Here is a 230,686-nt window from a genome sequence, read left to right on the forward strand (position 1 = left end):
TCGGTTGCGGGGCTGGTGGATGCGCAGACCCTGGCCGCTGTTGCGGCGGAGCCGTCTCGGCCGCTGCGGTGGGAGCACGGCGGGGACGTGTCGGTGGGGGAGCTGGTGCGGGATCGATTCGGGGAGCAGGTGGTCCGGCGTAGCGTGGACCCGCTGCTCGGGGGAGTGTATGCGGGACTTGCGGATTCGATCGGCGTGCGGGCCGCGCTGCCGACGCTGGCCGCCGCCCTGGATCGCGGCGCGCCCAGCCTGACCCGGGCCGTGTCCGAGGCCCTGCCGCCGCCCAGCGCCACACCGGTGTTCGGCGGCATCCGCGACGGCTACCGGGCCCTGCTGGACGCACTGCGTGCCGCTGCCGATGTGAAGGCCGAAACCGGTACGGAGGTCACCACTCTCGCCCGGACCGCACAGGGCTGGCGGCTCGACCCGGTCGGCGACGTGGACGCCGTGATCCTCGCGACGCCCGCCCCGGTCACCGCGGAACTCCTGCGCGAGGTGGCCCCGGAGGCCGCCGAGCTGGCCGCCGGAATCGACCTGGCCTCCTCGGCGGTGGTGGCCCTCGCCCTGCCGCCCGAGACCGCCCTGCCCGACAACTCCGGCATCCTGGTCGCCACCGGTGAACCGTTGCGCGCCAAGGCCTTCACCCTCTCCAGCCGCAAGTGGCCGCACCTGGCCGCCCGTGATGTGGCCCTGGTCCGCGCCTCCTTCGGCCGCTTCGGCGACCCTGCCCCGCTGTCCTGGTCCGACGACGACCTCATCACCGCCGCCGTCGAAGACCTCACCACCGTCACCGCTGCCGACATCCGCCCCCTGCGCGCCGTGGTCCAGCGCTGGCCCGGCGGCCTCCCGCAGTATGCCCCCGGCCACACCACCCGCATCGCCGACCTGCGTTCCGCCACCGCCGACCTCCCCGGCCTGGCCCTGGCCGGCGCCTACCTCGATGGCGTCGGGGTTCCCGCCTGCGCCGCGACCGGCACCAAGGCCGCCGCCCGCGTTATCGCGCAGCTTTCCTGACCCACTCTCCAGAACCCCCGCCTATAGAGGGCCCTCTCGGGTCGCCGTGCTGGTACGACGTAGTCGCGCATTTCTTGGACCCGGCAAGTGTTGACGCTGCCTACATCCTTCGCCTATGTTAGCGCTGCGCACATTATGTAAGCGCAGTCAACATTTGGAGGTGGATTGCCCGATGACGAGTGACTTGTTCTCGCCGCTGGTACTGCGATCGGGCGCGGTTCTGGCCAATCGGATCGTGAAAGCGGCCATGGAGGAGGGGATGGCCGGATACGGGCAACTACCCGACGAACGTCTCGTGTCCCTCTACCGCCGATGGGGGGCGGGCGGCCCGGGCGCCCTGATCACCGGCAATGTCATGGTGCACGCCGAGGCGCTCACCGGACCCGGCGGCATCGTGCTCGATGACGCCGCGCCGCTGGAACCGTTCGCGGAGTGGGCGCGGGCGGGCAAGGCGGCGGGTGCGGCCATGTGGATGCAGATCAGTCACCCGGGTCGCCAGGTCGCGGCCAACCAGCCCGGCGTGGTGTGGGGTCCGTCGGATATCCCGGTCGATCTGGGCCGGCTCAGCAGCCGGTTCGGACGTCCGGTCGCCATGACGACGGCTCAGATCGAGGACACCGTCGCCCGGTTCGCCACCACCGCGCGCCGCGCCGAGCAGGCCGGGTTCGACGGGGTGGAAATCCATGCCGCACACGGATATCTGCTGTCGCAGTTTCTGTCTCCGCTGGTCAACAATCGCACCGACGAGTGGGGTGGCTCACTGGAGAACCGGGCGCGGGTCCTGCTCGAGGTGGTGCGCGCGGTCCGCACGGTCGTGTCGCCCCGGTTCGTGGTCGCGGTGAAACTGAACTCCGCCGACTTCCAGCGCGGCGGCTTCGACGCCGACGACGCCCGCCGGGTCATCGCCCTGCTCACGCCCCTCGGCGTCGACCTGGTCGAATTGTCCGGCGGCAGTTACGAAAGCCCCGCCATGACCGGCCGCCCCGCCGACAGCCGGACGCAGGCTCGCGAAGCCTACTTCCTGGACCTGGCGACGGAACTGGTTGCCACCAGCCCGATTCCGCTCATGCTCACCGGCGGCATCACCCGCCTCCGGACCGCCGAGGACGTCCTGGCGAGCGGCGTCTCGGTGATCGGCATGGGCACCGCCCTGTCCACCACCCCGGACCTCCCCGCCCGCTGGCGCGACGATCTCGAGGCCGACGCCACCCCGAAGCCCATCACCTGGTCGAACAAGGCCCTCGCGTCCGCAGCGGGTATGGCGGTGGTTCGGCATCACATGCGCCGCATGGCTCGCGGCCGGAACCCACGTCCCGCAACCGGTCCCATCCAGGCCCTGCTGTCCGACCAGATCGTGCAGGTGCGCGCCCTCCGCCGCTACCGTTCCTGGCTCCAGTCCCGTCCGGCCCACCCCGCCCCCGTCAAAACCGGGCGCTGACCCTCGTCACCGCGAGATCAGCGGGGCACCAGGTCGGTCGGATCGGTGTTCGCGCCGCAGACGATGACCGCCACCCGTTCACCGGGGGCGGGGACGTAGGCGCCCGACAGCAGGGCGGCCAGGGCGGTGGAACCGCCGTGTTCGACGGCGACACGGCGGCAGTCCCACAGGGTTTGGCGGGCGGCGATGATCTGCTTGTCGCTGACCAGGACCGAGCGGACGTCGCCCGCGTTCGCGGCGGACAGGGCCATGGGCGTGACGCGGCGCGCGCCGAGGGAATCGGCTGCGACGGAGTCGATTTCGACATCGACCGGTTCCCCGGCCTCGACCGCCGCGTTGAAGGCGCGGCAGTGCTCGGGTTCGACCGCCACCACCCGCACGCCGTGATGATTGGCCGACACCGTGATTCCGGTCAGCAGTCCGCCCCCGCCGACCGCGACCACCACGGTGTCGAGTTCCGGTACCTGCGAGACGATTTCGTCGAGCAGTGTTCCCGCGCCCGCGGCGATGCAGGGGTCGTCGTAGGCGTGTGAGCGCAGCGCCCCGCTGGCCGCGGCGTAGCGCTCGCATTCGGCGGCCGCGTCGGCGTAGGCGTCGCCGCCGCACAGCACCTGCGCCCCCAATGCCCGCAGCCGCGCCACTTTCACCGCGGGTGCGGAGTCGGGCAGGAACACGGTGGCCGCCGAGTCGACCAGCCGGGCGGCCCACGCGCACGCCACCCCGGCGTTCCCGCCGGACGCGATGGTGATCCCCACCTTGGGCAGCAGCCCCTGTTCCCGCTGCGCCAGTACGAAATTCGCCGCCCCGCGCGCCTTGAAGCTGCCGGTGTGCTGCATGTGCTCGAGCGCGAACCAGACCTCACCGGCCACCGGGACGGTGTCGGCGTCCGCGCGGGCGAGGACCACCGGGCGGGTGTGGCCGGCGATTCGGTCGGCCGCCGCTGTCACGTCCCCATATGTCGGATGCACTGGCGCTTCTCTCGTTTCCGTCGCTGATTCTCTTTCCGCCGAGCGGCCGCACGGCACGGCTCACGGAACACACCCGAGCCGATGGACCCCCCTTGTTCCACTGTAACCGGGCTGCGCGCCCGGTCCAGCCTGGCCGCCCCGGACGAATACCCGGTGCTGGCAACCTATCTGGATGTCATCGGCGAACTGCTCACCAGCGACGCCGTTTTCCACGACGGCCTGCGCCGCCTATCGCCTCCCGGGCCGCCGGCGCGCGCTGAATCACGCCGCGCGAGCTGAATCACACAGTCCGCCGTGCCCCATTTCGGGCGGGTTCGGACGCAGTGGCACGATGGAGGCCATGGCGCGACTCGACTACAAGGCCCTCAACGACACCATCCGCTACCTCATGTTCTCGGTGTTCCAGGTGGAGCCCGGCGTGCTCGGCGAGGATCGCCAGGCGGCGATCAAGGAGGCTCGGGCCTTCTTCGACTCGCTCGAGGAGCGCGGCGTGGTGGTGCGCGGCATCTACGATGTCGCCGGCCTGCGCGCCGACGCCGACTTCATGATCTGGTGGCACGCGGAGAAGATCGAGGATCTGCAGGCCGCCTACGCCGACTTCCGCCGCGTCACCGAGCTGGGCCAGATCTCCAACCCGGTCTGGAGCAACGCGGCCCTGCACCGTCCGGCCGAGTTCAACAAGTCCCACATCCCCGCCTTCCTCGCGGGCGAGGAGCCGGGCAACTACATCTGCGTCTACCCGTTCGTGCGCTCCTACGACTGGTACCTGCTGCCCGACGAGGAGCGCCGCAAGATGCTGGCCGACCACGGCAAGGCCGCCCGCGACTACCCGGACGTGCGCGCCAACACCGTGTCCTCGTTCGCCCTGGGCGACTACGAGTGGATTCTCGCCTTCGAGGCCCCCGAGCTGCATCGCATCGTCGACCTCATGCGCGACCTGCGTGCCACCGAGGCGCGTCGCCATGTGCGCGAGGAGATTCCGTTCTTCACCGGCCCGCGCGTCGAGCTCGAGCAGCTCATCGCCGCACTGCCGTAGCGACCCGCGCACTGCTGTAGCGACCCGCATACTGCCGGAGAAACCGCACTGAGATCGGGCCCGGCCGCATACCGCGGCCGGGCCCGATGTCGTCAGCGGGAAGGTCGCCGGTATGTTGCCCGCATAATTCGGGGCATGCGCGAAATCGCGCATGCCCCATAGTGTTTCTGCGACTCACTCAGCTGCGTTGTCCGAGGGGTGCAATCGGAGCGAGATCGAGTTGATGCAGTAGCGCTTGTCCGTGGGCGTGGGATATCCCTCGCCCTCGAACACGTGCCCCAGATGACTGTGGCAGTTTGCGCACAGCACCTCGACGCGCCGCATCCCCAGCGAGTTGTCCTCCACCAGCAGCACGGCCTCCGACTTCGCCGGATCGAAGAACGACGGCCACCCGCAGTGCGAGTGGAACTTCTCGGCGCTGCGGAACAATTCGGCCCCGCACGCTCGGCAGGAGTAGACGCCCTCGGTCTCGGTGTCGGTGTATTCGCCCGTGAACGCCCGCTCGGTGCCCGCTTCGCGCAGTACCCGGTATTCGTCCGGGGTCAGCTTGGTCCGCCATTCCTGCGGGGTCAGCTGGATGCGCGGGGCGGGCAGCCCCGCGGTCCCTGTGGAGCTGTCAGCATCGGAACTCATGGCTCCACGCTAATACGAGGCGGTCGCCTTCGTCCGGGGCGCGACCGTGACCTCGGGTTCGTCGGCGACCCACTCGGGGTGCATCCACGCCGGATCCAGGGACTTGCCGACCTCGAGGCGGCCTTCGCGGCGGGCGGCGAGATAGCGGTCGCCCAGCACGCAGAACACCACGATCAGCAGCAGCCCCCACCCGAAGGTCGTGCGCAGGTACTCCAGATCGCGGCCGATGCTCTGCCAGCGGTCCGAGAGCCACTTGTCGTAGGACATGAACCCGAAGATCGCCACCCACGCGGGCCAGTTGCGCATCAGCGAGTTGCGCAACACCACGGTCATCAGCATGGGGAACAGGAACATCGAGTAGTACATCTGGCCCAGCGGGCCCAGCAGCATGGCCGCGGTGATCAGGATGCCCGAGGTGTTGCAGATGAAGAAGACCTCGTCCTCGCGGTAGTACCGGTACAGCAGCCACAGCGAGATCAACACCAGGACGCCGACGGTGATGCGCATGGTCCAGGTCAGCCACTCGGCGACACCGTAGTACCCCGCATTGCCGACGATGGCGCTGTTGAAGTAGTCCCGTGCCTCCGACAGGTACGGCAGCGTACGGGTCCAGAACTGCCTGTAGTCCACGATCAACGGCCAGGCCGCCAGGTTCAGCGCCACCGGGATGCCCAGGGCGGTGATGAACACCTTCCACTGTCCGCGCACCAGCGGAATCAGCAGCAGCGGCGCCAGCAATGGACCCTTCACCGCGATGGTCAGCCCCAGGGCCGCACCGGCCCACAGGTCTCGACGCTTCAGGAGCAGGTGGATGAACGCCAGCATGGCCATGAACAGGCAGCCGTTGATATTGGTGAAGGCCAGTGTGTTCGTCACCGTCTCGGAGACGAACATGGCCAGCAGCAGCGCGGGCGCGGCGACGGAGTTCAGCGTGTAGTTGAAGAGCTTCAGCAGCAGGTACCAGGCCAGCAGCAGAGCGAGGGCATTGACCAGGATGAAGGCCCACCGCGACTTCTCCGGATCGATGATGGCCAGCGGCGAGATGAGCAGCGTGCCGCTGGGCGGATACAGATAGGCCGGATCGGTGGAGTTGAAGTTCGCGTTGTACACGGGCCGGTGGTTGAGGAACGCGAGGGACGCGTTGTACACCGGTGTGAAGTCATTGGTGATGTGGTAGTTGACAGCGTTGATGAACACCCGGTGCAACACGGTGAGGATCGCGAGCGGCCACAGTGCGAAGTTCAGTACCTCGGCGGTGGTGCGAGCGCTGCGGGGCTCGAGCTGTCGAAGGAACACTCGGGCACGGTACACCGAATCCCCGCGTCACACATGCGCCGACCCGCCTAATTGCGTTGTGCGGGGCACACCACACCCACCGGGTGGATGAAACCCCGGCCCGCCCCGAATGCTCCAGCCGGTCAAGAACACTCCGCACTCCGTCGAGTAGTGACCGGCGTCACTTCACAGGTGTGTACTCAGGCCGGGCAGGCGGTGCCGTCGGCGGGTAGCGTGGCGTTCTTCAGGTAGTCGGCGAGGGACTGCTGGGCGCAGCCGGAGTGGGCGAAGGTCGGGTGTCCCCAGCCCTGCCAGACGACGGTGGCGGTGCGCGCACCCGCCGCGCCGAGCGCGCCGGTGACGGTGGGCCGGCCGTCCTGTCCGGTGACGGGGTCGGCACTGCCGCCGAGCACCAGGACGGGCAGGTTGAGCTTGTCGGGCAGGGTCATGGGGGTGGCGGCGGGCCAGGCCGAGCAGGCCATCAGGTCGATGGCCGCGACCTTGCCGAACGCCGGATACTGTGTGCCCCAGGTGGTTTCGAGCTCCTTGGCCTTGTCGGGGGTGGATGGCTCGTGGTTGTCGCTGCAGCGGTTGACGAATTGACCGTCGGTGGCGATACCTGCGGCGGCGCGCAGCGCGAACGGCGTGATCGGGCCGTGGTCGCCCTTGCCGAGGGCGCTGAGGGCGTCGGCGAATTCGGTGATCTGCGCGTTGCCGGTTGCTCGGGAGTCGCCGAGGAAGCCGCTCAGGGTGGTCACCAGCACGGCGGCCGACAGGTCGCCGAGCTGTCCGGCGCCGGCCCGGTTCACCAGATCGACGACGGCGGCCCGCGGGTCGCCCCCGAGCGAGCAGTTCAGCGACGCGCACCGCTGCCCGAACGCGGTGAGCGCGGCCTCCTGTCCCTTGACGCGCTGCTCGGCGCGTCCGTTGGCGTCCGTGCCGACCCCCTGCGGCGAGTCCAGCACCAGCCGGCCCAGATGCGGTCCGTACTTGCGCGCGTAGTTCAACGCCACGTTCGTGCCGGTGCCGGTGCCCAGCAGCGCGAGGTGGTCCACCTGCAACTGCTTGCGCAGCTGCTCGATGTCGTCGGCGGCGTGTGGTGCGTCGAAGGTGGCCTGGGCCGGGGCCAGGAAGTCCAGGCAGGCGACGGTGGCGTTGCGCCCGGCGGTGCTCATGGCGTCCACGGCATCGGTTGCACCCCGGGTGAATTGGTTCTGATCGGCGATGGCCTTGCGTTGCGGGTCGGTCATGCAGGTCACCGGCTGGGAGCTGCCGATGCCGCGCCGGTCGACCGCGATGATCGGCCGCGCGGCCAGCAGCGCGCTCGCGGGCCCGGCCGCGAGCCCGGCCAGGGTGGCCGTCGAGGACCGGTCGGAACCGGAGGTCAGGATGAGCGGCGCGGCGTCCTTGGGCGTGCGGTCGTAGCGGGCCCGCATGGCCGCATTGCGGAAGTTGCCCGCCACATTTCCGGCCACGTCCACCTGCGAGGTGTATTCGGCGCATTCGAGCACCAGCCCCTGCGGCGGCGCGCCCAGCGACAGCAGGTTCAATGTCGGTGCGGTGCAGTCCTTCCAGGCCAGGTCGGTCTTGGGCACCTCGGGTGCGGGCGGGGTGACGTCGGCGGGCGCGGTGGAGGTGGCGACTCCGGCCTGGTGCGGCTGTTCCACGGCGACGGCGGGCCGGTTGGACGGCCCGGCCCCACACGCGGTGGTCACCAATATCGACAGTGTCGACGCCAGCAGAGCGGCCCGAGTCCAGCGCATGCGGTACAGCCTGCCAGGTCCGGCACGCGGTTTCAGCCTCGGGTGTGCGCGCGTTCCCATCGGGTCAGGATCGTGCCGTCGGTGTCGAGCACCAGGTGGCAGGGGCTCATCGGGGTGGGCAGGGCCTTGGGGGACACCGCGATTCGGCCCGCGGTCCCGCCCACCAGCTGCGGGGATACGGTCAGGCACAGTTCGTCCACGGCCCCGGCGGTGAGGAATTGGCCGAACAGTGAGGGCCCGCCCTCGCACAGCACCCGCCGCAGCCCGAGACCGTCCAGTGCGGTGCGCACGGCGGTCACGGTGGATTCGTTCGCGTCGGATTCGATCACCTCGGCCCCCGCGTCGAGGAGCCGCTTCTTGCGATCGCCGGGCGCGGCGGTGGTGGTGAGAATGATCGGCCGCGCCCCGGTGTCGGTGAACAGCTTGCTCGCCGGATCCAGCGCCGCGGACCCGGTGACGACCGCGATGCGCGGCGGGTTCCCGTCCGGATCGCCGCCGAGCCCCTCCCCGTGCAGCCGCTTACGTAGTTCCGAATCGGTGTGTGCCGCACCGTAGTTCTCCGCGCGCACGGTCCCGGCTCCGACCAGCACCACGTCGGCCAGATCTCGCAGCAGCCCGAAGACGCGCTTGTCGGCGGGCGTGCCCAGCGCGCCGGAGCGCCCGTCCACGCTGACCGCGCCGTCGATGCTGGTGACGAAGTTGACACGCACGTACGGTCCGGATGGCTCGACCGGATACGCGTACAACTCGACCAGGTCGTCGCGGGTGAGGTCTGTGAGCTGAATCGCATTCGGCATACGCTGCATAAGGACCCATCCCACCACGCATCTACGCTGACGCAGTGCAACAACGCCTCGTCGATCGCCACCCGGAGGTTCCGGCAGACCAGCTCGTGGCCCAGATGGTTCCCCCGCCCACCTTCGACGAGGTGAGCTTCGGTTCCTACATCCCGGATCCGAAGGAACCGTCCCAGGCCGCGGCCGTGCTGAAGGCCGAGCTGTTCGCGGATCAGGTGACCAAGCTCCGCAAGGCCGCGGACAAGAAGGGCCTGTTCGGCAAGAAGAAGCCGGTGCACGGCATCGGCCTGTACCTGGACGGCGGCTTCGGTGTGGGCAAGACCCACCTGCTGGCCTCGATCTTCCACAGCGTGCCGGAGCCCAAGTCCTTCGGCACCTTCGGTGAGGTCACCAATCTGGTTGGCGCGCTCGGCTTCAACAATGCCGTCGAGCGGCTCGCGGCCAACAGCGTGCTGTGCATCGACGAGTTCGAGCTCGACGATCCGGGCGACACCATGCTGGTCTCGCGCCTGCTCACCGAGCTGACCGACCGCGGCGTCTCCGTGGTCGCCACCTCCAATACCCTGCCGGGCCAGCTGGGTGAGGGCCGTTTCGCCGCCCAGGACTTCCTGCGCGAGATCAAGAAGCTGGGCGCGCTGTTCGAGGCCGTCCGCGTCGACGGTCCGGACTACCGGCACCGCGATCTGCCGCCCGCCCCGGAGCCCACCGCCCCCGAATTGCTGGCCGAGAAGGCCGCCGCCACACCGGGTTCCACGCTCGACGACTTCGACGCGCTGGTGAAGCACCTGAGCACGCTGCATCCGTCCCGCTACGGCGCCCTGATCCACGACATCTCGGCCGTGTACATCTCGGATGTGCACCCGGTCACCGATCAGGCGGTCGCGCTGCGCATCGTGGTCCTCGCCGACCGTCTGTACGACGCGGGTATCCCGGTCACCATCTCGGGCGCGAAGCTGGATCAGATCTTCACCCAGGAGATGCTCGACGGCGGCTACCGCAAGAAGTACCTGCGCGCGATCTCGCGTCTGCTGGCGCTGTCGCGGTTCGAAGCACCGGCGCACGTATAGCTCGGCCCGGCGCACGTGTAACCGCCAGGTAGGACCCGGTTTCTCTCATAGTTTCCTTAGGTAATAAATTCCCGGGGGTCAGCGAAAGCCGGGCCGGATTCGGTTTTCGGCCCCGGAAGGAGATCTACCTTGCGTAACCGTGCTGTCCAAGCTGCCGCGGTGGTCACCATCGCACTGTCCGCGAGCCTCGGGTCGGCGGCGACCGCCATCGCCGCCGACCCGCCCGCTGCCACCAGCAGCGTGCTCGTCAACACCGACAACCGTGCCCTCGGCCTGACCGGTGTCCTCAACGCCCGGGACGCGGGTGGCTACCGGACCGTCGACGGCCACACCGTGCGCACCGGTCTGGTCTTCCGCACCGGCGATCTGAGCAAGGCCGCCGACGCCGACCTGGCCGAGCTGGCGTCGCTGAACGTGGCGTCCATCCACGATCTGCGCACCAGCTACGAGCAGCTGTTCATGGGCGTGGACAAGGTCCCCGCCGGCGCCGCCGAGCACCACGACGACATCATCGGCCACGCTCCGCCGCAGGTGATGGCCTCGACCCTGTTCGCGGGCACCGATCTGTATCGCGCCTTCATCACCGCTCCCGGCGCGAACGAGAGCTTCGCGAACGTGTTGCGCGACATCGCCTACAACCCGGGCGGCGTCCTGTTCCACTGCACCGCGGGCAAGGATCGCACCGGCTGGACCTCCGCGGTGCTGCTGACCATCCTGGGCGTGGACAAGGACACGGTCTACTACGACTACCTGCTGTCCAACTACTACCGGGGCGCCAAGGACGGCGACATGATGAACGGCGTCGCCGCCGCGGCACTGGATTCGGCCTTCGATCAGGTGAACAAGAGCTACGGCAGCTTCGACAACTATGTGCGCGACGGCCTGAAGCTCTCCGACGCGGACGTGGCCGCACTGAAGGCGAAACTGCTGGCCTGACAAGGTTGTTCACGATATGACGGCGAACGCCGGGTGGTTCTCACCGCCCGGCGTTTTCCCTGTCCGCGACGGATTGGGGCTCTCCGGTACCGATATCGCGGCGTTGAAGGTGAAAATGCTTTCTGAGAACCGCTTTCGCGAGCCAACTCGATGTGATCCACGGAAAAGGGGTTGACGGCCCCCGCGTCGCACCGATAACGTTCCGGGCCTCATGGGTATCGGTTTCCTGTTCTTGTGATCGCTTCGCCGCGTTGAGCTTTGCTCCGCGTCGAGTCCCCACCCACGCCTAGCCGCCTGTCGGCGTTCAATTTTCGCGTGGGCATCCACCCATCCGGCTCGTATCGAGCCGAGAACAGGAGATCGCTGTGCGCACCCTCCAACCCCCGGCCGTTTCCCAACTGACCCTGTCCGCCGTGACCAAACGGTATGCCGACCACGTCGTGCTGGACGCGGTGAACCTGTCCATCCGGCCCGGTGAGAAGACCGGCGTGGTCGGCGACAACGGCGCAGGCAAGTCGACCCTGCTGCGCCTCATCGCCGGTCGCGAAATCCCCGACAACGGCGAGGTCGTCGTGCAGGCCCCGGGCGGCATCGGCTACCTGGCCCAGAGTCTGGAGCTGCCGCCCACCGCCACCGTCGGCGCGGCAATCGACCTGGCTCTCAGCGATATTCGCGACCTGGAGGCTCGAATGCGCACGACCGAGGCCGAATTGGCCGTGCCCGGGCCGCTCGGTCGCCGCCTCGAGGCGTACAACGTGCTGGTGACCCGGTTCGAGGCGCGCGGCGGGTACCAGGCCGATGCCCGGGTGGACGCGGCCCTGTACGGGCTCGGGCTGCCCGGCCTGGACCGGAATCGCCTGCTGGGCACGCTGTCCGGCGGTCAGCGCCGGCGCCTGGCGCTGGCGGCCACCCTCGCCTCCGCGCCGGAGTTGCTGCTGCTCGACGAGCCCACCAACGACCTCGACGACAACGCCGTCGAATGGCTCGAGGGGCAGTTGCGTGACCACCCGGGCACCGTGGTGGCTGTGACTCACGATCGCGTCTTCCTCGAGCGCATCACCAGCACCGTGCTCGAAGTGGACGCGGGCGCCGTCGCCCGCCACGGCAACGGCTACCGCGGCTACCTCACCGCCAAGGCCGCCCAGCGGCACCGGCAACAGCTCGCACACCAGCGCTGGCGCACCGAACTGGCCCGCAACGAGCGGCTGGCCGAGTCGAATGTCGTCCGCCTGGAGGCGATTCCGCGCAAGCTCCCGCTCGCGGTCTTCGCAGCCGGCCCCTTCCGAACCCGCAGCCGCGGCCACGGCGCCCAGTCCCGCATCCGCAACGCGAAGGAGCGGGTCTCCCGCCTGACCGCGGATCCGATTGCGCCCCCACCGGATCCGCTCCGCTTCACCGCGGAGATATCCACGACCGACTCCCTCCCAGCCGCCGCCGGACCGACTGTCGCCGGGCCGACTGTCGCCGGACCGACCGGTACCGGACCGACCGGCACCGGACCAGCTGTCGCCGGACCGACCGGCACCGGGCCGACCGGCACCGCGCCGACGAGATTCGGCGACAGTGCCGGGGTGATTGCAGCCGTGGTCGTACCGTCCCTCGCCGAGGTGAGTTCGGTTGTGGTGGAAGGCCGTTTGCGCATGGACGGCCTGCGGATCGAGTCCGGTGAACGGCTACTGGTGACCGGTCCCAATGGCGCGGGCAAGACCACGCTGCTGCGGCTGCTGGCCGGGGAGCTGGTTGCCGAGGCGGGCGCGGTCACGGTGCGCGGCCGGGTCGGGCACCTGCGGCAGGAGGAGTCACCGTGGCCGGCGGAGGTGACGGTGCTGGGGGCGTTCGCTTCCGGGCGGACGGGCTATCCGGACGAGCATGCCGACGCGTTGCTGGCGCTGGGACTGTTCCGGCCGGACGATCTGCACCTGCGTCTGGGCGAGCTGTCCTACGGGCAGCGCCGTCGCGTCGAATTGGCGCGGCTGGTCACCGATCCGGTTGATCTGCTGCTGCTCGACGAGCCGACCAACCACCTGTCCCCGGCCCTGGTCGAGGACCTGGAGCAGGCCCTGGACGGCTACCCCGGCGCGGTGGTGCTGGTGACCCACGATCGCCGGATGCGGCAGCGCTTCACCGGTCGCCGCCTGGAGCTTCAGAATTCGTGCAGCATGACGTAGTCGTGGTGCAGCCGGCTGCCGACGGTGAAGGTCTTGGTGCCGGTGACGGTGAAGCCGTGTTTGCCGTAGAAGCGCTGTGCGCGCGCGTTCTGCTGGTTCACGCCCAGCCACACGGCCTTGCTGCTGCCGGCCCGGGAGCGCTCGAGCGCGCTGCGCATGAGCGCCGCCGAGACCCCGCTGCCGTGCTGACCGGGCAGCACGTACATCTTGCTGAGCTCGGTCACCGGGCGCAGGGTGATGACCTCCGCCACGGCGGGATCGGCCGGTTCCATGGCGTTGAGCAGTGCGTAGCCGACGATCTCGCCGCCGAGCACCGCCTTCAGAACCACACGGCCGGGATCGGCGAGGTACTCGCGGAACCGGTCCGCGGACAGCACCTCCGCGATGAAGGCGGCCATGTCCTCGGGTTCGGATCCGGGCGGGCAGGCCAGTGGAAAGGTCGCGGCGGCGACGACGGCGAGTTCGCCGGCGTCGTCCGGGGTCGCCGGTGTGATGGCTACGGAATCGCTCACCGTTCCAGTCAAGCAGGCTCCGCGGCGGGCTCGGCGGCCGCGGTGGCGTCGTCGGTGCGGCGGTGGAAGACCCGGGCGCAGCCGATCAGCACCACCGCGAAGGCGAGCGGAATCGCGAATCCGGCACGCAGATCGGCGGCGTCGGCGACCGCGCCCACCACCGCGCCACCGACCAGGGTGCCCGCGTAGTTGAACAGGTTGAGCCGCGCGATGAGCGCATCCAGCTCGCGTCCGCTGGTGAGCTGCCCGGCCTCGCTGAAGCACAGCGGCGCGATCACCGGCAATCCGATTCCGGCGACCAGGAATCCGAGGATCGCGGCCACCGGTCCGGGGGCAGTGACCACGATCACCAGACCGACCGACCCGACCGCCGCGGCCACCCGAACCACCATGCGTGGTCCGAACCGGCGTACCCACAGGTCGCCGGTGAGGCGGCCGAGCAGCGACGCGCCCTGGTAGGCGGCCAGCGCCAGCGCGGCGGTCGCGGAGGAGGACAGCAGTTCGTCCTTCAGGTACAGCGCCGACCAGTTGCCGACCGCGAGGTCGATGGCGAAGGCGAGGGCGATCACCGCGCCGAAGATCCAGAAGATGCGCATCGGCACCGATCCGGCCGGTTCGTGTTCGGCCGGACCGGCTTCGGCCTCGTCGGTGCCCAGCAGTCGCGGTCCCGCCGCCAGGCAGCCGATGGCCACCACCGCCGCGGCCACCAGGATCGACGCCTGCAACGGCACTTTCAGCGCCTCGAACGCCGAGACGAACAGTGCGCCCGTGATCGATCCCGCGCTCCAGGCCGCGTAGAACGAGACCAGAATGAATCGGCCATAGCCATGTTGAATGAATACCGCCTGCATATTGGTCCCGGCGTCCACGATGCCGACGGCCACACCGTACATCCCCAGGGCCACGAAGGCCGCAATGATGTTCGGCGACAGCGCGATCGCCACACCGGAGACGGCGATCAGCGCCAGCCCGATCCGCAGCGCGGTGCGGCTCGACCAGTGCAGCGCGATCCGCTCGGCGGTGATGCTGCCCGCGCCCGCGAGCAGGGAGATGAGCGCGACGATCGCCACGATCAGTCCGTCGGAGAGCGTGAATTTGTCCTTCAGCTGCGGGAGCTCGGTGAGAATCACGGCCAGGAAGAACCCCTGCAGCGCGAAGGCCACCGAGTTCGCCGAGCGCGCCGCCCGCAGTGTCGGATGGAGAGCGCTGAGCTGCGGCTTCGGGGACTGACTCGGGGGCATTTCGAAAGAGTAACGGCGGCGGGCCGGTCCGGCATCCCGGGCACGGGTTACGATCCGCGCCGCGCTTGATCACACGCGGCTCGCGGTTGGGTAACGAATCTGGTCGCTTTCGTGTCTTCGGACGCATGCCCTGCGGCACTCTGGAAGTGACGGCTCGGGCTGGTGGTTTCCGATAGGACGGAAGCGGTCCTTCCGGTGAGTGTGGTGGCTGGGGTGATCTTGTGAGCACGAGGCGAGTGGAAGTTCCGCGGGAGCGGTCGGTGGCGCTTGCCGACCCGGATCCGCGCGCGAATCCTGAGACGGCCGTGGGGGATTCGGCTGGGGGCAATTCTGTGCGCGGGACGGTGGAGAAGTCTGTGCGGGGCGATGCGGACACGGCTGTCCGCAATGCCGATGGGCGTGGCCACGCGGCGGGGGAGCGGTGCCGGGAAACCGACTGCGCGGACTGCCGCTGGGATGTGCAGCGGCTCAAATTCTGGCTGCGCGGTCGGCTGCTGGCGGCCGGCGCCGAGGATGTCCAGCTGGATGTCGCTGTCGGTGCGCGGCTCTCGGATGTGCTGTGGCGCAAGGGTGATCGCAGCGGCGTCATCGAGGTGTCCAGCGCGCCACCCGAGTTGGCGCGCGCCCGCGCGGTCACCGCCGAGCTCCGGGCCGGCGGTGGCGGTGAAGTGCTGTGGATCTGCCCGCCGGGTTTCTGGACCGCGCAGCTGCCCGCGCTCGGCCTCGACGACTTCGCCGCCGAGGGCTGCGAGTACCGGGTGGTCGGCGGCCTGCTGGTCTCCGGCCCGGGCGGTGTGGTGTCGGCTCGCCAATCCGCCTGTGAACTGCGGGAATTCGTAACGGGCTGGGTGGCCGGGGAGATAGCGTTCGGGTGCCGCGACGAGCACACGGGAGGATGGGCGACAGTGACCGACTGGGAACGACACACACGGACACAGGCGGCCGTCATCGCACGGCAGCGTCAGGAACTCCAGAATCAGCGCACCGCACTGGCTCTGGCCCGCAAGGCCACCCGTGACAAGACCAAACAGCTGCTGCGCATGACCCACCGGCTGGAACGCGCGGAGCTCGCCGCCCAGCAGCAGGCCGATGATCTGGCCCAGACCCGCCGCAAGATCGCCGACCACAATCGGGTGGATGCCACGCTGCGGTTGACGGTGTCCAGTCAGAAGTCCGCGATTCTGCACTGGCAGCTGATCACCTGGTTCGCGGTGATGGTGATCATCACATTCATCGCGGCCGGACTGGTCTTGAAGTAGCGGCTCGGTGCTGAGGTAGGCGCGAATCGCCTGAATTTCCCTCCCCTTTCAACGTATATCGCAGTGGGGGGCTTGCGGCAAGGCCCCGGGTGTGCCGCACAATCGTCGGCCGGAAGGCGATTACCTGCGGAAATCAGGAGGATGGCGATTCATGGCCGATGTGATCATTGCCGGTGCCGGGCCGACGGGACTGATGCTCGCCGCGGAGTTGCGGTTGCACGGGGTGGGTGTGCTCGTGCTGGATCGGGACCCGGAACCGACCAGGGTGGTGCGGGCGATGGGGATGCACGCGCGCAGTGTCGAGGTGCTCGATCAGCGTGGTGTGGCGGATCGTTTCCTGGCGCTGGGCAAGCAGCACGATCCGAGCGCCTTCTTCGCCGGGATCGTCCCCGCGCGGCCACTCCGCTTGGACACCACGTTCCCGTTCGTGCTGGGTCTGATGCAGCCGATCACGGATCGCCTGCTGGCCGAGTGGGCGGTCGAGCTGGGCGCGGAGATCCGGCGCGGCTGTGAGGTAACCGGGCTGAGCCAGGACGCGGACGGGGTGACGGTCGAGCTGGCCGACGGTTCCCGGCTGCGCTCGCGGTACCTGGCCGGCTGTGACGGCGGCCGGTCCACGGTCCGCAAACTGCTCGGCATCGGCTTCCCCGGCGAGCCCGCCGAGCACGAGACGCTGATGGGCGAGGTGGAACTGACCACACCGCAGGAGGAGGTGATGCCGCTGGTCATGGAACTGCACAAGACGCATCGCCGCTTCGGCGCGATGCCGCTGGGCAATGGAGTGTTCCGCCTGGGGGCACCCGCCGAAGGCGTCGCCGAGGACCGTGACACCCCGCCCACCCTCGACGAACTCAAGCGCCAGGTCCGGGCCATCGCGGGCACCGATTTCGGGGCCCACTCACCCCGCTGGCTCTCCCGCTTCGGCGACGCCACCCGCCTGGCCGACACCTACCGGTCCGGGCGCGTCTTCCTGGCCGGCGACGCCGCGCACATCCATCCGCCCAACGGCGGCCAGGGCCTCAACCTCGGCGTCCAGGACGCGTTCAACCTGGGCTGGAAGCTCGCCGCGGCCGTAAACGGCTGGGCCCCAGCCGATCTCCTCGACACCTACGAATCCGAACGCCGCCCCGTCGCCGCCGACGTCCTCGACACCGCCCGCGCCATGAGCGAACTCACCTCCCTCGAACCCGGCCCCCAGGCCCTCCGCCGCCTGATCACTCAACTGATGGATTTCGAAGAGGTCCACCGCTTCCTGATCGAACGCGTCACCGCCCTGGGCGTCCACTACGACTTCGGCCCCGGCGACGCCCTCCTCGGCCACCGGCAACGCGACATCGAACTGAAGCGCGGCCGCCTCTACGAGCTCCTGCACCAGGGCCGCGGCCTCCTCCTCGACCAGACCGGCCAACTGTCGGTCGAGGGCTGGTCCGACCGCGTCGACCACGTCGTGGATCTGAGTGAACAGCTCACCGCCCCCGCCGTCCTCCTTCGCCCCGACGGCCACATCGCCTGGCTCGGTGCCGAGCAGCACCAGCTGGTTACCGCGCTGTCCCGCTGGTTCGGTTCCGCCGCAACCTGATTCGTCACCGCGGCCCTTCCGGCCCCGATCATTGTGGATCGGCACCCTCGGCGGCTTGCAATGCGCGCGTGCCGATTTCGCGCAGCACCTGTTCGAGCTTGGCGAGTGCCCGCACCGCCGCGTCGTCGATCCACAGCTGGGGCGGACGGCGCACACAGCGATCGCGGGATCGGCCGAGCCGGCCCCGGAATGATCCAGGGCCGGCTCTCGAGCGTCTCCGTAATCTGGTTCGTTGTCGGACTCAGGCGGCCTTGGGCAGGGTGGCGGTTTCGTCGCCGGCCGGGCGCGGCTTGCGGCGCGAGGGCACCGAGAGCCGGATGATCTTGAGGGCGACGGAGAGCAGCTGCTTGTAGAGGGGGCCGGTGTTGTAGCGCAGGCCGTAGCGCTCGCAGATCTCCCTGACCTCGGGGGCGAGCTGGGGGTAGCGGCGGGCCGGGATGTCCGGGAACAGGTGGTGCTCGATCTGGTGCGAGAGGTTTCCGGTCATCACGTGCAGCAGACGGCCGCCCGAGATGTTCGCCGAACCCAGCAGCTGGCGGTAGTACCACTGGCCGCGCGTCTCGTTCTCGACCCCGACGGTCTGGTCTCGAAGTACCTCGTCCTACCGGCATTTCGACTCGATCGATGAACTCGGCCTGACGCTCGTCGACGAGTCCTTCGCGTCCCTGCGGGCTGTCCTGCGCGAGGTGCGACGGGGCAAGCCCACACCCCAGGAGATCGTCAGCACCTCCGTCGAGGCTCTCGTGGACCACGCCGGGCAGCGCCGCGATCACTTCGCGTTCATCGCCCGCGAACGCTTCGCCGGCCCGCCCGTCGTCCGGGAGGCGGTGCGACTTCAGCTCGCGCTCTTCGAGAGTGAGCTCGCGATCGACCTCGCCCGCTTGGCTCCTGCCTGGTCCAGCGATGACGTGCGAGCAGTGGCGAAATTGATCGTCGCCACGATGGTGGAGACGATCGCGGACCTCATTGTGGGGGATCTACAGGCGGATGCCGAGGTCCGGGCGCAAGCGGAGAAGTTGATCAAGCTCCTCCTCGTGGGCGCCGTCCATTGGCGCTCGGACCACGGCGAGCCGGAATAGGCCCTGAAGTCGCCCGCTGCGGGAACATCCCGGATCCGCGTATGCCGCTGTGCTTTTCAGCGTCATCGGTTTCCGAGTGAGCTCTCGGTGTCGACATTCCTCGGTGAGCGCTCGCTGATCGTGAAGTGGGTCAGGAAGCGAGGCGGAAGGGCGCTCGCTGCCACTGCCAGTTGTGGCGGAGGACGAGGGCGGCCAGGTCCAGGAGGTCGATGCCGGTTTCGCGGCGGTAGGTGTCGAGGGCGGGCCAGGACATCGGACCGGTCGCGAGGCGGCTCGTCAGGGTGGACTCGTGGTGTGGGTTCACGGTGCGGGACAGGAGGTCTGGGATGCCGTGGTGGCTGCCGGTCCAGGTGAGCCAGCCCCAGCCGCGGGAGAAGGCATGGGCGCGGGAGGCGGCGGCCCGGGCGCGCTGGGGGTGCAGGGCGGTATGTGCCAGGGGGAGGACGTCGATGAGGACGGTGCGGCCGTCGGCGAATCTGGCTGCGGCGGTGGGGTAGTGGACGCGGTCGGCGCCGTCGAATTCATAGGTGACGGCGGCGGGGAGTTCGCGGAAGGATTCCACGCGCGGGCTGGCGTCGAGCAGGCGGAGCAGGCGGGCTTGCAGGGCGGTGTCGAAAGTGACTTCGCGGCCGAGCTTTTCGGAGTACATGCGCCCGCGGCCGTCGTCGTCGTAGTCGAGGCGGCCGGCCGGGAGGACGGGGAGGTCCTCGGGACTACCGTCGCCCCATTCGACGCGCGGCAGCCACGCATTCCACATGTCATCGGGCGCGTCGTCGGCTCGGGCGGCGGGCAGCAGGTGCCAGCGTCCCTTCTGCTGCCATCCCGCGATGCGCTGAAAGACGAAGCCCGCCAGTCGTTTCGAGTCTTGCAGATCGTGCCCAGCGAGCCGCAGCTTCAGATACGCCCAGTCCTGGGCCGCGATATCGCCGTCGGTGGCATAGGTTTCCGCGAGCAGTGTCCGCACCAGTCGCTCATCACCCCACCCCACGGGATACCGTTCCGCGAACACCCCCAGATCGTGCAGTCCGGTGGCCGGTGTCTGCCGCAGCATGGTGCCCACGGCCCGCGTGTACAGCTGCCGCGCCCGATCACGCGATACCCCGAATCGCGCGCCCAGCAGCATGAGCGTCTCCGGACCCTCCCCGTCCAGCCCGAGCCGGCAGGTGATCAGCTCGGCATCGCGTGGCCGATCGGCCACCACGTCGCCGGCCATGGCGGCCAGCACCTCATTGACGTGCTCCAGCCCGAAGTCGACTCCCTCGGCCGGGTCGTCGCGCGGTGTGGTGCGCGCGGTGCGTGCATCGCTCGTCGTCAAGGCCCCTACCCGTCTTCGCCAGTCTGTTCGACGAGCCTAACGGTGCCCACCGACACACGGCGCACCACGCGCTGAACGGCCGGAATTGCCGTGGAACGGTCAGGATCCGATGACGGCATTCATGATGGTGCCCGCACTGGTGGCGACGATCCCGCCGATCATCGCTCCGGCCACCATCTTCGGGGAGGCGAGCCCGCCCCCCGACCACTTCTCCCAGGCGAAGCGGCCACCGGCGTAGGTGATGCCCAGGACACCGGACAGCAACACGAACCAGGTGAAGTACCGGACGAGCTTCATGAGCTTGTCCGCCACCGGCGGGGTCTCCGGTGTCGGATTGCCGAGCTGGGCGAGCACGGCGTGTTGGGAAAGCACAGTGTCGTGGAAGGCGCTGAGCAACATGGTCACTCTGACAAGATTACCGCGAAATCGGGCCGATATGGCTGCGAATGTGCTCGGGATCTACTGCGTGAGAACAACTTTCGCGGCTCGGGCGCGGCGTCTCGTTGTCTGTGTTGAGCGGATGACGGGATTCGAACCCGCGACCCTCACCTTGGCAAGGTGATGCGCTACCAGCTGCGCTACATCCGCATCGCTACCATCCGGCCCGTTCGGCCCGTCCGGCTGCGAGAGAAAACACTAGCCCACCCGTCCCGCATTTCCAAAACGCCTGGCAAACCCCGAGTTGCCCCAGCGCGCCGCCGGGGCGGGGTGGTGGCGCTCCGGTGGCTGGCGCGGCGGCTATTTGGGGGTGTCCTCGTTTATCGGCACGATGGCGGAGATGAGAGTCGCGTCTCCTATCTTGGTGGTGATCACCAGCTGTGGGGACCAGGTGCGTTTGGTCGCGTCCGGGTGCTGTTCGGTGACGACCATGATGTGCTGGCCGTCGAAGGGGCCGGGCATGATCTGCACGCAGTAGGTGGTGCCCACCGGAATGCTGTCGATGCCGGCCTGGATCTGGTCGACGGTCGGCGTGGGTGCGTCCGGCGCGAACATCTCACGGACCGCCTTGCCCGAACGGTCGACGTAGTAGCGGTTCTGCAGCGCGAGAATGGCGTCCGGGCCGGACTTGGTGCTGCCGGGCCCGTTGCCGCGGACATTGCCGCCCTTCACCTCATTGGGGCAGAGGTTGGCGGGCAGGCCCGACGCCGGTTGGTCGGTGGGTGACGCTGCGGCGGGCGAGGACGCGGCCGGTGCGGCCTGAGGCGTGGCGACATGGGGTTTCGCGGGTGCGTCGCCGCCGGTGACCTTGGCGATCTGGACCGCGATCGCGGCCGTCACCGCGAGGACGGCGAGCAGGCCGAGCAGCGGGACGGCCCACTGGCCGCCGTTCAGCGCGGGGAGTGCGAATCTCGGTCGCTGCCTGGTCGGCCGCGCGGCCCGCTTCAGGGGACGGCGGGCGGTCGGGTAGCCGGGCGGGGGACCGTCGGCGCCCGAGGCGTGCCGGGCGGCGTCGTAGGCCGTGAGAGCCCGCGGCGGATCGCCTGCCCGGGCGCGGCCCAGCCGGGCGTGCGACGCGCTCACCTGCCGGGTGTCCGGCGGGTCGTCGTTCGACCGCGCATGGGACGAGCCGGAGGCCGGCCGGGTGCCCGGTCCGCTGTACGCCGAAGCGTCGGCGGCCCAGCCGGTCGACTGCTGGGGATTCGATTCCGCCGGCCGCGGCTCGTAGTACTCGTCCTCGTCGTCGAAATCGTCGTACTCGTCGTCGAGTTCGTCGGCTTCGTACTCGTCACGACCGGCCGGGTGGCTCTCGTGGCGGGTCGCGCCGACCCTGCCGGACTGCGCGGGGTACTCGCCGTATCCGGCGCGCACCGGCCCGGCCGCGCCGGTGATCCAATCCGACCAGCTGCCCGTGTACGCCTGCGCGCCCGCGTGCAGCGGGGCGGGCGGCTCCGATTCCGTTGTCCGCGATTCCGATTCGGTGGTGCTCATGGCGTCGCCCGCGGGCCGAGGTCGGGGATCAGTGGCGCCCCGCTGGTGGTGGGTGTGGTCGGGGCGGGGGAGAAGCTCAGCACCGGGACGCCGCTGCTGGGCGTGCCGGTGCCGGTACCGCCGCCGAGCGGGAACTGCCCGTTGGGTGCGACGCTGGTGGGCGTCGTCGAAGTGGCCGCGAAATCCAGTCCCAGCGTGGGTTTGTCGCTGCCGCCGCTCGGGATGGCGCCCGGGGTGGCGGCGCCGGACAGGTCGTGGGCGACGGCCGCGAACCATTGGCCGACCCAGTCGGTCGGGCTCTCCCCGAATCCCGCGCCCTGGGCGTGGGTGTAGTCGTGCTTCTGCGCGGTGTCCCAGTACCGCACCCAGGTGGTGATGTCGAGCAGATCCTTGTTGTCGGTGACGTTCTGGGTGACGGCCGTGAATGCCTGCGTGGTGAGCCGGCTGATGGTGGTGGGCTGCACCAGGTTGGTGACCGCGCCGACCAGTTTGGCCCCGAACACCGCCAGTCCAGCAAGGGGGTTGGCGAGTCCGGCGGTGGCTATCTCGGTGATAGTGGCCGGGGTCAGGATGTCCTTCACCACGGCCACAATGGAATTGATGGCGATGGTGCCGACCTTGAGCAGCGCCTGGAACGCGCCCGGGACGTCGACCTGGTTGTTCGGATTGGAGGCGTCGGCGATGCGCTGCGAGATCGACTTCTGCGGCTGGTACGACAGATCCGTCAGCGAGTTGCCGGACACGTCGTTGTTCACCACCGAGGTGACGGTCTTGATCGAGGTGTAGGCCAGCGCCTCCGCGATGGATTTCAGCGACCCGATCGGGTCACCGGCCGAAATCTCCACCTGCCCCGCGATATTGGCGACGGTCCGCACCAGCGGCGCGCCCACCGGGGTATCGCAGGCCAGATCGCCCTCGGTGCAGAATTCGGCGACCCGCCCGACCAGCGTCCCGAAGTTCTCCAGGGTGGCGCTGTCGGGGGCGATGCCCGCCCCGGACGCGGTCTTGGTGGCGGGCGGATCCCCCAGTGCCGCCACCGATTTGCCGTCCGTGCCGGGTGCGGCGGTGGGCACCTTCTGATCCGGCTTGCCCGGGAACAGCGGTGCGTTGGCATTGCGATTGGGATCGCCGAAGAGCGCGACGGCCGCGATCCGGTCGGCCGGGACGATGCCCTGGCCCGCGCCGACCTCCTGCGCGAACTGCGAGGCCACGTGCGCGCCCTGCGAGTACCCGGCGATGGCGAGTTTCGTACTGGGGCAGCGGTCGGCGATCTGCTCGGCCATGGACCGCAGCCGGTCCAGGCCGCCGGTGACGGACTGGCTGTAGGTGGTGGTGGACACCGACACCGCGCCGCCGAAGGACGCCTCGTAGGGCACGTAGGCCCGGTCCACCAGTCCGGCGTCGCTGGCGGCGGCCATCATGGGCCGGAAGACTTCCGACAGCATGCCGGTGTCGGTGGTGACGGCGGCGTCGGGGGAGGATTCGCCCGTGCCCTGGACGCCGAGCGCGAACAGCGCCGGACATTTGTCGATGGGGACCGTGGTGTCCGGTGGCCCGCCCCGGGCTTCCGCCGAATTCAGCACAGCAGGCCCGACAGCTGCCGTCGCCACGATGCAGACGGCCGCGGTCAAGAGTGCCGAACTCCGAAACCCCACGCTGGGCAGCAGTTTTCGATGCACGTCGCACCTCGTTCAGGTTATGGACTGGCTGGTTCCGCGCCGTGCTGCGCGCGTTCGGTGATCCGCGCCCCGGCAATGCGCGCCGCGGTGAGGATCTGCTCGGCCAGAAGCCGAACCGGTTGTGGGGGAGTACGAGTGGGGTCCCCCTCGTCCACCGGTGAGCCACCGGCAGCGGGATCCCATTCCGCCATTTCGTAGGGTTCGAGGGCGCGCCACTGTTCGAGCCAGCCCAGCCGCCAGGTGCGGGCCCCGAGCGCGACGGCCAGGCCCTCCATCTCCTCGCGCCGCTGCGCGACCGGAATCGGCAGCGGCCGAGCCGAATCCGACACGGTTACCACGCCGACCACCTGACTGCCGGCGGGCGTGGCCCGGGCCTGATGCGCCAGCAGCGCCCGATGCAGGGCATTCACCCCGTGCAGATGACTGCGCCCGACGAGCACCACCAGCGGCGAATCCAGATCCCCCGCCAGCCCGATCCGCGCGGGCCACCGCTGCCCCGCGTCGCCCGCCCAGCTGAGACTGGCCGCGAGACTGCTCACCCCCGCGCCCCCGTGCACGCCCACCAGCCACACGAGTGGCGGCCGCGGCGGCCGATTCGGCACCGCTCGATGCCACATCGGCACCGGGGGAGCCGCGGGTGCCGGCCGACTCGGTGGAGACGCGTCGGAATATGCTGTGCCGCTAAGCCATTCGCCGCCGCCCAGCGGTTGCCATCCGGTGCTCGGCATTGCCGGCCGACCGGAGGTTGGCTCGTCGCCATCGAAGGGACTGTGGGCGGCGTGCGGTGCGGACCCCGAGTTGTCGGTGGCGTGTGGTGCCGGGGTGTGGGCGGCGTGCGGTGCCGGTCCCGAGTTGTCCGTGGCTTGCGGTGCCGGGGTGCGGGCGGTGTGTGGTGCCGGGTCTGGGGACGGCGAGGCGCGGCGCGGGTCGTGGAGCGTGGTCATCGCAGCGCTCCGAGGAGGGTGAGGTAGGCGTCGCGGGTGGGGGCGGTGAGGCGGTGCCAGGTGATGGGTCCGCCGGTGGCGAGGTGGAGGTCGAAGGGGATCGGGACCACGGCGCGGACCCAGGAGCCGAGATGGGTGCGCACATGGTCGAGAACCGCTGCGGCCGAGCCGGGTACCTGTTCGGTGAGGACGATGACCGCGTCGCCGACGACGAATTCGCTGAAGTTCTCGTCCAGCCAGGTGAGGGCGGGCTGGAGCCGGTTGATGGCGTCGGGGCGCGCGGCCACGGTGATCACCAGCCCGACCCGGGGGTCCGCCAGCAGCGGGGCCGCCAGTCGGCTGGTGACCGGTGCGCCGGCATCGAAAACCCCGAGCAGCCCGGCATTTTCGAGATGACGCGCGACCGACACCAGGGATTCCCTGCGCGGCAACGGATCCGGCGTCCGCCCCAGCACCCGCACCCCGGTCGAGGTCTGCCCCGAGCACGCGCCCACACTCGACGCCAGCCCCGGATACGCTGTGCCGAGCCACTTCTGCAGGCTCCCCACGGGAGCAGCCGCATCACACCCGCGCAGCGCCACGTCCCCGCCCCCGAGCGTCGCGTCCACCACCACCGGCCACACCTCCCCGTCACTGTCCACGGCCGCCGCCGCGGCCAGCCCCAGCGCCGTCGTACTGGCCCCCGACGCCCCCGACCCGCCGAGCACCAGCACCGGCGGCACGGCGGCCCGCACCAGCCGCCCCTGCCCACCCCGCAACGGCACGCCATCGGTGGGCGAACCGGCGGGCCCGGGCTGCATCAGGTCGCTCCACCCCGAATCCTCGGAGCCCCCGGTCTCATTCGCCCGCACAGCCTCCACCAGCCGCGCCTCCACAACCGTCCGCTGCATTGACCCGCCTGGACCGGCCGGGTGCGCTGAGTTGATCTGCCCCGCAGGATCGGTCGGGGGTGCTGAGTCGGCCCGGCTCGACGAATCAGCTGGGCGCACTGCATCAGGCGGGCGCACCGTCGTGTTCGGGGTTTCGAGACCGGGCCGGGGTGTGGGGGTTGCGGGGGGACCGGGTGGTGTGGAGCGGAGCCGGTCGTCGATGTCGACCATGACTCACCGGCTTCCGGCGACGATGGAGGTGATGCGGACCTGGCCGTCGCGGGCGGCGGTGGTGATGACCTGCTGCCAGGAGGTCTGGCTGCCGTCCGGGTGTTTCTCGTCGACGGTGACGTTCCAGCGTTCGGCGTCCGCGCCGGTGATGGTGACGCAGTGCTTGGTGCCGGCCGGGGTGGCCGAAATCGCGTCGCGGGTGGCCTGTTCCGGGGCGACACGGGCGTCCGGGGTGAGCAGGGCGCGCACCGCGCCCACGTCGCGCAGCACGTACCAGGCGTATTCGAGGTGCATGATGACGCCGGGCCCACTGAGGAGGTCGCCGGCGGTGTCGCCGCTCACCCGCTGCGGCGTACTGACTTCCTGGCACCAGGCGACCAGCCCCGGCTGATTCCCGCCGGATGTGCTCGTGCCCGCCGCACTGGTCGCCGGAACCGCCTGCGGCGCCTGCGCGTCGCCCGGTGTGAGCGCCAGCCACCCGACCACCGCCACCAGCACCAGCGCCAGCGAAACTCCGGCAATCGCGAGCGCCCGATTGCGCATCCGCAACCGCCGCTGTGTCTGCTCCGCCCGCCGCCGTGCCTCGGACACCAGCGCCGCCATCGGATCCTCGGCCCGCAACTCGTCCGCCCGAACCGACTGCCGCCCCGCCTCACCCGCCGCCGGCACCGCCCCCTCCGTCAGCCACGAGGCCCACCCCGGTGCCTCCGCCTCCACCGCCGCCACCGGCTCTCCACCGCCCGGAGCCAGCACCGGCATCACCGGCCGCCCGCCACTCGCCCCCGAATCCTCAACGTCCCCAACCACATTCCCGCCGCCCGCATCCCGCTCCGTAGCGAACCCCTCCCAACCCTCCGCAGCCCGATGCCGCCCCACCCCACCTCGACCGTCCATACCTTCGCTCCCAACCCGACCCAGGCCCCCCTCGCCCAAACCCACGTCGCCCCCACCGGCAGTACCTCGAGCGCCCCCGCCGTCGGCCGGAACAACTCCCGAATGCCCCGCGCCGACCACCCGCGCGGCCGCACCCCGCCCCGGCCGACCCCTATCGGGTTCCCACCGACCTGTATCGGGTTCGCGTTCACCAGTGCTGGTTCGGCGCTGAGCTGTAGCGGATTCGCGTTGGGCCGTGGCTGCGCCGTTCATGGCTTGCGGCGCGGCGCTTTCGGCCTGGGCTGCTTGGCCTTCGGTCCGGGCCGTGGCAGATGCCTGGACGGCGGGATCGGGGTCGAGGGCGAGGAAGTCGTGGGTGCGGCCGGTTGAGGTCAGGTCGGGGTGCGGGGGTGTGGTGGTGAGGTCGGGGGTAGCAGGGGGTGGGTGGCCTGGTGTGGAGTCGGAGGCGTTGGTGTCCGGAGTCACGGCGTTGCCCGTGCCGTTCCGGTCACGCACCCGGCTGGGCGGGTTGCAGGGCGGCTATGAAGGCTTCGGGAGTGAGCGGCGGCATCTGCGCCACGGCGGTGCGGAACGAGTCGACCTGCGCGTTCACGCCGTCCACCACCTGCTCGACCACCGGCGCGGCCTGCGGGGCCACCGCGGCCACCTGCTGCCCGACCCCGGTAGCCGCCTGCTCCACCACCGGCGCGACCTGCTGTTCGATCGTGGTGGCAACTTGCTGCGCGACCGGCGCGACCTGTTGTTCGACCGTGGCGGCGACCTGCTGCGCGACCGGTACGACCTGCTGCTCGACGGTTGTGGCGACCTGCTGCACCATGGGCGCGGCCACCTGCGCGATCGGCGCGGGCAATCCGGCGATCGCCGAAACCGGCCGTACCCCGGGCAAACCCGTCACCGGATCCGAAACCGGCACCTGCGCAGCGGTATCGGTCAGTGACGTTGGAAGGGCTGGCGCTGGTTTGGTCGCATCTCCGCCACTGAGCGCACCCGCCGCGAGGGCCGCCAACGCTCCACCGGCAATGACGAAGGGGCCGCTGATCACTGCGGCGGCACCGCCGCCGATCACGCATCCCGAGATACCGCCGACCACTGCTCCAGCGGGTGCTCCGATCCCGGCTGTGGGCACGCCACCAATCACGCCACCGGCTACCGCACCAATTACGGCACCTGCCGCGCAGCCGATCGGCACGGCCGCGATCGGTACTGCTGCGGCAGTGCCGCCTGCGCCGAGTACAGCACCAATCGTGCTGGAGGCGGCCATTCGGTCGGAGTCCTCGCGCGAGAAGCCCATTCGGTCGTAGGCGGCCGCGATCTGCCACTCCGCCATATCGAGGTAGGCCTGGGCCTTGTCGCGAGTCTTGGTGTCGATCCAGTCCGGCAGCTCAACGCCGCCCGTGCCCACTCGCAGCTTGTGCGGGTCCGCAGGCATCACTTCGGGCGCATTCGCGGCGGGTTGACCAGGCTGGGTGTCCTGCGGTTCAGTCGGCTGGACCTGTGGCTGGGTCTGCGGCTGAATGATGGTGTCCTGCTGCGGCGTTGTCTGCTGCTTCGGCCGGGGACGGCTCGGGGGAGCGATCGGCGGATCCGGGATGTAATCCGCCGGGCTGGGTGAGGAGTTCGCGGGCGGCTGTTGCGGCTGGGTGCTCAGTCCGGGCTGCCCGTCGCCGGGCACGGCGAGGCCCGGCTGGCCCGGGGCGGCGGCGGCGACGCCATGGCCGGCCACCAGCGCGATGGGCAGCATCGACAACAGGATCGAAGTTCGTGTGGTCTTCATGTCCCCAATTCCCCTTCCCCGAATGGACAGCACCGGGCGCACGGCCCGAATCCCCCGGATGCCATGGCATTCCGTACCCCTGGCCGACTACACAGGTGGCCCACCGGAACCAGGTCCCGATGATCAATCATGAATCCCCACCACCTGCGATGATCATGTTGCGGCCCTGATCTTACCCGGATCGTGGGCCCCCACAACCGGTTCCGTTACAGGAGTGACGAATTGTTAAACCGAGCCGAGCAACACTCGTAGATCGGCACTCGGCGCTCGGTACTCGTAGGATCACGACAGGTCGCCCGCCCGCGCGTCATCCGAACCGGCGTCACCGCAACATTTCTCGACCGACCCCAGGTCCACCCGGAGGAATCCTCATGCGCGCCAAGTCAGCACACCACGCGCAAACTTCAACCGCCGCGGCCGCGACCCTGCTGGTCTCCGCGGCCGTTCTCACCCTCGCTGCCTGCGGCGTCAGTGATCAGAGCGCCGCGAAAACGACCACCACACCGGTCGATCCGGCCCGCGCTCCCGCCGACGTGCACTGGGAGAACTACCAGGGAGTCCAACTCCCCATCGGCAGTCACGATGGTCCCAGCAAACTCGGCACCACCGCAGCGGGCTTCTCGCACACCCCACAGGGCGCGGCGCTGGCCGCCATCAATTACAGCACCCGGCTATCACTGGCCCCGGACGGCGCATGGCCGCAGGTGGCGGCCATTTCGCTGATTCCCGGTCCGGCCAAGGACTCCTGGGTACTGGCCCGCGCACAGGTCTCGATCACCGCCCCCGCCAATCCGGTGGTGGCCCCGCGCATCACGGCCTACAAACTCACCGCCTACACCCCCGACCGTGCCGACCTCACCGTCTATGCCACGTACTCCGATGCCAGCATCACCGCGACCGCCGAGACCGTGCTCTGGGCGTCCGAGGATTGGCGGCTCCTCCTCGCGGACCCCGCCGCCAAAACCCAAACCGTGCAATCGGTTCCCAGCGTCCCCGGGGACGCGGTCAAGCTGGAACCTCCGAAATAGCGGCTAACCGACGAGCTTCAGCCCCATCACGCACGCCACGATCCCACTCAGCAACAGCAGCTTGACCGCACTGACCGCGGCCCCGCCGGTAGCCATCGAATAGACGACGGTCAACACCGCTCCGATCCCCACCCACACCGCGTACGCCGTCCCCACGGGCAGCCCTCGCATGGCATAGGCCAGTCCCGCCATACTCAGCACCAGCGCCGCCCCGAACACCACCGTCGGCCCGAGCCGGGTGAACCCCTCCGACTTCCCGAGCGCGGTGGCCCACACGGCCTCGAAAACCCCGGACACGACCAATATCAGCCACGACACGACAACCTCCACAGGCCGTCTTGTCGCACACCGGGTACGGCTCCCTCGTCCGGGTCCCCAACCGGGGACTACCTACACGATGGCAAATATTCAGCGACCAGGGCAACTTCCCCATCGGTGATCTCGGCCTCCATCCGCCGAGATCACCAGCCGCATCTCAGCGCCAGATCCCACTACCGAGAAACCGATCCCACTGCTCACCGGAGAAAACGAGCACCGGCCCACTCGGATCCTTCGAGTCGCGCACGCCAACGACGCGCGCGGCCTCACCGATGAACGCGATCTCGACGCACTCGTTGGCGTCGGCTGATCTCGACGACTTGAACCACCTGGCATTCGAATGATCGGTTATCACGCCGTGTGCTCCTTCGCGATGTCCGACATCAGATCTCTGGTGTCATTCTCGCTCAACGCTACTCGCCGAATACTCGAGATCGCCTTCTTGAACCGATCGATCACTCGGCCGCTCTCGAGGTAGAGCGCCCCTTCCGCTCCATCGATGTAGACGCAGGGTGGTTCGATCAAATGGCATGAGAGGGGTGGAAATTCGAGCATCGTGAACGACAGGATGACGAGACCCTCGTGTGTGTTCTCGTTGAACGGCACGACTCGGATCGAAACGTTGTCCCGCGTGCCGGCCTCACAGAGGTAGCGCAGTTGGGCAGCCATCACCGTCGGCCCCCCGGGCCTGTGGCGCAGGACGGCCTCCGACAGTAGTGCATCCATGCGGTAGTCCGGTTCTGCGATGCGTTCCTGCCGCCGTGCGGCGAGTTCCAACCGGCGCTCAACATCGACTTCCGAGAGGTCCGGGTGAGTGGCGCGAATAATCGCTCGGCGATACTCGCGCGTCTGCAACAGGCCCGGTACAAGGACGAGTTGGTGACTGACCCAGTGATTACTCGTCGCTTCGAGTCGCAGGTAGTGGTCGAAATGCGGCGCGTACTGGTCGGCGTAGGCCTGCCACCACCCCTTGTACGAACCTTGGAGCTTGGCGGCCTTGTCTTGCTGCCGGACCTCGTTCCACATCTCCAGTGCCTCTTGCCGGACGTCTGGGCTGACCTCGTACAGATCCAGTAGCGACTTCAGCTGTGGCGTAGTGACTTTCGTGGGCAACCCGTCCTCCAAGCGCACCAATGTCTGCTTGGAGGTGTCTATTTGCAAGCTGGCGGTTAGCAACGACGCTCCGACATGCTCACGGAGCCCGCGAAGAAATCGACCGAATGCCCGTTTGGGAATGGTGGATCCGACCATTTCGTTAGCCTCGCTATCTGGGGAGTGCCTTTCGTGGGGTGGTCCATCGTGGAACGCCAACGTAATTCGTTGAAGCTCTTCCGCAAGGGTGGCTGTGCAATCACAGTGGAGTCAACCGAGAATTCGCTACGAGGAGGTCGAAATGCCCTGGGACGCATGGGCGCTGCTGTCCATCATCGTGGTCTGCGCCGCCATCACCGCCCGCACCGCGTGGGACTCGTACCGCCTCGGCCGCGAGTCCCGCCACGCCACCCTCCGACTGTCGCTATCCACGGGCGGCCACCTCGACATCCCCTGCCCGCCAGGTCATCCCACCGGCAGGCACAGCCCCCGCGCCTCGAGGTAACCCCATGACCCCCGCTGAAACAGCCGTCCTCGCCGCCCTCCACCCCGACCGCACCCTCACGGCCCCACAGATTCAGCAATCCGCCGTGCTCACCAGTTACCGCACCCGAAACGCCCTCTCTCAGCTCGAATCCCGAGGTCTCGTGACTCCCAGCCGCCCCCGCGGCCGCTACCGGATCACCCCCCGCGGCCGACTCGCCCTGTCCACCAAGTCCCGCCGCTTCGCCTGAGCCAGAGCCCCGGCGAAGTCAGGTATCGCGTGGTATGAACAGCTGCTTCGTGGTGAGAGATGCTGGGGGATGCGGAGCCGAACGGGCACGGCAGTTTTCGAGATGGTCACGGTTCCCGTACCGGTCGAACATCGAAAGACACTGCCGTGCCCGCTCGTTCATCCTTGCCCAAATGCCGTAGCCGGTGTCGAATCGGCCGCGGATTCGCCGCGATCGGGGACCCGAGTTCGATATCAACGAAAAGCTCGTGATCGCGGCCTCGCGATGACACCGGGCTCTCCGCCGCCCGATTCACCCACCGTCATGGGCTCGTCAGAGCTGTTCACCCGAGCCTCGCCGTGTGGTGCCAGGTCATTTCATGGTGGCGAGGTTGTGCCAGAGGTGTCTGAGGCTGTCGGTGCCGCCGAAGAGCGTGGTGAAGTTGGTGGAGTCGATGAGCACGATGTCGCCGGCGCGCGGGCCGGCGGGCGGCATCCAGATCAAGGCGTTGAATTCGGTGTTTCCGGCGGCGGTGAAGGGATGCGGTCGGTTGGGGTCGACACGCTGGCCGGCCAGCACACGGAGCGAATCGCTTGCGGGCGCGGTGAGTTGGTAGTGCGGCAAGTGGGGGTGGAAGTTGAATGTGGTGACCTGGTCGAGGAGCCGGGGTGTGTCCAGATCGCGGAACGCGGTGACGGGGGCGATCTGATCGGTGCCGTCGACCACCGCCGGGCGTAGGCCCCAGATGTTGTGCACCGGCACGTCGAGCGCTTGCATCAGCGAGCGCGTGTACTGCCCGAATCGTTGCTGGCGGGGCACGAGCGGGTCGCCGTGATGTTCGTATTCGATCTGTCGCTGCGCGTAGTCGTCGGTGAAGCCGACGTCGTGGTGTGGCGCCAGCAGCAGGCAGGTGCCCTCGCGTCGCAGCCATTCCCGGATGGCGTCGATCTCCTCGGGTGCGGCCTGTTGCTCGGCGAGGACATGATCGAGTCCGAACACCAGCAGGGTGTCGGTATCGGCCAGGATGCGTTCGTCGATGGGCAGGGTGTAGCCGGCCTGATCGATGCGCTGGAAGACCGCGACGGGATGACCGGTGGCCTGCCCCGCCAGCTGTTGGAAGTCCAGTGTCGAGCGGTGGAACAGCTCGAGGGTGCCGGCGATACCCTGCAGGAAGTGCGCTTTGTCGTAGTCGGGGGTCTCGTAGGCCGGCCAGGTGACGTTGCGGACTTCGGTCATGGTGGAGAAGCGGTTGTACATTTCGGCGGGATCGCGTTGGGCTTCCCAGGGGTAGCTCCACGTCCAGTAGATGCTGATCCGCCGGCGACCGTCGGCCGCGCGCGGAACATGGCCCTGGTTGTAGGTGCGTGCCGTCGGCAAACTGCTCATGAGGTCACCTCCGGGTTTCCGAGCGTGGCCAGGTAGCGCAGGGCGCTGATACCGGGCAGGAAGAAGTACGCTCCGCCTTTGAGAGTGGTGAAGGCGGGCAGGCCCTTGAACACCTTTCGGATCGGCCGCTTGGGGATGGTGAATTCCAGGGTGCCGTCCTGGGCGCCGCAAATGGGGTCGTGCTCATTGCCGAGCTCGTGGAATGCCTTGTCGTTGATCCAGACGTTCTGGGCGAACTCGAACTGGCGAACCAGGCTGGCGCAGATGATGAACGCGGCGATGCCCCGGTCCGCGCCGTCGTCGGGCGCATCCTCGGGCAGCGCCGGTCCGTAGGTGGCGCCGCGGCGAATCATCCTGCGCCGGTTCATGTTCACCGCGGTGTCGCGCGGGTTGAGTCGGCGCGCATGCGATCCGAGCGGCACCGCATAACCGTGCGGGTCCATCTCCTTGTAGTCGAAGTCGTTGTTGCGCAGGGGATCTGCGCCCAGTTCGGGATCATCGTGGTCCGGTGACAGCACCAGCGGCGCGCCGCTGCGCCACCGGCCCATGAGTTTGGCGGCGAGGAGTTCCTGCCCGTCCGGGGTGTCGGCGTTCTCACGCAGGAAGTCCCGAAATGCACCCACGTGTTCCTGCAGCCGCCGGTAGGCCATGTAGCTGCCGTTGCGGGACAAGACCTCCGGCTGTGGCAGCCCATAGGGTGGCCCCTCCTCGTCGGGGTAGCCCAGGATGAATTCACCGGGTTGCAGCGGCGCGCCGGAGCCCGGGGTCGGTTCTTCCCCGGAGCCTTCGATCACCGGCTGGGACAGGCGATCTCGAAACCCGAAGTGGTCGTGGGCGTAATTGAACGGCGGTGTCGCGTTCAAATCCAGGAACGACAACCGGCGCACACCCGCACAGCCGGCCACCAGTTTCTCGTGTTCGGCCGTGCAGCGTTGTCGTTCGTCCTCGGTGCGGGCGAACAGGATTGCGATGGCGTGCAGGTCGGCACCGGCCAGTCCGCCCACCCAGTTGCCGGGATGATTGGCGCCGGTGTCGCCCAGGATGTCGGCCCGGGCGGCCATGCCCTCGCGGAATTCGTCGGGAAAGGTGGCAAGCGCTCGGTCCGGAACCCCGAGCGCCCGCAACCCATTCCAGGTGAAGGCCAGTGTGACCCACCGCTGCGAACTGTCCATCGTGGCGCGCACGTCCGCGGCCGACTGCACCCGGTCCAGCAGCGGCGTCAACCAGGCCCGGCCCCCGGCGGGGTCGTCGAAGGACAGGAACTCATAGCGGCCGGTCACCGCCGGGGTGCGGGTCAGCAGAATGTGCTGAATATCGTCGAGTTCGAGCATGGCCCCGGGCTACTGCATCTGATCGAGCATGTCGGAGAACGCCGCCTTCGCCCGCAGTGCCTTCTTGATCTCGTCAGCGGTGGCGTAGGGGTACTCGCCGTACTCGAGGAAGCTCGGAAACTGGTGTTTGCGAACGAATTCCACGAACGACTCCGGATTTTCCTTCCAGTCCTCCGGGAATCCCTCGAGGTTGGTGAACACGGTGTCGATACCGGTCTGCGAGAACAGCGTCACGGCGTCCTCGGTGTACTTGTCGAAATCGGTATCGAAGATGCCCTGATACTGGAAGTACAGTCCGAATCCGACGTCGAACAGCAGCCACCGCAGATAGTGCAGCCGGAGCGGTGCCAACACGTCCGGGCTTGCGGCCACCGCGTCTTGGATCCGCTTGCCGTGGGCGCGGATGGCCTCTTCCCGGCCGGGTTTCACCTTTGCGATGATCGAGAACCCATAACAGGCCGGGGTTCGCGGATAGGTGGGACCGTATCGGCCGCGCTGCAGTTCGAAGTAGCCCTCCTTGGGAATGGCCAGCGCTGCTGGTTTACTCCAGTCCTGATCGGCGGTTGGCATGTCGCCCTCACCTTTCGCAGTAAGCCACCTGGTTGAGACCGTGTCGTAACCTGCACTCGGCACCGAATACGGATGCCCCGAATCGTCAGAGGTCAATGGTAGAAAACTGTTGTCGATTTGTTGGGATGCCGGCCGCGATACACGGTGGCGATACCGCCGAATTCCCGGGGCAGGCAACCCATTCTGGCACGATGACCCCATGCCGACTCCGTCGCAACACAGCAAGCCTGCGCCGCCTCCGGGCCAACTGTCAACGCCGCGAGCCGCTGCACTGGCCGGGGTGCTCTTCGCGGTATTGCTCGGAACAACGCTTGTCCTGATTCGCATTACAATGCCCGACCACGTCGAGGATTCGGCGCAATGGCTGCAGACCCGGCACAGCGCGCTCATCACGGCGACCGTGCTGATGCCATTCGCCGGAATCAGCTTCCTGTGGTTCATCGGTGTCGTCCGCGACGGGTTCGGAGATCACGAGGACCGGTTCTTCCTGTCGGTATTCATGGGCAGCGGAGTGCTTTTCCTCGCGATGATGTTCGTCGCGACCGCTGGTGTCGCCGGCCTCGTGACGAGCAACGACAGCGTCACCGATCCGGCCGCCCGCACCGAGGTGATCAACTTCGGCAGGATGATGGTGATCTCGGCGAGCCAGACCTATGCACTGCGGATGGCCGCGGTATTCATGATCTCGCTGGCGACGATTTGGTTGAAGACCAGGCTGATGCCCCGTTGGCTCGTCGCGCTCAGCTACCTGGTCGCCGTGACGCTGCTGATCAGCAGCGAGTTGAGCCGGTGGCTGACGCTGGTGTTTCCGGTCTGGGTGCTCGTGGTCAGCGGCTTGCTGCTGGCCCGCGCCGGACTGATCGGCGAGCAGCGCGGCGAGGGCGATCGGTCTCGGAGGCTTGCGTGAACGAGTCATCTTCGCCGCGTTCGCCCTATTTGGGGTGGCTCTACCGCGCGGTCTCGGACCGACAGCTGCAATACGAAAATCTGCTCTGGCAGGTGCCCGCGGTCAGTCTGACCGCTCAGGCCTTCCTGTTCAATATCGCGATGGGAGCAGGCAACGAGCCCGTCGCGCGGATCGCATCCTCGCTCCTCGCGTTGATCGTCTCGATCATCTCGATCATGCTGATGGCAAGCCATCGCCTCGCCGGCCGCAAGGATGAGCTCTGGCTGGAGCGTTTCGAACAGGATGAACTCGACGTGGGAGCCTGGGGCGCACACGGCACGGTATTCGCGAGGCAACAAGACATCGCCGACCTGGACGCAGGGCTTGTGGGCAGGCTGATACCGATGCGGCAGATGTTCAAGGTATGGGTCGTCGGACTCGGCTGCTTCGGCTTGGCCGCCGTCTTCATGATCCTGCGGACACTGATCGATCTCGACCATTGAGCAGTATCAGCTGGTCGGCCGGTGTACCTACGAATGGAGACATCTGGCCCCTAGCGGACACCGGCCGATCGCGGTTAGCCTGAAGATCGTCCTTTCTTCAAAACTGTGGAAGGACGTCGCTTCGGTCGAATACAGCTACCGGAGCCGCCAGGTCGACGCCGTCGTGACAGTGCCTGGCACCGGACCATTCCGCACAGTGTCTGGTTCGGCAACTTCACCGTGTGGCTATCGCTCGTCATGTACGACCATGACAATCGGTCGGGGTCGAGAACGACGAAGTGCGTCATGAGCCGCTTCCGAGGGCGGCGCAGCGGGCGACGGCAGTCATACGGATGTCTGCTTCAGCAGACTTCGCCGGTCAATCACCAGCGCAGCGGCTCGGCGGCAATCCCCCGAGGTTGCCCGGCTGCACTGGACAAATCACTCGACATCGAGGAACAGATATGTCCAGCAAAATGATCAAGTTCGTGGCCGCAATCGCTATTGCCCTGCCGTTGGGCGTTGTCGCAGCTCCGGCAGCTTCGGCCGCGACGCCCAGTTCGACATCGACCGCGGTTATTCCCGCGGATGGATCAATTGCTATCTGCTTCCCCCTGGGCAGTGTGGTCTGGTGCATCTGAGACCAGGGGCTGACGCCTCCGCATAGTTGGAAGGAGCTGCAAAGATACTGTGGCATCCCCGGATTCCGACTTTGGGCCGGGGATGTCCCGATACTCACCAGCAGACATATCGAACGCGTCCACGCTACATCGCGGGCAACCGGTCTCCCTGGACGAGCTCAATGTCCAGTTCGATACGGACGGTGGTCCCCACCGCGGCGATGCCCGCCTGCACCATGACGTTGTAGTCGAGCGCGAAATCCTCTCGGTGCAGGAGGGTTTCGGCGTGGAATGCCGCGCGGACCCCGCCCCACGGGTCGGGGCCGTAGCCGCCGTAGGTGACCGCGAGTTCGGTGGGACGGGTGCGGCCGTGCAGGGTCAGGGCGCCGGGCATCGACCAGCCGGTCGGGCCGGTGCGGTGTAATCCGGTGCCACGGAAGGTGATCAGCGGATAGCGCTCGACATCGAGGAAGTCAGCCGACCGCAGGTGGTCGTCGCGCATGGCGATGCCGGTGTCGACGGTGGCGGCCTTGATTTCCGCGTATCCGGTGGTGCGCTCGAAGATCTCGGCGATCTCGAGGCGGCCGCCGACCTCGGCGAAGCGGGCCTTGATGCCGGCGATGCCGAGGTGGCGGGCGGTGACCAGGACGGTGGAGTGCGCCGGATCGATGGTCCAGGGGCCCGGGGGCGGGGTGGTGACCGCCTCAGCGGAGCGTTCCAGGCGGATTTCGCCGAGTGCGCCCGCGCCGGTGGCCGAGATGCGGGCGATCAGGGCGACCGGCTGGTGGCCGGGTGCGGTGACGACGGCGGTGTGCGTGCCCGGGGGCAGCGGCGCGGTGCCCGCCGCCCCGGTCGCATCGGCGGCGGCCCGGGCGAGCTGGTGGCCGTCGAGGTCGGTGACGGTGAGTACCGCCTCGGCGACCGGCCAGCCCTCCGGGTTGCGGATCTCGGCGGTCAGGCCGGTCACGACAACTCCGCGGCCGGATCGGAACCCGTTGCGTAGAGGTCGGTTTCGCCCTGTGCCGCCGGAACCCTTTCGGGCCCGGTGCTTTCCAGGTCGTAGCCGAGCTCGACGGAGTGCTCGACCTCGCCGCCGAGCACGGTCACCCGGCTGGTCACCGGCGGATAGCCGCGGGTGACGACGGTATACGCGCCCGCGTCCAGATCGGTGAGCGTGTAGTGGCCGTCCGCGTCGGTGCGGGTGGTCCCGACCGGCGTGCCCGCCGCGTCCAGCACGGTGACCTCAGCGTTCGCCACCGCCTGGCCGTCGCCTCGGACCGTGCCGGTGAGCGCCGCCGTCGGGGTCAGTTCGATGTCGTAGCGCAGCAGGCCACCGGCGGGCACCACCAGTGCCGTGGCTGTCGGGCGCAGGCGTTCGGCCGCGGCCACCAGGGTGTACGTACCGGCTTCGACGCCGTGGCAGACATAACCGCCGTCGTCACCGGAGATGGCCGCGCCGACCACCTCGCCGTGCAGATCGGTCACCGTAATGGTCACGGCCGCAAGCGGTTCGCCGCCTGTGGTGCGCACGGTGCCGGACAGTTCGCCCGAACCCTCCAGCGTGAGGTCCAGTTCCGGCGACCGCCCGTTGATCGACACGTTCACCGCGGTCGGCATGTGCCCGTTCGCCGAAGCGATGAGCACATAGCTGCCGGTAGCGGGCGAGTCGATGCGATAGCGGCCGTCGCCGCCGCCGGTGGCGCGCGAAACCTGATGCCCGCGTTGATCGATCAGGGTGAGCGCCGCAGCGGGAACGGGGCTGCCGTCCGTCCGCTGGATCCGGCCGCCGATCGACGAGCCGTCCGCCCCGCCGAGTGCGGCGGTCGCGATCCGCTGTGCCGTCGGGTCGTCGGCCGTCGACGCCCGCTCACCGGCGAGCAGAGCGTGGCCGTCCGCGATGACGTTGTGCCCGTTGGCAATCGAGCTGTGCGCTGCCGCGGCCGCGGCCAGCACCGGCTCGGGCTGGGAGATCGCCTGGGCGGCACCCTCCCATATCTGATCCTCGGCCCACTCGGCCTCGGCCTCCTGCGCCGCGACCGCCGGATCGGTCTGCGCGGCCAGGGGATCGGTGGCCTGGGCCGGAGCGGCCGGAGCCTCCTGCAGCGGGATCTCCTTCATGAACAGCAGCACTATGCAGGCCACCAGGGCCACTCCCGCCGCGGCCCAGAACACACCGTGCATCGAGTTGGTGAACCCGATCAGAATGGGGTCGCGCACCTGCGCCGGCAGCGCCGCGATGCCCGCGGTATTGGACTGCACGCTGGAGAGCTTGTCGGCCGAGAATCCGGGCGGCAGGTGCCCGCCGAACGCGTCGGTGATCTTGTGCGGCAACAGGTTGAACAGGATCGTCAGGAAGACCGCGACGCCCAGCGTGCCACCGACCTGCCGGAAGAAGGTCGCCGCCGCGGTCGACACACCCATATCCGAACGCGGCCCGGCATTCTGCACCGCGATGATCAGCGTCTGCATGCAGCCACCCAGGCCGAGACCGATGATGCCGCCGTAGACCAGCGGCTGCCACAGCGCGCTGTCGTAGTGCACCGTCGCGTACAGCGCACCGCCGCAGGCGATGATGAACGTGCCCAGCACCGGCAGGATCTTGTACCGCCCGGTGCGTTTGGTGACCTGACCGGAGACCAGCGATCCGATCATGATGCCCGCCACCAGCGGCAGCATGAGCAGACCCGCCTTGGTGGGCGAGAAGCCGCGCACCACCTGCATGTACAGCGGGACCATGGAGATCGCGCCGAACATGGCGATACCGACGATGAAGCCGCCCACGATGCACACCGTGAAGGTGGAATTCTTGAACAGTCGCAAGGGAATCAGCGCGGCGTCCGCCATCAGGTGCTCGACGATGAGGAACAACACCAGGCCGACGAGTCCGATGGCGTAGCAGACCATCGCCCTGCCCGAACCCCAGCCCCAGCCGCGGCCCTGTTCGGCGACGATGAGCAACGGCACCACGCAGATGGCCAGCGCCACCGCGCCGCCCCAGTCCACACGCAGGTCACGCCGCTGGTGCGGCACGTTCAGCACGCGCGCCACCACACCGAGTGCGAGCACGCCGATCGGCACGTTCACCAGGAACACCCAGCGCCAGCCCTCGATCCCCCACAGATGGTCGAAGCCGGAGAACCAGCCGCCCAGCACCGGCCCGAGCACGGTGGCGATACCGAAGGTCATCATGAAATAGCCCTGGTAGCGGGCTCTTTCACGGGGCGGCACGATATCGCCGATGATCGTCATGGCCAGCGACATGAGCCCGCCCGCGCCCAGGCCCTGGAAGGCTCGGTACCCGGCCAGCTCGTACATGGAGGTGGCGAACGTGCAGGCCGCGGAGCCGATGACGAACAGCCCGATCGCGGTGAGGTAGAAGGACTTTCGCCCGTAGATGTCGGCCAGCTTGCCATAGAGCGGGGTGCTGATGGTGGCCGTGATCAGGTAGGCGGTGGTGGCCCAGGCCTGCTGGTCGAACCCGTGCAGGCTGTTGGCGATCTTGACGATCGCCACGCTGACGATGTTCTGGTCCAGCGCGGCCAGGAACATGCCCAGCAGCAGGCCGGACAGGATGGTGAGGATCTGCCGATGCGACAGTTGGAGTGGAGCGCCTGCCGGTGCGCCTGCGTGCGCGTCGGTCGTCGCTGTTGTCATGTGTCGTTGCCCTGTTTCGAATCGATTGTTGCGGTTGTCTTTTCGATGCCGTCCACGAGTCGCGCGAGCAGACCGGTCAATGCTGCCCGGTCGGCGGTGGACCAGTCGGCCACCATTTCGGCGATCCAGAGATTGCGCAGCCGCCGGTTCTCGGCGAAGACGCGCTCCCCGTCGGCGGTGGCCTTGAGCACGCACGCGCGTCCGTCGATCGGATCGGCGCCGCGCTCGACCAGCCCGTGGCGCACCAGGTTCCGGCTCTGCCTGCTGATGGTGGAGATCTCGGCGTGCAGCAGCTCGGCGAGTTTCCCGGTGCGTTGCGGCCCGTCGTGGACCAGGGTGAACAGCATGGCGTAGGCCAGCTGTTCGAGTCCTTCGGGACCGTGTTTGATCACCCGATGCTTGGCCCGGCCGACGGCTCGCAGGAGCCGAACCAGTTGCGCCCCCAGCGCGTCGGCATCCCCCAGAGCCCCGGCGTCCGACAGGTCGGCGCTGGTATCGGGATCGTGGGCGGTGTGAGCCATTATCGGTTCCTTCTCACACTTACTTAGCACGTGCAACTACTTGCGTGTGCCAACTATACCCACGCTCGCCCGCCGGATTCCAGTCCCGGGTCCGCGGCCATCGCCGCGAACCAGAAGCGCGGCCGGGAAATTGGTGCGGCAGGCTGCGCCGCTCCCGGCGCGCCTCACCATGCCATGGGGCCGGCACCTGCGCACCCAACCCGCCCGGTGCGGTGGTCTCGACGCCGGCACCGATATCCCGGCACCGCAGTATCCCGGCACCGCGGGAGCCGCCGCTGCGGCGGGCCCGATGGGTTCCGCACCCCGGTGGCGGGCTCAGTCGTGACCGGTGGCGCGGCGGTGCTGGATCGCCCACCAGACCTGTAGCGCGGTGCCCGCGCCGCGCAGATCGGTCGCGGCGAGTTCCTCGAAACGGGACAGGCGATAGCGAACGGTGTTGGGGTGCACGATGAGTCGCTCGGCGGTGGCGTCGACCCGCATGCCGGTGTCGAGGAAGCTCTCGGCGGTGTCGATCAGGGTGCGGGCGGCCTCGCCGGAGCCGAGCGGGTCGAGGTAGCGGCGCACGAGTTCGGCGCCCAGCTCGGTGTCGGCGGCGATAGCGGGCAGCAGCCCGACGCGATCGAGGTCCAGCGGGCCGGTGAGGTCGAACAGCTGGGCGGTGGCGAGGACCCGGGTGGCCAGGCGGAAGGAGCGATCCAGGTCCGCGATCCGCGTGGCGGGGCCGTAGGCGATCAGGCGAGACCCCTCGAGCCTGCTGGAGTTTTCCACAAAGCCCGCGAGATCGCCGTCCACCGTGGTGACATACCCGCGCGCGGTCGAGATCCCTTGCAGGGCAGGCATTGTCGGTCCCGAGTCCGGGCGGGCCCGGTACGCGCGGTACTCGCCGTCGACGTCGAGACCGAGCTGCTGGGCGCGAATCTGCAGCTCCGCCGGGCCGATCGTGCCCAGCAGCAGGGCGCGGGTGACCTCGGCGCGGAACTGCTCGTCATGGCGGGCGAGCGCGATCTCGACCTCGCGATGGGCGGCGCTGAAGGCGATGGAGGCCTGGTCGACGAGGTCGAGGAGGTCGGTGATGGCCCCCAGCAGCACGCGGTCGGGAACCTTGCCGGCATGGGCGGCCGCGGTCAGCTCGGCCAGGATCTCGCGCACCGCGATGCGCCAGCCGTTCTGCACGTCGGCCAGTGAAATGCCCTGGCGGGCACGGGTTTCACCGAAATCCCGAATGGCGTCCAGGTCGTCGGCGAGGAGCGGGCGGGATTCGAGCAGGGCCCGGGTCAGCCGCTCCAGGATGTATTCGGTGCTGCGTACCACGGTCGTCGCGGACAGGCGGGCGTAGTCGGGCATCTCGGCGCGGGCCCGGTCGACCACACGCTCGGACGTCTCGGGGACCCGGTCCAGGACCCCGGTGATCATCCGCTGTTTCGCGCTCGCGCGACTCGAACCCATGGTGTCCAGACCCTACGACCGGTGTCTTGGAGAAATCAACAATCGGGCGACCTCGAATTGAACCCCATCTCCATGGCGCACGTCACACTGCCCGCGAATACTCGTGACACCGACCACAGTTGTTCGACGAAGGGTTACCCGATGTACCTGACCCAGGGGCTGCACCGCGCCGCCCAGCAGCGGCCCGACGGTGTCATGACCATCTGCGGCGAGCGGACCCGCACCAATCAGGAGGTGCTGGATCGCGTGTCCCGGCTGGCCGGCGCCCTGCGCGGGCTGGGGGTCGCGCCGGGGGACCGGGTGGCCATGCTGTCGCTGAACTCGGACCGGTACCATGAGTACCTGCTCGCGGTGCCCTGGGCCGACGCGGTGCTCAACCCCGTCAATATCCGCTGGAGCGCCGCCGAAATCGCCTACAGCCTGGCCGATTCCGACAGCCGCGTCCTTCTGGTGGACGACGCCTTCGCGGCCCTGGTGCCCGCACTGCGGGAGCGGTACGACGGACTGGCCACGGTGATCCACTGCGGTGACGGTGCGACGCCCGAGGGCATGGAGTCCTACGAGACGCTGATGGCCGCGGCCGAGCCCATCGCCGACGCCCGCCGCGGCGGTGACGCGCTGGCCGGAATCTTCTACACCGGTGGCACCACCGGATTCCCCAAGGGCGTCATGCTCAGCCACGCGAATCTGATGACCTCCGCGCTCGGCGGCGTCGCCACCGGCTACCTGATGTCCCAGGACACGGTGTTCCTGCATGCCGCTCCCATGTTCCACCTGGCGGACCTGGCCGGTTGGCTGGGTGTGCTCATCGTCGGTGGCACCCACGTGACGGTTCCGGCCTTCGACCCCGTGGCCGTGCTGAGTTCCATTCGGCAGCACCGGGTCACCTCCAGCGTGCTGGTGCCGGTCATGATCCAGCTGCTGGCCGATCACCCACAGGCGGCCGAATTCGACCTGTCCAGCGTCGAGCACCTCATGTACGGCGCGTCCCCGATTTCGGAGGCGGTGCTGGAGCGGGCCATGCGGCTGTTCCCCCGCGCCGGATTCGCCCAGGCCTACGGCCAGACCGAGGCCTCGCCCATCATCACCCTGCTCGGCCCCGGCGAGCATCGGGCCGGCCGGTTGCGTTCGGCGGGAAAGGCGGTGCCGCACAGCGAAATCCGCATTGTCGACGGCGACGGGCAGGATGTGCCGGCGGGTGCGGTCGGCGAGGTGGTGACCCGCGGCGGCCACGTCATGCTCGGCTACTGGAACAAGCCCGACGAGACCGCCGCCGCGCTCCGCGCGGGCTGGCTGCACACCGGCGACGGCGGCTACCTCGATGCCGAGGGCTTCCTCCACATCGTCGACCGGTTGAAGGACATGATCGTGTCCGGCGGTGAGAACGTCTACTCCGCCGAGGTGGAGAACGCCGTCGCCGCGCACCCCGCCGTGGCCGCGGTCGCCGTCATCGGCATCCCCGACGACGAATGGGGTGAACGCGTCCACGCGGTCATCGTCTGCAAGCCCGGCCATTCGGTGACCCCGGCCGAGATCCGCGATCACACCCGACAGCTCATCGCCGGCTACAAGGCCCCGCGCAGCGTCGAGATCGTCGACGCCATGCCGGTGTCGGGAGCCGGAAAGATCCTGAAACGCGACCTGCGCGAACGGTATTGGGGAGACCACGCGCGCCTGGTCAACTGACGGGTCGAAGCCCTGCCGGGTCGGCGACGCATCGCAGGCCGCGGGACGTTCGGCGGCGATGAAGAACTGGCGGATCCAGCTCGGAACGATCTGCCGGGCACCGTCTTCGGGAACGCGTGGAATCACACTTCGGGCCGGGACGCGCTAGGTGTCCCGGCCCGAAGTGTGCTGCGGAGCAGAAAGAACTACTGGCCCGTCTGGCAGACGCCGTTCAGGATCGCGGCGTTGTTACCGACCAGCGCGACGTCGCCCTTGGCCAGCGCGTCGGCGTAGTTGTCGATCGCCCACCGCTCCTGGCCGCCGGCGTCGATGGCGTGCAGGCGGTCGGCGGCCTCCTGCTTCTGCTGCGGGCTCGGGCCGAGCGAACCGTAGCTGGCGAGGATGTCGTTGGCGGCCTGGCAGGCCGGGGTCAGGGCGTTGGCGGTGCCGGCGGGCAGCACCAGCAGGGCGCCCACGGCGCTGGCGGCCAGCAGGGCGGAAGGCAGGATCTTGCGCATTCAATCACTCCCAAGAGATCGTGTGCGGTTTGCGCCTCCGAGTTTGCCCGATGCCCGCCGAAAATCGATCACCGACATCTGCTCAACGGCCCACCATCGGGGCTGATTAGGGAGAAATCCCCCAATGGTGTGCGACTCCCGGGCATCGGACGGGCGGCTCGCCGCCCGATCGCGGCTCGCCGCACAATCGCGGCTCGCCGCACAATCGCGGCTCGCCGCACAATCGCATGGGCGGCTCGCCGCCGTGAATCCACGATGTGTGCGGTCGGCCGCTCCCCGCCTGGCGCGGGCTCGGTGTGTCGCCGGAGCGCACCGGGGTGGATCGCCTGGAGGCGGCGGGTGCGGCACGGTCCCTCGGAGCTCCCCGGCGGACCGTCCGCCCCGTCCGTTCCTGTTTGGTGCTGCCGATCCCGTTCGGCGATTCGCGCGAACAACCGCACCACGACATCCTCGAGCCGCAGGCCGAGCGATTCGGCCCGCAGCGCGGCCATCTCCAACGCGAAGTCCCGGTCAGCGGGGGCGGGGTCGCTCAGGATCTCGTCCAGCGCCATCCCGTCGATGGCCTGCTCCCGGGTCAGATCCCACCCCGGCAGCCAGCTCAACACCCACGTGCCACCGCCTGGGCCGAACATCAGATGCGCGGTCTCGGGCGTCATGTCGCTGGTGATCGCGCGACCGGATATGCGGAGCGCCATAGCCTCTCACCCTCTCGATCCCCTCGAAATCTACGGGTGCAGCCTTGAAGATCGCTATCGAATTGCTTGCCCCGCATTGCGACCGAAGGTTGTCCTCCGGCCCTGCGGCAGCGTGCGTTCCCCTGTATCAAGATTACTTGCAGCGGGCCGATGCGTAAAAGACGCGATGATGTGAGGCGGGTACGCAGCGTCTGCATACGTTGCCGAGTCCACGAAGTCACGACGGCCGGAACAACCGCCGTGACTGTGCGGAACAGGGGCTACGCCGGTCAGCGGAGGCCGGCGAAGAGGTCGGTTTCCTGGGTGGGTGCGGCGACGCGGTTGAAGTGGCGGACGAAGGATTCGGTGGCGAAGATCGAGTGCTGTAGTTCGGCGGACATCTGCAGGAACGGCACGCTGTCACTCTGGCTGACGTGGGCCTCGAGCGCCTTGATCTTGCGCCGGGTATAGGGGGCCACGTCCACGACGGTGGTGATCTGATCCACGGGCGTGCCGAAGTTGTCCGGCGGCTCGAAGTCGATCAGGCCTCTCGCCCGCAGATCCGCGAACATTTCGCGGGAGGATTCGCGTGGAAGCGCGGTGTAGTAGAGCTTGTCCGGGATATCGGTTGCCGATGCTGCCGCCACTGCGACACGGTTGGCCTGGATGTGGTCGGGGTGGCCGTAGTTGCCGTTTTCGTCATAGGTGACGACCACCTGGGGACGGTAGTGCCGCATGAGGTCCGCGAGTCGTGCGGCCGCCTGATCGACCGGAATATTCCAGAAGGCCTCGGGGTCGTGGTTGGCGTCCCAGCCGTCCATCCCCGAATCGCGGTAGCCGAGCAGTTCGACGTGCTGGATGTCCAGCAGCGCGGCCGACTCCTGAAGTTCGGAGAGTCGTTGCGCCCGTACGGCATTCGCATCATGGCCCGGCAGGCCGGGCTTGATCCCGCCGGGCGCATCGCCCTGCTCACCATTGGTGCAGGTCACCAGTACCGTCCGGATTCCTTCGGCGGCATACCGCGCGAAAACCCCACCGGTACTGAGGACTTCGTCGTCCGGATGAGCATGTACGGCCATGATCGTCAGTTGGTCGGCCATGTTTCCCCGTCCGTGTGTGCTCGGCAGTTCGGTGCATTCACTCCAGGAATGAACACTTCGACCCGGAGCGGTGATTCCCCTGCCTCGAAATCGAACGGCGACCAGCGCCGGGATCGGCACGTGTACCCCGCTGTATCACCGGGTGTTCGACATCATGAGTTGTCGGCGAGGCGGGGGACGGGGTGCTTGTTGTCGATGTGCACGTCGTGTCATTCGTGTCTGCCCGCCGCCGAGTCGAATCGGCCGATCTTGAATGAGGTACGTTCGAAAGGGGGACGCGACAGGAGGATTCGACGATGACTGCTGTGCACGGGATGTCGGTCGACATTCGGACACCGGACGGTGTCGCGGACGCGTACGTCGTCCGTCCCGACGATGGCGCGGCCCATCCGGGAGTGCTGGTGATCCAGGACGGGTTCGGGCTGCGGCCGAGCCTGCGGGCGCTGGCCGATCGTATTGCCGCGCACGGCTACACCGTCCTGCTGCCCAACGCCTTCTACCGGCACGGGCGCGCACCGGTGATCGAGCTGCCGGACTTCATCGACCCGTCGGAGCGACCGGAGATCTTCCAGCAGGTCTTCCCGATGATCCGTGAGCTGACACCGGAGCGAATGCGTTCCGACGCGGGCGCCTACCTCGACTGGCTGGCAGCGTGGCCGCAGGTCGCCCCGGGGAAGGTCGGTCTCACCGGCTACTGCATGGGTGCGCGGCTGGCGGTGGTGATCGCCGCCATGTTCCCCGACAGGGTCGCGGCGGTCGCCGGATTCCACGGCGGACCGCTCGTCACCGACGGCCCGGAAAGTCCGCACCTGACCGTCGGAAACATCACGGGGGAGCTGTATTTCGCCCATGCCGGCGAGGATCACCACATGACTCCGGAGCACATTGCCCAGTTCGACAAGGCCCTCGATGCCGTCGGTATCCGCCACCGCACCGAGGTCTATGAAGGCGCGCAGCACGGCTACACCCAGGCCGACACGTCCGCCTACGACGCCGAGGCCGATGAACGGCACTATCGCGAACTGCTGGACCTGTTCGACCGCAACCTGCGCTGACACCCGATTCGGCTGAGCCCCACGATGAGTCACGCATCGGCGAATCGGTTCCCGTCGAGCGCCGAACTCACCGCACGCGTTGGTAGCGAAGGTAGACGACCTGGGAGCTCACTGTCCGTGACTCGATCAGCCGCAGGTCGAGGGGCTTGTCCAGCGGCGGGAAGTACGGGGTGCCGCTGCCGAGAATGACCGGCCGTACGAACTGGTGGTATTCGTCGATCAGGTCCTCGGAGATAGCCGCCGCGGCAAGCCCCGCCCCACCGATGGCCACCACGCCGCCGCCCAGCCGGTCCCGCAAGCGGCGGACCTCGGTGCCGATGTCCTGGGTGGCCAGCCGCGCGTTGCCCGCCACCGAATTCAGCGTCCGCGAGAAGACCACCTTCGGAATCGGCCGCCAGATCCGGGCGAACTCCAGGTCCGCCTCGTCGGACATGGTTTGCTCGGCCGTCTCCCACACCAGCATCTCCTGATACAGACGGCGTCCGCACAGGTGAGCGGCGACATCACGGGTCTGCTCCAGGTGAAATCGCATCTGCTCCGCGTCAGGAGCGGTCCAGCCGATGTCACCACCCGGTCCGGCGATGAAACCATCCAGCGACACGCTCATCGAGTAGACGACAGGCAACATCGATGTCCTCCTCAGCGGCTGGACAATGCGTTCGAGCAGGCCGAGAACCTGATCGAGACCCTCGGTCCACGTGCCGGAGCCCGCGAGCGGGAGGGGCGTCGGCTTCGTATTCCCAACCGAGCGTGGACATCCGGCGGCGAAACTCTTCGGTACCTGGGCCGGTGCCGTCGTAATCGCCTGCACCCCAACCGAAATAGCGGAGTCGCAGGCGGGAGAACCAGATGAGACAGTTGTCCTGTGATGCGGGGACCAGGAGCCGGACGGTGGAGGAAGGCAGCATGTGCAGCACTCATCTCGCCGTGAGCGATGTTCCGCGTTGCCATGGGCCTCGACGCCGGCCGCTCGGACGGGCGGCGCCGGAGTACCGGCGCCGCCCGGTGCGGGTTAACCCACCAACTCGGGGACGCGCAGGTGTGCGAGCGCCAGTTCGAACTCGCCGACGTCGGTCACTTCGACGCCGGCCTGCTGGGTCGTGGATGCCCGGAGATCCGCGGCGTCCATGCTGTTGCGAGCCATGGCCTCGGCGCTGTCGAACGAGGCACTCGAGACAGCGGTCCCGGTTGCCCGGTTGACCATGAGACTGGCACTGCAGAAGCCTTCCAGCCCTTCCATACCCGGCAAGGCAGCAGATCGGTAGACGTTGATGGCCGAGTCGAGCTGATTCGGAGTGGTCCGGGTCCAGATCGCACGCACGCAGGCACCCTCCTGTGCGAGGTGGTCCCGATGCAGAACGGCGATATCCCATTCCTCGACCAGCGGGCCGCCGCCCCCGAACATCTCGACCGCGCGATCGCGAATCGGGCGAACTCGACCCTGACTGTCACGCATGGCCTCTTCCGATTCCCACGCGGTCGTGGCGATGCACCGGCCGGAGCGTCGGTCGACCATGAGCGACAGGCCCACCCAACCGGGCATGTCCGCCAATTCGGACATCACTTCATCGCGCATGTAGGCAATCCCGGCATCAATAGAGGACAGCTGCGCCTGAATCGTGCTAGAGCGTGCGAACACGTTCGATCCACCTCCTCTGAGCGGGGGCAGCGCCTCGGTGACGCCACCGACGCTCCTCAGCCTGCCCCGGCAAGATCGCTGTGGCAATAGCCTGGTGGCAAACGCCCGGCAGCCACGGCGAACACCGGAAACGGATCACCCGGCGAGCGTTCGACAACGGTTTCCGATGCCCCGGCCGACGCCATCAGCGGGCATCGAGCCCAGCACGTTCGCGCGGTTGACGAGTGCGTCGCACACAACACCTGCCGTCGAGATTCGGCCGCGATCGCCGCCGCTCCGCAGATGAAACAGGTGAGTTGCACGGTCTCGGTGCGCCCCAACGGGGGTCATTGTCGCCTGGCGGGATCGAGGCCGGAATCTGGTATCCCGCAACCGATTCCGATGCCTCGCCGCCGGCGCCGCGTGATCGGTGCGGGCCGACGCCGGGCCGGCGTTGCCGTCGGCCCGGGTCTGTTGTCGCGGCAGGTCAGAGGCTGCCGGTCGAGGAACCCCGGCGGTGCCGGCGGTGGGTGACGCAGTTCCTGCTGTACTCCTGAAACTCCGCACCCGCTATCCGGTGGCTTCCTGTTCTCGGCGGACTGCGGCTTCGTAGGCGGCGGTCAGTTCCGACAGGACGCCGTCAGTCGGGCGTGGTGCGCCGTGCAGGTGGATGGCACGCAGTTCGGCCATGAATCGCTCCCACAGGGCGGGGCCGCCGGCGGCGAGGAGTTCGGCTCGCACCGTCAGTTCCGGGGTCGTGTCGAGCCATCGGGCACCCCAGGCGCCGAGTTGAGCCATGACGGGCACGAGCTGGATCGCCGCTTCGGTGAGGTGGTATTCGACCTTCTGCCGGTGGCTCGGATCGTCGTCGCGGGTGAGCAGGCCCGCGTCGACGAGTTTCGACAGCCGCGCCGCGAGGATGTTCGAGGCGATGCCCTCGATGGATCCGGAGAGCAGTTCGCGGAAGTGGGTGGCGCCGCTGAACATGATGTCGCGCAGGACGATCAGACTCCACCGGTCCCCGAGCAGCTCGACCGTCATATTGATCGGGCAGCCCGACTTGCCCGGGGGCGTCGTCAGCTTGTCATGAGCAACTGGTTGCACCATGAGATCAGTCTAGGTACAGTCCGAACTGATTGCAGATTGCAACCAGAAGGGATTGTCGATGGCGCAGATGGTTCGGGTTCACAATTTCAATCTCTCCAGCGATGGATACGGTGCCGGTGAGGGGCAGAGCCTCGCGCACCCGTTCGGCGATGCCGACGCGACCGCGCTGTTCTCCTGGTCCGGCGCCACCGCCCACGGGCCCACCCGGACCGAGCCCGGCGGCAGCTACGGCTTCGACGACTACTGCACCCGGGAATGGCACCGCAATATCGGCGCGGAAATCATGGGCCGCAACAAATTCGGCCCCCAGCGCGGCCCGTGGGAGAACTACGAATGGGAAGGCTGGTGGGGAGAGGAACCGCCCTTCCGCACACCGGTATTCGTCCTCACCCACCACGTACGGCCGTCGATCACCCGGGGCGCCACCACATTCCACTTCCTGAACACATCGCCGAAGGACGCCCTGGAACAGGCTCTGGAAGCCGCCGAGGGCAAGGACGTCCGCATCGGTGGCGGAGTGGCCACGGTCCGGCAGTTCCTCGACGCCGATCTCATCGACACCCTCCATTTCGCCGTCGCGCCAGTCGAATTCGGCCACGGCGAAAGACTGTGGACCAGCCCCGACGAACTCACCGACCGCTTCCACCTGGAGCAGATCCCAAGCCCGAGTGGCGTGACGCACCACTTCTTCTGGCGCCGATAGGTCGAATCAGCTGACGGTGCCGCCCGGGCGTACGGGGCGGCACCGACGCCGACGGGGTCCCGCCGACAGCGGCAGCGGTGACGTTGCAGGACACTGAAGTGATGGTTGATCGCTGGGTCGGGGTGACCATCGACTGCGTCGACGTCGAACGGGTGGCGGGCTTTTGGAGTGCGCTGCTGGATCGGCCGCGAGGGCCCTCCGAACCGGGCTGGGTCTATCTCGGAGATCCCGGAGATCAGCAGCCTCGCATTGTCTTCCAGCCGGTAGCCGAGCCCAAGCACGGCAAGGTGCGCGTGCATCTCGATGTCGCGGTGGACGATATCGATCAGGGGATCGCCCAGGTTGTCGCGCTCGGTGGAAGATGGACGGGGGAGCGGCACGATTATGACGAGGGTGTGGTCCTCGTGATGGCTGATCCCGAGGAGCATGAATTCTGTCTGGTCCAGTACCGCTCGTAGTTCGGGGTTGTCCCGCCGACCGCGATTGAACGGATCATCCCACCGATGACGGATTCGATGACCAATTCAATGCCCTACTGCGAGATGCCAAGTCCCTGTTAGAGTTCGCCGCCGTCTTTGTTCTCGGGGGTGGCGGGCATTCGACAAGAGGAATGGGTCGGGGATGAAGCGTGTGTTCGGGGTGGGGTCGGCCGGCGCGGCGGCGTTCGCGATGGCAGTGGGTGTAGCGGCTGCGGCTCCCGGCGATGTGAGCAACGGCGACCCGAACGTGATTGCACAGCAGCAGATCCGGCACGTGTCGGTAGGAGTGGACATCCCATCCGACATGTGGGTCTTCTCGCCCCCGGCCGCCGGGCTCGCCTGCTACTGGGGTTACGTGCCGTACCCCGGCTATGACGCTCAGGGCAAGCCGTACTCGCCGTGGACGGACACACTTCACGTGGTCGGACCCGGCGGCTGGACCGAACGCCTGGACCCCGGTTCGGTGATCGAAACCAACTGCTACATGCACCGATCCGGAGTGTGATCCACCCTCGAAACGCCGGTGAATCAGGTTGCCTGTTCCATATCCGGGGACTGGGCGGGCCGCCGCCACGTGCCGAGCAGGCGACTGCTGGCCGTGCGCAGGAGCTGGACCGCGGTCGAATCAGGCGCAGCACCCAGTACCGCATCCCGAAGCGCCGCTGAGGAAGTCGATCCGGGCGCGGTCAGTCGCATGCCGTGGCGGGAGACGAGACTCATCGCGGCAACGCGGCGGCGCCGGATAGCCGAGTATCGCGCCAGGTTCGGCGCGCAGTCGGCCACGACCACCGCATCCTCCAGGGCCAGGCAGGCACCCTGCCCGAGGGTTGGGCGCATGGCGTGCCCGGCGTCGCCGATCAGGGCGACACGGCCATTCCAGAGCTGGTGCGGCACAGTGATTTCCAGCAGTTCGCCGGTGACGATCCGGTTCGGGTCGGCGGTTGCGATCATGGCCGGCACCGGGTCCGGCCAGTCGAGGAAATGATCCAGTGACATGATCGGGGAGCGGGCCGCGGCGAACAGCATGGTGCGGTCACCGGTCATGGGAACGACTCCGCACTCGGCATGGCGACCCCACACCAGCCCGACGTTCTCGGGCGCCGGGCGGTCCAGGATCCACCGCCAGGCTGTGATGCCCGTCCGCCGCACCGGTCCCAGGCGGGGCCACAACGCGGAGCGGACCCGGCTGTGAACGCCATCGGCCGCGATCACGATGTCATAGTGCGCAGTGTCGCTTGATGTTCGGATTCGACCGGTCTCGTCCACGGCGACGACCTTCGTACCCAGGCGCACGGATTCGGCCGGGACCGCCGCCGCCAGCATCGTGATCAGATCGGCCCTGCGCATCGCGACGACACCGCCGACGAAATCATCGATCCGCGCGTTGATCAGGACCCGCCCGCGCTGATTGCGAACGGTGCCAGGACGATCGGAGATCAGCTGGGTGCGTACCTCGCGTCCGACACCGAGCATGTCGAGAGCGTGAAGTGCATTGGCCGACAGGATGATCCCCGCGCCGACCTCGGTGAATCGCTCCGCCTGCTCATAGACGGTGACTTCCCACCCCGCCGCACGCAGCGCGATGGCCGCACCCAGCCCCGCGATCCCGCCCCCGACGATGCCTGCCCGACCAAGGCTCATGACTCACCCCCGCTTCTCTACTACGTGTGATAGTAGGCGATAGGGCGGGTGGAAACAGGTGATCCGAGTGTCAGGTCACAAGTCGATCGAAACAGCAGAACGGCCCGGCGATAACCGGGCCCGATCTGGTCGAACGTTGGTGCGCGATACTGGGATTGAACCAGTGACCTCTTCCGTGTCAGGGAAGCGCTCTCCCGCTGAGCTAATCGCGCCGAAAAATCCCCCGTGGAGCGGATGACGGGATTCGAACCCGCGACCCTCACCTTGGCAAGGTGATGCGCTACCAGCTGCGCTACATCCGCGTGCTCACCCGGCCTTGTGGGCCGATCGGCTTGCGGGACAGAACATTAGCCTATGGGTGGGTGGTTAATGCAAATCGCCAGGAAAACGGGGGATTTCGGGCGTGGCGGGCGATGGTCAGTCGGTGGCGGTCCGGGGTTCGGGGGCGGGGACGGCCTGGGCGCGGGAAAGGCGCACCGCCGCAACGCACATGACGACGACCGACGCGGCGACGAAGGCGGTGCCGACGGGGCCGGAGCGCAGCCGCTCGTCGAGGACGGTCATGCCGAGGAAGGCCGCGCCCAGCGGTTCGGCCACGGTGAAGGCCGGCAGCGAGGCCGACAGTGGGCCGACCTGATAGCCGCGCTGTTGCACGTACAGGCCGAGCATGCCGCACGCGGCCAGGATGTAGAGCTCCCAACTGGTCAGTGCGGTGCCGATTCCGACCTGGAAAAGCTTGGTGACAATCTGGGTGAGAGCGGCGGAGATGCCGAACAGAAGACCCGCGGCCGTGCCCAGCAGCAGGGCTTGCAGGGTCGGCACGCTCACCGTGGTTGCCACCGCGATGCCCGCGACGATCACACCCAGCGTCAACCCCAGCGGCAGCATCCATCGATGCCAGGTCGCGTCGGTCACCCCTTCGGTCGGGTCCCCGACCACCAGGAAGCAGGCCAGCGCGATCGACAGCGCCGCCGCCTGCATCCACATCACCGCCGTCACCCGGCGGCCGCTGTAGTGCGCGGCCAGTGGCAGCGCGAACACCAGCGCCGTCACCAGGATCGGCTGGACTACCAGCACCGAGCCCATTGCCAGCGCCGCCACCTGGAACGCGAAACCACCCGCGTCCCCGATCAAACCCGCCACCCACCGCGGATTCCGGATCAACTTGGCGAGCAGCGCATCCCCTTCGGGCACATCCGCCGCGGCCCGCTGCTGTGCCACCGCCGACACCGCGAACAAGATCGCACCGATGAACGCACAGACCACCGCTGCCACAGGTAGGTTTCCCACCCGGTTAGTCTGCCCGACCAGCCCATGCCGGTCGGTCGCCAGGGGCCCCTACCAGCGGAATGCGAGGCGGTCGACAGGCAGGATAGGCGTCAGCGGTCGATTTCCTCGGCCCAGGCTTGCAGGCCGGCCAGGAAGCCTCGGCGTTCCTCGGCGCCGAGCCGGGACATGGCGCGCAGCAGGGCGTCGGAGCGGCGGTTGATGAAGGTGGCCACATCGTCGCGGCGGTCGTCGGGGAGCGACAGCAGAGTGCGGCGATTGTCGTCCGGGTCGTTGTGGCGTCGCAGCCAGCCGGCCCGATTCAGTTCTCCCGCAAGCTGACTCGCGTTGGTGAGGCTGATGCCGAGGCGACGGGCCAGATCGCTCACGCTGATGCTGCCCGCGGCCAGCACCTGGGCCAGGACCGCACCGTGGCGATTGCCCAGCCCGTCCGCCTCGAAGGACGTGCGCAGGGTCGAGGGCATATCGCCGTGGGCGCGGCGGAAATGCGTGGCGATGAGCGGAGCCAGCGCCTCGAGCCGCCGTTGTTCCTCGGCGCTCACCGGTGTGCCCGCGGTGTCCGCCGCTCGCGGTGAACGAGGCACGAACCCTCCGATCGATGTCGAACCGCTGTCTTGACAGAGTCAGGATACAGGTTCAAAAATCAGAACTGTTCAGAAATATGAACTATCTGCGCACCACTGACCTCTCGAAAGGCTCGCCCATGCGCACTCGCCTGCTCACCGCAGCCGCTCTGCTCGCCACCGGATACCTGTGCGGCGCATTCGGTTACGGCTTGATCAATGTCGCCCAGGCATTCAAGACCGTCCCCCTGGACGTCCGCTTCACCTTCCACGCCGCCCTCATGAAGGTCAACGGTCCCGTCATGCAATCGGCCATGGCGCTGGCCGCGCTGACGTCACTGCTGCTGGCCGTCTACAGCGGCGGTCTCGTGCGCCGTTTGGCTGCCACCTCGTTCGGTCTCGAGGTGACCAGCTTCGTCATCACGCGATTCGGCAACGTCCCCATCAACGGCAAGATCAAGCAGTGGGCGGTCGGCCCGGTCCCCGCCGACTATGCCCAGTTGCTGCACCGCTGGGAGCTGTTCCACATCGCCCGCACCACCACGGCACTGCTGGCTTTCGTGCTCATCGTCACCATAGCGGTCTTCGCCCAGTCCGTGCCGTCGCGTCAGGCGGTTCTGGTGGCCCCCAACTGAATTCGGGCGGCCGGGGCGGCGCCGTGATAGAAGTACCGCCCCAGTCCGACCGAGAACACCAGCATCCCGTACAGCGCGTGCTCGACCGAGGCGGTGAACAGCGACTGCGTCCTCATGTACCGCGCGGCGAACAACCACCCGCCGACGCTGCTCGCCGCCACCGAGAACCAGCTTCCGAACACGATGTGCACGTAGCCGAATGCCGCGGCACTGGCCGCCACCATGGCCCGCCCGTCACCGAACACCGGCTGGTAGCGGTGGAACAGGAACGATCGGAAGATCAACTCTTGCGGATACACGCTCAGGGCGGGATACAGCACCATCACCGCCAGCCAGATGAGCGGATTCCGCCGCGGCAGATCGAACAGATCCTCCCGCCGCAGTGCCGCGGTCACGGCGGTCAGCGCCACCGCGTTCGCCCCGGCGGTCACCGCCATCGATCGCGCCTGCCCCGAGAACGCCTCCGCCCGCCACAGCGATCCGCGATCGAATCCCTTCGACCGCCGCAGATACACCGTCACCCCGGTCCCCAGCACCAGCAGCGCCGGAATCGGCGGCTTCCCCCGCAGTACCGCGTTGTACAGGGTCGTCCCGCCGAAGAACAACGCCGCGTACTCGGCGGCCAGATAAACCCGCCGCCACCGCCGAATTCTCATGGGCTCCACCATAATTTCCCGCGCGTGAACACGCTGATCAGAACTGATTCTCCCGATTCCCGCTTCACTGACGTCATGTCTAGTTAGTCTGTGCAGTGTTAGCGAATCTGGATTGCTAGGACCTCTCGTGAGCTACTCACTCATCATCGGCAACGGCACGATCGTCGACGGGACCGGAGCGGAACCGTATCCGGCCGACATCGCGGTGGAGAACGGACGGATCGCGGTGATCGCCGCGCCCGGCGCGCTCGCGAACGCGGCGGCGCAGAACCGGATCGACGCGACGGGGCTGCTGGTCACCCCGGGCTTCGTGGACATCCACACGCATTACGACGGGCAGATCACCTGGGACCCGCAGCTCACCCCCAGCTGCTGGCACGGCGTGACGACCGTGGTGATGGGGAACTGCGGAGTCGGGTTCGCCCCGGTCACGCCCGAGAAACGGGAGTGGCTGATCGGGCTGATGGAGGGTGTCGAGGACATTCCGGGCGCGGCGCTGTCGACCGGAATCCGGTGGGACTGGCAGTCCTTCCCGCAATTCCTCGACGCGCTGGACCGGCTGCCGCTGGCCATCGACGTCGGCACGCAGGTGCCGCACGGCGCGGTGCGCGCGTACGTGATGGGGGAGCGGGGCGCGAAGAACGACCCGGCCTCGCCCGAGGACATCGCCATGATGGCCAAACTGGTGCGTGAGGGCATCGAGGCCGGGGCACTGGGCTTTTCGACCTCACGCACGATCGTGCACCGCGCCATCGACGGCGAACCCGTGCCCGGCACCTTCGCGGCCGAGGAGGAACTGTTCGGCATCGGCCAGGCGCTGGCCGACGCGGGCGCGGGCGTGTTCGAACTCGCCCCCGCCGGCATCATGGGCGAAGATCTCGCCGCCCCCGATCGCGAACTGGCCTGGATGCTGCGCCTCGCCGAACAGACCGGCCGCACAGTGAGTTTCGGTCTCCTGCAGCACGACGGCGCACCCGACGACTGGAAACGCCTGCTGGACGCGGCCGCCGCCGCCTTCGACTCCGGAATCCCCGTGCGCCCACAGGTTTCCGCGCGGCCACTGGGCCTGCTGATCGGCCTGCAGACCTTCAATCCGTTCTCGTTCCGGCCCTCCTACCAGGCCGCGGCCGAGCGCGCGGGCCAGAACCTGGACGCCCTCGTCGCCGAACTCCGCGATCCCGCGCTGCGCGAGACCATCCTGACCGAGGCCGATCTCCCCGACAATCCGATGGCCTTCATCAGCATGGGACTCGACCGCACATTCACCCTCGGCGACCCGCCCGACTACGAACCGGACCCGGAAGCCAGCCTGGCCGCGGACGCCGCCCACGCGGGTGTCGAACCGTTCCACTACATCTACGACCAGCTGCTCTCCCGCGACGGCCGGGCACTGTTCTACCGCCCGTTGCTCAACTACTCCCGCTTCACGCAGGATCCGATCCGCGAGATGCTCTTGCACCCGGCCACCGCGGTCGGTCTCGGCGACGGCGGCGCGCACGTCGGCGCGATCTGCGATGCTTCCAACACCACCTACCTGCTCACCCACTGGGCGCGCGATCGTGCGCGGGGCGAACGCATTCCGCTGCCCCTGGCGATCCGGAAGATGACCTACGACACCGCCCAGATGTACGGCCTGGACGACCGCGGCGTCATCGCCGTCGGTAAGAAGGCCGACCTCAATGTGATCGACTTCGAGGCGCTGCGCCTGCTGCCGCCCGCCATGGCCTACGACCTGCCGGGTGGTGCTCGCCGATTGCTGCAGCGCGCCGAAGGTTATCGCGCGACCATCGTCTCCGGCGAGGTCGTGCTCCGCGACGGCGAGGACACCGGTGCCCGGCCAGGAGCCCTCATCCGCTCCCAGCGGTCACACTGATTGCCGGAGGTGACCGCCCGCGTTCACTGTTCGATAGCGGTGAACGCGGTACATCGAGCCCCAGGGCTGCGGCAAGTAGGTGATATCGGCCGTGATGCTGGTCGCGGTGAGATCGATGACGGTGGAACCCAGGTCGATCACGGGAAAATTCATCGGTTCGAACTCCCGGCGATCAGCGGTCGCACTCATGGAACGAAGAATGACCGCGTGCCGAACCTACGGTTGCTGGTGAGATGCTCACCTCGTCCGCTTCGGGTGAAGTGGCGTCGGCAGGGCCGGATCAGCTCAGCTGGACCACGGCGATGGCACGGCCGAATACCTTGTGGCCCTCGTGCATTGCGGAGATCGTGACCGCGGCGGTGCCGGCCACCGGATCGATCGACTTGACCTTGCCGGTGAATTCGATCGCGGTCGGCCCCTCGCTGCCCACGTACACCGGATTGCTCATGCGCACACTCAGCTGCTTCAGCGCGCCCGGATCACCCAGCCAGGACGTGACGAAGGCACCGGCATAGGCCATGGTGAGCATGCCGTGCGCGACCACGCCACGTTCCAGACCCACCATGCGGGCGGCGTCGGGGTGCCAGTGGATCGGGTTCGGGTCGCCCGCCACCCCCGCGTAGCGGACCAGATCGCCGATGGTGAGAAAGACTGTGCGACTGGGCAACTCATCGCATTCGCGAAGGGAGCCGACCGTCCGTGAGTGGGTGCTGTGGTACGTGGCCGGCGTGGGGATCCAGTCGACGAGCTCGACCCGTTCGGGCGAATGCCGCACGAACGTGTCCACTCCGCGGTGCACCAGCGCCCCGATCCGCCGCGTCACCTCCACGCTCTGCGCCGACCGTTCCGACCGCGCGATCATGCTGGTCGTCCCTGTGACCACCGCTTCGCCCAGCTGATCGGTGACGACGTTCTCGAACACCAGCATGTCCCCGCCGAATGCCTGCCGAAACGACTGCAGCACCACATTGCTGGTCAATCGATCCCCGACCAGCACCGGCCGATGGAACTCCAGCACCTGATCCGTGTGCACCGAGGCCCGCAGGTCGTAACCCCTCAGCAGCTCGCTCATCTCGTGCAGCAGCCTGCCGCCCAGCAGCGCCACGAATGTCGGCGAAGCCGGCAATGCCGCATACCCCAGCGCGGCCGCGACCTCGTCATCCCAATGCGCCGCATGCTCGTCCTGAACCGCCGCCGCGAACTCCAAGACCTTCTCGCGCCCGACCTCGTAGTACCCGTCCAGCCGGAACCGCCGCCCCGCCATTTCCCGCGCGTGCTCGATCGCATCCAACCCGTCTCGGGTATCCACGCCGACCCCGGCCTCCATTACCCCACCTCCTCCACGAACCGAAGCGAACGATCTCGAGTCATCGATGTAGGGCAACAGCCGCGTGGTCCAGCGAACCCGGGTCGATCGAACGTGAGTCGAGCGAAACCCGTAACGGCGTGACAAGGCAGAGTAACCAACTCACGCCCACTTCTGTCGCAACGACCCCGAAACGGACAAGGAACCAGGCGTGAGCAGGCAGCTCGGCGACGGCGGGGATCCCGAGTCGATGCCCAGGCACGACTGGATCGGCGTGATCGAATAGGGCCATGTTGTTCCGCCAGCTCGAGTACTTCGTCGCGCTCGCGCGGGAGCGTCATTTCGCGCGGGCGGCGGCCGCCTGCTATGTCTCGCAACCGGCGTTGTCGGAGGCGATACGCAAACTGGAGAGCGAATTGAAGGTGCCGCTCGTGAAGCGCGGCCGCACCTTCGAGGGGCTGACGCCAGAGGGACAGCGGCTGGTGCTGTGGGCGCGTCGCATCCTGGCCGACCACGACGCCCTCAAACAGGAGGTCACCGCGCTGCGGACCGGTCTGTCCGGTGAGTTGCGGCTGGGTGTGATACCCGCGTCCGCCGCGACCATCGCGCTGCTCACCGACCCGTTCTGCACCGCGCATCCGCTGGTACGGGTCCACGTCGAGACCAGCCTGGCCTCCGCGGACATCGTCGATCGGTTGCGCCGGTTCGAACTCGACGCGGGCGTCATCTACCCCGACGGGCAGGACACCTCCGGACTGACAGTCACGCCTCTCTATCGCGAAGAGCAGGTGCTGCTCGTCGGCACCGACCTGGTCGCCGAGCGGACCAGTCCACTCGACTGGATCGACATCGTGGAATTGCCGCTGTGCCTGCTGAATCCCGGAATGCGAGGCCGTCAGCTGGTCGACGCCGCCCTTGCCACCCGGAGTCTGGTCGCACACCCGCGTCTCGAAACCGACTCGGTCGCAACCCTTTTCGCGCATGTCGCCACCGGTCGCTGGGCCACGGTCATCCCCTCGACCTGGCTGCGCACCATACCGCCACCCGCCGGAGCCCGGGTCGTGCCCCTGCGAGACCCTGCCGTCGGCTCGATGATCGCGCTGGTCATCCAGTCGGCCGAACCGGTCTCTACGCTGGCCCGAGCCCTGATCGAAACCGCCCGCGCCGCGCGCCCCGATGTCGTCGAGCACGAGCCACAGACCGCCCAGCGTAGTCCAGGAGCGAGTTGATCCTCGGGGATTGCAGTGGTTGTGGGGTGGGCTGATCCGCAGGGAGTGCGGTGGCCCTGACGTGCGCTGATTGCCGGGCCGTGCACCGTCGTTGCGAGATGCGGTGGTCGCCGGGCCGGGTCGACCGGCGTTGATCGGCGCTGTTTATCGGGGGATAAGAAATGCCGTTTGAACTGCGAATTCATGATCGGCGACAATGGGTTCGCGGACGAATACCAGCGGATCCTGAGTGCCGGTCCGCTCGTCCGTCACCACCTCGCGCGAACTCCGGCTCACACCGTCGGTGGCGTGCCGTATTCCTATGCCCGGTGGCGTTCCCATTGCCACCGCCAGGCGATGCGGAGCTCCTCGTACGACGATCGGAGACCGGCTGTGCACCTGATTCGTGAACTGCTGGCGGTCGGTCCCCGCGGCGACGACCACCACCATGCGGTGCGCGTCGCGTCCGGGCTGGCGATCCCGGGCACCGTGCTGGTGCTGGCGGGCCGGACGGATCTGCTGGTGTTCGCGGTCTTCGGCTCCTTCGTCGGCATGTACGGGCGTGGCCGCACCCGGTGGTCACGGCTGCGTCACCAGCTGCTCGCGGCCGTGCTGATCGGTGCGGGCGCGGCGATCGGCGTCCTGCTGGCGGCGATCCACGCCCGTCCGGTGCTCCTGGTCGCGGTCGAAACCGGATTCGCCGCTGCCGGTTCGCTGTTCGCCGACCGCGCCGGACTGCGGCCCGGCGGGCCCTTCTTCGGATTGTTCGCACTCGGCGCACTGGCGTCGATTCCCGCGTGCGCGGCCGCACCATTGCCGGGACTGTCGCTGTTCGCCGCCACCGCGGTGCTCTGCGTCGTGCTCGGGACGCTCCACGCCGACACCGTCGCGCCGGCCGCAGAAGCCCGGGCATTCGAGCTGGGGGAGTCGGCGCGTCACGCCGGCCGCTATGTGCTCGCGGTCGCTCTCGCCGGTGCGGTCGGGGTGGGGTGGGGTGTGGCCCATGCCAATTGGGCGATGGCAGCCGCCGCGGTGCCCCTGGCGGCCCAGGACGCGCGCGGCCACGTCCTGCGCGGAATGCACCGCGTGCTGGGGACTTTCGTCGGCCTGGCCGCCACCGCGGTCCTGCTGCTGCCGCATCTGCCCGCGGCGCTGCTCGGCGTGCTGGTCTTGCTGCTGCTGTTTCCCACCGAACTGTTCATGGCCCGCAATTACGCTCTCGCACTGGGCTTCTTCACCCCACTGATCATGGTGATGACCGACCTCGCCGCGCCCGCCGACCCCGTTCGGCTACTGCTCGACCGAGGTACGGACACCATCCTCGGGGTGGGCGTCGGTATCTGTGTAGCGATCGCCACCCGGCCGCAGACGATTCCCGGGTCGTCGCAGCTCGAGCTCCCGGCCGAGGATCGGGGCAGCGTCGCGCCCGGACCTCTCCCGTGAGCCGAGTGTCGAAAGCAGCTCTGTATTCGCGACGCCCGGTCAGCGACCCGACGCCTCGACCCGTACGTTGACGTTCTTCATGATCGGCTGGTCGCTCTGGGTGCTGTAGTCGCCGATCGCGCACAGCACATTCATCTCCGGCATGTACCCGGCCGCGCAACCCCGCGGAATGTCATAGGGAATGACCTTGTAGCCGCTCAGCCTCCGCGTGCTGCCGTCCCGGGCGATGCTGGTGATGTCGACCTCGTCGAACTCACCGAGCCCACGCTCGCGCATATCGTCGGTGTTCATGAAGATCAGGGTGCGCAGATTCTCGATGCCCCGGTAGCGATCGTTGTCCGAATAGATGGTGGTGTTCCACTGGTCGTGTGAGCGCATGGTCGCCAGCGTCAGCACATCGGCGTTCTGTGCGGGTTGCGGCAGCGGGGCCGTGGAGAACTCCGCGCGCCCCGACGGCGTGCGGAAGACGAGTTCGCGTGCGGGCTGGCGGATCCGGAACCCGAGCGGCAACCGCACCCGGCGGTTGAAGTCCTCGAATCCGTCCAGGACGGCGGCCATGGTGTCGCGGATGCGGTCATAGTCGTCGACGTAGTCCTGCCAGGGGGTGCCGCTCCCGGGCAGCCCGGCCCGCGCGATCCCGGCGATGATCGCCGGTTCGGAGAGCAGATGCGTGGACGCGGGCTTCTTCATGCCGGTCGACAGATGCACCATGCTCATCGAGTCCTCCACCGAGGTGGACTGGAGCCCGTTGCGCTGCATGTCCTTTTCGGTGCGGCCCAGGCAGGGGAGGATGAGCGCGCGGCGTCCGTGCACCAGATGGCTGCGATTGAGTTTGGTGCTGACCTGAATCGTCAACTCGCAGTTGCGCAATGCCTCGAAGGTGTAAGCGGTGTCCGGCGCGGCGAGCGCGAAGTTCCCGCCCATCCCGACGAACACCGACACCCGCCCGGCCGTCATCGCCTCGATGGTGGCGACCGTGTCCAGGCCGTGCGCGCGCGGCGGCTCGATGCCGCACACCTGGCCGAGTCGGTCCAGGAACGCCTCGGTGGGCCGATGGTCGATACCGCAGGTGCGATTGCCCTGCACATTGCTGTGCCCGCGCACCGGTGACGGACCCGCGCCCTCGCGACCCAGATTGCCGCGGAGCAGCAGCAGGTTCACGATCTCGCGCACCGTGTCGACGCCGTGCTCGTGCTGCGTGACTCCCAGACACCAGCTGACGATGGTGCGGTCGGCGGCACGGTAGATGTCCACCGCCGCGCGGATTCGCGCTTCACTGACTCCGGACAGCTGTTCGATCTCGGCCCACGAGGTGGCCTCGCAGACCGCGCGATAGGTGTCGAACCCGCTGGTGTAGCGGTCGATGAATTCGTGGTCCAGCGCCTTCGGATCCGACTTCGATTGCTCCAGAACGGCTTTGGCCATTCCCCGGAGCAGTGCCATATCACCGCCGATGCGGGGCTGCAGGTTCAGATTGCTGGTCGGCGTCGCCCGGAAAGTGGCCATCGCGAGGAATTCGTGCGGGATGATCGCCTTGCGCGCCGCGGCCTCGACCAGCGGATTGATGTGCACGATCCGCGCGCCCCGCTTGTGGGCCTCGACCAGCGCCGTCAGCATGCGCGGCGCGTTCGACGCCGCGTTTACCCCCAGGATGAACAGGGCGTCCGCCGCTTCCCAATCCTTCAGATCGACTGTGCCCTTACCGGTTCCGAGCGAGGCCTGCAACGCGCGGCCACTGGCTTCGTGGCACATGTTCGAGCAGTCCGGCAGATTGTTGGTGCCGAGCTCCCGCGCGAGCAGCTGATACAGGAACGTGGCCTCGTTGCCGAGCCGGCCGGAGGTGTAGAAGGCCGCCCGATTCGGATCGTCCAGCTCCCGCAGCGCCCGCCCGGCCATCTCGAACGCGTCCGGCCAGGAGATGGGGACGTAGCGGTCGGTATCGGGGTCATAGCTCATCGGTTCCGTCAGCCGACCCTGGTTCTCCAGGTCGAAATCGCTCCACGTCGACAGCTCCGTGACGGTATGGGCCGCAAAGAATTCGCGCCCGACGCGCTTGTGGGTCATCTCCCAGGTGACGTGCTTGATGCCGTTCTCGCAGATATCGAGATGCAGGCCCTTCAGGTCGTCGGGCCATGCGCACCCGGGACAGTCGAAGCCGGTGTTCTCGTGGTTCATCTTCAGGATCGCGCGCGGCCCGATGATGAGCTCGCCCTCGCGGGCCAGGAAACCGGTCACGCTCTTGGCCGCACCCCAGCCGGCCGCGGGGTGATGGTAGGGGTGGAAAGCGGGTTCGTGCTCGTCGCTGTCGCCGACGCTCTCGGGTGAAACCGTGGCCATCACGTATCCCTTCGACGATCCGATGATCCGACCGGGCCGGGCCCGGAACTGTCCTCATCCTCGCCACTGCTCGCCGATGACGTCCAAGACGCATCAACAAAGAAACGATAGATCTCGCCGATCACCGCGCGCAGGCGCCCCGCCGATTTCGCCCGAGACAGCAGAAAGGCCCGGCGTGAGCCGGGCCTGATCTGTATGAAACATGGTGCGCGATACTGGGATTGAACCAGTGACCTCTTCCGTGTCAGGGAAGCGCTCTCCCGCTGAGCTAATCGCGCGGGTCTTTTGCTCTTCATAAAAGAAGAGGCGGCGACGGGAATCGAACCCGTGTGCACGGCTTTGCAGGCCGTTGCCTCACCACTCGGCCACACCGCCAAGCAGGCCGTGTTGGCCTCTCGAGCGGATGACGGGATTCGAACCCGCGACCCTCACCTTGGCAAGGTGATGCGCTACCAGCTGCGCTACATCCGCATTTCGTCCCGGGCGCCTTTCGGCTGTCCCGCTGACGAGAGAGAACATTAGCCGACGATCTGCGCAGGTAACAAATCGCCTGGTAGAAGGGGGTAAATCTGAACTACAGGCATGTAGTTCCGCCGGTCGTCCGAGGCGGGGAGAACCGGGTGGGCAGGAATCGCGATCCATCCCACCGCGCCCGGGCGACGGGCCCGTGTCGCCCGGGCAACGCACCGGTGAAGCCTCACCCGTCACACCGCCCCCGGAAACCTCAGTTTTACGCTGTTGTGCACGCGATTTGGTATGACAGCAACCGGGTGTGTAATCTTCATTCTCGTTCGAGCGGCACCGCAAACGCCGACCCGAACAGTCGCCTCGGCGACAACCCGCGGTTCTATAGCTCAGCGGGAGAGCACTCGCCTCACACGCGAGGGGTCGCTGGTTCGATCCCAGCTAGAACCACTCTGAGGGGCTTATTCCGACCAGCGCGCTGGTTCGAGTAAGCCCCTTCTGCTTGTGGCGGACTGTGCATTCAGAGCACAGCGTTGTCGGCGCTTCCGTGGAAATCGGTACTCAGCGCGAGGTCCTTGCCCGCGTCGAACTCCGATCGAAATTGATCGAGCTTGACTCCGATCCGGCGCTGGGCATCACTGCCCAAGACGACCCAGTGACGGGGCTCGGATGACGTCGCGACCATGTAGATGGCTTCGGCGGCCTTCCTCGGGTCCCCGGGAAACATCTCCGGCGTAAGGCGATCCATCAGGCCGCGGAAGGCGCCGGCTGTGGCCGAGTAGTCCTCGATCGGACGGCCGGAGGCTTTCGTGCGGCGTTCGATACCGGTGCGGAAGGAGCCTGGCTGGATCACCATGGCGCGCAGTCCCAGCGGTTCGATCTCCTGCCAGAGGGCCTCGGTGAAACCTTCCAGCGCGAACTTGCTGGCCGAGTAGTAGCCGTTTGCGGGCAGGCTGGCGAAGCCGTCCATCGAGGAGACGTTGACGATGAGGCCCGTACGACGATGACGCATGCTGGGGAGGACTTCGCGGGTCAGGGCGACGGCACCGAAGAAGTTGACCTCGAACAGCCTGCGATAGTCGGGTTCCTCCTGTTCTTCCAAGGCGCCGATGTAGTCGATCGCGGCGTTGTTCACCAGAATGTCGATCGCGCCGAAGCGGTCGAGGGCGGTACGGACGCCGTTGGCGCGGTGCGCGGCATCGGTGACGTCGAGCTGAAGCGCCAGTGCCGTCTCCGGGTAGCGCGATGCCAGTTCGGTAGTGCTGGCCGTCGAACTGGCGACCACTACCGCTTGGTCCCCGCGGGCCAGGGCGTATTCGGCAAGCGCCTTGCCAAGGCCGCTGGATGCGCCGGTGATCAGCCAGGTCTTGCGGTTCATGAAATGTTCTCCCTGACGAGGTCGTCCAGATTTGCGGGTCGGCTGCGCCCGCTCATTGCGCCACCGGGAAGTCGGCGGCGCGGCTGGCCTCGGCCCACTTTCGTGTCTCCTTCGCCCGCTCCTCGCCGGCTGCGAGGGCCGCCGTCACGGCCTGGGCTCCGAGCAGCAATCGACGCGGCGGGTCGTCGTGGCCGACGACATCGATGATCACCTGGGCGGCACGGGCCGGGTCGCCAGGCTGCGTACCGTTGTTCTCCTGCCGGTACCGGTTCATGGCGCCGACGGTGTCCTCGTAGTCGGCCCCCACCGGGTGCAGCTCCATGGACGCGCCTTGCCAGTCTGTCCGGAATGCGCCGGGCTCGACGATGATCACCTTCACTCCGAACGGGGCGACCTCGCCGGCCAGCACCTCGGAGTAGCCCTCGACGGCGAACTTCGCGCTCTGGTAGGCGCCCATTCCCGGGGTACCGCCGACCCGGCCGCCCAGGGACGAGAACTGCACGAAGACTCCCGACCGCTGTTTGCGGAGCACCGGCAGCGCGGCCCGGGTGACGTTGGCGACTCCGAAGAAGTTCGCCTCGAACTGCTCGCGGAAGTCCTTCTCGGTCATCTCCTCGATGGGGCCGCTGTTGGCGTATCCGGCGTTGTTCACCACCACATCCAGTCGCCCGAACGAGGCAACCGCGCTGTCCACAGCTGCGCGGGCCGCATCCGCGTCGGTTACGTCCAGAGCCGCGGTACGAACCCGCGTTCCATAGCGGGAGACCAGGTCTGCCAGCTGCTCCGGCCGCCGAGCCGTGGCAAGTACCTGGTCCCCGCTGTCCAGAACCGCCGCTGCCAAGCGCCGGCCGAAGCCCCTCGAAGCGCCGGTGATCATCCATGTACGAGACACATCAACTACCTTTCGTATGGTGCCGATACCCAGCGGCACCACTGTCGCTTCGGTTGCGCTCATCGCGCATCCGTCATCTGGCGCTGAGTCACCGGGGCGGTCCCGAACAGTCGATCCAATGCGGTTCAGGCGGTTCGTAGGATGGGCAAAGCTCCTCCGGGAGGAAACTTCTACCGGGGGTGACATGCCGCGGGACGCGAAACACCAGCTGATCGGGCGGTATCCGGAGCTGGAGGCACTGGACCGCCTGCTGCAGGAGGTGCGAGGGGGACGCAGCAGAGTACTGGTACTGCGCGGTGAGGCCGGCGTCGGCAAATCGGCACTTCTCGACCATCTGGCAGCGCAAGCGACGCAAATGCAGACCGTACGCACTGCCGGTGTCGAAGCAGAGTCCGATTTCGCGTATTCAGCCCTGCAACGCCTCTGCGCCCCGCTGATGTCACACCTCGACAGGTTGCCGCCGGTGCAGCAGGACTCGCTGCGTGTCGCATTCGGCATGAGCGCCGGGAATCCGCCCGAGATGCTGCTGGTCGGGATGGCGGTCCTCGGTCTGTTCGCCGAGGCGGCGGCCGAGGTTCCGCTGCTGTGCCTGATCGACGATGCGCAATGGCTGGACCTGATGTCGCAGAGGATCCTGGCTTTCGTCGGGCGTCGGCTGGACGCCGAGTCGGTGGCGATGGTCTTCGCCGAGCGCACAACCGATGGAAAGAGCGATGAGGGGCTCGCCGGTCTGTCGGACCTTCCCGTACACGGGCTCGATGACGCGGACGCCCGGGCACTTCTCGACAGTGTGGTGCCGGGGCCGGTCGACGCCCGCGTGCGGGACCGGATCGTCGCAGAGACCGGCGGGAATCCGCTCGCCCTGCTCGAGCTGCCCCGTGGCCTGTCGCCGACCGAGTTGGCCTTCGGCTTCGGCGGTCCTGGCGGCGCTCCGCTGGCGACCCGGGTCGAGGACGGCTTCCGCCGGCGTGTCGATGCGCTGCCGGCCGACACCCGTACCCTTTTGCTGGTTGCGGCAGTCGAGCCGGTCGGCGACGGCCCGCTCTTGTGGCGTGCCCTGGGCATGCTGGGTATCGGACTTGAAGCCGCAGCACCGGCTGAGGCCGCGAACCTGATCACCTTGGGAGCCCCGGTGCGGTTCCGGCATCCGCTGGTGCGCTCGGCCGTCTGGCGCGGCGCCGACGCCGCCACGCTACGCGCGGCACACCAAGCCCTCGCCGAGGCCACCGACGCCGAGCTCGATCCCGACCGGCGGGCCTGGCATCAGGCCCACGCCGCGGTCGGGCCGGACGAGCAGGTCGCCGCCGCGCTGGAACGTTCGGCCGACCGGGCCTTGGCGCGCGGCGGCCGGGCGGCTGCCGCCTCCTTCCTGGAACGCGCTGCTGCGCTCACTCCCGACCAGGATGAGCGGGCGCGGCGGGCGCTGGCTGCGGCCGGGACCTATCTCGCGGCGGGCGCACCGGCCCAGGTGCCCGACCTGCTCGCCGCCGCCGAGCTGGGGCCGCTGGACCGGCTGCGGCAAGCTGAGGCCACGCGGCTGCGAGCCCTGGCGTCGTACATGGCCAAACCAGGGTTCGGCGCGGTGCAGCCGCTGCTTGCCGCGACGACCCAACTCCGGGATCTCGACCCGGCCGCCGCGCGCGAAACCTGCCTGTCGGCGCTCGGCGCCGCCATGTGGGCCGGCCGGATCGAACCCGACGGTCTGCGGCGGACCGCCGAGACAGCCCGCGGTCTGCCACCTGGCCACGACATGGCAGGGGCCTTCTTGCGCGCGTTCGTCACCTGGTCCGCCAACGGTTCAGGCGCGGCGATTCCTTTCCTACGGCAGGCACTGGACGGCTACGCCGCCGACGGCGACCCGGGGGCGTTGTGGCTAGCGGTGGCCGCAGCAGTGGAGTTGGGCGACCTTCGGACCTGTCTGAGCATCACAGAACGCGCAACCGCTACCGCCCGGGCTACCGGCACGTTGTCGCTCCTGCCGACTGCGTTGACCTACCGCATGATCGCCCTGATCCACGCCGGGCGATTCTCCGAGACCCGGGACCTGCTCGCGGAGGCCGCTGCTGCCGAGGAATCGATGCGTCTGAGCGCGTCCATGATTGCCCCGGCCATGCTCAGCGCGTACCGCGGACAGGAACGACGGGCGGTGGGCCTGATCGAGGCGCTGGAACGCGACGGCGAGCAGCGCGGCCTGGGACGGCTCCTCGGCGTCGCAGGATGCGCGCGGGCGGTGCTCCACAACGGTCTCGGGAACTATTCGGCCGCACTGGAATCCGCCCGTTCTGCCCTGGAGTATCGGGACTTCGCCCTGCACCACTGGGCACTGTGCGAACTCGTCGAGGCGGCGGCTCGCACCGGCGAGCAGTCCATCGCGGCCGAGGCACGCGAGCAACTGGCCGATTGGGCTCGGACGGGCACACATTGGGCTCGGGGCGCGCACGCCCTTGCCGAGGCGCTCACCGAGACGCCCGGACCCGCTGGCCTGACCGAGCAGGTCGAAGACCGCTACCGCGAGGCCGTCGACCACTTCGGCCGGGGCGGGCTCGGCGTGCTCGAGGCCCGGACCCGGCTGCTGTTCGGAGAATGGCTGCGCCGCCGGAACCAGCGCGCGCAAGCCCGCACCGAGCTGCGCGCCGCGCACGATGCGTTCGCGACCATGGACATGGAGGCGTTCACCGAACGGGCCCGGCGAGAGCTGCTCGCCACCGGTGAGACCGTCCGCAAACGGACCGTCGGCACGTCGGTGCTAACTCCTCAGGAGGCGCGGATCGCCCGGCTCGCAGCCACCGGACACCCGAACGCCGAGATCGGCGCTGAACTGTTCCTCAGTCCTCGGACAGTGGAGTGGCACCTGCGCAAGGTCTTCACCAAGCTGGGGGTCTCCTCCCGTCGCGAGCTCGACGGCGCCCTGTCCGATCGATGATCCGGACGGTCGGGGATCTTCAGAAACGGGCTACGACAGCACTGCAGGCAGCTCTCGGCGTGAGCTGATGCCGAGCTCGGCAAACACCTTGCGCAGGTGCCACTCGATCGTCCTGGCGCTGAGGAAGAGCCCCGCCCCGATCGCAGCGTTCGAACGTCCATTCCGTGCACGCTCGGCAATCCGGCGTTCCTGCTCGGTCATCATCGGTTCGGGCACATCCTCCGTCATCCGATGCCGAGACACTCGCAGGGTCTGCCGAGTCATCTCCTTGAGTCATTCGACGGTTTCCGCCGGGTGACCCGTCGGTGATCCTGGAGGAAAGCCACATCGCCGACGGCAGATCGTCGTGTGCAACCGGAAGGTCAGTCCGTGAAACAAACCCATGTAGTCCTCATCCACGGCGCGTGGTTTCACATGTCGTGCTGGCAGGGCTGGGCGGAGAGGTTCACCTCGCACGGCTTCGTGGCGTGCGTCCCGGGCTGGCCCGGCGAATCTGCCACCGTGGCGCAGGTCCGCCACGATCTCGGCCCCATGGGTGACCTCGGGCTCGCGGCGCTTACCATTCACTACGAGAAGATCGTGCGTTCCTACGACAACCCGCCGGTCCTCATCGGGCATTCGGTCGGTGGCCTCATCGCCCAGCAACTCCTCGGCGCCGGCCTCGGCCGCGCGGCGATTGCCCTCGCACCGCTGCCCGCCATTGGCGTACCGCTGGGCGACGACTCGCCCCGGCGGGCTCGGCACCTGGACTCCTGGCCGCTGCCCCGGACCGAGTTCCGACACGTCGTCGCCAACGCGGTCGGTGAAGAGGAAGCAGAGCAGCTCTTCGAGCAGTATGCCGTCCCAGCCCCACGCAGGCTTCTTACGGACCTCGGGCTGGACCGCACCGCCGGCGGGTCGGCCGACACCATCGTGAACATGGCCAACACTGCGCGCGGACCACTGCTGCTCATCTCGGGGCAGGAGGACCGGATGGTCCCGGACGCTGTCACCCGCTCGGTATTCAAGTTGTACGGCGACTCACCTGCCGTGACAGATCTGAAGCAGTTCGCTGATCGGGGCCACTCGCTCGTGTTCGACAGTGGCTGGCGTGCTGTCGCCGACTACGTCTTGATCTGGCTGGCCGCCAACGGCATCGCGGCCACGACCGCGGAACACTGAGTGCTGAAATCAGACCTCTACCGTTCGGCTCAACGCATCGCGAAGCGCCGCCCGGGTCGTGACGCCCAGCTTCGGGAAGATGCGGTACAGGTGCGAGCTGACCGTGCGCGGCGAGAGGTGCAGTCGCTGACCTATTTCCTTGTTCGTCAGGCCGGCGGCGGCCAAGTCGGCGATGCGGCGTTCCTGCCAGGTCAACGAAGTCAGGTTCAGCGTCGAGGCACGGGGAACGGCGCCGGTGGTGCGCACTTCGGCTCGCGCCCGCTCGGCCCAGCCTGCCGCGCCGAGGCGCTCGAACGCCTCGGTCGCCCGAACCAGGTATTGGCGGGCTGCTGCCCGCCCTTGGACGTGGCGTACCCGTATCCCGTGCGCCAGCCGGATCCGGGCCAGCTCGAACGGAAAACGTTCGGCATCCGGGTGTGATTCGACCCGTGCGAACATCTCGGCGGCCTCTTGTTCGCTTTCGGCGGTCATCGCCAGCGCGCCGTAGGTGATCAGCGCCAGGCGTGGCGACACGTCCGGCAGCCCGGCGTCCCGGGCAGCCAGGGCGTGAGCGCGGGCCTGGTCGATGCGGCCGGTGTGGCGGGCAGCCTCGACGAGGTCCAGCAGAGTGCGCGAGGCCTGATAAGCGTAGGGCTGGAATGTCCCCGGAGACGTGATGCCGATGGCGTAGAGGTATGCGACCTCGTAGTCGCCGGAGTTCAATGCGGCGATCGCGCCGGCGGAGTCGGCCACCTGGGTGAGGAACCCCAGTCCGCGGGGGCGGGCCCAGGCGTCCGCCTCGGCCTGGAGGTCTCGCGCTCGCCCGGACTGTCCGCGCAGCGCCGCGAGTTGGGCCAGATAGGCTTGGCTCTGGGCGGTAAACAGGTCGTACCCGTGCTCTTTCGCCAGTTCCAGGACTCGCTGCCCGGTTTCCTCGGCCCCGTCCCATTCGCCGACCGCCATCTGGTCGAGCATGACCAGATGCAGCATGATCATGCCGCTGGCCACGGCTCCCGTCTTCAACTCGCGGTCTACGTTGCGTCGAAGGTAGGGACGGTACTGGTTCAGGATGTCGAGGTGATATGCCGCCACGGCCAGGCGCCCGACTTCCCAGGGTTCCAGGTCCGGCAGGTTCGTGGTGGCCTGCTCCACCGGCCCGGCCCAGTCTGCGCCGTGCCGGGTCACATCGCTCCAGACAGCGCTGTACATCCGCTCGGGTTCGGTGACGAGATCGCTCATCGAAGCGAGCAGTCCATGAGTGCGCTCCCAGGTCGCGCGGTCTCCGGCGTACTGACTGATCGCCAACAGGAGGATCATCAGCCGGGCACGGACCTCGTCGCAGCCCGCCGGCCCGCCGTCGCGCAGCTTCACGATCGCAGCAGCGACCTGTCGGTGGGTGGAACGCACGTCCCCGTCCTGGTAGAGCGCCTGGTAGGCGTAGGCCAGGACCGAGGCCGGCGACTCCGTCGAACCGGGTGCAAGATCGGAGCGGACGAGCCGGTGGGCCTGGCCGAGGCGGGCGGCATGGCCGGCGACGAACGCCGCGTCAGCCAATCGCCGGGACCGCTCCCCGTGGTTCTCGCTGAGCTCGGCGGCACGGGTCAGCCAGGCCACGGCCGCCAGGGCACCGCCACGCCGGGTCGCCGATTCGGCTGCCGCCTCCAGGATGCCGGCCACCTCCTCGTCGGGATCGACGGTGGCCGCCGCCAGATGCGTTGCGCGGCGCTCGAGATGCTCTCGGTGGACCTGTGCCAGTGTTCGGTGTGCGGCGCGGCGCTGGTTCGGAGTAGCCATCCGCACGATCGCGGAACGCACGAGCGGGTGACGGAAGACGAACTCGCAGGTGGTCGGCTCGATATCCAGCAGCCCGGCGGCCACCGCCTGGTCGGCGTCGCGCATGCGGTAGCGCGCCCCGGCGACCGTGTCCGAGTCGGACGGCGTCCCGGCACCGTCGAGGGCGCCCATCAGCAGTTCGGCCCGGACGCTCTCATCGAGGGCCGCGATACGTGCGCCGAACAGCTGTTGCAGCCGCCGAGGCATTGATGCGCCGTGCGGACCGAAGTCTTCCAGCGTTGCTTCGCCTGGCCGGCCGGCGAGGTGGGCGGGCATCTCCAGCAGCGCCAGCGGATTGCCCTGCGCCTGCTCCAGCACTGTGCGGCGGACGTGCGTGCCCAGATTCGGGTATCGCCGATCCAGCAAGCGTGCCGCGTCCTCGTCGGAGAGGGCGGCGACCGGCAGCTCGGGTAGCGCCGCGGTGTCGAAACGCGACGCGATGTCGGTGCGGATCGCGACCAGCAGCTTCACCGGGCCGCCGACCAAGCGTCGCCCCACGAACCCGCAGACGTCCGCGCTGGAGTCGTCCAGCCACTGCCCGTCGTCGAGGACCAGCAGCAGCGACCGCTCTGCGGTTGCCAGTGAAAGGAGATTGAGAACAGCGATGCCGAGGGTCATGACCGACGGCGGATCGCTCCGCACTCCGCCGAACACGGCCTCGAGCACGGCCCGGCTCCCATCATCCAACCCCTCGACGTTCGCAAGCAGCGGATGGAGGATCTGATGCAGCCCGGCATAGGGCAGCTCCGACTCTGCTTCGACCCCTGCGGCCCGGACAACCGTGTGACCGGCCTGCTCCGCCATCGCGACAGCGTGGCTCAACAGCGAACTCTTGCCGACCCCGGTCTCACCTCGCAAAACGAGAGCCTGGCCCGCAGCGGACATGACGAAAGCCAGAAGCTCCGCCTGTTCGACCTCTCGGCCTACCATCGTCGTGTTTGTGGTTTCCATGCCCGCCTTCCACCTTTGCTGCGAACTTGTTCTTCGGCCTCGGTCCGCCGGTCAACGGACAGGACGGTCGGTCTGATCGCTGTTCTCATCCCGCGACAGCTCCCACAGCGCCAACGGGTTGCCGCGTGCTTCGGCAACAATCCCGTCTCGGACGTGGGGAGGGACCGGCCCGGGCAGCACCTCGTCCAATAGCGCACGGGCGTCGTCATCACGAATCCCGTGCACCTGCAGCTCCGGCAGGCCGGTCAAGAGCCCGGCGTCGGGCGGTGCGAGTGCGGAGCCCGGACTGGACACGGCAAAGACCAGAGCCACCGACTCGGTGTCCAGCCGCCGGGCGACGAACGCGAGGATGGCCGCGGACATCCGATCGATCCACTGCGCGTCGTCTACGACACAGACCAGCGGTTCGTCGACCGCGGCCTCGGCGAGCAGACCCAGCACGGCAAGCCCGGTCTGAAGGCGTCCCGGCGATTCGCCGACGCTGAGGCCCAATGCCGTGGCCAGGGCGGCCCTTTGAGCAGCGGGCAATCGGTCCAGATGGTTCAGCAGTGGTGTGCACACCTGCTGAAGGGCCGAGTACGCGATCTCGGATTCGCTCTCGACCCCGATCGTGCCGACGACTCGGCCCACCGGGACTTGACCGGCGAGGTAGGCGAGCAGCGCGGTTTTGCCGATGCCCGGCTCCCCGTGCAGCACCAGCGCGCGGCTGTGCCCGCAACGTACGTCGACCAACAACCGATCGAGTACTTCCTGTTCGTGGACGCGACCGCGCAGCGGGGGCAACGAAGGGCGACTCATCATGTCCGGTCCGCATCCGAGACTGGCAGGACCGCGACCTCGATATCGAAGTCCACCACTTTCCAGCTCCTTCGTAGCGATGGATGCCGCTCGGCATCCGTCGTCCACGATCCCCCGGGACAACATCGCATCGCCCCAGCGGCGAACCCTGGTCGGTACCCGGGCCCGGGGCACCAGGGTTGGCGGGCTTGCCATCCTGCTCGCCCTGTTTTCACAGCATGAGCCAGGTTCGGTACCGAGCCCGGCTCTGGCCAGGGGTGACCAGGGTTCGGCACTGGTTCGACCATCCGGCGCCATCGGAGAGCCTGATCCTGCTGGGGGGTCCGGCCGCCAACCTGAACGACTCGGCGTCAGATGACCGATGTGGGTTCCACGGGCGCGAGCGACAGTGGTGGTCGCCAGGTCGCGCAGACATTCCAGGCGACAACGGAAGGAGCGGAAAAGATGTCAGAGACCGAATCCGAGAACATGCCGGACGGCGCTCCCGTGGCGCGGAGAGGCGCGGAGAACACTGCTTGGCATGCTCGGCCTCGGCCTCGGCCTCGGCCTCGGCGCGGCGGGGCGGGGCTGATCACGGCGCCGTATGTGCAGGCCGGCTGGGAGAACGTGCTGGCCAAGGCGTCCCAGGCGGATCCGACCGGTCTCACGGGCCTGCTCCCGAACCCGGGCGGGTTCCGCTACTACAGCGTTGTCCGCTCGGCCGGTGTGCCCGCCCATATCGGCGTGCAGCGTCTTCTTCTACGCAAGCTCCCTGGCAAGCGGAGACCGCTCACGCGGTCGCGCTGCGTGTGGCCGGGGGAGAGTGCGGGATGCCCGATCATTCTCGGAGGTAAGGCAGTTCGGCGATCAGGGTCGGCAGGTGCTGGTGTATCGCGGGCCCGTGGCCTGGGACCAGGACGTGTGCCTGTTCGATGGCGAGTGCCTGCACGCCGACCTGCGTGCGGGTCTGGTCGTGGTTGAACACTTTCGGCAGCAGTTGGGGCCCGGTTCCTGGTAGTAGGGGGTGTCCGGTGACGAGCGCGTCCCCGGAGAACAGCACCCCTTCGGAGGGCATGAAGTAGGCCGTATGGCCGTCTGTATGCCCTGGTGTGGAGATTGCGACGAATCCACCCGGCAGCGCCGCCAGTGCGGTCGGGTCCGCAGCCTGCGCGGTGGGCACCCGCATGTCGATATGACCGATGACGGCGCGGGCTGTCTGCATCACCCAGCGCGTCCCGCGTCGTGTCGTCAGTTGCCGCAGCATTTGTGGTGCGGTGATCTGTTGCAGGAACTCACGTTTGGCGTGCGGGACTTCCAGTTCTCCGGTGTAGACAACCACATTGGCTTGTTCGACGAGCGTAGGAATGGCGCCGATGTGGTCGAGATGGGCGTGGGTCAGTAGGACCGCGGCGATATCGCCGACCGTATGACCGATTCGACGCACGGAATCGAGTACCGCGGCGGTGTCGGCCGGGTAGCCGGCGTCGATGACCGTGACGCCGGAACCGTCGCTGACCAACGCCCAGTTGACGTTGGTTCCCGACACCATATGTACCGAGTCGGAAACCTGCTCGATCTTCATGTCGCATCCTTGCTCGTGCTCGGTTGTGCTGTGGCGGTTGGGTTTTGCGTGAAGGGCCCGGCGTCGGCGATGATTCGATGCCGGTGCGGCCGCCATCGACACCGAGGACGCCTCGGTGGATGGGTCGTCAGATGTGGGGCCGACTGCGGCCGCAGTAATGGCATCGGGACAGCCGCGGGAGGAGATCAGCGCGGGCTCGTATCGCTATCGCTCGCAAGGAAATCCAGCAGTGCGGCGTTGACGATTTCGGGTTGGGTCCAGACGATGTCGTGCGGACCTCCTTCTACGGTGACCACGGTCAGGTACGCCGCCGCCGGTGGCATAGATGGACAGGACATTCAGGGCGGGCGAGTCACCGGTGGTTGCCGAGTTGTCCGATGGTGGATGGAATCGATGTGCCCGAGCTCAGCGGCGCTTGCCTTTCAGCTCCCATGCCGACGGTCGGCGACCGTGCGGCGTGGAGGTTCCCACCAGATCAGCATCGCTACCGGACCGCACACGAAAAGCTCTGCGATCGGCGGGCGTTCAGGTTTTTGCAGGTTCATCGCGTGAGCCTTTCGGGATTGCTGTCGCTCGCCGATGGCGGGAATTGCGTTGAGAGTGAGAAGTTCCGGACCGCATTGGTGAAGAGCTCCGGTTCTTCCAGATGCCCCAGGTGGCCACTGTGCTCCAGGATCACCAGTCGCGAATAGGGATCAGGCCGTGCAGCGACCATCCGTTCCTGCGCAGGATCGGCATCTATACCGTCGTCGAGCTCGAGGGTCCGGCTGCGCGATTCCTGTGGACGTGAGGCTGCCGGGCCCGGCGGTGTACGGAGTGTCAGAGGTGGTCGGCGTCGATGATGGCCTGCGCGAACGGGTGTGGCGCTTCCTGCGGGACGTTGTGCCCGATGCCGTCGAGGATGCGGTGCTCATGTTTGCCGGTGTACTTGGCAGCGTAGGGCTTTCCGTCTTCGGCCGTGCCGTCGAAGTCGCTGCCGATGGTGATGGCGGGCACGGTGATGGCGGGTCCGGTGGCGAGTTGCTGTTCGTAGGCGTCGTATTGCGGCTCGCCCGGGGCCAGGCTCAAGCGCCACCGGTAGTTGGAGATGACGATGTCGACGTGGTCGGGATTGTCGAAGGCGGCTGCGGTGCGGTCGTAGGTGGCGTCGTCGAAGTTCCAGGCCGGGGATGCGCGTTTCCAGATCAGTTTGTTGAAGTCGTGTCGATTGCGGGTGTAGCCGAGGCGGCCGCGTTCGGTGGCGAAGTAGTACTGGTACCACCAGCCGAGTTCGGCCTCCGGCGGCAGTGGCTGCTGCTGGGCAGCCTGCTGGGTGATGATGTACCCGCTCACCGCGACCATCGCCTTGACTCGCTGCGGCCACAGTGCGGCGATGATGTCGACCGTGCGTGCGCCCCAATCGAATCCACCGAGCACGGCCTTGTCGATGTGCAGCGCGTCCATGAAGTCGACGATGTCGCGCGCGATCGCCGACTGCTGGCCGTTGCGGACGGTCTGCGCGGACAGGAAGGTGGTCGGGCCGTAGCCGCGCAGGAACGGGACGAGGACCCGGTATCCGGCCGCCGCCAGCAGCGGCGCGACATCGGCGTAGCTGTAGGCGTCGTACGGCCAGCCGTGTAACAGGATCACGGCTTGTCCGGTGCTGGGTCCGTATTCCGCGTAGCCGACGTTGAGGACGCCGGCGTCGATCTGTTTGATCGGTCCCAGTGTCGTATTCGCGCCCGAGCCCTTGCGCAGGTCCGCGCCGGCCGGAGTCGTGGTCGCCGGCGTGGTCGCGGAATCCGTGGCGCAGGCGCTCAGCGAGGCCGCGGCCAGGCTCGCCGCGCCCGCTGCGAGCGCACCACCGAAGAATCGTCTGTTGATGTTCATGCCGAGAACGCTAGGAACCATGAGGTAGTGGCCGCGAGCGTCGGATGACGTAATCAATGTCAGCCGACCCGAACCCGCGACCGGGCCGCCGCCTTCGCTCGTCCTCGGCCGGCAGTAAGGCCGCGAGGTCGCCGCGCGAACTGACCCCGAGCTTCGGGAAGATGCGGTGCAGGTGGGTGCTGACGGTCCGGTGCGGCAGATACAGCCGCTGCTCGATCTCCCGGACCCGCTATGGCAAACGGGACGGGTCGCGACCCGTCCCGAGACAGGATTACGTCACCTCGACGTCAACTGACTGATTCGGCCGCCTGCCCACGGCGGCGAGGGTATTTCCATGGCTACTACCTGTTTTCACCTCATGTCCACCTTGTCTCCCGCCGAGGTCATGGACGTGCTCACCGAGTTCGGACCCACCCGGCCCGAAGTGTGGCCGAGCATCGACGCCGAGCATTTCGTCGTCCACGACCGCGGAGAGGACTGGGCGGAGGTCACCGAAGGCACGGCCGCCGCATGGGAACGCGCCCGCTACGAGTGGACCCCGGGCGGTGACACCGTCACCGTCACAACCCTGGATTCCAAGCTCTTCGGCGCGGGCGGCGGCTGGGTCTTCCGAATCACGCCCGACCTGCCCGGGTGCCGCATCGATGTCGAGCTGACCCGAACCCCTCAGGCGTTCAAGGGCAAGATCCTCGCGGCGCTGCTGCCGCTGGTCGGCCCATCCTCACTGCGCAAGTCCCTCGCCACTCCGCTGCGGGCAGCGTGATGTCCGCACCGAACCCGGCCCAGGTCAGCGGACCGCTCGCACCTGGCGTCCACACCTTCGATTCCGACGGTATTTCCCAGCGGTATCACGTGTACGGGAGTGGGCCCGTCTGCATCGCCCACCCCGGCGGCCCCGGGATCTTCTGGGAGTACCTCCGTATGCCCGCGCTCGAGGAACACCTGACCATGGTGTACGTCGAGGCGCTCGGCACCGGTGAATCCGGCCGCTTGCCCACCCATCCGCACGGCTACACCCGCGAGCGGTACAGCCTTGCGCTGCAACGGCTTATCGAACGCCTGAACGTTCCCGAGGTGTACCTGCTCGGGCACTCGCACGGGGCGTTCGTCGCCGCGTATCACGCGATCCACCGACCGGCCCGGCTGGCGGGCGTCGTCCTGTACGAGGGCGCACCGGTCACCGGTCCCGAACACGGGGCCGAGGCCGGACACCGCCTTCAGGAGTTCGCCGCCGCGCACGCGGATCGGCCCGAACTGCACGAGGTGCTCGCGGCCTTCGGTGCAATGCAGGCGATTTCGAGCGACGAACAGACCCTCGCGGTCGCGCGCGGCATCCTGCCGTCCTATTTCGCCGACTACTGGGGCGACGAGCAGCGGTGGGCCGCCTTCCGAAAAGGGCTGCGGGCCAACTACATCTCGGGACTGGCGGCGGACCTGACCCCCGATCTCGTCGACGACCGGGAGGAGCTGCCGAACCTGACCATCCCAGCCCTGGTCATCGTGGGCCGCCACGATGTCATCTGCGGTCCGCGCTGGGGACAGGAACTGCACGAACTGATCCCCAATTCGCGACTGGTCGTGCTGGAGCACAGTGGGCACATGGGGCATCTGGAGGAGCCGCGGCGTTTCGCGCACGCGGTCCGGGATTTCGTCTTCTCATCCAAGGAATGAGCGATGTGCCCTGGGCATCGATGAGGTGGGCGGCGAGCCCCGCGCCGCCGCCCTCGAACTTGTCGCCGCTCTCGCCGACGGCACCGTCACACCCACCGGCGACGCCGTCATCGCACTCGGAAAGGTATTGCGCACCATGGGAACACTTGATGGCAAGGTCGCCATTGTCTCCGGCGCGGGCCGCGGCATCGGCCGTGAGATCGCACTGAAACTCGCGTTCGAAGGCGCGTCCGTCGTGGTCAACGATCTCGACGCCGGACCCGCCGAGGAAACTGTCGCCGCGATCGAGGCCGCGGGCGGTAAGGCTGTCGAATGCGTTGGCAGCGTCACCGAGGAGGGCTTCGCCGAACGCTTCGTACAGACCGCGGTCGACTTCTTCGGCGGGCTCGACATCATCATCAATAATGCGGGCTACACCTGGGATTCGGTGATCCAGAGGATGACCGACGAGCAGTGGGACGCCATCCTCGACGTGCACCTCAAGGCCCCGTTCCGGATTCTGCGCGCCGCTCAGCCGGTGATCGCCGCGCAGGCGAAGCAAGCGAAGGGTGCGGGGGAGCCGATCCCGTGCCGCAAGGTTGTGAACATCTCCTCGATAGTCGGCACCGGAGGCAATGCGGGACAGGCCAATTACTCCGCGGCCAAGGCGGGTATCACCGGCCTGACCAAGACCATCGCCAAGGAGTGGGGCCGCTACAACGTCACGGTCAACACCGTGGCATTCGGCCTCATCAAGACCCGCCTCACCGATGCCTCGGCCAGCGGTGACGGCACCATCGACATCGAGGGCCGCAAACTCAAAGCCGGCGCGGACCCGCAGCTGTTCTCCGCCATGGTGCAGACGATCCCGCTCGGCCGCGCGGGCACCCCGTGCGAGGCGGCCGGCGCCGTCTACCTGCTCTGCACCCCCGAATCCAACTACGTCAGCGGGCAGACCCTCATCTGCGGCGGCGGCTTCACCATCTGAGGACCCGACACGTGTGCACCCCTGCCTACCGATCCGAAAAGGGCTGCAGGCCAAGCACATCTCGGTATTGGCTGCGGACTTGACTCCGACCGTTCGCCGGGGCGGGTGCGCCGGAGGGCATTCCGGCGCACGACCTCGCTACATCATCGAGCTGGATGGTGGAGCGCAATCTGTTCATCGACGGTCACCGGGCCTGGAACGCTTCGACGCTGTCGGTGACGGCGCCGTGCGGGCTGGGGCTCGTGCACCGCGGGCCCGATCGCGACGTGTGCGAGCAACCCCGGCAGGTCGATGCCCAGATGCCGGGTAACCTCACACAGCGCGTTGTCGAGTGCCGCCCGCATGGGCCCCGGCTGGGGGTGCAGCCGGACAATGGTGCCCGCGTAGCGGATTTCGACGTGGCAGACCTTGTCACCGCGGGCGCACCCGGCGACGGGCCGCGGTGCACCGATGACGACGTGGGCCTCACCGCCGGGTCGTGCAGAATGCCGGCAGAACCGGTTTCGAGCGTCCGGGTCGTGAACTTGCCGCGCACGCGGGCGGACCGAAACGTCACCCGCGAACGCGACTCGCCGAGGTCTGGGCTCCAGTTTTGGGAGGCCAGGACGGTGTGAATGCATCCGCGGGTGTGGTTTCGGTGGTGGCCTATCCCTGCCAGGCCGTGCCCGAGGCGGTTCGATCCTCTTATGGCAGAACATATTCCGCGATAATCGACCGCTGCGGTCGGCAGGCAGGGATCCGGTCGGTATCTGCGGTGTGGTCAGGCTCTCGAAATCCTTCGAACGGTCCCAGGAGCCGTCTTCCAGGTGTCAATCGGCGACCGCCCGTGGCGGTGCGCTGAGTGCATGCACCGCACCGAGAGATGCGCCTATGCCGGCACCGAAGGCCGCAATCGGAACCTCCATGAGGGCCGCACCGTAGGCAGCACCTACGGGAACCGCCGCAAGGCCGATCGGCGCAAATGGCAGGCCGATCACCGTACCCATCATGCCGCCGACGACCCCACCGAACAGCCCGAAGGGGCTCGCCGCCACCGCCCCTGCCGCGATGCCGACCGCAGCGCCGCCGATAATTTCTCCTGCGACCCGGTCGGACCGGCTGCGCTCCATTCCGATCGAGTCGAGGAAGGTTGCCGTGGCAGCCTCGGCTTGGGCGGCGCCATCGTTCAGCTGGATCGCCTGCTCGCGATTCAGCCACTCCGGTGAATCGACTTGCACGTCACCGAAGCGCAATTTGCCGGCCGGGGGCGCAATTGGCGGCACCGGGGCTACCGGCACGGGCAGATGCAACTCTCCCAAGGGAGCGAGGTACTTGTTCTCCGGCATCGGCCGCGCCCACTGCAGCGAACTCAGCGTGTTATCTGGAATCCGAAGCCCCTGGTACGGATGCACATTGGGTGCTTCAGCCGCGGGCCACTGCACCGGCTGGTCGGATCGAGGCTGGTCGCCCTGGAGCCCGTCGGGCTGCGATCCGTCAGGCTGAGTCCGGCCGGGCCGAGACGGGTCGGCCAGACGCTGGTCCTGTCGAGACTGGTCGGGCTGCGACACTTCGGTGCTCTCGGTGTGCGCGGCGTTCGCGGGTCCGGTTCCCGCCAGCCCCAATGTCACCGGGGCTACTCCCACGACGGCCAACGACGCCAATTTGTATCGGGGCTGGTGGGGGGCTCTATGTTTGCCCGTGCTCATGGATCGCCTTTCATGTGGAAAGAGAATTTCAGCTCCTACGCCACATCGGCCGGTGGCGAGTGTAATCGCGCGTACGTTCTGATTCGACCTCGAGTCGAGCCTGGGTAACCTGAGCTGCTGCGGCATCGGCAGATATCGACTGTCTGAGAGTTTCGGACGCATATCAGTCCGGTTGTTCTCGATGTATTCCAAGCAGGCGTTTCGGCTGTCCTCGACGAACGCTCGATGCTACCCTCTCGGGATATCAGCAAGGGTTGGCCACAGGCAATACTGTTCTTCTTCGTTGAGAACGGAGAACCGGTCGTCTTCGTCGTCGAATTGGTTCGTGCTCATTTCACCTCACCGTATACTGGAATTGTTTTCGGATGTATGGCGTCCGCTCCGTGCTGTAGAATTCCGGACAAAATCAACTGGACCTGCCGAAGAGCAATTGCGGCATCGATCGCGTCGTACAGCAGATGGCCTGAAGCACGGCTGGATCAAAACCACTATCATCTTCTCCATCTGTGTGAGTCGACACCCCCGCAGATCACGCCCGCGAACCGCGCGGCATTGGGCAACCGCTGAAATCGCAGCCGTCAGCGACGCACGGATGGGAACCGACGGAAATCTATCGACCGCCGACCGGGACGTCAAGCATTGCCACACAGCTGGCGTGTCACATGGCTTATTCGTGCAAAACGGGCAAAATGCGGATATTGGCCATAGCGTGCACGCACGGGGGGTGATTCGTAATTGCGGAGCCAGCGGTGGGGTTCACGCGATGAAGCTCAAAGGCAATCTCTGACCGCGAAGACCTCATGCAATTCGGTTCCAGTCAGAATCTGATCTTGACCTGTTTGTACGAGAAGTCCCTGTAGCCTCGTCGTTCATCGGCACTCGTTCATCGGCATCGGGCGACGGAAGGGCAATACTGTGGCGAGTTCACCAGACCACCGGTAATCGTCGAGTGTGGTCGGCTCTTTCACGGATCCGGACCGCACGCGCCCGGACGTCACGGACCCCACCGAGCAATAGCAACACCCGTCGCAGATCGCCGTGACGGCTGGCGGGTAGCTCTGGCGCTTCCTCAGGCGTGCCGACATCAGATCCGAGACGGTCTGCGATCCCGCTGTCACCCACTTGCCGCCGTTCCCCCGGTCCGTCCGCGCACGTCGCCGTGCACGCACGTTCGCACCCTCAGGATTCATAGCGGATGACTCTAGTCGTTCGGTAGTGCCTGGTTGTGGATTTGCAGGATAAAGGCACATCGAATCCTTGAAATTCCTGGCGGGTCTCGGGGGTCGGGCCGACTCGGCGAGTCCACCCGCCGGCCCAGCGCTCTGCGGCAGAACCTCGAGGTGGTGGCCGGCGCAATCTCGACGCGAATCCGACCCAGCCGAGTTGTTTCGCTCGAATTGTCCGATTGGGGACCATGCTCAAAGCGGCAGCCGCGCGCTGGGGCATGATGGCCGTCAGCGTTTGCCGCCCATCATGAGCCAGCCGAACAACAGGCCTAGAAGCGTCCAGATAGAAATCACCTCGGCGATCACCACAATGCTCATGCGATCACAGCTTTCATCGAGCGGCCTCCGAACACGAGCCGAAACTGTCTTTGGGATATATCGACGGCTCCGACGGCGAGTCATTCGGTGGTGGCATCGGAATTCTTTTCCGCATGAAGTGCTCTCGGGTGCATTTCTACGGACCCGAGCGCACCACCCTGCGGAACTCACGAAAGGTCGCTGCACACCAGCACATTGCGTGCCAGGTCCTCCAGGCTCCGTCTAGCGCGCACCGCTGACCAGGGGTCTTTGGCGAACAGTCCCGGATAGCGTTCACAGTAGGCAATGAAGGTAGATCTTTCGGTAACCCAGACAACCTGGAAATCGTTGAATGTTACGTGCTCGGCGTACACTGCGCTCCGTCCATGCAATCGGCACCTAGACTTGCCTAGACACTTGTCCTCGAGTTGACGTGCGAATCGGTGGAACAGGCGGTAACGGGGTGCTCCCACCGGCTCGGATGAATTGGTTGCCGACTCGCGATTCGAGCCTCGGCCACCACTGTCTCCCATCACGACAGTCCGACGCCTCCCAAGTTCAACGCCTCCCGATCGGTGAACATGTTTCCCCCGAGCGGTGGTGTCGGGGATAGGCGACACCACCGCGACGTTGCGGAGCTTAGAAGGGCGTTCATTCCACAACATCAGGATCCGCCTGAGGGGATAGCGGATCATTCGCCACATTACAGCTGTTGGGCAATATTTGATGGATAAAGAGGAAAGGCTTCCTTTTTGTCGGATTGGTGACCGTCTATCCGGACGAAACACCCGCAGACTCGATCCGGGGATTCCGGCAAACCTGCCAGTCACCCTGCGTCCGAGAGGGATCGACAATGCCGGAACCATCCCATTGTGTTAGCTGGAAGATGGCCTTGCGAGCGTGCTGTGCGCCTGCTGCACGGCCTCGGTGGCCGGCTTCGGCAGCGCCTCGTGAGACTTCGGATCGGCCGGGACGCGCAGATCGGCGGCTTCGGCGAGGCGGATGCTGAGAGTCTTTTCCGGGGGCAGGGACAGCCTCCCGTGTTCGTTGCAACCTTTCCCATAAACTCCGACTGCTCGCGCAGCTCGCAGTTTCCCTTCCCGAACTCCCGCAATCGCGAGCGGCACCAGCCAAGCCCACGACTTCTACACAACCTTACGAACCAGTTCCCCTGGTGCGCACCCTATGTCCAATTTTCAGATTTTGTCCGTTTTGCACGAACAAGCCATGTGACACGCCAGCTGTGTGGCAATGCTTGACGCCCTGGTCCATGGTGTATAGGTTTCCGGTCGGTTCCCATCCGTGCGTCGTGCGGCGGTACGGAACACCGTGCAGTTCGCAGGCATGATCTGCGGGAAGTATGGACTCGCACGGACAGAGATGACGATGGTGTTGATCTAGTCATCCCTGGTGCGTACATGCCATGTACGCACCAGGGATGATTGTCTTGCTCCTGGCCACCTGCTACACGAAGCAATCAATGCTGCAATTGTGAGGCGAAAATGAGCACCAACCCATTCGACGACGAAGACGGCAGGTTCTCCGTTCTGATCAACGACGAAGAACAGTATTGCCTGTGGCCAAGCTTTGCCGATATCCCGGACGGGTGGCGTCGAGCGTTCGGCGAGGACAGCCGAGACGCCTGCATGGAATACATCGAGAAGAATTGGACTGATATGCGTCCGAAATCCCTGAGACAGTCGATATCCGCCGATGCCGCAGCAGTTCAGGTCGCCGAGGCTTGACCGGAGATCGAATGAGCGCGTACGTGCGATAAGACGATAGTGCCATGGCAGTCGGCGCAGACCACGAGGGTCTGCGCCGCCGATTCGCCATAGCCGTGCCCTCGTTCTGGTGATGAAGCGGGATCAAGGCATGGCCGATCGGCGCAAGCAGTTCGCGGGCATCCGTATCCGCCCGGCATGCCGGTCCGAATCTCTTGCACAACTCATCAGAAGTCGAAAGAGAGGTCATTCATGGCAGGACAGCATCTCGCTCGTTCGACCAACCGGTTCGGGCGTGCTGGATCACTACTGGTCCTCGCGACGGTTCCGTTGTCGGTGGCGCTGTTCGAGATCCCCCCGGCGTCGGCGGACGCGAGCACTTCGCCGACGGCGACCAGTCGCAACGATATGAGCGGGAAGCGGGCCGTTCCCGATGGCAGCCTCGCCCCGGTCGACCCGTCCAGTCTGCACCTGCCAACGACCCTCGCCCCGCCCGTCGCGCCGATCCAGGCGCCGGACGGGACCATTCGCATCGGCTCTGTTTCGATCGGACGGCCGGACTGGGTCGACCCCGGGATGATCGAAGGGATCAACGATTCCTACGGGCAGACGGAGGCCATGTTGGCCCAGGGATTCGACTCGGTCGGATTCGCGCCCACACGGTCGGACCGGATGGCCGCCGACGCGCTCGCCGGTGCGCTCGCAGGCAATGTGGTGGCGGGGGTCGTTACCAGTCCCTTGACCTCCACCAGTGCAATGATCGGTGCCGTCGCTGGTTTCATTGCCGGTATTCCCTTCCTTCCGGCGGGCTTGGTGGTCGTACCGGTACTCGGCGCTGCCATCGGTGCCGCAGTGTTCGCGGTCCCAGCGGCGGTGGTCGGTTCCGCAATCGGGGCAGGGGTGGGTGCCCTTGTAGGTGCGCTGGAACCCGCGACACCGAACCTGCCCGCCGATCAGCCGGCGCTGCAGGCATAGCCGGTATCGATCGTCGATTTCGGCAACGCTGGATTCGAATTTTCACCGGTCGGCGCGGTTTGAACAACGCCCAGCCGGGTCCGCAGAAAACGGCCGGCCATCGGTGTTTCGTCGATGACCGGCCGTTTTCGTGCAACAACGCTGCCGGTGGGGCGCGGCGATTCGGTCTCTGCAGTTCGAGGACGGTCCGGTGACCTTCTGCCCTCCCGATCATCCGTTCGGTGGAGTCACAGTGAACTGGAGGACATGCTCTGCGGGTACGAGATTCGGAGTGCGCCGAGCGGTTCCAGGGTCTCGGATCGGCAGGACCGGCCGACGGCGCGGGCAGTTACCTACGGATGGCGCGGACAATGGCTTCACTCGACTCCCATATGACACAGTCGGACCTCTTCACATGGAGCATGGAGCAGGACCCGAGCCTTCGTTCCACGATCGTGTCGGTGCTGTTGCTGGACGCCGAACCGGACTGGAATCGGTTGCTGCGCATGATCGATCGGGGAACGCGTGCGGTGCCGCGATTCCGGCATCGGCTGGTTGCGGTGCCGTTCGGTCTCGCACCCCCGCGGTGGACGCTGGATCCGGATTTCGACCTGTCGTGGCATGTGCGGCATTTCGACGTGGCGGCCCCCGCTGATCTGTCGTCGGTGCTGGAGTTCGCGCGCACCGAGGCGATGGCGGCGTTCGATCCCGCTCGGCCGCTGTGGCGATTCACCGTGCTCAGCGGTCTCGCCGGTGGCAAGAGCGCCGTTGTCCTGAAAGTGCACCACAGCCTCACCGACGGTCTCGGTGGTATCCAGATCGCCGGTGAGATACTCGATTTCGACCGCGCGGGAACCGAACGCGCGCAGATTCCGGAGTCGGCGCGCGCGACCGGGCGCGGTGTTCTAGGCGATATCGTGGCATGGAACTGGACGGTTGGCGCGGAACTGGTGCGCGGTGGGCTGTCGATCGTCCTGCCGGCACTCCGGCGGACGGTCACCGATCCGGTCGCGGCGCTCAAAGACGGTGCGGCGCTGGCCGGTTCGCTGCTGCGTCTCGCGTACCCCATCACCAGCACCCTGTCGCCACTGATGACCGAACGAACCCTGGGCCGGAGGCTGACGGTATTGGATGTGCCGCTCGACGCCCTGCGGCACGGCGCGCACCTCGCGGGCTGCACGGTCAACGATGCCTTCCTGGCCGGAGTGCTGATCGGTCTGCGCGCCTATCACGATCGCCACGGCGCGAAGGTGGACCAACTTCGGGTGGCCATGCCGATCAGTCTGCGGCGGGCCGCGGATCCGATCGGTGGAAACCGGATCACCTTGGCGCGCTTCGCTGTTCCGGTCGACATGGCCGAGGCCGCCGACCTCATGCACGCGCTCGACGCCACGGTCGAGGGGTGGAAGCGCGAACCGGCGATCCCGTTCTCGAATGCCGTCGCGGCGACCTTCAACCGGCTACCGGTCGGATTGCTCACCGAAATGTTCAAACACGTCGACTTCGTAGCCTCCGATGTCCGGGGCTCTCCGGTGGACCTCTATCTCGCCGGCGCGAAGGTCGATCGGATCTACCCCTTCGGCCCCACCACCGGCACCGCGTTCAACATCACCCTGATCTCGCACGTCGCCACCTGCTGCATCGGAATCAACTCCGACACCGGGGCTGTCCCCGATCCGGAGGACCTGACCGATTGCATCGCGGCCGGGTTCCGGACGGTCGCCGACCTCGACGCGGGCCTGCCCGACCGGTAGCCACGGGCCCAACCGAGCCCGCTGATGCCGGAGGCGAAACGGTGGTGAATCGAAAAAAGCTGCCGCACGGTGACTCTCGCGATGTACAGCGCATCGGATGCGAAATCGACTTCGGCGGTAGGGATCTCGAATGGGACTCTCGCGGGAAGTGTCGGAGGGGACGCACCCCTCATGCTCGGGGTGCGTGCCGAAGCGGGAAGGTGCCGAAAGTTCGCATCCGGTGACGTTCTGCCCTAGGCCCGATTGGGTGGCGGCCTGCAGTCTGATCGATGTCTGATGGTGAATAATCCATCAAGGCAACGGATTTCGGAAGGGTCTACGAAGATGAAACCTCTGTCTGAAACGCTGACGGAGCTCGCGGCCCGCGTCAAGCAGGTCGAGGACTCCTCGGATGCGCTACGTGACAAGAACCACGCGGCCTTGCAGGAACGCCATCGCGAGCTCGGAGTCGCGCTCGAACGGGAAAGCGGCGAGCTCGGGAACATCGGGACGGAGATGCGCGCGTCCGCGCATCGCTGGTGGGTGGAGGCCAGGGATTCGCTGCATCGTCAGATCGCCGCCATGCGTAGTGATTTCGACAGCTGGCAGGCCGAAGCAAAGGAGAAGAACCAGGAGAAGCTGACCCACGACGCCCAGGCCGACGCGCTCACCGCGGTCGCATTGGCCGGCTACTGCCTCGACGCGGCCGAATGGGCGGTCCTGCGGGCGGGCCTGCTCGCGGCGAAGCCGCTCAAAGGACACTCCGAGGACCAGCCGGTCGAGAAACCCTGAATACTCGCCGCTCGCTGCTCGGCGCGGTGTTCACGGCGCCCGGCAGCGGGGCACCACGACCGTGATCGGCTGCTCCGATGGGGCCGGGTGCATCGCAGGGTCGATGCGTCGGCCCTGGTCATGAGGCCATCGGGGGATCGAGGCGATCCGCCGTCCAGAAGCGGCTGGAAGGACGTCCACTTGGCTGTGCGGATCGTCGCCGCGGGCGGCGTCGGCGGGCTATGGTCGGGTATCGCAAGAAGGCGGTGACGTCCCTGCAACCTTTCGGGAGGCAGGCATACCGGCATGAGCCAGTCGGCGGCGGACTCGCGGGTAGGCACGATATTCGGGCACTACCAGCTGAAAAGGCTGCTCGGGCTCGGTGGCGTGGGGGACGTCTACGAGGCGTACGACACCGTCAAGGACCGTACGGTCGCGCTCGAGCTGGTGCCCGGAGACCTGGCCGCCGACCTGCACTACCGGGAGCAATTCCGCCGCGAATCACGTCTCGCGGCGCGTTTGCAGGAACCGCATATCGTTCCGATTCACGACTTCGGCGAGATCGACGGATTGCTCTACATCGACCGGCGGCTGGTTCGCGGTGATGACCTCGGAACGCTGCTCGCCCGGCACGGCCCGATGGATGCGGCCACCGCGGTGGCCGTGGTCGGTCAGGTTGCGGCGGCGCTGGATGCGGCGCATGCCGACGGGCTGATCCACGGCGACGTCGAGCCCGCCAATATTCTTGTCGGCGACGACGACTTCGCCTATCTGGTCGACTTCGGTATCGGCCGCCCGGTTGCCGGCTCCGGATCCACCGACCGGGACACGCGGGCAGGAATCTCTGCTTACACGTCTCCAGAAGCCTTGCAGGACAAAGAGATCACCAGCAGAGCTGACATCTACTCACTGGCGTGTGTTCTCCACGCATGCCTCACCGGCACCCGCCCGTACCCCGGCGGCAGTGCCGAAGCGGGGGTCAGTGCCCATCTGTTCGAACCGATTCCGCGTCCCAGCGTGGTGCATCCGGGAACTCCGGCGGCGTTCGATGCGATTATCGCGCGGGGCACGGCCGCGGAGCCTGCCGACCGTTACCCGACAGCGGGCGAGCTGGCCCGCGCCGCCCGCGATGCGCTCGACAGCACCGAGCAGCAGTCGGCCGCCACGATCCTGGGCGACACCGAGGCCGCGCGCATCGCCACCGAAGCATCGCCCGCCGCCACCACCGAGGCCGCGCCCATCGCCACCGACGCAATGCGGGCGCCGGAGTTCGAGGCGACCGAAGTGGGTGGTGGTTCATCAGTGACCCTCGCTCCGCAGCCGCAGCCGCAGCCGCAGCCGCAGCCGCAGCCGCAGCCGCAGCCGCAGCCGCAGCCGCAGCCGCAGCCGCAGCCGTCACCGGCCCGGCCCGCTCTGTCGAAACGGCACGCGGGGATCGTCGTTCTGGCGGCGGTCGTGGTGGCTGCCACCCTCACGCTGGCGGGAGACGCTGCGCCAGTGCCGAATCGGTACTCGGCTGCCGACCTGCGACTGCTCGAGCTCGTCCCCACCGGATACACCCGAGCGAATTGTTTGCACGATGCCGGGCATTCGCAGGCTTCGGTGCAGGTGGATGCCTTGTATTGCCGGCCTGCGGCCGGGGTCCCGGCGGCCCGATTCTTTCTGTTTCCCACCGTGGATCTGGTTCGCGCGTTCTACAAGGTCGTCAGTCAGCAGGTACATCCCGCTCAGTGCGCCGATGGTTCGCAAGGGGGCGACTACTACAACGGCAACCGATCCGTGCGCGACGTCGTCGGCCAGTTCGGCTGCTTCGCCTCCGATGACGATCCCTCGGTTCCGGGGATCATCTGGAGTCACGAACCCGATCTCGCCGTGGGGATCGCGTACGCGGACAAGCCGGGCCACGCGAAGGAGTTACTCGGGTGGTGGAAGAGCCAGGGTGGTTTCCAATGAGCGAGAGGGCACGTAATTCGAAGGTAGGTACGGTATTCGGGCACTACCGGCTCGTGAAGTTGCTCGGCCGGGGCGGTATGGGCGAGGTCTACGAGGCTTACGACATCACCAAGGACCGCACGGTGGCGCTCAAGCTCCTGCCTGAAAACCTGGCAGCCGATGCCCGTTATCGGGAACGGTTTCGTCGCGAATCCCACACTGCCGCAAGGTTGTCGGAGCCGCATATCATTCCGATCCACGACTTCGGCGAGATCGACGGGCTGCTCTATATCGATATGCGCTTGATCCGTGGTGAGGATCTCGGCAGCATGTTGTCCCGCGACGGGCCGCTGCCGCCGACTCGGGCGGTGGGCATCATCGGCCAGATCGCGGCGGCCTTGGACGCGGCTCATGCCGACGGACTGATCCATCGGGATATCAAACCGGCCAATATTCTCGTCGCCGACGACGACTTCGCTTACCTGGTCGACTTCGGTATCGCTCGCTCGGCGACCGGTCCGGGATTGACCAGCACGGGCACCGCGATCGGAACCTATGCCTACATGGCGCCCGAACGATTCCGTAAAGGGGAGATCACTTCTCGCACCGATATCTATTCACTGGCCTGTGTGCTGCACGAATGTCTCACCGGGACAAGGCCTTTCCCGGGCAACAGTGTCCAGGTCGTGATCAAGGCACATTTGTTCGATCCGATCCCGCATCCCAGCCGGGCCCGCCGCGGCATCCCCGCCGCCTTCGATGACGTGATCGCGCGGGGAATGGCCAAAGACCCCGGCGACCGCTACGCCCGCGCAGGGGATCTGTTCCGGGCCGCACACGACGCTCTCGGTGACACCGACCGACACACTGCGGCCACCATCCTGGGCAGGAACCGTGCCCCGATCATCGGTGCACCGCGACAGCCGTCCGAACAGTTGCGGCCGCGGAAGCGGTGGCGCATCGGGACCTCCGTGGTGGCGGTGCTGCTGGTGATTTCCACCGCGGCTGGGATATGGCTGGCGAATCGTCCGAACCGAAACGGCACTACGGCAGCGATCACCGGGTCCGCGACACCTACAGCGGCCAAGCAGTTCACGCCTGCGGAGCTCGCGCTGGTGAAGCTGGCGCCGCCGGGAAACGACGAGCACACCTGCTCGCATGTCGATCCGCCTGCGGGTGGCACAGCCAAGCTCTACTGCGTGCCGGGCGGGAAACCGTTTGTCCGAGACGCCTTCTTCTCCCGGTACGGCACTGTCGGCGCACTTGGCGACGGCTATGCCCAATGGACCTCCGGGTACTCCGCCGGAGACGAGAAGTGCCCGGACGGAAGCACACCGGGCCCGTATACGGCGCACGGCCAGGACCAGGCGACCGGTCAGGTCGCCTGTCTGCCGACGCTCGCGGCAATCGTCTGGACCACGGAGCCCGATCTTGTCCTGAGCATCGTTTTCGGCAACGACATCGGGGACCTGCCGCAGCTGTTCGCCTGGTGGCAACAGCAGGTCGGATCCGCGTAGCGGAGGGCGCGGCAACTGTGAGTGGAGACATGAGCCAGGCGGCGCGAAATTCTCGGGTGGGCACGGTATTCGGGCACTACCGGCTCGTGAAGTTGCTCGGCCGCGGCGGTATGGGCGAGGTCTACGAGGCCCGCGACACGACCAAGGACCGCACGGTGGCACTCAAGTTGCTGCCCGAAGATCTGGCGGCCGACGACCGCTTCCGGGCGCGGTTCCGCCGCGAATCGCACACTGCCGCAAGGTTGTCGGAGCCACATATCATTCCGATCCACGACTACGGCGAGATCGACGGGCTGCTCTACATCGATATGCGCCTCATCCGCGGTGCGGACCTCGGCAGCCTGCTGTCCCGTGACGGTCCCATGCCACCGGCCCGGGCGGTGGGCATCATCGGCCAGATCGCGGCGGCATTGGACGCCGCGCACGCCGACGGACTGATCCATCGGGATATCAAACCGGCCAATATTCTCGTCACCGACGACGACTTCGCTTACCTCGTCGACTTCGGTATCGCCCGCTCGCCGACCGGTCCCGGATTGACCAGCACGGGCACCGCGGTCGGCACCTGCGCCTACATGGCACCCGAACGATTCCAGAGTGAAGAGGTCACCTCCCGGGCCGACATCTATTCGCTGGCGTGTGTTCTGCACGAGTGCCTCACCGGCACTAGCCCTTACGTAGGCGACGTTATCGAAAGGGTGATCAGTGCCCATCTGTTCGACCCGATCCCGCGTCCCAGTGTGGTGAATCCAGGGGTCCCGATTGCATTCGACGAGGTGATCGCGCGGGGCATGGCGAAGGATCCCGACGATCGTTTCGGGACGGCGGCGGAACTGGCGCGTGCTGCTCATCGCGCACTGCGCGGCGGGGATCAGCGAATGGTGGGTACGGTCCCGGACACTACGGCGGCCGCACCCACCGGCACCGAGCTGCCGGCCCGGCGCGGTCGATCGAAACGGCGCAGGTGGTTGATGGCTTCCGCGGCCGTGGTCGTGTCGGCGGCCGGCCTCGGGGTGTGGATCGGGGCTCGCCCGCCGAGCCCCCCGTGGGCCGGGACTTCGAAGCTGTCTGCCGCGGAGGTCGCTCTGCTGAAGCTGTTGCCTCCCGGGTACTCCCAGGACTCGTGTACGCCCGAATGGCCACCGACTCCGCGAATAGCATTGGCGCAGTTGCATTGTGCGGGCGGCGATCCTCCGGAATCGGTCCCGTCGGCTCGCTATCTTTCATTCGCCGACGTCACCTCGCTGCGCGATGCCTATGCGCTGTACGCCGACCACCTTCAGATCGTCGATTGCCCGGACGGCAGTCGGCCGCATTCCTTTACGGCGCCTGGGCGGGCCCAGCCGACCGGACAGGTCGGATGCTACCTATCCACCGATAGTCCGCCGATGGCCGGGATTTTCTGGACCTCGGAGCCCGATCTCGTCCTGGGATTCGCGGTTGGTCATTCCGACCGTGCGCAGCAATTGTTCGCCTGGTGGCAGCAGGTCTCGTCCAGGTGATCGAGCCCGGAGAACTTCGGCCGTCATGCGGTCATCGTGGACACCGGCCTGAGCGTCGTGATCCGCGACCTGCGATCGTCGAACGGAGTATTCGTGCACGGTGAGCGGATCAGCGACCGCGCAGTCCTGTCCGACGGCGACGAAATCTGTATCGGCACCAGCGTTTTCGTCTTCGAGCCGCTGGAACAGCCGGTCCATCGGAGGTCTCCGATGGACCGGCCGTCGTCGAGCGGCGGAGCTAGTGGTGCTGCAGCTTCCGCTTCATCTCTTTGGTCCGGTCATCCATGTCCGACCGCGCCCGCTGGCCTTCTCGCTTCATGCCGTCGCCCAACCGGTCCATATCGCGCCTGGCGTCGTCGGCCAGCCGGTCCACGTCACGTTCCGTGCGCTGGTCCTGGTCCTTCATGGCCTGCTTGGCCTTGGCCTTGTTTGCCGTCTGGCTGGGTTTTCGGCCCTTGCGATCAGACATTTCAACCTCCGCATCGGTAGGTTCCGTCCGAACTATGAGATCGGACGCGGATGACACCACGTCCGCCGAATCTCCGTGCGCTGTGCAGCTCTCCCCGCCGGCTTCGGCGACGATCACTGACAACCGGATACCGCAGCAACTGTCTAGACAACAATTGCGCCTCGTAAAGCCTGCGACTCCGGATCACCCTTGTCAATGATTTCGTCGAACCAGGCCGGATTCCCCCGGTCGCGCACGCCGAGCGGAAAAGAACGCGATGGGCACACGGGGGAGCGCTCGCGTCGGTAGGGTGACACCTCGGTTCTGGTCCGGGATGTGCGGTCTCGGGCGTCGGTGGAGTGCTGTGCAGTATGTGAAGTGGGTTCGATGTCAGAGTCAGTGCCGGCCGCCGGGGGCCGGTATGCCGGGGTGTTCGATGCAGCCGGAGCGCGGGTGCCCATCTACACCCCGGAGTTCGCGGCCGATCCGCACCGGGTCTATCGGGAGATGCGGGACAAGTTCGGCGCGTTGGCTCCGGTGGAGTTGGCGCCCGGGGTGCCGGCCACACTGGTGCTCGGATATCGCACGGCGGTAAGGATTCTCAACGATCCGGACCGTTTTCCCGCCGATCCGCGGGAGTGGCAGGCGGGGGTTCCCACCGACTGTCCGGTGCTGCCGATGATGCAGTGGCGGCCGAATGCCTTGCGTAATGCGGGAACCGAGCACGCGCGGTATAGGCGGATCAATACCGCCGGGCTGGCCGGAATCGATCAGTACGGTCTGCAGGGCACGGTGGAACGGGTCGCGGTGTCGCTGATCAATACGTTCTGTACGTCCGGGTCGGCAGATCTGGTGCGCGACTACGCTTTTCCGCTGGCATTCCGGGTGCTCAACCACCTGCTCGGCTGCCCGGTGGACATTGCGGGGCAGGCGGCGGAGGGTTTCCGCGCCATCTTCGAGGGCGTCGGCGCGGAACAGGGCAACAAGCTGCTCGTGGACGCTCTGCTGCGGCTGACCCTGTACAAACGCGCGCACCCGGGCGACGACGTCACCACCCGCATGCTCCGCCATCCCGCCGAGCTGAGCGAAACCGAAATGGTGCACCAGCTGGCCACGCTCTACGGCGCGGGTATCGAGCCGCAGCAGAATCTGATCGCCAATACGCTGCTGCTGCTCCTCGTGGACGACCGGTTCCGCGGCAGCGCACTGGGCGGCAGTCTGTCCACCCGGGACGCGCTCGACGCGGTGCTCTTCGACGATCCCCCGATGGCGAACTTCTGCATCAGCTTTCCGCCCCGGCCCGTTCTCATGGACGACTGCTGGCTGCCCGCGCACCAACCGGTCGTCATCAGCATGGCGGCCTGCAATACCGATCCGGCCATTCGCGACAAGGAGCTGGCCGGCAATCGCTCGCACCTCGCGTGGGGCGCGGGCCCACACACCTGCCCCGCCAATTCGCTGGCCTACCTGATCGCCCAGGAGGCCGTCGACCAGCTGCTCGACGCCCTCCCGGAAATCCAGCTGGCGGTCCCGGGCCCCGAATTGTCCTGGCGGCCAGGACCATTCCATCGCGCCCTGAATGCCCTCCCGGTCGTCTTCACGCCCTCGCCGCCGCTGCCCGAGGCGTGAGAGCTGCGCGAGCGGGGTTCGTCGCGTACTGGATGCGGGCGAGTTTCGACGAATGGGCAATCTCCGAGTTACTGGAGCTGTGGCAGGGCCGATCAGCTCGTGGATGAATCGCATCTTGTCCAGTGCCGCCGGGGCCAGGACGAAGGGATAGAGGTCGGGGTGGCCCATCGACCGGTTGACCTGGTTCAGGGCCCATGACAGCGGCAGCCATTGCTCGATGAGGCGATCGAAATGTCGAGATCGCGGGCTGATTCAGAGCTGAGACGAGAGGCTACCCCTCGGTCGAATCATCTTCGGCCGAAACGCTTTTGCGCAGGATGCGGAAATCCCGCTGCAGATCGCTGAGCGATACCGCACACACCCGGCCGCCGCCGACAGGTCGAACCTCCGCGTACGGAATCGGGTTGTGTCGCACCGCTGTGACCTGAATGGAAGCACCGAGCGCGGTGTCGTGGATGGGGACCAAACGGGTTCCTTTTGCGATTTCCACGGTTCTCGACCTCCGGGTGTATGCCGCGATCCTTCGTATTCGCGTACCCGCCTGGGCGTCGGTCAAACGGCACCAGGTTTCCGGCGCGGAGATTACCGGCCGCCCACGTTCGGCCGCCGCTGTCGAGTCGGTGTGAACGAATGCACGCGAGGAGTCTCTGGCCCCGTGATGAACCGACTGTCTCGGGGTCGACGCCCTCCGCCTGGCCAGGCGCGATGCACTGGCCAGGTGGGCAGTCGTCAGTTGATGGAGAAGCTGCCCGCCATCGGGGGCGTGCCGGCCGCTCCGGCCGCCACGGTGCCGATGGGGTCACCCGAGCAGTCGATGCTGGCGTAGAAGGTGGCGTCCTGGTCGGTCGAGTTCGTCACCGTGGTCGTGTCCAGGTCGGTGAGCAGGATCCGGACGCAACCGGACGGGTTCACGAGAACCCTGCCGTTCGAGACCAGGGTGCCGGTCGACGCGCCCGCGGTCGCGGGCACGAGCACCGCCACCATCCCGGCCACTGCGGCAGCGCCGAGTACTCCAGCAATACGCAACTTCATTGGATCCTCCGTGGTGAATCTGCACCCGATCGCTCGGGCGCCGTAACCCTGGCAAAGTACACCGGCCGAAGGCGCCACCATGTATCCAGGAAAATACGGCCGTGTTTCGGCGTCCGACCGGATCGCTGCCCGCGAATGCCCCACCAGTGCAGACGATTACCCTGGCGCCGGGCTTTCCGGAAGGCGCGGTCGCCGAGGGCAAGCGGTCCGCGAGTGCGGTGTCGCGGCCCGAGACCACCTGGCGCGCAGGGCATCGGCGATTTCGAGACGGTTGTCGGAGGCCTCCGCACCAGCGGTGTAGTGGTGAACTCGAATAGTGCAGTATTCCTGTGCAACAGGCGGATTCGTCTCGTACACGGACACGCCGGGAATCGGACTGGGCGATCATCGGATGCGCGTTCAGGGCATGCCGCCGCGGGGATGGCCCTATCGTCCGCGCCATGCCGTCGAACAACCACGAGGTGCCGTTGGAACTATTTCGTCTTCACGCCGATCACGTACTGGCCGGGGCGGTTGGGACCTGTCACCGAACCGGACCAAGCGCGAGAATGGCCCGAACTGGTGCTGCTGTCGGCTCCCGGGCATGTGCAAGACGAGTCGCGGCGCCCAGTACTCGAGATGGTGCTGCGGGCGCTCGAGACCTTCGGGCCCGAGAGAGGCCTGATCTACTAGGACTACATCAGCGCGCGACTGCCTGAGGCGGCCCGCATCGAGCTGGAGGCCATCATGTCGATTTCGGTCGAAAACTACCAGTGGGAGAGCGAATTCGCCCGGCGCCACCAGGCGATCGGTCATGCAGAGGGCAAGGCCCAGGGCGTGGCGGAAGGCAAAGCCGAGGGGGAGGCTTCGGCGATTCTCACGGTTCTGGCCGCTCGGGGAATCGAGGTCGACGGGGCCGCTCGTGAGCGGATCCGGGCATGCGCCGATCTGGAGCGGCTGTCGGATTGGCTGATCCGGGCTGTCACGGTGGCCGCGGTCGCCGAGCTGTTCGATTCGCCGTAGCGCCGGCTCGCTCCTGCGGATCAGGCCATGGTCGCCCACGTCGAAAACAACGTCGCTGCCGTTGAAATCGACCTCACTGCAGCGGAATTCGATGCCCTGGCCAAGACGCTGACCGAGTCGGCTACCGCGCGCCGCAGCGAGTGATGGTGCACCCGATTTGCCATGACGGTGGGTCGACGCGCTAATGTTCTCTCAGCCGGAGCGGGGGAGACCCCGAGCCGGACAGTCGCCTCGAGCGACGAACTACGGTTCTATAGCTCAGCGGGAGAGCACTCGCTTCACACGCGAGGGGTCGCTGGTTCGATCCCAGCTAGGTGGCTGGTGTCGAACGGGTATCTGACGGCCGGCGGTGTGGTGGTGCTGGTGGGTGAGGTCGAGTTGGCGCGGGCCGGCGGTGGTATCGGTTGTTGTTTGTTTCCGGTTGTGCCCGTGGCGGTTTGGCCTGACAGCGCCGGATGACCGGCGCTGTCAGGCGGTGGTGGCCCAGCCGGTGCTGGTGTGGGTGAGTCCGAGAACGGCGAGGCGGGAGAGGTTGACCGCGGCGGCCAGCAAGCTGAAGTCGGCTCCGATTTTGGCCCGGCCGCGCATGCGGGCGCGGCGTCCGCCGTGGCGGCGGCGCATCAAATGGCCGATCTTGCGTTCGACCTTGGGTCGGGTCGCGCGGTAGTCGGCCTTCCAGACCGGATCGAGCTGCCGCTGGCGACCGGCGACCAGGTAGTTCTCGAAGGCGCCGACGGTGATCGTGCGCCCGCCCGCCGCCGAGGTGCACTGCGAACGCAGCGGGCACTCGGCGCAGAGGGCACCGAAGTGGGCGGTGCCGGTATGACGGCCGGTGCGGGCAGCGATCGATGCGGTGGCCCCGGCCGGGCAGCTCACCGTGCGGGCATCCAGGTCGATCGTGAACCGGTCCTTGGAGAAATGGCCTTTCACCGACGACGACGGCTGCACCTTCACTCCGTTGTGAATCCCGTTGTCGTCCAAACGTTTCAACAACTCACCGGACCCGTAGGCGGAGTCACCGAACACCGCGGCGGCATCCTCGTCCCGACCTTCGGCTTCGGCTTCGGCTTCGGCTTCGGCTTCGGCTTCGGCTTCGGCTTCGGCTTCGGCTTCGGCTTCGGCTTCGGCTTCGGCTTCGGCTTCGGCTTCGGAGGGCAGGGTATCGGCGAGCAGTTCCTCGGCGGGGTCGGCGTCGCCGGTGTTGCCGGGGGTGACGGTGGTGGCGGTGATGATCTCGCTGTCGGGATCGATGGCGATATGACCCTTGTAGCCGTCGAACCCGCGCGCTTGGGTCTTGTGCCCGTGGCGGGTTTCGGGGTCGACGGTGGAGATCACCCGATCGGCCGCGGTGCCCCGCACGATCCGGAAGGTCCCCTCCTCGTCGGTGATGTCCTGGCCGAGCACGGTGGCCAGCAGCGCCGCGGCCTTACCGGTGGCTTCGTCGAGGTCGCGGCCCTCCAGCAACACCAGCATGGCCATCGCGTCACGAGCCCGGGAATCGATCAGTGCGGCGCGGGCGGTCGCATCGTCCCAATCGATGACCGGTTTCGCCGCGGTGGCGTAGTCGTCACCGCTGCTGATCCGCGCCCGCAACGACCCCGCAAGCTCGGCGCCGGCGACCGCGAGCAGCCCGCGGATCGCCGAGCGGACCAAGGTGATGGTGTCCATCGTGGCCACCGCGTCATACAACGGTGTCGAGTCCAGCACCCGTTTGCGGCCCACCAGCCCGGCCTGGCGTGCCACGGCGAGCACAGCGTCGAAGATACGGCCGGGCCGATCCGAACGGGCCAGCCTCGCGCGCATGTCCACCAGCACCGTGTGCACGAACCCCGGATAATCGAAAGCCAGGCCACCGGCGGCGTATTTCCAGCGGGCGTCGAACGCGAACCGCTCCACCGCTTCCCGATCCGACAAACCTTCGATCCGCTGCAACGCCATCACCACCGCCACGATCATCGGCGGCACACTGCGCCGCCCGACATCGGTGAACAGATCAGCGAACATCTCATCCGGGAACAACCGCCCGCATTCCCGGTGCAGCACACCGTAAATCGAGTCCTCGCCCACCCGGCCCGCGCAGAACTCCACCGTCGACTGCAACAGATCACCCTGAACCGGCACACGCCCCAACGTCACCGCAACATTCTGCTCGAGACCCGCCCCTCACCGCACGAAAAACACCAGTCACCTAGAACCACTCGAGAAGAAGCCGCAGGTCAGCGACCGGCGGCTGCTTTCGTTCTACGGCAGTAGCGCGGAACCAGTGCCGTTGAGCTGTAGAAAGGCGACCGGTCGGTGTTCGAACCCGGTAAGGGGTTGTGAGGGCTGGGGCTGGAGTGGCTGCTGTTAGCTCCAGATTCGCGCTCGGCCTTCTGACCTGGAATGTGTTCCTGTTGGTCCGAGGCCGGTTACGGGTTGGTCGCCTTACTCCCCTTTGGAGCATGAAGATTCAGTGTGTTGGGTTCGGTATCGCGTAGCACCGGTCTGGATCGCTCGAGAGGGCCGTGCCGGCATTCGAGTGGCCTCGGCAGTGAGGTTGAATGCGATGTCGGACAATGGGTTCGACGCCGGCACCTCATCCAATTGTTCTCGCCACGAAGATGCCAACAGGCGAACGCTGCGCATTCCAGTTCCATGGCGGGATTCGCCGGGATCGGGCTGGGTCCGGGTGAACCGTTTGAGTTCGTGCGGGAGGCGAGTTCGGATTCTGGGTCTGCGAGATAGATTCGGGAAATCTCGGCCGCAGCTTACGGGCCGGTATTGGTGACCGTGAAGGCAACTGCCGCCGGGTCTGTGATGTTTCGCCTACTCGATGCCTGTCCTCACCATGGTCGCGACAGACGACTGATGCCATCCCGAAAGAAGGATGCGGCCATGAGCGGAGGGTGGTGCAGAGCCGATGTTCGCCTGGTCGAATGCCCAGCGCAGCCGGCCGCCGGTTGGACAGCGCTGGCGAGGAGCCGGTGCGGCAACGCGGCGGTCGCAGGCTCTGACAAACGTGCCGCTATCGTCGGAACGACAGTCGGAGATTCCGAGATTTCGGGATGTGCGGAACGGAAGCAGTGATGACCGAAGCGAGTTCGACAATGCAGTCCGCGGCCGGAACTCGCCTCAATCGGAAGGGGCGGGAGACCAGGCAGCGGCTGCTCGATATAGCCATCGGCTGTCTCGCGCAAGGATCCGGCGAACCGCTGTCGGCGAATCGGGTCGCGCGCGAGGCCGGGGTCAGTTGGGGCACTCTGAAGCATCAGTTCGGCGATATCGACGGACTGTGGGCCGCGGTGCTCGTCGAGTTGACCGATCGCAGCGGGGCGAACAGTCCCGAGATCTGGCCGCGGGTGACCGGTTCGGTCCGGGATCGGGTGTGGGAGATGGTCGATGCCATCTGGACCATCCTGGACACCCCCGAGGGGCGAGCGGTCGAGACGTTGCGGGCCGGACTGCCCACCGGTCGCGACGAGAGGCTCAGGGACTTCCCCCTGACCACGGCGGCGATGGCCGGGTACGAGGACGCCTGGCTGCGGGCGTTCGAATACTTCCTGGCTGACCTGCCCCTCGATCCGGAAAGGGTGCACCGAGTGCAGGCTCTGATTCCCATGGCCATGCGCGGGGTCAATAACGAGCGTCGGCTGTCCGCACCGGCCGAGCTGGCGGATGCGCGCCACTGCCTGGTCGACGCGATAGCGGTCTACCTGCAGTGACCCCTATTCTTTGAGAACCCTCGTTGACAATTGCGAAGGGGAGGTCCACTGTTACCTCCAGCTTTTCGCAATCCAGTCAGGAGTGACTCATGTCTCCCTCTCCCGATGATCAGGGCATGCGCCTGCGACGCAGCAGCCGCGACCCCGCCGCCCTGATTCCACGCCTCACCGAATGGCTGGCGACACAGTTGCCCGACGGGGCCGATCCGGAGGTCACACTGGGGTCGGGCATCGACAGCAACGGCATGTCCGCGCAGACCCTGACCCTCACCCTGAGCTGGCGCGAAGCCGGAGACACGCAGGTCGCCGACCTGATTGCCCGGGTGGTACCGGCTCCCGGCGACTTCCCCGTCTACGAGCACTACAACCTGCGAGACCAATTCGACGTCATGCGCATCGTGGCCGAGGCCAGCGACGTTCGCGTCCCCCGGGTGCGGTTCCTCGAGCCGACCGGCGAGGTGCTGGGCACGCCGTTTCTCCTGATGGACCGCGTCGAGGGCCTGGTGCCGCCCGATGTCATGCCCTACACCTTCGGCAACAACTGGCTCTTCGACGCCGACCCCGCCCAACAGCGCCGAGTGCAGGAGACCACCATCGAGGCGCTCGCGAAAATCCACGCGATCCCCGATGCGGCAACCACTTTCGCGTTCCTCGATCCACGGCAGCCCGGTGCCGGCCTGCTCGAACGAAACCTGAACCGCGCCCGGGCGTGGTACGAGTTCGCGGCTCGTGACCTCGGCCCGTCGCCCTTGGTGGAGCGAATCCTGAAGTGGCTCACGGACAACATCCCGGAGCCCTCGTCCTACGAGACCGTGCTCTCATGGGGTGATGCGCGACTCGGCAACTGCATCTATCAGGACTTCGCGCCGGTCGCGGTGATCGACTGGGAAATGGCCACGATCGGCCCCCGCGAGCTCGATGTGGCGTGGATCCTGTTCGGGCACCGTACCTTTCACGCGATCGCCATCAACTTCGGATTTCCCGGCATGCCGGACTTCATGCGGGAGGAGGACGTGCGAGCGGCCTACGCCGAGCACTCGGGCGTGGAGCTGGCCGACCTCACCTGGTACACGGTGTACGCCGCCCTGAACTACTGCGTCGTCCTCCTGCGCGCCGGTGGCCGGCAGATCCACTTCGGCGAGATGGCACGTCCCGACGACATCGAGTCGCTGCTTCACCATCGATCGCTGGTCGAAGAACTACTCGCCGAACTCGACGCCTGACAGCCCGGCGTCGACAATTACCGTTCCGAAAATTATTGGGGAAGAACCACTCTCGTGACAGACCAACTGAACGAACTGGCCTACTACTGCATCACCCGGCACCCCGCCGACGCCCGTGTCCTGCTGCCCGAGGCCCGCGACGCGGAGCAACTCGGCCTCGGCTCGTGCATGATCGGCGAGCGCATGACCGTCAAGGACTCGGCCGTGCTGTCCGGCGGCCTCGCCGGCTGCACGACCGACCTCGGAATCGCCGCGGCGGCAACCAATCACCACACCCGCCACCCGATGGTGACCGCGACCATCGGCTCGACCATGCAGGCCATGACCGAAGGCCGTTACGCCATGGCATTCGGCCGCGGCATGGCGGCGAACTGGAAGGCGATCGGCCTGCCCGCCGTCACCGAAGCACAGCTGCGGGATTTCGTCGGTATCCTGCGTCGCCTCTGGGACGGCGAGACCATCGTGAATCATGATGGCCCGGCGGGCAAATGGCCCGTCCTCTACCACCAGAACGGCCTCGACGACGCGCCCCCGATCGGCCTCGTCGCGGTGGGCCCGAAGACCATGGAGCTGGCCGGCGAGATCGGCGACTTCGTCGTCCTGCACACCTTCTTCTCCGACGAGGCCACCGCGAATTCCGTTGCGGCGGTGCGGCGCGGGGCCGAACGGGCGGGCAAGGACCCCGACAGCGTCCGCATCTGGTCGTGCCTGGCCACCGCCAGCGACGCCCTCATCCCCGAAGACCAGCTGCGCCGCCGCGCAGGCCGTCTGATCACCTACCTGCAGGCGTACGCCGACATCCTGATCAGCGCAAACGGCTGGGATCCGCAGGTGTGGGAGCGAATTCGCGCCACTGAGCTGTACCAGGACGCCGCGGCGGCCGGACCCATCGACGCCTCCGCCTCCGTGGAAACCCTGGAACAGCTCGACGCGCTCATCCCCGACGAATGGCTGGCCTCGGCCGCATACGGCACGCCGGAGCAGTGCGTGCGGAAAATCTCCCGCGAATACGACCTCGGCTGCCACTCGGTGATCATGCACGGTGCGAGCCCGCACGAGCTGGCATCGGTGGTGGACGCTTACCGCGCCAACCGACCCATCTTGCGCCGAGCCGTGGCGGCCAATCCGGGAAAGTTCGCCTGAGACAAGGATTCTCGTGCCACGCCGAGCCGACGACCGCCCGCCGGCTCGGCGAACCGCGAACTGCGGTACCGGCCCTCAGCTCGCGACGACCCCGACAAGGTGGCCCGGCATCGCAAGTTCGACGCGACCGCCCCCAAACTGCAGCAGATCCTGGTCCCGCTGAAGTGGACTTCGAGCGCCACCCCGATCAGCACCGTGGTCACCTCCGAGTCCGGTGGCGTCTACAAGGTGAACGTCTTCCTCAACGTCACCTCCACCAACGCCCAAACCCCCGACGGCGGCGCGACCACGGTCACCTACAACGTCACCGTCGACGGCGGCGCGGGCTGGAAGATCAGCGACGTCGGCGGCCTCGACGGCGCATTGCCGGTGAAGTGATCACGCCGGTGAAGTGATCGCCGCGCAAGCCCCTGGCCTCCGATGGCAGGGCAGGGGCGAACGGCTCAGTCCTTCAAGCTGATCGACAGGCTCGGCTTGACGGCCTCGGCCGAGGGATCGGTGCGCTCCCAGATCACGTCCACCATGGGCGAGAGCAGCAGTTCGCCGAGCTGGCGCACCAGAATCCAGACGATCTGGTTGGCCTCGGGCCGGGCGGTGGAGGCCAGGCCCGCCTCGCGCAGGCCGGTGACCTCGTTCCGAGTCAGGGTGATGAGCGCGTCGAGCAGGCTGAGCCGTGCCTCGGCGGGCTCGAGCAGCGCGCGGCGCACGTAGTTCACCACGGCGGGATTGTCGTGCAGCATCTTTCGTACTGCCTCGTCGCGGGCGGCCGCGACCTCTCCGGCGGTGCCGGTGGCCGGGACCGAGGCGACCGCGGCGGCGAAGTAGTCGACGACCAGCTGGTCGACGGCCTCCCGCAGCCCTGCCTTGGTTTTGAAGTGATGCTGTACCAGGCCCAGGGTGACGCCCGCCTCGGCGGCCACCGCCCGCAGGGAGACGCGGTCCGCGCCCTGCTGGGCGAACAGGTCCATGGCGGCATTGCGGATGCGCGCCTTGGCGGTCAGGTCGTCTCGGGTGGCACGGGGGTTGAGCATCGGTCCTCACTCGTCGGGTTGGGTGGAGATTCTACGAGCTGTAGTGCCAGCTCGCCGCACAGCATTGCTTCCGATACGGGTGTATCTCATATTGGGCAAGTCCGGTGAACACTTTGCACTGTGAAAGACTCGTGTACGATACAAGCGTATTGTCGGTTGAATGGAGGTCGCGACGATGCAACCCCTCGCTGGAGTCGAAGTCGTCTCGCTGGCGGTGAACCTGCCCGGGCCCCTGGCCGCCGCGCGGCTCGCCGAACTGGGCGCGCACGTGGTCAAGGTCGAGCCGCCCAATGGCGATCCGCTCGCCGCCGCCGCGCCGGACTGGTACCGGTCACTGATCGCGCGGCAGGAAGTCGTCACCCTCGATGTGAAGCAGGACGCGGATCGCGCCAAGCTGGACGAACTGCTGGCCGGCGCGGATCTGCTGATCACGTCCATGCGCCCGACCGCGCTCGCCCGCCTCGGCCTGGCGCAGCCGCAGGAACGGTTCCCGAAGCTCTCGCTCATCGAAATCGTCGGCCACGCCGAGGACCCCGAAGTGCCCGGGCACGACCTCAACTATCAGGCGGTGCACGGCACGCTGATCCCGCCGCAGATGCCGACGGTCCCGATCGCCGACATGCTCGGCGCGGAGCGCGCCGTATCCACCGCGCTGGCCGCGCTGGTATGGCGCTCGAAAAATGGTGTGGGGCAGCCCCACCGGGTCGCACTCGAGGAAGCCGCGGCCCGCGCCGGGGACGCCGTGCGCTACCGCCTGATGGGTGCGGGCGCGGTCCTGGGCGGCGCGTTCCCCGGCTACGGCATCTACGAGTGCCGCGACGGTTACATCGCCCTGGGCGCGGTGGAACCACACTTCTTCATGCGCACCCTGGAACTTTTCGGCGCCGACGGCAGCCACGAGAGCCTGCGCGACGCCTTCGCCGACAGGACCATCGCCGACCTCGAGGCATTCGGGGCCGAACATGATCTGCCCCTCAATGGAATTCACATTCCCACCCCGAACGGAAGGTAGCACAACGATGTCCGTACTCTTCCCCGATTACCGCGCGTCCTGGGAGACCGACGAGCACCGCGAACTGCGCAAGCACGCCGCGGAATTCCTCGCCAAGGAGGCCACACCCAATCAGGAGCGGTGGGCCAAGCAGCACATGGTGGACCGCGAGTTCTGGAACAAGCTGGGCGCGGCCGGTCTGCTCGGTGTCGACCTGCCCGAGGAGCACGGCGGCCTGGCGGGCGATTTCGGCATGTCGGCGGTGATCGCCGAGGAACTGGCGCTGGCACAGGATTCCGCCTCCGGCTGGATCGTGCACTCGCCCATCGTCGCCCACTACGTCAACACCTACTCCAATGACGAGCAGCGGGCGCGCTGGATGCCCGGCATCATCAGCGGCGAGCTGGTGCTGGCCATCGCCATGACCGAACCGGGCACCGGATCGGACCTGCAGGCGGTCAAGACCACCGCGATTCGCGACGGCGACCACTACGTCATCAATGGCTCGAAGACGTTCATCTCCAATGGAACCCACTGCGATCTGGTAGTGATCGTGGCCAAGACCGACCCGTCCCAGGGTGCGGCGGGCGTCTCGCTGATCGTGGCCGAGACCAAGGATCTGCCGGGCTTCGAGCGCGGCCGGGTACTGGAGAAGGTCGGCCAGCACGGCCAGGACACCCGTGAGCTGTTCTTCTCCGATATGCGGGTGCCGGTGACGAACCTGCTCGGCGCGCAGGAAGGTCTGGGCTTCTACCAGCTGATGGAACAGCTGGCCCGCGAGCGGCTGGTCATCGCGTCGGTGTGCGCGGGTATGGCCGAGGCCGCGGTGTACGAGGCCATCAAGTACACCAGGGAGCGCCAGGCCTTCGGCCGACCGCTGATCAACTTCCAGCACAACAAGTTCGAACTCGCCGAGCTCAAGGCCGAGGTGCTGTCGATCAAGACCACCGTCGACTACTGCATCCAGCAGTACATCGACGGGAAGAACGATCCCGCCACCGCCTCGATGGCCAAGCTGATTGCAGCCGACAAGGCCGTGGCGATCGTGGACCGGTGCGTGCAGTTCTTCGGCGGCTACGGCTACATGATCGAGTACCCCATCGCCCGCGCCTACGCGGCCGCCCGCGTCAACAAGATCTACGGCGGCACCAGCGAAATCATGAAGGAAATCATCTCCCGGTCGCTGTGAGACAGGCCGACTCTCAGGGGCTTCGAATCCCAACCCCCCACCACGAAGGACGCTCGGAATGACTACCGAGGCATACATTTTCGAGGCCATCCGCACACCGCGCGGCAAGGGCAAGAGCACCGGCTCGCTGCACGAGGTCAAGCCGATATCGCTGGTGGTGGGCCTCATCGACGAACTGCGTGTGCGGTTCCCGGATCTGGACGAGAACCGCATCGCGGATGTCGTGCTGGGCTGCGTGACCCCGGTGGGGGATCAGGGCATGGACATCGCCCGCACGGCGGTCAATGTCGCGGGCCTGCCCGACACCGTGGGCGGGGTGCAGATCAACCGGTTCTGCGGCTCGGGCCTGTCGGCGGTCGGCATGGCCGCTTCCAGCGTGCGCGGCGGGTTCGAGGACCTCGTCATCGCGGGCGGTGTGGAATCCATGTCGCGGGTCGAAATGGGCAGTGACGGTGGGGCGATGGCCTACGACGCGGCCACCGCCTACGACAACTACTTCATCCCTCAGGGTGTCGCGTGCGACCTGCTCGCCACGATCGAGGGGTATACCCGCGAAGATGTGGACGCCTACGCGGTGCGTTCACAGGAGCGCGCCGCGGCGGCGTGGGATGCCGGATACTTCACCAAATCCGTCGTGCCGGTGAAGGACGTGAACGCCATCACCATCCTCGACCACGACGAGCAGATTCGCCGGAACACCTCGGTGGCGGATCTGGGCAAGCTGAATCCGGCCTTCGCGGGCATCGGCGAGTTCGGCGGCTTCGACGCCGTCGCCATGCAGAAGTACCCGTTCGTGGAGAAGATGACCCACGTCCACACCGGTGGCAACAGTTCCGGCATCGTGGACGGCGCGGCCCTGGTGCTCATCGGCACCAAGGAAGCGGGGGAGGCGTCCGGGCTGGTCCCGCGCGCCCGCATCGTCTCCTACGCCACCAGCGGCTCCGATCCCGTCTTCATGTTCGAGGGCCCGATTCCGGCCGTGGACAAGGCACTTGCGCTGGCGGGGCTGACCGTCGACCAGATCGATGTGTTCGAGATGAACGAGGCGTTCGCGGCGGTGGCGCTGAAGGTGCAGGCGCACTTCGGGATTCCGGACGACAAGTACAACGTCAATGGCGGCGCGATCGCCATGGGTCACCCGTTGGGCGCCACCGGCTCCATTCTCGTCGGCACCGTGCTCGACGAGCTGGAGCGCACCGGTGGCCGCTACGGCCTCATCACACTCTGCGTCGCGGGCGGCATGGGTGTCGCCGCCATCATCGAGAGGGTCTGAGAATAGATGACCGACAACATCATTCGCTGGGAGCAGGATGGCGACGGCATTGTCGTCCTGACCATCGACGACCCGACCGCGGGCGCGAACACCCTCACCGACGCCTACGTCGAGGAGATGGGCCGCACCGTCGACCGGCTCGAGGCCGAGATCGATTCCATCACCGGCGTCGTCATCACCTCCGGCAAGAACACCTTCTTCGCCGGCGCCGATCTGACCCAGATCATCCAGGCCGGGCCGGAGAACGCGCGGGAGCTGTTCGACGGCTCCATGCGGATCAAGGGCGACCTGCGGCGACTGGAGAAGATCGGCAAACCGGTCGTCGCGGCCATCAATGGCGCGGCGCTCGGCGGCGGCCTGGAACTGGCGCTGGCCACCCACCACCGCATCGCCGCCGACGTGAAGGGCTCGGTCATCGGCCTGCCCGAGGTCATGCTCGGCGTGCTGCCCGGTGCGGGCGGCGTGGTGCGCACGGTGCGACTGCTCGGCATCCAGAGCGCGCTCATGCAGGTACTGCTCACCGGTGCGCGCATGAACCCGGGCAAGGCCGAGTCCGTCGGCGTGATCGACGAATTGGTCTCCACCGTTGAGGAATTGGTGCCCGCCGCCAAGGCGTGGATCAAGGCCAACCCGGACAAGAACGTCCAGCCCTGGGATGTGAGGGGCTACAAGATCCCCGGCGGCTCGCCGTCGACCCCGGCGTTCGCGGCGAATCTGCCCGCCTTCCCGGCGAATCTGCACAAGCAGCTCAAAGGCCAGCACGATATGCCCGCGCCGCGCGCCATTCTCGCGGCGGCCATCGAGGGCGCACAGGTCGACTTCGAGACCGCGCAGCAGATCGAGGCCCGCTACTTCACCAGCCTGGTCACCGGGCCGATCGCCAAGAACATGATTCAGGCGTTCTTCTTCGACCTACAGCAGGTGCAGGGCGGAGGCTCACGGCCGGAAGGCCTTCCGGTGCGCACGCCGAAGAAGGTCGGCATCCTGGGTGCGGGCATGATGGGCGCGGGCATCGCCTACGTCACCGCCAAGGCGGGCATCGACGTTTCGCTCAAGGATATTTCGCTCGAAGCCGCCCAGAAGGGCAAGGCGTACTCGGAGAACCTCGAGGCCAAGGCGCTCGCCAAGGGCCGCACCACCGAGGAGAAGTCCCGGGCGCTGCTGGCTCGCATCCAGCCGACCGCGGACGTGAAAGACCTTGCGGGCGTGGACTTCATCGTCGAGGCGGTCTTCGAGAACACCGAACTGAAGTACAAGGTGTTCGCCGAGATCGAGGACATCGTGGACGGCGACGCGGTGCTGGGCTCCAACACCTCCTCGCTGCCCATCACCGGTCTCGTCACCGGGGTGAAGCGGCCGGAGGACTTCATCGGCATCCACTTCTTCTCCCCGGTCGAGGCCATGCAGCCGATCGAGATCATCCGTGGTGAGCAGACCTCCGACGAAACCCTCGCGCGCGTCATCGATTACACCCTCGCGATCAAGAAGTACCCGATCGTCGTCAACGACGGACGTGGCTTCTTCACCACCCGGGTGTTCAGCATGTACATCCTCGAGGCCATGACCATGCTCACCGAGGGCATCGACCCGGCCATTATCGAGCAGGCCGGTTTCCAGGCGGGCTATCCGGCCGCGCCGCTGCAGGTGGCCGACGAGCTGTCCTTCGGCACCATCCGCAAGATCATGGACGAGACCATCGAGGCCGCGCGGGCCGAAGGCACTCCCCTCGCGGAGTCGGTGACGGCGGCGCACGGGGTGATCGCCACCCTGATCGATCAGTTCGGCCGCAACGGAAAGGTCGGCGGCGCAGGCTTTTACGACTACACCGACGGCAAGCGCACCGTCCTGTGGCCTGTACTGCGCGAGCAGTACGCAACCACCCGCACCCCGGCCATCCCGTTCGAGGACCTGCGCGACCGCTACACCTTCATCCAGGCCATCGAAACGCAGAAGTGTTTCGACGAAGGCGTGATCGCCTCGGACCCGGATGCCAATATCGGCTCCATCTTCGGCATCGGCTTCCCCGCCTGGTCCGGCGGCGTGCGCCAGTTCGTCAAGGGCTATCCCGGTGGGCGCGGAGCCTTCCTGGCCCGCGCCGACGAGCTCGCGGACCGCTACGGCGACCGCTTCCGGGTGCCCGAAAGCCTGCGCGAGGTTTAGCCGCCCACCGCGCAGTACGGCGAGGAGCCGGCACTTCACCGTCTCCGGCTCCTCGCCGTTCCCTTCGACAAACACACTGCCGCACTCGGTCCGGGCGATGCCTTCGACCAGCCGGTCGTTTCGGTGTTCGACGACGTATCTGCGGTTGGGTCGGCGGGGCCGTATAGAAGTCCGTCGGTGTCGCTGAGTGCCAGACGGCGGGTGATGGCATCGATGTGCTGAGCCGGTTTCTTCGTCGGGGTGTTTGACGGTGTCAGTATCAGAGCGTTGACGTTTCGGCCGTCAACTGCAGCGAGATCCCCCGAAATCGCTGTTACCACCGGTTTTGACTTCGCTCGATCGATGTGAGCAGGGCCTCCGCCACCCCGGAGATAGGGGTTCGAGTCCCCTTAGCTCCACCATAAGGGGCTTATTCCAACCAGTGTCCGCCCGCTGGTTGGAATAAGCCCCTTTCTGCTTTCTGTGCGGTGGGGGACTGGTGCGGGCGCGGCCGGCTTGGTGAAGGGTGGATCATATACATCGTGCACGATGTATATGATGTAGGCTGACTGGCCAGTCTGTCTGCTGCCTCGTGAGCAAGCGCCCAGGAAGGCCCACCATGTCCACCCCTCAGTTGTCCGCCTCCGGGAACCCGTCCCGGTGTATCGCGGTAGCCGATCAGACCGAGCGCTTGTGCGCACTCGTTCGGGACGTGGACCTGTCCACGCCGGTTCCGACCTGCCCCGGCTGGACATTGGCCGATCTGATCCAGCACGTAGGCAGCGTGCAACGTTGGTTCTCGGTCCTGCTCCAACTGCGCGTTCAGGAGCCACCCAAGAGCCGGGAAGTAAGTCTCGATCTGCCCGAGCGACCAGAGTTGTTGCCGGAGTGGCTGGCCGCAAGCATGGCCGTCGCGACCCACGCGTTCGAAAGCATGGACCCCGACCTGCCCATGTGGGCTTGGGGTGAGGACCAGCACGCCCGGTTCTGGGTCCGGCGCATGCTGTTCGAAACACTCGTACATCGCGCGGATGCCGAACTGGCCCTTGGCATCACGCCACAGATCGCACCCGGCACGGCCGCCGATGGCGTGGACGAATTCCTGGTCAACCTGCCCTACGCCGGACTGTTCGCCCCCGGTGTGAAAGAAATGCGCGGCAGCGGCGAGACCATCCGTTTCAAAGCCATCGATGTGGGCGATGAATGGGTGATGCGCCTGCGGCCGGACGGCTTCGGGATCGTCGAAACCCCGTCCACCATCCCCGCATCGAGCACCATTCGCGGCACCGCCGCGGACCTGCTGCTGTTCCTGTACGGTCGCCTGCCGCACAACGCGCCGACTCTGAAAGTGACTGGCGACGCGGCCCTTGTGGCTCGCTGGTCGGTGCACTCCAAGTTCTGATCGCCGCAATCCGGTAGCGGCTGGTCGCGCGGACGCGCCCCGCTAGCGAATCGCGTCACGGATTGTGCTGGTTGGGAATCCGGAAAGGTGGCTCAGCTGGCGAGTGAACGGGTGGCGAGGTAGGGCCGTTCAATGTGGTCGATGCTGGTGGTGGTCATCGGCCGAGCACATGTTGGGATGTCGTGGTTGATCAGCAGTGTGAGGGTGGCGGGTTGGAGATGCTGTCACGGGCTGGGAGTTGTGCGGAGGAGGTGTCGTCGCGGTAGGCGTGGTGGTTGCGAGTTTTTGCAGGTCAGACCGTTTGCGATAACGCCCAGCCGGGGCCACCATGAAAGAAGCCGCAGGTCGGAGACCTGCGGCTTCTGTCGTTCGGCGATGGCGACACCGGCGGGGTCGAAATCTCCCCCGCACCAAGCTGTTCCGGTCGCCAGCTCGTCGAGAGGGCTATTGCCCGGAGGATGCTGGGTGTTCGAGTGGGGATCGAACACGTTCTTGCGTCAGGGGTGTCGCAAGAACGTGCCCGAGTGTTGCGCGAGGTGGGATTCGATGCCCTCTGCGTGGCGTCCGTGCCGGTCCGCCCGTGAAACCCGGGGCTTGTCCGGGAAAAGCCGCGATGGTGTCGTGGTCTACGCGGGAGGACGGGTTGACGTGCTCGCCGTGAGAGGTCGTTGAGAGGGAGTGTTGGTGGAGGATCTGGCGCAGGGCGTGCGGCATCGGGCGGAGCTGACGCAGGAGTTGCTGGCCTACTTCGGATCGATGGCCGAGATCGAATTGGCGCCGGAAGACGACATTTTCGCGCTCGGACTGGTGAATTCACTACGGGCGCTGGAGATTGTCGTGCACGTGGAGAGCACCTACGGGATCTCGGTCGATGTCGATGATCTCGAGCTCGACAACTTTCGGAGTGCCGCGCGTGCGGCGGCCTTCGTTGTCCGCAAGCAGGGCGGGGACAGCCACTCGTGATCGACGTGGACGATCTCGTGCAGGCTGCGGCCCGCGATGCGGCACGGTGGGATCGGGACGGTCTGCCCGACGAGATGATCGAACTCGCGGCTCGGAATGGGCTGCTGGGTGCGGATCGGCCCGTGTGCTTCGGTGGTGCGGAGCTCGATGCGCGGGAGCTCGGGCGATTGGCTGCGACGCTCGGGCACGCGTGCACCAGCCTGCGTTCGTTGGTGACCGTGCACGGCATGGTGGCCGCCGCGGTGGATCGGTGGGGCACGGCCGCGCAGCGCGAGGCGTGGCTGCCCCGGCTCACTGCCGGTGAGGTCATCGCCGCGCTGGCGGCGACCGAAGCCGGAGCCGGAACCGAGCTGTCCGCTGTCGCTGCGACTTTCGAGCCCGAAGGCACGGATATCCTGGTGTCCGGTACCAAGCTGTGGGTGACCTTCGGTCAGCGTGCGGACGTCTACCTCGTACTCGGTAGAGCGCCGGGCGGACTGTGTGCCGCACTGGTGGATCGGGACCGGCCCGGGGTCGGCGTGGAACCTGCCGAGAGCGGTCTCGGGTTGCGCGGCGCGCGGCTGGCGACCGTCCGGTTCGACCGCGTGCGCATACCCGCCACCCAGCTGATCGCACCGCCGGGGTTCGGTCTGTCCCATGTCCTCGGCACCGCATTGGATCACGGCCGCTACACCGTCGCCTGGGGCGGCGTCGGGCTGGCCCGCGCCTGCCTCGACGATGCGGCCGCCCACGCCGTCACCCGCGTCCAGGGCGGCACCGCGCTGGCCGAACATCAGCTGATCCGCGCCACGCTCGGCCGCTGCTGGGCGGATGTGGAAGGTGCGCAAGCCCTCTGCGAACGCGCGGCCGATGCGCGGATCGCGGGATCGCCCCAGGCGCTGATCTTCACGATGGCCGCCAAATACGCCGCCGCCGATGTCGCGGCGGCGGTCAGCGAACGGGCCGTGCAGGTACTCGGCGCGGCGGGCTGCGCACCGGACAGCCGGATCGGCCGCTTCTATCGCGACGCCAAAGTCATGCAGATCATCGAGGGAGCACAGGAGGTCGCCGAGGTGTCCATGGGTGAGCACGTCATGCGGGGTGCGCGATCATGAACCAACGCGTGCTACTGGGTCCGGTCGCGACCTGGTTCCCGGACCGGACCGCCGCGGTCGCCACGCTGGCGGAGTTGGCCGATCTGCCCACGAACCGCCGGGAACACGCTCTGGCCCTGGGCATCGACACGGTGCACACCGCTGACGGCATGACCGAGGTCGATCTCGCCGCCGAGGCGGCGCGGGCGGCGCTGGACGAGGCCGATCTCGCGGCCGCCGATCTGGACGCGCTGATTCTGGTCACCGGCCGCGCGCCGCAGTACCTGCTCGCCTCGGAGGCGACCCGGCTGCAACACCGGATCGGCGCGGCCCGCGCCTTCACCACCACGGCCGGGGACCTCGGCTGCGTATCCGTTTCCGCCGCACTGACTCTCGCCGCGAGCCTGGTTCGCGCGGATGCCCACTGCCGCAATGTCCTGGTGGTCACTGCCGCCAAGACGCCCACCCGGAATCGCTACCGCGCTCCCATGACCTTGCTCGGTGACGGTGCGGCCGCAGTGCTGGTCACCACCTCCGGCCCCGGCCGCTGGGAGTTCGTCGACCAGATCGTGCGCAGTGAAGGCAAATACGCGGACCTGTTCCGCATCGACTACCGCGATATCGGCTCCGGCGACTGGGCCGAGGTGTGCGCGGACGAGTCCACCTACTCGTTCCGGCTCGCGGTCGAGAGCAAGAAGCGATTCGACGCCATTGTTCCGGAACTGCTGCGACGCAATGGCATTCGAGACGAAGAGGTGGGACCGATCCTGATGCAGAACCTGTCGGCCGGGGCCGTCGCCTTCTGGGAGGAGGCCCTGGATCGCCCGGTCGACAAGGTCTGCCGGACCAATCTCGCGGCCTACGGCCACCTGGGCTCGATGGACATGCTGGTCAATCTGGAAGCCGCCGCGGCCACCCGCGCGACCGGTGCGTACGCGCTGCTGTTGAACAGCAGCCCGGTCGCCGCGTGGAGCGCCGGCCTGCTGCGGAGGGTGTAATGGCGGCGACAGTGAAATGCCTGGTCTGGGATCTCGACGATACGGTGTGGCCCGGCGTCGTGCTGGAGTCGGACGGCGGTACGCCGAAACCGGAAGTGCTGCGAACGATCCGGACACTGGACGAGCGCGGCATCTTGCACGCCGTCGCAAGTCGTGGCGAGCCAGAGGCTGCCACAGCGCATTTGCGCATGCACGGTATCGAGGACATGTTCTCGGCCGTCGAGATCGGCTGGGGTCCCAAGTCGGAGGCCATTCGCCGGATCGCGGAATCCCTCGATATCGGACTGGACACGATGGCATTCGTCGACAATGATCCGGTCGAGCTGGCGGAGGTGGCCGCCGCCCTCCCGGAAGTCCGGTGCTATCACGCCGACCGGATCGCCGGACTTGCGGACCTTTGCGAATTCATGTCGGCCACCACCACATCCGAGGCACGGCAGCGCCGACTGCTGTATCGCGCGGAACGGGAGCGCAAAGCATCCGAAGCCGAATTCAGCGGCTCGGACGCGGATTTTCTGGCCTCGCTGGATCTGGTCATGACCGTCGGCGAGGCGACCGAGGCGGATCTGGCTCGCGCACACGAGCTGACCGAACGCACCCACCAGCTCAATACCACCGGCGTCACCTTCGACATGGACGAGCTGCGGGCATTGTGCGCGTCCCCGCGTCACGAGGTGCTCGTCGCTTCCCTGACCGACCGTTTCGGCGGCTACGGCACGATCGGGCTGGCGGTGACCGAACAGCGAGGCCCCGATTCCGTTCTGCTCCTGCTGCTCATGTCCTGTCGCGTCATGTCGCGCGGCGTCGGCACGACGCTCATCGCCGAGGTGGTGCGCCGTGCCCGCGCGGCCGGTTTGCGGCCTGCGGCGGAATTCGTTGCCACGCCGCGGAATCGGGTCATGCTCGTGACTCTGCGCTTTGCCGGGTTCGAGGTGGCCGAGAAGGACGGAGATCGCCTCCTGCTCGTCTGCACCGTGCCCGCCGAAAACATCGGCGGCACCGGCCATGTCGAGGTCGTTCGATGAGCGTGGATCTGCTCGACGGCCTGATGTGCCAGTTCGAGCGGGTGCCCGATCGTCTCGCGGTCGTGGTCGGGGATCGGTCTCTCACCTACCGCGAACTGGACACCGCGACAATGGCTCTCGCACGCCGCCTGCTCGTGGCCGGGGTGCGGCCCGGGCAGACGGTCGTCGTCTACCAGCGGCAGAACCTGGACACCGTGATCGGCATGATCGCGACCCTGCGCGCCGCCGCGGCCTGGTGTGTCATCGAACCCGGCCACGGCGGCGAGTCGTCGCTCGGCGCGGTGCTGGAGGCGCTGGACTGCGCCGCGGTGATCATCGACGGCCGGGATCCGCTCACTCCGGGCGACGCGGCGACGGCGCTGGCGGACGCGACGATTGGTCCGGCGGTGATCGACATCGCGGCGCGGGTGGATCCATCCGAGATGCCGCTCCCCGGCCCGCCGCCGCGGCTCGCCCCGGCCTATGCCATCACCACCTCCGGCTCCACCGGAGTTCCGAAGGCAGTGGTCGTGTCCCGCGCGAACCTCGCCACCCAGATCGGGTCCCGGAACAATGCGCACGCCGACGGTGCGCTGGTGACCTTCTCGGCCCTGCGGTTGATCTGGGACGGTTCCCTGCTGGGTGTGGTCTGGCCGCTCGCGGTCGGCGGCACCAGCGTTTTTCCCGATTACCGGATGGTGCGAGATGTCGACGCCGTTGCCGAACTCGCTCGCAGCCGGGGTGTTTCGCATTTCATCGCGACGCCGTCGTTCTATCGGCTGGCGCTGCCACGGCTGGCCGAGCTGCGGCCGACGCTGCGAACGGTGATCCTGGCGGGGGAGGCGATCCCGCCTCGCCTGGTGGACGAGCACCGCGAAGTACTGCCCGCCGTGGCGCTGCACAACGAATACGGCCCCACCGAGGCGACGATCACCTGCATCGGCCCGTACGTCGCGGACACGCCGCGGCCGGTCGTCCCGATGGGCAAGCCGGCCGCGGGTACGACGGCTCACCTTCTGGACGACAAGCTGCGCCCCGTACGCCGCGGCACTCGCGGCGACCTGTACCTCGGTGGCGGGCAGATCGCCGACGGTTATGCGGCCCGTCCCGGACTGACCGCGACTCGATTCGTGGCCGACCCCTTCACCACCGAACCGGGTGCACGGATGTACTTCACCGGCGATCTCGCCCTCGCGGACACGAACGGCGACATCGAATTCCACGGCCGGGTCGACAATCAGGTGAAGGTCCGTGGCGTGCGGATCGAACGCGGCGCGGTGGAGGCGGTGCTGGAAGACCATCCCGCCGTGCGTGAAGCGGTCGTGCTGCCCGTCGCCGATGTCGACGACTCGGTGTACCTGGCCGCCTTCTGGGTGCCTCTGGACACCGCGGCGGCCACGCCCGCATCGAGCGCGCTGGCCGGATTCTGCGCCGAACGCCTCGTGTCGGACGCGGTTCCGGCACGGTTCGTGACCGTCGATGCCCTTCCCATCACGCCGGGCAGCAGCAAGCTCGACGAGGCGGCGCTGCGCGCGCTGCTGACCGGTTCCACGCTCCGGCAGGCGGTGTCGCGGGACGACTGGACCGAGACCGAGCGTGCCCTCGGCGAGATCTGGTCGGAGGTGCTGCTGCACGACGAATTCGATCGCGCGGACCGCTTTCTCGACGTGGGCGGCAACTCCCATCGCCTGGTCGCTCTGCACATGCGCCTGCAGGCGCGCTGGCCGGGCGCCATCTCGGTGGGCCTGCTGTTCGATCTGGACACCGTGGCCGCGCAGGCGGCCGCACTGCCCGCGGATCCGGCACAGCCTGCCGCACCGGCGGACATTCCCCTGGCATTCGAAGTGTGAAGGACATCGTGACCGCACTCGCACCACGCGACGGCGACATCGCCGTCATCGGCATCGGCGCGCGTTTCCCGGACGCGGCGAACCTCGACGAGTTCCGTGAGAACCTCGCCGCCGGAAGGGATTCGATCGGCCCCATGCCGGAGTCTCGCGCCACGGCGACCGCCCTGGACCGCGGCGTCCGGTACCTGCCCATGGGGCACCTCACCGATATCCACACCTTCGACTACGCGTTCTTCGGTCTGTCCAAACGCGAAGCGGCCCTGATGGATCCGCAGCAGCGAATCGCCCTGGAGCTGGCGCACCGCGCCATCGAGGACGCCGGCTACGCACCCGCCACCCTGCGCGCGGCCACCACCGCGGTGGTGTTCAGCGCACCCATGCCCAGCTATCACGCCATGGCCGTCGACCCGGGCCCCCTCGCCATGCTGGGCAATCTGCCCTTCGGCGTCCCCGCCCGCATCGCACACCTGCTCGGCTTCGACGGCCCCTGCTACGCCGTCGACAGCGGCTGCAACGCCTCCCTCATCGCCGTCCACCACGCCTGCCGCGAATTGCGCAGCGGCGACGCCGACTACGCGCTGGCCGGCGGAGTCAGCGTCCGCGCACACGGCGCTCCGGCCTGGGCCGTGCAAACCATGACCGAGATCGCCTCACCGGGCAGCCGGGTCCGAGCCTTCGACGCCCACGCCGACGGCACAGTCCCCGGCGAAGGCGGTGCGGCGCTGCTGCTGACCACGCTCGAGCGTGCCCGCGCCGACCGTGCTCCGGTCTACGCGGTCATCCGGGGCAGCGCCGTCCTGCACAACGGCCATTCCGCCGCAACCATCAGCACTCCCAGCGCCGCCGCGCAGGCCCGGGTCATCGCGCGCGCCTGGCGCAGGGCCGGTGCCGATCCCCGTGATGCCGGATATCTCGAAGCCCACGGCTCCGCCACCCGACTGGGCGACGCCGTCGAACTGGAGGGCCTGCGCACCGCGTTCGCCGAGCGCGCCACCGCCCTGCCGATCGGATCGGTGAAGACCAATATCGGCCACCTCGATCACGCCGCCGGTGTGGCCGGCCTGGTGAAGGCCGTCCTGTCGGTCGCCGACGGACAACTCTTCCCATCTCTCCACTTCCACCGTCCCACCGGCGATCTCGACCTGGCCGCGGCCGGCCTCGAGGTGGTCACGCAACCGAGACCGTGGCGGAGCGACGGCCCGCGCCTGGCGGGTGTCAGCTCCTACAGCCTCGGCGGCGCCAACGCCCACTGCGTCGTGCAGCAGGCCCCCGACGCGGTACCGCAGCCGGAAGCACAACCGGCCGCGGCGAGTCGCGAGCCGGTGCCCCGGCTGATCGGGGTCTCGGCGCGGACGGCGATGGCGCTCGCGGACCTGTGTGGCTCGCTGGCGGAGCGTATGCGGGACGATTCGATCGATCTCGCGGATGTGGCGTTCACACTCGGCCGGGGCCGTGCGCACTTCGGCCATCGCATCGCGGTATGTGCGCGCAGCACCACGGAATTGGCCGATCTGCTCGAAACGCGCGGTGCTGCCGTCGATTCGGACGGTGTGCAGCCGGTCGCGCCGCGAGTGGCGCTGTTGCTCTCGCCGGGTGCTCTGCCGACCGGGCAGGGTGGCGCCGCACTGCCGGAACAGCTGCCCGCGAACGGGGAGACGGCCGAAGTGCTCGCGGCACAGCTCGCGGTGCACGATCGATTGCGTACCTGTGGGATTCAGTTCGCAGCCGTGCTCAGCGGGGGCGCGTCGAAGTTCGCGGCACGTTATCTGCTCGGGTCGCGAGAGCCCGTCGACCCGGGCGACTTGGCTGTTGCCGCGGAGACGCCCGCGGTGAACCGGTCGCGTCTGCTCGCTGCGGCGGAAATGCTGTTGCGGGATGGGCCGGTCGTCTTCGTCGATCCCAGCCGGGACGGCATGCTCGGGCGATACCTCACCGAGGATCTCGCGGATCGCGCTGATGCCGAGATCCTGTTCGGCTCGGCCGATTCCGCGGGGACGCTCGGCATCCTGGGGCGGCTCTACGAGCGTGGAGTGGATCTCGACTGGGCACAGGTGCAGAGCGGGGCCGGTCGCAGGATGCGGTTGCCCGGGCACCCGCTGCGCGGCACCCGGTGCTGGGTCGAACTGCCCACCGCGGCGCAGTATGCCGAGATCGCGTCGGAGCCCGTCGCAGCTGTCGCCGCGCCCGAGCGTCCGGTGGTTGCCATGCCGTCGGATGCGGCGGAGTGGTTGCGCGCAGTATTGCGCGAACTGCTGCACGCGGAGACCGAAATCGGGCTGGATGACGACTATTTCGATGTGGGTGGCAATTCGATCATTGCCGTGCAGTTGGTCGAGCGGGTGGAGGAGGCATTCGGGTTTCGGCCGAAACTGCTCGATGTGTACGAGCGGCCCAAGGTGGCCGAGTTCGCGGACCTGCTGCGGGAAGGGGCGCGCCCGGCGCCGGAGGCGATGTCGGGAGCGCGCGGGCTACCGGCCATCGCGCGCACCGACGAGCTGGTCATGTCACCCGGGCAGGAACGGATGTGGTTCCACCATCAGCTTGTTCCGGACACCACGCTCTACAACTATCCGGTGGTCAACGTTCTGCGCGGCCCGATCGACGTCGACGCGGTCAAGGGAACATTCGAGGATTTCGCGGAGCGACACGAACCGCTGCGCTACAACCTCGTCGAGGTCGACGGTGTGCCGGCGGTGCGTGTGCGGCCCGCTCTCGGCGAATTCTTCAGGGTCGTCGATGTGTCCGGTGAGGCCGATTCGGTCGCCCGGGCGCGCGAGCTGCTCCGGGAGGCCGCGGTCCGGCCCTTCGATCTTGGCCGCGACCCCATGGTGCGGGTGCTGGTGATCGAGCTCGCCCCGGATATGCATGTGCTGCAGGTGGTGTGCCATCACTGCGTCACCGACGGCCAGACGCCGGGGATTCTCGCGCGGGAGATTCCGGTGCTCTATGCCGCCCGGCTGGAGGGGCGCCCGGCCGCGCTGGAACCGCTGCCGATCCGCTACCGCGACTACGCGCGCTGGCACCGCGAGCTGCTCGACTCGGGCGCGCTCGAGCACGAGCTCGAATACTGGAAGCATATCCTGCGTGGCGCGCCGAAACTGCGGCTGCCCACCGACTTCCCGCGGCCGGCGCGCAAGACGTTCGCCGGTGAGCTGGAGCCGTTCACGGTGCCGGCGACGTTGCTCGCCGCGGCCCGCACGGTCGCGAAGCGGGAGTCGGTGTCGCTGTTCGTGGTGCTGCTGTCGGCCTTCTATCTGCTGCTCGCCCGGCGCAGTGGTCAGCGCGACCTCGTCGTCGGCACGCCGACCACCGGCCGCACCCGCCGCGAGCTGGAAGGGCTCATCGGCTTCTTCAACAGCACCGTCGCGCTGCGCGCCAACCTCTCCGGTCCCGCGACGCTGGGCGATCTGCTCGAGCGAGTGCGTGGAATCGTGCTGGGCGCGTTGGAGAATCAGGAGATCCCATTCGAGCGGGTGGTCAATGCCCTCGACGATCAGCGCGACATGTCCCGCACCCCGATCTTCGATGTGCTCTACGTCCACCAGGACCTCACCGGCCCCGGATCGGTCAACCCGCTCGGCGGCGGGGCGACGGAGTTCTTCGACTCGGAGCACACCATCCACAATGCCTTCGGCGGATTACCGCCCGGCACAGCCAAATTCGACCTCAGCCTGATCACCTACGATCGCAGCGACGACCTCGACATGCTGGCCTGCTTCGAGTACAGCACCGAGCTGTTCACCCAGCGCACCGCCGCGGGGTTTGCCGCGGCCTACCTCGGGATCCTCACCGAGGTCGTGGAGTCGGCTCCGGATCGGTCGATCGAGGAGCTGCTCGTCACCATGCCCTCTCCCGCCGGCGTGCATGCGGCCGAGCAGGCTGTGGCACTGGATATTCAGACAGACCGGCCGCGCGGAACGGGCTCGGCCCGATACACGGCGGGGACGGTGCGCGAGCGGCTCGATGCCGCGCCGGGCGATGCGACCCTGCTCGCCGCCTGGGCGGCACTGCTGAGCTGGTACTCCGGCTCCGATGACGTAGTGGTCGGCACGGCAACCGGTCCCGCCCGAATGGACTTCGCCGACGAACCCACCGGGGCCGAACTGCTCGAACGAACCGCCGCGGAGTTGGCCGCGTCGGCGCAGGGCGACAGCCATGCCGGGGCCATCTGGTTCGGCGCCACCCCGCCGGACACTGCGGAACTGGCGCTCGACCGGGAGTCCGGTGACCGCGCAGTCCTGAAACTGGCGTACGCCACAGACCTTTTCGACGAATCGACCGCGCAGCAGATGCTCTCGGATCTGACCCGGCTGCTGCACGGCCTGCTGGAGACACCGAATGATCCGGTGCCGGATATCGCGATGCGCTGCATCGCGGAAGCGGAGGTGACCCGATGACCGGAGTCGTGGCAGTTATCGGCGCGGGCACCATGGGCGCCGGCGTCGCACAGTGCCTCGCGCAGGCGGGATGCGATGTCATCGTGGTCGAACCCGATCCGGCCGCCGTGGAGCGGGCACGCCGTGGCCTGAACGAAGCGGTGCGCCTGGCGTTGCTGCTGGGCCGCGGTGATCGGCGGACGGCGCTCGAGACTGCCCGCCGGGTGCGCTGGACCGACCGTCTCGATGACCTCGACGCGGTCGAGTTCGTCATCGAGTGCGCGGTCGAGCGGATCGAATTGAAGGAGAAACTCTTCGCCGAACTGGACCGCGTCTGCCCGGCCGAGGCCGTGCTCGCCTCCGCGACGTCGGCCATCCCCATCGCCCGGCTGGCCGCCGCGACCGGTCGCCCCGATCGCGTGCTCGGTCTGCACTTCATGAACCCGGCCCCGCTGACCGATGCGGTGGAAGTCGTTCGCGGGGAACAGACCTCGGCCGACACCATGGCGCGCGCCACCGAACTGCTCACCGCTCTCGGCAAGGAATCGCTCGTCGTCGGCGACCGCCCCGGGTTCGTCATCAACCGCCTGCTCATGCTGAGCATCGCGCAAGCCGCCGCCACCCTCGACACCGGTACCGACGCCGCGACGGTGGACGCCCTCTTCGAACGCTGCCTCGGCCACCGCATGGGTCCGCTGCGCACCGCGGACCTGATCGGCCTGGACAACGTCGCCGACACCATCGAGGTGCTGCGGCGCGAGACCGGTGAGGACCACTACCGCGTTCCGCCCGCGCTCGCGACGCTCGTCGCCGCAGGACATTTCGGCCGTAAGACCGGACAAGGATTCCATGACTATCGTTGAGACCACCCGCACCGCGACGGCCGGACCGCAGGTCCCGAGCGATGCGCAACGCGCCGCCCTCGCGGCCGGTGATCGCTGTGTCGACCTGTACATCGAACTGACCGGCCGGGTGGACGCGGAGCTCCTGTGTCGGGCGGTCGACACCGTGATGACGGAATGCCCGGTGCTGCACAGTGTGTTCCGTGCCGACGCCGGCGCGATCCAGGTGTGCGAGAACCCGCCCGTACCGACCGCCGTGCTCAGTGTCGACGGGACCGGTCCGGGAGATTTCGTCGCCGAGTGGATCGCCGAAGAACGTGCGTGCCGAATGGATATCGCGCAGGGGCCGCTGTACCGGCAGGCCGTCTTCCGGTTCCCGGATGGCCGGCTCGGCTGGTACCAGCGCTATCACCGCCTGGTCAACGACCAGCCGGGAGCGCTCGCGATTCTCGCCCGGGTGTGTGATCTCCTGGACGGCGCGCCCACGACTCCCGGCGCGAATCCGCCGTTCGGCACGACAGCCGACCAGCTGGAAAATGAACGCCGATACCGCGAATCGGGTGCGTGGTCCGCCGACCGGGACTACTGGGAGCACACTCTTGCCGACGCCGCCCGGCCCGAACCTCCCGCCGCGGGTATCGCGCGTCCTGCCAGCGGTACTCCGGATGAGACGGTCTGGGCAGCGGTGGGAGCATCGGCGGAACTCACCAGGGCCGCGCGGGTGTGCGGGGCCGGTGCGCCCGCGGTGGTGCTGGCCGCGATGGCCGTCTACGTGTCGCGCACGGCGTCCTCGGGGGAGTGCGTGGTCGCACTCGATACCGGGGAAACCACTGTGCCGCTGCGGATTCCGGTCACCGCCCAGGCCGGGTTCTACGCGATCGCCAAACAGGTGGGGCGGGAGCTGCGCAAGGCCCGGCGGCTCAGGTTCATTCCCGATATCGATGAGCCGTGGGCGGATTCGCCGGTGCACGGGCAGTGGCCGCTCGCGGTACGGATGCTCGGAGGTGCCGCGATCGACGGTTTCGGCACGGCAGCGGTGACCGGGTGTTCCGGGAGCGGCGACGAGTTCACCGTGTGCGTCGACGATCAGGCGGCCGGTGGATGGCGGATCGCCGTTGCCGGAGCACATCGTTCGCACCGGGACCGGCTGGTTCGGCTGTTGGAGCAGTTGGCACGCACACCGCATACACCCATTTCCCGGATCGATATCGCCGCACCGGAGGAGATCGAGCGCCTCGACGGCCGTCCCCCCGCCGACGTCGTCGCAGCGTCGTCCACGACACTCCCGGCTCTGTTCACCGAGCAGGCGGCCCGGTCGCCCGAGGCGGTGGCGATCGTCGGACGCGACGCCCGCATGACCTACGCGGACCTGCACGACGACTCGAATCGTCTGGCGCGCAAGCTGATTGCCCTCGGCGTCGGGCCCGAACACGTGGTGGCGCTCGCTTTCGGACCATCGGGCGAGCAGATCCTCGCGGTGCACGCGGTGCTGACAACCGGTGCCGCGTACCTGCCTTTGGACCCGGAGCATCCGCGTTCGCGCCATGCCCAGGTGCTCGATATCGCGCAGCCGATGTGCGTCCTCACCACGCGGCAGGACGAATTCGACGCTCCCGACGGCGTCCGGGTGATCCACATCGACGAACTCGACCTGGCCGCCGAGTCGGGTGCCACGGTCACCGATGACGACCGCATCTCCCCGCTGCGTCCGGAAAACCTTGCCTACGTGCTGTTCACGTCCGGCTCCACCGGGCAGCCGAAGGGCGTGGGCGTCACCCACGCGGCCGTGTGCGCCCACCTGGCCTGGATGCAGCACCTGCACCGCCTCGACGACACCGACACCGTCGTGCGCAAGACCACCCTGACATTCGACGTCTCGGCCTGGGAAGTGCTGTGGCCGTTCACCGTCGGCGCCCGGCTCGTGGTCGACGGATCGGGTGCACCCGGCGAGCCGAACGCGCTGGCGCAAGCGATCATCGAGCACGATGTCACCACGGTGCAGTTCACGCCGTCCACGCTCGCGGCGCACCGGCAGGCGGTGGCCGCGCCGATGCCGCCGAGTGTGCGTCGCGTGCTGCTCGCCGGTGAGGCGCTGACGCCCGCACTCGCCGCGGCGTTGCCGACTGTCGCTCCGGGTGCGTACTACGACAACCTCTACGGTCCGACCGAGGCGACAATCGCCGTCACCCGGCACGCGATCGGCGCGAACGACACTGCCGCGGTACCCATCGGAGCACCCGCGTGGCAGGTCCGTGCCCACGTGCTGGACGCCTTTCTGCGGCCGGTTCCGGCGGGCGTGCCGGGCGAGCTCTATCTCGGTGGCGCGGCGCTCGCGCGCGGCTATGTGCGCCGGGCGGGGCACACCGCCGCCCGTTTCATCGCCGACCCGTTCGGTGATTCCGGGCAGCGGCTCTACCGCACCGGCGACATCGTGCGGTCGACCGGTCACGGCGAGCTGGAGTACCTCGGCCGCAGTGACTTCCAGGTGAAGCTGCGCGGTGTGCGCATCGAACTCGGCGAGCTCGAATCGGTGCTCGCCGCACAGGAATCCGTGGCCCAGGCGGTCGCCGTCGTTCATGACCACAACCGTGCCGGTGGTCGCCTGGTCGCCTATGTCACCCCGGCCACCGGGCACAGCATCGATCCGGCCGCGCTGGACCAGCGGTTGCGTGCGGTACTGCCCCGCCACCTGGTGCCCGCCGCGATCATCGGTCTTCCCGCGCTGCCGGTGAACCGTTCCGGCAAGGTGGATCGAAAGGCCCTGCCCGCACCCGAGGTCGAGACGGTGGCCTTCCGGGCCCCGCGCACCGACACCGAAACCGCGCTCGCCGCCGCCTACGCCGAGGTGCTCGGCCGGGACCGCATCGGTGTCGACGACTCCTTCTTCGGGCTCGGCGGCGACAGCATCATGTCGATCCTGCTGGTGTCCCGGGCACGGTCGCGCGGTATCGCGGTGACCGCTCAACAGGTCTACGAGCACCGTACCGTCGCCCGCCTGGCGGCCATCGCCGGAACGGCCGGGGGAGAGGAGATTCCGCCGCTCGCCGAGCTGCCCGGCGGCGGCGTCGGCGAACTGCCGCTCAACCCGGTCCTCCGGTTCCTGGTCGAGCGCGGCGGCACCTTCGACCGCTTCTGCCAGTCCATGACACTGGATCTGCCGATCGGAATCGACCGCGGCGCATTGGTTTCCACCCTCTCCGCAGTCGTCGATCATCACGACATGCTGCGCTCGCGGCTCTACCGCGACGGCTCGGGGGACTGGCACGTGCGGGTCACGCCGCCGGGCAGCGTCGATGTGGACTCCCTCATCCACCGGGTTGCCTACGACGCCGACCTCACCGGTGAGGAACTCCGGGTACTCGCCGAAGCCGAACTGAGCGCGGCCATCGACCGGATCGACCCGTCCGTCGGCGCGGTACTGCGGTTCGTCTGGCTGACACCGGATTCGGGCACCACCCCCGGAATGCTCGTCATCGCCGCACACCACATCGCCGTCGACGGCGTCTCCTGGCGAATCCTGTTGCCCGACTTCATCGCCGCCTGGGCCGCGGTCGCGGCGGGGAACACGCCGCGGCTGCCCGCGGTCGGAACATCCATGCGCCGATGGGCGCACGCGCTCGTCGACACCGCGCACACCGAGGCGCTCACCGCCGAGCTGCCGGTCTGGCGCGAGATCGTCGAGGGCCCGGCGCCGTCCTTCGGCGCGCGGCCCTTCGATCCACACCGCGATATGGCAGCCGACGTGGCACACACCTTCGTCGAACTCGACGAACGCGATACCGCCGCCATCCTCACCGCCATTCCGGACCGCTACCGGGCCCGCGTCGCGGACGCGCTGCTGACGGCGCTCGCGCTGGCGGTGACGCGCTGGCGGTCGCGGCGCGGCGAGGACGAGCGGTCGGTGCTGCTACGCCTGGAAGGCCATGGCCGCGAACAGGACGCGGTGCCCGGGACGGACCTGTCGCGCACCGTCGGCTGGTTCACCTCCATCGTCCCGGCACGCCTGGACCTGACCGGAGTGGATCTCGACGACGCCTTCGGCGGCGGCCCGGCCATGGGAGTCGCCATCAAGGCCGTCAAGGAACAGCTGCGGGCAGCGCCGCACAACGGCTTCGGCTACGGCCTGCTCAGATACCTGAACGAGGACACCGCCGCCGCACTACCGCCGGGCGAGCCGGGGGAGATCTCGTTCAACTACTTCGGGCACATCGCCGGCCTCGACCTTCCGGAGGAGCTCGCCGGAATCGGCTTCCTGCCCAACGCCGAATTCGGCATGCTGGCCATTCGTCCCGACGCCGGCCGTGGCGCGCTGGGTGCCGTGGAAGTGGATTCCATCGTCCTCGGCCACCGCCTGGTGACCGGCTTCGGTTATGCGCGTGGGATATTCGGCGAGTCGGCGGGCGAGGAGCTGGTCGAGCTGTGGCGTGCGGCGCTACGCGCCGTCGCGCAGCACGCGCACAACCCCCATACCGGCGGCGGGCACACCCCGTCCGACTTCCCCCTCGTGACCGTCACCCAGGGCGATATCGATACCTGGGAACAGCGGTACCCGACGCTGAGCGAGGTGTGGCCGGCTACGCCGCTGCAGTCCGGCATGATGTTCCACGCTCTGTTCGATCCGGACGCGGTCGACGTGTACACGGTGCAGCTCGTGCTGGACCTGGAGGGCGTGGTCGACGCGTCGCGGCTGCGGTCGGCTGCGGCGGCCGTGCTGGAGCGACATGCCAACCTGCGCACCGCCTTCGAGGTGGATGCCGCGGGGACGCCCGTCCAGATCGTCACCGATGATGTGGTCCTGCCCTGGCGCGAGGTCGACCTGTCGTGGGCGACCGGCGACGACGAGCGACTCCTCGCCGCCGAACGTACGATGCCGTTCGACCTCACCGCCCCGCCGCTGCTGCGCTTCCTCCTGCTCCGCCTCGGCGACGGGCGGACCCGGTTCGCCGTGACCTGCCACCACGTGCTCCTCGACGGTTGGTCCATCCCGCTGCTGCTGCGCGAGATCATGGCCGGTTACGCCGGTTTCGCGGTCGAACCCCCGCCTCCTTACCGCCGCTATGTGGAATGGCTGGCCCGGCAGGACGACTCGCTTTCCCAGCGGGTGTGGGCCAAGGCGCTGGCCGGGGTCACGGAGCCGACGCTGCTCGCGGACACCCCTGCGGTGCACGCCCCCACCGGCCTGCCCCGGGAGCGGGCATTCGACCTGGACGAGACACAGACCCGGGCGCTGATCCGCCTGGCGGCCGAGTTCGAGGTGACGATCAATACCGTCGTGCAGGCCGCCTGGGCAATCCTGCTGGCGCGCACCACCGATCGCGACGACATCCTCTTCGGCACCACGGTCTCCGGCCGCCCCGCCGACCTCGCGGGCGTCGAGAACATCGTCGGGTTGTTCATCAATACGATCCCGGTGCGCATTCGGCTGGCCCCGGGCGAGTCCGTGGGCGCGCTGCTGCGTCGCGTGCAGCGTGAGCAGTTCGAACTGACGGCCCACCACCACCTGGGCCTGTCGGATATCGGCGCGCAGACCGGTGTAGGTGAGCGGAACCTGTTCGACACGCTGCTGGTCGTCGAGTCCTACCCCGTCGACGAGGCGAAACTGCGGTCGGACGCCCTCGCATTCGCCGGATTGGCGATCGGCGGATTCCAGTCCAGGGAGGCGACGCACTACGCGCTGACGCTGACTGTCCGCCAAACCGATCGCCTGCACCTGCTGGCCGGCTGGTGGCCCGAGCTGCTCGATGCGGAGACCGTGTCTCTATTGGGCGAACGGCTGACCCGGGTGCTGGCGGCGCTCGCCGCGAATCCGAATATCGCTGTGGCGGACATCGATCCGATCGGCGAGGCGGAACACCGCCGGGTGCGGGACTGGCAGTGCCCCGCCGCGCCGGTGCCGGACGTGACACTCGTGGACCTGTTCCGTGCCCAGGCCGCAGTGCGCGCGGATGCCGTCGCGGTGCGATTCGGCGACCGAGTATTGACCTATCGGGACCTCGACGAGGCATCCGATGATCTGGCCTGCGCCCTCGCCGTGCACGGCGTCGGCGTGGAATCGCTGGTAGCCGTGGGTGTTTCACGGTCGGTGGAGCTGATCGTGGCGCTCCTGGGAGTACTCAAATCGGGGGCGGGCTACGTTCCGCTCGACCTCGGCAACCCGCCGCAGCGGCTCGAATTCATCCTCGCCGAAACGAACCCGGTCTGCATCGTGACCACCGCCGCCGACCGTGCGGCCCTGCCCGCGGGCGAACAGCCGCACCTGGTGCTCGACACCCTCGACCGCAGCGGTGCCGACGTCGCCTCGATCGCATCGGGTCCGGACAATGTCGCCTACGTGCTGTACACGTCGGGTTCCACGGGGCGTCCCAAGGGCGTGAGCGTGACGCATCGGAATGTCGTCGGCATGCTCGCCGCGACGCGGGATCTGGTCGATACCGACCACACCGATGTGTGGACCATGTTCCACTCGCCTGCCTTCGACTTCTCGGTATGGGAGATGTGGGGAGCGCTCGCGAGTGGCGGCACCCTCGTCATCGCGGACGCCGAGTTGACACGTTCGCCGGACGAGTTCGCCGAACTACTGGCGCGCGAACGTATTACGGTGCTGAGCCAGACACCCTCGGCCTTCGGCGCACTGCTCGACAGCGGCCTGCGCCGCGCCGCGGTGCCTGCGCTACGGCATATCGTGCTCGGTGGCGAAGCGCTGGATCTGCGCAGTCTGCAGGCGTGGTACGACACGGATCCGGCCGGGGAGGCCCGGATCTCGAACCTGTACGGCATCACCGAGGCGACCGTGCACGCCACACACTTCGCGGTGGACCGTGCGCAGGTCGGGTCGGCAGCTGCCAGCATTGTCGGTCGTGGCCTACCGGGAATGACTGTGCGCGTCCTGGATTCGCGGCTACGGCCGACGCCGGTCGGCGGGCGCGGCGAGATCTATCTCACGGGATCCCAGCTCGCCCGTGGTTATCACGCCCGCGCCGCGACCTCCGCGGAGCGCTACGTGGCCGATCCGTTCGGTGCGCCCGGTGCCCGGATGTATCGCACCGGTGATCTGGCGCGCTGGAATGGTGACGGGCAGCTCGAATATCTCGGCCGCAGTGACCAGCAGGTGAAGATTCGCGGCTACCGCATCGAACCGGCGGAGATCGAGGCCGCGCTGCTCGAGCACGAGTCGGTGGCCCGGGCGGTCGTCGTGGCCCGGGCCGGGGATTCCGGATCCGCACGCCTGATCGCCTATGTGGTACCGGGCACTCATGATGCACTCGCCGTCCAGACACTGGAAACGCATATCGCACAGCGTGTTCCCGTCTACATGCGACCGGCTGCCATCGTCCCGGTCGATACGCTGCCGTTGACCGGCAACGGCAAGCTGGACGTGGCCGCGCTGCCCGATCCCGTCCCGGTGCCGCGCTCGGATCGGGCGCCGCGGACCCCCGCCGAACAGGTGGTGGCCGAGCTCTTCACCGAGGTGCTCGGCGTCGGCCGGCCGGGCGTGGACGACTCGTTCTTCGCGCTCGGCGGGGACAGCATCATCTCCATTCAGCTGGCCTCCCGGGCGCGGGCTCGCGGCCTGCACTTCACGCCGCGCGAGGTGTTCGAGCGCCGGACGGTGGCCGGGATCGCCGCTGTCGCAAGGACACCGGAGGCGGATGCCGACGCACCTCGGCTGCTGCCGGAATTGCCCGGCGGCGGGGTCGGCGATATGCCACTGACGCCCGTGGTCCGGTGGCTGGCCGAACGCGGCGGCGGTTTCCGCCGGGTCAATCAGACCCTCACCATCGAACTGCCCGCTCGGACCGGGCACGATCACTTGATCCAGGCCGTCTCGGCGCTGATCGACCGGCACGACATGTTGCGCAGCAGGTTGTTCCGCGACGACTCCGGCGAATGGCAATTCGAGACCGTGCCGACGGATGCGCTCGACGCGTCGGAGCTGGTGCACCGCGGCACCTTCGAGGATGCCACGGACGCCGATACCCTGCGCGAGCTCCTCGCCGCGGAACTCGACGCCGCGTTGGATCGCCTCGATCCCGCCGCCGGGGTGATGGCGCAGTTCGTCCGGCTCGATGCCGAGCGGGGGAGTGTGCCGGGCCGATTGATCATTTCCGTGCACCATCTCGCCGTGGACGGCGTCTCCTGGCGCATCCTGCTGCCCGACCTGTTCGCGGCCCTCGCGAGTGCCTCGAGTGGCGTGGTGCCGCGGCTGGATCCGGTGGGAACCTCCATGCGCCGCTGGGCGCACGGTCTGGTCGACGCGGCGAACGCACCGGAGCGGGCCGCCGAGCTCGAATTCTGGCGGCGGGTGTGCGCGACACCGGATCCCCTGCTGGGCTACCGGCCGCTGGATCCCGCCGTCGATACCGCCTCCCGGCTCCGGACGGTCGAGGTCGCCGTGGACGAAACGGTCACCGAGGCGCTCGTGCGGACCGTTCCCGCACGCTTCCACATGGGTGTCGACGAGATCCTGATCGCCGCGCTGGCCGTCGCGCTCGCGCTCTGGCGTGCCCGGTGGGGCACGCACACTCCGGTTTCCCTGCTGCGGCTGGAAGGCCACGGGCGAGAGGAACAGATCGCGCCGGGCGCGGACCTGACCCGGACCGTGGGATGGTTCACTTCGCTGTACCCGGTTCGGCTCGATCTTCGTGAGATCGGTATCGAGGCGGCGTTGGCCGGGACCGATGCGATCGGTGCCGTGCTCAAGACGATCAAGGAACAGCTGCGTGCCATCCCCGACCACGGAATCGGCTACGGATTGCTGCGCTACCTGAATCCCGAGGCCGCCCAACAGCTCCCGGCGACCATGCCCGGACAGGTCGGCTTCAACTACCTGGGCCGCGTCGACGACCTGGGTGCGGGAGTGCTCGCGACACCGGCTGCCGACCCGGACCCGGACCTGCCCGCGGCTGTCGCCATCGATGTGAACGCGATCGTGACGGGCACCGAGTTGCGCGCCGGATTCACCTATCCCACCACGCTTCTCGACGACACGGCGGTCTCGCACCTGGCGCAACTGTGGGTGACCGCGCTCGGTGCCGTCGCCAGGCACGCCCGGGACGAACGCGCGGGCGGGCACACGCCGTCGGACTTCCCGCTGGTGCGGGTGAGCCGCGCGGACATCACCGGCTGGGAGCAGGACTACGGCCCGCTTACCGACGTGTGGCCGCCGGCACCCTTGCAGTCGGGGCTGTTCGTCCACGCCGCCGTGGCCGCGGCGGCCGCCGCCGACGTCGCCGATGTCTACAACGTGCAGACGGTGGTGCGGCCCGGTGGGGCGATCGACCGCGACAGGCTGCGACAGGCCGGGCAGCGCCTCCTGCGGCGCTATGCGAACCTGCGTGCGGCCTTCGTCTTCGACGCTTCGGGCAAGCCCCTCCAGGTGGTGCCCGAAACGGTCGAACTGCCCTGGCGTGAAGTGGATCTGGCCACCGCGGACGATCTCGTGGAGCTGGCCGCGCAGGAGCGTGCACGTCGATTCGATCCGGCCCGTCCGCCGCTGCTGCGCTTCACGCTCGCGCGTGTCGCGGAGGCCGAGCCGGTGCTGATCGTGACCTATCACCACATCCTGCTCGACGGCTGGTCGGTACCGCTGGTGCTGCGCGATCTGCTGGCGCTCTACACCGGTGGGGAGCCGCTGCCCGCACCGGCCGGATCCTTCCGCGACTACCTCGCCTGGAACCACGACCGGGACGCGGCCGCATCCACCCGGGCCTGGCGGCGAGTCCTGGACGGCGTGAGCGCACTGACCCTGGTCGCCCCGGCCGCCCGTACCCGCGGAAGTACGGTCACGACAGGGGAATACCGCTGGTCCCTCGACGCGGAGACCACCGGCGCACTCGGTGAGACCGCCGCCGAACTCGGCGTCACTGTCAACACCGTAGTGCAGGTGGTCTGGGCAATCCTGCTGGGACGCAGGCTCGGACGCGGTGACGTGGTCTTCGGAGTGACCGTCTCCGGTCGCCCGGCCACGCTACCCGGCGTGGAATCCATTGTCGGACTGTGCATCAACACCGTGCCGGTACGCGTGCAATTCGGTACGAACACGCCCGTGGCGGATCTGCTGCACGCGGTGCAGGCTGAACAGGCCGAAATGATCGAACACCACCAACTCGGGCTGACCGAGATCCACGCCGCCGCCGGCCTGCGCGACATGCTGTTCGATACGGTGGTCGTCTTCGAGTCCTATCCGGTGGACGCCGAGCAACTCGACGCCGCGCTCGCCGCCCTGGACGGCATGACCGGCGCGCGTCTCGAACTCACCGACGGCACCCACTATCCGCTGTCGGTCACCGTCGATCCGGGACCCCAGCTGAGAGTCCGAATCGGTTATCTCCGATCTGCTTTCGACGAATCACAGGTGGTCGAGATCGGAGCCGCCATGCGGGGACTGCTGACCGCCATCGCCCGCCATCCCCACGCGACCATCGAGGAGCTAGCATGACCCGGCGCCTACCGCTGACGCGCGCGCAGCAACACGTCTGGGTCGCACAGCAACTCGACGACACCGGGCAGCGTCTGATCGTCGGCGGCTACGTGCAGATTCACGGCGCGCTCGACGAGGAGGTGTTCGAGCGGGCACTGCGCCTCGTCACCGCCGGGGCGGAGTCACTGCGCGTGCGCTTCGACACCGAGGCCGACGGATCGCTCGCGCAGGTGGTGGAGGAGGTGCCGGACTGGCCCTTGCACCGCAACAGCTTCCGCGCCGCCGCGGACGCGCACGGGGAGGCGTTGCGGTTCATGGAGGCGGCCCTGCAGCGGCCGTTCGACCTGGGGCGCACGCCGCTGTTCGAACACCATCTGCTCGATGTCGGCGAGGCGGGCACGCTGTGGTTCATTCGCTCACATCACATGGTGCTCGACGGGGCATCCTCGGCCGCCTTCATCCGGCGCGTCGCCGAGACCTACGCCGCGCTGCTCGACGGGCGTCCGGTGGCGGAATCGGTATTCGACCGGGTGGCGGATCTGGTCGCCGAGGACGAGCGGTACCGGACGTCCACGCGGTTCGCGGCCGACCGCGAATTCTGGGCGCAGCGGCTCGCGATCGGCGGGTCGTACGAGCCACCGCAGTTCGCCGCCGCGCCGGCGGCCGCGGACGGCAATCGGTTCCTCCGGCAGGCCGGAGCGCTCGCCGAGGCCGAGTGGAAGACACTGCGCGCCCGGGCGGACGCCACCGGGACCCCGTGGCCGGTATGGATGCTCGCCGCCATCGCCCTGCTGTTGCACGCGGATTCGGGCTCGCGCACGGTCACTCTCGGTCTGGCCGTACCGGCCAAGCGTTCCCGGCACGCACTCGGCATGACGGCGAACATCCTGCCGCTGCGGATCACGGTCGACCCGGCCGCCACTGTCGGCGACCTGCTCGCCGCCGTGCGCGCCGAATCCCTGATCATTCTGCGCCACCAGCGTTTCCAGTACGGCGAGATGCTGGCCGACCTGGGCGGGAGCGCCCTCGAAGGCGGCATTCTCGGGCCCATCGTCAACGTGATGCCCATGCAGAAGGATCTGCGCTTCGGATCCGAGTTCGCCGCCCTGCGTCATCTGGCGGCCGGGCGCTCCGACAATCTGAACATCAGCATCTACGACAATGGTGATCCGGCGCTGTCGGTGGTGCTGGAATCGACCGTGCTGCGCTACTCCGAGCGCGACCTCGCCGCGCACCATCACCGGCTGACCGAGACCGTTGCCGCACTGGCCGTGGCCCCGGAGGAACTCCCGCTCAGCATGCTGCGGCCCATACCGGATCCGGCAGGCCCATCGGCCACCGCCGAGGTGGCCGAAACGCTCGTCGATCGATTCGACCGCATGGTGGCCGCGAATGGTGGGGCCATCGCCGTGGTGCACGGCGATGAGCAGCTCACCTATGGCGAACTCGACGAGCGGGCTCGCGGACTGGCCCGGATCATCGCCGGATACGGCGTCGGCCCGGGGGAATTCGTCGGCCTGGCACTGCCGCGCTCCCTGGATCTCATCGTCGCCATTGTCGCGGTGCTGCGCTCGGGTGCGGCCTATGTTCCGCTCGATCCGAGCTATCCGCAGTCGCGGCTGCAGGCAATCCTCGACGATGCCGCACCGGCGCTCGTACTCACGGGTGCGGGAGTCGAACTCCCGGAAGGGATCTCGGCTGCGCCCGTGCTGCGCCTCGGGGACCCGTCGCAGGTCGTTCCGAGCGAGCCCGCTGTCCTGGCCTCGCCGCAACTCCCCGCCTACGTGATACACACCTCCGGAACGACCGGCCGCCCGAAGGGCGTGGTCGTCACACACGCCAATGTGGTCCGGCTGCTCACAGCGACCCGGCCCTGGTTCGAGTTCGGGCCCGATGATGTCTGGACCCTGTTCCACTCCGCCGCATTCGACTTCTCGGTGTGGGAGATCTGGGGAGCGCTGGGCCACGGCGGCAGGCTGATCATTGTCGACGCCGAGACGGCACGGTCGCCGCGTGAATTTCTCGAACTACTGGCGACGCACCGAGTTACGGTGCTCAACCAGACACCTTCCGCCTTCGGCATGCTGGTCGACGCCGAGGCGAGCCGACCGGCCGAAACTGACCGGCTCGCACTGCGTTACGTGCTGTTCGGTGGTGAGCCGGTGGAGCCGTGGCGGCTGGCCGAGTGGTGGGCGCGGCACGATCCGCAGGCGCCGCGCCTGGTCAATATGTACGGCATTACCGAGACGACGGTGTTCACCACCGGAACGTCGCTGACAGGCGTCGCATCGGCGGGTGAAATCGGCACGGCCATACCGGATCTGGCCGTGTACATCCTCGACGCCGCGCTGCGACCCGCCGCGACCGGGGTGCCGGGTGAGCTCTATGTCGCCGGTCCCGGCGTCGCCGCGGGATATCTGCGCCGGCCGGGCCGCACCGCGGCGCGCTTCACCGCCGATCCCTTCGGCGGGCCCGGCACGGTCATGTATCGCAGCGGTGATGTGGCGCGGTGGACCGAGGGCGGGACACTCGAATTCCTCGGGCGGGCCGATCGGCAGGTGAAGATCCGTGGCTTCCGCATCGAACCCGGCGAGATCGAAGCCGCCCTGTGCGCACTCCCGGCGGTGCGTGCGGCGGTGGTGCTGACCGTGGAACACCGGCCGGGTGACCGGCGGCTGGCCGCCTATGTCGTCGGCATGGGTATCGACATCGGCGCGGTGCGCGCCGCGATTGCCGAACGGCTTCCGGCACACGCTGTTCCGTCCATTCTCGTGGCGGTCGACGCCATCCCGACGACCCCCAACGGCAAGATCGACGAACGCGCCCTGCGCGCGCTCCCCGTCGATGGCACGGGATCCGCCGCCGGTACCTCGCCGCGCGGCGAGGCCGAGGAACGGCTGCATGCCGTGTTCGCGGACGTGCTCGGGCATCAAGATTTCGGCGTCGACGACGGCTTCTTCGCCGTCGGCGGAGACAGCATCCTCGCTATTCGGGTGTCGGACCGTGCCCGTGCCGCCGGGCTCGCGATCACACCGCGGGATGTGTTCGAACACCAGAGTATTCGTGCGCTGGCGCGCACGGTCGGGACGACTGCTCCGGTGTCCGCCCGAGCGACGGTCAGCCCGCTCGCCCTGCGCGACGGCCGTACCTTCCTGCCCGCGACGCCCTTGCAGTCCGGGCTGTTGTTCCACTCGCTCTACCAGGGCGAGGAAGGCGAGGACCCCTATCTCGTACAGGTTGCGCTGAGGGTGGACGGCCCGATCGACGCGGAGCGGCTGAGCGCTGCCCTGCGCGCGGTGCTCGACCGGCATCCGCACCTGCTGGGCCGGTTCGTCGTGGATGGCGACACACCGGAATACGAGATTCGCACCGACATCGAGTTGCCTTGGCGGGTAGTGGATCTCGATGACGCGACCTCAGGTGAGCAGGACGACGCGGTGGAGCGGGTGCGCGCCGAGGACGCCCACCCGGATCCGCTGGCGGGTCCGCTGCTCACGGTCACTCTCGCTCGCACCGGGCCGAACTCCGCCACTCTGCTGGTGACGCACCACCATGCGCTGCTCGACGGATGGTCGCTGGGCATCCTGCTCCGTGAACTGCTGCTGGGCTACCGCGGCCTCGAATTGCCCGCTGCCACACCGTTCACCGCATTCCTGGAATGGTCCGCGGCGCAGGACCGCGACGGTGCGCGCCGGGCCTGGGCGGAGGCCCTCGCCGGAGCCGAGCCGTGCAAGGTCGCACGCGCCGACCAGCGGCGGTGGCGGCGGCCCGACGAGCGCAGCTTCATCCTGCCCGCCGCCACGGTCACCGCGCTGCGCGAACAGGCCGCGGCGCACGGGCTGACGCTCAACTCGATGATCCAGGCGCTGTGGGCGCTGGTGATGTCGAATCTGACCGGAAGCGATGATGTCGTCTTCGGCATCACCGTCTCCGGACGCGACGGCGGCGATCTGGACGGCGTCGTCGGGCTGCTCATGAACACCGTGCCGCTGCGGGTGCGCTCGCGCAGGTCGGAGACGCCGGTCGAACTCGCGGTCCGGATTCAGCGGGAACGCGTGGCGTTGATGGAGTACGACCATCTCGGGCTGCCCGACATCCTGGCGGCGGCGCGCGCGAGCGACCTGTTCGACACCTCGCTCGTCTTCGAGAACTTCCCCCTCGATACCGCTCTGCTCGACGACCCGGACGCGGACTTCCGGGTGACTTCGGTGCATGTCGTCGGCGGAACGCATTTCCCGCTGACCGTCATCGTGGAGCCCGGTGCGGGCACGCTGACCTTCCGAATCGGGGTACAGCTCGAACAGGTCGATGCCCTCAGCGATGTCGACGAGCTGTGGTCGCGCATCCTCGTCGCCGCGGCGGCGCTCACCGCACCGCGGCAGTCCCCGGTGGGGCGGCTCGACCTGCTGCCGCCCGCGCATCGGGCCGAACTGCTCGCCGCCGGACACGGCACGGCGACCGATATCGACAATGGCGGGCTCGCAGCGTGTTTCGAGTCGACCGTACGGGCGCACACACACGATGTCGCGCTCTGGTGCGACGGTGCGGAGTTCACCTACGTCGAGTTGAACGCGCGCGCCAATCAGGTCGCGCGCTGGCTGCGCACCCGCGGTGCGGGACCGGGCGTGCCGATCGGCATCGCGTTGTCGCGCTCGGTCGATCTCGTGGTCGTCTTTCTCGCCATCGCCAAGTTGGGCGCGGTATGCGTACCGCTGAGCGACCGCTACCCGCCCGCGCACGTGCGGCGGCTGCTGGCGTTCACCGGTGCCGACCTGGTGATAGATGAACTCGACGGTGCGGCAACCGAGTTCGACGACAGCGATCTCGGCGTCGCCGTGCCGGCCGATGCCGTGGCCACGCTCATGTTCACCTCCGGATCGACCGGTGCGGCCAAGGGCGTGGAGGTCACCCACCGCAATATCGTGACGCGCGCCCGCGACCGGATCGGCCGGGACGACGGGCATCAGCGGATGCTGATGCATCTGCCCTACACCTGGGACATGGTGGTGTGGGAGCTGTGGCTGCCACTGCTCAACGGTCACACCGTGGTGCTCGCGCGCTCCGGTATCCTGGATGCGCACGACTACAGCGAGGTACTGCGCGCGGGCCGGGTCACCTCGATCATGCTGTCGCCGGGCCTGTTTCACATACTGGCCGAGCAGATTCCGAACGAGCTCGCCGCACTGCGGATGATCGCGTCCGCCGGTGATGTGCTGCCGCCGCACGCCGCCGCGGCCGTGCGGCTCGGTGAGCACCCGCCCGTGGTGAGAAATCTGTACGGTCCGGTCGAAGCGACCAGCTTCGTGCTCAGCTTTGCGCTCCCGGACGACATGTCGCCGGACCGGCCGGTCCCGGTCGGACGCCCGGCCGACAATACCCGTGTCGCGGTACTGGACTCGGCGCTGCGACCGGTACCCGCCGGAGTCGCCGGTGAGATCTACCTGTCCGGAGCGGGACTCGCCAACGGCTACCACCGCGAACCGGCGCGCACCGCGGAGCGGTTCGTCGCCGACCCGATCGACACCGCCGGTGGGCGGATGTACCGCACCGGTGATCTCGGGCGCTGGGACACCGACGGCCTGCTGCATTTCCTCGGCCGTGCCGATCGGCAGTTGAAGGTCAACGGTTTTCGCGTCGAACCGGGAGAGGTGGAGGCGGCCATCCTTCGCGAGCCCGGCATCACCGCGGCGATCGTCACGGCGCGCCGGGCCGCGAGCGGACAGTCGCTCATCGCTCACGTCGTCGGGGACGGCGCCGTCGATTCCGCCGCTTTGCGCACCCGGCTGGCCGCAACCCTGCCCTCGTATCTGGTGCCCTCGGCCATCGTGGCCATGGACGCATTGCCTCTGACCCCCATCGGCAAGCTCGATGTCGGCGCGCTGCCCATGCCCGTGGCCGGTGAGCGCGTTCCCGTTCGCACACCACGGCAGCAGGTCATCGCGACCACGTTCGCGCGGGCGCTGGGTGTGGTGGAGGTCGGCCTCACCGATGACTTCCTCGCGCTCGGGGGCAACTCGCTGTCCGCGATCCGCATAGTCGCGGGCTTGCGGTCCGCGCTCGGAGTCGCGGTGTCACTGCGTGATCTGTTCGAATCCCCGACCGTCGCCGCCCTCGATCAGACCCTCGAACGCCGCGGACCCGGGGATCTCCCGCACAGCTCCCTGTCACCCGGGACAGTCGGCATCGCCACCGTGCGCCGAACGGACCCGATCCCGCTCACGCCCGTACAGCAGGGGCTGTGGACGGTGAATTATCTCAGTGGCAACCGCCCCGACTATCTGATCACCACCGGACTCGAACTGCACGGTCCGCTCGACATCACGGCGGTGGAGGCGGCCGTGAATGATCTGGTCGAACGGCACGAAATCCTGCGCACCGTGCTGCCGTACGCCCTGGACGGTCCCATCCAACGCATCCTGCCGATCGAGTCCGCACGGCCGGACTTCCGGGTCGTGGATATCTCCAGCGGCGAAAACATCGACAGCGCAATCGATTCCGAGCTGCAACAGGGCTTCGACCTCACCACGGAACTGCCCCTGCGCATCCGCCTCTACCGCTCGGGTCCCGAGCACCACATCCTGCTGGGCGTAATCCACCATGTCGCCGCCGACGGCGAATCCCTGCCTGTGCTCCAGCGGGACCTGCTCACCGCCTACCGTGCCCGTGCTGCCGGGCAAGCACCCCAATGGTTCACTGCAGCAACACAGTTCGCGGACTACACGCTGTGGTTGAGGCGATTGCTCGAGTCCGGGGGCGCGCACGGCCGCCTGCCGGCCCGGCAGGCGCGCTACTGGCGCACCGCACTCGACGGGCTGCCACCACAACCGGTGCTACCCACCGATCGTCCCCGCGCCGAACGCCGGGAGAACACCGCGGCAGCCGTCCCCGTCCACCTCGACGCGGCCACCCACCGCGCCCTCGCCCGCGCCGCCCGCACCCACCGCGCCAGCATCTACATGCTCGTCCACACCGCCCTCGCCCTCGCCCTGTACGACCGCGGCGCGGGCCCCGACCTGCCCATCGGCGTCGCCCTGAGTGCCCGCGACGCCGAGGGCCTGCACGACCTGGTCGGGTGTGTAGTCGACACCGCGATCGTCCGCGTCGACCTCTCCGGCGACCCGTCCCACTCCGACCTGGTCCAACAGGTCCGCGAACGCGTCCTCGCCGCCTACGACAACAAGGAGTTCCCGCTCGACAACCTCGTCGAACTCCTCAACCCACCCCGCTCCCGAACCCACCACCCGCTCTTCCAGGTCATGGTCACCTACCTACGCGGAGCCGAAATCGCCACAGCCGGAGCCGAACTGACCATCCGCCACCGCCCCGTCCCGGTCCGCCACACCCCCTGGGAACTCCTACTCAACCTGCGTGAGGAGTACACCCCCGACAGCGACCAGGCCGGAATCCACGGCGAAATGATCTACGCCGCCGAACTTTTCGACCACCCCACCGTCGAATTCATTGTCACCGCCATGACCACCGCCCTGGAGACGCTGTGCACCGAACCGCCGGGCACCACTCACCCGCACCACCGGGCAGACCGCGCCGATCAGGTCCCCTGTGAATAGGCCGACCGACCAGGCGCCGGTCCGCCGTTCTCCCAGGTCATGCAGGGGCCGGCGGCGACCCGCAGCAACGGTCGAAGGACCTCGAACGCGAAAACTCCACCCTGAAAAGCCTTCTCGCCGAAGCTGAGCTGGAGAAGACAGCTCTGAACGAGATCGCCAAGGGAAAAGGTCGGTCCATCGCAGGTTTGTGATGGACCGACCATTGGTGCCGCCCCCGGCGGTGTCAGTTCGGCGGCCGGCGCCCGTCCATCAGGTCCTCGGCCAATGCCCTGAGGCGGATGGCCGGTCCGCCGGTCGGGTAGATCCCGCCGACCGCGAAGGCACCGACGATGGCGAGGTGGAGCTGATCGGCGAGCCGATCGCCGTCCGGGACGCCGAGCCGCGCGGTCAGTGCGCGGAGCCGTCGCGCGAGTTCGTGTTCGTGCTCGGCGCAGCGCTGCCGGATTTGCTCCGATTGCGCATTGCTGAATTCCGCGGCCGTGTTGACGAAAGCGCAGCCGCGGTAGCCCTCGCGCGTCGCCACGTCCTGGATCCAGGCGAGCTGGGCGTCGAGTTCGTCCCGGGCGTCGGCGTGGCGCGACGCGGTCTGGTCCCAGCGGGCCCAGAACCTGTCGTCGCGCTGCTGTAGCACCGCGAGAACGAGGTCATCCTTGGTCGGGAACCAGCGATACAGGCTCGCCTTCGCCATCCCCGCCCGTCGCACCACCTCATCGACGCCGATGGCTCGCACACCGTTGTCGTAGAAGAGGTCGGTCGCGATGCCGACAAGCTTGTCGCGCACCGCGATTCCGCGTAGCTGCTTGGGTCTTTCGGTCACGCCGGATCCGTTGCGTTCACTACGATCGCGGCCTTGCCGAAGCCACGCCGGTCCTTGACCCACCGCTGGGCATCGGCGGCCTGGGCAAGTTCGAACTGGGCGCCGACGACGACGCGCACCGCGCCCGAATCGACAAGCTCCGCGATGGCCGCGAGGGCGGTGGGATCGGGTTCCACCAGGCACGAGGCCGCGCGGATACCCCGCTCCGCCGCGGCGGCCTGGTATCCCTTGACCGACCATGCGGTCGCCAAGGCGATCGCGCCTCCGGGCGTCACTCGGTCGAACAGCGAAGCGCCGAAACCGAATCCGACCAGATCGATCGCCGCGTCGACCTTCCCGATTGCTGTGACAGCGTCCGTATCGGTGTAGTCCACGCAGGCATGTGCGCCCAATTCGTACAGTGCGGCATGGTGATCGGGACGTACCAGGGCGGTGACCGTGGCGCCGCGTGCGACCGCCAACTGCACCGCGAGGTGACCCACGCCGCCGGAGGCGCCACTGATCAGAACGTGCTGACCGGTGCGCACCCCGGCAGCGTCGAGCATCTGCCAGGCCGTCAGCGCGGCCATCGGCAAGCACGCAGCCTCCGCGAAGGAAGCCGACTTCGGCATCGGTACAAGGTGATACGCGGGCACCGTCATGTATTCGGCGTACGTGCCCGCCGGATAGGGGAACCAGGCCAGACCGTAGAGGCGGTCGCCCACGGCGTAGCGGGTCACCCCGTAGCCGACCGCATCCACGACACCGGCGACGTCCCACCCGGGGATGCAGGGCAGCCGCATGGACTGCTCATAGCCCGAATTGTTGCCGGTGTGCATGTCGATCGGGTTCACGCTGGTCGCCCGCACCGCGATGCGGACTTCACCCGCGGCGGGCTCCGGCCGTTCGACATCGGCGATCTCCAGTGGCGATCCCCAGCTTTCGTGTCGAGCCGCGCGCATGGTGGTAGTGCTCGGCCGGCGAGCGCCGACGATCATGACGCCCGCACCATGGCGCGCGCGTCGACGCCGCACTGACGGGCGACCCCGGCGACGTCGAAGTGGAAGCTCTCCCAGCTGACCCGGCCGTCGCGGAAGCGGAACAGAATGAAGACCGGGACCGAGACCCGACTACCGTTCGGCACCGCGCCATTGACGGTGAACGCCGGGGTGAAGGCGATCTCGCCCCAGCAGCACAGCGTCTGGTCATCGAGCCCGTGGCCATCCAGCCGGACTTCGTAGTCGGGCGCGAACGCGAACCATCCCCTGATCGCGCCCTCGACCTCCGCCCCGGCGTAATGGGATTCGAGCGAGGGTGATTCGAGCACGGCGTCCGGGTGGTACACGGCCATCGTGGCCGCCACGTCCTGTCGGCTTTTCGCCTGTGCCAATCGCTCGACGATCTGGACGGCTTCCCGCACGTCCAGTGCCTGCGCAACCATGTTCGACTCGCCTCCATCGGGTCAAAATCGAGACTGATCTGTCTCGATTTCAGAGGGTAGCGGCGGGGCCGCACTCACGTCAAGGCGGGCGTGCGTCGAGCGGCAGTGGAGTCCGCATGCCGACTACTGCGCCCGGATTCCGTTGGCGCGCAATACCTCTCGCCGACTCGAACGGACACGCTCGACAAAGGCCGCAGGTTCCTGACCTGCGGCCTTTGCTATTCCATGCCGCTATACCGACGCGCTGGAGGTGAGCTTCGCTCGGCGCAGGGCGCGTAGTTCGTCCGGGCGGGGGTCGGCCACCTCATGGGATTCCGGAGCGTCGAAGACGCGAACGGTGCGGGTCGTGGTGTCGAAGCGGGACCAGCCCGGGTCGCCGTGGGTAGCGAAGCGCACCCAGGCGCGATGCACCTCATCGGCCACGGATTGCGGTGGGTTCGGGCCGGTCAGGGTGTGAGCGGCGGCAAGTTGGTCGAAGACGAAAGGGACCTCGATGACATGGCAGGCACCCAGGTCGGCAATGACTGAACGCCAAGCGAATTCGTAGACATAGGCCGGGTTGCCGGCTGCGGCCGTGGATTCCGCGATGCGCATGGCGTCATCACGGAAGACGAGGTCGGTGAGGACGGCGGCGAACACGTCCGCGGGTGTGGCGTTCGGGCGGTTGGCGGCGTAGCGATCGGCGACCGACGGATCGAGACCGTAGCGTGCGAGGAGATGCGGCAGCGCCCGGTCGGTGATTCCGGCGGCGAGACCGGAGGGGAAAGTGAAGAATCGGAATTCCTCGGCGGTCCATCCGGTGAGCAGAGGTACGGTCCGATCCGGTTGGGCGGCAATGACATCCGTCGGACAGTCCGGGACAATATCGCCATCGATCGTCGGGAAGAAGCTCATGATGCCGAGTCCGTTGGCGATGATCGACGCACCCCAGCGGTCCGGATCCGGATCGGTCATCAGCGCCAGGGCGAGTGAATCCTGGGCGCTGCGCAGCTCGTCCGGACCGAGCCGGCCGAAGGCGGACGCGGTCGGTTCGATGCCGAGCAGATCGGCCAGCTGCCGCGCCACCTTGCCCGCGTCGTCCGCGGTGGCGACCGCGGAACCATTGGCGCTCTGCGCGATCGCGCGCCGGAACAGCCCGCGTGCCCGTGGTGACGCGAGCAGCGCCACCACGCTCATCCCGCCCGCGGATTCGCCGAAGACCGTCACATTGCCGGGATCGCCGCCGAAGGCCGCGATGTTCTCGCGCACCCACTCCAATGCGAAGATCTGGTCGCGCAGACCACGATTCGACGCGGATCCGGGAACGGCGGCGAACCCGGAGATGCCGAGCCGGTAATTGACCGACACCACCACGACGCCGTCGCGCGCGAAGGCGGTCCCGTCGTAGATGCGCCGGGCGTTCGACCCGCGGACGAAAGCCCCGCCGTGAATCCACACCAGCACCGGCAGACCGGACCCCGTGTGATCGGGGGTCCACACATTGACGTTCAGATACTCGTCGCCGGGGATCCCGTCGCTGCCGATGAGGGCGTGAATCGGTGGCGGATACGGGGATTGCACACAGGTGGGTCCGAATTCGAGGGCTTCGCGCACTCCCGACCAGGCCTCGACCGGTCGCGGGGCTTCGAACCGGGCGGGCCCGATCGGCGCTGCCGCGTAAGGGATGCCGAGGAAACGGGTGACGCCGCCCTCGCGTGTGCCCAGAACCTTGCCGCCGGTGACGGACACGATCTCTGCCATCTGAACTCCTTCGCCGACCTCAACTATCGCGCAGCGATCGCTGGGTGGACCCGATTCCGAGTTTTCCGGCTGCGGTGCGCGCGACTCGATGCACGGGCGCGATACGCGCGGAGGAGCGGGTCCGGTCTTGCGGACTGCTGTTCCGGTTATCGGACCACTCACCGAAGCGACTCGCCTTCTCGGTCGCCATCGATGCCCTGCGTGCGCTCGCGCAGGGCGGTTGCCGGCCAGGCCGTTGCTGGTGAGCCTGGTGTGGTCGCTGGGGTCACCGAGCGTGTTCGCGGTTCCGGCCGCAGTGGGCTATCGGCATGCGGGCAGCCGCTGAGAACTCGGAGGTAGTGGCGATCCCCTCGCCCGGTGCGGGCAACAATCCGCCGATCGGGCATACCCGTGGTTACGATCGGGGTGTCGGAGCCCAACTCGTCGAGGCAAATGAGCGGGCATGGTCGAACGTGAAAGTGACGGTACGCAGCCTGACCTGCGGATAGGGGTCGCCGAGGAACTCGCCGCGGCCGGGTTCGACGATGCCCTCGAGATCGGGCGGGGTGGTTTCGGGGTTGTCTACCGGTGTCATGAGCATTCGCTGGATCGGCTGGTCGCGGTGAAGGTGCTCGATGCGCGGTCGAGCGGGGATGAGCGGGAGCGGTTTCTCCGGGAACAGCGGGCGCTGGGCCGGTTCGGCGGGCATCCGCACATCGTTCAGGTGCTGTCCGCCGATGTCACGGTCACGGGGCGGCCGTATCTGGTCATGCCGTTCTTTGCGCTCGGGTCGCTGCAATCGCGGATTCGGGAGCGGGGGCCGCTGCCGTGGCAGGAGGTGCTGTCGGTCGGGGTGAAGATCGCCGGCGCGCTGGCGGCCGCGCACGGGCACGGGATGGTGCATCGCGATGTGAATCCGGCCAATATCCTGCAATCCGACTATGGCGAGCCGCTGCTGAGCGATTTCGGAATCGCCCGCATCAGTGGGGCTTTCGAGACCCGGTCCGGACTCATCGCCGGGACGCCGGCATTCACCGCGCCCGAGGTACTGCGGGGAGCCGAGCCTGCCGAGGCCGCCGACATCTACGGCCTGGGCGCCACACTGTTCTGTCTGCTCACCGGGCACGCCGCCTTCGAACGCCGCGAGGGCGAGTCGATGGTCGCGCAATTCGTGCGGATCACCTCCGAGCCGGTGCCCGATCTGCGGAACAGTGAGGTACCGGCAGCGCTGTGCTCGGCGCTGGAATCCGCTATGGCACAGGATCCTTCGGACCGGCCCGAGACCGCACGGGAGTTCGGTGACCGGCTGCGCAATATCGAATTCGCCTCCGGGCTCATGGTCGACTCGATGGCGCTGCCGGCCGATGCCGGAGCCCGGACGGTCATACCGCCGGTTCCCGTCCCGTCGCCGCGTTCGAGCCCGGTGCCGGCGCCGACGCCGTCCACCCGGTACCGTCCGCCCAGCGCGCCGCGGCAGCCGGTACTGCGCGGGCGCCTGCTCGACCGGCTGCGGGAAGGGCAGGGCCGGCGGCTGGTACTGATCCACGGACCCGTCGGATTCGGGAAGAGCACACTGGCCGCGGAATGGACGGATGTGCTTGCCGCCGAGGGTATTCGAGCGGCCTGGCTCAGCGTGGACGAGGATGACGACAATGTCGTCTGGTTCCTGACGCATGTGGTGGAGGCGATCCGCTACGCCCATCCGGGTGTGGCCGCGGATCTGGAGCAGCTGCTCGAGGAGCATGCCAGTGATGCCGCGCGGCACGTCATGACCACCCTCATCGACGAGATCCACAACAGCGGCCAGACCGTGGCGCTCGTGATCGACGACTGGCACCGGGTGACCAGCGCCGCGACCGTGGCCGCGATGGAATTCCTGCTCGACCATGGCTGCCGTCACCTGCGGGTGATCGTCACCAGCCGCAGCCGTACCGGACTCCCGCTGGGGCGCATGCGGGTTCGCGACGAGCTCACCGAGATCGACGAGTCCGCCCTGCGATTCGACGACGCGGAGACCGCCGCGTTCTTCGCCGACACCAGCGGGCTGACCCTCGCCGCGGCGGAGGTCGAGCGACTGCGCGAATCGACCGAAGGGTGGGCGGCGGCACTGCAACTGGCCTCGATGTCGCTGCGCGGCCGCGACGATCCGGGCGCGTACATCGATCAGATCTCGGGACGGCACTACGCCATCGGGGAGTACCTGATGGAGAACGTCGTCGACACCCTCGAACCCGAACTGCTCGAATTCGTCATGCGGACATCGGTTCCGACGCGCATCAACGGTGATCTCGCCGAGGTGCTGACGGGCGTGAGCAACGGCCAGGACATGCTCGAACAGGTGCGGCAGCGCGATCTGTTCCTGCGCAGCATCGACGACGATCTGCGCTGGTTCCGCTACCACACGCTGTTCGCCGACTTCCTGCGCGAGCGGCTGATCCGGCAGCATCCGGGACTGCTCGAGGAACTGCACCTCACCGCCGCGCAGTGGTTCGAGGCCCACGACATGCTCACCGAGGCCGTCGATCACCTGCTCGCCGCAGGCGAACCCCAGCGGGCCTGCCGACTGGTCGCCGAGCACGCCGGGCAATTGATAGAGCAGTCGCGCATGGGGACGCTGCTCGGGCTGGCGGCCAAACTGCCGGGCTCGCTCACCGCGTCGAATCCGCGGCTGCAGGTGCACATCGCGTGGGCGAACGTAGCCATACAGCGCCCGGCCGCCGCGGAGACCGCCTTGGCACGCGCCGAGACAGCGCTCGCCGCGGCCCGCGACCACGATGGCGAATCCGCCGACATCGAGCTCGAGATGAAGCTGGTGCGTATCAGCCTGGCGCTCGCGACCGACCAGACGACGGTACTGGCGCCGGAGCTCGCACAGGCACGGGATTCGGTGCGGCCCTTCATGGCCCACGGGCTGGCGGTGGGGGCGATGATCTCGGCGCTGTATCGCTTCGACTTCGCCGAGGTGCACAGCTGGTATCGCTGGATCGAACCGTACCGCGACCGGGCGCGCGGACCGTTCGGCGCGGTGTACTGCGACTGCGTCGACGGGACCGCCGCCTACGAACAGCTCGATGTCGGTACCGCCGAGTCCCGGTTCCGCACCGCGCTCGGTCAGGCGCTGCAGACGGGCAGGCAATCGCAGGCCACCCGGCTCCCCAGCGCGCTGCTCGGCGAATTGCTGTACGAGAAAGGCCAATTCACCGAGGCCGAGGAACTGCTCGCGGGCGGGCTCGGCGTCGAGGGCGGGGCGGTCGAGTTCCAGATGGCGGGCTACGGTACCGCCGCCCGCCTGGCCGCGGTGCGCGGCGATATCGACGCCATGAACGAGCGATTGGACGAGGGAACCAAGCTCGCGGCGAACATGGTCCTGCCGCGGCTGGCAGCCCGCATGATCAACGAACGCATCCGGCTGGGCCTGCCGATCACCGACACCGACCGCCGCGACCTCGAACACCTCGAGCCGTATACCGCCCATCCCGATGCTCCCACCGCGGTGGCCGCGGAACTGGCCCACGACTCGGCCATCCGGCTACTCCTGGGCAAGGGCACCCCGGCAGCGGCCGAACAGGCATGCCGGCAAGCGCAGCGCCTCGTCGACGTGATCTCCACCCAGAACCGCCCGCGCGCGCTCACGAATGCCGAACTCCTGTATGGCTGCTGCCTGTCGGCCTCCGGCCGGATCGCGGACGCCGCGAAGTTCCTCGAGCCGACCATGACCCGCTGCGCCGGACAAGGCCTGGTGCGCCTGGCCGTCGACACCGGCACGCAGCTGCAACCGGTAATCGAAACCCTGTACAGCGCAACGACATCAGCCCAGCACCAGATTCGAGCCTTCCTCCGTCAGGTGCTCACCGAGTTCGAGGACGTACCGCTCCACCGCAACAACTCACCGGAAAACGGCTGACACGGCACAGGGTCGGCGCTGCCCGGGACTCGCAGGTTCGCACCCGCCGGCTCGGCGTTGCGGCCGGAAATCCGGGTGGGTCTGGAGTTCGGCGGCTCCGGTGATGTCGGCATCCAGCGATCGACCGGTGGTCTGTACATGCGATTTCGAGGCTTGGCACGCCGAGGAGGAGGGGATGGCGGGGGATTCGTGCGAACCTGTGGCAACCTTGCCGGGGCTTCAGCGAAGGCTGGGACTGCGGATCGAGGAGCGGTGCATGGCGAAGATGGGTAGGCGGAAGCGGTCTCGGCTCATTACCCAGGGGGTGATCACTTCCGGGAAGGCACCGCGGATGCTGGATGCGCAGGGGGCGAAGGCGGAGTCTGTCGTTTCGGAGGCTACGGCGCCGGCCGTTTCGGAGCCGGTGGCCGTTGCGGCGGTTGCCGCAGAGGCTGCTGCCGAGGTTGCGAAGACCAGTGCCGCGGAGGCGGGCGGAGTGCCGGATATCAAGGCGCTCGCCGAGCGGGTGAAGGCGCGCCGGCAGGAGAACGGGTGGACGCAGGCCGAGGTGGCCAAGAAGGGTGGGCCGTCGGCCGGTGTGATCAGTCAGATCGAGCGGTGCCTGGTCGAAGCGCCCGCGGGGGACGTGCTGGACAAGCTGGATGTGGCGCTCGAATGGGCGGCGGGGACGGCCGACAGCATTCTGCGTGGGGCGTCGGCCGAACTGGTGGGTGCCGGACAGTAGTTGTGGCAGCAGGCCCCGATCGGATCGTCGATCGGGGCCCTGCCGTATCGATCGGGGCCCGGCGGTCTTACGTGTGGGCCGCGCCGTCGATGCGGATCTCGGTGCCGCTGATGAAGCGGCCGTCGTCGGAGACCAGCATGGCGATGACACCGGCGACGTTCTCGGGGCCGGCCAGTTCGGCCGGATTGTCCTGGGGCAGAACGGCGATCAGGCGGCCGAACAGCGACCAGTCGGCGTCCTGGGGGAGGTAGCCGGGGGTGGCGTCGGTGATGCCGGACTTGATGCCGCCGGGGGCGACGCTCACCGCGCGCAGGCCCTGCTTGCCGTATTCGAGGGCCAGGACATGGGTGAGAGTCTGGATGCCGCCCTTGCTGGCGGAGTACGCGGCCATGTACGGGTGGGCGAAGTTCGCCGAGGTCGAGCTGAAGTTGACGACCGTGCTGCGCGGGTTGGCGAGCAGGGCGGGCAGGGCCTCGCGGATCACCAGGAAGGTGCCGGTGAGGTTGACGTTGATGATCTGGTTCCACAGGTCCAGCGACGTCTCGTGGGTATGGGCCGCACGCAGCATCCCCGCCGCGTTCACCACCGCGTCCAGCCCGCCGAGCGCGTCGATGGCGGTGCGCACTCCCGCGACCACCTCGGACTCCACGCCGATATTCATCTCGACGGTGGTCAGCCGCGCGGCGGTGCCCGCCTCGGCGGCCTGCTTACGGGTCAGGGCGAGGCCCTCGGCATTGACGTCGGCGCCGGCGACGACCGCGCCCTCGGACAGCAGACGGAGGACGGTGGCCTGGCCGATTCCGGATCCGGCGCCGGTCACCAGAATGCGGCGCTGCTCGAGACGGTTCATGGATCACTTCCTGATCGGTGGAACTAGTTTCTGACACGATATGCCGAAAATGGCACGTCGCGCCATCAAACGTTTTGGGCCTCGGTACAGTTCCCCGGGTGACCAGCGAGCGAAACCGTGCCGGACGCCCGGCGCTCAGCGAGACCCGACGGGCGGCCACACGCCGGGAAGTGGCGCTGGTGGCCGCCCGGCTCTTCATCGAAAACGGTTATGCCGCAACGACCGTGGACGAGATCGCGGCGGCCGCGGGGATGGGTCTGCGCACGTTCTACCGGTATTTCGCCGGTAAGGAGGACGTCGTCGCGCCGCTGCTCGCCATCGGAACCCAGGCCTGGGCCGACGAACTCGCCGCCTGCCCGCCCGAGCTGTCGCTGCGGGAAGCCCTGAGCCGCTCGTATCGCACGGCCACGGTGGGCACGCTCGCGATCGAGGGCATCGCCGAGAGCCGCCTGCGTCCGTTGGTCCTGGCCGCAACCCAACTGCCCGCTCTGCGTGCGACCTGGCTGCGCGTCCAATACGACTGCGAAACCCAGCTCATCCCGATCATCGCCGCCCGCACCGGCCGCCCCGCCGACGACCTGGACGTCGCGCTCGCCGCCGCCATGGCCAATACCGCCGTCCGCCTGGCGACCGAACTCTGGGCAGCGGGGGAGGCGTCCGGCTCCGCCGCCGACGTCGTCGACACCTGCCTCGCCCGCCTCGCCGCCAACAGCTTGCTCTAGCACCCGGCGCCGAATCCCGCCGCGCTCACACCGCTGGTTCTCACGCGTGGTTCACCCAGCTCGATCCGAAGTCGTTTCCCTTGCTGGAGTGAGGTTTCGGCTGGGTCGAGGAACAGCCCTACAACCGCTGAGCGTCGGCCGGGGTGGCGCGCAGGCCGTCGAGGGTCACCGCGATCAGGCGTTCGGCGGCCTCGGGTGTGGTCTCGCAGGCGACGCCCAGGCCGTGCCCGAGCCTGATCAGGTCGCGCGGCTCGATGTCGGTGCGGATCGTGCCCGCGTCCCGCGCCGCCTGTACCAGCAGGGAGGCCGCCCCGGTGATCGCCTCGCGGCACAGCGTGAAGGTCGGCGTGTTGTGGTCCATGCCCGCCTTGAGGGTGGTGGCGAGGACGCGATTGGCCATCACCCACTCCACCTGTTCGCGCAGCCAGTACTCGAAAGCCGTCCCGGCCGTGTGGGTTTCGAGGAGGTCGTGGGCGCGTTGGCTCAAGTGCTCGATGCTGGAACGGTAGACGGCCTCGATCAGCACCTCACGATTGGGGAAGTGCCGGTACAGGGTGCCGATGCCGACCCCGGCGCGGCGCGCGATCTCCTCGAGCGGCGCCTCGGGGCCCAGTTCGGTGAAGGCCTGCTGGGCGGTGGTCACGATCCGCTCGTAGTTGCGGCGCGCGTCGGCGCGCATCGGCTTCCCGGTCGACGGTGCTTCCACGAACCCTCCACTAGAAACGGATGGACCCTCCGGTTAGGCTTGCGCAAATGGAGGAACCCTCCATATGATAACTCCATCGGAAACGGAGGCTTCCTCCGTTTGTATCCCATTCGATGGAGCATTCCTTGTCGACCACCCTTCCCTCGAACGCTGCCGTGCGCGTGCCGGCACCCGCTCGAGCCCCCCGGCTGCGGTCTGGAATCGTGCTGGCCACCCTGTTGACCTGCCAATTGATGATCGTTCTCGACATCACCGTGATGAATGTGGCGCTGCCGCGCATCCAGACCGACCTGCACTTCAGCGCCACCGGCCTGTCCTGGGTGATGAACTCCTACAGCCTGGCCTTCGGCGGATTACTGCTGCTCGGCGGGCGCGCCGGCGATCTGTTCGGCCGCCGCAACCTGTTCATCGCCGGCGCCACCCTGTTCACCCTGGCCTCCCTCGCGGGCGGGCTGGCGCCCTCCGCGGGCTGGCTGCTCGCCGCGCGCGTCGTGCAGGGCATCGGCGGGGCCATGGCCGGACCCAACACCCTCGCCCTGCTGACCACCACCTTCAGTGATCCGAAAGCCCGGATGCGCGTACTCGCGCTGTTCTCCGGAATGTCCAGTGCCGGTTTCGCTATCGGCCTCATCGTCGGCGGGCTGCTCACCGAATGGCTGAGCTGGCGCTCGGTGCTGTTCATCAATGTGCCGTTCGGGTTGATCGTCGTGGTGCTGGCGCTGCGCTACCTGCCCAGGGCCGAACGGCAGCCGGCCCACCTCGATCTGCCCGGCGCGCTGACCGCCAGCACCGGCGTGGCCGCTCTGGTCTACGGCTTCATCAACGCCGCCTCGGACGGCTGGGGGACTGCCACCACCGACATCTCCCTGGCGGCCGGCGCGATCCTGATCGCCGCATTCCTCGCCATCGAATCCCGTGCGGCCCAACCGCTACTGCCGCTGCGCCTGTTCGCCGACCGCAATCGCGCCACCGCCTACGTGAACATGTTCCTGGCGCCGATGGCGGGCATGTCGATGTTCTTCTTCCTCACCCAGTTCCTGCAGGACGTGCTCGGATTGAGTGCGCTGGCAACCGGTTTCGCCTTCCTGCCCACCGCCCTGCTGATGTTCACCATGATCCGGCTGATCCCGCGCCTGCTGCCCCGCTTCGGCCCGAAACCGGTGACCGTCACCGGCGCGGCCCTGATGGTGGCCGGCCTGGTCCTGCTCACCCAGCTGACGGCCGACAGCGGCTACTTCCCGCTGCTGTTCATCGCCATGATCCTGATGGGATGCGGTATCGGTCTGGCGGTTTCGCCCCTGAACGTCATCATCATGTCGAATGTCGACACCCATGAGGCGGGCGCGGCCGGCGGCGCACTGCAAACCCTCCAGCAGACCGGCGCCTCCCTCGGTCTGGCCATCCTGGTCACGGTCTTCGGCACCGCCTCCCGCAGCGCCGGCGGCTCGGCCCAGCACGCCCTGGTCGGCGGCATGACCACCGCCTTCGCGGCCGCCGCCGCCATCGCGGCCCTCACCTTCGTCGCCGCCCTCACCTTCCGTGCGGTCGGTCCGGCGGCGACAGCGGCCCGGCCCGGCTAGCCCCGGCAATATCCACGTCGGGTCGGATCACCGGCGTGCGGCCAAGGTTTCATCGAATGATCGGCCCACCACGAATCGTGGTGGGCCGATCGTCGTCTACTGAATCCCGGTGCCCCACACGGCGGTCAGCCACACCTGCCGGACGGCGGCCATATTGCGGGCGGCGGTGTCGGTGGCTGTGGTCTCTTCGCGCAGGACCGCGACCGTCATGGCGACGAGCACATCGAGCGCCAACGCTGATCGGCATTCGGATGCACTCGCGAGCGCGGTCGGGCCGGGGATGGCAGGATCGGGATTGTGAGTGAGCCGGTGCACCCCAACGATATTCGGATCTCCGACGCCGAACGGAAGAAACTCGAGGAGACGCTGCGCCGCGCTGTGGACGCCGGCGTGCTCGATCTCGGTGAGTTCGACAGCCGGGTGCAGTCGATCTGGCAGGCTCGTACCCGGGGCGAGCTGGCCAAGGTGTCCGCTGATCTGCCCGAGATCAAGGAACCGGGGCCATCGGGCGGGCGGATCGCCATGACGGTGCTGACCATTGTGTGGTTGTCGCTCAGTGGGCTGAATTTGATCGTGTGGCTGCTGCTGGGTGTCACGCTGGAGTGGTTCTATCCGTGGTGGGTGTGGGTGCTGGTGCCGCCGGGGGCGGTGCTGGGGACCTTGTGGGCGTGTGGAATCGGGCGGAAACCGGGCAACTCGAACCAGCGCTGACGTAGCGCCACCGCCCGACTCCCGATCGGCGACCCGCAACTGCCACCGCGACACTTCCTTCGGCCTGCACGGGTGGGACGGATCCGCCCGTCAGCTCTCCCGTGGGGCCGGGGTGCGTAGGTGCCGGCTCATGTCGCCGGTAAGCGTGATCTGCACCTGGCGCTCGGCGAACCGCCACTGGCCGGCACTGCGCTCGAAGCGGTCCCGGTAACGGCCGGCCGCCACCGGCTGCAGAGGCAGGTCCGGTGTGGCCTGGAACACCGTGAAATAGGAACGCGCCGTGGCGGTATCGGCATCCTCGCCGAATTCGACGGCGATGTTCGTGGTGACGTGATGGGTGCGCGGCGTCCCATCCTCGTACACGATCACCATGCCCCGGAACATCTTCTCGATCCGCTCACTCCCCGCGACCGACCCACCGCTGCCGCTGAACACCCCGTGTTCGAACAACGCCCCCACTCCGGCGAAATCCCCACTATCGACCAACTCGGCATACTTCGCGATCAAGTTCGTCACGGCAGTTGTATCGGCGGCTGAGCTCATGCCATCCGAGAGTAGGCCATCGTCTCCCCGATCACGGTCCGTTGATCGCGTGCAGGAGCCGTACGGCGGAGATGAACTGCCCCGGTGGTCCGCGAACAGTCGAATGGGCGCAAGGCCGTATGAAACGGAAGGATTTCACTGCTTTGGCGGGCCGCGGCCGGCGGTGGGACAGTGGGGTATGGCGTCCGGAGGTTTGCCCACGTGATGCGGGGCCGGGGAGGCGAGCCATGACGGTGTTCGTCGGGACATCGGGGTGGCAGTACGACGACTGGCGGGAGCTGGTGTACCCGCGAGGAGTCGGGCAGCGGCGGTGGCTCGAGGTGTATGCGCGGGGGTTCGGGGCGGTGGAGTTGAACGCGGCCTTCTATCGGCCGGTGGCGCGGACGACCTTCGAGGGGTGGCACGGACGGACGCCGGAGGATTTCGTGATGGCGGTGAAGGCCAGTCGGGTGGTCACCCACTATCGCCGGTTGCAGGACGTCGAGGTACCGCTCGAGCGGATGATCGATGCCGCGCGCGGTCTGGGGGACCGGTTGGGGCCGATACTGATTCAGCTGCCTCCCACCCTGACCGTCGAATCCGAGCGGCTCGACCGGGCGCTCAGGCTGATCCCCGCCGATTTGCGCGTGGCGGTCGAGCCGCGCCACGAGAGTTGGTGGGACGACCGGGTGCGGGCCGTGCTCGAAGCGCACGGTGCGGCACTGTGCTGGGCCGATCGGCTCGGGCGGCCGATCACGCCGCTGTGGCGCACGGCCGACTGGGCCTACGTCCGTTTCCATGAAGGTCCCGGCCGGTCCGCACCCCGCTACCCGAAACATGTTCTGGCCGAGTGGGTCCGGCGCATCGAGGACACCTGGGACGGGAATCACGACGCCTACGTCTTCTTCAACAACGATGTCGGTGGCGCGGCCGTCCGTGATGCGATCCGGATCGGCGAGCTGGTCAGCGCCGCGGGACGGCCGGTGGCCCGCACGCCCGATCGACTCCCACTCACACCCTGACGCCCGGCATCGGTGCAGCGCTGGGGGCCGGGCCAGTAGGCCGGGTGCCAGCGGTGATCCGCGGCAGTTCCTGGGTCGACTCGTCGAGCTCGCGGTGCAGCTGGACGCTGAACCCGGTTGCTGCTCAGGCCGGATCGAATCCGGCGAGCCGCGCGGCGTGCAGGGCGATGTACAGCTCCGCGGCGGCCTTCGGGTCCGAGCAACGGCGATCGGTCAGCGTCTCGATCCGCCGCAGCCGGTAGTGAATGGTGTTGCGGTGGTAGTGGAGCCGTTGCGCCACCTCGGTATTGGAGCCACCGCATTCGAACCACAGCTCGAGGGTATCGAGGAGGGTGTCGCGTTCCTCCGGCGGCAGCTCGAGCACCGGGCCCAGGACATCGTCCGCCAATTCCCGTGACGCCGAGGGCGCATGCGCGAGAACGAGCGGGATCGGCGTGCTGCCGTACGCGGTCACGGCCGGGCTGCCGGGTGGCGCGCACCGCCCCGCGAGTTCCGCCTCGCGCAAGGCGGTCCCCGCGGACCCCGGCGTCGGGAAGGGCCGGCTCACCCCGATTCGCCCGGTCGCGTGGGCGCGCAGGCGCGACAGCACCCGCTCGTGCGAGCGTGCGGTGGCCACATTGAGCAGCCCGATCCGCGCGCCCGGCTCGGTGAGCCAGATCGACTCGACGAAATCGGCCCGCAGCCGATCCTCGATCCCGAACAGCGGTTCGATTGCGCCGGAATCGGTTTCGGCGTGCACCACGACGAAACTGCCCAGCGGCGGCAGGTGCAGGGCCCGGGCGATATCGCGCTGGGTGGGATCGTCGGCCTCGCCGTCGAACAACCGCCGCAGCATGGCGCGGCGCTCGACGTCGTGGCGGCGGACCCGCTCGGTGAGGTAGTCGGCGTACGCGTCGGCGGCGGCGCCGGAATAGTCGTCCAGCAGCCGCCACATCTCCGAGCCGAGCTGCGGCAGCGCGTCCAGATTCGTCCCCCGCGCCGTGACGAGCGCGCGTTCCCACAGCAGCCGTCCCGCCAGCCGGTAAGCGTGCAGCACCGCCGCGATCGGCACACCCAGTTCCGCCTTGACCCGGCCCACCACGGTCGCCGGTTGCAGCCTCCGCCCGGCGCTCCCGGAGAGTTGTTCGAGCAGGGCGGCCAGATTGTCGCGGACGACGAGGTGCAGCTGCGCCTCGGTGAGGGCGGCCTCCGCGTAGGCGTTCTCGCCGGTGAGGATGCGGCCGACGAGTTCGGTGGTGAGATCGTCGACCTCGACGAGCAGCGTGCGCGCTACCGCGGTCGAACCGCTCGCCGCTACTGCGGTCGAACCGGTCGGCGGCACTGCGGTGGAGCCGTTGCGCGGCGGGCCGGTGAGCGCTGTCATGGATTCGATAGTAGGCACTTGCTCTCGACGCCGACTGTGCTCCAGCACAGTCGGCCGGGCGGCATCGCCAAACCCGCGCACATGGTGGGCGGATGCACCCGACCCGCAGTATCGACACCGACAGCGACAGTGACCCGGGTCATAGCCGACCCGGGTCGATCGATGAGGTGGAGAGAGGTGCCGACCGTGTACGACTACATCGTCGTAGGCGCGGGGTCCGCGGGATCCGTGCTGGCCAGCCGATTGTCCGAGGATCCGGCGGTCCGGGTGGCCGTGATCGAGGCCGGACCGCGGGACACCGCCGAGGAGATCCACCTGCCGGTCGCCTTCCCGTCCCTGTTCAAGAGCCCCCTGGACTGGGACTACGACACCGAACCCGAACCCCGGCTGCACAGCCGCCGCGCCTACCTGCCGCGCGGCCGCGTCCTGGGCGGATCCAGCTCCATGAACGCCATGATCTACATCCGTGGCGCCCGCGCCGATTACGACGCGTGGGCCGCGGCCGGCGCGGACGGGTGGAGCTACGACGAGGTGCTGCCGTACTTCGTGCAGGCCGAGGACAACGAGCGCGGCAAGGACGCCTACCACGGTGTGGGCGGGCCGCTGTCGGTCAGCGACAGCCGGTCGAATCATCCACTGGGCGAAGCATTCCTGCGCGCCGCCGAACAGGCCGGGCACACCCGCAACGACGATTTCAACGGCGTCACCCAGCTCGGCGTCGGCCGCTACCAGGTGACCCAGCGCAACGGTATGCGATGCAGTGCCGCGGTCGCCTACCTGCACCCGGCGCTGGAGCGGGCGAACCTGACGGTCGTCACCGATGCCCTCGCGCACCGGATCGTCATCGAGAACGGCCGGGCCACCGGTGTGGTGATCGGCCGCGACGGCAGCACCGAAACCATTCGGGCCCGGCGCGAAATCGTGCTGGCCGCAGGCGCTTACGGCTCCGCGCAGCTGCTGTTGCTGTCCGGCATCGGCCCCGCCGAACAGCTGGCGGCCTTCGGCATCGAGACCGTCCGCGATCTGCCGGTCGGGCAGAACCTGCAGGATCACCTGTCGGTGTTCCTCAACTACCGCACCGACCGCGAATCCCTGATGACCGCGCTCACACCCGAGAACCTGGGCCTGCTCCAGGAATCCGGTCGCGGCCCGCTGACCTCGAATATCGGTGAGACCGGCGGCTTCCTCGAAACCCGTGCCGGACTGGCGGGCCCGGACATCCAGTTCCACCAGGCCCCGGTCCTCTTCCACGGCGAGGGCATGGGCGCGGCGACCGAGCACGGCTACGCTTTCGGCCCCTGCCTGATCAACCCGACCAGCCGCGGCGAACTCACCCTCCGCTCGGCGGACCCGGCCACCGCGCCGCGCATCCGCCACAACTACCTCGACACCGAGGCCGACCGCGCGAGCATCGTCGCCGGACTGCGCAGCGCCCTCGACATCGCCGGCCGGCCCGCGCTGCGCGAGCTCACCACCGGCGAATTCCTCACTCCCGCTGGTGATTCCGACGCCGAGCTGCTCGACTTCGCGGCCCGCACCGCCCAGACCCTCTATCACCCCACCTCCACCTGCGCCATCGGCGCGGTCGTGGACCCGCGCCTGCGTGTACTGGGCGTCGCGGGCCTGCGCGTCGCCGATGCCTCGGTCATGCCGTCGGTGGTGCGGGGCAATACCAACGCGCCCACGATCATGATCGGCGAGAAGGCCGCCGTCATGCTCGCCGAGGACGCCGACTCGGAAGGAAACGCATCGTGACCACCACCGCCGCAGCGACCATCGACGCCACCGTCTCCGCACTACGGCAGGGCGAAATCGACTGGGCCCGAACCCCGCTGCCCGCCCGGCGGCAGCTGCTCGACCGGATTCACGCCAATACCGCACGCTACGCGCGGGAGTGGGTCGAGACCGCCGCCCGCATCAAGAAGCTGCCCCTGGACTCGCCGCTGCTCGGTGAGGAATGGGTGAGCGGCCCCTACTCGCTGCTCACCGGCGCGGCCGCGCTCGCGGAATCGCTGCTGGCACTGGAACAGGGCCGCAGCCCGGTCGACGGCTACCCGATCCACGCCGCCCCCGGCGGCCGCACCGCGGTCGACGTCTTCCCGCACGGCGTCTTCGATTGGCTGCTGCTCAACGGATTCCGCGCGGAGGTCTGGACCAGGCCCGGCGTCGACGCCGAAACCGTCCGCGCCCGAGCCGGTCTGGGACAGCGCACCCCGGCCGAGACCGGTGGCGTGGGCGTGGTCCTCGGCGCGGGCAATATCTTCTCCATCGCGCCGCTGGACGTGCTGTACCAGCTGTACGCCGACAACCGGGTGGTGGCGCTCAAGCTGAATCCGATCACCGACCCGCTGCTGCCGGTGCTGGAGAAGATCTTCGCGCCCCTGATCGAGGGCGGCTTCGTACGCCTGCTCACCGGCGCCCCCGAGGTCGGCACGGCGCTGGTGCACCATGCCGGTGTGGACGCGGTGCACATGACCGGCAGCGCGCTCACCCACGACGCCATCGTGTTCGGCACCGGCGAGGAAGGCGCGCGGAACAAGGCGGCGGGCACACCGAAACTGGGCAAGCCCATCACCAGCGAACTGGGCGGCGTCTCACCCACCATCGTGATCCCGGGGCGCTGGTCCGACGCCGACCTCCGGTTCCAGGCCGAGCACCTGGCCACCCAGCGTCTGCACAACAACGGCTACAACTGCGTCGCCGCGCAGGTCGCGGTGATCTCCGCGGACTGGCCTCAGAAGGACCGGTTCCTCGCCGAACTGCGCGCCGCGCTCGAGCGGGCGCCGCAGCGTCCGGACTACTACCCGGGCTCGGCCGCCCGCGTCGACGGCGCGCGGACGTCCTATCCCGGCGCCGAGCGGATCGGCGCGCGCACCCTCATCACCGGCCTGGTGCCGCACCGTGACGAAACCGCGCTGCGCACCGAGTATTTCGCCCCCGTGCTCGGGGTGCTCGAATTGGGCGGCGACGCAGCGGAATTCCTCACGCAGGCGGTCCGCGTGTCCAACGAGGAGTTCGAGGGCACCCTCGGCGTCAACATCATCGCCGACCCCGCCACCATCGACCGGCTGGGGGAGCATTTCGAGCGAGCCGTCGCCGACCTGCGGTACGGCACCGTCGCCATCAACGCCTGGACGGGCCTCGGCTACCTGACCGCCCGTGCCTCGTGGGGCGCCTTTCCCGGGCACACCCTCGCCGACATCCAGAGCGGAATCGGCGTGGTGCACAACGGCTTGCTGATCGCCGATCCGGAGCGCACCGTGGTCCGCGGCCCCTTCCGCCCCGTCCCGCGGTCGCTGCTGCGCGGCGAGTTCGCGCTCTCCCCGAAACCGCCGTGGTTCGTCACCAACCGCACCGGCGCCACCACCCTGCGGCGACTGACCAACTTCGCGAAGCGACCCGGCGCCGCCGCCCTGCCGGGCATCTTCGCCTCCGCGCTGCGCGGCTGAGCGCAGCGAACCGGCCGGGCGCGCCACTTCCGCGCACGGCGCACCCGGCCCGGTTCACCCGGGCTTCACCCGAGAAAGACATCTGCACAATGACTTACGACGAGCTCGACCTGCCGATGCCCAGCACCATGCAGGACGAACCGCTGTCCCTGGCCACCCTGCTGCGCTCTGCGAGCACGGTGCACCATCGGAGACGATGGCACCGAGCTGCCCCGTGACGGAAAATCGGTGGGAGAGCTGGAGGTTCGCGGCCCCTGGGTTACCGCCTCCTACTACTCGCCGGATGCCGCGGGAATCGGCGCCGACGCCTTCCGCGACGGCTGGCTGCGCACCGGCGACGTCGGCACCATCAGCGCCGACGGCTACCTCACCCTGGTCGACCGGGCCAAGGACATCATCAAATCCGGCGGTGAATGGATCTCCTCGGTCGATCTGGAGAACGCGCTCATGGCGCACCCCGACATCGCCGAGGCCGCCGTTTTCGGTGTGCCGGACGAGAAGTGGGACGAGCGACCCGTCGTGGCCGCCGCACTGCGCGCCGGAGCCGAACCCGACGCCGGTGCGCTCCGCGCGTTCCTGTCCGACAAGATCGCGAAATGGCAGCTCCCCGAACGCTGGACGTTCGTCTCCGAGGTGCCCAAGACCAGCGTCGGCAAGTTCGACAAGAAGGTGCTGCGCGCCCGCTACGCCGCCGGTGAACTCGCTATCGTCGTCCCCGACTGACGGAGAGGATTGCGCGCTATCATTTCTCGAAGTAGCGGCGCGGGTTCCGCACCAGGATGGTGTCGATGTCGTCCTCGGTGAGGCCCTTGGCGAGGAGGGCGGGGAGAACATCCTCGCTGATGTGGCGGTAGTTCCACTTCGGGGCGATCTGGGCCTTGGCGGCCGGGTCGAACCAGTCCATGAAACAGGCGGCGTCGTGGGCGATGACGATCTTGTCGCGGTAGCCGCGGCGGACGAGTTCCACGATGGTGTTCACGCGGTCCTCGAACGGCAGCAGGACATCGATGCCGAAGCGGTCCATGCCGAGATAGGAACCCGCGTCGGCCAATTCGGCGAGGTAGTCCAGATCGGTGGAATCCCCGGAGTGGCCGATCACCACGCGGGTCAGGTCCGCGCCCTCCTCCCGCAGCACCCGCTGGGCCACCAGCCCGGACCGGGTGTGCGGGTTGGTGTGCACGGTGATCGGCGCGCCCGTCCGCACCGCCGCCTGACCGACCGCGCGCATCACCCGTTCCACACCCGGCGTAAGCCCCGGTTCCTCGATGGCGCACTTGAGGAATCCCGCGCGCACGCCGGTCCCGGCGATGCCCTCGGTGAGGTCCTTGACGAACAGCTCCACCATCGGCTCGGGCATGTCCATCATCAAACCCGGTCCGTTGTAATGGAATTGGAACGGCAGGTCGTTGTAGGTGTAGATGCCGGTGGCGACGACGATATTCAGCTCGGTGCGGGCCGCGATCTGCTGGATGCGGGGGATATAGCGGCCCAGCCCCAGCACGGTCGGGTCCAGGATGGTGTCGATGCCCAGCGATTTCAGCTCGTCGAGCTGCCTCACGGCGTCGTCGACACGGGCCTGCTCGTCCCAGTCGCCGTAGTTCTGCCGGTACTCCTCGCCGAGCACGAAGACGTGCTCGTGCACCAGCACCCGGCCCAGCTCGCTGGAATCGACGGTGCCGGTGACGGTGGGGACGATGCTCATCGGGATGCCTTGTCTGTGAACAGGTTCGGGTCGATGGCGCGCTTGAGGATCTTGCCCGTCGCGCCCTTGGGCAGCTGGTCGGTGAAGGCGAAGCGGTGCGGCACCTTGTAGGCGGACAGGCGCTCCTTGGCCCAGGCGCGCAGCTCCCCGGGATCGAGTTCGACGCCGGGCGCGGTGGCCACCACCGCGCCGACCTCCTCGCCGTAGTGGTCGTCGGGCAGGCCGATCACCGCCACCTCGACAATGCCGGGATGCTCGTAGAGCACCTCCTCGACCTCGCGCGGATACACGTTGTAGCCGCCGCGAATGATGAGATCCTTTGCGCGGTCGACGATGTAGACGTAGCCGTCGGCGTCGACGCGACCCAGATCACCGGTGCGCAGCCAGCCGCCGGACAAATCCGCCGCCGTCGCGTCGGGGCGCTGCCAGTACCCCTTCATCACGCTGGGCCCGCGCATGAACAGCTCACCGACCGTATCGGCGGGCAGCACCGTGCCCTCCGGATCGCGCACCTCGATCGACGTGCCGGGCAGCGCGGTACCCACAGACCCGGTCCGCTGCTCGCGATCCAGGGGGTTGTAGGTCGCGGCCCCGCTGGACTCGGTCAGCCCATAGCCCTCGAGGATGGTGCAGCCGAAACGTTCCGAGAAGGACCGGATCACCTCCGCGGGCAGCGACGCGCCACCCGAGCAGGCCAGCCGCAGACTCGCGAAATCTTCCGGACCGTAGTCGCCGGCGCTGTGCAGCATGGCATTCCACATGGTCGGCACGCCCGCCACCACGGTGAGCCGGTGATCGCGGATCGTCTCGATCATCGCCCCCGGGACGAACGGCGACACCATGGAGAACGAACTGCCCGCGTGCAGGGTGGTGATCAGGCACACCGCCTGCCCGAACACATGGAACAGCGGCAGCCCGGTGCCGAAGCGCTCGTCGGGCGTGAGCCGCAGCTGATCGATGAAAATGCGTGCGGTCTCGATCAGATTGGCGACCGTGAGCTCCACGCCCTTCGGTTTGCCCGTGGTGCCCGAGGTGTAGAGCAGGATCGCGGTGTCGTCCGGATCGCGCCCGACCGGTTCGGAGATCGGCCGGGCGGGGGAGGTGTGCGCACCGGGCTCGAGCACCTGCACCGGGATGCCGCGCTCGGCGGCGGCCTGCTCGGCCGCGGTGCGCGCCAGATGCCAGGCGATGGCATACCGGGCACCGGAATCGTCGAGCACATAACCGATTTCGGGTGCGGTCGCCATGGTGTTCACCGGGATGGCGACGGCTCCGATCAGATGCGCGCCCAAGTAGGCGATCACGAACTCCGGCACGGTCGGCGCCACCAGCAGCACCCGATCTCCCACCGCGACACCGGATTCGGTGAGCCGACCGCCGAAGGCCGCACTGCGGCGGGCCAGCTCGGCGTAGGAGAGGGTGTCGTCCAGATGGCGCAGCGCGATGGCGTCGGGGCGTTCGGACGCGTGCTGCCAGATACGGTCGGCGACATTTGTCATGGAACATCCAGTTATGTAGAGGTCGAATAAGACGGGGTCGGAGTGGGCGGCATCACAACCCTGTGCGGGACCATATCTGAATCCGGTGTCAACTTCAATGGCAATCGCCGCCGCGGCGGCCGTGTGGGCGGGTGGGCCGGAGGCCGTCGGTGTGGGGCGATATGTGCTGGTATACGCGGTGATACGGTGGCAATCGGCAGCCGTCCCTGCGACCGAGTGAGGATCCGCCGTGACGTCCGAACCCGCCGACCGCGAGGCCGCGCCTCGCCGCGTGCCCCCGCGTACCAAGCGCGGAGAGCGCACCCGCGCCGCCCTCATCGCCGGGGCGCGCGAAGTGTTCGAACGCGACGGCTACCTCGACGCCAGGATCGCCGACATCTCCAAGGCCGCGGGCGCTGCCGCCGGCTCGTTCTACACCTACTTCGACAGCAAGGAAGAGATCTTCACCGCCGTCGTCGAGGAGGTGCAGGAGGAAATGCTGCACCCGCACGTGCGGGCCCGCACCGGCGTCACCGACCCGCGCGCGCTCGTCGAGGCCGCCAACCGGGAATACCTGTTGGCCTACAAGCGCAATGCGCGTCTGATGGCGGTGTTCGAAGAGGTCACCCAGGTCAACGAGAACTTCCGCGCGCTACGCCTGGAGCGCAACCGCGCCTTCATTCGGCGCAACGCCGGGATGATCCGCGAGCTGCAGGAATCCGGGCAGGCCAGTGTGGATCTCGATCCACTGATCACCGCTCAGGCGTTGTCGGTGATGGTCAGCCGCATGGCCTACATGGTCTTCGTCCAGAACCAGCGCATCGCCTTCGAGAAGCTGGTCGACACCCTGACCCAGCTGTGGGTCAACGCCCTGCAGGTGAAGTCCGAATAGCTCGCGTCCCCGCCCGATGGCCGGCGATTCCGCCTGCGCGGATCGCGGCGATGGCTGTGCGAGGGTCCAGGAATCTGAATCCGGGTTCGAGTTCGCGTCAGTTTCTCCTGCATGACCTCGGCTTTCGTGCGAACTGTGTGCCGTATCACAGAAATCAGACCCCCTCGACGGTATTGACCGCGACGGGAGTTTGGCGCATGGTGGCGGAAGAAAATAAGCGCTTAGTAAGTTTCCCGCCCGGGGTCGGTCCCGGGTCGCGGCGCGAGACCGCCGTGGCTACGGGCGACCTGAAAGGACCTGTCCGTGAACAGATTCGAAGGCAAGACCGCCATTGTCACCGGCGCCAGCCGGGGTATCGGCCTCGGTATCGCGCAGCGCCTGGTGGACGAGGGCGCGAGGGTCGTGATCACCGCCCGCAAGCAGGAGGCGCTCGACGAGGCCGTCGCGGCGCTGGGCGGGCCGTCGAAGGCGCTGGCCGTGGCGGGGCGCGCCGACGATGCCGCGCATCAGGCCGAGACCCTCGAGCGGGCCGTCGAGACCTTCGGCAGTGCCGACCTGCTGGTGAACAACACCGGCATCAATCCGGTGTTCGGGCCGATGGTGGAGCTCTCGCTCGACGCGGCCCGAAAGATCGTGGAGGTCAACTGCCTCGCCGCGCTGTCCTGGGTGCAGCACGCCTACCGGGCCTGGATGAAGGACCACGGCGGCGCGGTCGTGAACGTCTCCTCGGTCGCCGGGCTCAAGCCCGCGCCCGGCATCGGTTTCTACGGTTCCAGCAAGGCGATGCTGACCCACATCACCCAGGAGCTCGCGGTCGAACTCGGCCCGGACATCCGTGTCAACGCCGTCGCGCCGGCGGTGGTGAAGACGAAGTTCGCCACCGCCCTCTACGAGGGCCGCGAGGAGCAGATCGCCGCCGCCTACCCGCTCAAGCGCCTGGGCGTGCCCGAGGACATCGGCAGCGTGGTCGCCTTCCTGCTCTCCGCGGACGCGGCCTGGCTCACCGGCCAGCTGCTCGTGGTGGACGGCGGCCTCACGCTCACCGGGGGCGTCTAGAGTGGCGGACATGCGGGCCTGGCGGGTCCACGAGCTGGGCGAGCCTGCACAGGTGATGCGGCTCGACACCGTGGAGCGCCCCGAACCCGGCCCACGTCAGGTGGTCGTGCGGGTCACCGGTGCGGCGGCGAACTTCCCCGACGTCCTCATGTGCCGCGGCCTGTACCAGGTGAAGCCGCCGCTGCCTTTCACGCCCGGTGTCGAGCTGTGCGGGGAAGTCGTGGCCACGGGTGGCGAGGTCACCGGGATCGCGGTCGGTGACCGTGTGCTCGGTGGCAGCTCGCTGCCGTACGGCGGGTTCGCCGAGTACGCGGTCATGGAGGCGGCCCAGACCTTCTCCGCGCCAACGGTTCTGGACGATGCCGAGGCCGCGGCCCTGTTCATCGGCTACCAGACCGGATGGTTCGGACTGCATCGCCGTGCGGCGCTGCGGGCGGGGGAGACCCTGCTGGTGCACGCGGCCGCGGGCGGGGTCGGCAGTGCCGCCGTCCAGCTCGGCAAGGCGGCCGGGGCCCGCGTCATCGGCGTGGTGGGCGGGCCCGAGAAGGCCGAGTACGCCCGTGCGCTGGGCGCCGACATCGTGATCGACCGCAGGAGTGAGGATTTCGTCGAGGTCGTCAAGCGGGTCACGGACAATCGCGGCGCCGACGTCGTCTACGACCCGGTCGGCGGCGACACCTACACCCGCTCGACCAAGTGCATCGCCTTCGAGGGCCGCATCCTGGTCGTCGGCTTCGCGGGCGGCGACATCCAGAGCGCCGCGCTGAATCACGCACTGGTCAAGAACTATTCGATCGTCGGCCTGCACTGGGGGCTCTACAACGCCCACGACCCGGCCGCGGTCGTCGAATGCCACCGCGAGCTGACCCGGCTGGCCGCCACGGGCGCGATCCGCCCCCTGGTCAGCGAACGACTCGCCCTGGCGGACATCGCCGATGGCGTCCAGCGCCTCGCCGACGGCAAGACCGTCGGGCGCGTGGTCTGCACACCCTCGGCCTGATCGACACCGACCTGATCGCACCACAGAGGAGAACATCGTGAGCACGCAGACACCGCGGGTAGCGGTCGTGACCGGCGCGGCCCGGGGCATCGGCGCCGCCGTCGCACGGCGACTGGCGGACGACGGAATGGCCGTCGCCGTCCTGGATCTCGACGAGGAGGCCTGCAAACCGGTCGTCGCGGAGATCGAGGCGGCCGGCGGCCGCGCCCTCGCAGTCGGCGCGGACGTGTCCGACGAGCAGGCCGTGACCGCGGCCGTGGACCGGGTGGCCGCCGAATTGGGCGCGCCCACCGTGCTGGTCAACAATGCGGGCATCCTGCGCGACAACCTGCTGTTCAAGATGAGCGTCGCGGATTGGGACGCGGTCATGAGCGTGCACCTGCGCGGCGCGTTCCTGTGCACGCGGGCGGTCCAGCGCCACATGATCGAGCAGGGCTTCGGCCGCATCGTCAGCCTGTCCAGCACCTCGGCGCTGGGCAATCGCGGCCAGGCCAACTACTCGGCCGCCAAGGCCGGATTGCAGGGCTTCACCAAGACTCTCGCCTTCGAGCTCGGCAAGTTCGGCGTCACCGCCAATGCCGTCGCACCGGGTTTCATCGAAACCGAGATGACCCAGGCCACGGCCGAGCGCATGGGCGTCTCGTTCGACGACTTCCGGCAGGCGCTCATCTCCACCATCCCGGTGGCCCGCTCCGGCAAGCCCGAGGACATCGCGCACACGGTGTCGTTCCTGGCGAGCGAGGGCGCGGGATTCGTGTCGGGACAGGTCATCTACGTGGCCGGCGGGCCGAAGAACTAGCCGCGCAACGGAATCGAACGGAAGGACGCGAACAATGCGGGTATTCCAGGGGCTGCCCGAACTGGAGAAGGCAGTCGGCACCCATCTCGGCTACAGCGACTGGCACACCGTGACCCAGGAGCAGATCGACCGGTTCGCCGACGCGACCGGCGATCACCAGTGGATCCACATCGATCCGGAACGCGCCGCCGCCGGTCCGTTCGGGACGACCATCGCGCACGGTTTCCTCACCCTGTCGCTGCTGCCCATGCTCACCGCGAGCGTGTACACCGTCGAAGGGCTGTCGATGGGAGTCAACTACGGGGCCAACAAGGTTCGCTTCCCGTCCCCCGTCCCGGTGGGCTCGCGGCTGCGCGCCGGGGTGGAACTGGTGTCGCTGACGCCGGCGAGCATGGGGTTCCAGGCGGTCAGCCTCGTCACCGTGGAGATCGACGGCGCGGCCAAACCGGCCTGTGTCGCCGAAGCCGTCTCCCTGCTGGTGCCCTGAGACGAAGGAGCAGGACCGATGAGCGATACGGTTCGCGACGACCTACGCCGGCGGGTGGAATCCCTGCTGGCAGAGCATGATCCGGCCACCACCGACCCGGTGACCTTCCATCGCGCCCGCTTCGACGCCGGACTGGCCTGGGTGTACTTCCCCGTCGGGCTGGGCGGTCGCGGCGCCGACCGCGACCTCCAGCTGTTCGTCGACGAGCTGTTCGAGCAGGCGGGAGCTCCGGGTCATCAGGCCGAACTCAACGGCATCGGCCTCGGCATGGCGGCGCCCACCATCGCCATCCACGGCACCCCGGAACAGCGGCAGCGCTACCTGCGTCCGCTGTGGACCGGCGAGGAGATCTGGTGCCAGCTGTTCAGTGAGCCGGGCGCCGGATCGGACCTGGCGGCGGTCGGCACCCGGGCCGTCCGCGACGGTGAGGACTGGATCGTCAACGGGCAGAAGGTGTGGACGTCGGTGGCCCACAAGGCCGATCTGGCGATCCTGCTCGCGCGCACCGACCCGGACCGTCCCAAGCACGCGGGCCTGTCCTTCTTCATCTGCGATATGCGCCATCCGGGTGTCGAGGTACGGCCGCTGCGCCAGATCACCGGTGAGGCCGAGTTCAACGAGGTCTTCCTCACCGACGTCCGTATCCCCGACGCCCAGCGCCTCGGCGGGGTGGGGGAGGGCTGGCGTGTCGCCACCACCACCCTCAACAACGAGCGGGCGGCCATCGGCGGGCGCGCGGTGCCGCGGGAGAGCGGTGTGCTCGCCGCGGTCACCCGCACCTGGCGGGAGAATCCGGACAGGCACACGCCGGAACTGCACGACCGGCTGCTGCGACTGTGGGTCGAGGCCGAAGCCGGGCGCCTGGCCGCCGCCCGCATGCGACAGCGGACCTCTGCCGGTCAGCCGGGGCCCGAAAGTTCCGCGCTCAAACTGGCTTTCGCGCGGTCCAACCAGCAGCTGACCGGTCTCGAACTGGAGATCCTCGGCGAGGACGGCCTGCGCTACGACGACTGGACCATGGTGCGGCCCGACCGCGTCGACTTCGCCGGTCGCGGGCCCGGCTACCGCTACCTGCGTGCCAAGGGCAATTCGATCGAGGGCGGCACGTCCGAGATCCTGCGCAACATCGTCGCCGAACGGGTCCTCGGCCTGCCCGCCGAGGCGCGCGGGGACAAGGACACCGCCTGGAAGGACCTGGCCCGATGAGCGACGACATTCTGCTGCTCGATACCGACACCGAGGCGGCGCTGCGGCACGCGGTGCGCGATCTGCTTGCGGCCCAGTGTGATCCGGCGGCGGTCGCGCGGGCCTATGCAGGCGATCGGGCGCTGACGCCGGGACTGTGGAAGGCACTCGCGCGGGATCTGGGGCTGGCCGGACTGCTCGTCCCCGAGGAGCGTGGCGGCGCGGGCGGCTCCGCTCGCGACGCGGCGGTGGTGCTGGAGGAACTGGGGCGGTCCGTCGCGCCCGTGCCGTTTCTCACCAGCAGTGTCATCGCCGCCACCGCGCTGCTCGCCGGTGATTCCGACCTGGTCGGGCAGCTCGCCGACGGTGCGGTCACGGTCGCGCTGCTCGCGCCCTTCACCGCCGCCTCGCCGGACGAGGTCCCGTCCTTCCGGAAGGACGCCGACGGCCGCCTGTCCGGCAGCGTGACCAGCGTCGCGGGCGTCCTGGACGCCGATGTGCTGCTGGCCGCGGTCGAGACCGTCTCCGGCACCGAGATTCACGCCGTGCCGGTGGCCGCGGCGGCGGTGACGCCGGTGGTCTCGCTCGATATGACCCGGCCGCTGGCCGATGTCGTGGTCGACGCCGCACCCGGGCAGCGCGTGGTCCCGGCCGACGGGGGAGCGGCCGCGCTGCGGACGGCGCTGGAGACCGGCGCGGCGCTGCTGGCCGCGGAGCAGGCGGGTATCGCGGCGTGGTGCCTCGAGACCACCGTCGGCTATCTGAAGATGCGCCGCCAATTCGGCCGCGTGGTGGGCGGATTCCAAGCGCTCAAACACCGTCTCGCCGACCTGTTCGTGGAGGTCGAGGCGGCGGCCGCCAGTGCCCGCTACGCGGCGGGCGCGATCGCGGCGGGCGATCCCGACGCGGCCGTGGGCACGGCGGTCGCCGCGGCCTACTGCGCGGACGTCGCGGTGACATCCGCCGAAGAAGCGCTCCAATTGCACGGCGGCATCGGCATGACGTGGGAGTATCCGGTGCATCTGTATCTCAAGCGCGCCAAGGCCGATCAGCTCGGGCTCGGCAGTCCCGGCCGGCACCGCGCGGTGCTGGCCGAACTGGCCGACCTCCGTTCGGCCGCCGGAAAACGAAGTTGAATCCGGGTTCAAGTATAGTTTCGCATGCGCGGCACAGACTATTTCGAGGAGTGAGCATGTTCGACATGACCGATCGGGCCCAGCGCTACCGGGACGATCTACTCGCCTTCATGGACGAGCACGTCTACCCGGCCGAGGCGGTGTACGAGGAGCAGATGGCGGAGTCCGGGGACCCGCACTTCCAGCCCCCGATCGTCGAGGAGCTCAAGACCGAGGCCAGGAAGCGGGGGCTGTGGAACCTCTTCCACCCGCATCCGGAGTGGGGGCCGGGCCTGACCAACCTGGAGTACGCGCCGCTGGCCGAAATCATGGGCCGCAGTGCGCATCTCGCGCCGGAGGCCACCAACTGTGCCGCCCCCGACACCGGGAACATGGAGGTGCTCACCCTCTTCGGCACGCCCGAGCACAAGGAGCAGTGGCTGCGCCCGCTGCTGGACGGTGAGATCCGGTCCGCGTTCGCCATGACCGAGCCCGCGGTCGCGAGCTCCGACGCCACCAATATCCAGCTGCGCATGGACCGCGACGGCGACGACTACGTGCTCAACGGCCGGAAGTGGTGGACCTCCAACGCCTTGCACAAGAACTGCAAGGTCCTCATCGTCATGGGCAAGACCGATACCAGCGCGGCCACGCACCGGCAGCAGTCGATGATGGTGGTCCCGATCGACGCCGCGGGCGTGACCGTGCAGCGCGGCCTGCCGGTGTTCGGCTACCAGGACCGCGAGGGTCACGCCGAGGTGCTGTTCGAGAACGTGCGGGTGCCCAGGACCGCGCTGCTCGCCGGTGAGGGCGACGGGTTCATGATCAGCCAGGCCCGCCTGGGCCCGGGCCGCATCCACCACTGCATGCGCGCCATCGGCATGGCCGAGCGGGCCCTCGACCTGATGATCGACCGTGCGCAGTCGCGCGTGACCTTCGGTGAGCCGGTGGCGAATCGGGCCAATATCCAGGACTGGATCGCCGAGTCCCGCATCGAGATCGATATGGCCCGGCTGCTGACGCTCAAGGCCGCGCACCTGATGGACACCGTCGGCAACAAGGCCGCGCGCACCGAGATCGCGGCGATCAAGGTGGCGGCGCCCAATGTCGCGCTGAAGGTCGTGGACCGCGCCATCCAGGTGCACGGCGGCGGCGGCGTCTCCGACGACTTCCCGCTCGCCAGCATGTACGCCCACCTGCGCACCCTGCGCCTGGCCGATGGGCCGGACGAGGTGCACAAGCGCTCCATCGCGCAGTGGGAACTGCGCCGCCGCGACCCCGAGTGGGGCAAGCGCGGTTAACCGCAACGAGTTCTGACACATCCACTCTCCGAGGAGGATCCCATGGCCGATCCCTGCGTCGTCGTCGCGACCATGATCGCCAAGCCCGGCCAGGAAGACCTGGTCGAGAAGACCCTGCGCGCGGCCGCTCCGGCCGTGCACGCCGAGCCCGGCTGCCTGCGCTACGCGCTGCACCGGCACGCCAAGAACCCCGGGCAGTTCGTCATGATCGAGAAGTGGGCGTCCCGGGACGCGCTGCGCGAACACGGCCAGGGCGCGGCTCTGCGCGAAGTCGGCACGGCCCTGGCCAACGCCCTCGCGGCACCGCCGGACGTGCAGGTCTTCGAACCGCTGCCCGCCGGCGACCCCGACCAGGGCGCGATCTGAGGAGACCCCCATGACGAAGACACAGCAGGTACGGCTGGCCCAGCGCCCCACCGGGTTGCCCGGCGTCGGCACCTGGAAGGTGACCACCGAGGAACTGCCCCCGATCGGCGCGGGGCAGATCCTGGTGAAGATCGACTTCATCTCGCTCGATCCGGCCATGCGCGGCTGGCTCAATGACGTGCGCTCCTACCTGCCGCCGGTCGGACTCGACGAAGTGATGCGGTCGCTGGACATCGCGACCGTGGTCGAATCCACCCACCCCGATTTCGCCGTCGGCGACACCGTGAGCGGCACCTTCGGGGTGACCGAGTACGCGATCAGCGACGGCCGCGGCGTGCAGCACGTCGATCTGGGCGTCGCGCCCGGGCCGACCTGGCTGGGTGCGCTCGGAATGCCCGGCATGACAGCGTATTTCGGGCTCCTGGAGGTCGGGAAGCTGAAAGCCGGTGAGACCGTGGTGGTCTCGGCGGCGGCGGGCGCGGTCGGCAGCGTGGTCGGCCAGATCGCGAAGGCCAAGGGCGCCACCGTCATCGGCATCGCCGGCGGCGCGGAGAAGTGCCGCCTGCTCACCGAGGAATTCGGTTTCGACGCCGCGATCGACTACCGCGGTGAGGACGTGCTGCACCGGCTGCGGGAACTCGCACCGAAGGGCATCGACATCTACTTCGACAATGTCGGCGGTGAGATTCTCGATGCGGCGCTGGCCAATCTGCGCCGCGGGGCCCGCATCGTGCTCTGCGGGGCGATCGCGGCCTACAACGACGACCAGCTGCGGCCCGGGCCGTCGCGGTACATGTCGCTGCTGGTGTACCGGGCGTCCATGACCGGCTTCGTGGTCTTCGACTACGCCGACCGCTACGGCGAGGCGGTGGCGGACATCGCGAAGTGGCTGACCGAGGGCAGGATCAAGAGCCGGGAGCATGTCGTGAAGGGTGGGGTGGAGCATTTCGGTGAGACGCTGAATCTGCTGTTCACCGGCGGCAACACCGGAAAACTAGTGCTCGCGCTCTGATGTAAGACTGTCCAGGTGACCGAATCAGAGGATCGCTCGCGCGCGGACGAGACGCGGGCCCGACTACTGGACGCCGCGGTCGCCGCTTTCGCCGAGCGCGGCTTCCACGGCTCCACCACGCGCGACATCACCTCGATCGCGGGGCTGAGCACGGCGGCCATCTACGTCCACCACCGCTCCAAGGAAGAGCTGCTCTACCAGGTTTCGCGCACCGGGCACCTGGACACGCTCGAGCGGATGCGGGAGTCGGTGGCCGCCTCGGAGGAACCGGTCGAGCAGTTGGTCGCGGTCATCCGGGAATTCGCGATTCACCACGCCCGCGCGCACACCGTCGCCCGGGTCATCAACTACGAACTCGCCGCGTTGAGCCCCGAGCATCAGCGCGAGATCAAAGAGATCCGCCATGTCATCGACACCGAGATGCGGCAGTTGATCGAGCGCGGTGTCGACGCGGGCGTGTTCGACAACCCGAACCCGCGCATGGCGGCGGTGGCGCTGCTCTCGCTGGGCATCGACCTGGCGCGCTGGTACCGGGAGGGCGGGCCGCTGTCGCCCGAGGAGATCGGCGAGTACTACGTGGACCTCGCGCTGCGGATCGTCGGCGCACGCAAATAGCCTGCGCCACATGGTATTCGAGGCGCTCGGGCCGGACGGCCGCGGCCGCCTGCGAAAACCGGCCTCGGCCTTGTCGATTCGCGTCATGGACGCCGACCTCGCCTTCCCGCCCATGCTGTCACAACCGCGACACGGTTCGGTAAGGCCGACGGTCCGGGGATCCGAAAGCCGGTCAGAGCGCCTTCAGCAGTTCTGCGGCCAGCGGGACCGAGGAGGCGGGGTTCTGGCCGGTGTAGAGGTTGCGGTCCACCTCGATGTGCGGGGCGAACGGCTCGCCCTCGCGATAGTCGACGCCCAGGGCGATGAGGCGGTCCTGGAGGAGCCATTTGGCCTTGTCGGCGAATCCGGCCTGTGCCTCTTCGGCATTGGTGAACGCTGCCACCCGGGATCCGGCGAACGGTGACCTGCCGTCGGCGTCGGCGGTGGCCAGCAGGGCGGCGGGCGCGTGGCACACCACGCCCAGCGGTTTGCCCGAGGCCAGCGCGGCGGTGAGCAGGCGGCCGGAGTCGGCGTTCACCGCGAGGTCCTCCATCGGGCCGTGGCCACCGGGGTAGAAGACGGCGTCGTACTCCGCGAGCCGGACGTCCGCCAGGTGGATCGGCTTCTGCAGTTCGATTGCGCTGTCCAGGATTTCGGTGATCCGTTGCGCCCTCTCGGGGCCGCCGTTGGCCTCGGGCGTCAGGCTGGCGCGATCCACCGTGGGCACCACACCGCCCGGGGTCGCCACCGCGATCTTGTGGCAGGCCGCGGTGAACGCCTCGTAGGGTGCGGCGAATTCCTCGGCCCAGAAGCCGGTCGGGTGCTCGGTGCCGTCGGCGAGCGTCCAGTGGTCGACGCCGGTCATGACGAACAGGATCTGTGCCATCGGATTGTTCCTCCGTCTCGCGATCGATTCGGCGACGGACCGACGTTTCGCAGGGGGTTCGTCAGCTCGTCCCGGCGACCACGTTAGGAAGTTGTCGTATCCGATTGCCAATAGATCGGCCTATGCCAGCCATAGATTCTCCGATACGCGGCAGGATTCTCCGATAGTCAGCGGCCGTGGGAACGCTCGCCTCGCAGGGTGGTGACGATGCTGGTCACCGTGGCGACCGGCTTGCCGTCCGCGCGGGTGATATCGCACTGGTAGTGGGTGATGGTGCGGCCGGAGTGGGTGGGGAAGGCGGTGGCGCGCAGCGTGTCCTGCCATACCGGGCGGAGGAAGACCGCGCGGAGATCGATGCTGGTGAACGTTTCGCCGGGACCCACGACGGTGGAGTGAGCGGTGCCGATGGCGGCGTCGGCCAGTTCGGTGAGCAGGCCGCCGTGGACGGTGCCCTGCTGGTTGCCGTGCCGGGCGGGATCGGTGTCGATCTCGACGGTGGCGCGGCCGGGGTCGATGTCCACCAGCCGGATGCCCAGGGTGCGGGAAATGGCGGTGGGGTAATGGAATTGGCAGGTCAGGCCGTCGGTCCCGGTGCCGTCGAGCTGTGCGCGCAGGTAGTCCAACACGGGCACTTCGGTGGTCGCGATCGTCATGGGAACGGACGGTAGGACGCCGGGTCGGGACGATCAAGAAATTGTCCTAGGTACAGTCGGGTGATGCGGACCTACACCGATGTCGCCGCCGCCCTCGCCGGGCAGATCCGGGACGGGCGCTGGGCGCCGGGGCAGCGCCTGCCGACGCATCGGCAGCTGGCCGCCGAGCACGGTATCGCGGTGGCCACCGCGACCCGGGTGTTCGCGGAACTGAAGCGGGCGGGGCTGGTGGTCGGCGAACCGGGGCGGGGGAGCTTCGTCCGGGATCGGTCGGTGCGGCTGGCCGCGGCCGCGTACGGGCCGGGCGCGGAGACGGTGTGGGCGGATCTGGCCTTCACTCAGCCGTTGTCGCCGCGTCGGGAGGACTTGCTGCGCACGGGTTTACGCGAGCTGGCGAACTCCGGCGATCTGGACGCCCTGCTGCGGCAGCAGCCGCCGGGCGGGCGGCCGCACGATCGCTCGACAGTCGCCGGGTTCCTCGGGCGGCGGGGGATCGAGGTCGATCCGGCGCGGGTGGTGGTGACCGCCGGGGCGCAGCACGGGCTGGATCTGGTTGTGCGAGCGATGTTCTCACCCGGCGATGTGATCGCCGTGGACGAGCTCACCTACCCCGGATTCAAACTGCTGGCCCAGGCGCACGGGCTCACTCTCGCACCGGTTCCGGCGGCCGGGAACGGCCCGGATCCCGACGCCCTGGCGCGGTTGTGTGCCAAAAGGCCGGTGCGCGCGGTCTATACGATGCCGACCCTGCACAATCCGCTCGGCTGGGTGATCGACAGCGACCGGCGGCGAGCGCTCGCTTCCGTTGCGCGCCAGTATGATCTGTTCCTGATCGAGGACGCCGCCTACGCCTTTCTCGCCGATCCGGCCCCGCCGCCGCTGGCCGCGATCGCCCCGGAGCGCACCTTCTGGGTGTCGAGCCTGTCCAAGAGCGTCGCGGCCGGACTGCGTTTCGGCATGCTGGTCCACCCGCCCGTGGCGGCGCCCGCCCTGGCCCGCACCCTGCGCGCCACCATGGCCGGTCCGCCCGGTCTGACCAGCGCCCTGGCCACCCGCTGGCTCGCCGATGGCACCGTCGATACTCTCGAACAGGCGAGTCGCGGTGCGGCGCAGGAGCATCAGCGCATCCTGCACCGGGAGCTCGGCGATCGGAATCCGATCGCCCACCCGCACTCGTTCTTCGCGTGGCTGCCCATCGATCCGGACCAGCGCATGGACCGGATCGCCGCCGAACTGTCCCGGCGTGGCATTCGCGTCTGCACCGCCGAGGCGTTCGCCGCCACGGCGCACGTGCCGCACGGGCTGCGCATCGCACTGGGATCGCCTGCGCTGGAAGAACTTCCGCTGGTGCTCGCGGAAATGCGCGCGGCCCTGGACAGCGTGCCGCTGTGACACCGGGACCGCGCGAGATCCGGGTCGAGCCGGGTCAGGGCCGCCTGACCGTGACCAGGTTGATCAGCGACTGCTGTCGCGGATTGTCGGGCGGAGTGCTGCCGAGGTCGTGAATGTAGTCGGTGAGATTGACGCGCTCACCGGTCCAGCCGCGGGCGGTGAACCATTCGGTGGGGTCGTTGCGGGGCTCGTTGTAGATCATGCCCACCCAGTCCGAACCGGTCTCGCCCTCCCCGGTCATCTCGGCGACCGACTCCGCGGGCAGCGGATCCATCTGCTCGATGGCGACCCGGCTGCCGCGCGCGCTGAGCCCCACGATGGCGTCGAAGAGCTGGTCCTGCGCAGTCGGCGTCAGATAGATCAGCAGGCCCTCCACCAGCCACGCGGTCGGCGCGGCGGGATCGAATCCGCTGTCGCGCAGGGCCTTCGGCCAGTCTTCGCGCAGATCGACCGCCACCTCGTGCCGCTCGGCGCGGGGCCGGTGCCCGGTCGCGGCGAGCGTGTCCCGTTTGAAGTCGAGCACCTGCGGGCGGTCGAGCTCGTAGATCACGGTGCCGTCCGGCCACGCCAGCCGGTAGGCGCGCGAGTCCAGGCCGGCCGCCAGAATCACCACCTGACGGACCCCCGCGTACGAGGCGGCGGCCATATAATCGTCGAAATATCGGGTGCGAGCGATCTGATGCTGCTGGAACTGCACCCCGAACTCGGGTGCCAGCAGCGGGTGCTCGGGCAGCCGACCCGCCAGCAGCTCGGCCCATTCGCCGCCCGCCGCCCGCACGAACATCTCGGCGAACTCGTCGTGCGCCGGCGCATCGGCCGCGCGGCCACCCAGCACCCGGGCGGCTGCCACGAACAATGCCGTGGATCCAACACTGGTCTTGATATCCCAGGAATCTCCTTCGGTGCGCATATCCGCCAACGTACTCACGCGGGCGCACAAGGTCATTCCGCCGCGCGAAGTCAGCCGGAATCCACCACGGATCCATCATCCGGCTGCAATTCACACCGTCGAATGTCCGGTCCGCGATCGATCCGGTCACCCTGACCGACTGGACCCGCGGAGATCCGCCGGTCCATACCTGCGCGCGCCGGGCGCCGATCGGGGAGGGGCGCCGGCGGGAATATCGGGCTGTGGCACGGTGGTTCCGCACGACGACAGGACGCACGCCCCGGAACCCGGATCCGGCAGCTGTGCTCGGCAGGCAGCGGAGGAGGCCCGGTGAACACCGGATTCGACCTGTTCGGTGAACACATCCTCTGGACCGACGCCATCGGCAATCTGCTGTCCCTCGCGGTGGTGTGGCTGGCCATGCGCAAGACCATGTGGACGTGGCCCGTGCAGCTGGCCGGTGCGGCCCTGCTGCTGGCGGCGTCGGTGCACGCCCACGTGCCCGGCAATGCGCTCAAGCAGCTGTTGTTCATCGGGCTCGCGGGCTACGGCTGGCTGGCCTGGCGGCGGGGCACCTCCGAGCACCGGGATCTGATGGTTCGGCCCGCTAGCCGTCGCGAACGCCTGACGCTGCTGGCCCTGCTGGCGGTCGGCACGGTCGCGGTGGCCGAGGCGTTCGCCCACCTCGGCTGGCTGCACATCGCCTGGTCCCCGTGGGCCAATGCCTACGTGTTCGTCGGCAGCGCCATCGCGACCTTCGCGCAGAGCCGCGCCCTGACCGACTTCTGGATCATCTGGATGCTCGTCGATCTGGTCGGTGTGCCGCTCGCGATGAAATCCGGCCTGTACGCCTCGGGCGCGGTCTATGGTCTGTTCTTCCTGCTCGTGGTGCTCGGGTTCGTGCGCTGGCGGGGCGAATATCGTTCGCGCCGAGACCTTCTCGCCCCTCCGGCGGCCGTCGCCGCGCCCGCGGGCGGCGAGTGAGCCGTCCCGAAACCGGGCATTCGCTGCTCTGCCCCTATTTCTTCCGGATTTTCGATTTGCCGACCGAGGAGCAGGCTGCTAGGCAGTAGCCACTGATCGAGGTCCATCCGGGCGGATGGAGTGCTTTCCGGGGGCGGGATATGAGTGACGGAACTTTCGGCGACTCGGGGTCGGTGCTCGGGCGGGTGGAACCGCCGAGCTTCGGCAGTACGCTGCGGCGGCTGCGTGAACGACGCGGCGTCTCGCGTGAGCGGCTGGCCTTCGGCTCCGGTGTCAGCGCCAGCTACATCTCGCGCATGGAACCCGGCGACCGTGACCACCCGACCGAGCAGGTGCTCATGGCCATGGTGCGTTATCTGCACAAGGTCGGCCCGGTGACCCCGGTCGAATACCGGCATCTGTTCGAACTGGCCGCCCTGCCGCAGCACCCGGCCGCGGCCCGCGGCCCGATCGCCGCGGACGTGCCGGGCATTCTCGCCGCCCACCTCCCGCACCCCGCGGCCTACCTGGACCGGTATCTGAATGTGCTGGCCGCCAATACCGCTCATCTGCGCACTTTCCCGGGCGTCGGCGAGGACGGCAACTATCTGCGGTGGATGCTCACCAATCCGGCCGCGCGCGCGGTGCTGCCGGCCTGGGAGTCCGATCTGCGGCGTGCGATCGCCACGCTGCGTGGCGTGATGGCCATGTCGGCGATGCCGACGATGGCCATTCTCGGCGGGGCCGACGACGATGCCCGGCTGCTGACCGAGTTCGGCCGCTTCGAGATCTTCCGGCACATGTGGACCGAGGAGCACTACAGCCTCACCGGGTCGCCGACGGTCATGCGCCTGCGCGATGCCGAGACCGGTGAACCGTATGCGCTGCTGTGGCAGGTCCTGCGAGATCAGTCCACGCAGATGAATCCCGATCAGCCCCTGTTCATCGTCGGACTGCCCACGGCGAGTCGACCTGGAGACCGTCCGGTCGGCTCGTAGGATCGCCCGCGGAAGGTTCTTTCCACCCGGAAGGAGGCCGAACGCGGTGCCTGTCCACAGTCTCGACCGGCCGATCGTGGTCGGTGTCGACGCCTCCGAGTCCGCCCTGCACGCCGTGCGCTGGGCCGCCGTGGACGCGGCCCTGCGCGGCGCGGCCCTGCACCTGGTGTTCGCGGTGCCCGCGGTCGCCGAATCGCCCCTGGACGAGAGCCCGGTCCGGCTGCTGCACGATCGGCTGCGCGACACCGCCCAGGCAGCCCTCGACGCCGCCGCCGAGACCGCGCGGAAAGCCGCCGGGGACCGCGAGATTCGCGATATCCGCACCTTTCTCGTCGATGTCCCGGCCGTCATGGTGCTCGCGGAGCTCGCCGCCACCGCCTACTACGTGGTGGTCGGCGTGCGCGGGATGAGCGCCTATCACCGCAGCCTGCTCGGGTCGGTCAGCACCGGTGTGGCGCGGCACGCGCAGGGGCCGGTGGTGGTGGTTCCCGGTGAGACGGGCGGGCTGTCGGACCGGCCCGTGGTGGCCGGCGTGGACGGGTCGCCGCACAGCGTCCGCGCGCTCGAGATCGCCTTCGACGAGGCCTCCCGGCGCGGCGTGCCGCTGATCGCGGTCCAGGCGTGGGAGCTGTCCGGGGACAGCGACACCCGCTCGTCCGACGACGCCGTCCAGCTGCTCACGCGCATGCTCGATCGCAATACCCGGGACTACCCGCGCGTCGAGGTGAAATCCGTTGTGAAGGAAGGACGTCCCGCCCGCGTTCTGCTCGATGCCGCCGCCGGCGCCCAACTGCTGGTGGTCGGAAGTCACGGCACCCGTGGCTATCCCGGCATGGCGCTCGGCTCGACCGGTCATGCGCTGCTGCACGGCAGCGAGTGCCCCATCGCTCTGGTCCGCCTGCGCAACTGAGCCGGGCGGCGCCGCCGATTTCGGGCAGCGCATCCTCGGTTACGGGAGTTTCGCACCGGCACACCGGATTCGGCCGCGACGTGCACGCGTGCGGTGCGACCGATGGCCGAACGTCGGCACGTCAATGCCCGGCAAGCTCGCCGGGTCGTGCGTACGCGGCCCGCTGACATCGCGATACGGCCAACAAAAACAGTGACTGTGTAACTGTTTCGCCAGAAATCAAGAACCCCAGCAATTTCTGGGTACATCATGCGCAAGCCGGGCTCGACCCGGAGGTTACACAAATAAAGAAAGTTACGACCATGCGTAGAGCAACGGCGCTCTTCGCCGCATTACTGTTGGCCATCCTTTTCTCCATCACACACCTTGCGGCTCCGAAGGCCAATGCCGATGTCTGCACCGGTGATTGGGCGATCGGCATCGGCGGACTCGGCGACAACACCTCGTCCATCTTCGTCCCGTACGTCGATCAGCCAGTCGGATACAACTCCGCCGACCCGATGTCGGGGTTGAACGAACTGGACCGACTGTTCTGGCAGCACCGCAACGAATGCCCGGGCGACCACATCCGGTTGATCGGGCACAGTGAGGGCGCCGGCATCGTGCACGCCTGGGTCACCGCACACCAGGACGTCGACAATGCCAATGCCATTCTGCTGTCGGATCCCAAGCGGGCCCCCGGCCCGGGTTGGGGCGGATTGTCCTCGACTCCCGGCAGCGGGATCATCGGCTATCCGCTGGCCGGCGTCGACGACTGGTTCGGCGACTTCCCGGTTCTGACGGTGTGCAACCACGACGACCAGATCTGCGACACTTCGGCCGGCTGGTGGGGTTACCTCTTCGGGGGAGCGCATGGTCGTTACGATTTCAATGTCTGGGACTACGGCGACTGGGATTCCGGCGTCTGGTACCGGTAATCAAGTGATTCGAAGGGGATCAGTAGCCGAAAGGCACTGGTCCCCTTTGGCTGAACCCGTGCCCCATCGACGTGCACACGGCCGAGCCATTGAAGGTGATCTGACAGGTCGCGCCGGCATGGGTAATCGAGAACTGCGGATCGTGCCCGCTCACCTGCGCGATGGGGGCCAGGCCCGGATTTCCGCCCGCGAGGGTGTGGCTGCCGTTGGAATTCCACTCGGGATGCGCCGGCAGCGCGGCCGAATCGATGGCAATGGCAGGCACATTCGAGAACGGCACCTGTGCCCCGGCATAGAGCACATTCATGGTGGCGGCCGGAGCCGTCAGATCACACCCCACCGCGCCGGCCCCGCCGATCGAACAGTTCCACTCGCCCATGCTGAAATACACGGTGTCGCCGACCTGGGCGGGCCCGCCCGAGTCGTCGGCGGACGCGCCGCCCGCACCGAACAAACCGGCAACAATCCCGAGAATTCCCCCGCAAACCCATGCGGCGGTCGCTTTCACAGCTCTGGACACGGCATCTCCCTGATGCGCATTAAGTGCTATCGGCCGAACCGGCCATAGAGAAAACGTATCACTTTACGGCGCAAAGGCAGAAGTTCTGTCGAGGGGGCTGACACTATTTTTGGGCATCACGCCGGTCAATTCGCCTGAGTGACCGGCAAATCCTTGCGCGTTTCAGACCTTCAGTCCGTTGCGGGTGACGTAGACGATGTGGAAGGTGATCAGCCCGGCGAGGACCACGAGCCATTGCAGCGTGGTGGCCAGGGGGACGGCGTCGAGGGACAGTGTGTAGGCGAAGGCCACGCGGGTGACGGCGTCGAGGGTGAATACCGTGCCCCACACCGCGGTCAGTACGCGCAATTGATAACGGAAGCGGGAGTCGTTGTCCCAGCGAGCATCCCAATCCCGATAGCCCGCCTCGCCGATCTTCACCGTGACGATGGTGCGGGCGAAGCTGCGCATCATGGGCCGCTGGGTGAACAGCGTGCCGAGCGTCCACAGGCCCAGCGCCCCGAACAACCAGCTGTCCCGGACCAGCAGGGTGCGCGGATCGGCCGGTGACCAGGGAAACCACCGTGCCTGCCACGATCATGGTGAGGGTGAACAGGGCGATCGTGTCGACGCTCCAGGATCACCTGGCGCGCAGTGTGTTTGCGCAGGGCCGCGCGCTTCTGATCGGGGGTGCGGTCGGGGCCGGGGGTCTGCGGCGCGGTCGCGGATCGTCCGTTCCGCCGGCACTCCTCGACCCGGACGTAAGCCGAAAGTGGTACCTCGCCGTGTGCGGTCGGCTGATGGCCGCGCCGCCCCGCTCCGGAATGGTCGGAGCAGACACGGTGACGCAGCGGGCGTCGCCCTTCCGATACGAGGTGAACGGATGATTCAGGCGCGCGGGCTCGGCAAGCGCTACGGGGACGTGCCGGCGGTGGACAATCTGTCCTTCGATGTCCGGCCGGGCGTGGTGACCGGCTTCCTCGGTCCGAACGGGGCCGGGAAGTCGACCACCATGCGGCTCATGCTGGGCCTCGATCACGGCAGCGGCCGTACTCTTTTCGACGGGCAGTCCTACGCCGAGCTGACCGATCCGCTGCGGTCGGTCGGCGTCATGCTCGATGCCCGCGCGGTGCATCCCAAGCGCACCGCCATCGGGCATCTGCGCATGATCGCCGCCGGGGCGGGCATCGGCGAGGGCCGGGTCGAGGAGGTACTGGGCCTGGTCGGCCTGTGCGATGTGGCCGGGAAGCGAGCGGGCGGGTTCAGCCTCGGGATGCACCAGCGGCTGGGTCTGGCGGCCGCGCTGCTGGGTGATCCCGCCACCCTGATCCTGGACGAGCCTGCCAACGGGCTGGACCCCGAGGGTGTGCGGTGGCTGCGGGATCTGCTGAAAGAGCTTGCGCACCAGGGGCGCACCATCTTCGTCTCCTCGCATCTGCTGAACGAGATGGCGCACCTGGCGGATTCGCTGGTCGTCATCGGCGCCGGGCGACTGCTGGCTGCGGAATCGGTGCGCGAGTTCGTCGCCCGCAACTCCGCGCCCCGCATCACCGCGCGCACCGATCGGCCCGCCGAACTCGCGAAGACGTTGAACCGCCACGGGTTCCGCGCCCGGGTGGAGGCGGACGGCACGGTGACCGTCGAGGGTCACGACCAGCAGGGTGTCGCCGCCCTGGCCCTGCGCGCCGGGCTGCTGATCACCGAGCTGACCCAGGCGCGCACCAGCCTGGAGGACGCCTACTTCCAGGCCACCGCCGACTCCGCCCAGTACCGCGGCCACGTCGCCGCCTGACACCGAACAGGAATTCCGCTCATGTCCAATGCCATTCGCTACGAACTGACCCGGCTCGCCACCCTGCGCTCCACCTGGACGCTGCCGGCCGTCGGCCTGGCCCTGCAGGGATTCATCGCCTATCTGTCCGCGGCCCGCGACTACGCCACGCCGAGTGAGCAATTCGCTGCCTCGGTCTCGGGGCTGCCGTTGCTGCTGGCCGCCCTGTTCGCCACCGCGGTGGCGGTCAATACCTTCGGGCACGAATACCGCTACGGCACCATCACCACCACAGTGCTCACCGTGCGCCGGCCGGGCCGGCTCCTGGCGGCGAAGGCCCTCACGGTGAGCGTGCTCGCCGCCCTCTACGGCCTGGCGCTGGTGGGCGTGACCGTGATCGTGCAGCTGCTGACCTCGATGCTTCCGGACGAAACCTCATATCTGGCCAGGGCTTTCGCCGCCGTGCCGGTGTACGTGACGCTCGCCGCCCTGGCCGGTATGGGCCTTGCCGCCGTCACCCGCAATGCGACCGTCGCCATGGTGGTGGCCATCGGCTTGCCGACCGTGGCGGAGACCGGCGCGGTGCTGGCCGGCGTCAGCCCGAAGGTGATGCCCTTCCTGTCCGCCGGGCAGCTGGTGCAGCCCGGCGCCGGGAATCCCGCCCTGCTGGTATTGCCGCTGACGCTGGTGGCGGCCGGGTTGCTGGCAGTCGGAGGCGTGCTGCTCGCGCGCCGTGACGTGTGAGTATGCCGAGCCGACTAGGGTTGCCGGAATGAGCACGACGCGGCGGATCGGCATGGCGATCCTCGATGTCGTGCTCGCCGTGCTCTTCGGCGCGGCCGGTTTCGAGGAGGTGCACACCTCCGCGATCGGTCTGCTGCCCGCCGCCGCGGGCCCGCCGGTGGCCGTGGTGGCCGGTATCGCCCTGCTGGCGCGGCGCTTCCGGCCGCTGCCGGTGTTCGGGGTGGCGCTGCTCGGACAGCTGCTGGTCGGCGCGTTCGCGCCCATGCTGCCGGCGATCTACACGGTCGCCCGGCGCTACGGCAACCGCCGCCCGACCTGGCTGGCGGCGTTGGCCGCGGTGATCGTGGCGGTGATGCCCTGGGGCGCGGGCAGTTGGTGGGAGCTCTTCGTCCACCGTGGCGTCATCGTCACGGTGGGGCTGGCGCTGCCGCTGCTGCTGGGACTGTGGACCAACCAGCGCGCCGAAACCCTTGCGGCCCTGCGGGAACGCGCCGAGCAGGCCGAACGCGAACGCGACCTGCGCGCCGCTGCGGCGGTGGAGGCCGAACGCCTGCGCATCGCGGGGGAGCTGCACGATATTGTGGCGCACCGGATTTCGCAGATCACCGTGCTGGCCGGGGCGCTCGAGGTGTCCGCCGACGGCAAGCCCGCCGAGATCGCGGGCACCATCCGCGCCACCGGATCGCGGGCGCTGTCCGAGATGCGGGAGTTGCTCGGCGTGCTGCGCGCCCGCGACGGTGAGGAGGCGGCGCCGCTGCGGCCCGCGCCCGACCTGGGCGCCATTGCCGAACTGGTCGCCGACGCGGTCGCCGCCGGGCAGCAGGTGGACCTGTCACTGCCGCCGGACCTGCCGCCGGTGCCGGGACCGGTCGGCCGGGCCGCGCATCGGCTCGTGCGGGAGGCGCTGACCAATGCCGCCAAGCATGCGGCCGGGGCCGAGGTGCGGGTGGCGCTCACCGTCGCCGACGATCGTCTCGACGTCGATGTCCGCAACGGTCCCGGTGACCGGACCGCCCTGGCCGCCCAGGGTTCCGGCTTCGGCCTGCTCGGCATGCGTGAACGGGTCGAACTCGCCGGTGGGACCGTGCATTCCGGTCCGCTGGCCGGCGGCTACCGGGTGCACGCGACGTTTCCGCTGACGGCCGACGAATGACGATGTGGTGAAGGAGGTTTCGTGATCCGGGTGGTGCTGCTCGACGACGAGGAACTGGTGCGCTCCGGCATCGCCATGATTCTGGAGGCCGGCGGCGATATCGAGGTGGTCGCCCAGGCCGGCGACGGCCGCGCCGTCGTGGACCTGGTGCACCGGCACCGCCCGGATGTGGTGGTCACCGATATCCGCATGCCGCACGTGGACGGCCTCGAGGTGACCCGCCGGGTCCGCGGCCTCCCCACACCGCCGGCGGTGGTCGTCCTGACCACTTTCGGACTGGACGAATACGTCTACGCCGCACTGGAATCCGGCGCGGCGGGCTTCCTGCTCAAGGACACCCCGCCCCGAGAACTGGCCCGTGCCGTCGAGGTGGTCGCCGCCGGTGACGCCATCCTCGCGCCCGCCATCACCAAACGGATGCTCACCGCATTCACACAGGGTCCCGGCGCGCAGCAACCGGACGCGCTCGCCCAGCTTTCCCAGCTCACCGATCGGGAACGCGAGGTCGCCCGGGCCGTCGCCACCGGTGCGGGCAATGCCGAGATCGCCCGCACCCTCCACATGAGCGAGTCCACGGTCAAGGTGCACATCAGCCGCGTCATCGCCAAGCTGGGCCTCGAAAACCGCACGCAGATAGCGATTCTCGTGCTGCGCGCCGGCCTGGCCTGAAGGCCGGTCAGTCCGGATCCCGCCAGTCGACGGTGAGGGAACCGCCACCGAAGCGGGCGAGGTCGCGGGTGAGGATGTCGCGGATGCGGTGCAGGGCCGCGGCATCGGTCGCGTCGATGCGCACCACGAGTGCCTCGGGTTCGGCGGTGAGGGTGCAGTGGCCCCAGGGGGCGAAATGGGCTGTGGTGCGGGTATCGGTGCCTTCGACGCGCAGGTGGATCTCGCCGGTGGCCCGGGGATTGCCGGCGTGGACGCGGTCGCCGCGCGGGGAGGCCATGGCCTCGGCGTGGGTGCGGAACTGGCGCAGGTAGCGGGCCGATCGGTCGGTCGGGACACGGGATTCGAGTGCGGGCACGGGAATCACTGCCGGGTGAGGGCGGCGAGCCAGGCTGCCACCGGGGTCGGGCTGGGAAGGATGTCGAGGGTGGCCGGTTCGAGGGAATCGAGTCGCCAGCCGGCGGTGAAGGCGGACTCGATATCGGTGCGGCTCAGGCGATGCGGACCCCAGGTGCCGGGCTGGCGATCGCTGAAACCGAGCAGGAAGTAGCATCCGCCCGGTGCGATGATCGTGGCGAGGCCGTCGACCAGGGCGAGGCGGTCCGCGCCGTCGAACAGGTGGAACAGGCCGCAGTCCAGCACGGTGTCGAAGGTCTCGCCGAGGCCGGCCAGGTCCAGGGCGCTGTGGCGCACGAACCGCGCTTGCAGGCCGCGTTCCGTTGCCTTGCGCCGGGCCAGTTCGAGCGCCTGCGCGGACTGATCGATCCCGGTGGCGTCGAGACCCCGGCCGGCGGCGAGCAACGCGTGTTCGCCGGTGCCGCAACCGAGGTCGAGAACCCGGCCGCGCAGGGCGCCGGCCTCGGCGAGGGCGGCGAAGGCCGGCTGGGGGCGGTCGATGTCCCACGGCGGTTTCGTCGCGTAGAGGGTGTCGGGTGCGTTGGTGTCGTGGTATTCGGGGTGGGGGTCGCCGGTGGGTGGGAACACGGAATTCTCCTGTCGGAAGGGTCGGCCGTGACCTGATGCTTCGAATTTATCGAGACACTGTGTCTATGGTCAAGAGTCGATGTATACAAGACTGTCAGTCTGTATGGTTGGGGCGTGCCGAAGCTGTGGAACGAGACGATCGACGCCCATCGCCGCGAGGTGCGGGACGCGATCCTCGACACCACCGCGGCCCTGGCCTTCGAACAGGGGTTGCGCGGGGTGACCATGTCGCAGATCGCCACTCGCGCCGGCATCGGACGGGCCACGCTCTACAAGTACTTCCCGGATGTCGAGACCATTCTGCGCACCTGGCACGCCCGCCGGATCGAGGCCCATCTCGGGGAGCTGGTCAAGGTCCGCGACGGCGAGGGCAGCGCGAGTGGCCGCCTCGATGCCGTCCTCGCCGCCTATGCGCACATCACCCGCCGAACCGGTAGCCACGACCGGGAATTGGTGAAATTCCTGCATCCCGACGAACACATCGTCGCCGCCCTGGACCAGCTGCGCGACCTGCTCCGGCAGCTGATCGAAGAAGGGGCGGCCACCGGCGAACTGCGCGCCGACGTCCCGCCCGACGAACTGGCCGCCTACTGCCTGCACGCCCTGTCGGCCGCGGCCGACGCGACGTCGGAGGCCGCGGTGAGGCGCCTGGTATCGCTCACCGCGGCGGGACTGCGCGCGGTCTGATCCACCGCGCGGCTCCCGCCGGCCCGGATCGCGCCTCGGGCGGGAGCCGGGATCTCAGGTCCGGTCGCGCGTAATCGTCGACCGCACAAGCGGTTCCAGTTGTGTGGCAATGCGATCCAAGGGTTCCGCGCTCTGCTGTGCGCGGCACATGGCCACGCTGCCCTCGACTGCGGCGACGATCAGGGTGGCCGTGCGCTCGGCCTCGGCGCGCTCGGCCCCGTGGGCGCACATCGACTCGGTCAGCAGCTCCGTCCAGTGGCTGAAGGCCGCGGCGGCCGCCTCGCGGGGTGCGCCCTCGGCCTCGGGCAGGTCCTCCACGGCGACCGCCAGTACCGGGCACCCGGCGCGGAAGTCGGTGTCCACCACGATCTTCCGCCACATCCGCAGGAAGGCCCGCATCCCCTCGATCGGCCCCTGATCCAGTTCGCGGGCGAGCAGTGTCGCCGCGAGATCCCCGGCGAAGGTGACCGCCTCGGTCGCGAGCTGGGTCTTGCCGCCGGGAAAGTAGTGGTACGTCGAACCCAGCGGCGCGCGAGCGTATTTGGCGAGCTCGCGCACACTGGTCGCGTTCAGGCCGCGCCGCCGGATCATGTCGGCCGCCCCGGCCACGAGTTTGCCGCGTGAATCCGCGGCCTCGCCCGGCGTCCCCGCCATCGACTCCTCCTTGTCTATAACAACCGTCATAGAGTACCGTCCCTCGATTATAACGACTGTTATAGACGGTCGATCGGAAGCGAAGGAGCACGTAGATGCCGATGATTCACCTGACCCTGCCCGCCGGAGTGCTGACCGGGGACGCACGTGGCGAGCTGTCCGAGGCGCTACCCCGGACCCTGCTCAAGTGGGAGGGCGCACCCGACACCGCGTTCTTCCGCGCGCAGGCGTGGTGCCGCATCGAGGAGGTCGCCGATGGCGTATTCGGAGCGCTCGCGGACGATCTGCCGCGCTTCCGGGTCGACGTCACCGTGCCCGAGGGCGCGCTGTCCGAACGCCGCAAGGCCGGGCTCATCGCCGAGGTCACCGAAAAGGTGCTCGCCGCCGCAGGTCTCGGCCAGAGCGAGGCGCTGCGGGTGTGGGTGCTGATCCACGAGCAGCCCGAGGGCACCTGGGGCGCGGCCGGCGCGGTCGTGAAGTTCAAGGAACTGGCCGCCCTCGCCCAGGGGCAGCGGTCGGATGCGTGAGCTGCAGTTCGTCCGGACCGGGCGGCTGGAGTGGCGGGAGCGTCCCGCGCCGGTGCTGCGGGACGCCCGGGACGCGCTGGTGCGGCCGTTCGTCGCGGGCCGCTGCGACGGCGACACCATGCCGATCCACCGGCACGTCTCGCGGGCCATGCAGCTGGGGCTGCGCGCCGGGCTGATCGATCCGGTCGTGGGGAGCATCTGCGGACCGGTTCCGTTCCAGGGGCCCTTCGCGATCGGGCACGAATGCGTCGCCGAGGTCATCGAGGTCGGCCCGGACATCACGACCCTGCGGCCCGGTGACGTGGTGGTGGTGCCGTGGGCGGTGTCCTGCGGTGACTGCCGGGAATGCCGGCTGGGCCTGACCGCGAAGTGTTCGACGACCCGCACCTCGACCTTGGCGGCCTTCGGTTTCGGGGCGGCGAGCGGCCCGTGGGGCGGCATGGTGGCGGATCTGCTGCGCATTCCGTTCGCCGATCACATGCTGGTGCCGGTGCCGGCGGGCGTGGATCCGCTGCGCGTGGCCGCCGCCAGTGACAATCTTTCCGACGCGTGGCGGTGCGTGGTCCCGAGACTGCGGGAACGGCCCGGCGGCAAGGTGTTGATTCTCGGCGGTGCCGCGCAGAGCATCGGTCTCTACGCGGCGGGGCTGGCGGTCGCGCACGGGGCGGATGTCGTCGACTACGTGGATCACCGGCCCGAGCGGCTGGCCATCGCCGAAAAGCTCGGCGCCCGAGCCCATCCCACGACGGGACGGAAGCTGCGCGGCAGCGATGTCCCGCGCCGCGACTACGACATCGCGGTGGAGGGCACGTCCACGGCGGCGGGAGTCGACCTCGCGGTGCGTTCGCTCGGGCCGGGCGGGTTCTGTCAGCCGGTCGGCTACTACCTGCCCGTGGGCACCAGGGTCCCGCTCATGCACATGTATGCCACCGATGCGACCGTGAAGATCGGCGTCTCGAATGTTCGGCCGATCCTGCCCGAGGTACTGGATTTCGTTGCCCGCCACGATTTTCCTGCCGAAGTCGTGACCACGATGACCGCCGCTTGGGAGGACGCGCCCGCGGCGTACGCGGCGCACACCACCAAGCTGGTTCTGCACCGCGAGCGCCTCACGGTTTCCGAACCGGGCGACTAGTTTGCCCGTTGGCCTGCGGTTCGACACTGGATTACCGCACACTGGGCTCCTGGCAAACGCCGTGTGAGGGCGGCGTTTTCACTCGGGAGCTAGCATGACCGCAACCCAGCCACGATCCGATGATGAACGGCGGCTCGCCGAACTCGGTTACAAGCAGGAATTGGCGCGATCCTGGTCCGGATTCTCCAATTTCGCGATCAGTTTCACCATTGTCTCGATTCTCACCGGCGGCCTGGCGAGCTATGGGATCGGCCTGTCCAATGGCGGGCCGATCACCATGGCGTGGGGCTGGCCGCTGGTCTCGGTCATGGTGTTGTTCGTCGGGCTGGCCATGGCCGAATTGGCCTCGGCCTACCCGACGTCGGGCGGACTGTACTGGTGGGCGTCGGAGCTGGGCGGGCCGGTGTGGGGCTGGTTCACCGGCTGGTTCAACCTGATCGGGCAGATCGCGGTGACCGCGGCCATCGATTACGGCGCGGCCATCTTCACCACCGTGGTGCTGAATGTGATCGGATGGGATATCGGGACCGACCGCACTGCCATCTTCGCGGTGTTCTCGGGGATTCTGGTGCTGCACGCGGTGCTGAACATCATCGGCCCGCACCTGTCGGCGGTCATCAACAATGTGTCGGCCTGGTGGCATGTGGGCGGTGTCGCCATCTTCGTGGTGGTGCTGGGTTTCGGTGCGCGCCATCACCAGAGCATCGGCTTCGTGTTCACCAAGACCGTGGACAACAGCGCGATCGGGTTCGGCGGGGTGGCGTTCAGTTTCCTGCTCGGGTTGCTGCACGCGCAGTACACGTTCACCGGGTACGACGCGTCGGCACACATGTCGGAGGAGACGCGTGACGCTTCGCGCATGGCGGCCAAGGGGATCATCAACACCATTGTGGTGTCGGCGGTCGCGGGGTATCTGCTCATCATGGCGGTGACGTTCGCGATCCCGAATCTCGACGATGCGCTGGATCCGGCCAAGAACAGCGGTTATCCGGTCATCTATATCCTGCAGAATTCGCTGAATTCGTTCTGGTCCGGGCTGCTGCTGATCATTGCCGCGGTCGCCCAATTGTTCTGCGGCTACGCCTCGGTCACCGCGGCCTCCCGCATGCTGTTCGCCTTCGCGCGCGACGGCGCGGTGCCGGGATCCAAGCTGTGGGCGAAGCTGTCGGCCCGCCGGGTGCCGGTGAACGCGGTCTTCTTCGTGTCGGTGTTCGCGTTCATTCTGCTGATCCCGTCGATGCTGGTGCCTGCCGCCAATGCCCCGACCGCGTACGCCGCCGCCACCTCGGTGGCCACCATCGGCCTGTACATCGCCTACGGGATTCCGGTGCTGCTGCGGCTGTTGCGCGGCAACCGATTCCAGGCCGGGCCGTGGCAGCTGGGCCGCTGGTATCGGCCGATCGGGATCATCGCGCTGGTCTGGATCGTGATCATCAGCGTGCTGTTCATCCTGCCGACCGACGACCACGGGTATCCATGGGTGGACGGATTCACCTGGAACGCGGTGAATTACGCGCCCCTCACCCTGGTGGGGGTGGTGGGCGCGATCGCAGTCTGGTGGCTCGTCTCGGCCCGACGCTGGTTCACCGGGCCCAGACGAACCGTGGAGGAGCCGCCCGAGGCCGACCAGGCCCCCGTCAGCGCCTGAACCGCAGCGCCCGAAAACCGTTGCGCTACAGGGGCGTCACGTACGCGCCCGCAATGCCGCCGTCGACCATGAACTGCGAGGCGGTGATGAAGGAGGAATCGTCGCTGGCGAGGAAGGCCACCGCGGCGGCGATCTCCTCCGGCTCGGCGAACCGGCCGACGGGAATGTGCACCAGGCGGCGTGCGGCGCGTTCGGGATCCTTGGCGAACAGCTCCTGCAGCAGGGGAGTGTTGACCGGTCCGGGGCACAGCGCGTTCACGCGAATGCCCTGGCGTGCGAACTGGACTCCCAGCTCCCGGCTCATGGCCAGCACGCCGCCCTTGGAGGCGGTGTAGGAGATCTGGGAGGTGGCCGCGCCCATGACGGCCACGAAGGACGCGGTATTGATGACCGAGCCCCGGCCGCGTTCGAGCATGTGCTCGATGGCGTACTTGCTGCACAGGTAGACGGAGGTCAGATTGACCTCCTGCACCCGTTTCCAGGCGTCGATGCCGGTGGTGAGGATCGAATCGTCCTCCGGCGGTGAGATGCCCGCGTTGTTGAACGCGATGTCGAGGCCGCCGTAGGTGTCGACGGCGGCCTGGAACATGGCCCGCACCTGCTCCTCGTCGGTGACGTCGACCTTCATGTAGAGCCCGCCGGCCTCGGCCGCGGCGGCCTCGCCGCTGGTGGCGTCGATATCGGCGACCACGACCTTCGCGCCCTCCTGGGCGAAGCGCCGGACGGTGGCCAGCCCGATGCCGCTGCCGCCGCCGGTGACGACCGCGACTCGATCCTGTAAGCGCTGCAACGTATCTCCTTCGATGAGGGGCGGGTTACTCGGTGGCGAGGAAGACGTTCTTGGTCTCGGTGAAGGCGCGCGCGGCGTCGGGGCCGAGTTCGCGGCCCAGCCCGGACTGCTTGAATCCACCGAACGGCGTCCAATAGCGCACGGAGGAATGGGAATTCACCGAGAGGTTCCCGGCCTCGACCCCGCGGGCCACCCGCAGCGACCGCCCGACATCGCTGGTCCAGATGGAGCCGGACAGGCCGTAGTCGGTGTCGTTGGCGATGCGCACGGCGTCGGCCTCGTCCTCGAAGGGCACCACCGCCACCACGGGGCCGAACACCTCCTCGGTGAGCACCCGGTCCTCGGGGCTCGACGGCAGGACGACGGTGGGGGCGAACCAGTATCCGGGGCCGTCGGGGCGGGTGCCGGTGAACGCCACCTTGGTCGACGGTTCGAGGAATCCGGCGACGCGGTCGCGGTGGGCGGCGGAGATGAGGGGGCCCATCTCGGTCGACTCGTCGGACGGATCACCCACCCGCACGCCCCGGACCGCGGGTTCGAGCAGTTCCAGAAAGCGGTCGAAGACGCTGCGCTGCACCAGGATCCGGGAGCGGGCGCAGCAGTCCTGACCCGCATTGTCGAAGACGCCGTAGGGTGCGGTGGCGGCGGCGCGCTCGAGGTCCGCGTCGGCGAACACGATATTGGCGCTCTTGCCGCCCAATTCGAGGGTCACCCGCTTCACCTGCTCGGCGCAGCCGGCCATGATCTGCCTGCCCACTTCGGTGGAACCGGTGAACACCACCTTGCGTACGGCCGGATGGGTGACGAAGCGGGTCCCGACCACCGCGCCGCGACCCGGAATCACCTGGAAGACGTCCTCGGGCAGGCCCGCCTCCACGGCGAGCTCGCCGAGCCGGATGGCGGTGAGCGGGGTGAGCTCGGCCGGTTTGAGCACCACGGTGTTCCCGGCGGCCAGCGCGGGACCGAAACCCCAGGCCGCGATGGGCATGGGGAAGTTCCAGGGCACGATGATGCCGACCACGCCCAGCGGCTCGCAGAAGGTGATGTTCACGCCGCCGGGGACCGGAATCTGATTGCCCAGCAGGCGTTCCGGCATGCCCGCGCTGTAGTGCAGCACGTCGCGGACATTGCCGGCCTCCCAGCGGGCGTTGCCGATGGTGTGGCCCGCATTGCTGACCTCGAGCCGGGCCAGCTGCTCGATCTCGGTGTCCACCGCCTCGGCGAAGCGGCGCAGCAGTCGCGCCCGGTCGCCGGGGGCGACGGCGCGCCAGCTCGCCGTCGCCCGGTGCGCGCGTTCGATGGCGGCGTCGGTGGCGGCCGTGTCGGCCGCGGCGATGGTGGCCAGCACCTGCTCGGTGGCGGGATTGACGATGTCGGTGGTTGTCACGGGGTGCGCTCCTTTCCGTACTGTGCCGCGTGGTCGACCAGGGCCCGCATGAGACGGAGGTCGGTCGGGTTCTCCTCGGGATGCCATTGCACGCCCAGCAGGAACGGGCCGTCGCGGGTCTCGGCGGCCTCGATGATGCCGTCCGCCGTGTGCCCGGTGGCGGTGAGGCCGGGGGCGAGCGTGCCGATGGCCTGATGGTGGTGGCAGTGCGCCTTCGCCTCGGGGCCGACGATGGCGGCGAGGCGGCTGCCGGGGACGGTGGTGACGGTGTTGACCGTGAAGACGCCCGGGGAGCGGGAGTGGTCGGTGTGCCCGACGGCATCCGGGACGTGCTGCAGCAGGGTGCCGCCCAGGGCGACGTTCACCAATTGCAGTCCGCGGCAGACGGCCAGGATCGGCAGGCCCGCGGCGCGGGTGAGCGCGAACAGCCCGAACTCGGACTCGTCGCGGTCGGGGCGCAGGCCGCGGGTGGCGGGATGCGGTGGCGCGCCGTAACGGGCGGGATCGAGGTCCGCGCCGCCGGTGAGCACCAGGCCGTCGAGGCGGTCGACGAGCTCGGGGCGCGCAGTTCCGTTGGGTGGCAACAGGATCGGGATGCCGCCCGCGCGTTCGGTGAGGTCGACGTAGGTGCGGGCCAGCACCGCGGCGTCGACGTCCCAGTGGCCGAAGCGGGTGCGTTCGGAGTACGTGGGCAGGCCGATGACGGGCCGGCGGCCGGGGTCAGAGTCGTTCGAAGCCACGGATCCGCTCCCAGTCGGTCACCGCCGCGTCGTAGGCGTCCAGTTCGACCTGCGCGGCATTGCGGTAGTGCCGCACCACCTCCGGGCCGAATGCTTTCTGGGCGATCTTGCTGTCGCCGAACAGCTGCGCGGCCTCGCGCAGGGTGTGCGGAACACGCGGACGGTGCGAACGGTAGGCGTTGCCGTGGAACTCCGGCTCCAGCGGGAGCTGGTGCTCGATGCCGTGCAGACCGGCCGCGATGGCCGCGGCGACCGCCAGATACGGGTTCACATCGCCGCCCGGGATGCGGTTCTCCAGGCGTAGCGACGGGCCGTGGCCGACGACGCGCAGGGCGCAGGTGCGATTGTCGCGGCCCCAGGCCAGGGCGGTGGGCGCGAAGCTGCCGGCCTGGAACCGTTTGTAGGAGTTGATGTTCGGGGCCAGCAGATAGGTGAGTTCGCGCAGGCAGTCCAGCTGGCCCGCGATGAAGTGGCGCATCAGGGCCGAGGGGTCGTCGCCGTCGGCGAAGACCGGCTCGCCGGCGCTGTTGCGCAGGCTCAGGTGGATGTGGCAGGAATTGCCTTCCCGCTCATTGTATTTCGCCATGAAGGTGATGCTGCGGCCCTCCTGGGCGGCGATCTCCTTGGCGCCGGTCTTGTAGATGCTGTGGTTGTCGCAGGTGACCAGGGCCTCGTCGTAGCGGAAGGCGATCTCGTGCTGGCCGGGATTGCATTCGCCCTTGGCGGACTCGACATACATTCCCGCGCCGGACATGTCGGTGCGGATGCGGCGCAGCAGTGGTTCGATCCGGGCGGTGCCGAGCATCGAGTAGTCGACGTTGTACTGGTTGGCGGGGGTGAGATCGCGGTAGCCGCTGCGGAAGGCGGACTCGTAGGTGTCGTCGAAGACGAGGAATTCGAGTTCCGTGCCGACATAGGCGGACAGGCCGCGCTCGGCCAGGCGATCCAGCTGGGCGCGCAGCACCTGCCGGGGTGAGGCGGCCACGGGCTGCCCGGGCCGGCCGTGCGGGTCCACCTGCTCGACGTCGCAGAGCACCAGCGCGGTGCCCGGCCACCACGGCACCAGCCGCAGCGTGCTCAGGTCCGGGCGCAGCACGAAATCGCCGTAGCCGGTGTCCCAGGAGGACATCTCGTAGCCCTCGACCGTGGTCATCTCCACGTCGACGGCCAGCAGGTAGTTACACGCCTCCGTCGCCCGATCCAGCACCTCCTCCACGAAATACCTTGCCGAACAACGCTTTCCCTGTAATCGCCCCTGCATGTCGGTCATGGCCACCAGCACCGTGTCCAGCGTCCCCGCCTCGACCCGCGCCACCAGCTCCGCCACGCTCAGCATCCCGGCCCGCATTCTTGACCCCTCTCGACGTCAACCCCGCTCACGCTAGGCGAACCCGGGCTCCGTGTGTGCCCGAATACGGCAAGTGGTCCCCGCGTGTCCGCACCGCTTCGGAGCTGGAGGTCCGTGGCGCGTGGGCGAACGTCTCGATGCGTCGCGAAGCGCCGGCCGGCGCTAGAGGCCGACTTCGATGAGAATCCGCCACGCGATCGGCGCGGCGAGACCCAGGACGGTGAGAACGATCAGCAGTGCGAGGACCGTGCTCGCCAAGCACCCGCCGCCGGCTCCACCACCGCCCCCGCCGCGTGCCAGCCGTCCCGATTCCTGGGCTGCCTGCACCGCCCGTCGCGAGGCCTCGGCCCCCTGCCAGTGCGGAGAGTTCATCGCCGTGCCGCCTTTCTTCACGAATATGCCGACACCACAACAGTATTGACCGACGCGGCACGCCGAATCCGCCGAAGTACTCAGCGCCGTTACTCACGGCCGCAGAGTCGGGCGACTCGCCGGGAGCGGAAATGTCGCTGCGGGCGCGGCGGCCCGTCGGCTACCGTCCGGACCATGCCCGGTCCTGACGAATCCGCCGCCGTCTATCTGATCACCGGTATTCAGGCCGCCGGGAAATCGACCGTGGCGCAGGCCCTCGCCGAGCGGCTGCCGCGCTCGGCCCATGTGCGCGGTGACATCTTCCGGCGGTTCCTGGTGGGCGGGCGTGCGGACATGACTCCCGATCCGACTCCCGAAGCGCTCGAACAACTCCGCCTGCGGCACCGCCTCGCCGCCGAGGTGGCCGACTCCTACGCGGCGGCGGGGTTCACGGCGGTGGTGCAGGATGTCGTGCTCGGCGACCTGCTGCCCTACCTGATTGGCCGGATCCGCACCGATCCGCTCTACGTCGTGGTGCTCGCGCCGAGCCCGGACGCGGTGGCCCGGCGCGAGGCCGCCCGCCCGAAGAACGCGTACGGAACCTTCACCGTGAGCGACCTGGACAGTGTCCTGCGCGCCGAAACCCCGCCCCTCGGCCTGTGGCTCGACAGCTCCGACCTCACCGTCGGCGAGACGGTCGATGCGATCCTCGCGCATGCCCGGCCGTTGGCCCGCTGACGAACGCTGCTGGGAAGCCCAACTCTGGAAGGCCCGCCCGAACATCCTCACCGCCCTCGACGCCCAGACTCGGCGCGATCACTCACTGCGACCAGGATCTTTGCGGCACACCATCATTCGGTCGGAACCCTTCTGGAATTCGTACTCGACCCCGACGAGGTCGCTGGTGATACCGAGTTCCAGAAGATCGCCGCGCAGCTCATCCAGGCGCGGATAGAGCTGTGCCGATCCGGTGGGCACCACAGGGAAGATTCGCACTTCGCCGCGGCTGACCCGGACCAGCTCGGTGATCGCGCGTACGTGGAAGTCGTATCCGAGCCCGTCGGCATAGGAGAAGAGCAGATGTGAGCTCAGCACCAAGTCGAAGGCATTGTCAGGGAACGGAAGTCGAGGCAACTCCGCAGGAACATATCGATCCGGATTTCGCTGCCGATCGGCAACGAAGAGCTCGACCGCCGAACGCCGCCGCCGATGGTGATCATCGGGATCGGAAAAGAACGTCCAGCAGTAATCGCCGACCTGGGCCCGAACGTACCGATCGCCACGATCGGTCTGATCCCGGCACATTTTCCCGACCTCACCGCCGTCGAACTCGAAATACGCCGCGTCACACGCGGTCACGTCACCCCCGAACCCCGCCACCTCGGCGGCGAAGCTCGCCGCCCCGGCAGGGCAATCGAGGATCCGACCCCCGAGATCCGCTGCCCCGAGACCGAACATCGCCCGATACTCATCCAGCCCCCGCGAGGTGATCAGAAACCCGTTTACCTCATCACCGAAACCCGCGTCATCCCCAAGACTCATCCGCAATCCTCTTCCTCTGGAATCAGCCACACCGACCGGAACAGGAAGCCGCAGAACACGAATCGTGGCCGCCCGATGTGGCGGCCGAAACGCACAGTTCACAGCCGCTGAGACAGCGGCCACCAACCCTGCGCAAACATCATCACGCCCCGATTGGACCACACGCCCCACCCGCCGCGCGACCGAAATCCCAGGCGGCAGTGATCACGAGACAACGGCCGCCCGTTGATCTTGCGAGGGGCCGCGCCGGCGGGTTCGGTCAGCGCGAAATGCGGCTTGGGATCGCCGGTGAATCGTCCAGCGGTCGAGGAGGTTGCGCTGCGACGAACCTGCTCATCTGGCCGTGCCCCTCTGGTGGGTCGGGCGGGTCAGATGAAGGTCGATCGCGAGTTGCTCGACTGTTTCGGCTGCGCAGACACGGTTCTCGCCGATTCCACCGTGTGCACCACGTTTGGCCCATCCGACGACGTACACGCCGCGCAAAGGATCCCTGGTCGTCGGAGAAATGACTCTGCCGTTTCGGTTGAGGATCGGACCGTTGTGTGTTCCGGGGAGTCCGTCGATATGTGCGGTGCGGAACCCGATGGCACGAACCACCGTGCTGGCCAGGAACGTGTGCCCGCCGGTCGTATACACGATCAATTCGCCGGTGCCCGTCGACTCGATGTTCGTCACCTGCTGTCCGAAGCAGAACACGACCGGCAGCCGGGTGTCGTCTCGGTTGTTCGGATCGGCTAGGAGGTCCATCGGCGGTCTCTGCGGTTGGTCGGCTGCGGAGCCGGGTTCGTGTTCCAGGGTTCTGATCGTGTGTATCGACAGATTGGGCAGGGCCAGGATGTCCTGCATGGCGGAGGTGGCAAATGCGGGCCGGTCTGCGGGGGCACGGGACAGAACGGTCACCTGTGTCAGTGCGGCGATGCTCGGAGATGTGCTGTGTTGGTGGGCGAGGTATCTGATCACCTCGAGGGCGACGTTTCCGGCGCCGACGATGAGGCAATGCGGCCCGAGGGGCGGCGGCTCGGTGGGGGATGGGTTGTTCACGCCGGCAAGGACATCGAGTGCGTCGTACACACCGACGGGCATTGTCGAGTCGGATCGGGTGAGGGGGCGGGGAATCGAGGCGCCGTGGGCGAAGACCACCGCGTCGAACCGGCGGCGCAAGGCTTCGAGGGAGAGATCGCGGCCGATCTCGGTGTTGTAGATGACGTTGACCCGGTCGTCGCCGAATGGAACATCGAACAGGCCCAGCATTTCGTGCAGGCCGGTGTCGGGTGCGATGGCCGTACGCAGCAGGCCGCCGAGGTGGTCGTGGCGTTCGTAGACGGTGACGTCGACGAAGCTGGACCGTCGCAGCAGCTCCCGAACGGTGTACATGGCGGCGGGGCCGGCGCCGACGACTGCGATGCGGGGCCGTCGGTCACCGACGGTCGAAGGCCGTGGGAGAGGCGTTGTTGGTCGCCGGCCGGATGTGCTTCGGGGCCTGGTGTTTGCGAAGTAGTCGCTGTTGCGGCGGAGGTGGTGTTGTTCGGTCGCGGTGAGGGCGTGGTCGGGTTTGATCGCTGAGGTGGGGCAGGCGTCGACGCAGGCGGTGCAGTCGATGCAGGAGTTCGGGTCGATGTGCAGTGTCGGCGTGGCGGCGAAGTCGGTGTCGCCGGGGCGGGGGCGGATGCAGTCGCGTGGACAGGCATTCAGGCAGGAGACGTCCTTGCAGCAGTGTCCCAGGATGACGTGGGCCATGATCGCTTTCGAGAGGTCAGAGGAGGTTCGAGGCGCGGTAGATACGTCTGGCGACCCGGTTGAGCAGGCCTTCGCGGTGGAGGAACTCGATGAACGAGGCGGTGGCAGAGCGGAACATCATGCGGTGGTGCTCGTTGGCGTCGATCGCGGATTTCACCTCCGGCCAGCGCAATCCGAGTTCTTCGTAGACGCGCCGGTTGATCAGGCTCTTGGCGACGATGTGGGTTCCGACGGCGATGGCGATCGTGCTCAGGAACCGTCGTGGCCGCGAGATGGTGGTGAGTTGGTCGCGAATGCGGCGGCGGGCGAAGGCCATGTGCCGTGATTCCTCGACGACGTGGACGTAGGAGGTACGGCGTATCGCGTCGGCGACCGTGGTGTCTGTCATCCAGTCGCGTTGCATGGCGTCGAAGATTTCCTCCCCGGCCAGCACGATCCCGTAGGCGACCTCGTGCCAGGCGAACATCGCGAACAGCCGGCCCAGCAGTTTCTGCAGCCGGTCATGGGGATAGAAGTGTGCTCCGATGCTGTCGACGCCCTTGATGAACATCAGCGAATGCAGGTTCTCGTCGGCGCATTCATTGAGCAGGAACGCGATGTCGGGGCGAGCGGGGTCGGCACCGTGATTGGCGCGCAAGAGCGCCACTTGTAGTCCGACTTCGAGCCAGATCGCGATACCGAGGAACTGCGCTACTTCGCAGCGGGTCAACAGGATTCGTTGCTGCTCCGACATCGACGCCCAGATCGGAGTATCGAACAGCGGCGACCACTGCGCGGTCATTCCGTAGCGCTGATCGGCGTCGGGCCCCGGCTCATACAGCCCTGGACATCGTGGGTCGAACGATAGTCGCTGGGCCGACCGGATCAGTGTGTCGAAGAACTGATCCTGCTCGGTAGCTACCATTGCTGAACTCCTCTGCTCGGTCATGTTTCACGCTGGTTGGCGCGCGGCCGGGCTTCCTTTTTCCTCCGCCGGTTCTCGACGACCTGGCGAAGAGGGATGGCTGTCGGCGGACCTATGCCCGGAAAGGCGAGGCTCTGCGACTGCGCATCCCGCCGCGCTGACCGTCGCGCCTGGAATTCGCTGAAAGTGCCAACACTGCAAATCATTTTGGAGAGATCAGGCTCCCTCGGCCGTGCACGGTGAGCCGTGTGCGGACGTGACGCACCGCGCAGGCCGAGGATGGCTCAGGGAGTATAGGCGTTGGTGAGGGTGGCGACGTCGTCGAGGGTGTCAAGAGTGTCGCGGGTGTCGCGGATATCGATGATGGTCAGCAGCGGCTGGATTCGGCCGGGGCTCAGTGCACCATGTGCGGCGTAGTCTGCGGCGTATGAGGGTCGCTGCGGCACAGCTCACTTGCGCACCTACCGATGTCCGGGCCAACATCGGACAAATGGTCAGGCTCGCCGAACGGGCAGGCACAGACTCTGCCGAGCTGATGGTGTTTCCGGAGCTCGGGGTGACCGGGTACGAACTGGCCGCCATCGCGGCCGATGAGAGCTTGTGGCTCCGCGCCGATGACCCTCGCCTGGATCCGCTGCGCGCCACCGGGATAGCGACCGTTGTGAACTGCGCGGCCCCCGCCCTCGACGGTCACCGTCCCGTAATCGCCACCTACGTCTACAGCGCCGCCGGCGATCTGCTCACCACCTATCACAAACAGCATTTGTTTCAGGAAGAGCAGCAGTTCTTCGCCTCCGCGGACAAGGACGGCCGCTTCGAACTCCAGGGTTTACGTTTCTCCCTTGCCACCTGCTTCGACAACCATTTCCCCGACTTGGTCGGCCGAATCGCCGACGATGGTTGTGACGTCCATCTGGCCAGCGCCCTGTACGGCACCGGTTGCGGCATTGCCGAACGTGCGTCGATATATCCCGGCATCGCCGACCGTGCGAACGTTTACGTGGTTCTTGCCAACCACGTGGGCCCTGCGGGCCCGGTCACCGGGTGCGGCCGCGCCGCTCTGTGGGACACCCACGGAATCCTGTTGGCAGAGGCCGACGAACAGACACCGATGTTCGTCGTCACCGATATCGGCCACCGCAGTGACCGGAGTGCGTGCGAACCCATCGCCCTGCAACCAGCATTACCGCGCACTGTCGGCGGTCGGTCAGTCGCCCGAGATGACGCCCGCCGTTGATCTTCCGAGGGTCCGCGCCGGCCGGGTTCGGTCAGCGCGTCGACAGCATGAGAGTGCGCAGCCAGGTATGACGCATGGCATCGGCGACGTGGATCGGCGTGGTGAATTCATGGGAGTGAACGCCGGTTGGGTGCTTGTTCATCGGCGAGGTCGGTGGAGTGAGCCAGCGCGTTGTACAGCCAGTCGTGGGCTCGTCCGATGGTGACACGAGGTCCGAAGAACTGTTCTGTCAGAGCCCAGTAACGGTGAATCCGGTGGTCGGAATCGGTTGCGTCGATCAGCAATTGCTCGCGGAAACGCGGGGAATCACGGTCCCCTCGTGCGTCAGCATGGGCGTTGACGAATCGGTCGAGTTGAATCCCGCCGCAGTCGAGCTCGGCAGCTTCTTCCGACAGCCACCGGACGCCGTATGGCGCGCGTTGACGGAGCCGGATCTGCTGGAGCGGTGGCTGCTTCGACCGACCGGGTTCGCCGCCTCGGCCGGCACCCACTTCCGATTCACCATCCCGGACTCATCGCCCAACGAGATCATCTGCGAGGTGCTGGCGGCCCGGCCGTCCGAGCAGTTGACCTACAGCTGGATATATCGGCAGGCCGAGTACCCCGCTCGCTGGATTGTCGACTGGACACTGCGGCCACAGGGGCGTGGCACACGACTTCTGCTGACGCAGACAGGTTTCGACATCGAAGACCGCCGACAGAAGATGACACGCAACGCCATGGAGCGCAGCTGGAAGCGACTCGTCCTGCCGCGGCTCGGTGAGGTGATCCACCACTGAAAGCGCCCCTGGGAGTCGGGGCTGCACACCGACGCGACGGCAAACTACCGTGCCGGTTCTATTCATATTGCGAAAGGTTCCAAACCATGTATTTCATCTCGATGGCGTTAGGGATGTTCGGCCCACTGCTCGTACCCACAGGAAGCTCGGACTGTTGGATGGACAGCACCGCTCCCGCGTGCTGGCCCCACTAGATTGATTCTCGCGACTGGGTGGGCGGAATTGCCGCCCACCCAGTCGCCGTGTCCCCGCACTTGCGGGCCAGGCATCGAACAACACGTGTGCCCTGCGCGCGGCTCGTCTGGCAACCGAGTTACCGGACACAGCACCGGTGTTGGGCGGGACTGGTGCTGGCGCCGAACACCGGCGACCGGTCCGCCAAGCCGGTCGCGCTGACCGCAACGTTGGGGCGGCGCTGCCATGCGCGGATGATTGGTCGGTCCAACCGTTCTGAACGTGCACTACAGCTGAGATTCCTCCAGCGAGTCCACCGATATGACGATGTCCTGCTTCGGCGCGGCCGCGAGGGAGTCCGCCGGCAGGCGATTGCCCATGACAGCATCGAGTGTTCTTGCGGCCGAGGCGTATTCGGGAAAGGCGTGGGTCCGAGTGCTGGAGGTGATCAGTCGTGGGTGAGGTTCAGCCTGTCGAGGAGGCCGGTCAATCCGCTGCAGACGATGTCGTCATCGCCTCTGTCCAAGCCATAGGTCACTTCGTGCCACGGCCCGAGTTGATGCCAGACCGATGCTCGGCGGCGGATGTCGTCGGTGAGGCCGTAGGCGTCGGCGACCGCGTCGGCGAAGGCTGTCGATGCGCCGAACAGTGGCCATGCCAGGTCATTCGCCGCGTCGCCGAGATGGACATCGCCGAAGTCGATCACTCCGGCGATACGGTTTCCATCCACCATGACATGCTCCGGGCCGAGATCGCCGTGGACGACCGTATCCGCGGGGAATTCCGCTACGACATCGAGGACCGCCAGCGCCGAACCATGTTGTGCCGCTGGGATCAACGGCACGACCTCGGTTCGGAAACGGTCGATGATCACAGCCCGGCCGCGCCTGGTTTCGGCCGCTGATGGCAGTCCGTGCCGCACCGCCTCGGCAGCGGGGCTGTCGTGCAGGGCGCGAAGAAACTCTCCCAGCGCGAGCCCGTGCCCGGTCCCGGCAGTCTCGATCGCCCTCCCGGGGACCAGGGCATGACGCACGATCAACGGTGTCTCGCAGACCACCCGAGGGATCGGCACCGGCAGGGGCAACAGTGGTGCCAGCCAAGGCATCAGCTGGGCTTCACGCCGGAGTTGGCCGGCGACCTCTGGCCGGCGCGGTCGCCTCTCGACCCACGCTCCGTCGACCAACGCGGCGTAGCAATCCCATCCGTCGGAAAACCCCACGCAGCCCACGGTACGACACGGGCGAATACTCGACTGGCTCCCCGCGGTCCGAATACGCACTACCACGGCGAGATTGGCGGGAGGCTGCTCGCCGCCGCAGAGTGCGCGATTGGGCCGGTCGTCTGCGGCAACCGGGCATGTGTTCTGCGTCATAGCGGTCGGATGTCACAAATCCGGGGCCGCCGGCACCTCATGGTCGTCCCACTGACGATGAAGGAGATGGACACCATGAATGCTCGGCTCGATATGTTCACCAATGAGGTGGGTGCGAACTTCGCCAAGCGGTTTGCCAATGCCAGCCTGGTGATCACGCAGTCGGAGGTGCCGAAAACGATTCAGGAGCTGGTGAGCTTGCGGGCCAGTCAGATCAACGGGTGTGGCTTTTGTACCGATGCGCACGCCAAGGAGCTGGCGGCCGCGGGGGAGCCGGCGGTTCGGATCAATCTGGTGGCGACCTGGCGTGAGGCGTCGGTGTTCAGCGAGGCGGAACAGGCGGCGCTGGCCTTCGCCGAGGAGGGCACGCGGCTGGCGGATGCCCACCTCGGGGTTTCCGACGAGACCTGGGCGCAGGTCCGGAAACACTACGACGACAACCAGACCGCGGCCCTGGTGGCGTTGGTGGCCATGATCAACGCCGCCAACCGGCTCGGTGTCATCCTGCATCAGCAGGGTGGGTCCTACGAGCCGGGCATGTTCGCCGGGGCCGCCGACTGACCGTCAGGCGGGCTGCGGGGCTGTGACCGGCCGGCGGCTGCGGCGCCAGGCGTAGGCGAGGAAGGCGATCAGGCCGATCAGCGGAATCGTGCTGACGGCCCAGCTCACACCGAGCGGGGGACCGGGCTGCTGGAGAACCGGGAGGTTCGCCAGATCGCCTTCACCGCGGCCCTGGGGGCCGTCGATGACGAAGTGGAAGGTCCACGCGCCCTGCTCATCCAAGGAGCGCACGTCCAGGCCCCAGACGTCGCGCTTGCGGGGGTGCCGCGACAGCGGTTCGGCGCGGCGCACCTTGCCGTTGGGCTGGTACTCGGTGAGCGTGCCGGTCTTGTCCTCGATGCCCCCGTCGGGGATGAAGGTGAAGTCCAGCGATTGCATTGCGCGCAAAGGCCATTCGCTGAACCCCACGGTCAGCGAATACGGCCCGGCCTGCACGTGCTCGGTGTGCACGATATTGACGGGCTGATACGCCGACGCCGTCGCGGCGGTGCCCGCGGTCAGTCCGAGAATCGCGAGAATCGTTGCGGCGGTGGCGAGTAGACGGTTGATCATGCGCTGACCTTCTCGGACGGGGCGGACAGCCGCAGCATGTCGCCGAAGCGCCAGCCCAGGTAGCCGCCGAGCGCACCCAGCAGCGCGGCCGCGACCGTGGTGGCGATGATGACGGAGGCGTGCGAGAGGCGGGCGTCGTAGATGATCGCCTGCTGCACGGGATTGAACCCGCCGATGATCGCCCCGCCGAGCCCACCGGCCAGCGCGGGCAGCAGGCGCGCCGGGCTGTCGGTGCGCCGCAGCAGCAGATCGATCACGATGCCCACCGGGATCAGGCAGAACGGAATGAGCGCCGGGGTCGCCGGAATGCCCCGGATGTGTTCGCGCATGGGCAATCCCACGAAATCGGCGTAGGCGCGCGCCGCCCACGGCGCGAACCACCAGAACACGCCCTGGATGGCCGAGGAGAACACGGCGGTGATGGTCGCGCCCCACCGTTGGAATCCCGCACCCACGACCATCAGCAGAATCACCATGAACGCGGTGACCGCGACCGTCCACCGCACGGTCCCGGTACTCAGCCGCTGCACCGCCAGCGCGGTGACGGTGCTCGAGGTCGCCAGGTGCGCCAGCGCGAACAGCGCGCCGATCCGCCCCCACCGATGGGCCCGCGCCGCCCCGAACACGATCACCGTGCCCACCGAGATCACCGTGCTGGACAGGAACAGCCCGATGTGCGGTGGCGAGTCGATGATCGCGTCGAACCCGTAGAGACTGTGCCACCACAGATCCCACAGTCCGTACAGCAGGAACGACGCCGCACCCAGCGCCGCGACCATGTACCCGAGCGGTGCGGTGAACGTCCGCCCGAACACACTGATACCGGGCCCGCCGAGCTCACCGTCCACCCTCCGCCCCGCCCGGCCCGCGGCCGAGGTGACGAGAATGACCGTGAGACCGGTGAATCCGGCGATCGCCGCACTGGCGTAGATGAACAGGTGCGGCAGCGTGAAGAAGGTGTCGGGCCCGACATCGGAGTGCCACTGGATGTCCCAGGTCGATCCGACGGCGAAGGTCATGCTGGCCGCGAACAGGATTGCCGCCGGTAGCCAGGGGCGGATGGTGATCGGTGCGGTCGCCTCGGCGGTGAGCCCGCGACCGTTGGCGGTGAGGTCCATGGTCTGCTCCTGATCCTCTTTCCTTCGATTCAGTTGGCCTGGACGGAGAAGGTGGCACTGCCGGATCCCGGTGCGCCGGACAGTTTGACGGCGATCTCCCACTGCCCCGGCATGGGCAGCGTCACGGTCGCCCGGTAGTGCCCGGGCGTGACGACCGCGGCCGTGCTCGGCGGGAGCGCGTGGCCCATCTGCGGCATGGCGGGCTCCACCGAGACGCGATCCGGGGTGGCGGCGGTGCCGTGCTGGTCGGTGATGTCGAGGTCGACGGTGTTGTCGCCGGTGTGCGGTGATCCGCCGGAGACGCGCAGCTGCACCTGGTATGGCCCGGCGGCACTGCGCGGCACCGGTTTCGCGCTGCCGGACGGCCACAGCCACCAGGTCAGCAGCACGGCCACCAGCACGACGATCGCCGCGATCAGTCCTGTGCGCCTGGTCATTGCGGAACCCCCGCTCGGACGTCGATCGTGGTCGGAATGGTCATGACGGAATAGCCGCGCTCGGCCTGCGCCCACACCAGGTATCGGCCGGGCAGCGGAAAAGTGAAGGTGAAGGCCACATTCGGGCCGTAGGCGGCGACGGTCTCGTCCGGCGGCTGGGCGCCGACGGCGGGCATCGGGGCCATGGCGTGCGCATGCGCCCAGATCGGCGCGGTCGCCGCGGACGTCCCGGCGGGCACACCGTCCGGCAGCGGGCCGACCGCGATGAGATGGCCGATCATCCCCAGCCAGGGCTGTAGATCCGCGGCGCCGCCGTAGGCCGCGGTGAGGGTGACGGGTTCGCCCGCGATCGCCTCGGTGGTCGTCAGAGTTGTCCCGTTCGGTGCGGGATCGACCGCGCCGGAACCGGATCGACCGCCGACGTGCAGCGCGGACCGCAGCAACTGCACACCTCCACCGCGCCGGGCGATCTCCGCCGCGACCGCGTAATCGCCGGATTCCCCGAGCCCCAGGCTGACCCGGTACTCCCCGGGCGCGGTGCGGATCGGATGCCGATGCCAGAACGTCCCGGACGGCCCGACCACCATGAGATGCAGCAGCGCGTCATCGGTGACCAGCAGATCGTCCACGGGCCGCCCCGTCGCCGAATCGGTCAGCGACAGCTGGACCTCCGTCGGTTGCCCTGCCGCCGCCGGCTGCGCGCGCACGGTCAGATTCACCGGTGGCCGTGAATAATTCGTGGTCAGGGGCAGATCGCGTTCGGGGAACGGATTGCCGACATTGCCGGACGTGGGATCGAGCAGGCTGCCCGCCGGCCGCGGCTGCGGCGCACTCGAGGACAGCACCGCTCCCGTGGTCCCGACGGTCAGCGCGGCAATGAGCGCGCCCACCGGAATCAGTGTCGGCCAGCCTCTTTTCGACAGGAGGGCGGTGCCCAGCGCGAGCAGTAGCAGCCCACCCGCCGCGAAGAAGCCGCCGTAAGCTGCCCGCTCCCACGGCGTCACCACGCGCGCGGCGACGAGGAACGGAATCCGGGCGGTCCGTTCGCCGTCCGAGACCGACAGCTCCCACGGACCGGCATGGTCCACCCGCAGCGTCGTGGCATACAGTCCCGGACGATCCGCGAGTTCGACCGTGCCCGAGGAGGTCTCGCCACCCTGATCGACCGGCGCGGCGCTGACCGTCAGCACCCCGGCCGCCGAGCCCGCATGGCTCACTACCTCGACACGCAGCGGTCCCGGCTCGGCCCGCCGGATCACCACCGTGAGCTCGCGCGCCCCCAGCGATTGCGCCACCGTCAGATCACCCCCGCTCGCCGCGCCATCGGCCCGGGCGTCGGGCGCGGACGCGAAATCCCAACCCAGCAGGAACGCGCAGAGCACGCCCACCACCAGGCATGCGCCGCGCAGGCGAACGATCAACGGCGGCTGCACTGTTCCGAAGCTACCGAAAAACCGCCGCCCGGAAATCCCACCCGCGGGGGATGTGTCCTCAGGGTGCGATCAGGGTAGGGTCCCCGGCTCCGCTGGGACCGGTTGCCCCGTGGCGCGAGTCGTTCTTCCGGCTAGGCCAAGGCGTTGCGGAGCCAGCTGGGCCCGGCCGTCGTCGCGCCGAGCGCCTCGACCCGAGCCCGCAAACCACGATCGGCCGTCACCACGAGCACCGAACCCGCCCGGGCCCCGGCCTTTCCGGTCTCGGCAGCGACCACCTCGACGATCGCGTCGTCCCCTGAACCGTCCGCGAGCACCACCCGCAGTTCGGCCCCCGCGCTGCCGGCAGCGGCCTTGGCGGCCCCTTCGAGCACCACGACCACGTCCGTCACCTCGGGCAGCCGCGCCCGCAGCGGACCCAGCTCCCCGAGCAACCGCCGCGCCGCTCCAGCCCGATCCCGCCACCACCCATCCGGCCGCGAACCCACCACGTTGGCCGCGTCCACCACAACCACCAGCCCGGCATCCTGCACCGCCTCAGTCTCCACCGCCCGCGCCGAAGCGCCCCGACCAGGTGCACAGGTCGCAGTCCGCGGCGGGTGTGGGCGTTGCACGGCCCTCGGTGACTTCGGCACCCGCCGGGAAGGATCCCGTGAGTGTGAACCTGTTTCCGGGGACGAGGTTCTGGGTGGTGGGGCAGAGAGTCGGAGGTCGAGTGCACAGGTCGCAGCCCGCGGCCGGTGTGGGGGCAGCACGTCCCTCGGTGACTTCGGCACCCGCTGGGAAGGATCCCGTGAGTGTGAATCCTTTTCCTGAGGCTCTCGGCTGTTATGGAAGGGTCATAGGTCGAGTTCGACGTCGGTGAGGGGGTAGGCGACGCAGGAGTGGGTGTAGCCGGTGGCGGGGTCGGAGAGGCGGAGTTTGGCTTCGGCGGCGGTGTGGACTTCGCCCTTCAGGACGCGGATTCGGCAGAGGCTGCATTCGCCGGAGCGGCAGGCGGCTTCGGGGCGGATGCCGTTGTCTTCGAGGGCGTCGAGGAGAGGGCGGTTGCGTGGGGTGCGGAAGGTGGTGTCGCGGACGGTGACCGTGACCTCCTCGGTGGGATCGGCGGTGGTGGGCCAGTGCGGCTGGGCGGTCGGGTCGGCGGGAGCGCCGTTGGCTTCGAAGCGGATTCGCTTGCGGGGGTGACCCAGGGCGGTGAGCTGCTCCAGGGCGTAGGGGTAGAGGGCCTGGGGGCCGCAGACGTAGACCATGCGGTTGCCGAGGGGGCCGGTCAGGTCGGAAATGGTGTCGGCGGACAGGAATCCGGTGCGGCCCGTCCAGTCGGGGGCGGGGTCGGCGATGACGTGGTCGACGGTGATGCCGGGGTGGGTGGCGAAGGTGTCGAGTTCCTCGCGGAACAGGATGTCGGAGGCGTCCCGCGAACCATAGATCAGATGGAATTCGCGGACCGGCCCGCGGTCGGTGAGCTCGCGGATCATGCTCATGGCCGGTGCGACTCCCGAGCCGCCCGCCAGGAACACCACGCGGTCGCCGTGGAAGAGCGGATTGTGGTGGAAGGTCCCCATCGGACCGGTGGTGGTGAGTACCTGACCCGCCTCGACGGTGTCGAGGAGCAGATTGCTGATCCGGCCGCCCGGCACCCGCCGCACCGTCAGGTCGTAGAAGCCGAGCTCCGCGGGGCTGGAGGAGATGGCGAACGGGCGGCTGGTGCCGTCGAAGAAGACGTTCACGTACTGGCCCGCCAGGAACGGCGGCAGCATCGCGCCGTCGCGGCCGCGCAGACGGAATGTCTTGGCGGACACGGTTTCTTCGAGCACGGCGTCCACCCGCAGCAGCAGCCGCTTGGGGTGATGGGCGTCCACGGTGGCGCGGGCTTCCGCACTGTGGTCGCGGGTTTCGGGCAGTCGGGCCTCGATCTCGTCGAGAATGCCTGCCGCGCCGTCGAATCGGGTGGCCAGTGGGTGTCGTTTCACGTTGTGCTCCGTTCAGGCGGCCTGGGTGCGCAGCAGGCGACGCGCGACGCGGGCCCCGCCCTCGAGTGTGGGTTGGAATCCGCCCATGCCGGACCAGGACCCGGCGACATGCAGTCCGGGGACATGGGTTTCGCGTTCGCTGTTGCGGAACAGCCAGCCCTCGGTGGCGTCCTGGTCGTAGCCGTAGATGGACCCGCCCGGATGACCCAGATACCGCATCATGGTCAAAGGCGTTGCCACATCGACCTCTTCGATGGCGTCGCGGATGCCCGGCGTCACCGCCTCGCACAGATCCAGCAGCGTCTCGGCGAAGGCGAACTTGGTGCGCGCGTACTCCGCCGGCGCCACGTTCTTCCAGATGTCGGCGTACTGCAGCGTCATCAGGCTGACATGGGTGGTCCCCGCCGGTGCGAACCCGATGGGCGCGACGTCGTAGGAGCTGACGCAGATTCCGCGCGCCGGCTCGAACGACTTCCACGCCTGGTAGGTGCGATCGTCGTCGGTGTCCCGGTTGACGAACGTCGTGCTGGTGGTGAAGCCCAGCTCCGCGGGCGTCGCGTCCAGGCCCATGTGCAGCACGAACCCGGACACCCCGATCCGCCTGGTGGCCAGATCGTTTCGCACCGCCGCCGGCATCGCGATCCCGTCCAGCATGGCGTAGGTGGTGGGCAGCGAGGCATTCGACACCACCTCGGGCGCGGTCACCTCGGCCCCGTCCTCGAACCGCACTCCCAGCACCCGCCCGCCCGCGGTGAGAATCGCCTCGACCGCGGTGTTGAACCGCACCTGCCCGCCCGCTCGCAGGAACGAGTCGAGTATCGCCGCCGACATGGCCTGCGACCCGCCACGCACATGCCAGGGCTTGAACTCGAAGTAGGCGAACAGGGTCAGCGCCAGATCCTGGAACCGCAGCTTGGACGGCGGCTGGCCGAGATAGGTCCAGTACATGGCGAGCGCGACCTTGATCCGGTCATCGTCGAAGTATTCGTCGAGTACCTGCTGCAGCGGCCGTAGCCCGTACCGGAACAGCACCGGGTCGATCTGCTCGGCGGGCATCCCGCGCATGGCCGCGATCTGCCAGAACGTCACCTGCTTGATCAGCTCGAAGAACCGCGCCACCCGATCCCGGCTGCCCGGGAACTCGGCATCGAGGACGTCGATCGCCGCATCCCAGTCGGCCGGAATCGTCACATCCAGCCGGCCGGGGACGACCACCCGGTACAGATCGTGCTCCTGCACGAACTCCAGCCGATCCGCGATCCCCAGCTGCTGGAACAACCCCTCGCGCAAGGAGATCGGCTGTCCTTCCACACCCACCCCGGAGAGCTGATGAAGCGCCACCTCGAACTCGAATCGCCCGCGCCGGAACGAGGTTCCGCAGCCGCCGGGCACATTGTGCCGCTCCACCAACAGCGTCCGCGCCCCCGCGCGCTGCAGCGTGGCCGCGGCGGTCAGTCCGGCATTGCCCGCGCCGATGACAATGGCGTCGTAGTCGTGCATGCCCACCTCCAATAGTCAACTAATTGAGTAGGTATGTCACACGGTAGTGGCCATATAGCCGCATGTCTACGGGGAACCAGACAAGAAATTGAATAATCGCCGATGGTGGTAACCTGGGCGGATGGCGCTACGCAACGCGGTTCTGGCCACCCTGCTGGAGGGGGAGGCATCGGGCTACGACCTGGCCAAGGGCTTCGACGCCTCGGTCGCCAACTTCTGGCTGGCCACCCCGCAGCAGCTCTACAAGGAGCTCGAGCGCATGGCCGCCGAGGGTCTCATCGAGACCCGTGTCGTCGAGCAGGAGCGCCGTCCCAACAAGCGCCTGCACTCCATCACCCCGGCCGGGCGGGCGGCGCTGCACGCCTTCATCGCCGAGCCCTCCAAGCCCACCGCCATCCGCGACGAGATGATGGTGAAGGTCCAGGCCATGGAGGCCGAGGACGCCCCCGCGGTGCGGGCGGCCGTCGCCGAGAAACTGGAGTGGTCGAAGGCGAAACTGGCCCGCTACGAACGGCTGCGCGGCCGCCTGCTGGACGGGCGCAGCGAGCAGGCCTACCTCGCCGAGGTCGACCGCATCGGCCCGTACCTGAGCCTGCTGCGCGGAATCGCCTTCGAGCAGGAGAACATTCGCTGGGCCGAGTTCGCGCTGCCGGTCATCGACCGGCGCATCGCCGCACACTCGGGGTAACCGGTCACCCGCCGTCGGGGCCGTGCCGGTTGATACGGTGTCCGCCTGGAAAGTTGTCCGCGAAACGACAGGTAGTGATCAGCGTTGGCGTCCGAATCGATGACAGGCGAGGGTGAATCCCGCCGTACCGCCCCGCCCACCCGGCGCGGTCAGCGCACACGCGGCGCCCTCATCGCCGCCGCGCGTGAGGTCTTCGAACGCGACGGCTACCTCGACGCCAAGATCGCCGACATCTCCAAGACCGCCGGCATGGCGTCGGGCTCCTTCTACACCTACTTCGACAGCAAGGACGAGATCTTCGCGGCCCTGGTCGAACAGGTCTCGGAGGAGATGCTGCACCCGCACGTGCGTGAGCGCAGCGGGATCACCGACACCCGCGCGCTCATCGAGGCCGCCAATCGCGACTACCTGCTGTCCTACAAGCGCAATGCCCGGCTGATGGCGCTGTTCGAGCAGGTCGCCCACATCGACGAGAACTTCCGCCGCCTGCGCGTCGAGCGCGGCAAGGCGTTCGCGCAGCGCAATGCCCGGATGATCCGCGGGCTGCAGGAGTCCGGGCAGGCCAGCGCCGACCTGGATCCGATGATCACCGCGCACGCGCTCTCGGCCATGGTGAGCCGCATGGCGTACATGGTTTACGTTCAGAAGCAACGGATTCCGTTCGAGAAGCTGGTGACGACGCTGACCCAGCTGTGGGTGAACGCGCTGCAGTTGCGGGCCGAGTAGCGCTCAGCCCACCCCGCGCGCGAAGTCGATCAGCGCGGCATTGACCTCGGCGGGCCGTTCCTGCTGAATCCAGTGCCCCGCACCCTCGAGGACGACCGTGCCGCGCAGATCGCTGAGCAGCGCCGACATCTTCTGCATGGGTGTGAACCGGATGACCGGATCGGTGGATCCGGCGATGAACAGCGACGGCTGGGCGATCTTCACGCCCTCCAGATGCGCGGTCCGCTCCCAGGTGCGATCGAGGTTCCGGTAGTAGTTGAGCCCGCCGGTGAATCCGGTGGCGGTGAAAGTCTCGACGTAGTACTCGAATTCGGGTTCGCTGAGCCACTCCGGCAGCGGCGGCTCGGGTGTGCTGGTGTCCAGGAACGTGGCGGCGCTCATGATGTCGTCCTGCAGTAGCGTGCGCCGCGGGTCCGCGGCCAGGACCGCGTCGGCGACCCCGGGTTCCTGGAACCACACCATGTAGAAGTCCGCACCCAGCCGCGCCCGCATGATCGACAGCGGCGGCCCGGACGACCGCGGGGTCGCCGGCACGCTCAGCCCCGCCACCGCCCGCACCCGCTCCGGATACTCCCGGGCCATGTGCCACACCACCGACGCGCCCCAGTCATGGCCCACGAAGATGGCGTCCTCCAGTCCATACGCGTCGAGCAGCCCCGCCAGATCCCCGCACACGGTGAGCATGTCGTACTCCTCGACCCGCTCGGGCCGCGAGCTGCCACCGTAGCCGCGCATATCCGGGGTGAGCGTCCGGAACCCGGCCTCGGCCAGCGCGAAAACCTGATGTCGCCACGAGAATCCGAGCTCCGGGAACCCGTGGCAGAACACCACCGGCGCCCCTGCGCCGTGCTCGACCACCCGCAGCCCGATGCCATTGGCCGCCACCTGCGCGCTGCCCAGCCGTTTCCACTCGTCCACCAGATGTGCTGTCTGCATCGGTTGTTCACCTCTCGCCGCCGGGCCGGTTGACGCCGGACGTGTCATGAACTTGAATCCGACGTAGGTTTCATATTCCATCAGCCGGCGCCTCCGATCCACCCGGGTCGGGTGCCGGCACGGGTCGTAGGGAGCACACGTGCAGGTCGCGGGTAGGAACGCCATTGTCACCGGAGGCGGTGGCGGCATCGGTGCCGCCATCGCAGCCCGGCTGGTGCGGGCCGGGGCGCGGGTCGTCGTCGCCGACCTGAACGGCGAGGCTGCCGCGGCGGTCGCGGCGACGCTGAACGCGGAGTTCCCCGGCACGGCCGTGGCGGTCGGGGCCGATGTATCCGACACCGCCCGTATCGAGGAGCTCATCGCCCGCACCGAGACCGAATTCGGGCCGGTCGACCTGTATTTCGCCAATGCGGGCGTGATCGGGCCGGTCGGACTCGGCGACGAGAAGGACTGGGAGACCACCCTCGACGTCAACCTGAACGCCCACATCCGCGCGGCGCGGCTGCTGGTCCCCGGCTGGGTGGAACGCGGCGAGGGCTACTTCGTCAGCACGGCGTCGGCGGCGGGCCTGCTGACCCAGATCGGCTCGGCCGCATACTCGGTCACCAAGCACGCGGCCGTGGGGTTCGCCGAATGGCTGTCGGTCACCTACGGCGACCAGGGCGTCCGGGTCAGCTGCCTGTGCCCGATGGGCGTGGAGACGCCGCTGCTGCGGGCGGGGGAGAACTCGGGGGACGCCATCGGCATGGCCGCCACCCGGGCGGTCACCTCGGCCGGTGCGGTGCTTACCCCCGACACGGTGGCCGAGCTGGTCATGGCCGCGCTGGACGACGAGCGGTTCCTCATCCTGCCCCACCCGGAGGTGCTCGACATGTACCGTCGCAAGGGCGCGGACTACGACCGATGGCTGTCGGGCATGCGGCACTATCAGGCGCGGCTGCTCGACAGCGGCGACGGCCACTGAGCATCGGGGAGACACATGAGCGACGATCAGCGGCCCGGCGAACTACCCGGCCTGGATCTCGAACGACTCGCGGTGTGGCTGGCCGACACTCGGCCGGGCCTGGTGGCCGGTCCGCTGCGCGGCCGGTTGATCGCGGGCGGGAAGTCCAATCTCACCTATGAGATCAGCGACGGCGAGTCGGCGTGGATCCTGCGGCGTCCGCCGCTGGGGCACGTGCTCGCCACCGCGCACGACATGGCCCGCGAGTACCGGGTGATCACCGCGCTCGCGGACAACGGCGTGCCGGTGCCCGCCACCTACGCGCTGTGTCAGGACGACGACATCGTCGGTGCGCCTTTCTATGTCATGGAACGGATCGTCGGCACGCCCTACCGGACCGCGGCCGAACTGGTGCCGCTCGGCGCCGACCGGACCCGGGTCATCGCCACCGGCCTCATCGACACGCTGGCCGCGCTGCACACCGTCGACCCGGGCGCGGTCGGGCTGGCGGACTTCGGGCGGCCGGACGGATTCCTGGAGCGGCAGGTGCGGCGCTGGAAGAAGCAGCTCGACGCCTCCTACAGCCGGGACCTGCCCGCCGCCGTCGAACTGCACGATCTGCTGGCGAAGAACCTGCCCGCGCAATCGGCAACGGGCATCGTGCACGGCGACTACCGGCTCGACAATGTGCTCGTCGACGCCGAGGACCGGGTCGCGGCCGTGATCGACTGGGAGATGGCCACACTCGGCGATCCGCTCACCGATATCGGCCTGCTGCTGGTCTATCAGCGGATGAGCGATACCGCCATGGCCGGGGTCAGCGATGTCGCGCTCGCACCCGGCTATCCGGCCGAATCCGAAGTGCTGGAACGATATTCGATGCGCACCGGGCGCGATGTGTCCGAGATCGGGTTCTATATCGCGCTGGCGTCGTTCAAGCTCGCTGTGATCAGCGAGGGCATCCATTTCCGACACATTCACGGCCAGACCGTGGGACCCGGGTTCGAGCACATGGGCGAGGGCGTCGAGCCGCTGCTGTCCGCTGGATTGTCGGCGCTGCGCACGCCATAGGTGCGAAATCCACAGCGCTGCCGGCTATTTCCTACTTCGCGTCCGCGTAGCACTCCACTGTCGCGGTTGTGAAGGGGAACCGGACCGGGGTCGGGCCGAACGCCAGCTCTCCGGCGGTGTCCGCCGCGGCCGTGATCGCCTCGGCGACCGCGGCCGCCTCCTCCTCGGGGCAGTGCACGATGACCTCGTCGTGCTGGAAGAAGACCAGCTCGGCGCGCAGTCCCGCCGTGTGCATCGCGTGCCGCAGGCCCGCCAGCACCAGCAGGGTCCAGTCGGCGGCGCTGCCCTGCACGACGAAGTTCCGGGTGAAGCGACCGCGAGCCCGGGCCCTCGGGGTGGAGCCGTATCCGGCGGCAGCCCCATCGTCGGAGTCGGCCTGGTCGAATGACGTCGCGGGCGGGCAGGTGCGGCCGAACCAGGTGCGCACCAGGCGGCCCTCCTCCCCGGCGGCCGCCGCGTCGTCGACATAGGCCACGGCGTCCGGATAGCGGCGGCGCAGCTCGGCCATGTGGGTGCGTGCGTCGCCCGAGGTCTGGCCGTAGATCGCGCCCAGCATGGCGACCTTGGCCTGGGCGCGGTCACCGCCGAACGCGCGGGCCGCCAGGTCGGCATAGAGATCCTCACCCCGGCCCGCCACCTCCATCAACCCGGGATCGCGGGAGATGGCGGCGAGCACGCGGGGCTCCATCTGATCGGCGTCGGCGACCACCAGCCGCCAGCCCGGATCGGCGCGGATCGCGCGGCGCACCACCTTCGGGATCTGGAGCGCGCCACCGCCATTGGTGGTCCAGCGGCCGGTCACCGTGCCACCCGGCAGGTACTCGGGACGGAAGCGGCCGTCGTGTACCCACTGGTCGATCCAGGACCAGCCGTGCGCGGTGTACAGGCGGTAGAGCGACTTGTAGGCCAGCAGCGGCGCGACCGCCGGGTGGTCGATCTCCCGGAGTTCCCATTTTCTGGTGGAGGACAACGAGATTCCCGCCCGCCCGAAGGCTCGGATGATGTCCTGCGGCAGGTCCGGGCGGACCCGCACCCCGCCGAAGGCCCGCGACACCTCCTCGGCCAGCTCCGCCATGCGCCGTGGTTCCGCGGTACCGGAAATGCGTTCTCCGAGCATGGAATCGAGCAGTTCGCGGTGCAGGTCGGCGCGCCAGGGGATCCCGGCCCGCGACATCTCCGCGGCCACCAGCAGGCCCGCAGACTCGGCGGTGAGCAGCAGGTGCATGCGGTACGGGTATTCCGCCGCGGCCGTGCGGGCGACCTGTCCCGCGTACACCTCCAGCAGTGCGGTGAACTCGTCGGTCCCGGATGGCAGTGGCACCGGGCCGGATTCGAACAGGGTCGGCTGGGTGTCGGCGGCCCGCGCGGGCGCGTCCTCCGGAACGGGGAGCCGATGCAGCCTGGCCCAGGCCGCCGCCAGCGAACGGGCCTGCCCGGACTGGCCCTCCTCGTGTCCGATCAACAGCGACTCCGCCGCCTCCACGTCGTAGCAGCGATCCACCCGCACACCCGCCTCGAGCAGCCGCCGATAGGTTCCGGCGGTCGAGCGCCACACCCATCGCTCTGCCTCCGGACGCGAGCGCACGGCCTCGGCCGGCGAGGACTCCTCGACCACCGGACCCGCGGGCCGACCGGCCCGATCCAGCGGGCACACCCGTGCCCCGCCGTCACCCGTCTCCGCCAGCGCCCATCGCATATCGATGAGTCTGGCAGTGGGCACAGACAAGTCAGTGAGCACAGACAAGTCGGTGGGCACAGACAAGAAGTCGGCACCGGCATGCTGTGTCGTGCGACCGTGGCTAGCATCGACGCGGTGCATGTCGACTTGATGCTGGATTCGTTGGATGGACTGTCCGTGGGGGACGCGGTCGGTGCCGAGTTCCTCGTGCTGCGCCGGCCCCTGGCCGACCTGCAGACCGGTGATCTCCCGACGGGCCGCTGGGAATGGACCGACGACACCGAGATGGCCTGCACGGTGGCGGGGGAACTGCTCGAACACGGTGCGATCGACCAGGATCGGCTGGTGGCCGCCTTCGCCGAACGCATCGACCAGCGCCGCGACTACGGGTTCATGACCGTGGACACGCTGGGGCGCATCCGCCGGGGCGTGCCCTGGCGGCAGGTGACCGCGGCGGCCTTCGGCGGGCAGGGCTCGTGCGGGAACGGAGCGGCCATGCGCGTCGCGCCGCTGGGCGCGTTCTACGCGAGCGACCCGGATCGGGCCGCCGCCGAGGCGCTCCGATCGGCGCAGGTGACGCACGCGCATCGCGAAGGCATCATCGGCGCGGTCGCAGTGGCGCTCGCGGCTGCCACGGCGGCACAGGCCCGGCTCGCCGGAACCCGGCCCGCGCCAACGGAATTCCTCGCCACCGTCCTGGACCGGCTCGACGACGGTGAGACCACCCGCCTGATCCGCCGGGCCTCCGCGCTGCTCGGGGCTCCGGCCGGGCAGGTCGCCGCGGAGATCGGCAATGGCACCAGCGTGACGGCGCAGGACACCGTGCCCTTCGCGATGTGGGCCGCGGCGACCTACCTGGACGACTATCGGGCCGCGATCGCCACCTGCCTCTCGGTCGGCGGCGACACCGACACCACGAGCGCGATCGTCGGCGGAATCGTCGCGGCCCACACCGGAACCCGGCCCGGCGGCTTGCCCGGCGCGTGGCTGTCCGCGCGAGAACCGTTGCCCGGCTGGCTGGACCGCGTGCGCGCCCAGCAGCATGGCAGGCAAGCGGCGGGCCGCTTCCGGCGCTGGTTCCCCGGCGGCCGGTGAGGCGATTCGGCATGAGGCACTGCTCGTTCTTGTCGGCGAAATTGGAGTAGGACGCGCCGTTGGACGGTCCGACACTGGTGCAGGTCTCCGGATGGACGTGGCCCCACTCTTGCTCGGCGAACAGGCCGGAGCGGAGTCCAGCAGGGTGACCGGCCTGTGGTTGGGGTGGTCGGGACGCGGGGTGGGATGGATCGGCAACCGGGCTGCGCCGCAGGGGAATCGGTCGAGTGCCCGGTCGTGCGGACCTACCGGCATACTGTCTGCATGCGGCGACAGCGGACGGGGCGATACCGGTCGCGCCTGCTCCGAGCGGGGATGCTGTGCGCGGTACTGGTGCATCTCTTCGTCACGGGGTGCGCTCGGGACACTGCCGAGACCGCGGTGGTGGTGCCCGAGCGGAACGCTCCCGCCAGTGGGGAGTATCTGCTGGAGTCCAGCGACAAGTACTACGCGGATCTGCAGGCCACACTGCCGGCGGTGAGCGATCCGCGAGTGCGGGCGAATCTCGAGCGGCTGATCCGGACGCCGGTCGCGGAGTGGCTGCCGCACGATCTGGATGTGACGGCGGGAACGATTCGGCAGGACATCGCGCGGGGGCAGGCGAGTGATTCCATACCGATGTTCGTCGCCTACAACATTCCGGGGCGCGACCTGCACGGCGAATCCGGTGGGGGACAGGCCGGGGCGGACTCGTACAGGCAGTGGATCGCCGGTGTCAGCGACGCGATCGGAACGAATCCGGCGATCGTGATCCTCGAACCGGACGCGCTGGCCCACGCCACGGAGATGAACGACGCCGATCGCGCGGCCCGATTGTCACTGCTCGGATTCGCGTATGCCGAACTGCTCCAGCACAATCCGGCCACCGCGGTGTACCTCGATGTCGGCAACAGCACCTGGGTGGATCCCGGCCGGGTGGCGGATCTGCTGCGCGCCATCAGTCCCGGACAGCCCGTCGCCGGAATTTCGCTCAATGTGGCCAACCGGCGGCCGGAGGCCGAGATCCGGTCCTACGCGACGCGAATCGAGCAGGCCTACGGTCATCGGCTGTTCGTCATGATCGACAGCTCGGTCAATGGCGCGCCGAACACCGCCGACCTGGTCGAGTGGTGTAATCCGCAGGGGCAGCGGGTCGGAACGCTGCCGAGTACCCGCTTCGACCGGGATCTGATGATCGCGCACGCGTTCATCAAGACGCCGGGGCAATCCGACGGCCGTTGCGGTACCAGCGGGGCCGCGGCGGGCGAATTCGACCGGCAGCTGCTGCTCGATCAGCTGTCCTAGCGATCTTCAGCCCAGGTGCACCCATTTCGCGATGCTGGGCACGCCGGCGGAGTTCACCGCGAAGAGCATGTAGAAGCCGGACGGGGCAATGGCCGGGTTGTCCGGAATGCTCACGGAGACACCGGAATCCGTGCGGGTCATCGGCAGGTCGACCACCCGCTCATTGGTGTCGGTGACATGCGTGATCGCCGCCGGGGCGAGCAGCCGCACGAACTTGATGTCGGCCGCGGCCGGGACCTCGGCCTGGTTGCTGCCGACGGTGTATTCGAAGGTCGCGCCGCGCCGGATCTGGTCGGGCCCGCCGGTGACCACCGGTCGCGCGACCGCCCCGCCGTCCGGCCTGTACAGGTATGGGGGCGTGTAGATTTCGATGCGGCGCTCGAACTTGCCGGGCAGCGTGTTCGCCTTGTCGGCGAACAGCGGATTGGAGCCGTCGGTCATGATCTGGCCCGACGGCAGCAGCACCGCCGTGGAGTGGTAGTCGCGGCCCACGGTCGGATCGGCCATCGGATGCAGGACGCCCTGCTGATCGAGCAGAAAGGCGGCCAGGATGTCGCTGGCCCCGCGGCCGCGATAGTCGTTGGCGCCATTGGTGATGAACACATCCCCGCTGGGCAGCGGCACCAGATTCGGGTAGCGGGTGCCCTGGGGCAGCACCGCCAGCGGCGTGAACCTGGGCTGCGCGTCGTTCAGGTCGACGATGTCGATGCGGCCGGTGGACAGCGCCGAATCGCCCACGCCGCCACCGCCGACCACGAGCAGCCGTTGCCGCTGCACCGGGCCCAGCCAGGTCGAGGAGCCGGTCTCGAGCATGTTCGGGTCACGCAGGCCGGGCACGAGCTGGAACGAATTGTCGGTCAGGTTCCAGATTCCCGGATCGCGGTGCTCCTCGGCGGGACCCCAGCCGGTACTGGGGCCGCTGAAGAACAGGCGGCCGGGGGTGGCGGTCTGGAAGACCGCCGGATAGGTGGGGAAGATGCGGCGCAGGTCGTCGCGCTCGGTCCAGGTTCCGGTCGCGGGATCGTAGATCTCGGTCTGCCCGTCCAGGATTCGGCCCGAGCCGTCCAGCCCGGACATGACCATCACCGTGCCGTCGGGTAGCCGGGTCAGGGTCGGATACCAGCGCGCGTAACCCATACTGCCGACAGCGGTGTAGGTCTCGGTCCACGGGTTGAAGACGTACGCCGCGTCGATGCCCTGGTATTCCTTCTTCTTCAGGGCCATCTCGGGAGCGAAGCCGTACAGGTTCTGCTGCTGGGCGTAGGTCAGGCCGCCGATGATGTAGTGGTCGTTGTGATCCCAGACGCCGTCCGTGCCCGGCGCGTCGGCGGCGACGTAGACATTGCGGTCGGTCGCGGAGACCTTGTAGGTGACCGGATCCTTGGCGGCGGGCGGTATGGTGATGTCGCGATCGGAGCGGTAGACCTTGCCGCTGTCCTTGCCCGTGAAAGTCGTTCCCTTGGGGACGAATCCCGGATGGTCGGGATCCTCGTTGCGGATCGTCAGGTATCCGCCCGCATGCGTGAGGTTCTCGGGCAGCACCTCGTAGCTGCCCGTGCCGCCCGCGATCAGCACCGTGCCGTCGGCGAGGTAGGCGTGATCGGAGCAGAACAGATCGGTGGGGGTGGGGATGCGCTTGGCGGTGCGGGTCTCCGGGTCGAAGATCAGCGAGTTGTAGACGCCCTTGTCGGAATTGTGGTGGTCGTTGCCGCTGCCGGCGATGAGCAGCACCTTGCCGGTCGGCAGCACGATCGAGTGAATGATATTGGCGTCGACATCCTTCGGCAGCGTGACGACCTCCCACTTGCCGAACTGCGCCTTGTAGGTATCGGAGTTGATCAGCCGATTGTGCTGGAAACGGTGGTAGAGCGCCGCCACCGTGGCGGTGGTGGCGATGGCGAGGGTGCCGACCACCACGGCGGTGACCACCCAGCGGACGAACCGGGTCGGTGTCTTCTTCAGCACGCCCGCTCCTCCTCCGCGATCTCGACGACCTCGAATTCGGTGGTGTCAGCGGGTCTCCGGCCTGCGGACCAGGCCATCCAGAGCGGATTCAGCCGCCAGACCAGCATGGGTGCGGCCGAGATCAGCGCGCCGAACAGTGGCCACATCATGGTGGCGGGGGCCGCGTAGCCGCGCACGGTGGTGAGGGCCGCCACGGTGACATAGAAGGCGAGCCACATCAGATTGAGCCGGAAGGTGAACCAGCTGTCGCCGCGCGACTTCGAACCCTTCGGGGTGACGTCGAAGCCGACCGGACGCCGAAGCAGGCACTTGATCAGCGAATTGGCGTACACGGGCGCGGTGATGACGCTCATGAACATGCCGTAGACGCCCCAGGAATTGGTCGTCTCGTAGGGACTCACATTGTGCCGCCGGACCCAGGTGTAGAGCGTCATCTGGCTCACCGACGCCCAGCCGTAGAACAGGAACCAGCTGCCCGGCGACACCACCGCGCCGCTCACCCCGAACCAGCTGAAGGTCGCCACATTGGCCGCGCCCAGTAGCCACACCGTTCCCATGACCGGGTAGAAGGCCATGAGCAGCAGGTAGTGCACCACGCGTGCGGGGGTGCGCCACATGCCCAGCATCTGGAGGGCGAACGGACCGAACAGCATGTGCTCGATGGCGCCGCGCGCCCAGCGGTTCTGCTGCTTGTAGAAGTCGCCCCAGGACGCCGGGCCCTCGCCGTGCGCCAGCAGGTCCGGGGTGTACACGCCCTTCCAGCTGTGGCCGGTGGCCGGATTGCGTTGCGGCAGAATGGCGAAACTCGTCGCCATATCCTCGGTGATGGACGGCTGGATGCCGCCGATATCGGTGAGGACGCTCATCCGGAGGGCGTAGCTGGTGCCCACCAGCATGGGTGCGCCGTGCGCATTGGCGGCGGTTTGAATGAGGCTGTGGAAAACGAATTGCTGGCTCTCGGCCAGTTTCGCCACGACATTGTCGGTGGCATTGGCATACGCCTGTGGGCCCGCCACGTACGCCACGTCCGGGTCATTGAAATAACCCAGCATTCTTTCCCCGAATTCGGGCATGGGTTTGTGGTCGGGATCGATGCCCATGACCACGTCGTAGCGGGGGAGACCGGGGTCCGCGCGGATCATGTCGAGACCGGCATTGATATTGCCGAATTTGGTGCGGGTCTCGAACGGGCCCTTCTTCTGGTGGTATTCGGGCTTGCCGCCGCGGGTCACATAGCGCACCCGATTGCCGTGGCGGCGATCCACCTCGGCCACCAGCTCGCGCACCCGGCCCGGCTGGCCCGGATCGCCCTCGTCCAGCACGTAGATGTCGAAGACGCCGGGATGCCGATGCCGGATCTCCTTGGCCGCCACCAGGGTTCGTTCCAGGACGGCGATATCCTCGCTCCTGGGGACGAAGGTGATGAGCAGGGCGACGTTCAGGCCCGGGCGGGCGCGGATCGGCACCGGTTTGCGGGCCAGCGCGGTGGTCAGCGACATGGCCATCACGAGGGCGAAGCGAATCACCTCGACGGTGACCACCAGGGTCACCATGATGATGGCGATCGTCCCGAACTGCTCGTACTTCTCGGTCGCGCCGAGACCGTTGTCGACCAGCCATAGTACGTACCCACCGCCCAGTCCGGTCGATACCAGCGATAGCGCCACGGTCAGCAGCCGTCGCCGGCTGCCCTCCAGATATCGGAACGACACGGCATCGCCGACACCGTCGAGGATCTCCCCGGTGACGGTGGCCTTGGCGACCCGGGCGTCCGCCAAATCCTGTGCAGTGTACGATTTTTCGGTGATGTGCTCGGTCGGGTGTCGGCGTGGGCCGTACGCGCCCGAAAAAACCACGGACAGCAACGTATTCCCCCAGGTGAAGCGGGCTCCGTACGAACTCTCGTTCAACGCCGAACGCTCACGCCAGAGATTAGCAGAGCGTAAACCGGTACGCTGATCGATTCGTTTGGGCCACAAAAGGTTTCAGGTCAATTGAACGCTTGGTCTGCACGATCGGCCCCATTGCCTGCCTCGTGCGCTGGGATATTCGGTGTCGCCGGGTGTTCTGTTTCACTACCATCCCCGGTCCGGGTGAGTGCGGACCGGTCGGAACGCGATGGTGCCGCCGAGTGGCCGCGCCGGTCGAATACGCTCGGCGTTCGTGACCACATCGAAGATCGTTCTCATCACCGGTGCCGGGACCGGGTTGGGCCGCACCATGACCCATGCGCTGACCGCGGCCGGACATCAGGTCGTGGCGGTCGGGCGCACGGCGGCCACCCTGGACGAGGTCGTCGCCTCGGCACCCGGGCCGGGCGGCGTGACGGCCGTGCCGGCCGATGTCACCGATCCGGCGGCGGTGGACGCGGTGTTCGCGCACATCGTGCAGCGGTGGGGGCGGCTGGATGTGCTGATCAACAATGCCGGGATCTTCGGGCCCACGCTGCCGATCGACGAGGTGCCGGTGGCGGACTGGAAACAGGTCGTCGACATCAACCTCACCGGGTCGTTCCTGTGCGCGCAGGCCGCATTCCGGCTCATGCGGGCGCAGACGCCGCAGGGCGGGCGGATCATCAACAACGGGTCGATCTCCGCGCATACGCCGCGGCCGAACACTGTCGCCTACGCGGCCAGCAAACACGGCATCACCGGGCTCACCAAGGCGCTGGCGCTGGAGGGGCGCGCGCACAATATCGCCGCGGGACAGATCGATATCGGCAATGCCGCAACCGAACTCACGGCCGGGATCGCGGCGGGGTCGCTGCAGGCGGACGGGAGCATCCGCCCGGAGCCGACGATCGACGCCGCGCACGTGGCCCGGCTGGTGGTCCAGACCGTCGAGCTGCCGCTCGAGGTGAACGTGCCGTTCCTGACCGTGATGGCGACGGGCATGCCCTACATCGGGCGCGGCTGATCGCCGGCGACGCGTGGTATCACAAGGCGTGCAACAGCATTCGGAGACCTGTCCGTGCGGCGCGGCCGCGCCGTGCGCACCCACCTGGTACGAGGCGCTCGCGCGGGAGCAGAGCGATCCGGCGATGTACGCCTGGCACACCCCGCTGGTGCTGGCATATCTGCTGCAGCATCCGAACGAATCGGTCGCGCGCGAGCAGTATCTCGACAGCCAGTTCCGGATCTTGCAGCTGTACCTGGATCGGGGACTGGCCGCGCTGAACCGGTTCGGGCAGACGCAACGCAGGCGAAATGCCGTGCAGGGCATGGGTTTCGTGTATGACACCGAGGCCCTCGCGGCCTATCGGCCACTGCCCGGGCAGATCCCGGACCGCTTCCCGCGGTCGGTGCACGACCTGCGCGACGCGGACGGCGGATTCGTCGGCGACGGGCACGAGTCCTACGGCGCCCGCATGGCCGAACTGGCGCGCGCCACCGTGGACGCGTACCTGAACGGCCCTGCCGCGTAGCCGGATTCACCGGCTCAGGCTGGTCTCCTGCGTCATGCGCGAGAGCTTCTCCGGGTTGCGCACCGAGTAGAACCCGGTGATGAGACCGTTGTCGATACGGATCGCCAGGACGGTGTCCACCTCGTCGTCGACCCGGAAGACCAGCGCCGGGTGGCCATTGACCATGGCCGGCTCGATCTCCATGCCCGCGGCGACGGTCTTCCAGCCCACGCTGAACAGCCGCGCCACGTGATCCGCGCCCGTAATCGGCCGCGGCAGCGCCTGTTTGATCCCGCCGCCGTCACCCAGTGCGACCACGTCGGGGGCCAGCAGATCGAGCAGCCCCTGCAGGTCGCCCGTATTGAGCGCGCGTTGGAAGGCTTCGAGCACATCGCGGGTCTCGGCCGCGGACACCGTTTCGCGCGGACGCCGCGACGCGACATGGGAGCGGGCGCGATGGGCGATCTGGCGCACCGCTGCCGAGGTCTTGTCGACGGCCTCCGCGATCTCGTCGTAGGGCAGGTCGAACACCTCGCGCAGCACGAACACCGCCCGTTCGGTCGGTGTGAGCGTCTCGAGCACCAGCAGCATGGCCATCGAAACGCTCTCGGCCAGTTCGACATCCTCGGCCACATCCGGCGCGGTCAGCAGCGGTTCCGGCAGCCACTGGCCGACATAGGACTCCTTGCGGCGGCCCAGCGTGCGCAGTCGCACCAGCGCCTGGCGCGTCGTGATCCGCACCAGATAGGCGCGCTGATCCAGCACGGTATCCAGGTCGACGCCGGTCCAGCGCAGCCAGGTCTCCTGCAGCACGTCCTCGGCGTCGGCCGCCGAGCCGAGCATCTCGTAGGCAACGGTGAACAGCAGATTCCGATGGGCGACGAACGCCTCGGTCGCGGCCGTGGTCCCGGTCATGGGTGGCTCCTGTCCTCACTCTCGACCCGTGTCGGTCCACAAGACACCGGGCGCGGGCGATCTGTGACACCGCGACCCTAATTGATCTTGGATTGCCCGGGGAGCGGTCCCGGAACGTGTCACTCGGGTTCGGCGGAGGCTTCGATGGCGTGCTTCATCTCGGCGATGCCGTACTGCGTGCGAATCCGTACCGCGGGGGCGGCGGAATCAGGGAGGAGATCGGTGGTCCAGATCAGGCGCGCGTGGTCGGCGTCGGCGCGGACTTCGAAACAGGCGTGGTGGTAGTCCAGCCGGGGGCGGGCGCCCTCGGCCACGGAGTAGGCCAGACGACGGGTGTCGTCGTCGACGCTGATGATGAGTTCCCGGATGACGTGACCGTCGGGAAAGGTGAGGAACCGGTGGACGCCTTCGATCCGGGTGCCGGCCACCCGCCCGGGGAGCAGGCGTTCGTGGACGGCGCCGATATCGCGGATCACCTCCCAAACATGGTGCGGCGAGGCGTTGATCGCGATCTCGTGGCGGATGGAAGCCATGGTCGGGTGGGTTCCTTTCGGCTACTGCAGGAACGATTCCGCCGCGGCGGCGAACGCGCGGACGCGGGCGGTGTCGCGGCCCGCGGGCCACATCAGGCCCCATGTCACCGTCGGCGCGTCCCGTAGCGGCACGTAGGTGACATCGGGGCGTGCGTGATAGCGCAGGGCGTGGGCGCCGAGGGCCAGCACGCCCTGTCCGGTTCCGGCCAGCGTCAACGCTTCCTGCATCGTGGTCGCGACCGGGCCGGATTGTGTTGCAGCCGTGTGGATTACCGCCCCGGCGAGCCGGATGACCGTGACCCGGTCGAGTTCGCTGACCGGTACCGAGGTCCGGCCGGCCCACGGGTGGGACGCGGCGACGGCGAGGACGCAGGCCTCGCTGACCAGCACCGGTCCCCGGTCGAGGTCCGGTGCTGCCTCGTCCGGAAATGCGCACAGTGCCAGATCGATGTCCCCGGCGCGCAGCCGGTCCGGGATCTCGGCGGGCTGCGCCTCTCGAATCCGCACCTCGCAGTCGGGAATTCGGCGCTGGAACTCGGCGGTGGCGCCGACCAGCAACTGGGCGGCGGCCGGGCCGACGAAGCCGACCCGGAGCACGCCGGTCACGCCGCGCCCGGCGTCGATGGCGTGCCGCACCGCGGCGGCGACGTCCTCCCACGCCGGACGCAGCTCCCGCACCAGTTGCCTTCCCACCGGCGTGAGTTCGACACGTCGGCTGGTCCGGTCGAACAGCGGCACGCCGACGCGGCGCTCCAGCTTGCTCACGGTCTGACTCACACGGGCGGTCGAGACGCGCAGCCGCTCGGCCGTCCGGCCGAAATGCAGTTCCTCGGCCAGGGCCAGCAGGGTCTCCACCTCGTACCGCTCGATCACCGGCCATCCCATCGTTAAGTCCTGCCTGACGATCCTTATCGAAAGCGGCATTGTTCGCCAATTGCGCCGGCAGCAGAGTGAAGCCAACAGATCGACCGACCCGGGAGCAACAAAATGAGCACCACGCACCAGGCCCTGTCCGCGCCCTCGACCGATATCGCCGCGGTCGTCGCGGAACTGCGCGACCGCGCCGAAATCACCGACGCCCTCTATCGTTTCGGGCTGGGACAGGACACCAAGGATCGTGACCTGTTCGCGTCGGCCTTCACCGCCGACGCCGAACTCGACTTCCGCCCGGCCGCCGCGCGCTGGGGCGGCGCACCGCCGGTGATGGCCGGCCGCGACGCCATCGTCACCACCATCCTGGCCATGTTCACCGGGCGGGTGAACACCACCCACCAGGTCACCAACCCCCGCATCACCATCGACGGCGACACCGCCCGGATGACCGCCCTGGTCGAAGCCCAGCACCTGCTGGTCGCCGACCCCAGTGTCCACGCCCTGCTGAAGAACCCCTACGACCTCGAACTCCAGCGCGAGGGCGACCGCTGGCTCATCCGCCGCATGCGCATCGACAACACCTGGTACACGGGGGATCCCACAGCCATCTTCGGAGGGTGACAGTCGCCGCTCCGAGGGAGTGGCGCGCGATCGAACCGGTGTACTCGAACAAACGTTCTACTCGAGGTATCGTTCCGGGCCATGCCGGAACTCTCACGACGCGACTGGGCGACGATGAACCTCAAAGAGGTGCAGCGGCAATTGCTGAAGGCGGCGTCGTTCGGGAAGGTGTTGTCGCCGGAGCAGTTGGAGAATGCTGCGGGGAAGATCGGGGAGGGGTTGCGGATCTTTCTCGAGGAAATGGATCGGCCCAGGTAGCGGGGATGCGTTCGAGGACGCCACCGGCCGAGACGTCGTACCGCACCGCCAAGGAGGGCGTTGCCCGGAGCTTCGCCCTCGACGCCGACGCCTACGCCCCCGTTGGTCAGACCTAGTCCGAGATCGCCTCGGCCGCAGCGGGATCCGGGGCCGTGCGGGTGGTTCGCAGCCTGGAACACGCCAGACATACCAGGCCGAAGAACAGATAGCCGAGGGCGACCTTCGGGGCGGCGGCCCAGCCGACCTCGGGTGCGTGGATCAGCCCGACGAAGCTGAGCACCGCACCGGCCGCGCAGGCCAGAGCCGCAGCCCGGAACCGTTTGTCGAGGACGAAGGTGACCATGGTGCCGAGTACCAGTCCGGCCAGCACCGCGCCCTCGCCGAGCGTCTTCAGCCCGTCGTAGACCACCCCGGCCTGTCCCAGCGCACCCATGCCGACCTTGTCCGCGGTGGTGCCCGCCGCGCTGAGCGCATTGTCGATCTGGCCGACGCCCCACTCCGCCAGGTTCGGCAGCAGCGCGGCGACCACCGCCACCGCATGTGGGCGGGGCACCGCCTGGAACGCCTGCGCCCCGATCAGCAGACCGATGTACAGCAGGATCGGCACGATCGCCGGAATGGGCAGCAGTGTGGCCAGCACTCCGAAAAGCCCCAGCAGACACATCAATCCGATGACCGCGCCACTGGCCAGCGAGTACCCGGTGCGCCCGCCGGCGTCCTTCCAGCCGGGGTGGCCGATGTAGACGGCGGGCGGGAACGGCGACCCGAATCCGGATCCGATGATCGCGCCGAACCCGTCGGCCAGCAGCACGCTGCGCAGGTTGTAGTTGTCGCCCGCCGCCGCGGCGCTCTCCACATTGCTCATGGCCTCGGTGAAGTTGTAGACGCCCAGCGGAATCGCGGTGGCCAGCAGCGGCGCCAGATGCCCGAGCCCGTCGAAGAGCAGGTGCAGCCGCAGATCCGGCAGTCCGAGCGCGATATCGTGGGCGGCCTTCGACACGTCCGGCACCGACATGTAGCCGCCGATCCAGCCGATGGCCGTGCCCGTCAGCAGCGCCACCAGCCCGATCGGAACATTGCCCGGCAGCCGTACATCGGTGAAGAAGCCGATGAGAATGATGGCCAGCACCGGCAACCCGATCCAGGCGGCCTCCCACATCTGCGCGGCGGGCCGCATGGCGATGAAGGTGATGGAGATGCCGGCCAGGGTGCCCAGCATGGCCGCGCGCGGCGTGATGCGGCGGATGAAGGGCCCGACGAACGCGCCGATCATGACGATCACGCCGATCATGAACGCCCAGGCCAAGCCTGCCGACCACGCCTTGATCGGGTCGTTGGTCTTCAGATAGATCGGCAGCATCACCACGAACACGACGATGAACATGTGCGGCACGCTGGGCCCGTAGGGCAGTGCCGTGACCGTCGCGCGGCCCTCGCGGCGGGCCAGCCGCCGCGCCAGCATCATGTAGTAGAGGTTGCCCAGCACCAGCGCGATGCCCAGGGCCGGCAGCACGGTCCCCAGCACGTCGGCGCTCGGGATCTTCACCACCGCGACCGACAGGGTGGTGAGGGTCAGGACATTGACGAGGATATTGAACGACAGGCCGAAGAAGGCATTGGTGTCGCCGCGGGTCCACCACGGCAGCGACAGCGGTGCGGCCGAACCGGTTTCACCGGGCAGCTCGGTATCGACGGACATGGGGGTTCCTGTTCACTGGGCCGGGGCGGGGGAGACGGCGGAGGTGAGCGCGTCGAGGACGGCCGCGGAATCGGCGACCCAGCCGAAGAT

200 protein-coding genes, 7 tRNA genes, 5 pseudogenes and 1 riboswitch (2 of these 213 cut by a window edge) are annotated in these 230,686 nt (G+C 68.2%); of the genes and pseudogenes, 108 read left to right on the plus strand and 104 right to left on the minus strand.

The annotated features are described in order from the left end of the window. Together ACQP1O_RS13045 and ACQP1O_RS13050 are read left to right on the plus strand one after the other, a co-directional pair. On the plus strand, positions 1-1,014 hold the 3' portion of the coding sequence (locus tag ACQP1O_RS13045) for a protoporphyrinogen oxidase (protein ID WP_433566064.1). 333 nt of this gene lie to the left of the window's left edge; only the last 1,014 of its 1,347 coding nucleotides appear in the window; its start codon lies beyond the left edge, outside the window; its stop codon occupies positions 1,012-1,014. Between the two features lie 172 nt (positions 1,015-1,186). Then, the gene (locus tag ACQP1O_RS13050; RefSeq protein ID WP_433566065.1) at positions 1,187-2,452 is read left to right on the plus strand and encodes an NADH:flavin oxidoreductase/NADH oxidase family protein; all 1,266 of its coding nucleotides are present in this window, start codon (positions 1,187-1,189) and stop codon (positions 2,450-2,452) included. 17 nt (positions 2,453-2,469) lie between these two features. Here the strand turns inward: ACQP1O_RS13050 and ACQP1O_RS13055 are convergent, their stop codons facing one another. Continuing rightward, a complete protein-coding gene (locus ACQP1O_RS13055; protein ID WP_433566066.1) occupies positions 2,470-3,420 on the minus strand; it encodes a serine/threonine dehydratase in 951 nt (316 codons plus the stop codon). An 81-nt stretch (positions 3,421-3,501) separates the two neighbouring features. Between ACQP1O_RS13055 and ACQP1O_RS13060 the strand changes: the two genes are divergently transcribed. Next, positions 3,502-3,699, plus strand: a complete 198-nt coding sequence (locus tag ACQP1O_RS13060; protein ID WP_433566067.1) for a hypothetical protein — start codon at positions 3,502-3,504, stop codon at positions 3,697-3,699. 61 nt (positions 3,700-3,760) lie between these two features. Beyond that, on the plus strand, positions 3,761-4,456 hold the full coding sequence (gene hemQ, locus ACQP1O_RS13065; protein WP_433566068.1) for a hydrogen peroxide-dependent heme synthase: 696 nt from the start codon (positions 3,761-3,763) through the stop codon (positions 4,454-4,456). Positions 4,457-4,630: 174 nt separating this feature from the next. Here hemQ and msrB read toward each other — a convergent pair whose 3' ends face one another. The 4 genes from msrB to ACQP1O_RS13085 form a co-directional block, all read right to left on the minus strand. Then, on the minus strand, positions 4,631-5,089 hold the full coding sequence (gene msrB / locus ACQP1O_RS13070) for a peptide-methionine (R)-S-oxide reductase MsrB (protein ID WP_433566069.1): 459 nt from the start codon (positions 5,087-5,089) through the stop codon (positions 4,631-4,633). Positions 5,090-5,098: 9 nt separating this feature from the next. After that, positions 5,099-6,385, minus strand: coding sequence for a glycosyltransferase family 87 protein (locus ACQP1O_RS13075; RefSeq protein WP_433566070.1), 1,287 nt, complete (start codon positions 6,383-6,385; stop codon positions 5,099-5,101). Between the two features lie 179 nt (positions 6,386-6,564). Beyond that, positions 6,565-8,127 (minus strand): alpha/beta fold hydrolase, encoded by a 1,563-nt coding sequence (locus ACQP1O_RS13080; protein WP_433566071.1) that lies wholly within the window; start codon positions 8,125-8,127, stop codon positions 6,565-6,567. A gap of 32 nt (positions 8,128-8,159) precedes the next feature. Beyond that, positions 8,160-8,933 (minus strand): pyrimidine reductase family protein, encoded by a 774-nt coding sequence (locus tag ACQP1O_RS13085; RefSeq protein ID WP_433566072.1) that lies wholly within the window; start codon positions 8,931-8,933, stop codon positions 8,160-8,162. Between the two features lie 35 nt (positions 8,934-8,968). On the opposite strand from ACQP1O_RS13085, the gene zapE reads away from it, so the two are divergent. From zapE to ACQP1O_RS13100, 3 genes are all read left to right on the plus strand, one after another. Next, positions 8,969-9,991, plus strand: a complete 1,023-nt coding sequence (gene zapE, locus ACQP1O_RS13090; RefSeq protein ID WP_433566073.1) for a cell division protein ZapE — start codon at positions 8,969-8,971, stop codon at positions 9,989-9,991. Positions 9,992-10,120: 129 nt separating this feature from the next. Further along, positions 10,121-10,927 (plus strand): tyrosine-protein phosphatase, encoded by an 807-nt coding sequence (locus ACQP1O_RS13095; RefSeq protein WP_433566075.1) that lies wholly within the window; start codon positions 10,121-10,123, stop codon positions 10,925-10,927. 365 nt (positions 10,928-11,292) lie between these two features. Continuing rightward, positions 11,293-13,095, plus strand: coding sequence for an ABC-F family ATP-binding cassette domain-containing protein (locus ACQP1O_RS13100; protein WP_433566076.1), 1,803 nt, complete (start codon positions 11,293-11,295; stop codon positions 13,093-13,095). On the opposite strand, the gene ACQP1O_RS13105 is transcribed toward ACQP1O_RS13100, so the two are convergent. Beyond that, positions 13,071-13,607 carry an N-acetyltransferase family protein gene (locus tag ACQP1O_RS13105; protein WP_433566077.1) on the minus strand — a complete coding sequence of 179 codons (537 nt, stop codon included), beginning with the start codon at positions 13,605-13,607 and terminating at the stop codon, positions 13,071-13,073. The genes ACQP1O_RS13100 and ACQP1O_RS13105 overlap by 25 nt on opposite strands. An 8-nt stretch (positions 13,608-13,615) precedes the next feature. Then, a complete protein-coding gene (locus ACQP1O_RS13110; RefSeq protein WP_433566078.1) occupies positions 13,616-14,848 on the minus strand; it encodes an MFS transporter in 1,233 nt (410 codons plus the stop codon). Positions 14,849-15,204: 356 nt separating this feature from the next. Here ACQP1O_RS13110 and ACQP1O_RS13115 point away from each other — a divergent pair, with 356 nt between their 5' ends. Next, the gene (locus ACQP1O_RS13115; protein WP_433566079.1) at positions 15,205-16,107 is read left to right on the plus strand and encodes a hypothetical protein; all 903 of its coding nucleotides are present in this window, start codon (positions 15,205-15,207) and stop codon (positions 16,105-16,107) included. A 151-nt stretch (positions 16,108-16,258) separates the two neighbouring features. Beyond that, complete coding sequence (gene rox, locus ACQP1O_RS13120; RefSeq protein ID WP_433566080.1) at positions 16,259-17,686, plus strand: rifampin monooxygenase; 1,428 nt, start codon at positions 16,259-16,261, stop codon at positions 17,684-17,686. Between the two features lie 28 nt (positions 17,687-17,714). On the opposite strand, the gene ACQP1O_RS13125 is transcribed toward rox, so the two are convergent. Further along, positions 17,715-17,840 carry a hypothetical protein gene (locus tag ACQP1O_RS13125; RefSeq protein ID WP_433566081.1) on the minus strand — a complete coding sequence of 42 codons (126 nt, stop codon included), beginning with the start codon at positions 17,838-17,840 and terminating at the stop codon, positions 17,715-17,717. An 87-nt stretch (positions 17,841-17,927) separates the two neighbouring features. Then, a pseudogene (locus ACQP1O_RS13130) lies at positions 17,928-18,251 on the minus strand (fatty acid desaturase family protein); the annotation flags it as partial. 121 nt (positions 18,252-18,372) lie between these two features. Here ACQP1O_RS13130 and ACQP1O_RS13135 point away from each other — a divergent pair. Then, entirely contained in the window at positions 18,373-18,765 is a 393-nt protein-coding gene (locus ACQP1O_RS13135) for a hypothetical protein (protein WP_433566082.1), read from the plus strand. 130 nt (positions 18,766-18,895) lie between these two features. Here the strand turns inward: ACQP1O_RS13135 and ACQP1O_RS13140 are convergent, their stop codons facing one another. The 9 genes from ACQP1O_RS13140 to ACQP1O_RS13180 form a co-directional block, all read right to left on the minus strand. Next, complete coding sequence (locus ACQP1O_RS13140) at positions 18,896-20,080, minus strand: hypothetical protein (RefSeq protein WP_433566083.1); 1,185 nt, start codon at positions 20,078-20,080, stop codon at positions 18,896-18,898. Between the two features lie 99 nt (positions 20,081-20,179). After that, the gene (locus ACQP1O_RS13145) at positions 20,180-20,479 is read right to left on the minus strand and encodes a hypothetical protein (protein WP_085996752.1); all 300 of its coding nucleotides are present in this window, start codon (positions 20,477-20,479) and stop codon (positions 20,180-20,182) included. 116 nt (positions 20,480-20,595) lie between these two features. Further along, a tRNA-Gly gene (locus tag ACQP1O_RS13150) sits at positions 20,596-20,668 on the minus strand. 150 nt (positions 20,669-20,818) lie between these two features. Beyond that, on the minus strand, positions 20,819-22,009 hold the full coding sequence (locus tag ACQP1O_RS13155; RefSeq protein WP_433566084.1) for a hypothetical protein: 1,191 nt from the start codon (positions 22,007-22,009) through the stop codon (positions 20,819-20,821). After that, positions 22,006-23,688: a cutinase family protein gene (locus ACQP1O_RS13160; protein WP_433566085.1), complete on the minus strand. Its 1,683-nt coding sequence runs from the start codon at positions 23,686-23,688 to the stop codon at positions 22,006-22,008. Before ACQP1O_RS13160 ends, ACQP1O_RS13155 begins: the two co-directional genes overlap by 4 nt. A gap of 17 nt (positions 23,689-23,705) precedes the next feature. Continuing rightward, positions 23,706-24,290, minus strand: a complete 585-nt coding sequence (locus tag ACQP1O_RS13165; RefSeq protein ID WP_433566086.1) for a hypothetical protein — start codon at positions 24,288-24,290, stop codon at positions 23,706-23,708. 338 nt (positions 24,291-24,628) lie between these two features. Further along, on the minus strand, positions 24,629-25,522 hold the full coding sequence (locus ACQP1O_RS13170; RefSeq protein ID WP_433566087.1) for a MinD/ParA family ATP-binding protein: 894 nt from the start codon (positions 25,520-25,522) through the stop codon (positions 24,629-24,631). 213 nt (positions 25,523-25,735) lie between these two features. Next, the gene (locus tag ACQP1O_RS13175) at positions 25,736-26,539 is read right to left on the minus strand and encodes a hypothetical protein (RefSeq protein WP_433566088.1); all 804 of its coding nucleotides are present in this window, start codon (positions 26,537-26,539) and stop codon (positions 25,736-25,738) included. A gap of 574 nt (positions 26,540-27,113) precedes the next feature. Beyond that, a complete protein-coding gene (locus ACQP1O_RS13180; protein WP_433566089.1) occupies positions 27,114-28,400 on the minus strand; it encodes a hypothetical protein in 1,287 nt (428 codons plus the stop codon). A 371-nt stretch (positions 28,401-28,771) separates the two neighbouring features. On the opposite strand from ACQP1O_RS13180, the gene ACQP1O_RS13185 reads away from it, so the two are divergent. Next, complete coding sequence (locus ACQP1O_RS13185) at positions 28,772-29,428, plus strand: hypothetical protein (RefSeq protein ID WP_433566090.1); 657 nt, start codon at positions 28,772-28,774, stop codon at positions 29,426-29,428. Between the two features lie 3 nt (positions 29,429-29,431). Here ACQP1O_RS13185 and ACQP1O_RS13190 read toward each other — a convergent pair whose 3' ends face one another. The 3 genes from ACQP1O_RS13190 to ACQP1O_RS13200 form a co-directional block, all read right to left on the minus strand. Then, positions 29,432-29,746, minus strand: coding sequence for a DMT family transporter (locus tag ACQP1O_RS13190; RefSeq protein WP_433566091.1), 315 nt, complete (start codon positions 29,744-29,746; stop codon positions 29,432-29,434). Between the two features lie 9 nt (positions 29,747-29,755). Beyond that, positions 29,756-29,818: riboswitch (guanidine-III (ykkC-III) riboswitch) on the minus strand. A gap of 85 nt (positions 29,819-29,903) precedes the next feature. Continuing rightward, on the minus strand, positions 29,904-30,101 hold the full coding sequence (locus ACQP1O_RS13195; RefSeq protein ID WP_433566092.1) for a DUF397 domain-containing protein: 198 nt from the start codon (positions 30,099-30,101) through the stop codon (positions 29,904-29,906). Then, positions 30,098-30,997: a helix-turn-helix domain-containing protein gene (locus ACQP1O_RS13200; protein WP_433566093.1), complete on the minus strand. Its 900-nt coding sequence runs from the start codon at positions 30,995-30,997 to the stop codon at positions 30,098-30,100. Before ACQP1O_RS13200 ends, ACQP1O_RS13195 begins: the two co-directional genes overlap by 4 nt. Before the next feature lie 142 nt (positions 30,998-31,139). Here ACQP1O_RS13200 and ACQP1O_RS13205 point away from each other — a divergent pair, with 142 nt between their 5' ends. Then, positions 31,140-31,343 (plus strand): hypothetical protein, encoded by a 204-nt coding sequence (locus tag ACQP1O_RS13205; protein ID WP_433566094.1) that lies wholly within the window; start codon positions 31,140-31,142, stop codon positions 31,341-31,343. 4 nt (positions 31,344-31,347) lie between these two features. Continuing rightward, positions 31,348-31,572, plus strand: a complete 225-nt coding sequence (locus tag ACQP1O_RS13210; protein WP_433566095.1) for a hypothetical protein — start codon at positions 31,348-31,350, stop codon at positions 31,570-31,572. Positions 31,573-31,923: 351 nt separating this feature from the next. On the opposite strand, the gene ACQP1O_RS13215 is transcribed toward ACQP1O_RS13210, so the two are convergent. Genes ACQP1O_RS13215 through ACQP1O_RS13225 form a run of 3 tightly spaced genes read right to left on the minus strand, consistent with a single transcriptional unit; the run spans position 31,924 to position 34,838 of the window. After that, on the minus strand, positions 31,924-32,937 hold the full coding sequence (locus tag ACQP1O_RS13215; protein ID WP_433566096.1) for a hypothetical protein: 1,014 nt from the start codon (positions 32,935-32,937) through the stop codon (positions 31,924-31,926). Next, entirely contained in the window at positions 32,934-34,268 is a 1,335-nt protein-coding gene (locus ACQP1O_RS13220; protein ID WP_433566097.1) for a Dyp-type peroxidase, read from the minus strand. The genes ACQP1O_RS13215 and ACQP1O_RS13220 overlap by 4 nt, the downstream gene beginning before the upstream one ends. A 9-nt stretch (positions 34,269-34,277) precedes the next feature. Continuing rightward, entirely contained in the window at positions 34,278-34,838 is a 561-nt protein-coding gene (locus tag ACQP1O_RS13225; protein WP_433566098.1) for a hypothetical protein, read from the minus strand. A gap of 199 nt (positions 34,839-35,037) precedes the next feature. Here ACQP1O_RS13225 and ACQP1O_RS13230 point away from each other — a divergent pair, with 199 nt between their 5' ends. The 3 genes from ACQP1O_RS13230 (at position 35,038) to ACQP1O_RS13240 (ending at position 36,847) form a co-directional block, all read left to right on the plus strand. Next, positions 35,038-35,745, plus strand: a complete 708-nt coding sequence (locus tag ACQP1O_RS13230; protein ID WP_433566099.1) for a hypothetical protein — start codon at positions 35,038-35,040, stop codon at positions 35,743-35,745. Beyond that, positions 35,742-36,227, plus strand: a complete 486-nt coding sequence (locus tag ACQP1O_RS13235; RefSeq protein ID WP_433566100.1) for a hypothetical protein — start codon at positions 35,742-35,744, stop codon at positions 36,225-36,227. Before ACQP1O_RS13230 ends, ACQP1O_RS13235 begins: the two co-directional genes overlap by 4 nt. 443 nt (positions 36,228-36,670) lie before the next feature. Then, positions 36,671-36,847 (plus strand): hypothetical protein, encoded by a 177-nt coding sequence (locus tag ACQP1O_RS13240; RefSeq protein WP_433566101.1) that lies wholly within the window; start codon positions 36,671-36,673, stop codon positions 36,845-36,847. Between the two features lie 124 nt (positions 36,848-36,971). Here the strand turns inward: ACQP1O_RS13240 and ACQP1O_RS13245 are convergent, their stop codons facing one another. The 4 genes from ACQP1O_RS13245 to ACQP1O_RS13260 form a co-directional block, all read right to left on the minus strand. After that, positions 36,972-37,793, minus strand: a complete 822-nt coding sequence (locus tag ACQP1O_RS13245) for a YceI family protein (protein WP_433566102.1) — start codon at positions 37,791-37,793, stop codon at positions 36,972-36,974. Further along, complete coding sequence (locus tag ACQP1O_RS13250; protein ID WP_433566103.1) at positions 37,790-40,480, minus strand: MFS transporter; 2,691 nt, start codon at positions 40,478-40,480, stop codon at positions 37,790-37,792. The genes ACQP1O_RS13245 and ACQP1O_RS13250 overlap by 4 nt, the downstream gene beginning before the upstream one ends. After that, on the minus strand, positions 40,477-41,001 hold the full coding sequence (locus ACQP1O_RS13255; RefSeq protein WP_433566104.1) for a MarR family winged helix-turn-helix transcriptional regulator: 525 nt from the start codon (positions 40,999-41,001) through the stop codon (positions 40,477-40,479). The genes ACQP1O_RS13250 and ACQP1O_RS13255 overlap by 4 nt, the downstream gene beginning before the upstream one ends. 315 nt (positions 41,002-41,316) lie before the next feature. Further along, a complete protein-coding gene (locus tag ACQP1O_RS13260; protein ID WP_433566105.1) occupies positions 41,317-42,447 on the minus strand; it encodes a PucR family transcriptional regulator in 1,131 nt (376 codons plus the stop codon). A 141-nt stretch (positions 42,448-42,588) separates the two neighbouring features. Between ACQP1O_RS13260 and ACQP1O_RS13265 the strand changes: the two genes are divergently transcribed. Beyond that, complete coding sequence (locus ACQP1O_RS13265) at positions 42,589-44,133, plus strand: acyl-CoA synthetase (RefSeq protein ID WP_433566106.1); 1,545 nt, start codon at positions 42,589-42,591, stop codon at positions 44,131-44,133. Between the two features lie 185 nt (positions 44,134-44,318). Here ACQP1O_RS13265 and ACQP1O_RS13270 read toward each other — a convergent pair whose 3' ends face one another. From ACQP1O_RS13270 to ACQP1O_RS13280, 3 genes are all read right to left on the minus strand, one after another. Next, on the minus strand, positions 44,319-44,630 hold the full coding sequence (locus ACQP1O_RS13270; protein ID WP_354836769.1) for a hypothetical protein: 312 nt from the start codon (positions 44,628-44,630) through the stop codon (positions 44,319-44,321). Between the two features lie 68 nt (positions 44,631-44,698). Then, positions 44,699-45,325 carry a hypothetical protein gene (locus ACQP1O_RS13275; RefSeq protein ID WP_433566107.1) on the minus strand — a complete coding sequence of 209 codons (627 nt, stop codon included), beginning with the start codon at positions 45,323-45,325 and terminating at the stop codon, positions 44,699-44,701. 269 nt (positions 45,326-45,594) lie between these two features. Then, entirely contained in the window at positions 45,595-46,404 is an 810-nt protein-coding gene (locus ACQP1O_RS13280; RefSeq protein WP_433566108.1) for a PIG-L family deacetylase, read from the minus strand. A gap of 296 nt (positions 46,405-46,700) precedes the next feature. Here ACQP1O_RS13280 and ACQP1O_RS13285 point away from each other — a divergent pair, with 296 nt between their 5' ends. Then, positions 46,701-47,459 carry a dienelactone hydrolase family protein gene (locus ACQP1O_RS13285; protein ID WP_433566109.1) on the plus strand — a complete coding sequence of 253 codons (759 nt, stop codon included), beginning with the start codon at positions 46,701-46,703 and terminating at the stop codon, positions 47,457-47,459. Between the two features lie 67 nt (positions 47,460-47,526). Here the strand turns inward: ACQP1O_RS13285 and ACQP1O_RS13290 are convergent, their stop codons facing one another. The 3 genes from ACQP1O_RS13290 to ACQP1O_RS13300 form a co-directional block, all read right to left on the minus strand. Then, positions 47,527-48,087, minus strand: coding sequence for a dihydrofolate reductase family protein (locus ACQP1O_RS13290; RefSeq protein WP_433566110.1), 561 nt, complete (start codon positions 48,085-48,087; stop codon positions 47,527-47,529). Between the two features lie 384 nt (positions 48,088-48,471). After that, positions 48,472-49,098: a hypothetical protein gene (locus ACQP1O_RS13295; protein ID WP_433566111.1), complete on the minus strand. Its 627-nt coding sequence runs from the start codon at positions 49,096-49,098 to the stop codon at positions 48,472-48,474. 549 nt (positions 49,099-49,647) lie between these two features. After that, entirely contained in the window at positions 49,648-50,184 is a 537-nt protein-coding gene (locus ACQP1O_RS13300; protein ID WP_433566112.1) for a winged helix-turn-helix transcriptional regulator, read from the minus strand. Between the two features lie 58 nt (positions 50,185-50,242). On the opposite strand from ACQP1O_RS13300, the gene ACQP1O_RS13305 reads away from it, so the two are divergent. The 3 genes from ACQP1O_RS13305 (at position 50,243) to ACQP1O_RS13315 (ending at position 51,871) form a co-directional block, all read left to right on the plus strand. Beyond that, positions 50,243-50,887: a dihydrofolate reductase family protein gene (locus tag ACQP1O_RS13305; protein WP_433566113.1), complete on the plus strand. Its 645-nt coding sequence runs from the start codon at positions 50,243-50,245 to the stop codon at positions 50,885-50,887. Between the two features lie 77 nt (positions 50,888-50,964). Continuing rightward, on the plus strand, positions 50,965-51,345 hold the full coding sequence (locus ACQP1O_RS13310; protein WP_433566114.1) for a VOC family protein: 381 nt from the start codon (positions 50,965-50,967) through the stop codon (positions 51,343-51,345). A 163-nt stretch (positions 51,346-51,508) separates the two neighbouring features. Next, positions 51,509-51,871, plus strand: coding sequence for a hypothetical protein (locus ACQP1O_RS13315; protein ID WP_433566115.1), 363 nt, complete (start codon positions 51,509-51,511; stop codon positions 51,869-51,871). 23 nt (positions 51,872-51,894) lie between these two features. On the opposite strand, the gene ACQP1O_RS13320 is transcribed toward ACQP1O_RS13315, so the two are convergent. The 5 genes from ACQP1O_RS13320 to ACQP1O_RS13340 form a co-directional block, all read right to left on the minus strand. After that, a complete protein-coding gene (locus ACQP1O_RS13320) occupies positions 51,895-53,007 on the minus strand; it encodes an FAD-dependent monooxygenase (protein WP_433566116.1) in 1,113 nt (370 codons plus the stop codon). 137 nt (positions 53,008-53,144) lie between these two features. Beyond that, positions 53,145-53,219: transfer RNA gene (locus tag ACQP1O_RS13325), tRNA-Val, on the minus strand. A 14-nt stretch (positions 53,220-53,233) separates the two neighbouring features. Beyond that, positions 53,234-53,309: transfer RNA gene (locus tag ACQP1O_RS13330), tRNA-Gly, on the minus strand. Between the two features lie 115 nt (positions 53,310-53,424). Then, entirely contained in the window at positions 53,425-54,297 is an 873-nt protein-coding gene (locus ACQP1O_RS13335) for a DMT family transporter (protein ID WP_433566117.1), read from the minus strand. 89 nt (positions 54,298-54,386) lie between these two features. Then, positions 54,387-54,878, minus strand: a complete 492-nt coding sequence (locus tag ACQP1O_RS13340; protein WP_433566118.1) for a MarR family winged helix-turn-helix transcriptional regulator — start codon at positions 54,876-54,878, stop codon at positions 54,387-54,389. Between the two features lie 119 nt (positions 54,879-54,997). Here ACQP1O_RS13340 and ACQP1O_RS13345 point away from each other — a divergent pair, with 119 nt between their 5' ends. Next, the gene (locus ACQP1O_RS13345; protein WP_433566119.1) at positions 54,998-55,492 is read left to right on the plus strand and encodes a DUF1772 domain-containing protein; all 495 of its coding nucleotides are present in this window, start codon (positions 54,998-55,000) and stop codon (positions 55,490-55,492) included. On the opposite strand, the gene ACQP1O_RS13350 is transcribed toward ACQP1O_RS13345, so the two are convergent. Further along, positions 55,465-56,148, minus strand: a complete 684-nt coding sequence (locus ACQP1O_RS13350) for a CPBP family intramembrane glutamic endopeptidase (RefSeq protein ID WP_433566120.1) — start codon at positions 56,146-56,148, stop codon at positions 55,465-55,467. The two genes, ACQP1O_RS13345 and ACQP1O_RS13350, sit on opposite strands and share 28 nt — an antisense overlap. A 127-nt stretch (positions 56,149-56,275) precedes the next feature. On the opposite strand from ACQP1O_RS13350, the gene ACQP1O_RS13355 reads away from it, so the two are divergent. Continuing rightward, positions 56,276-58,021, plus strand: coding sequence for an N-acyl-D-amino-acid deacylase family protein (locus tag ACQP1O_RS13355; RefSeq protein WP_433566121.1), 1,746 nt, complete (start codon positions 56,276-56,278; stop codon positions 58,019-58,021). Here ACQP1O_RS13355 and ACQP1O_RS13360 read toward each other — a convergent pair. Together ACQP1O_RS13360 and ACQP1O_RS13365 are read right to left on the minus strand one after the other, a co-directional pair. Further along, positions 58,013-58,210, minus strand: coding sequence for a hypothetical protein (locus ACQP1O_RS13360; RefSeq protein WP_433566122.1), 198 nt, complete (start codon positions 58,208-58,210; stop codon positions 58,013-58,015). The genes ACQP1O_RS13355 and ACQP1O_RS13360 overlap by 9 nt on opposite strands. 91 nt (positions 58,211-58,301) lie before the next feature. Continuing rightward, a complete protein-coding gene (locus ACQP1O_RS13365) occupies positions 58,302-59,348 on the minus strand; it encodes a fused (3R)-hydroxyacyl-ACP dehydratase subunits HadA/HadB (RefSeq protein ID WP_433566123.1) in 1,047 nt (348 codons plus the stop codon). A gap of 269 nt (positions 59,349-59,617) precedes the next feature. Between ACQP1O_RS13365 and ACQP1O_RS13370 the strand changes: the two genes are divergently transcribed. After that, the gene (locus tag ACQP1O_RS13370) at positions 59,618-60,556 is read left to right on the plus strand and encodes a LysR family transcriptional regulator (RefSeq protein ID WP_433566124.1); all 939 of its coding nucleotides are present in this window, start codon (positions 59,618-59,620) and stop codon (positions 60,554-60,556) included. A 372-nt stretch (positions 60,557-60,928) separates the two neighbouring features. Then, a complete protein-coding gene (locus ACQP1O_RS13375; protein WP_433566125.1) occupies positions 60,929-61,978 on the plus strand; it encodes an FUSC family protein in 1,050 nt (349 codons plus the stop codon). 39 nt (positions 61,979-62,017) lie between these two features. Here ACQP1O_RS13375 and ACQP1O_RS13380 read toward each other — a convergent pair whose 3' ends face one another. The 4 genes from ACQP1O_RS13380 to ACQP1O_RS13395 form a co-directional block, all read right to left on the minus strand. Further along, positions 62,018-64,315 carry an FdhF/YdeP family oxidoreductase gene (locus ACQP1O_RS13380; protein WP_433566126.1) on the minus strand — a complete coding sequence of 766 codons (2,298 nt, stop codon included), beginning with the start codon at positions 64,313-64,315 and terminating at the stop codon, positions 62,018-62,020. A gap of 203 nt (positions 64,316-64,518) precedes the next feature. Beyond that, a tRNA-Val gene (locus ACQP1O_RS13385) sits at positions 64,519-64,593 on the minus strand. 26 nt (positions 64,594-64,619) lie between these two features. After that, positions 64,620-64,690: transfer RNA gene (locus tag ACQP1O_RS13390), tRNA-Cys, on the minus strand. Between the two features lie 23 nt (positions 64,691-64,713). After that, positions 64,714-64,786, minus strand: a tRNA-Gly gene (locus ACQP1O_RS13395). 372 nt (positions 64,787-65,158) lie between these two features. On the opposite strand from ACQP1O_RS13395, the gene ACQP1O_RS13400 reads away from it, so the two are divergent. Next, positions 65,159-65,230, plus strand: a tRNA-Val gene (locus ACQP1O_RS13400). A 70-nt stretch (positions 65,231-65,300) separates the two neighbouring features. On the opposite strand, the gene ACQP1O_RS13405 is transcribed toward ACQP1O_RS13400, so the two are convergent. Further along, on the minus strand, positions 65,301-66,158 hold the full coding sequence (locus ACQP1O_RS13405; RefSeq protein WP_433566127.1) for an SDR family NAD(P)-dependent oxidoreductase: 858 nt from the start codon (positions 66,156-66,158) through the stop codon (positions 65,301-65,303). A 52-nt stretch (positions 66,159-66,210) separates the two neighbouring features. After that, entirely contained in the window at positions 66,211-67,050 is an 840-nt protein-coding gene (locus ACQP1O_RS13410; protein WP_433566128.1) for an oxidoreductase, read from the minus strand. 184 nt (positions 67,051-67,234) lie between these two features. Here ACQP1O_RS13410 and ACQP1O_RS13415 point away from each other — a divergent pair, with 184 nt between their 5' ends. Beyond that, positions 67,235-69,973 carry an AAA family ATPase gene (locus ACQP1O_RS13415; protein ID WP_433566129.1) on the plus strand — a complete coding sequence of 913 codons (2,739 nt, stop codon included), beginning with the start codon at positions 67,235-67,237 and terminating at the stop codon, positions 69,971-69,973. Between the two features lie 30 nt (positions 69,974-70,003). Here the strand turns inward: ACQP1O_RS13415 and ACQP1O_RS13420 are convergent, their stop codons facing one another. Next, positions 70,004-70,177 (minus strand): helix-turn-helix domain-containing protein, encoded by a 174-nt coding sequence (locus ACQP1O_RS13420; RefSeq protein ID WP_433566130.1) that lies wholly within the window; start codon positions 70,175-70,177, stop codon positions 70,004-70,006. A gap of 165 nt (positions 70,178-70,342) precedes the next feature. On the opposite strand from ACQP1O_RS13420, the gene ACQP1O_RS13425 reads away from it, so the two are divergent. Beyond that, positions 70,343-71,134: an alpha/beta hydrolase gene (locus ACQP1O_RS13425; RefSeq protein WP_433566131.1), complete on the plus strand. Its 792-nt coding sequence runs from the start codon at positions 70,343-70,345 to the stop codon at positions 71,132-71,134. Positions 71,135-71,143: 9 nt separating this feature from the next. Here the strand turns inward: ACQP1O_RS13425 and ACQP1O_RS13430 are convergent, their stop codons facing one another. The 5 genes from ACQP1O_RS13430 to ACQP1O_RS13450 form a co-directional block, all read right to left on the minus strand. Further along, positions 71,144-73,897 (minus strand): helix-turn-helix transcriptional regulator, encoded by a 2,754-nt coding sequence (locus ACQP1O_RS13430; protein ID WP_433566132.1) that lies wholly within the window; start codon positions 73,895-73,897, stop codon positions 71,144-71,146. A gap of 51 nt (positions 73,898-73,948) precedes the next feature. Beyond that, the gene (locus tag ACQP1O_RS13435) at positions 73,949-74,698 is read right to left on the minus strand and encodes an AAA family ATPase (RefSeq protein ID WP_433566133.1); all 750 of its coding nucleotides are present in this window, start codon (positions 74,696-74,698) and stop codon (positions 73,949-73,951) included. Positions 74,699-75,512: 814 nt separating this feature from the next. Beyond that, on the minus strand, positions 75,513-76,256 hold the full coding sequence (locus ACQP1O_RS13440) for an MBL fold metallo-hydrolase (RefSeq protein WP_433566134.1): 744 nt from the start codon (positions 76,254-76,256) through the stop codon (positions 75,513-75,515). Between the two features lie 819 nt (positions 76,257-77,075). Then, positions 77,076-78,125 (minus strand): alpha/beta fold hydrolase, encoded by a 1,050-nt coding sequence (locus ACQP1O_RS13445; RefSeq protein ID WP_433566135.1) that lies wholly within the window; start codon positions 78,123-78,125, stop codon positions 77,076-77,078. 10 nt (positions 78,126-78,135) lie between these two features. Continuing rightward, positions 78,136-78,342 (minus strand): hypothetical protein, encoded by a 207-nt coding sequence (locus ACQP1O_RS13450; protein ID WP_433567672.1) that lies wholly within the window; start codon positions 78,340-78,342, stop codon positions 78,136-78,138. Positions 78,343-78,483: 141 nt separating this feature from the next. Between ACQP1O_RS13450 and ACQP1O_RS13455 the strand changes: the two genes are divergently transcribed. The 4 genes from ACQP1O_RS13455 to ACQP1O_RS13470 all read left to right on the plus strand — a co-directional run bounded on the left by ACQP1O_RS13455 (position 78,484) and on the right by ACQP1O_RS13470 (position 81,377). Beyond that, complete coding sequence (locus ACQP1O_RS13455) at positions 78,484-78,888, plus strand: hypothetical protein (RefSeq protein ID WP_433566136.1); 405 nt, start codon at positions 78,484-78,486, stop codon at positions 78,886-78,888. Then, positions 78,888-79,796 carry an alpha/beta fold hydrolase gene (locus tag ACQP1O_RS13460; RefSeq protein WP_433566137.1) on the plus strand — a complete coding sequence of 303 codons (909 nt, stop codon included), beginning with the start codon at positions 78,888-78,890 and terminating at the stop codon, positions 79,794-79,796. The genes ACQP1O_RS13455 and ACQP1O_RS13460 overlap by 1 nt, the downstream gene beginning before the upstream one ends. 136 nt (positions 79,797-79,932) lie before the next feature. Continuing rightward, positions 79,933-80,763 (plus strand): SDR family NAD(P)-dependent oxidoreductase, encoded by an 831-nt coding sequence (locus ACQP1O_RS13465; protein ID WP_433567673.1) that lies wholly within the window; start codon positions 79,933-79,935, stop codon positions 80,761-80,763. A gap of 155 nt (positions 80,764-80,918) precedes the next feature. Continuing rightward, a complete protein-coding gene (locus ACQP1O_RS13470) occupies positions 80,919-81,377 on the plus strand; it encodes a hypothetical protein (protein ID WP_433566138.1) in 459 nt (152 codons plus the stop codon). Positions 81,378-81,572: 195 nt separating this feature from the next. Here ACQP1O_RS13470 and ACQP1O_RS13475 read toward each other — a convergent pair whose 3' ends face one another. Together ACQP1O_RS13475 and ACQP1O_RS13480 are read right to left on the minus strand one after the other, a co-directional pair. Then, a complete protein-coding gene (locus ACQP1O_RS13475) occupies positions 81,573-82,370 on the minus strand; it encodes a hypothetical protein (protein ID WP_433566139.1) in 798 nt (265 codons plus the stop codon). Between the two features lie 106 nt (positions 82,371-82,476). Next, positions 82,477-82,781, minus strand: a pseudogene (locus ACQP1O_RS13480) (MbtH family protein). Positions 82,782-85,473: 2,692 nt separating this feature from the next. Here ACQP1O_RS13480 and ACQP1O_RS13485 point away from each other — a divergent pair. The 8 genes and pseudogenes from ACQP1O_RS13485 to ACQP1O_RS13520 form a co-directional block, all read left to right on the plus strand. Beyond that, positions 85,474-85,716 (plus strand): MbtH family protein, encoded by a 243-nt coding sequence (locus ACQP1O_RS13485; RefSeq protein WP_433566140.1) that lies wholly within the window; start codon positions 85,474-85,476, stop codon positions 85,714-85,716. Between the two features lie 315 nt (positions 85,717-86,031). Beyond that, positions 86,032-86,670, plus strand: a complete 639-nt coding sequence (locus tag ACQP1O_RS13490; protein WP_433566141.1) for a hypothetical protein — start codon at positions 86,032-86,034, stop codon at positions 86,668-86,670. Positions 86,671-87,020: 350 nt separating this feature from the next. Next, the gene (locus ACQP1O_RS13495; protein ID WP_433566142.1) at positions 87,021-88,403 is read left to right on the plus strand and encodes a wax ester/triacylglycerol synthase domain-containing protein; all 1,383 of its coding nucleotides are present in this window, start codon (positions 87,021-87,023) and stop codon (positions 88,401-88,403) included. A 324-nt stretch (positions 88,404-88,727) separates the two neighbouring features. Beyond that, a complete protein-coding gene (locus tag ACQP1O_RS13500; protein WP_433566143.1) occupies positions 88,728-89,174 on the plus strand; it encodes a hypothetical protein in 447 nt (148 codons plus the stop codon). 285 nt (positions 89,175-89,459) lie between these two features. Next, on the plus strand, positions 89,460-91,106 hold the full coding sequence (locus tag ACQP1O_RS13505; protein WP_433566144.1) for a serine/threonine-protein kinase: 1,647 nt from the start codon (positions 89,460-89,462) through the stop codon (positions 91,104-91,106). Next, positions 91,103-92,602 carry a serine/threonine-protein kinase gene (locus tag ACQP1O_RS13510; RefSeq protein ID WP_433566145.1) on the plus strand — a complete coding sequence of 500 codons (1,500 nt, stop codon included), beginning with the start codon at positions 91,103-91,105 and terminating at the stop codon, positions 92,600-92,602. Before ACQP1O_RS13505 ends, ACQP1O_RS13510 begins: the two co-directional genes overlap by 4 nt. A gap of 29 nt (positions 92,603-92,631) precedes the next feature. Continuing rightward, positions 92,632-94,104: a serine/threonine-protein kinase gene (locus tag ACQP1O_RS13515; RefSeq protein ID WP_433566146.1), complete on the plus strand. Its 1,473-nt coding sequence runs from the start codon at positions 92,632-92,634 to the stop codon at positions 94,102-94,104. A gap of 33 nt (positions 94,105-94,137) precedes the next feature. Beyond that, a pseudogene (locus tag ACQP1O_RS13520) lies at positions 94,138-94,248 on the plus strand (FHA domain-containing protein); the annotation flags it as partial. A 94-nt stretch (positions 94,249-94,342) separates the two neighbouring features. Here ACQP1O_RS13520 and ACQP1O_RS13525 read toward each other — a convergent pair. Next, positions 94,343-94,573, minus strand: coding sequence for a hypothetical protein (locus tag ACQP1O_RS13525; protein ID WP_433566147.1), 231 nt, complete (start codon positions 94,571-94,573; stop codon positions 94,343-94,345). 366 nt (positions 94,574-94,939) lie between these two features. On the opposite strand from ACQP1O_RS13525, the gene ACQP1O_RS13530 reads away from it, so the two are divergent. After that, positions 94,940-96,181 carry a cytochrome P450 gene (locus tag ACQP1O_RS13530; protein WP_433566148.1) on the plus strand — a complete coding sequence of 414 codons (1,242 nt, stop codon included), beginning with the start codon at positions 94,940-94,942 and terminating at the stop codon, positions 96,179-96,181. An 81-nt stretch (positions 96,182-96,262) separates the two neighbouring features. Here the strand turns inward: ACQP1O_RS13530 and ACQP1O_RS13535 are convergent. Beyond that, positions 96,263-96,412, minus strand: a pseudogene (locus tag ACQP1O_RS13535) (putative zinc-binding metallopeptidase); the annotation flags it as partial. Between the two features lie 498 nt (positions 96,413-96,910). After that, complete coding sequence (locus tag ACQP1O_RS13540) at positions 96,911-97,213, minus strand: hypothetical protein (protein ID WP_364623611.1); 303 nt, start codon at positions 97,211-97,213, stop codon at positions 96,911-96,913. A 726-nt stretch (positions 97,214-97,939) separates the two neighbouring features. Between ACQP1O_RS13540 and ACQP1O_RS13545 the strand changes: the two genes are divergently transcribed. Beyond that, positions 97,940-98,215, plus strand: a complete 276-nt coding sequence (locus ACQP1O_RS13545; protein WP_433566149.1) for a hypothetical protein — start codon at positions 97,940-97,942, stop codon at positions 98,213-98,215. Positions 98,216-98,683: 468 nt separating this feature from the next. On the opposite strand, the gene ACQP1O_RS13550 is transcribed toward ACQP1O_RS13545, so the two are convergent. Beyond that, complete coding sequence (locus tag ACQP1O_RS13550; RefSeq protein WP_433560426.1) at positions 98,684-100,351, minus strand: transposase; 1,668 nt, start codon at positions 100,349-100,351, stop codon at positions 98,684-98,686. A gap of 929 nt (positions 100,352-101,280) precedes the next feature. On the opposite strand from ACQP1O_RS13550, the gene ACQP1O_RS13555 reads away from it, so the two are divergent. From ACQP1O_RS13555 to ACQP1O_RS13570, 4 genes are all read left to right on the plus strand, one after another. Further along, complete coding sequence (locus ACQP1O_RS13555; RefSeq protein WP_433566150.1) at positions 101,281-101,916, plus strand: TetR/AcrR family transcriptional regulator; 636 nt, start codon at positions 101,281-101,283, stop codon at positions 101,914-101,916. An 89-nt stretch (positions 101,917-102,005) separates the two neighbouring features. Next, positions 102,006-103,139: a phosphotransferase family protein gene (locus ACQP1O_RS13560; RefSeq protein ID WP_433566151.1), complete on the plus strand. Its 1,134-nt coding sequence runs from the start codon at positions 102,006-102,008 to the stop codon at positions 103,137-103,139. Positions 103,140-103,193: 54 nt separating this feature from the next. After that, complete coding sequence (locus ACQP1O_RS13565; RefSeq protein WP_433566152.1) at positions 103,194-104,282, plus strand: TIGR03857 family LLM class F420-dependent oxidoreductase; 1,089 nt, start codon at positions 103,194-103,196, stop codon at positions 104,280-104,282. A 99-nt stretch (positions 104,283-104,381) separates the two neighbouring features. Beyond that, on the plus strand, positions 104,382-104,660 hold the full coding sequence (locus tag ACQP1O_RS13570) for a hypothetical protein (RefSeq protein ID WP_433566153.1): 279 nt from the start codon (positions 104,382-104,384) through the stop codon (positions 104,658-104,660). Between the two features lie 65 nt (positions 104,661-104,725). Here ACQP1O_RS13570 and ACQP1O_RS13575 read toward each other — a convergent pair whose 3' ends face one another. Beyond that, on the minus strand, positions 104,726-105,313 hold the full coding sequence (locus ACQP1O_RS13575) for a TetR/AcrR family transcriptional regulator (RefSeq protein ID WP_433566154.1): 588 nt from the start codon (positions 105,311-105,313) through the stop codon (positions 104,726-104,728). Positions 105,314-105,488: 175 nt separating this feature from the next. On the opposite strand from ACQP1O_RS13575, the gene ACQP1O_RS13580 reads away from it, so the two are divergent. The 14 genes from ACQP1O_RS13580 (at position 105,489) to ACQP1O_RS13645 (ending at position 141,401) form a co-directional block, all read left to right on the plus strand. Beyond that, on the plus strand, positions 105,489-106,325 hold the full coding sequence (locus tag ACQP1O_RS13580) for a CoA transferase (protein ID WP_433567674.1): 837 nt from the start codon (positions 105,489-105,491) through the stop codon (positions 106,323-106,325). 7 nt (positions 106,326-106,332) lie between these two features. Then, positions 106,333-107,493: an acyl-CoA dehydrogenase family protein gene (locus ACQP1O_RS13585; protein WP_433566155.1), complete on the plus strand. Its 1,161-nt coding sequence runs from the start codon at positions 106,333-106,335 to the stop codon at positions 107,491-107,493. Between the two features lie 58 nt (positions 107,494-107,551). Then, the gene (locus tag ACQP1O_RS13590) at positions 107,552-108,766 is read left to right on the plus strand and encodes an acetyl-CoA C-acetyltransferase (protein WP_433566156.1); all 1,215 of its coding nucleotides are present in this window, start codon (positions 107,552-107,554) and stop codon (positions 108,764-108,766) included. 6 nt (positions 108,767-108,772) lie between these two features. Further along, on the plus strand, positions 108,773-110,926 hold the full coding sequence (locus tag ACQP1O_RS13595) for a 3-hydroxyacyl-CoA dehydrogenase NAD-binding domain-containing protein (RefSeq protein WP_433566157.1): 2,154 nt from the start codon (positions 108,773-108,775) through the stop codon (positions 110,924-110,926). 598 nt (positions 110,927-111,524) lie between these two features. Further along, complete coding sequence (locus tag ACQP1O_RS13600) at positions 111,525-112,307, plus strand: maleylpyruvate isomerase family mycothiol-dependent enzyme (RefSeq protein ID WP_433566158.1); 783 nt, start codon at positions 111,525-111,527, stop codon at positions 112,305-112,307. Between the two features lie 684 nt (positions 112,308-112,991). After that, on the plus strand, positions 112,992-113,270 hold the full coding sequence (locus tag ACQP1O_RS13605; protein WP_433566159.1) for an acyl carrier protein: 279 nt from the start codon (positions 112,992-112,994) through the stop codon (positions 113,268-113,270). Then, positions 113,267-114,364, plus strand: a complete 1,098-nt coding sequence (locus ACQP1O_RS13610) for an acyl-CoA dehydrogenase family protein (protein WP_433566160.1) — start codon at positions 113,267-113,269, stop codon at positions 114,362-114,364. The genes ACQP1O_RS13605 and ACQP1O_RS13610 overlap by 4 nt, the downstream gene beginning before the upstream one ends. Beyond that, complete coding sequence (locus ACQP1O_RS13615) at positions 114,361-115,341, plus strand: 3-oxoacyl-ACP synthase (protein ID WP_433566161.1); 981 nt, start codon at positions 114,361-114,363, stop codon at positions 115,339-115,341. Before ACQP1O_RS13610 ends, ACQP1O_RS13615 begins: the two co-directional genes overlap by 4 nt. Beyond that, positions 115,341-116,366, plus strand: a complete 1,026-nt coding sequence (locus ACQP1O_RS13620) for an HAD-IIIC family phosphatase (protein ID WP_433566162.1) — start codon at positions 115,341-115,343, stop codon at positions 116,364-116,366. The genes ACQP1O_RS13615 and ACQP1O_RS13620 overlap by 1 nt, the downstream gene beginning before the upstream one ends. Further along, entirely contained in the window at positions 116,363-118,195 is a 1,833-nt protein-coding gene (locus tag ACQP1O_RS13625) for a non-ribosomal peptide synthetase (RefSeq protein WP_433566163.1), read from the plus strand. Before ACQP1O_RS13620 ends, ACQP1O_RS13625 begins: the two co-directional genes overlap by 4 nt. Then, positions 118,192-122,592 (plus strand): condensation domain-containing protein, encoded by a 4,401-nt coding sequence (locus ACQP1O_RS13630; RefSeq protein ID WP_433566164.1) that lies wholly within the window; start codon positions 118,192-118,194, stop codon positions 122,590-122,592. The genes ACQP1O_RS13625 and ACQP1O_RS13630 overlap by 4 nt, the downstream gene beginning before the upstream one ends. After that, positions 122,589-123,434, plus strand: a complete 846-nt coding sequence (locus ACQP1O_RS13635; RefSeq protein WP_433566165.1) for a 3-hydroxyacyl-CoA dehydrogenase family protein — start codon at positions 122,589-122,591, stop codon at positions 123,432-123,434. Before ACQP1O_RS13630 ends, ACQP1O_RS13635 begins: the two co-directional genes overlap by 4 nt. Next, a complete protein-coding gene (locus ACQP1O_RS13640; protein WP_433566166.1) occupies positions 123,421-133,851 on the plus strand; it encodes an amino acid adenylation domain-containing protein in 10,431 nt (3,476 codons plus the stop codon). The genes ACQP1O_RS13635 and ACQP1O_RS13640 overlap by 14 nt, the downstream gene beginning before the upstream one ends. Further along, a complete protein-coding gene (locus ACQP1O_RS13645) occupies positions 133,848-141,401 on the plus strand; it encodes an amino acid adenylation domain-containing protein (protein ID WP_433566167.1) in 7,554 nt (2,517 codons plus the stop codon). The genes ACQP1O_RS13640 and ACQP1O_RS13645 overlap by 4 nt, the downstream gene beginning before the upstream one ends. 223 nt (positions 141,402-141,624) lie before the next feature. Here the strand turns inward: ACQP1O_RS13645 and ACQP1O_RS13650 are convergent, their stop codons facing one another. The 4 genes from ACQP1O_RS13650 to ACQP1O_RS13665 form a co-directional block, all read right to left on the minus strand. Further along, positions 141,625-142,218 carry a TetR/AcrR family transcriptional regulator gene (locus ACQP1O_RS13650; protein WP_433566168.1) on the minus strand — a complete coding sequence of 198 codons (594 nt, stop codon included), beginning with the start codon at positions 142,216-142,218 and terminating at the stop codon, positions 141,625-141,627. Next, positions 142,215-143,195 (minus strand): NADP-dependent oxidoreductase, encoded by a 981-nt coding sequence (locus tag ACQP1O_RS13655; protein ID WP_433566169.1) that lies wholly within the window; start codon positions 143,193-143,195, stop codon positions 142,215-142,217. The genes ACQP1O_RS13650 and ACQP1O_RS13655 overlap by 4 nt, the downstream gene beginning before the upstream one ends. Next, positions 143,192-143,638 carry a nuclear transport factor 2 family protein gene (locus ACQP1O_RS13660; RefSeq protein ID WP_433566170.1) on the minus strand — a complete coding sequence of 149 codons (447 nt, stop codon included), beginning with the start codon at positions 143,636-143,638 and terminating at the stop codon, positions 143,192-143,194. Before ACQP1O_RS13660 ends, ACQP1O_RS13655 begins: the two co-directional genes overlap by 4 nt. 231 nt (positions 143,639-143,869) lie before the next feature. Further along, positions 143,870-145,378 (minus strand): carboxylesterase/lipase family protein, encoded by a 1,509-nt coding sequence (locus tag ACQP1O_RS13665; protein WP_433566171.1) that lies wholly within the window; start codon positions 145,376-145,378, stop codon positions 143,870-143,872. A gap of 442 nt (positions 145,379-145,820) precedes the next feature. Between ACQP1O_RS13665 and ACQP1O_RS13670 the strand changes: the two genes are divergently transcribed. After that, positions 145,821-149,261 (plus strand): protein kinase domain-containing protein, encoded by a 3,441-nt coding sequence (locus tag ACQP1O_RS13670; RefSeq protein WP_433566172.1) that lies wholly within the window; start codon positions 145,821-145,823, stop codon positions 149,259-149,261. 403 nt (positions 149,262-149,664) lie between these two features. Continuing rightward, complete coding sequence (locus ACQP1O_RS13675) at positions 149,665-149,985, plus strand: helix-turn-helix domain-containing protein (RefSeq protein WP_433566173.1); 321 nt, start codon at positions 149,665-149,667, stop codon at positions 149,983-149,985. A 67-nt stretch (positions 149,986-150,052) separates the two neighbouring features. Here ACQP1O_RS13675 and ACQP1O_RS13680 read toward each other — a convergent pair whose 3' ends face one another. Continuing rightward, on the minus strand, positions 150,053-150,835 hold the full coding sequence (locus ACQP1O_RS13680; RefSeq protein WP_379429294.1) for an SDR family NAD(P)-dependent oxidoreductase: 783 nt from the start codon (positions 150,833-150,835) through the stop codon (positions 150,053-150,055). A gap of 98 nt (positions 150,836-150,933) precedes the next feature. Here ACQP1O_RS13680 and ACQP1O_RS13685 point away from each other — a divergent pair, with 98 nt between their 5' ends. Continuing rightward, positions 150,934-151,557 (plus strand): TetR family transcriptional regulator, encoded by a 624-nt coding sequence (locus ACQP1O_RS13685; protein WP_433566174.1) that lies wholly within the window; start codon positions 150,934-150,936, stop codon positions 151,555-151,557. 118 nt (positions 151,558-151,675) lie between these two features. Here the strand turns inward: ACQP1O_RS13685 and ACQP1O_RS13690 are convergent, their stop codons facing one another. Further along, a complete protein-coding gene (locus ACQP1O_RS13690; RefSeq protein WP_433566175.1) occupies positions 151,676-152,263 on the minus strand; it encodes a TetR/AcrR family transcriptional regulator in 588 nt (195 codons plus the stop codon). Positions 152,264-152,466: 203 nt separating this feature from the next. Between ACQP1O_RS13690 and ACQP1O_RS13695 the strand changes: the two genes are divergently transcribed. Further along, positions 152,467-153,843 (plus strand): MFS transporter, encoded by a 1,377-nt coding sequence (locus ACQP1O_RS13695; protein ID WP_433566176.1) that lies wholly within the window; start codon positions 152,467-152,469, stop codon positions 153,841-153,843. 297 nt (positions 153,844-154,140) lie between these two features. After that, positions 154,141-154,554, plus strand: a complete 414-nt coding sequence (locus ACQP1O_RS13700; RefSeq protein WP_433566177.1) for a DUF1707 SHOCT-like domain-containing protein — start codon at positions 154,141-154,143, stop codon at positions 154,552-154,554. Between the two features lie 90 nt (positions 154,555-154,644). Here the strand turns inward: ACQP1O_RS13700 and ACQP1O_RS13705 are convergent, their stop codons facing one another. Next, positions 154,645-155,097 carry a nuclear transport factor 2 family protein gene (locus ACQP1O_RS13705; protein ID WP_433566178.1) on the minus strand — a complete coding sequence of 151 codons (453 nt, stop codon included), beginning with the start codon at positions 155,095-155,097 and terminating at the stop codon, positions 154,645-154,647. A gap of 227 nt (positions 155,098-155,324) precedes the next feature. On the opposite strand from ACQP1O_RS13705, the gene ACQP1O_RS13710 reads away from it, so the two are divergent. Then, positions 155,325-156,098 carry a DUF72 domain-containing protein gene (locus ACQP1O_RS13710; protein ID WP_433566179.1) on the plus strand — a complete coding sequence of 258 codons (774 nt, stop codon included), beginning with the start codon at positions 155,325-155,327 and terminating at the stop codon, positions 156,096-156,098. A gap of 124 nt (positions 156,099-156,222) precedes the next feature. Here ACQP1O_RS13710 and ACQP1O_RS13715 read toward each other — a convergent pair whose 3' ends face one another. After that, complete coding sequence (locus ACQP1O_RS13715; protein ID WP_433566180.1) at positions 156,223-157,461, minus strand: PucR family transcriptional regulator; 1,239 nt, start codon at positions 157,459-157,461, stop codon at positions 156,223-156,225. A gap of 177 nt (positions 157,462-157,638) precedes the next feature. On the opposite strand from ACQP1O_RS13715, the gene ACQP1O_RS13720 reads away from it, so the two are divergent. The 4 genes and pseudogenes from ACQP1O_RS13720 to ACQP1O_RS13735 form a co-directional block, all read left to right on the plus strand. Continuing rightward, complete coding sequence (locus ACQP1O_RS13720; RefSeq protein WP_433566181.1) at positions 157,639-159,216, plus strand: GMC family oxidoreductase; 1,578 nt, start codon at positions 157,639-157,641, stop codon at positions 159,214-159,216. Continuing rightward, positions 159,213-160,910 carry an aldehyde dehydrogenase family protein gene (locus ACQP1O_RS13725; protein ID WP_433566182.1) on the plus strand — a complete coding sequence of 566 codons (1,698 nt, stop codon included), beginning with the start codon at positions 159,213-159,215 and terminating at the stop codon, positions 160,908-160,910. Before ACQP1O_RS13720 ends, ACQP1O_RS13725 begins: the two co-directional genes overlap by 4 nt. Positions 160,911-160,999: 89 nt before the next feature. Beyond that, positions 161,000-161,128 carry a hypothetical protein gene (locus tag ACQP1O_RS13730; protein ID WP_433566183.1) on the plus strand — a complete coding sequence of 43 codons (129 nt, stop codon included), beginning with the start codon at positions 161,000-161,002 and terminating at the stop codon, positions 161,126-161,128. Then, positions 161,097-161,633: pseudogene (locus ACQP1O_RS13735) on the plus strand (AMP-binding enzyme); the annotation flags it as partial. The gene ACQP1O_RS13730 and the pseudogene ACQP1O_RS13735, both read left to right, overlap by 32 nt. Before the next feature lie 19 nt (positions 161,634-161,652). Here the strand turns inward: ACQP1O_RS13735 and ACQP1O_RS13740 are convergent. Both ACQP1O_RS13740 and ACQP1O_RS13745 read right to left on the minus strand, forming a co-directional pair. Beyond that, positions 161,653-162,612: a phosphotriesterase family protein gene (locus ACQP1O_RS13740; protein WP_433566184.1), complete on the minus strand. Its 960-nt coding sequence runs from the start codon at positions 162,610-162,612 to the stop codon at positions 161,653-161,655. Continuing rightward, the gene (locus tag ACQP1O_RS13745; protein ID WP_433566185.1) at positions 162,609-164,111 is read right to left on the minus strand and encodes a long-chain-fatty-acid--CoA ligase; all 1,503 of its coding nucleotides are present in this window, start codon (positions 164,109-164,111) and stop codon (positions 162,609-162,611) included. Before ACQP1O_RS13745 ends, ACQP1O_RS13740 begins: the two co-directional genes overlap by 4 nt. 229 nt (positions 164,112-164,340) lie before the next feature. Here ACQP1O_RS13745 and ACQP1O_RS13750 point away from each other — a divergent pair, with 229 nt between their 5' ends. The 11 genes from ACQP1O_RS13750 to ACQP1O_RS13800 all read left to right on the plus strand — a co-directional run bounded on the left by ACQP1O_RS13750 (position 164,341) and on the right by ACQP1O_RS13800 (position 173,918). Next, entirely contained in the window at positions 164,341-164,982 is a 642-nt protein-coding gene (locus tag ACQP1O_RS13750) for a TetR/AcrR family transcriptional regulator (protein ID WP_433566186.1), read from the plus strand. Between the two features lie 303 nt (positions 164,983-165,285). After that, positions 165,286-166,038: an SDR family oxidoreductase gene (locus tag ACQP1O_RS13755; RefSeq protein WP_433566187.1), complete on the plus strand. Its 753-nt coding sequence runs from the start codon at positions 165,286-165,288 to the stop codon at positions 166,036-166,038. 10 nt (positions 166,039-166,048) lie between these two features. Continuing rightward, positions 166,049-167,038 (plus strand): NADPH:quinone oxidoreductase family protein, encoded by a 990-nt coding sequence (locus ACQP1O_RS13760; protein ID WP_433566188.1) that lies wholly within the window; start codon positions 166,049-166,051, stop codon positions 167,036-167,038. 37 nt (positions 167,039-167,075) lie between these two features. Further along, complete coding sequence (fabG, locus tag ACQP1O_RS13765) at positions 167,076-167,837, plus strand: 3-oxoacyl-ACP reductase FabG (protein WP_433566189.1); 762 nt, start codon at positions 167,076-167,078, stop codon at positions 167,835-167,837. A 34-nt stretch (positions 167,838-167,871) separates the two neighbouring features. Then, entirely contained in the window at positions 167,872-168,324 is a 453-nt protein-coding gene (locus tag ACQP1O_RS13770) for a MaoC family dehydratase (protein WP_433566190.1), read from the plus strand. A gap of 18 nt (positions 168,325-168,342) precedes the next feature. After that, positions 168,343-169,530: an acyl-CoA dehydrogenase family protein gene (locus tag ACQP1O_RS13775; RefSeq protein WP_433566191.1), complete on the plus strand. Its 1,188-nt coding sequence runs from the start codon at positions 168,343-168,345 to the stop codon at positions 169,528-169,530. Further along, positions 169,527-170,645 (plus strand): acyl-CoA dehydrogenase family protein, encoded by a 1,119-nt coding sequence (locus ACQP1O_RS13780; RefSeq protein WP_433566192.1) that lies wholly within the window; start codon positions 169,527-169,529, stop codon positions 170,643-170,645. The genes ACQP1O_RS13775 and ACQP1O_RS13780 overlap by 4 nt, the downstream gene beginning before the upstream one ends. Before the next feature lie 50 nt (positions 170,646-170,695). After that, on the plus strand, positions 170,696-171,925 hold the full coding sequence (locus ACQP1O_RS13785) for an acyl-CoA dehydrogenase family protein (RefSeq protein WP_433566193.1): 1,230 nt from the start codon (positions 170,696-170,698) through the stop codon (positions 171,923-171,925). A 42-nt stretch (positions 171,926-171,967) separates the two neighbouring features. Then, a complete protein-coding gene (locus ACQP1O_RS13790) occupies positions 171,968-172,291 on the plus strand; it encodes a putative quinol monooxygenase (protein WP_379385604.1) in 324 nt (107 codons plus the stop codon). A gap of 10 nt (positions 172,292-172,301) precedes the next feature. Further along, complete coding sequence (locus ACQP1O_RS13795; protein WP_433566194.1) at positions 172,302-173,303, plus strand: NADP-dependent oxidoreductase; 1,002 nt, start codon at positions 172,302-172,304, stop codon at positions 173,301-173,303. A gap of 15 nt (positions 173,304-173,318) precedes the next feature. Beyond that, positions 173,319-173,918 carry a TetR family transcriptional regulator gene (locus ACQP1O_RS13800; RefSeq protein ID WP_433566195.1) on the plus strand — a complete coding sequence of 200 codons (600 nt, stop codon included), beginning with the start codon at positions 173,319-173,321 and terminating at the stop codon, positions 173,916-173,918. A gap of 172 nt (positions 173,919-174,090) precedes the next feature. Here the strand turns inward: ACQP1O_RS13800 and ACQP1O_RS13805 are convergent, their stop codons facing one another. After that, on the minus strand, positions 174,091-174,783 hold the full coding sequence (locus ACQP1O_RS13805; protein ID WP_433566196.1) for a type 1 glutamine amidotransferase domain-containing protein: 693 nt from the start codon (positions 174,781-174,783) through the stop codon (positions 174,091-174,093). Between the two features lie 167 nt (positions 174,784-174,950). Beyond that, positions 174,951-175,436, minus strand: coding sequence for a PaaI family thioesterase (locus tag ACQP1O_RS13810; protein ID WP_433566197.1), 486 nt, complete (start codon positions 175,434-175,436; stop codon positions 174,951-174,953). Between the two features lie 63 nt (positions 175,437-175,499). On the opposite strand from ACQP1O_RS13810, the gene ACQP1O_RS13815 reads away from it, so the two are divergent. Further along, entirely contained in the window at positions 175,500-176,828 is a 1,329-nt protein-coding gene (locus ACQP1O_RS13815; RefSeq protein WP_433566198.1) for a PLP-dependent aminotransferase family protein, read from the plus strand. A gap of 34 nt (positions 176,829-176,862) precedes the next feature. On the opposite strand, the gene ACQP1O_RS13820 is transcribed toward ACQP1O_RS13815, so the two are convergent. Continuing rightward, positions 176,863-177,738 (minus strand): SAM-dependent methyltransferase, encoded by an 876-nt coding sequence (locus ACQP1O_RS13820; RefSeq protein WP_433566199.1) that lies wholly within the window; start codon positions 177,736-177,738, stop codon positions 176,863-176,865. A gap of 309 nt (positions 177,739-178,047) precedes the next feature. Here ACQP1O_RS13820 and pnuC point away from each other — a divergent pair, with 309 nt between their 5' ends. From pnuC to ACQP1O_RS13840, 4 genes are all read left to right on the plus strand, one after another. Beyond that, a complete protein-coding gene (pnuC, locus tag ACQP1O_RS13825; RefSeq protein ID WP_433566200.1) occupies positions 178,048-178,701 on the plus strand; it encodes a nicotinamide riboside transporter PnuC in 654 nt (217 codons plus the stop codon). Between the two features lie 140 nt (positions 178,702-178,841). Beyond that, a complete protein-coding gene (locus ACQP1O_RS13830; protein ID WP_433566201.1) occupies positions 178,842-179,678 on the plus strand; it encodes a helix-turn-helix domain-containing protein in 837 nt (278 codons plus the stop codon). A gap of 46 nt (positions 179,679-179,724) precedes the next feature. Then, a complete protein-coding gene (locus ACQP1O_RS13835; protein ID WP_433566202.1) occupies positions 179,725-180,588 on the plus strand; it encodes a universal stress protein in 864 nt (287 codons plus the stop codon). 302 nt (positions 180,589-180,890) lie between these two features. Continuing rightward, the gene (locus tag ACQP1O_RS13840; protein WP_433566203.1) at positions 180,891-181,505 is read left to right on the plus strand and encodes a cutinase family protein; all 615 of its coding nucleotides are present in this window, start codon (positions 180,891-180,893) and stop codon (positions 181,503-181,505) included. A gap of 19 nt (positions 181,506-181,524) precedes the next feature. Here the strand turns inward: ACQP1O_RS13840 and ACQP1O_RS13845 are convergent, their stop codons facing one another. Next, positions 181,525-182,025 (minus strand): hypothetical protein, encoded by a 501-nt coding sequence (locus tag ACQP1O_RS13845; RefSeq protein ID WP_433566204.1) that lies wholly within the window; start codon positions 182,023-182,025, stop codon positions 181,525-181,527. Between the two features lie 162 nt (positions 182,026-182,187). Continuing rightward, entirely contained in the window at positions 182,188-182,553 is a 366-nt protein-coding gene (locus ACQP1O_RS13850; RefSeq protein WP_433567675.1) for a VC0807 family protein, read from the minus strand. A 334-nt stretch (positions 182,554-182,887) separates the two neighbouring features. On the opposite strand from ACQP1O_RS13850, the gene ACQP1O_RS13855 reads away from it, so the two are divergent. The 4 genes from ACQP1O_RS13855 to ACQP1O_RS13870 are packed head-to-tail and all read left to right on the plus strand — an operon-like array spanning position 182,888 to position 186,341. Next, on the plus strand, positions 182,888-183,796 hold the full coding sequence (locus tag ACQP1O_RS13855) for an ATP-binding cassette domain-containing protein (RefSeq protein WP_433566205.1): 909 nt from the start codon (positions 182,888-182,890) through the stop codon (positions 183,794-183,796). Between the two features lie 21 nt (positions 183,797-183,817). Further along, a complete protein-coding gene (locus tag ACQP1O_RS13860) occupies positions 183,818-184,519 on the plus strand; it encodes an ABC transporter permease (RefSeq protein ID WP_433566206.1) in 702 nt (233 codons plus the stop codon). A gap of 28 nt (positions 184,520-184,547) precedes the next feature. Continuing rightward, complete coding sequence (locus ACQP1O_RS13865) at positions 184,548-185,672, plus strand: sensor histidine kinase (RefSeq protein WP_433566207.1); 1,125 nt, start codon at positions 184,548-184,550, stop codon at positions 185,670-185,672. Positions 185,673-185,693: 21 nt separating this feature from the next. Continuing rightward, positions 185,694-186,341, plus strand: a complete 648-nt coding sequence (locus ACQP1O_RS13870) for a response regulator (protein ID WP_433566208.1) — start codon at positions 185,694-185,696, stop codon at positions 186,339-186,341. A 7-nt stretch (positions 186,342-186,348) separates the two neighbouring features. Here the strand turns inward: ACQP1O_RS13870 and ACQP1O_RS13875 are convergent, their stop codons facing one another. Both ACQP1O_RS13875 and ACQP1O_RS13880 read right to left on the minus strand, forming a co-directional pair. After that, entirely contained in the window at positions 186,349-186,696 is a 348-nt protein-coding gene (locus tag ACQP1O_RS13875; RefSeq protein WP_433566209.1) for a DUF2218 domain-containing protein, read from the minus strand. 5 nt (positions 186,697-186,701) lie between these two features. Continuing rightward, positions 186,702-187,322, minus strand: coding sequence for a class I SAM-dependent methyltransferase (locus ACQP1O_RS13880; RefSeq protein WP_433566210.1), 621 nt, complete (start codon positions 187,320-187,322; stop codon positions 186,702-186,704). Between the two features lie 114 nt (positions 187,323-187,436). Between ACQP1O_RS13880 and ACQP1O_RS13885 the strand changes: the two genes are divergently transcribed. After that, positions 187,437-188,009, plus strand: coding sequence for a TetR/AcrR family transcriptional regulator (locus tag ACQP1O_RS13885; protein ID WP_433566211.1), 573 nt, complete (start codon positions 187,437-187,439; stop codon positions 188,007-188,009). A gap of 54 nt (positions 188,010-188,063) precedes the next feature. Here ACQP1O_RS13885 and ACQP1O_RS13890 read toward each other — a convergent pair whose 3' ends face one another. After that, entirely contained in the window at positions 188,064-188,663 is a 600-nt protein-coding gene (locus ACQP1O_RS13890) for a TetR/AcrR family transcriptional regulator (RefSeq protein ID WP_433566212.1), read from the minus strand. A 95-nt stretch (positions 188,664-188,758) separates the two neighbouring features. Here ACQP1O_RS13890 and ACQP1O_RS13895 point away from each other — a divergent pair, with 95 nt between their 5' ends. The 3 genes from ACQP1O_RS13895 (at position 188,759) to ACQP1O_RS13905 (ending at position 191,973) form a co-directional block, all read left to right on the plus strand. Further along, positions 188,759-189,190: a tautomerase family protein gene (locus tag ACQP1O_RS13895; protein WP_433566213.1), complete on the plus strand. Its 432-nt coding sequence runs from the start codon at positions 188,759-188,761 to the stop codon at positions 189,188-189,190. Further along, positions 189,183-190,325, plus strand: coding sequence for a zinc-dependent alcohol dehydrogenase (locus ACQP1O_RS13900; RefSeq protein WP_433566214.1), 1,143 nt, complete (start codon positions 189,183-189,185; stop codon positions 190,323-190,325). Before ACQP1O_RS13895 ends, ACQP1O_RS13900 begins: the two co-directional genes overlap by 8 nt. A gap of 94 nt (positions 190,326-190,419) precedes the next feature. Continuing rightward, entirely contained in the window at positions 190,420-191,973 is a 1,554-nt protein-coding gene (locus tag ACQP1O_RS13905; RefSeq protein WP_433566215.1) for an amino acid permease, read from the plus strand. A gap of 25 nt (positions 191,974-191,998) precedes the next feature. Here the strand turns inward: ACQP1O_RS13905 and ACQP1O_RS13910 are convergent, their stop codons facing one another. The 5 genes from ACQP1O_RS13910 to ACQP1O_RS13930 all read right to left on the minus strand — a co-directional run bounded on the left by ACQP1O_RS13910 (position 191,999) and on the right by ACQP1O_RS13930 (position 196,610). Continuing rightward, complete coding sequence (locus ACQP1O_RS13910; RefSeq protein WP_433567676.1) at positions 191,999-192,778, minus strand: 3-oxoacyl-ACP reductase; 780 nt, start codon at positions 192,776-192,778, stop codon at positions 191,999-192,001. A 10-nt stretch (positions 192,779-192,788) separates the two neighbouring features. Further along, positions 192,789-194,150, minus strand: coding sequence for an aldehyde dehydrogenase family protein (locus ACQP1O_RS13915; protein WP_433566216.1), 1,362 nt, complete (start codon positions 194,148-194,150; stop codon positions 192,789-192,791). Then, positions 194,147-194,890: a gamma-glutamyl-gamma-aminobutyrate hydrolase family protein gene (locus ACQP1O_RS13920; RefSeq protein WP_433566217.1), complete on the minus strand. Its 744-nt coding sequence runs from the start codon at positions 194,888-194,890 to the stop codon at positions 194,147-194,149. The genes ACQP1O_RS13915 and ACQP1O_RS13920 overlap by 4 nt, the downstream gene beginning before the upstream one ends. Then, on the minus strand, positions 194,871-196,238 hold the full coding sequence (locus ACQP1O_RS13925) for a glutamine synthetase family protein (RefSeq protein ID WP_433566218.1): 1,368 nt from the start codon (positions 196,236-196,238) through the stop codon (positions 194,871-194,873). The genes ACQP1O_RS13920 and ACQP1O_RS13925 overlap by 20 nt, the downstream gene beginning before the upstream one ends. 162 nt (positions 196,239-196,400) lie before the next feature. After that, a complete protein-coding gene (locus tag ACQP1O_RS13930) occupies positions 196,401-196,610 on the minus strand; it encodes a hypothetical protein (RefSeq protein ID WP_433566219.1) in 210 nt (69 codons plus the stop codon). Positions 196,611-196,784: 174 nt separating this feature from the next. On the opposite strand from ACQP1O_RS13930, the gene ACQP1O_RS13935 reads away from it, so the two are divergent. Further along, positions 196,785-197,327 (plus strand): AAA family ATPase, encoded by a 543-nt coding sequence (locus ACQP1O_RS13935; protein ID WP_433566220.1) that lies wholly within the window; start codon positions 196,785-196,787, stop codon positions 197,325-197,327. 78 nt (positions 197,328-197,405) lie between these two features. Here the strand turns inward: ACQP1O_RS13935 and ACQP1O_RS13940 are convergent, their stop codons facing one another. From ACQP1O_RS13940 to ACQP1O_RS13950, 3 genes are all read right to left on the minus strand, one after another. After that, positions 197,406-198,293, minus strand: coding sequence for a methyltransferase domain-containing protein (locus tag ACQP1O_RS13940; RefSeq protein WP_433566221.1), 888 nt, complete (start codon positions 198,291-198,293; stop codon positions 197,406-197,408). 171 nt (positions 198,294-198,464) lie between these two features. Beyond that, positions 198,465-199,868 carry an FAD-dependent oxidoreductase gene (locus ACQP1O_RS13945; RefSeq protein ID WP_433566222.1) on the minus strand — a complete coding sequence of 468 codons (1,404 nt, stop codon included), beginning with the start codon at positions 199,866-199,868 and terminating at the stop codon, positions 198,465-198,467. Between the two features lie 16 nt (positions 199,869-199,884). Further along, positions 199,885-200,772, minus strand: coding sequence for an AurF N-oxygenase family protein (locus ACQP1O_RS13950; RefSeq protein WP_433566223.1), 888 nt, complete (start codon positions 200,770-200,772; stop codon positions 199,885-199,887). 397 nt (positions 200,773-201,169) lie between these two features. On the opposite strand from ACQP1O_RS13950, the gene ACQP1O_RS13955 reads away from it, so the two are divergent. Both ACQP1O_RS13955 and ACQP1O_RS13960 read left to right on the plus strand, forming a co-directional pair. After that, a complete protein-coding gene (locus ACQP1O_RS13955; RefSeq protein WP_433566224.1) occupies positions 201,170-202,009 on the plus strand; it encodes a carbon-nitrogen hydrolase family protein in 840 nt (279 codons plus the stop codon). A 134-nt stretch (positions 202,010-202,143) separates the two neighbouring features. Next, positions 202,144-202,788, plus strand: coding sequence for an SRPBCC family protein (locus ACQP1O_RS13960; protein WP_433566225.1), 645 nt, complete (start codon positions 202,144-202,146; stop codon positions 202,786-202,788). A gap of 622 nt (positions 202,789-203,410) precedes the next feature. Here ACQP1O_RS13960 and ACQP1O_RS13965 read toward each other — a convergent pair. Continuing rightward, positions 203,411-204,241 carry a phosphotransferase gene (locus ACQP1O_RS13965; RefSeq protein ID WP_433567677.1) on the minus strand — a complete coding sequence of 277 codons (831 nt, stop codon included), beginning with the start codon at positions 204,239-204,241 and terminating at the stop codon, positions 203,411-203,413. Between the two features lie 168 nt (positions 204,242-204,409). Between ACQP1O_RS13965 and ACQP1O_RS13970 the strand changes: the two genes are divergently transcribed. After that, positions 204,410-204,895 carry a carboxymuconolactone decarboxylase family protein gene (locus ACQP1O_RS13970; RefSeq protein WP_433567678.1) on the plus strand — a complete coding sequence of 162 codons (486 nt, stop codon included), beginning with the start codon at positions 204,410-204,412 and terminating at the stop codon, positions 204,893-204,895. A gap of 3 nt (positions 204,896-204,898) precedes the next feature. On the opposite strand, the gene ACQP1O_RS13975 is transcribed toward ACQP1O_RS13970, so the two are convergent. From ACQP1O_RS13975 to ACQP1O_RS14005, 7 genes are all read right to left on the minus strand, one after another. Beyond that, complete coding sequence (locus ACQP1O_RS13975) at positions 204,899-205,447, minus strand: hypothetical protein (protein ID WP_364624540.1); 549 nt, start codon at positions 205,445-205,447, stop codon at positions 204,899-204,901. Next, positions 205,444-206,565 (minus strand): hypothetical protein, encoded by a 1,122-nt coding sequence (locus ACQP1O_RS13980; RefSeq protein WP_433566226.1) that lies wholly within the window; start codon positions 206,563-206,565, stop codon positions 205,444-205,446. The genes ACQP1O_RS13975 and ACQP1O_RS13980 overlap by 4 nt, the downstream gene beginning before the upstream one ends. 29 nt (positions 206,566-206,594) lie before the next feature. Next, complete coding sequence (locus ACQP1O_RS13985; RefSeq protein WP_433566227.1) at positions 206,595-207,002, minus strand: FixH family protein; 408 nt, start codon at positions 207,000-207,002, stop codon at positions 206,595-206,597. After that, the gene (locus tag ACQP1O_RS13990) at positions 206,999-208,435 is read right to left on the minus strand and encodes a hypothetical protein (RefSeq protein ID WP_433566228.1); all 1,437 of its coding nucleotides are present in this window, start codon (positions 208,433-208,435) and stop codon (positions 206,999-207,001) included. The genes ACQP1O_RS13985 and ACQP1O_RS13990 overlap by 4 nt, the downstream gene beginning before the upstream one ends. Positions 208,436-208,566: 131 nt before the next feature. After that, the gene (locus ACQP1O_RS13995) at positions 208,567-208,965 is read right to left on the minus strand and encodes a hypothetical protein (RefSeq protein ID WP_433566229.1); all 399 of its coding nucleotides are present in this window, start codon (positions 208,963-208,965) and stop codon (positions 208,567-208,569) included. Positions 208,966-209,271: 306 nt separating this feature from the next. After that, a complete protein-coding gene (locus tag ACQP1O_RS14000; RefSeq protein WP_433566230.1) occupies positions 209,272-210,408 on the minus strand; it encodes a 2Fe-2S iron-sulfur cluster-binding protein in 1,137 nt (378 codons plus the stop codon). 12 nt (positions 210,409-210,420) lie between these two features. Further along, positions 210,421-211,908 carry a phytoene desaturase family protein gene (locus ACQP1O_RS14005; protein ID WP_433566231.1) on the minus strand — a complete coding sequence of 496 codons (1,488 nt, stop codon included), beginning with the start codon at positions 211,906-211,908 and terminating at the stop codon, positions 210,421-210,423. 121 nt (positions 211,909-212,029) lie between these two features. Here ACQP1O_RS14005 and ACQP1O_RS14010 point away from each other — a divergent pair, with 121 nt between their 5' ends. Together ACQP1O_RS14010 and ACQP1O_RS14015 are read left to right on the plus strand one after the other, a co-directional pair. Next, on the plus strand, positions 212,030-212,596 hold the full coding sequence (locus ACQP1O_RS14010) for a PadR family transcriptional regulator (RefSeq protein WP_433566232.1): 567 nt from the start codon (positions 212,030-212,032) through the stop codon (positions 212,594-212,596). Between the two features lie 99 nt (positions 212,597-212,695). After that, positions 212,696-213,322 (plus strand): TetR/AcrR family transcriptional regulator, encoded by a 627-nt coding sequence (locus ACQP1O_RS14015; protein WP_433566233.1) that lies wholly within the window; start codon positions 212,696-212,698, stop codon positions 213,320-213,322. A gap of 3 nt (positions 213,323-213,325) precedes the next feature. Here the strand turns inward: ACQP1O_RS14015 and ACQP1O_RS14020 are convergent, their stop codons facing one another. Further along, positions 213,326-214,258, minus strand: coding sequence for an alpha/beta fold hydrolase (locus ACQP1O_RS14020; RefSeq protein ID WP_433566234.1), 933 nt, complete (start codon positions 214,256-214,258; stop codon positions 213,326-213,328). Between the two features lie 139 nt (positions 214,259-214,397). Between ACQP1O_RS14020 and ACQP1O_RS14025 the strand changes: the two genes are divergently transcribed. Next, positions 214,398-215,222: an SDR family oxidoreductase gene (locus ACQP1O_RS14025; RefSeq protein ID WP_433566235.1), complete on the plus strand. Its 825-nt coding sequence runs from the start codon at positions 214,398-214,400 to the stop codon at positions 215,220-215,222. A gap of 15 nt (positions 215,223-215,237) precedes the next feature. Further along, on the plus strand, positions 215,238-216,272 hold the full coding sequence (locus ACQP1O_RS14030) for a phosphotransferase family protein (protein WP_433566236.1): 1,035 nt from the start codon (positions 215,238-215,240) through the stop codon (positions 216,270-216,272). Between the two features lie 31 nt (positions 216,273-216,303). Here the strand turns inward: ACQP1O_RS14030 and ACQP1O_RS14035 are convergent, their stop codons facing one another. Then, a complete protein-coding gene (locus tag ACQP1O_RS14035) occupies positions 216,304-217,968 on the minus strand; it encodes a bifunctional 3'-5' exonuclease/DNA polymerase (protein WP_433566237.1) in 1,665 nt (554 codons plus the stop codon). 99 nt (positions 217,969-218,067) lie between these two features. Between ACQP1O_RS14035 and ACQP1O_RS14040 the strand changes: the two genes are divergently transcribed. Continuing rightward, positions 218,068-219,045: an ADP-ribosylglycohydrolase family protein gene (locus ACQP1O_RS14040; protein ID WP_433566238.1), complete on the plus strand. Its 978-nt coding sequence runs from the start codon at positions 218,068-218,070 to the stop codon at positions 219,043-219,045. 264 nt (positions 219,046-219,309) lie between these two features. Next, entirely contained in the window at positions 219,310-220,329 is a 1,020-nt protein-coding gene (locus ACQP1O_RS14045) for a glycoside hydrolase family 6 protein (RefSeq protein ID WP_433566239.1), read from the plus strand. Between the two features lie 6 nt (positions 220,330-220,335). Here ACQP1O_RS14045 and ACQP1O_RS14050 read toward each other — a convergent pair whose 3' ends face one another. After that, the gene (locus ACQP1O_RS14050) at positions 220,336-222,294 is read right to left on the minus strand and encodes a galactose oxidase-like domain-containing protein (RefSeq protein ID WP_433566240.1); all 1,959 of its coding nucleotides are present in this window, start codon (positions 222,292-222,294) and stop codon (positions 220,336-220,338) included. Further along, on the minus strand, positions 222,288-224,072 hold the full coding sequence (locus ACQP1O_RS14055; protein ID WP_433566241.1) for a glycosyltransferase family 2 protein: 1,785 nt from the start codon (positions 224,070-224,072) through the stop codon (positions 222,288-222,290). The genes ACQP1O_RS14050 and ACQP1O_RS14055 overlap by 7 nt, the downstream gene beginning before the upstream one ends. Positions 224,073-224,412: 340 nt before the next feature. Between ACQP1O_RS14055 and ACQP1O_RS14060 the strand changes: the two genes are divergently transcribed. Both ACQP1O_RS14060 and ACQP1O_RS14065 read left to right on the plus strand, forming a co-directional pair. Continuing rightward, complete coding sequence (locus ACQP1O_RS14060) at positions 224,413-225,210, plus strand: SDR family oxidoreductase (RefSeq protein ID WP_433566242.1); 798 nt, start codon at positions 224,413-224,415, stop codon at positions 225,208-225,210. 28 nt (positions 225,211-225,238) lie between these two features. After that, entirely contained in the window at positions 225,239-225,718 is a 480-nt protein-coding gene (locus ACQP1O_RS14065; protein WP_433566243.1) for a DUF5946 family protein, read from the plus strand. A 6-nt stretch (positions 225,719-225,724) separates the two neighbouring features. On the opposite strand, the gene ACQP1O_RS14070 is transcribed toward ACQP1O_RS14065, so the two are convergent. From ACQP1O_RS14070 to ACQP1O_RS14080, 3 genes are all read right to left on the minus strand, one after another. Continuing rightward, positions 225,725-226,612, minus strand: a complete 888-nt coding sequence (locus ACQP1O_RS14070) for an RNA polymerase sigma-70 factor (protein ID WP_433566244.1) — start codon at positions 226,610-226,612, stop codon at positions 225,725-225,727. Positions 226,613-226,731: 119 nt separating this feature from the next. Next, the gene (locus tag ACQP1O_RS14075; protein WP_433566245.1) at positions 226,732-227,145 is read right to left on the minus strand and encodes an SRPBCC family protein; all 414 of its coding nucleotides are present in this window, start codon (positions 227,143-227,145) and stop codon (positions 226,732-226,734) included. Between the two features lie 21 nt (positions 227,146-227,166). Beyond that, positions 227,167-228,030, minus strand: a complete 864-nt coding sequence (locus ACQP1O_RS14080) for a LysR family transcriptional regulator (protein WP_433566246.1) — start codon at positions 228,028-228,030, stop codon at positions 227,167-227,169. 102 nt (positions 228,031-228,132) lie between these two features. On the opposite strand from ACQP1O_RS14080, the gene ACQP1O_RS14085 reads away from it, so the two are divergent. Together ACQP1O_RS14085 and ACQP1O_RS14090 are read left to right on the plus strand one after the other, a co-directional pair. Next, the gene (locus ACQP1O_RS14085; protein WP_433566247.1) at positions 228,133-228,639 is read left to right on the plus strand and encodes a nuclear transport factor 2 family protein; all 507 of its coding nucleotides are present in this window, start codon (positions 228,133-228,135) and stop codon (positions 228,637-228,639) included. A gap of 81 nt (positions 228,640-228,720) precedes the next feature. Continuing rightward, positions 228,721-228,897 (plus strand): DUF6374 family protein, encoded by a 177-nt coding sequence (locus ACQP1O_RS14090; protein ID WP_354840266.1) that lies wholly within the window; start codon positions 228,721-228,723, stop codon positions 228,895-228,897. A gap of 112 nt (positions 228,898-229,009) precedes the next feature. On the opposite strand, the gene ACQP1O_RS14095 is transcribed toward ACQP1O_RS14090, so the two are convergent. Both ACQP1O_RS14095 and ACQP1O_RS14100 read right to left on the minus strand, forming a co-directional pair. Further along, the gene (locus ACQP1O_RS14095; RefSeq protein WP_433566248.1) at positions 229,010-230,596 is read right to left on the minus strand and encodes a regulator; all 1,587 of its coding nucleotides are present in this window, start codon (positions 230,594-230,596) and stop codon (positions 229,010-229,012) included. A gap of 12 nt (positions 230,597-230,608) precedes the next feature. Beyond that, a protein-coding gene (locus ACQP1O_RS14100) for a cysteine hydrolase family protein (RefSeq protein WP_433566249.1) crosses the window boundary here: on the minus strand, positions 230,609-230,686 show its final stretch. The gene runs 621 nt beyond the window's last position; only the last 78 of its 699 coding nucleotides appear in the window; its start codon lies off the right edge, out of view; its stop codon occupies positions 230,609-230,611.

The organism is Nocardia sp. CA-151230, from assembly GCF_050942175.1.
Classification (GTDB): Bacteria; Actinomycetota; Actinomycetes; order Mycobacteriales; family Mycobacteriaceae; genus Nocardia.

What these genes read in the sequence shown, in the direction of transcription:
- ACQP1O_RS13050 (WP_433566065.1), top strand. Translation starts at nt 1,187, where the DNA reads ATGACGAGTGACTTGTTCTCGCCGCTGGTACTGCGATCGGGCGCGGTT.
- ACQP1O_RS13060 (WP_433566067.1), top strand. Translation starts at nt 3,502, where the DNA reads ATGGACCCCCCTTGTTCCACTGTAACCGGGCTGCGCGCCCGGTCCAGC.
- hemQ (WP_433566068.1), top strand. Translation starts at nt 3,761, where the DNA reads ATGGCGCGACTCGACTACAAGGCCCTCAACGACACCATCCGCTACCTC.
- msrB (WP_433566069.1), bottom strand. Translation starts at nt 5,089, where the DNA reads ATGAGTTCCGATGCTGACAGCTCCACAGGGACCGCGGGGCTGCCCGCC.
- ACQP1O_RS13080 (WP_433566071.1), bottom strand. Translation starts at nt 8,127, where the DNA reads ATGCGCTGGACTCGGGCCGCTCTGCTGGCGTCGACACTGTCGATATTG.
- ACQP1O_RS13085 (WP_433566072.1), bottom strand. Translation starts at nt 8,933, where the DNA reads ATGCAGCGTATGCCGAATGCGATTCAGCTCACAGACCTCACCCGCGAC.
- ACQP1O_RS13110 (WP_433566078.1), bottom strand. Translation starts at nt 14,848, where the DNA reads ATGCCCCCGAGTCAGTCCCCGAAGCCGCAGCTCAGCGCTCTCCATCCG.
- rox (WP_433566080.1), top strand. Translation starts at nt 16,259, where the DNA reads ATGGCCGATGTGATCATTGCCGGTGCCGGGCCGACGGGACTGATGCTC.
- ACQP1O_RS13145 (WP_085996752.1), bottom strand. Translation starts at nt 20,479, where the DNA reads ATGTTGCTCAGCGCCTTCCACGACACTGTGCTTTCCCAACACGCCGTG.
- ACQP1O_RS13155 (WP_433566084.1), bottom strand. Translation starts at nt 22,009, where the DNA reads ATGAGCACCACCGAATCGGAATCGCGGACAACGGAATCGGAGCCGCCC.
- ACQP1O_RS13170 (WP_433566087.1), bottom strand. Translation starts at nt 25,522, where the DNA reads ATGCAGCGGACGGTTGTGGAGGCGCGGCTGGTGGAGGCTGTGCGGGCG.
- ACQP1O_RS13180 (WP_433566089.1), bottom strand. Translation starts at nt 28,400, where the DNA reads ATGAAGACCACACGAACTTCGATCCTGTTGTCGATGCTGCCCATCGCG.
- ACQP1O_RS13185 (WP_433566090.1), top strand. Translation starts at nt 28,772, where the DNA reads ATGCGCGCCAAGTCAGCACACCACGCGCAAACTTCAACCGCCGCGGCC.
- ACQP1O_RS13200 (WP_433566093.1), bottom strand. Translation starts at nt 30,997, where the DNA reads ATGGTCGGATCCACCATTCCCAAACGGGCATTCGGTCGATTTCTTCGC.
- ACQP1O_RS13205 (WP_433566094.1), top strand. Translation starts at nt 31,140, where the DNA reads ATGCCCTGGGACGCATGGGCGCTGCTGTCCATCATCGTGGTCTGCGCC.
- ACQP1O_RS13210 (WP_433566095.1), top strand. Translation starts at nt 31,348, where the DNA reads ATGACCCCCGCTGAAACAGCCGTCCTCGCCGCCCTCCACCCCGACCGC.
- ACQP1O_RS13215 (WP_433566096.1), bottom strand. Translation starts at nt 32,937, where the DNA reads ATGAGCAGTTTGCCGACGGCACGCACCTACAACCAGGGCCATGTTCCG.
- ACQP1O_RS13220 (WP_433566097.1), bottom strand. Translation starts at nt 34,268, where the DNA reads ATGCTCGAACTCGACGATATTCAGCACATTCTGCTGACCCGCACCCCG.
- ACQP1O_RS13225 (WP_433566098.1), bottom strand. Translation starts at nt 34,838, where the DNA reads ATGCCAACCGCCGATCAGGACTGGAGTAAACCAGCAGCGCTGGCCATT.
- ACQP1O_RS13230 (WP_433566099.1), top strand. Translation starts at nt 35,038, where the DNA reads ATGCCGACTCCGTCGCAACACAGCAAGCCTGCGCCGCCTCCGGGCCAA.
- ACQP1O_RS13240 (WP_433566101.1), top strand. Translation starts at nt 36,671, where the DNA reads ATGTCCAGCAAAATGATCAAGTTCGTGGCCGCAATCGCTATTGCCCTG.
- ACQP1O_RS13250 (WP_433566103.1), bottom strand. Translation starts at nt 40,480, where the DNA reads ATGACAACAGCGACGACCGACGCGCACGCAGGCGCACCGGCAGGCGCT.
- ACQP1O_RS13255 (WP_433566104.1), bottom strand. Translation starts at nt 41,001, where the DNA reads ATGGCTCACACCGCCCACGATCCCGATACCAGCGCCGACCTGTCGGAC.
- ACQP1O_RS13260 (WP_433566105.1), bottom strand. Translation starts at nt 42,447, where the DNA reads ATGGGTTCGAGTCGCGCGAGCGCGAAACAGCGGATGATCACCGGGGTC.
- ACQP1O_RS13265 (WP_433566106.1), top strand. Translation starts at nt 42,589, where the DNA reads ATGTACCTGACCCAGGGGCTGCACCGCGCCGCCCAGCAGCGGCCCGAC.
- ACQP1O_RS13270 (WP_354836769.1), bottom strand. Translation starts at nt 44,630, where the DNA reads ATGCGCAAGATCCTGCCTTCCGCCCTGCTGGCCGCCAGCGCCGTGGGC.
- ACQP1O_RS13275 (WP_433566107.1), bottom strand. Translation starts at nt 45,325, where the DNA reads ATGGCGCTCCGCATATCCGGTCGCGCGATCACCAGCGACATGACGCCC.
- ACQP1O_RS13280 (WP_433566108.1), bottom strand. Translation starts at nt 46,404, where the DNA reads ATGGCCGACCAACTGACGATCATGGCCGTACATGCTCATCCGGACGAC.
- ACQP1O_RS13285 (WP_433566109.1), top strand. Translation starts at nt 46,701, where the DNA reads ATGACTGCTGTGCACGGGATGTCGGTCGACATTCGGACACCGGACGGT.
- ACQP1O_RS13290 (WP_433566110.1), bottom strand. Translation starts at nt 48,087, where the DNA reads ATGTTGCCTGTCGTCTACTCGATGAGCGTGTCGCTGGATGGTTTCATC.
- ACQP1O_RS13300 (WP_433566112.1), bottom strand. Translation starts at nt 50,184, where the DNA reads ATGGTGCAACCAGTTGCTCATGACAAGCTGACGACGCCCCCGGGCAAG.
- ACQP1O_RS13305 (WP_433566113.1), top strand. Translation starts at nt 50,243, where the DNA reads ATGGCGCAGATGGTTCGGGTTCACAATTTCAATCTCTCCAGCGATGGA.
- ACQP1O_RS13315 (WP_433566115.1), top strand. Translation starts at nt 51,509, where the DNA reads ATGAAGCGTGTGTTCGGGGTGGGGTCGGCCGGCGCGGCGGCGTTCGCG.
- ACQP1O_RS13320 (WP_433566116.1), bottom strand. Translation starts at nt 53,007, where the DNA reads ATGAGCCTTGGTCGGGCAGGCATCGTCGGGGGCGGGATCGCGGGGCTG.
- ACQP1O_RS13345 (WP_433566119.1), top strand. Translation starts at nt 54,998, where the DNA reads ATGCGCACTCGCCTGCTCACCGCAGCCGCTCTGCTCGCCACCGGATAC.
- ACQP1O_RS13350 (WP_433566120.1), bottom strand. Translation starts at nt 56,148, where the DNA reads ATGAGAATTCGGCGGTGGCGGCGGGTTTATCTGGCCGCCGAGTACGCG.
- ACQP1O_RS13360 (WP_433566122.1), bottom strand. Translation starts at nt 58,210, where the DNA reads ATGAGTGCGACCGCTGATCGCCGGGAGTTCGAACCGATGAATTTTCCC.
- ACQP1O_RS13365 (WP_433566123.1), bottom strand. Translation starts at nt 59,348, where the DNA reads ATGGAGGCCGGGGTCGGCGTGGATACCCGAGACGGGTTGGATGCGATC.
- ACQP1O_RS13370 (WP_433566124.1), top strand. Translation starts at nt 59,618, where the DNA reads ATGTTGTTCCGCCAGCTCGAGTACTTCGTCGCGCTCGCGCGGGAGCGT.
- ACQP1O_RS13380 (WP_433566126.1), bottom strand. Translation starts at nt 64,315, where the DNA reads ATGGCCACGGTTTCACCCGAGAGCGTCGGCGACAGCGACGAGCACGAA.
- ACQP1O_RS13405 (WP_433566127.1), bottom strand. Translation starts at nt 66,158, where the DNA reads ATGAACCGCAAGACCTGGCTGATCACCGGCGCATCCAGCGGCCTTGGC.
- ACQP1O_RS13415 (WP_433566129.1), top strand. Translation starts at nt 67,235, where the DNA reads ATGCCGCGGGACGCGAAACACCAGCTGATCGGGCGGTATCCGGAGCTG.
- ACQP1O_RS13420 (WP_433566130.1), bottom strand. Translation starts at nt 70,177, where the DNA reads ATGATGACCGAGCAGGAACGCCGGATTGCCGAGCGTGCACGGAATGGA.
- ACQP1O_RS13430 (WP_433566132.1), bottom strand. Translation starts at nt 73,897, where the DNA reads ATGGAAACCACAAACACGACGATGGTAGGCCGAGAGGTCGAACAGGCG.
- ACQP1O_RS13435 (WP_433566133.1), bottom strand. Translation starts at nt 74,698, where the DNA reads ATGATGAGTCGCCCTTCGTTGCCCCCGCTGCGCGGTCGCGTCCACGAA.
- ACQP1O_RS13440 (WP_433566134.1), bottom strand. Translation starts at nt 76,256, where the DNA reads ATGAAGATCGAGCAGGTTTCCGACTCGGTACATATGGTGTCGGGAACC.
- ACQP1O_RS13445 (WP_433566135.1), bottom strand. Translation starts at nt 78,125, where the DNA reads ATGAACATCAACAGACGATTCTTCGGTGGTGCGCTCGCAGCGGGCGCG.
- ACQP1O_RS13455 (WP_433566136.1), top strand. Translation starts at nt 78,484, where the DNA reads ATGTCCACCTTGTCTCCCGCCGAGGTCATGGACGTGCTCACCGAGTTC.
- ACQP1O_RS13460 (WP_433566137.1), top strand. Translation starts at nt 78,888, where the DNA reads ATGTCCGCACCGAACCCGGCCCAGGTCAGCGGACCGCTCGCACCTGGC.
- ACQP1O_RS13465 (WP_433567673.1), top strand. Translation starts at nt 79,933, where the DNA reads ATGGGAACACTTGATGGCAAGGTCGCCATTGTCTCCGGCGCGGGCCGC.
- ACQP1O_RS13470 (WP_433566138.1), top strand. Translation starts at nt 80,919, where the DNA reads ATGGTGGAGCGCAATCTGTTCATCGACGGTCACCGGGCCTGGAACGCT.
- ACQP1O_RS13485 (WP_433566140.1), top strand. Translation starts at nt 85,474, where the DNA reads ATGAGCACCAACCCATTCGACGACGAAGACGGCAGGTTCTCCGTTCTG.
- ACQP1O_RS13495 (WP_433566142.1), top strand. Translation starts at nt 87,021, where the DNA reads ATGGCTTCACTCGACTCCCATATGACACAGTCGGACCTCTTCACATGG.
- ACQP1O_RS13500 (WP_433566143.1), top strand. Translation starts at nt 88,728, where the DNA reads ATGAAACCTCTGTCTGAAACGCTGACGGAGCTCGCGGCCCGCGTCAAG.
- ACQP1O_RS13505 (WP_433566144.1), top strand. Translation starts at nt 89,460, where the DNA reads ATGAGCCAGTCGGCGGCGGACTCGCGGGTAGGCACGATATTCGGGCAC.
- ACQP1O_RS13510 (WP_433566145.1), top strand. Translation starts at nt 91,103, where the DNA reads ATGAGCGAGAGGGCACGTAATTCGAAGGTAGGTACGGTATTCGGGCAC.
- ACQP1O_RS13515 (WP_433566146.1), top strand. Translation starts at nt 92,632, where the DNA reads ATGAGCCAGGCGGCGCGAAATTCTCGGGTGGGCACGGTATTCGGGCAC.
- ACQP1O_RS13525 (WP_433566147.1), bottom strand. Translation starts at nt 94,573, where the DNA reads ATGTCTGATCGCAAGGGCCGAAAACCCAGCCAGACGGCAAACAAGGCC.
- ACQP1O_RS13530 (WP_433566148.1), top strand. Translation starts at nt 94,940, where the DNA reads ATGTCAGAGTCAGTGCCGGCCGCCGGGGGCCGGTATGCCGGGGTGTTC.
- ACQP1O_RS13540 (WP_364623611.1), bottom strand. Translation starts at nt 97,213, where the DNA reads ATGAAGTTGCGTATTGCTGGAGTACTCGGCGCTGCCGCAGTGGCCGGG.
- ACQP1O_RS13545 (WP_433566149.1), top strand. Translation starts at nt 97,940, where the DNA reads ATGTCGATTTCGGTCGAAAACTACCAGTGGGAGAGCGAATTCGCCCGG.
- ACQP1O_RS13555 (WP_433566150.1), top strand. Translation starts at nt 101,281, where the DNA reads ATGACCGAAGCGAGTTCGACAATGCAGTCCGCGGCCGGAACTCGCCTC.
- ACQP1O_RS13560 (WP_433566151.1), top strand. Translation starts at nt 102,006, where the DNA reads ATGTCTCCCTCTCCCGATGATCAGGGCATGCGCCTGCGACGCAGCAGC.
- ACQP1O_RS13575 (WP_433566154.1), bottom strand. Translation starts at nt 105,313, where the DNA reads ATGCTCAACCCCCGTGCCACCCGAGACGACCTGACCGCCAAGGCGCGC.
- ACQP1O_RS13580 (WP_433567674.1), top strand. Translation starts at nt 105,489, where the DNA reads ATGCAACCCCTCGCTGGAGTCGAAGTCGTCTCGCTGGCGGTGAACCTG.
- ACQP1O_RS13585 (WP_433566155.1), top strand. Translation starts at nt 106,333, where the DNA reads ATGTCCGTACTCTTCCCCGATTACCGCGCGTCCTGGGAGACCGACGAG.
- ACQP1O_RS13590 (WP_433566156.1), top strand. Translation starts at nt 107,552, where the DNA reads ATGACTACCGAGGCATACATTTTCGAGGCCATCCGCACACCGCGCGGC.
- ACQP1O_RS13595 (WP_433566157.1), top strand. Translation starts at nt 108,773, where the DNA reads ATGACCGACAACATCATTCGCTGGGAGCAGGATGGCGACGGCATTGTC.
- ACQP1O_RS13600 (WP_433566158.1), top strand. Translation starts at nt 111,525, where the DNA reads ATGTCCACCCCTCAGTTGTCCGCCTCCGGGAACCCGTCCCGGTGTATC.
- ACQP1O_RS13615 (WP_433566161.1), top strand. Translation starts at nt 114,361, where the DNA reads ATGAACCAACGCGTGCTACTGGGTCCGGTCGCGACCTGGTTCCCGGAC.
- ACQP1O_RS13620 (WP_433566162.1), top strand. Translation starts at nt 115,341, where the DNA reads ATGGCGGCGACAGTGAAATGCCTGGTCTGGGATCTCGACGATACGGTG.
- ACQP1O_RS13625 (WP_433566163.1), top strand. Translation starts at nt 116,363, where the DNA reads ATGAGCGTGGATCTGCTCGACGGCCTGATGTGCCAGTTCGAGCGGGTG.
- ACQP1O_RS13635 (WP_433566165.1), top strand. Translation starts at nt 122,589, where the DNA reads ATGACCGGAGTCGTGGCAGTTATCGGCGCGGGCACCATGGGCGCCGGC.
- ACQP1O_RS13640 (WP_433566166.1), top strand. Translation starts at nt 123,421, where the DNA reads ATGACTATCGTTGAGACCACCCGCACCGCGACGGCCGGACCGCAGGTC.
- ACQP1O_RS13645 (WP_433566167.1), top strand. Translation starts at nt 133,848, where the DNA reads ATGACCCGGCGCCTACCGCTGACGCGCGCGCAGCAACACGTCTGGGTC.
- ACQP1O_RS13655 (WP_433566169.1), bottom strand. Translation starts at nt 143,195, where the DNA reads ATGATCGTCGGCGCTCGCCGGCCGAGCACTACCACCATGCGCGCGGCT.
- ACQP1O_RS13660 (WP_433566170.1), bottom strand. Translation starts at nt 143,638, where the DNA reads ATGGTTGCGCAGGCACTGGACGTGCGGGAAGCCGTCCAGATCGTCGAG.
- ACQP1O_RS13665 (WP_433566171.1), bottom strand. Translation starts at nt 145,378, where the DNA reads ATGGCAGAGATCGTGTCCGTCACCGGCGGCAAGGTTCTGGGCACACGC.
- ACQP1O_RS13670 (WP_433566172.1), top strand. Translation starts at nt 145,821, where the DNA reads ATGGTCGAACGTGAAAGTGACGGTACGCAGCCTGACCTGCGGATAGGG.
- ACQP1O_RS13680 (WP_379429294.1), bottom strand. Translation starts at nt 150,835, where the DNA reads ATGAACCGTCTCGAGCAGCGCCGCATTCTGGTGACCGGCGCCGGATCC.
- ACQP1O_RS13705 (WP_433566178.1), bottom strand. Translation starts at nt 155,097, where the DNA reads ATGAGCTCAGCCGCCGATACAACTGCCGTGACGAACTTGATCGCGAAG.
- ACQP1O_RS13710 (WP_433566179.1), top strand. Translation starts at nt 155,325, where the DNA reads ATGACGGTGTTCGTCGGGACATCGGGGTGGCAGTACGACGACTGGCGG.
- ACQP1O_RS13715 (WP_433566180.1), bottom strand. Translation starts at nt 157,461, where the DNA reads ATGACAGCGCTCACCGGCCCGCCGCGCAACGGCTCCACCGCAGTGCCG.
- ACQP1O_RS13730 (WP_433566183.1), top strand. Translation starts at nt 161,000, where the DNA reads ATGACTTACGACGAGCTCGACCTGCCGATGCCCAGCACCATGCAGGAC.
- ACQP1O_RS13740 (WP_433566184.1), bottom strand. Translation starts at nt 162,612, where the DNA reads ATGAGCATCGTCCCCACCGTCACCGGCACCGTCGATTCCAGCGAGCTG.
- ACQP1O_RS13745 (WP_433566185.1), bottom strand. Translation starts at nt 164,111, where the DNA reads ATGACAAATGTCGCCGACCGTATCTGGCAGCACGCGTCCGAACGCCCC.
- ACQP1O_RS13760 (WP_433566188.1), top strand. Translation starts at nt 166,049, where the DNA reads ATGCGGGCCTGGCGGGTCCACGAGCTGGGCGAGCCTGCACAGGTGATG.
- ACQP1O_RS13770 (WP_433566190.1), top strand. Translation starts at nt 167,872, where the DNA reads ATGCGGGTATTCCAGGGGCTGCCCGAACTGGAGAAGGCAGTCGGCACC.
- ACQP1O_RS13775 (WP_433566191.1), top strand. Translation starts at nt 168,343, where the DNA reads ATGAGCGATACGGTTCGCGACGACCTACGCCGGCGGGTGGAATCCCTG.
- ACQP1O_RS13780 (WP_433566192.1), top strand. Translation starts at nt 169,527, where the DNA reads ATGAGCGACGACATTCTGCTGCTCGATACCGACACCGAGGCGGCGCTG.
- ACQP1O_RS13790 (WP_379385604.1), top strand. Translation starts at nt 171,968, where the DNA reads ATGGCCGATCCCTGCGTCGTCGTCGCGACCATGATCGCCAAGCCCGGC.
- ACQP1O_RS13795 (WP_433566194.1), top strand. Translation starts at nt 172,302, where the DNA reads ATGACGAAGACACAGCAGGTACGGCTGGCCCAGCGCCCCACCGGGTTG.
- ACQP1O_RS13805 (WP_433566196.1), bottom strand. Translation starts at nt 174,783, where the DNA reads ATGGCACAGATCCTGTTCGTCATGACCGGCGTCGACCACTGGACGCTC.
- ACQP1O_RS13810 (WP_433566197.1), bottom strand. Translation starts at nt 175,436, where the DNA reads ATGACGATCGCGACCACCGAAGTGCCCGTGTTGGACTACCTGCGCGCA.
- ACQP1O_RS13815 (WP_433566198.1), top strand. Translation starts at nt 175,500, where the DNA reads ATGCGGACCTACACCGATGTCGCCGCCGCCCTCGCCGGGCAGATCCGG.
- ACQP1O_RS13820 (WP_433566199.1), bottom strand. Translation starts at nt 177,738, where the DNA reads ATGCGCACCGAAGGAGATTCCTGGGATATCAAGACCAGTGTTGGATCC.
- ACQP1O_RS13830 (WP_433566201.1), top strand. Translation starts at nt 178,842, where the DNA reads ATGAGTGACGGAACTTTCGGCGACTCGGGGTCGGTGCTCGGGCGGGTG.
- ACQP1O_RS13840 (WP_433566203.1), top strand. Translation starts at nt 180,891, where the DNA reads ATGCGTAGAGCAACGGCGCTCTTCGCCGCATTACTGTTGGCCATCCTT.
- ACQP1O_RS13855 (WP_433566205.1), top strand. Translation starts at nt 182,888, where the DNA reads ATGATTCAGGCGCGCGGGCTCGGCAAGCGCTACGGGGACGTGCCGGCG.
- ACQP1O_RS13860 (WP_433566206.1), top strand. Translation starts at nt 183,818, where the DNA reads ATGTCCAATGCCATTCGCTACGAACTGACCCGGCTCGCCACCCTGCGC.
- ACQP1O_RS13865 (WP_433566207.1), top strand. Translation starts at nt 184,548, where the DNA reads ATGAGCACGACGCGGCGGATCGGCATGGCGATCCTCGATGTCGTGCTC.
- ACQP1O_RS13890 (WP_433566212.1), bottom strand. Translation starts at nt 188,663, where the DNA reads ATGGCGGGGACGCCGGGCGAGGCCGCGGATTCACGCGGCAAACTCGTG.
- ACQP1O_RS13895 (WP_433566213.1), top strand. Translation starts at nt 188,759, where the DNA reads ATGCCGATGATTCACCTGACCCTGCCCGCCGGAGTGCTGACCGGGGAC.
- ACQP1O_RS13900 (WP_433566214.1), top strand. Translation starts at nt 189,183, where the DNA reads ATGCGTGAGCTGCAGTTCGTCCGGACCGGGCGGCTGGAGTGGCGGGAG.
- ACQP1O_RS13905 (WP_433566215.1), top strand. Translation starts at nt 190,420, where the DNA reads ATGACCGCAACCCAGCCACGATCCGATGATGAACGGCGGCTCGCCGAA.
- ACQP1O_RS13925 (WP_433566218.1), bottom strand. Translation starts at nt 196,238, where the DNA reads ATGCGGGCCGGGATGCTGAGCGTGGCGGAGCTGGTGGCGCGGGTCGAG.
- ACQP1O_RS13930 (WP_433566219.1), bottom strand. Translation starts at nt 196,610, where the DNA reads ATGAACTCTCCGCACTGGCAGGGGGCCGAGGCCTCGCGACGGGCGGTG.
- ACQP1O_RS13935 (WP_433566220.1), top strand. Translation starts at nt 196,785, where the DNA reads ATGCCCGGTCCTGACGAATCCGCCGCCGTCTATCTGATCACCGGTATT.
- ACQP1O_RS13945 (WP_433566222.1), bottom strand. Translation starts at nt 199,868, where the DNA reads ATGGCCCACGTCATCCTGGGACACTGCTGCAAGGACGTCTCCTGCCTG.
- ACQP1O_RS13950 (WP_433566223.1), bottom strand. Translation starts at nt 200,772, where the DNA reads ATGGTAGCTACCGAGCAGGATCAGTTCTTCGACACACTGATCCGGTCG.
- ACQP1O_RS13970 (WP_433567678.1), top strand. Translation starts at nt 204,410, where the DNA reads ATGAATGCTCGGCTCGATATGTTCACCAATGAGGTGGGTGCGAACTTC.
- ACQP1O_RS13975 (WP_364624540.1), bottom strand. Translation starts at nt 205,447, where the DNA reads ATGATCAACCGTCTACTCGCCACCGCCGCAACGATTCTCGCGATTCTC.
- ACQP1O_RS13980 (WP_433566226.1), bottom strand. Translation starts at nt 206,565, where the DNA reads ATGGACCTCACCGCCAACGGTCGCGGGCTCACCGCCGAGGCGACCGCA.
- ACQP1O_RS13985 (WP_433566227.1), bottom strand. Translation starts at nt 207,002, where the DNA reads ATGACCAGGCGCACAGGACTGATCGCGGCGATCGTCGTGCTGGTGGCC.
- ACQP1O_RS14005 (WP_433566231.1), bottom strand. Translation starts at nt 211,908, where the DNA reads ATGCACGACTACGACGCCATTGTCATCGGCGCGGGCAATGCCGGACTG.
- ACQP1O_RS14010 (WP_433566232.1), top strand. Translation starts at nt 212,030, where the DNA reads ATGGCGCTACGCAACGCGGTTCTGGCCACCCTGCTGGAGGGGGAGGCA.
- ACQP1O_RS14015 (WP_433566233.1), top strand. Translation starts at nt 212,696, where the DNA reads ATGACAGGCGAGGGTGAATCCCGCCGTACCGCCCCGCCCACCCGGCGC.
- ACQP1O_RS14020 (WP_433566234.1), bottom strand. Translation starts at nt 214,258, where the DNA reads ATGCAGACAGCACATCTGGTGGACGAGTGGAAACGGCTGGGCAGCGCG.
- ACQP1O_RS14030 (WP_433566236.1), top strand. Translation starts at nt 215,238, where the DNA reads ATGAGCGACGATCAGCGGCCCGGCGAACTACCCGGCCTGGATCTCGAA.
- ACQP1O_RS14035 (WP_433566237.1), bottom strand. Translation starts at nt 217,968, where the DNA reads ATGCGATGGGCGCTGGCGGAGACGGGTGACGGCGGGGCACGGGTGTGC.
- ACQP1O_RS14045 (WP_433566239.1), top strand. Translation starts at nt 219,310, where the DNA reads ATGCGGCGACAGCGGACGGGGCGATACCGGTCGCGCCTGCTCCGAGCG.
- ACQP1O_RS14060 (WP_433566242.1), top strand. Translation starts at nt 224,413, where the DNA reads ATGGTGCCGCCGAGTGGCCGCGCCGGTCGAATACGCTCGGCGTTCGTG.
- ACQP1O_RS14070 (WP_433566244.1), bottom strand. Translation starts at nt 226,612, where the DNA reads ATGACCGGGACCACGGCCGCGACCGAGGCGTTCGTCGCCCATCGGAAT.
- ACQP1O_RS14075 (WP_433566245.1), bottom strand. Translation starts at nt 227,145, where the DNA reads ATGGCTTCCATCCGCCACGAGATCGCGATCAACGCCTCGCCGCACCAT.
- ACQP1O_RS14080 (WP_433566246.1), bottom strand. Translation starts at nt 228,030, where the DNA reads ATGGGATGGCCGGTGATCGAGCGGTACGAGGTGGAGACCCTGCTGGCC.
- ACQP1O_RS14085 (WP_433566247.1), top strand. Translation starts at nt 228,133, where the DNA reads ATGAGCACCACGCACCAGGCCCTGTCCGCGCCCTCGACCGATATCGCC.
- ACQP1O_RS14090 (WP_354840266.1), top strand. Translation starts at nt 228,721, where the DNA reads ATGCCGGAACTCTCACGACGCGACTGGGCGACGATGAACCTCAAAGAG.
- ACQP1O_RS14095 (WP_433566248.1), bottom strand. Translation starts at nt 230,596, where the DNA reads ATGTCCGTCGATACCGAGCTGCCCGGTGAAACCGGTTCGGCCGCACCG.